We start from the raw sequence: 230,686 nt of genomic DNA, 5'->3' as shown, positions 1-230,686 counted from the left end.
ATAACATAAAAATGCAAATATCATCATCGGTTTATTAATTACACTCTTCATAAATCACCTCTTTACTTTTTCCTAATCCACATAATCCAAAAATCTATTTACCCAGTCTATATACATAGGATTTTCCTCATTTAAAGTTTCCATATATGTATCATAGTTAACTTCGTCATTATATACGTTGAAAATAATAGGTACTAATAATCTTGATACTTTCGATTTAAATACGTCCCTTGAAATCATATTATATATAGACGGTTTTTGACATTTTAAAAGCTGACTGTTAGTTTTTCCTATTTCATACAAAAGAGCAACTAAATTAACTTTTTTAAATTCATTTTCTTTATCATCCAATACAACTTTTATTTGTTCAAATAATAATTTTTTGTATTTCCATGACTGATATTCCTTATATTCAGAGTTTCCTAACAGAAATTTTACTTTTGGAGAATAAAGCATCAAATTTTCGGAATTCGTTTCAGTAATTTCAAAATCTTTATCCATACATTCAAAAAAGTTATTGAATTTATTTATAATATCTTTCTGTATTTTATATAATTCTTCTTTTTTATAAGCAGTATCTATCAGTTTTATTTTCATTTCATTAGAACAGTCATATAGATAAACTTCCGTCTCATATAATTTCTCGTTATTTTCATCAACAGACTTTACTACATTTCCCGAGAGTACATAACTCAGATTAGGGTTCTGACTTTTTATCAGTTTCATATAATCCGTACTGTATCTTTTATTGGCAATTTTTAAATCGTAACCTTCATAAGCGATTGCCAGTTGATAGTTTAAATTTGTTTTATAATGTAATATTTCATTCAGATATAAAGGTATGGAAACAGCCAGATTTCTTGAAATCCTGTCATATTCTCCTATGGATGTAAAAGATAAAATAAGCAGATTGGGAGAAACTCTTTTCTTCTTGTTCAGCAACCATGTCGGATTATTAAATCCATAATACCAAATAGGCACATTAGTTGTAAAAAATCTTTCCTCGGTTCTTTCAATATAAAAATCATCTTCCAATTTCTGCTTGTCATATTTTATTTTCATATTTAAAAATATTTTTTCATAATTTATGAAAGTATCACAAAATTCAAACCATGGAAATTTTGATGTAAATTTACATAATTCCAGACCTTTTTCAAAATCTTCGGCTCTTTTATAATATTCCAGTATATTTATTGCGGTATACGCTCCATGATTTTCAGGATTGAAATGAGGAAGAATTTCATTTTCAAATTCTTCGAACAGGTTATTCATACCATAAACTCCGGATGCAATGGACATCACTTCCGAATCATATTCTGACTCTCTCAATGCAGTATTCAAAAGTTTTTTTCCTTTTTCAAGCTCTCCATTTTTAAAACATTTTACTGCGAGAGTAAGTTTAGCCCTCCATGTATCCTCGAGATGTGCAAATTCTTCCAATTTTGCATTATACTCTGCAATATTTCTTTTTTTGATAATATCAAAATATTTTTTGAAAGCATTAGCTGAATTAGGATTTAAATTTAATGCTTTCAAATAAAGCTTTTCAGCTTCTTCAAGATTGTCCTTTTTTTCAAGAACTTTCGCATAATTGGAATAAATCGCTTCCGACGGTTTTTCATAAAATGTATATTTTTTGTACAAATCTATCGCCTGATCGTATTCCCTGTTTTTTATATAATATATTCCTAAAATATTTGTTTTTCTTTCTTTGTTATTATCCAATGAATATATTCTAAGACAGGCATCTTTAGCTTCATAATAAACATTTTTTGAAAAAGAATCCAGTACAATTGAGTACAACTCTTCAACATCATCCCAATTTTTTTCAATGGACGGTTTTAAAACCTGATTTACCCATTCGGCTTTTGATATTTTCTGTTCTTTTCCAAATTCATCAAGATATGAAATTTCCTGATTTTCATTTAATAAATGGTCAGAAACTTCAGGCTTTGGCTCTTTTTTTTCAGATGAACGTTTAAATAAATTGAAGATACTCATCTTTCCTCCTAAATAACTATATATGACTATTTTTTCTTTCTCATTATATTATATTTTATCAATTTTCTTTATCATTTTCAAATAAATTATTTTTAGTTTCAAGTTTTTGAATATCATTGTCATCATCAGTATTATTATACTCTTTTAAATCCATATATTCAACATTTAAATAAATCACAGTAAATAATATTCCACAGTAAATATTGAAAATCATATCTATAAATATTCTGATACCAAGCAATATCCACAAAAATACAGTTGAAAAAGTAAACATATTCATAAATCCAAAAGACAAACCTATAAGTAATTGGAACACAATGATCACAATCCAGGGGAGTATTATTTTCATCCTATTTCCTTTGCATAAGTGTCTGTTATAGACAAAAGCCTCTCTCAATTTCACATTTCTTGAATAATATAGAGGAAAAAAATACAGTGTGGATAAAGTAACCCAAATCATACAGGAAATAGCAATCAGGAATATAACAATAAGAAAGATTGTGGAAAATATCTTAGCTGCTTCTCCACCTGAACGTAAAAAAATAACGGAAAACCCTGCTAAAAGTGCGATTAATAAAATAAAAGCTAAATACAACAGTGTAAATGCAACCCATAATTTAAAAGATTTTATTATTATATCTTTAAAGTTCAAATCAGTTTTATTTTCCACTTTCATAACAGTTTTTTTTATAAATATAATCCCTATTATATATATAAAAGAAGCGATTACTATTATCAAAGGACTTAACCATAATACTTCTTCAGGAATATATGAGTATCTTGATTGATTCATTATAATAAAAATATTTCCCATTTCTATTATTAAATAATTATAAGACAAAGATAATAAAAAATAAATTATAATAATCAATTTATTTTCCGAAATTAGTTTTTTAAATACTTCAAATGAAATATTAAAATGATCTTCCATTTTTAAATACTTTTCTGATAATTTTTCTTTTATTTCTTCCATATTATTCTCCTTTGTTTTGTATAAATTTTTTTAAAATTATATGATAAGTATATTCGTTTTTTCCTTTTTTCTTCTTTTTATAAAATTATATCATATTTTGAGTTTACATTAAATACTCAAATGAAATTTTAATTTTTATTTTTTTTAAAAAATGATATAATAATTTTTGGAGGTAGAAAAATGAAAAAAATGCTAAAAAAATCAATGATAATATTACTTTCATGTATCGCACTTAATTATTCGGCATTTGCAGAAAATATAAATGTAAATCCGAAAAAATCTCAGGAATATTCTTCCCTTTACACGGAAGCTATGAATTCCGCTTATTCTACAGTAGATACCGTATCTGTTTCAAATAATTTTGCTACTACTATAGAAAATGCTTCTCCATTCACAGGAAAACTGATAGAATATAATAAAAATTCTGAAATAAAATCTGTCAAAAACTTCAAGAACGGGCTTTATGACGGAAAAGTATATTATTACTATGACAATGGAAATTTGTCAAAAATATCTGAATACAGTCAGGGAGTACAAACAGGTGAAGAAATAGAATTTTATTCCGACGGTATTTCAAAATCAATTAAAAATTATAAAAATGGATTGCTAAACGGGCTTTCCTACGAATTTGACCTTATCGGTGTTCTGACATCCGTTACAAATTATACAAATAATAAAAAAGACGGACAGGAGCTTATAGTTTTAAATGGTGTCGTTTCCCTGAAAAATAATTATACTAATGGAATATTGAACGGATTATCTACTTCTTATTATCCTGACGGAACTTTAAGGTCTACAGGTCAATATGTAAATAATTTAAGAAATGGAGAATGGATATGGAAATATCCTGACGGAACTGTGAAACTTGTAGAAAATTATTCAAATGGAAAAGTCAACGGAAATATTACAGGTTATTATCCTGACGGAAATAAAGAACGGGTATTTCAAGTAACCAATGGAAACGGAAATTTTACTCAATATTATGACAACGGAAAATTAAAAGCAAAAGGATCAATTATAAATTATTCCAATGCAGGAGACTGGGTATTTTATGATAAAAACGGAAACCCTGTTTCATCAGGAGAAGTTATTTATTAATAAAAAAATCAATTTCATTTTATGATATTACCAAAAAACTATATCTCATAATATAAAATAATATATGAAATAATTTTGTTTGCAAAAGAAATAAAGAACACTTCTATTATATTACTATTCATATGCAATAGAAATATTTATACAGAACGAAAATATTATATACAAAATTATATAAAATATAAAAAACTTTCAGAAATTATTATAAAATCTGAAAGTTTTATTTTTTTATTTAATAATTGAACTACATTTTAAAGTTACCCTGTTCTCCTGCATTAGCTTTATTGATCAGGAAATTTACTAATTGTTTGAATTCCGATAATGCTCCTGAATCTTTAACTCCGCCGACAGAATTTACATCCTGCGAGCTTACCAGACTTCTTGTCATTGAAAAACTTGTTTCTCTGAAACTTTCTCCAAATCTTGATTTATATTTTTCATTTTCCTTTTGATCTACTGTCATTAATTCCCCTGAGCTGTTTTTTCTGTCGTACTGTACACCAATAATTCTACTTCCTTTTACTGTCAATTTTGCAAATGCTTTCCAATTCCCGTCATGATTTTTTTCAACATAATATATTCCGTCTTTTAATGCCGAAAACGTCATAATGGACATTAAAAACATCAATAATAATATTATTTTTTTCATTATTATCCCTCCTTTAAAAACGAAATTAAAATAATTTCCTTTTTTCTTCATCTGTATTTTATAATATTTTTCGTTAAAATACAAGTCTTTTTTTAGTTTTATTTAGATAATTTTTCCAAAAGTAGAGATTTTGTCAGTTTATAAAGAAATATCAAAAGTAATAAAGGCATTATTATATATGATAATAATGTGATACCTATTATTACCGGAGTAAAATCAGCCAAGTCTTTTGAAACGTTGCTTATTTCCTGACCGAGATTGGAAAATTTATTTTTTGTACTTTCTATCTGACCGGGAATATTAAATATATTTTTTGATTGTTCCATTACAAATAAATCGTCTTTTACTTTATTCAACTTATCCAAGCTTTGATTTAATCTTACTACGGCAGGTTCTTTATATTCTTTTTCAAAATAATCTGACATTGCGGAACTAAGTAATATAGTTCCCGGCAATAAAATATAAATAAACGTTAGCCCTAATAAAGTATATTTCGATATTTTTTTCAATGCTTCCGTAACCATATTTTTTGAAAAGGTATACGGCAAATAAGTTACTAAAGATATAAATATCAATATTGAAGCAAGTTTCATTTTAAATATTTCGTAATATATCGTTTCCAATTTTAAAACTACAACACTCGCAAGAGATATTTTCCAGAGTATATCTATTATATCATATATAGGCTGAACCAAATCTCCTATCTGGATATTCATTCCTAATATTACATTGACATTTACCGTACTTCCTTCTATCACATCTGTCGTGCCTTTCAGAAGAGATAATGTTATAAATAATTTTTTAGACTCTTCATATGCTCTTTCCAAATAAGGCTTTGTCATATTTTTGAAAAAATTAAAAATTGTAAATTCAAATATTTTATTCATTATTCCCAATATACATAGCAAAATCCCTACAATTACTATTATTCTTATTATTTTATCTTTATTCATTTTGAACAAATTTATCACCTCATACAACTCAATTTTAATAATTTATTATTCTTTGTTATTTTCAAGCTATTCTATTTCAAGTAATTTCCTTATTACATAAGAAGCTATCACAAGTCCTGCCGTTCCAGGTACAAAAGCATTACTTCCGGGAGTAACTTTCCTTGGTAATTCATTATTTTCTCTAAATTCTGTAGGCTTTTCAAAAGAGTAATTATCAGACTTATCAGGTACAATCGCTTTTTCTTTTGAATAAACTACAGGTATATTTCTTATATTTTTTTTTCTTAATATACTTCTTATTGTTCTTGCCATTGGGCATACGGACGTATTTTCAATAGTAGAAATTTCAACCATTTCAGGATGCATTTTATTTCCAAATCCCATGGAAGAAACAATATTTATATCATTTTTATAACAATATTCCACTATTTCAATTTTTGAAGAAATTACATCTACTGCATCTACTACAAAATTATACTTCTGATTACCTCCCAAAAATCTTTCAATATTTTTATATGCCAATTCTTTTATAAGAGTAACATTACATTCAGGATTAATATCCAGAATTCTTTTTTTCATTATTTCCGCTTTGGACATTCCTACCGTACTATGTAGTGCATGGAGCTGCCTGTTTATATTTGACTCGGAAATCTCATCATAATCAACTATAGTTATATTTCCCACTCCTGATCTCACAAGAGCCTCTACAGTATAAGAACCTACACCTCCTATTCCAAAAATTATTATATTTGAATTTTTTAATTTTTCTATTGCATTATCACCAACCAGCATTGAAAAACGTGAAAACAGATGTTTCATTTTATGCTCCTCTTTTTTGATTTTTAAATTTGATCGGAAAAATATTTTTCCAGTATTTCAAAAATTCTTTTTTAATATACTCAATTTAATATAATCGGGGAAAATAATTGACCCAACGTATTATATCATAAAATTATTAAAAAAAGGAGATATTCTCAAAAACAGAAAATCTCCTTTCTTATTTATCTATTGACTGTTATTTCCCTTAATATAATTATATTATTCAAAAATCTGACTGTCAGGAAAACTTTTATATTATTTCTTTTTTTAATTTTTATAATTTATTAAAAGTAACATCTTATTCTTCCGTTGTTTCAATAGTCTGTGTCTGAACAGGAACTCCCTGTTCAAAATTATTTTTGTAATCATTCAGTTTTTGAATTACTGCTCCCAGTCTTTCGTTAAACATTCTTGTTGCTGAAGATTTTATACTTTCCTTGTCAATAGTATAAAGAACAACTGTTTCATTTTTGCTTGTAGACCATGAACCTTTTCTTCGAGCATTTACAGAAACTTCTTTTGCAATTTCATTTGCAAATTCTCTCATTTTTGAAGAATTGAAACCCGGTCCGCTTACTAACGAACTGTTTAAATATCCGTTTAAAATCTCGTAAGCATAATCCTTTGCACCTGTCTGTACACCCGCTTTTGCATCTTTATCAGCTTTTTCAATGGAGTCTGCTCCGGTTCCCTTAATTTTGGAAACTGCCGCTATTTCAGTATCAAGGTTGTACTGACCGAAAACGAGATTTTTAATTTCCTTATTTGTCAAAAAAGAAGCAATTTTGTTATTTAATACCTGTGCTGAAAAACTGTTTATTGAAAGTGCTATCATTATTAAGATTATCGTTTTTTTCATATTTCCTCCTATATATTAACCAATGTTTTTGATTATACTGATTTAATTATACTATTTTTATCTTTAAATATCATTTGATTTTTTATGTTATTTTATTTTATCCGCAGGATAGACAACTCCTATTTTTTTCCTTGCTTCATCCATTATTTTCATAACTTTTTTCATCAGAGTAAAATTATTTACAGGCGATTCTATTTTTCTTTCATTGTATAAATCAATAAAATGTTTTAATTCATAGTACATACTGTTTTCTTTTCTCGGTAATGTCAAATCGGTTTTTTCATTATTATTTTTTCTGTCTATAAAATAAAGCCTGTCCATTTCAGAGATATGTTCTATGAGAAAAGAACCGTCCTCTCCCATAATCTCACTGGGAACATAAGAATTTGAAATTTTTGAGAAAAACACAGTTATATCCATATCTTTATAATTCATATTGATAATTCCCTGACCGTCAATTCCTTTTCCATTTTCAAGAACTAATCCTGTAGCGTTAATACTTTCAGGTATATCAAATAATGAAAGTACGAAAAATAACGGATAAATTCCTATATCCATTAATGAACCATTGGAAAATTCACGTTTAAAAGCATTTTTTATATCCCCTTTTTTATAATCCTCATATCTGGATGAATGCTGACAATATTCCGCTACCACTCTTCTAATTTTTCCTATTTTATGCAGATTTTCCTTTAAAGCACTATAAGTAGGAATAAAAGGAATTTTCATAGCTTCCATATAAAGTGTATTATTTTCTTCGGCTGTCTTTATTACTTCCTCAAGTTCCCTTAAATTTGATGTGGCAGGCTTTTCACATAAAACTGCTTTTTTATTTTTCAAAAACAATATACTCTGCTCACTATGAAAGGAATTTGGTGAAGCAATATATACTGCATCAATCTTATCACTTTCCGCCATTTTCTGCAAATCTGTAAATGTATTTTCTACTCCATATTTATCCGCAAATGCTTTAGCTGTATCTTCATTTCTTGAATAAACTGCTGTAAGTTGAAAATCTTCCGTATCTTTCCCTGCGTCTATCAGTTTATCGGTTATCCAGTTTGTTCCTATTATTCCAAATCTCATAAAATTCACACCCTTTTTTTAATATCCTATTCTATTATATTACTTTCTTTTATATAATTGTAACATAAATTTATCAAAATGTCTTTTAATTATCATATTTCTTATGATATAATTAAATAAATTTTTATAGTAGCAAGGAGGGATATTTATTATTAAAGAAAATAGTAACTGGAAAAATAAAGTATTTCTGTTTTTATTCAGTCAGACAATATCTACTTTAGGTTCATCAGTAGTTAATTTTGCTATATTATGGTACATAACATTTAAATATTCCTCAGGAACTTTTATTACCGTTCTGGTTCTTTGTACTTTTATTCCCCAAATTTTGATTTCTCTTTTTGCAGGAGTCTGGGCAGACAAATATAATAAAAAACTCATAATAATATTCTCTGACAGCTTTATTGCCCTTGCAACTTTTTTAATTGTATTATTTTTTCTTGCAGGAAATAAATCACTGATTATAATTTACGCAGCAACAGTAGTCCGTTCTACAGGAAGTGGCATACAAACTCCTGCTATTTCAGCAGTAATCCCTGAAATTACACCGGAAGAAAAATTAATGAAAATAAACGGAATTAATAATACAATAAATTCTATAGTGTCGTTACTTTCTCCTGCCATTGGTGGAATAATTTTAGGAAGCTTCGGAATAATCTATGCCATGATGTTTGATATTATCACCGCTATAATCGGTATAGGAATAATGAGTTTTTTTAAACTTCCCAAAAATATTGTTAAAAAAGAAATAAAAGAAAGCGAATTTTCTCAACTTATAGTAGGAATAAAATACGTAAAAAATAATATTATTATAAATAAAATGTTGAAATTTTTTATAGCTATTTATATTGTATTTACTCCCGTTGCATTTTTATATCCTCTCCTTGTTAAACGTACTTTCGGAAATGATTTGTGGAAAATGACGATGACTGAAATCGTATGGTCTTTAGGTATGGTTACAGGAGGATTTATAGTTTCATTCACTAAAAATATAAAAAATAAAATCCGGTTGTTTCTTATTATCTATTTTATTTTAGGAATTGATTTTTTTCTGTTCGGTGCAATAACTGAATTTAAAACTCTGTTATTCACTTTGTTTATAGGCGGAATATTTATTATAATAGGTGATACTGCCGAAACAACATTTATTCAGGAAAATACTGATACTGAAATGATGGGACGTGTTTTTTCAATGATTAATATGATAAGAGTATCTATATATCCCGTTTCTATATTATTTTTCGGTCCTCTTTCAGATAAAATAGAAATAAAATATCTGATTTGCGGAACGTCTGTTTTACTTTCATTACTTGCAGTTTCAAAACTTTTTAATAAAGAATTTATGAAAATGGGGAAAAAAGAAAAGCTGTCCTGAAAAAAATCAAAACAGCTTTTTTATTTATTTATATTCTCTAAATAAAATATTCGAATTTTACATAATAAAATAGTATTTGCATACCCTTTATCCTTACATCTCCACAACAGTATATTCAAATTCCATAGATTTTAAAAATTTCAACATATCTGAAATTGAAAAAAATATTGTCTTTGTATTATCATTCGGATGAAAACTTATTCTATTTTCTTTTAATATTTTGGTATCCAGATATAGTTTTACATCTTTTTCGTGATTATTTATAAGTCCAAAAATTGAAACAACTCCCGGTTGTAACCCCATTTTTTCGGACAAATCTTTTTCAGAACCGAATTTTATCCTTTTAGCACCTACAATTTCTTTAAATTTATTCATATCCAGTTTATCTCTATCATCCATAATCAATAAGTAATATGCTGTTTTTTTGTCATTTGTAAGAAAAAGGGATTTACTCAATACTCCTTCGATACCTTCTACATATTTATCAGCTTCTTCGGTAGTTGTTGCAGCGGGATGTTCAATAATTTCAAAAGGAATATTTAATTTATTCAGCTCTGAATAAACTTTTTCACATTCTTTCATTTTTTACCTCCGCTTTCAGCTTTTAATTATATATTTTTTAAAAACTGCCAATAAAATCTTTTTATGAAAATTATCATTGACAGTTTTTAAATTTATTATCTTAAATCTAAATAATTTAACTGAAATAATACTTTATTAATAATATAAAATTTCAAACTATTTCAAAGCTTTTAACAGTTCAACTACATAATCATAAACTCTTCCTGTAGAAGCAATATCAAGATATTCTTCAGGAGTGTGGACATCTCTCATATCAGGGCCTAAACTCACAAAATCAATATTTGGATAATTGTGATATATAGCACCGCATTCCAGCCCTGCGTGGATTACTTCCACTTTCATATCTTTTCCAAACAGCTTTTTCCAGACTTCTACTGCTTTATCTCTCAAAGCTGATATCGGTCGATATTTCCATTCAGGATATTTGGCGGAAAATTCATAACCCGCATTATATTTTTCAGCAATTTTTACTATTTTTTCTTTAATTTCATCTAATACATGAGGCTCCGAACTTCTCATAGATGTAGCTATTCTTATAATATTTTCCTCTGTAGTAACTATTGCAAGATTATCTGAAGATTCCACTATTTCAGAATATTCTTTCATATAACTGTGCACTCCCGTAGGAATTTCATCAATTAGACCGATATATTTTGTAAGAACTTCTTTTTCCATAACTTCATTTACAGGTGAAAGTTCCTCAAAAAATAACTCCGTTTGCGGCTCTTTTTTTATATAGAACTCTTTTACTTCTTTTAAGACCTTTTCTATTGTTTCTTTTATATTTTCAGATGAAGCAATCACAGCTTCTGCAACTCTTGGAATTGCATTATCCTTACTTCCTCCTGAAACAGATACCATATATATATCGGCTTTTTCATTTAAAGTTTTTAAAATTTTATTCATCGCCTTATTGGAATTTTCTCTGCCTTTATGAATTTCAGCACCTGAATGTCCTCCTGCAAATCCTTGTAATTTTATCTTATATGCAAATTCTTTTTTCATTTTTGTTCTTTTTAGAGGTAATAAAACATCAATATTTTCTCCTCCTGCTGACCCTACAGTAAGTATTCCTTCATCTTCAGAATCAAGATTAATAAGCATTTCTCCTTTTAATACTCCAGGTTTTAGAGCCATAGCTCCTCCTAAATCTATTTCTTCCGAAGTGGTAATCAAAAATTCCAAAGGACCATGCTGAAGCTTGTCGTTTTCTGCAATAGCAAGCATCATCGCCACTGCAATACCATTATCTGCTCCCAGTGTGGTTTTATTGGCCTTTAAATAATTTCGGTCCACTATGAGGTCGATAGGGTCTTTTGTAAAGTCGTGATCGCTGTCTTCCGTTTTTTCGCATACCATATCCATATGCCCCTGTAAAATAATCCCGGGAGCATTTTCATAACCTACACTCGCTTTTTTGCGTAATACCACATTGTAAACTTCATCCTGATAACATTCAAGATTATGTTCTTTCCCAAATTTAACGAGATAATCACTAATTTCTTTTTCTTTGTATGAATCTCTCGGTATTTTTGATATTTCCTCAAAATAGTAAAATACTCTTTCAGGTTTTATATTTTCCAATTTTCTCATATTTTCGTACCTCCTGTATTCTTATATTTAAATCATTGTATTAATAACCATCATAACTGCCGAACAAGCTGCTATTATTCCAAACAGTGGCCAAACAAATTTCAGCCATTTATCAAAAGTAACTTCCGCCATTTCAAGAAATACTAAAACCATTCCTGTAGGAGTGATAAAGGACATTAATCCCTGACCCCAGTTATATGCATTGATTACAATCTCCCTTGATACTCCTGCCGTATCTGCGAGAGGTGCCATAATAGGCATAGACAGCACTGCCAGTCCTGATGACGACTGGATAAAGAAACCTAATACTGAAAAAATACCGAACTGGAATAATGCAAATGAAGTATGGCTCATATTGGAAACAAGATGACTTGAATAATAAAGCAAAGTATCGGATATAAATCCGTTATCCATTATAATATTTACCGCTCTTGCCAGTCCTACTATCAGGGCTACTCCTACAAGTTCAGCCGAACCGTTTATAAAGGCACCGATAGATTCTTTTTCAGGTAAATCCGATATAAACATAATTATTACAGCTACTACCAGAAACAATGCCGACATTTCGGAAAACCACCACTCGGCAACGGAAACTCCCCATATCATAATAGGAAATGCCAAACCGAATATAGTTAGAGAGAGTTTTTTTCTCAATGTAAATTCAGACTGAAGGCTTTTTTCAAAGTGTCCCAAAAATTTTTCACGAATTTCTGCATCCTGTTCATAAACAACTGATTTTGTTCTGTCTTTTCTCACTTTTTGAGTATATCTATAAATATAGAATATTGATATTGTAGAAGCTAAAACAAGGCATATTATACGGAATGTCAGTCCTTCTGTAAAGGATATTCCCGCAGCATTGGACGCAATAACCGTAGAAAACGGATTGACCGTAGAAAACATAGTTCCTATAGTTGAGCCTAAGGAAATCGCCGCAATACAAGTCATAGCGTCAAATCCGCTTGCCAGAAATATTGGCATTAAAATAGGATAAAATGCTATTGTTTCTTCTGACATTCCGAAAGTTGTTCCGCCTAATGCTATCAAAGTAAATATGAGAAATACGAGTACAAATTCTCTTCCTTTAGTTTTTTTTGAAAGAGCTGCAATTCCTGCATCAAAAGCACCCATTTTATTTATTACTCCTATAAGTCCTCCTAAAATTAGGACAAATATTACAATATCGACAGAATCGGCTACTCCTGTAACAGGAGATTTTATAATTTCAATTATTCCCTGAGGGCTTTGCTGTATTCTCTTGTAAGTTCCGGGAATAGCCATAGGTTTTTTTATTTTCTCTTCGGTAAATTTATCTAGGGAAACATTTATTTTCAATCTATCCAGAACTTCCTGCGTGGCAGGTTCTGTCGTAACTTTTTCCTCCTGATCCGTTATTATAAATTCATTTCCTGCTTTGTCATAAGACAGCTTGGAAAATCTCCCTGACGGTATTACATAAGTCAGCCCGGCAGCTAAAAGCAATATAATGACTAATACCGTATACGCCGAGGGAAACTCAAATTTTTTCTTTTTCACGTAAATCACTCCTTAAATATTTATTTCAATTTTTTATAAACTTTATCGTTTTTTCCAAAATATCCCTTTGTAATTTATATGTTATAAGTTTCATAGCTTCGTCATAATTGCACCATTTATAATCTTCAATTTCGTATTTATCTATTCTTACTTCTTCATTTTCTGCAATTCCTGCAAAGATAACTACTTTTTTTAAAGTTGTTTTATCAGGTACATATTTTATGACTTCCTTAAAACCGTCTAACAGTCTAATTTTGAGTCCCGTTTCTTCTTTCACTTCTCTAATTGCCGTTTCAATTTCAGTTTCGTTATTTTCCACATGCCCTTTAGCAAATCCCCAGTTTCCGTTATACATTTTTACAATCAGAAATTTTTCTCTACTGCTGTTCAATATAATTGCACCGCATGATTTCTCACATTTGGCGTCTTTAAAAACATTATATTTTTCACTTAAATATTTTAATATCTCTTCTTTTTCATTTTTTAGATTATTGTCTAAAATTTTATCATATATGTCATTTTTGATTTCTCCAATACTTTTTGGATCAAAAGTCATATTTATCAAATCCACACCCGTAATATCCATATCTTTTATATCAAGTATCCCGCCTTCATCTTTTATATCCTGAACCCTTTTTTTCAAGGTTTTTAAAAGGTTCTGACTTTCATATTTTGACTTGTTTTTTTTAGACAAAATATCTGCATTAAATAGATTAAATAACCTATCAATATTCTTATCTCCCAAACCTATAATGAGTTTTTTAATTTCTTTGTCAGTCGGTGTCTGATACACAAGCATATGATTTAATATTATTTTTTTTACTGAATTTACAATATCATTTGACGCCCTGAACTCTCTTAAGAAGTTTTCAGCTATAAATGCACTCGCTTTTTCATGCCCATAATAATAAAATTTACCTTTAGCATCAATAGTTTTTGTAGTTATTTTTCCTAAATCGTGAAATAAAGCTGAAAATCTCGTAATCAAATCATATTCACATAAACCTGTAACTTCAAGGATATGGTCAAACAGTATATCTTTCTGATACGAATTATTTTGGTCAAAATCATAAGCATAATCAAATTCAGGAATAATCATCTCCAGTACATTTAAATCTCTCATCATTTTAAAGGCTCTTTTCATATAAGGACCTAAAAGAATTTTACTCAGTTCCTCAAAAATCCTTTCCCTTGATATTTTATTTAAAAATTTTTTTCTTGAACGAATAGCTTCTGCTGTTTTTTTATCAAGCTTAAAACCAAGTTGTGAAATAAATCTGAATGCTCTCATTATTCTTAGTGCATCTTCTTCTATTCTTCTCTTTGGATTTCCTACAAATTTTATTACTCTGTTTTCAATATCTTTCTTTCCTTCAAATAAATCAATTAGTCCTGTATTTTCATTATATGCCATTGCATTCATCGTGAAATCTCTTCTTGATAAATCATCATCTATTGTTTGAACAAATTTGATACTCTTAGGATGTCTGCTGTTTAATATTCCGCTTTCTTTCCTAAATTTTGCAATCTCATAATTTTTATTATTTACTTTTATTATTAATATTCCAAAACTTGCTCCGACTTCTTTGGGCAAATAATCCGCAAATATATTTTTTAATTTCTCATAATCAATATCAGTCGCAAAATCATAATCATCGGGTTCCTTTCCGGACAATAAATCCCTTACTGCTCCTCCTACAAGAAAGCCCGTTCCGTTTTTATTCAATTTTTCCAATATAAATTTTACATCGCTGTTTAATTTAAATTGCATACTGATATTTTTCCTTTCTTACTCTTTTTTACTGCAAATTATTACTCATTTTTCTTAATTTTGCTATATAAAATCCGTCATTATACATATTTTTATGAGTTATATATATTCCTCCAAACTCATCTTTTCGTGTATCTATATTTTCAGGAATGATAATCTCCTCAACCGATAAATCACTATATTTTTCAAGAAAATATTTGAGATTATTAGTGTTTTCATTAATTGAAAAGGTACAAGTACTATATAATATAACCCCATTTTCTTTTAATGAGCCGTATGCACTGTCAAATATCTTTTTCTGTAATTTCTTCAGTTCTTTAATTTTTTCTGATGTCAGGTCATATATTTTTTCAGGTTTCTTTCTCAATACTCCCAATCCGCTGCAAGGTACATCAAGTAATATTTTATCAAATTTCATATTCAAATTTTCTATCTTTGTAGCATCATTTTTATAGACTTCAAAATTGGAAAATCCATAATTTACTTTTATATCTTCCAGCAGTTTTACTTTATGCTCATAAATATCTGTAGCTATTAAAAGCTTCGGATTAAAATCCTGTAATATTGCCAACGATTTTCCGCCGGGAGCCGCACAGGCATCAAGTACAGTATCATCTTCCTTTATATTTAGATTTTTTACTGCCAGATATGAGGATAAATCCTGTATCACGATATTTCCTTTTTTATATTCCTCTGTTTCAAATATATTGGAATTTGACAGGTAATACACATTATCCATATAAAACAGTATTTCGGATTTTATTTCCGATAATATTTTTTCAAATTTATCTTTTGACAATTTTTTCTTATTATATCTTACGGATAAATAACTTCTCGTTTTATAAGATTTCATTATATCAACATAATTTTCAGGATAATCCGTTTTCAGTTTATTTACAAGCCATTGAGGATAAGAATAAATAATTCCGTCCTTTTTGTCCAATGGAATTTTTTCAGTAATATCATCTTTATTTTTCAGAATTGTCTGTAATGTTGCATTTACAAAACCTGACTGATGTTTATTAATTATTTTTGCAATTTCTACTGCTTCATATATGACCCCTGCACTGTCAGTTCCCGTAAAAAATAACTGGACTACTGATATTCTAAGTAACTGTCTGATTTTTCTTTTTTGAATATTTTTTACGGTCTGACTTATCAGATAATCAATATATATGAGATTTTTCAATGTAACATTTATTATATTTGTTATAAAAGTTTTTTCCTTTTTTAGATAGCTCTTTGTCTTGAAATAATAATTTAGCTGAATATTGCTATATTTTCCGTTCATAATTTCATCCAATAAATTTATAATATCAATCTTTATATTATTTTTTATATTATTTTCTGATTTTTTCAAAATTATTTTATCTGAAAAATTATCAGACTTTCTTTTTTTATCCATATTATTCAATATTCTATTCCTTTATTCCATATTTATTTTATAATTATATTTCAGATATATTTCAAAATCTATATAGTCTATTTCTTTCAGATTATTGTAATATATAATTTTTTATTATTTTTTATTTCCATTCCCATTTTTCTATTTTTACATCTATATCGTTTTCCGAAAAAACTATAATTTTATCGGCATTTTTTTCAGGAAAAATTCTTGATGAAAACACTTCTTCACCATTATTTATAAATACTTCAACTGAAGAATTATCCACAAAAATTCTCATACTGAGAGTATTTATCTCTCCCAAATATACTTTTCTCAAACTTTTATTCGGCTGTTTTCCTTTTCCCCTGTCCAAAATAAATTTCTTACTCTCATAGTCAAATTTTAAAACTGTTTCCGAATTTTCTCCTGCTCTTAATTTTATTCCAAAATTAGAAGAAATATTTGAAAATTCTGCTTTCAGCTCATATACTGTACCGTTACTTATTTCCTTTTTACCTTTTATTACGCCTGAAAATTCTGATTTTTCTCCTCTAATTTTTTCCATTTCTTCAATAGGTACCTGATAAAGCTTGCCATTTTCCAGTTTCAGCTCTCTCGGTAAAGTTAGACAGTGGAGCCAACCGTTTTCAGTTGTCGGATAATCTTCTTCTTCAGGAATACCCATCCAGCCTATTAAAATTCTTCTTCCTTTATCATCTTCCATTGATTGAGGTGCGTAAAAATCATGTCCCCTGTCAAATTCTTTGAAATCTGTCTCAATAATAAATTCAGGTTTATTATAATTCAGTTTTCCTATAAAATATCCGCTTTGGTATTTATTATTATATAGATCTTCCTGAGGCTCAAGACCTTGAGGACAGGCAGCCAGCACATCCGCTGTTTCTCCTGTTTTTTCGTCTTTCAGCTGAAAATAATCAGGACATTCCCACATATATCCGAAATCTCCTAATTTTCCTTTGTCTGCTCCGGCAATTTCTCCTAAAAACTTCCAGTCATATATATTTTCTGAACTGTAAAAAGCTACTTTCCCTTTTAACTCTTTACTTTGTATTCCTAAAACCATATAGTAAATTCCGTCTTTTTCCCAAACTTTCGGATCTCTTATATGTCTTGTATACCCGTCAGGCTGATTTATTATAACCGGTTCTATCCTTTTAAAATTTTCTCCGTCAGTGGAAATCGCTATACACTGGTAAGAGTCTCTGTTTCCTTCCTCATCTTTTACATTTCCTGTGTAAAATAGATAAAGCTTATCATCTATAACCAATCCGCTTCCCGAATAAACACCATTTTTGGAATAAACTGTTTCAGGTCGCAATGCTGTCTTTTTTCTTTCCCAGTGAATTAAATCCTTACTCACGCTATGAGCCCAATATTTTGCAGTATGGTCAGTTTTTAGAGGATTCCATTGATAAAACATATGGTATTCTCCTCTAAACTGTGAAAATCCGTTAGGGTCATTTATAAGTCCTACTATTCCCTGAATATGATATTTCTGCCTCCAATAATCACTATCTACCGCTTTTCTTTTTTCGGCAACAGATTTTTCTTCATTTTCTTTAACATGTTTAAAATTCATATTTCACCCCATAATTATTTTTTTCTTACTATATAATATACCACATTTTGTAAGAAAAACCAGTAAATTTTGAAAAAATAATTTAAATATTTAAAATATATAAAGAATATTAATAGACTATAAAGAATAAATATGATAAAATAATTAAAATTAAACAATATGGGAGACAATATATTATGATAGTAACTGTATTTTCCTTTTTATCTATTTTAATGATTTTTGTGAGAGCTTATTCCATAAGTTCGTTATTTTATCCAAGTAAGGAAAAAAATAAATTTTCCGAAAGAATTATAATTTTTACTTTGATTTTTGAAATAATGACAACACTGTTTTTTGTGTTCTTTTCTTCATTTAAATATTTATTGCCGCCTGTGTTATTATTTTTTAAAAATCGTCAGTTCCAATATTTTATATTTGAAAATCTAAGTACAGTCCTTATTATATATGTGATAATTGATTTTTTTCTACTTTCCACATTTTATCCGTTAAATCCTGTTATAAAATTTTCAAACAGAGCTGTTCTGCTTTTTGTCTTTACTGTCAATATTCTTCTTGGTATTATGACATTTTTAATATAATCTGATAAATAAAAATCACATTAAATCATATTGGAAATAAAAAATAAAAATTTTAAAATAAAAATAGTGAGAAATAATCTATAAATATTATTTTTCACTATTTTCTCTTTTTATTTACCAAACTCATTTACTCTACTGTTTGTTATTTCTTCAATTTCGATATTATAATTATCTTTTTCTTTTGCTTTGCTCTGTTTTGCTTTTCTATTTACTACTGATGTAGAATCCAGATTACTTGCTACAGAATTTTTTACAGCTGAATTATTGTTGGCTTTTTTATTTTGAGCTAACGAATTTATCATATCCGATGTATTAGTATTGGATTTCCCTTGCTGTTTGTCAGTATTGAGGAATTGAGTAACTCCTCCGTTAGCCGTACTTGCTGTTTTATTTCCTTCAATTTCGGCTACAGTCTGTTTAGCTTCTTTATCTCCATTTTTAGCAGCTATTTTATACCATTTCAGAGCTTCGCTCATATTATTTTCTTTATGATATGAAATTGCTATAGGTGTAGCTAAAGCCTTATTTCCTGAATTATAAGATTTTATTAGGTAACTTCTTGCTTCTACTTGTCTACCCGTATCAAATAGAATAGCTCCAATTTCAAGATTTGCTGCACTTACTCCTCTATTAAGAGCCAACTTAAACCATTTTATAGCCTCATCATAATTTTTTGTCTGTTTATTTAAAAGTGCAACCTGAATATCCGCTTCTCTCAATCCTTGTCTATAAGCAGCTTCAAACTGTATTTTAGCATCCTTATAATTTCCTGCTTTTGCATAATTCACACCTCTATTATACGCTTCCGCTCCGGGAATTTGTTGTGGATTTCCTGCATTTTTAGGTAATTTCGCAATCATTTTATTGGCTTCTGCCATATTTCCTTCTTCTTTTAACAACATGGCCATATTATATATCGCTTCGGGATAATTTCTATTTACTCCCATTTGCAGATATTTTTTAGCTTTAGCAGTATCTTTTAATCCGTAATATAAATGAGCCAATGAAAGAATAGCTTCTTTATTACCATTTTCAGCATCTTTTATAGCTTGAGAAACTTTGGCAGGGTCAACTTTGTTATTAATTAGATTTTGCTGTTCTTCAGGTGTCAGATTTTCTATATTTCCTTTATTATTTGCTTGCTGCTGATTATTATTTTTTCCTAAATTAAAAATATCACTGTTTACCTGAGAAGTATTATTTTCGGTTATTGAAGTATAACTATCATTTTTAGTATCCTCAGAAGTTTTCTTGTCTTCTTTATTCTTAAAACATGATACTGTTAATATCCCCATTACTACCAGAAACAGAAAAAATACCTTTTTTTTCAATTCAATCACCCTATCTATAAATTTTATCTTAAAATGAACCTAATTGTGTTATATCCAATATTTTGTACATAAAATCTGAAAATTTACTCGTTGTTGGTTCGTCCTCAAAATTTATCGTAAATATTCCGTCTTTATTCTCCCATAATCTATCAAAATAAGTATATATATCTTTTGTTAATTTGGAATTCTGATTTGTCAGTATTCTAAAATCAGCATCCATTATATATCCTCTTATATTTTTTTTGATAAAGTTCGCTGAACCTGCCGCTATTATAACATTTCCGTCTGTCTTTTTCATTAGAACTATCTTAGTGTGGTATTGCTCATTATTAGTAAAATACCACTTTATTTCTATTTTTCCTTTTGTTTTCTTTTTCAATTTTTTGGACACAGGTTTATTGGGAAGTCCGTTTGTACTCATTCCAAACGCATCTCTGCTTCTGTCAAATATAATTCTTATTTTGACTCCTCTGTTTGCAGCGGCTATAAGCCTGTCAATTACTCCTTTATCAGCTAAAAAATACATCCCCATTATCAGTTCGTCTCCATATTTGAGACTGTCAATGTCCTTATCAAGATGTTTACCTATTGCAGCTTCGGTAATATACTGTATCTGATAAGTTTCTCCCTGATTATCGGTTACTGTATCAGTTTTTTCAGTTTTAACGGAATTATTATCTGTATCTTTTAGAGAATTTTCATCTATTTTCTGAAAATTATTATTTACAGATTTATTTTCAATATTTCTATCACTTGTATTATTTGTTTCATTTTCATTTTTAGTATTTATATCAGTTTCATTATTATTCTCAATATTTTTATTTCTAACATCAATTTCCGTATCGGAAAATTTTGCAACCAATTCAAGATTATGAAGTACATCTTTTGTGATATCCCCGTCAGCATAAATGGCGATATTTTCATGAAAATAGCTCGGGTCATGTATATTTGCACTGGAAACTACGACTTCTTTTTCGTTTAGAAACACTTTTCTATGATCCGCTTTGACATTTAATGCTCTGAATAAATTTCTTAAAGTCAGTTTAGGCCACATTTTTCCATAAAAATTTGTTATCCAGCCTTTATTTTGAGGATTTCCCATTGGCTCTATAATAGTTCTCCAGATAGGAGAATACCAAGGGAAAGTATCTTTAAGTTTAAAAATATCTACTATGATTACTTTTATTCCCGCTTCTTTCAATGAAGTTATAAATGGATGTTCAAAAGCACCATAAAAATTATTATTCTCATCAGCCAGTACATATACTTTCAAATTAGGATTTTCCTTCTGTTTTTTTACAAGTCTTTCTGTATATTCTTTAGCAAATTCAGGAAAATGCTCCTTATCCTTGTTATATAAATCATTAAATAAGAACATTTCCACTATAAGATAGTCTTTTGCATTATCAAGGACTTTATAAGTGGCTTCCCATAAATTTCTGTCATATTTTATATTTCCATCTTTATCCAAGTATGTAAGGTCATAATGAAAATCAACATTTCTGCTTTCCCTTAGAGGGCCTTCATAATTTACGCCCTCAGGTGGAGTTTTTATTGTCGAACATGATATGGACATTATAGAAAATCCGATTAATAAATATCTTTTTATATTCAAATTACTATTTTTTTTCATTAAATTCTCCTACATTAAATTCTGCAAATTCTGCTGTAAATAATCATAAATTATTATAAATCATAGCAGTTTACGAAGTTTTTACCAGATTTTTTATCCATTTTTTGCTTTTCATTCTCTTTAGGCAGAAAGGTGCTTTCAACACTTCATCACTTCCCGAACAAAGATAAACTAATGCTACGGGAAGAGCCATTTTCAAACCGGCAATATATGTCAGAGGTACTGCAAACAGCCATAAAGGAAGCAAATCTGCAAACATTGTCCATAATGTATCTCCTCCCGCTCTCAAAATACCTACTATAAAGAGAGTTCCTGCTGTTTTGATTATTATTATAAATCCCTCTGAAATTATTATTTGACGTGTCAGAGAATAAATTTCCCCTTTTACTCCCATTATTCTTAAAATCAGAGGACTTGTCAGGTAGACAAATAAGGCTATCATTACCCCTATCAGTAAAGATATCTTCAACAGTTCCACAGCATATTTATAGGCATTGTCTTCATTTCCCGCTCCTATCTCCTGACCTATTATCGTCGCAGTACCGCTTGATAGACCAAATATAAGTGTAAACACAAGATTACTTATGGATTTTACTATTTGTATAGCCGCAGCTGACTCTGTTCCCATTCTTCCATATATTATGACATATATACTTACTCCAAGAACCCACATTATTTCATGTCCGAATACAGGTAATGAGATTTTCAATGTTTTAATTATAAAATCCCATGTTATTTTAAATAACTCTGAAAAACTTCCTGCCATTGGAAGTTTATCCCTATATATTATAAACATCAGATAGAAAATACTTACTATTCTTGCAATAACTGTAGCCAGAGCAGCTCCTTCCACTCCCATTGCCGGAAATCCGAACTTTCCGAATATAAGAACATAATTTCCTATAAAATTTATAAATAAACCTATAATAGTCGAATAAAGGGAATATTTCGTATTTCCGATAGAACGAAGCTGCATATTAAATGCATAACCTATCCCTATTAAAGGATAAACCCATACGACTATTTTAAAATATTTCACTCCTAAATCTATAACATTTTTATCTTTAGTAAAAATACTTATAATTATTTCAGGTATAGATATTCCCATGATTAAAAATAACACGGAAAATAGAAAACCTACAATAATAGTTATACCCAGACATTTTTTCAGATTTTTATAATCTTTACTTCCATAATACTGGGCTGCCAGTATTCCCCCGCCACTATTTAGTCCAAACAATGAAACTATAAAAATCATAAATACTTGATTGGCAAACCCTAATCCTGCCACTGCCGATGTTCCTAAACCAAGTATGACATCTTCTTTTCCAACCATAAATATATCTATGAAATTCATCAGACTGTATATCATATTTTCAAATGATATAGGCAGCCCTATTGTAAATACTTTTTTATATACTTCTTTTACTGTTTTATCCATAATCTGTTTCCTTTTCTCAATAATATTTCAATTATATTTCTAATCAAAATCATTCTCAATAGAATATTCGGAAAATATTAGCAAATGATCCGAAATGTATTTTTTGATTAATCCGTTATTATTTTTTATAAAATTATATACTCCATATCTGCCGGTATATTCTCTTGTCTTTTCTTTATCAATAAAAAAATTATCGTAAGAATTTGCCAGTCCTGTATCGGAAATTGTAGTATAATTGTTTTTCGGGTCTAAAATATACGATACATTATTCTTTAAAAATAAATTTTGAAATGCAGGACTGTCCGCCGGTACGTTGAAATCACCTGCCATTATTATATCATTTTCCTGAGTCATATTCAAAAAATATTCATAAACTTTTGAATAATTTGCTGCTTCTATTAATCTCTGCTTTTCATTATCTCCAAATATTGAATGACAAATAATATATACAAAATCAAAATTCCCTGATTTAAAATATGCGCCGTAAGGCTCTCTCATAAACTCATTTTTATTCTCTTCTTTATAAAATCCTATTCCTCTTGCTTCCTGAAACTTATTCTTTTTATAAATATACCCATAATATTCCCTATAATTCTCACTTCCTACCGAGTTCTCGGATATTATATATTCCCATTCTTCTCCTGTCAGATTAGTCAAATGATATTTCAGTTTTTTCAATCCCTTTTCATTCATAACTTCTTCCAATCCGACTAAATCAAATTTTGATATTATTTTACTGATTGTTTTATAATCTTTAGGTTTTTCTCCCAATCTCATTATATTAAAGGAAGCTATTAATATTGTTTCATTTTTTCCTTTTCTTTCTTTTCTTTCCTTTTTTAAATTTTTATTTTTTCTATTTTCTGATATTTTCGTATTTTCCTGTTTTTCTTTATTTTCTAAAATTTGTTCATTATCACACCCGAAAATACAGCAAAAAAGAAATAAAAGAAATATTAGAAAAAATCCTCTTTTTATATTTTTCATAAAACCCCGCCTCTAATTTTCAAGATTTACATATTAAATTTATCTTTTCTGTTTTTTTATTTTTTCTTTACCGTCCATTCAGTACTATCTAATCTTATTTAGTTTTATCCAATCTCATTTGGTTCTATTCAATTCTATTTAGTTTTATTCAATTTCATTTAGCTTTATTCAGTTCCTTAAGAAATTTCCTGTAAACATATTTTTCAGTCAATGTCTTAAAATCACTTTTTTCTAATTCTGCTATGTCAAGTTGAACCATTTCTATTATAATATTTTTGAGTTCCTTTTCAGGAAGAAAACTAACGGAGAGCTTTTCAAATACAGGATTTGCATTTCTTACATAAATCATCGCCTTTTTTTTAAAATCAAAAAAATCGTTGGATTCTATCTCTCTTAAAATATATTTTTTATTTTTTAAAACAAGATTGAAATATTTTTTTATTTCCTTGAGATTATTTTTTATTCTTATATATTTCAGCTCATATTCTTTTTCTTTTCCTGCTTTTTCTAATTTAATTATGATTTTTTTATTTTCATTTTCAGTTACATCTATATAGCTTTCTATGGTTTTTCTCAATCCATAAACCGTAAAAGCGATTTTTTTTGCAAAGACGGTAATGGCAACTATAATTATAAATATTTTTGTATCAGTTAAAGTCATTAATATATCAATTAAAAACGTTATTAATTTCATTATTATTTTTTCCCTTTCTCTCTCATTAAAGAAAAATGAGAGTTAAAAATTTCAACTTCTCATTTCCTCCTTTATATTTAACCATTCGCTCTTTCTATATATTCGCCCGTTCTTGTATCAATTTTGATTTTATCTCCTATAACTACAAACAACGGCACCTGCAAAGTGTATCCTGTGGAAATTGTAGCAGGTTTTGTAGCTCTCCCTATTGTATCCCCTTTCAGTCCCGGTTCAGTATAAGTAATCTCTCTTATTACTGTATTAGGTAACTCAACTCCTACAGGCGTTCCTTCATACATAAGTACCTGTATTACCATTTCTTCTACTAAGAAATTTACCGCATCTCCCAAATCTTCTCCGGTCAGTCCAATCTGTTCAAAAGTTTCCTGATCCATAAAGAAATATTCCCCTTCAGATTCATACAAGAACTGCATCTGATTTCTGTCAAGAATAATATCATCCATAAGTTCCGTAGCTAAAACAGTAATTTCCTGTATTTTACCTGAAATCAGTTCTTTTGTCTTGAACTTTACTTCTGCCGCTCTCTGTCTTTTACCTGATGTCGACTGATGTCTTTCAGCTTTTAATATTAAATATGGTATATTATCCTTTCTGTATGTACTCCCTTGTCTTAATTCTGCTGCTGGTTTCATTTTATAATTTCCTCCTAAATTTTCTTGATTTTGTCTTAATTTTATTTATTTGTATCAATCGAATATGTTACTGTTACGACTGACCTCAATTTTTTAAACATCTGATTTTCTACAGGTTCATTTATACGTTTAGTATCTTCCTTATCTTCCAGAATTTCAAACTGCCCCTGTACCATATTTTTCAAATCTCCAACCCTGTTGTTATTTACTTTCAGCATTTCAAATGCTCTCATTTCAGCATTTTTTGAAGCCTCTATCAATAAATCCTTTTTATATTTTTCAATTCCTGTTATATAAAACTCGGGTTTTATTACTTCAAGGTTATTATAAGTTAAAGGCAATTCAGCTAATTTCTCATAAATTTCATCTATTTTGTCCACATCTTTAGTGTTTATTGAAATAATTTGGGTAATCTCATAATCTGATATTTTATTGGTTTCTCCAACATATGACGGTTTTATTTTTAAATTCCCGATATCATAATTTTCTTTTTGAATTTGCTGTGTTTCTAAAAGTTCCGTTACAGCCTTTTCTTTTTCATCTATACTTTTCTTAGCCTCTTCCACATCCTTATTTTTAGAAGTTAAAATAATATTTATCACAGCTCTGTCAGCTTTTATACGTTTTTCGGCTACTCCTTTTACCGTTATTTTATTTTCACTTTTATTTACTTTGTCCAGTGCGTTGGAAATCAAGGCTCCTGAAACTATAAGACCAAATGTAAGTATTGTAGATATTATTATAAATTGCACTTTTTTCATACTAATCACGTACTTTCCTGTTTCCTATTTTTAACAACTTTTTTAATGTTTCTTTTGAATTATAATTTATTTTGTTAAAAAAGTCAATTATATTTGTTATTTTAGATTTTCTCATCTACTTCTGTTAATGTATCTTTAGCGGCATTTTTTATATTTAGCGTAAGATTTATAAGTCCTGCTTCTTCCAGTATACTGTTCGCCCATTTTTTTGCATTTTTTTTATCTTTCATGTCATTGAGATACATTAACATAAGGTTATACATAGCTTCAGCATCTTTCTGTTCGGCAGAAAGCAAATAAAATTTTTCCGCTTTTTTAAATTCTTTTTTTTCATCATAGTCCAGAGCTATGTAAAATTGGGCTCTCGGATTTCCTTTTTCAGCAGATATGTTGTACCATTTATTTGCCTCATCTTTATGCTTTTCCGCATAGGCTATCACTCCGAGTCTGAAATCTGCTCCTTTAATTCCTTTTTTGTAAGCTTCATTCAAAATTTCTTTCCCTTTTTCCTTATCCCCTATCCCGTAGTAATAAAAAAGCCCTAAATCAACATAAGCTTCGTTATAAATATTTGCAGCTTCTATATATCTGTTTTCAGCATCTTTATATCTTGATTCATCCTGATATTTTTCTCCGTCCACAGCCAAACGGAAATATTGCTGTTCCTGTTCGTTCCCGAACATATGGTCAATATTCTCTTTCATATCCCAACTTATTTTTTCAATTCCTTTTGTTTCAAACAGTTCTTTTCTCCACTTTATCATCTGATCTCTGTTTCCCTTAAAAAAATTGATATAAATAAGTTTATACATAGCTGCACTATCTTCCTGTTCAGCTGCTTTCTTATACCATTTTTCGGCTTCATTTATATTTTTTTCTTCTTCCAGTATCAATGCCAGATAATATTGGGATTCCACATCTTCCCCTTCGGCACCTTTTATAAACCATTTTTTTGCATTCTTCATATCTTTTTTCGCATATTTTATATTTCCCAATGTTCTTGCAGCAAGGACAATTTTATATTTATTATAGGCCTCCTCAAGTTTTTTTAATCCTTTCTCACTGTCTATATTCTGATAATACATCATTGCCCATTCATAATATGCAAAATTATCATACCTTGCAGCTCTTTTATAAAATTTTTCAGCGTTTTTGAAATCTCCGTCTCTTTCATATTCAAAGGCTAAATTAATCATTTTGGTATAATTTTCCTGTTTTTTTTCTTCTGTCATAAAAAAACGGGCACATTGGACAGTCATTAGAAACATAGCCATAATAATAAGCACTCTTCTTATATTTCTTGCCCAATATTTATTTTTCGAGCTTTTTTTCATATTTTATCTCCCCCTGTATTTATATTTTTTTATTATTCTTATTGATATTTAATTAAATTTATTGTATACTAAACGTCAATAATATTATTTATCAATTTTACATATTGTTAATTTTAGCAGATTTAGAAATATTTTTCTATACTTTAAAACAATATTTTTTGAAAAAATATTTTCAAATAATAAATAATTAAAAATAATGAAAGGAAAAAAATGAAAAAAAAATATATTAATAGAATGATACTGCTGATGTTTTTTTGTATTACAGTATACAATTTGGCACACCCGGCTACTCCGGGACTAATTGAACTGAGAAACTGGAAAAAAAGTATTTCGGGAGAATTTCTTGCAGTTATGAGTGTCTCAATGTTTATATCATCACCTTATTTCGGTGCATTAGCTGACAATATCGGAATGAAGAAAATATTTATATTTATGCCTTTCCTATACGGATGTTCCCAAATATTTTTTGGTTTTGTAGACTTTCTGCCCGTTGTCTTTATTGCGAGAATTATCGCCGGAATTGCTTCCGGAGGAACATTTGCAGTAGCTTTCGGATATGTCAGCCAGCTATCTACTAAAGAAACAAAAAGCAAAAATATAGCAAAAGTCAGCTCAGCAGCAGTTATTGGAGGAGCAATAGGACAAAAAATCGGAGGAATGGTTGCAAAATTTGACACACGATACCCTTTTGGATTACAGTTTATATGTGGTTGTTTAGTATCCGTTTTAATATTTATTATTTTAAAGGAAATAGTATCGGAAAAGAAAAATGAGATAAAAGAAAAGAAAAATCTGAACCCTTTTGCTACATTCAGATATATAGGAGAACTGGACGGATATTCCAAATTTTTCTGTTTTATAATTTTTTTGTCAAATGTGGGAATATATTCATATGCCAGTGCTTTGAATTATTTTTTTAAATTCTATGTCAAAGTAAATTCAGACACTATCGGCACTTTTGTAATGTTTTCATCACTTGCTGCATTTATAGGTACAAGTCTGATTTTAGTAAAGCTGATAGCTAAATACAAGGAAAAATCAATCCATAAGATAATGATATTTATAGGAATTATACTTATGTCCATTATATTATACGAACTGAAAGCAGGAACGGTTTCCTATATTCTGATGACGATATACACAATGACCTATGAAGTAGTGAGGTCTCTCGGAAACAGTATCATAGCCCAAAGATATATGAAAGAGCAGGGAAAAATACTCGGTATAGCTTCTGCCGTAGGATTTTTAGGAAATGCTGCCGGTTCTTTATCGTCAGGCTATTTACTTGCAGCCAATTCTTATTTACCGTTTATTGTAAATATTATAATAATGACTATCGTATTTATATTATTATTACTCAATAAATCAGTTATTACAATAAAACAGTCTGAAGAATAGAAATTTTAATCAAAAAAATATTTATAACTTATTTATCATTAATATATATTGTCATTGGTTTTTTATCATTTTCAAGAACTACTTTTATTATATATGGAGTGTTTTTCCCTTTTAACTTAATTACATCTCCATTTAATGTTATTTTTTCTTTATCTTCTATATTCTTTTTCTTCTCAAAGCCTGAAAAAGTCATAGAAATTTCCTCATATTCTTCTTCATTTTTGAAATTTTTTAGAACATAAGATTTTTTAAAGTTTCTATTTTGGCTATCTATTTGAACAAGTTTCAAACTTTTATCTTTTAATGAGTTCAAGTATCTCTGCCATACAGCTTTTTCAATTTCTATTACAATAGGGTATTTCTTTTCGTACATTTCATCTAAAAGATTTCCATTCGTTTCACTATATGTATTATATTTTATATTTTTTTCATTTTTTGAGCTTTTCTGTTCTGTTTCATAACCATATAAATTAGCGTAAATAAAGTTATTATCGATTTCTTTAATTACAATAATTTCCCTTCCCGTTTTTTTATCTTTTTTCTTTCTAATAACTAATGGTCTGTGAAAAGATAGTGAAATTGTATGTGAATATATAGTATTATTTTTTTCGGTTTTATTTCCATAACTTATTAATGAAATTAATAATAAAAGTCCTAAAAATATATAGTTCTTTTTCTTTAAAAAATTTAAAATTCTCATAGTTTTTCTCCTTTTGATTTATTATCTTCAAATATTTTTCTGTTATAATTAATATCATAACTACATTAAAAGAAAATGAGAGTTTTTTATGAAAACTTTTATATCAATATTTTTTTCAAAAAATTTTTTTAAATTTAAATTTTTATTGTATCAATCATAATTTTATGATACTATTTATCATAACAAGTAATAATAAGACAATAATAATATAAACAGTAATAATATTGAAAGAGGTGCATATATGAATTATAAAAGTACAAGAGGCGGGGAGCTCAAATCATCTACTTTTGCTGCTTTACATGGACTTGCAGATAATGGAGGGTTGTATATACCTGAAAAATTTCCTGATGTAAAATTATCGTATGAAGATTTAAAAGATTTATCCTATCAGGAATTATCAGAAAAAATTATAAAACTGTTTTTTACGGAATTTTCCGATGAAGAAATAAAACAGGCTGTAAATAATGCTTATAACGAAAATACATTTAATGATAAAAATATTGTTCCTTTACATAAATTAAATGAAAAAGTAAGTTTTGGAGAGCTGTTTCATGGAAGAACTTTGGCTTTTAAAGATTTAGCTCTTTCATTATTTCCCTATTTGCTGCTTTTGAGCAAGGAAAAACAAAATGAAAAGAAAGACATACTTATTCTCACTGCGACTTCGGGTGATACGGGAAAAGCAGCCTTAGAAGGATTTAAAGACATCGACGGGATAAATATAGTTGTCTTTTACCCTAAAAATGGTGTCAGTCCTATGCAGGAAGAACAGATGAGAAAGCAGAAAGGAAAAAATGTTGAAATTATTGCTGTAAACGGTAATTTTGATGATGCACAAAGTGCCATAAAAAATATATTTTCTTCCAATGATTTTAAAAAATATGCAGAAAACCATAATATTATGTTTTCAAGTGCAAATTCCATAAACATAGGAAGATTGTTCCCACAAGTGATTTATTATATTTCGACATATGTTAATCTAATTAATAATGGTACTATAAAAACAGGAGAAAACTTTAATGTAGTTGTACCTACAGGAAATTTCGGTAATATTCTTGCAGGATATATTGCAAAAAAATTGGGAATTCCTATAAAAAAGTTTATTTCAGCTTCAAATAAAAATAACGTGTTGTCTGATTTTTTTCAAACAGGAACATATAATAAAAACAGAGATTTCTATACTACAAATTCTCCTTCTATGGATATTTTACTATCTTCCAATTTTGAAAGATATTTATATTACAGTACAGGCGAAAATTCTGAAAGAGTTAATGAACTTATAAATTCTCTACTTTCTACAGGAAAATTGTCCATTACGCCTGAAGAACTTTCAAATATCCAAAAAGAATTTTATGGCGAATTTGCCGATGATAACGCTACAGTAAAAGCTATAAAAAATGTATATAATGAATATAAATATTTAATGGATCCTCATACTGCCGTTGCTTATGCTGTATATGAAAAATTAAATAATAATATTGATAAGGATATACATACTGTAATAATGTCCACTGCTCATCCTTTCAAATTTCCATTGCCTGTTGCAGAAGCACTGGATTTGAACAAAAATAGAGATCCTTACGAAATTTTAGATGAAATTTCATCCGTTACAAATATTGAGTTTCCTAAAAAACTTGATGAAGTGAGAAAATCTGAAATAAGATTTTCCAAAATAATAGATAAAACAGAAATTGAAAATTTTGTAAAAGAATATATTAAAACCTTAAAATAAAAGAAACTATTTTAAAAATAGTTTCTTTTATTTTATTTATTATTTCAAAACATTTAATCCTGCAAGATTTATAAAATTCCAAGGTTTATTATAATGAGGCTGGAAGAAGAAATCTACAAAAGCCAACTCATCTACTGTCATTCCATTTTGAATACATACTGATAAAGTATTGATTGACTGTGTCAAATCAGCTTTAGAAGTTATCTGTGCTCCTAAAATTTTTCTGCTGCCTCTTTCAAATACCACTTTAAATTTTACTTTTTCATAAGTAGGCATAAATTCAGGTCTGTAATTTTCCGTAACTAAGATAGAGTCCACATCTATACCTTCAATTCTTGCTGTTTCTTCAGTTATTCCTGTTGCAGCCATATTATTTTCATATATTTTTATTCCTGATGTCCCTTGTGTTCCCGGATGTCTGTATTTATTTTCAAATAGATTTAACGCTGCTAAAGTTCCCATTCTTACGGCATTAGTGGCAAGAGGGATATATCTGTATGTTCTAAGAGGATTGGAGTATACCGAACAGCAATCTCCTGCCGCCATTACATCTCTGTCACTTGTTCTCATATATTCATCAACTTTTATTGCTCCATTGGGCAACATATCCAGCTGACCTTTAAATAATGATGTATTAGGCACAAATCCTACACACATAATTACCATATCGGCTTCATATTCATTTTTATCGGTAACTACTTTTGTTACACTTCCATTCTTCCCTTCAAATCTGACTACTTTCTCTCCTGTAGCAGTTACAATACCTCTATGTCTGAATGCTTCCTCGGCAACTTCGGTATATTCTTTATCAAAATATTTGTTGAGTATTCTTTCTTCCGCATCTACTAAAACAACTTCTTTTCCATTATCTCTAAATGCTTCTACAAGTTCTACTCCTATATATCCTGCACCGACTACAACCACTTTTTTGGAATATTTTGCCCTTTCAATTATTTCATTTGAATGATTAAAGTTTTTACAAAGCAGAATATTATCCAAATCTATCCCTTCAATTGGAGGAATGATAGGCCATGAACCCGATGTGATAATCAATTTATCAAAAGTTTCATTAAATTCAATTCCTGTTTCCAGATTTACAACACGAATTTTTTTACCTTGTATATCAACGTTTTTTACATCATGTTTCATTCTTGTATCAACGTTTAATTCTTTTAATTTTTCAGGTGAACAGTAAAATAATCCTTGAGGATCTTTTACTACTCCTCCCACATATAATGCAATTCCACATGATAAAAATGAGATGTTATCATTTCTTTCAAATACTGTTATTTCAGTATCGGGATTTGTTTTTTTCAAGTTTAGAATTGCTGCTGTTCCCGCATGTGTACAGCCAATTACAACTACTTTCATCTTGTATGTTTTCTCCTTTGCAAATTATTTATTTCTTTAACTTAAGTATATTTAGTATACTATAAAAATTAAAAAATGTAAAACATAAAAATTTAAAATCAGACAAAATTTATAATTATTTCAATATTATTTTTTTGTTTCTTTTGATTTTCTCTTATATAGATATTTTATAATTTTACAAAAAGAAATAATTATATAAAGATAAGACAATACATTTTATAATTTCTAATTTTTTATCAAATTTCTTCCAATAATCTTTTTAATGTTTCAGAATTTGCTTCAGGAGCATTGATTTCCCTTTTCCAGTATTTACTTCCTCTGACTCCATGAAAAAGTCCATGAGTATGCATAAGAAACAGATGAGGTCTTATACCTCTTTTTTCGAGTTTTTCTACATATAATATCATTTTTTCAACTATTTCTTTTCTTGTGATTTCTATTTCTCTTTCATAATATTTACCAAATTTTGTAAGTATCATAGGATTATCATAAATCTCTCTGCCCAACATTACTGAATCTACGTATTTTAAATGCTCATCAATCTGTTCTGTAGTTTTTATACCTCCATTTATCTCAATATGTAAATTGGGTTTTTCTTTTTTCAGTCTATAAACTTCATCATATCTTATCGGAGGGATTTCCCTGTTTTGCTTTGGGTCAAGTCCCTCCAAAACAGCTATCCTCGCATGAATAATATACTTTTTGACTCCAACTTTTTCAGTAATGCTGACAAAATTCAGCATATCTTCATATCTGTCAAGCAAAGTTCTTTTAAATGTATCAGGCAGAATATTTTTACCGTCAATTCCTATTCTATGCTTTATAGAAACAGGCTTATCAGTAGCTTTTTTTATTTCCTGAACTATTTCGGCTACTGTTTCGGGAAAAGCCATTAAATAAGCTCCCATCATATTTCCCGATACTCTGTCGGAAGGACAGCCTACATTGAGATTTATTTCATCATAATTATATTTTTCTGCAATTTTTACAGCTTCATAAGCCTCTTTTTTATTTGTCGCAGCTATCTGTAATACAATCGGATGTTCTATATCATCAAATCCAAGAATATAATCGGTATCACCATTTATAATAGCCTGCGCCGTTATCATTTCGGTATACAGCAGTACATCCTTATTTATCATCCTTACAAAATTTCTGAAATGTCTGTCAGTTTTATCGACCATAGGTGCCACACTGATAATATCTTTCTTCATTTACTCCCCATTCTTTTTATTATTTTTTATAATATTTCATAGCTTCAGGTAAAAATTTTTTCATAGCTTCTATTCTGTTCTGTGTAGACGGATGAGTTGACAGAAATTCCACATTTACTCCTTTTTCAACTGCCATAAGTCTTTCCTGAGCTTTTATTGCCTCTTCAGGATTATACCCTGCTATTGCCATAAATATCATTCCATATTTGTCTGCTTCATATTCCTGTGTTCTGTTAAATTTCAAAAGCCCTATTGAAAGTCCCTGACCGACTAAATCATTATTTATAACTGCTGTTGCCCCTCCTGTGAGAGTATCAGCCAATTCTTTTCCTATCATCACTAATCCTGCGGCAGTTTTCCCGCTCTGACTTTCAGCATGATGTCCGCCTACCACATGCCCTATTTCATGTCCCATAACAAATGCTACAGCACTGTCAGTCTTAAGTATGGACATTATACCTGTATAAAAGACTATCTTGCCTCCCGGAAGTGCAAAAGCATTCTTTTCTTCATTCTTTATAAGATTAAATTCCCAGTTAAGATTTTTAATTTTGTTTTCCATTCCATTTTCTCTCATAAATTTTTCCACAGCTACGGACAGTTTCCCACCGATTGCCGATAGTCTACGCCCGTCAGTTGTATTATTCACCAATAAATTTTTATCACGCATTTGTCCTATAAATTGTGAATATGCCTGTTTAGACTGGTCTACAAGACTTTCATCACTCACGATCTTCAACTGCTTTCTCCCTGTCAAAGGGGCTGTTTCACAACCGATAAATACCGTTAAACTTGCTATAATCATTAAAATTTTTATATTTTTTTTCATTTTTGACCTCCTGTAAGTATTGTTTGTATTTTACAATCTTTTCCTTATTTTTTCAATAGAAAGAGCTTTTCTTTATTTTTTTAATATATCAGCTATTTGTATATTTATCCAATATACTAAGATATTCAAGTATTTCTTTCTGTTTTTCTCTTTTTATAATAATATCCATTGAAAAATTAGAGTTTATATATTATAATTAAAAATAATCCTGAATTTATAACAGCATAAATCAGAATTAGAATTATTTAAAATAAAAAAGGAGAAAATTAATGTTTGAAAACAGTTTAAAAACAGGTCTGCTTATGACGGGTCTTATAGCCCTATTTGTCGCAATAGGAGGGTTATTTGGCAGAGAAGGTGCATTGATAGGACTGCTTATCGCAGGAGGAATGAGCTTTTTCAGCTACTGGAACAGCGATAAAATAGCCCTAAGCTCATACAGAGCCAAAGAGATTACTGAAATAAATAATCCAAGATTATTCAAAATGGTACAGAATCTGGCTAAAAATGCAGATTTACCTATGCCTAAAGTATATATAGTTCCTGAACAGCAGCCTAATGCGTTTGCCACAGGCAGAAATCCTGAACATGCTGCTGTTGCATGTACTCAAGGTCTCCTTGATATAATGGATGACAGAGAATTATCAGGAGTATTAGGACATGAATTGGGACATATTAAACATAGAGATATATTGATAAGTACTGTCGCCGCTACATTTGCGGGAGCTATTTCAAATATTGCAAGGTTTTTACCTTACAGTACAAGGGGACGTCGTCGTGATAATGATAGTGGGAATATAGCAGCATTGGCACTATTACTTTCTATTTTAGCTCCTATAGGTGCTATGATTATTCAGATGACTATTTCACGTAAAAGGGAATTTATGGCAGACAGGGCAGGAGCTGAATATTCCGGAAATCCTCTCTATTTGAGAAATGCTTTGGAGAAACTTGAAACATACAGCAGCAGAATACAAATGCAAAATAGAAATCCCGCCTACTCACATATGTTTATTGTAAATCCTTTGGCAGGACTTGGAGGACTGACCAATCTTTTTAGAACTCATCCGTCTACCGAAGAAAGGATAAGAGAACTGGAAAAAATGGCAAAAATTGATGACAAAAGTTAAAGAAAGGATTGACTTCTGAAAAAACGGGAGTCAATCCTTTTAATTTTATATTTTTTAAAATTGATTTTTATCAACATAATCAGCATGCTATTTTTTTAAATGACAAAATTTTTATCGGATATTTCTGATTTGCTTAATATATTCTACTTTTTATTCATCCTGCTCTTCTTCTAATTTTTCCTTTTCTTTATTTAATTTCATTATTTCTATACTATCAGGAAGTAAAAGAAGTGAAACCAAAAAATAAAATCCTATATGGAACCAATCTAACTCCTTTATAATAATACTATCTCCTGTAAACAATGTATATAACATAAATAAAATAACCGAAATTAATTCCACAAAAATCAGTTTTTTATAATTCATTTGAGAAAAAGAATATATAGAGGAAATTGTGAGAAAAAGGTCATTTATTGATGACTGAAAACTATTTTTACCTATTTGCTGACCTCTTAAAATAATCCCAAACGCTAATATTGCAAAAAAATTTCTTACAAATACTATCATCGTAACCTGCTTTCCTATTTTTAATCATCATCTTCCGAATATTCTTCGGACTTTATATACTTTTCTTCTTTAAAACTACCGGGCAGCGATATAATGAGTAATACAAAGCCAAATATTATTTTAGGCCATTCTAAATCTTTAATGACTATTCTTTGAGTTAATAATGCTGTAAAAGCAATAATGGCAAATGCAGTAATAATAAATGTCTTATAGTCAATATCATAAAAAGCGATAATAATAATTGAATATATTAAAAAATGGATAATAAGCGAATGAAACATAGGTCTTTCAATTAATTGTCCTCTCAAATAATATACAAGTATCATTGCAGTAGAAAAAGCCCTTAGAAATATCATCATATCTGATCCCTTTCAAATTCTCTCAAATATTCCGAAAGTTTTTCCAAGCCTTTTTCTAAAATATCCTTATGTGTACAATATCCCAATCTTGCATATCCCGGCATATCAAAACGATTTCCGGGAACTAAAAGAACGCCTTTATTTTTCAATAAACTTATACAAAATTCTTCTGTATCTATAGGAATATCCAATTTAATAAAAGAAGTAGACACATATTTAGGAAAAATTAGTGATACTCTCGGCTCATTTTGTACCCATTTTTTCACAATATTCAAATTTTCCGTTACTATTTTTTTATTTCTTTCCAAAACAGCTTCTTTATTTTCCAAAATATATGTCGCCAAATAATCGTCAAATACTCCCGCACAAATCATCGTATAATCACGATATTTTCTAAAAATATTTGTCAATTCATCATTTGCAGCAACCCAGCCTATCCGTATTCCAGGAACGGAATATGTTTTTGAAATACTGTTTACGGAAATTCCTTTATCATACAAATCAACGATTGAAGGTATTTCGATATCTGCTTCCAGTGATTTATAAACTTCGTCGGAAAGAATATATGCATCACAGCTTTGAGCAATTTCAACTAATTTTCTCAAATAATCTTCTTCCATTAATGTACCCGTAGGATTATTTGCATTGTTGATACATATCATTTTTGTATTCGGCTTTATAAGTCTTTTCAAATCTTCTAAATCAGGCAGCCAACCATTTTCTTCCTTAATATGCCACAAATCCACTTTTGCCCCAAAAGAACGGGGTATATCATATAATTGCTGATAAGTCGGATATAATGAAATCACATGGTCTTCAGGCTCAATCAGCGAATATAAAGCCAAAAAATTTCCTCCTGTAGCTCCATTTGTTTGTAAAATCTGTTCAGGAAGCACATTTTTATATAACAGGCTAACCTGCTTTTTAAATTCAGGAGAACCCTCTATCCAGCCATAATTCATCTTTTTTGTCATCAATTCCGAAAAAAACTCTTTTTCCGTTTTATTTCCAATTTTGATAATTTCCTCCAAGGTAAACGAAGCTATCGAACTTCCTGCAATATCATAAACAGCATCATTTTCCCAAACATTCAACCATTCTTCCACTCCAAAATTTGCAATTTTCATATTATATCACCTTTTTTATCCGTATTTTTTTTCATTTTGAATAAAAAATATATATTAATTTATAATTTCTTTTTACACTGTTTTTACATTCTTTCAACCACTTTTATTCCTAAAAGCGAAAGCCCCTCTTTTATTATATATGCCGTTTTTTCGGCAAGTAACAGTTTTGTATTAAATTTTTTCTTATCCTGTTCTCTGACTATTGATTCCGAAGCATAAAAATTATTAAATATTTTTGCCGTTTCAAACAGATAATCAGCAATCAAATTAGGTTTATAACCTTCGCAGGCTTTCATAACAGCATAAGGAAATTTCAGTAATATACCTGCAAGAGCTTTTTCTCCTTCATTAAGTTCTTCGGAAATCAGTCTGTAATTTTTATCATAATCAGCATTATTTTCCTTCAATTTTCTGAATACGGACATTATTCTTACATAAGTATACTGTAAATAAGGGGATGTATTTCCTTCAAAATTCAGCACTTTGTCCCATGAAAAAGATATCGAAGTCATACGGTTCTGACTCAAATCAAAATATTTAACTGCACCAATCCCGACTATTTCTGCTATTTCATCTTTTTCTTTTTCAGTTAATTCAGTATTTTTTATATCAATAATTTTTTTAGTTTCCTCTACAGCCTGTTCCAGTATATTTATAAGTCCGACAGTTTTTCCCTTTTCAGTTATTATGTCATCCTCAAACCTCATAGTTCCGAACCACACATGAACTTTTTGATAATCATAAGGTTTTCCTATCATTTCAGCAATTCTAAATACTTGTTTAAAATGTTCTATCTGTTTTTCTACCATAACATATACGGCACAGTCAATGTCCAGAATATCTTTTCTATATTTCAATGTCGCTAAATCTGTAGTTGAATATAAATGATGATTTCCGTCTTTTTTTCTGACTATGCAGGGAGAAATTTTTTCGTTTTCATCAAAATACACTGTCAATACTCCGTTATCGTCAGTAACTATTTTCTTTTCCTTAAGTATTTCAAGTATTTCAGGTATCATTTTATTATAGAACGCTTCACCATTATACATATCAAATTTTACATCTAATTTTTTGTATATCTTTTCGTGTTCTCTAAGAGAATACTCTATAAAATTTTTCCATAATTTTACATTTTCTTTATCTCCTAAAAGCAGTTTAACCCATTCTTCTTTTGCAACTACTTCCAATTCAGGATCAAACTGTGCTTCTTCAGAAAATTTTACATATATTCTTTCAAGCTCTCCTATGGGATTTTTCTCATATTCTTTCTTATCAATCCATTTATTATAGCCTACAATGAGTTTTCCAAAACGGCTTCCCCAATCTCCCAGATGATTATCTCCTGACACTTTAAAACCTACATATTCAAATATACGCTTTAAAGAATCTCCGATTACCGTACTTCTTAAATGACCGATATGCATTCTCTTACCAATGTTGGGAGAAGAATAATCAATCAGTATTTTCTTTGAGGTATCAATCGGAAAATTATATTTTTCCATTCCTATTTTTTTTACTTTATTAATTATTTCAGAATTTTTTATATATATATTTAAAAATCCGGGATTTGCAATTTCAAATTTATCAATAATATCATTATTTTCAAATTTATCTATTATTTCCATTGCGATTTCTCTCGGATTTTTTCCTATTATTTTTGCATTTATAAGGGCAAAATTTGTCTGAAAGTCAGCAGCTTCCTTTTTTGCTGAATACTGTATTTCAATATCATCAAAATCTTTTCTGAATATTCTCTTTATATTTTCTTCAAATATTTTCTTGACTTTAACAATCATAGGTTCCATACTGTCCTCCACTTCCGTTAAACTCAAATTTTATAAATTAGACACCCAGTTTTATATTTTTCCTCAAATCCGTAGGTGTTATATTTTTTAATTTAAAAAAATTATTATTAAATGTTTTAACGGTATTATATCCTAATTCAAAAGAAATATCAATTATGCTTTTATCGGTTGTTAGTAATAATTCACAAGCTTTATCAATTCTTAAAGAATTTAAAAAATCAATAAATCTTTTGCCGGAATATGACATTAAAATCTTATTCAGTTTTGTATCAGTAATACCGAATTTTTCTGTCAGCTTATTAATTGTCAATTCCTGAGTATAATTTTCAGAAATATAATCTATTATACTATAGACAAGTTTCTGCTCTTTTTCATTTAATATTTGATATATATTTTTATAGTATTCCCTATATGTATTGGGGTTCATATGCAGATGTTTATTACATAACTTCGTTATGTGAGCTCCGTCTACAAAACCGACTGAATGAGCTATTTCCTCAATGTTTAAATCAGTATACACAAGTAAATTCAAAGCTTTGGAAATCCTCATATGTCTTATCAGTTCATTAAATGTATATCCTGTTACTTCTTCCACATATTTTGTTATGGAAGACTCACTCATAAAAAATATTACAGACAGCTTATTCAATGTCAATTTTTCATTTAAATGAGCATAAATATATTTTATAATATTATTTTCAATTATTTCTTTTTTTTTTGGCAAATTATCTTTTTCAGAAATAATTTTTTTAGCAATAATTATTAATAATTCTGTAAGTTTGTTTATTATATATATTTTATTTAAATCGAAGTCATTTTCTTCATTCGACTTTTTCTTATCCGTAAGAATATCAAATTCCGAAAATGACTCCACTTCTATTTCATTTTTTATTTCAGAAAAAATATTTTCTATTTTTTTTGCTTCTTCCTGACTAAAATAAATAGCGGGAATTTCTTTCATAAGTGAAAAAATATGAACTTTGTTTTTTTTATACTTATTTAATATATTTAATATAAGACTGCTGAAAACTGAATTATATGATATTTCCATTACTTCCATAGGTTCCGCTACATCAGTTATTTCGGCTATTTCCCAAGGAAATATTGCCAGCAGGACATTCGGAATAATATCATATTCTTTATCATAAATTTTTATTTTTCCTGTACCTTTAGTGAAAAATAACAATCTTGATTCACTATTCATATTCGGTTTTATAGGAGTCTCAATATATTTAATATCAAACGAATACAGTTTATAATGTTTATAATCCGTCTGGAATTGTAAATTCAATTCTCTACCCATGAAATTCCTCACTAATTTTTTATATTCTATTATCTTATAGTCGTTATTATCTTATAATCATCATTGCAGCTGTAAGTATTATAATATCCATTACAAATATTATAGCAATCAGTTTTCCTACAAATTTTATCCATGTTGTATACTGCACTCTTGCTGTAGCAAGTCCACCCATTACAACTCCTGATGTAGGTGTTATAAGGTTTATAATTCCGGAAGCCGCACTGAATATCAATACCATAACTTCAGGACTATATTTTAAAGCCGCTGTCAGAGGTCCCAAAACAGGGAATGCAACTGAAGCCAGTCCTGATGTTGAAGGAATCAAGAATGACAATACAAGGAATAACAAATAAGAAGCCGGTGCAAATACAACCGGAGAAAGTCCGTTTAATGCTTTTGAGGCAGAATCAAGAATAAATGTATCAAATTTAGTAGCTGCCATTAGTACAGAAGCTCCTCTTGCAACTGCTATTATTAATACAACGCTTAATATATCCTTTACTCCGTCCATAAACGAATCTATAATTTCAGTTTCCTTAAATCCGTTAACTACTCCTATTAAAATACCTGATAACATAAACCACATAGCAAGTTCAGCAAAATACCATTCTCCTAAAGATGTCCCTGTCAGATAACTTGTCCAACCTTTAAAGAAAGTAATTCCGAAACTTTCCCATGGAATCAATGAAATAACCATTATAATAAATGTTATAGAAAATATAGTCAATGTAATTCTTGTTTTTCCGGTAAATTCTATATTATCAAAATTTGCATGTCCAAAGTGTTCCTGCATATCATTCTGTTCCTGTAATGATAATATTGTGGAACCTTTTTCCTCTTTTACTTTTTTAGCATATTTTAAAACATATAAAATTGCAACTATCAATGCCGAGATCCATAAAATTGTACCTAACATTATTACAGTCCCTGTATTATACTGTATCCCTTTTTCTTTCAATCCGTCAAGAGCAATACCTATTGCAAACGGATTTACTGTTGAACCAAGAACTCCTACTCCTGCACCAAGCATTATAGTAGCAACTCCGACAGTAGTATCAAATCCTGCTGCAACCATTGTAGAACATATCAATACATAAAATGCAACTGTTTCCTCAGCCATTCCGTATGTTGTTCCACCAATTGAAAATAATATCATCAGCACAACAATCAGAACTGTTTCTTTTCCTTTAAGTTTTTTTACAAGTGCACCTACACCGGCATCCAATGCCCCGGTTTTAGTAACAACTCCTAAAAATCCTCCAAGTAACAATATAAATATACATACATCTATCGCTTCTTTAAATCCGTTGAATGGAGCCATTACTACTGTAGAGAGTTTAGCGTCATCAACTTGTGGAAAAAACCATGTCAAGATTGCCAAAGCTATTATTATAAGAAATAATATTGAAAAAGCTGACAGCTGTATACCTTTTTTCTTTGCCATATCATTCTCCTACTTTCCTTTTAATATATTTTAATATAATTTTTATCCCATAAATGGGATTATGAGGGCATTAATATGCCCTCTCAAAATTTAATACTAATATTTAATAACTGTTCCTGTATTTCCTGCCAATGCTGATCCGGCATTCTGCAATGAAGTAATTATAGCCTGTCCTTTTGGATTATTTACTACATATTCCATACAAGCTTCTATTTTCGGTAGCATACTTCCTTTAGCAAAATGACCTTCGTTTATATATTTTTTCACTTCTTCGATATTTAAAACATCCAGTTCTTTCTGGTCAGGTTTATTGTAATTGATATAAACTTTATCAACAGCAGTTAATATAACAAGCATATCAGCTTTCAAATCGGCTGCGAGTTTGGAACTCGATTTGTCTTTATCTATAACAGCATCTACTCCTTTGTAACGTCCATTTTCTTCTACAACAGGAATTCCGCCTCCACCAACTGTAATTACAATAGTTCCTTTATCTACAAGTGTTTCTACTTCTTCTATTTCAACTATTTTTTTAGGTAACGGTGAAGGAACCACTCTTCTATATCCTCTACCTGCATCTTCTACAAACGTAAAGCCTTTTTCAGCAGCGATTTTATCTGCTTCTTCTTTACTGTAAAACATACCTATAGGTTTTGTAGGATTAGTAAAAGCAGGATCTTTTTCGTCAACGACTACTTGAGTTACTAATGTTACAACACCTTTTTTTATATTTTGTGCCTGTAATTCTTCTCTTATAGCCTGTTGAAGATGATACCCTATATATCCTTGACTCATTGCACCGCATTCAGCAAAAGGCATATAAGGAGTTTTAACTTCTCCGTTAGCAGCATAATCCATTGCTAAATTTATCATTCCCACTTGAGGACCGTTTCCATGACCAACTATAACTTCATATCCCTCTTTAGTCATTTCAACAATTGATTTTGCAGTATTTTTTACAAGTTTCAACTGCTCTTCAGGAGTATTTCCTAAAGCATTTCCTCCAAGTGCGACTACTATTCTCTTAGCCATTCTTTATTTTAATGTAGCATACATTACTGCTTTGATTGTATGCATTCTGTTTTCAGCTTGGTCGAATACTTTTGATTGAGGGCTTTCAAAAACTTCGTCTGTTACTTCCATTTCAGGCAATCCAAATTTATCGTTTATTTCTGCTCCTATAGTTGTTTTCAAATCATGGAATGAAGGTAAGCAATGTAAGAATATTGCTGTATCTTTCGCATAACTCATAGCCTGTTTATTTACTTGGAATTTTTTCAGTTCTTTAATTCTTTTTTCCCAAATTTCATCAGGTTCTCCCATTGATACCCATATGTCAGTATAAATAACGTCAGCATCTGTACATGCTTCTTTTACATCTTCAGTAAATCTTATTTTGCTTCCACTTTTTTTAGCGATAGCCTCTGCTTGAGCTACTAATTCAGGATCCGGTTTTAAGTCAGCAGGTCCGCAGGCAGTAAAGTTCAGTCCCATTTTAGCACATGCTACCAATAAAGAGTTTCCTAAATTGTTTCTTGTATCTCCCATGTACACAAAGTTAATTCCTTTTAAATATCCAAAATTTTCTTCGATTGTCAATAAATCCGCCAACATTTGAGTTGGGTGAAATTCATTTGTCAATCCGTTCCATACAGGTACTCCCGCATTATCAGCTAATTCCTGAACTATTTTTTGGTCAAATCCTCTGTATTCTATTCCGTCATACATTCTTCCCAAAACACGGGCAGTATCTTCGATACTTTCTTTTTTACCCATTTGTGAACTTCCAGGATCAAGGTAAGTAACTCCCATTCCTAAGTCCATTCCTGCAACTTCGAATGAACATCTTGTACGTGTAGAAGTTTTTTCAAATAAAAGAACTATGTTTTTCCCTTCTAAATATCTGTGAGGTGTTCCTGTTAATTTTAATTCTTTAAATTTCTTTGATAAATCTAACAGATATCTGATATCTGAACTACAAAAGTCTAATAATTTTAAAAAATGTCTTCCACTTAAATTTTTTGGCATTTAAAACCATCCTCTCTTATTATAAAATTTATATTTTCAACTAATCAACCGGCTATATTTATAGTCGGTCAATTAGTTTCGGTATATATTATAATATATACCATATTTCTTATTTTTTTTCTACGATTTTTTATTTCTTATTTTTTCTATTATATTTAATTATTTTAGTCTTCTCTTTCCAGAGGCATACTCATACATCTTGGTCCTCCACGACCTCTTGATAATTCGGCACTTGGCATTTCAAGAACTTTTAGTCCTGCTCTTTTCAGAAGTTCATTTGTAACATCATTTCTTTCATAAACTATAATAACTCCCGGAGCTATACACAATGTATTTGAACCGTCGTTCCATTGTTCTCTTTCAGCAGCAATTCTGTCTTCTCCACCGCATTTTATCAATTTGACATCAGGTACACCGAGATATTTTTCAAGTATCGCTTTTAATGTATCTGTCAATAATTTGATTTTTATTTTATCTCCGTCTTTAGTCAATTCATAAACTTCCAACGGTCCCATTATATTTGGGTGAATAGTAAATTTGTCATAATCAATTTGAGTAAATACTGTATCTAAGTGCATAAATGCTCTTGTTTCAGGTATTTTGAAAGCAAGTACAGTTTCTATACTGCTGTCAGCTGAAGCAAATACATTTTTAGCTATCTGGTCTATTGCAGCAGCTTGAGTACGTTGAGAAATACCTATTGCAAGAACTTTATCATTTAAGTTAAGTATGTCTCCACCTTCAATGTGAAACTGATTATCTCTTTCATAGAAATAAGGAACTTTTCCTTTATAGTCATTATGATGTTTGAAAATATAGTCAGAATATATTGTTTCTCTGTTTCTTGTAACAGAATACATTCTATTAAGACTTACTCCTTTTCCTATTGAAGCAAATGGATCTCTTGTAAAATACAGATTAGGCATAGGATCTAAGATTAATTCACTATCATCATTTAATTTAGAATTTAATGAATCCGAATTTAATTCCAATTCTCCATATTTAACCCCTTCCATTGTTTTCAATATTAATTCTTTGTTATCTTTGTAAGAATTAAAAAGTTTCAATAAAGCTTCTCTGTATTCAGGTACAAGTACACCCCCTTCAGTTATAAACTGTTCCAGAAACTTTTGTTTCAAGTCAGGACATTGACTTATTGTTTCAGCAGCTAAATCTTCAAGATATACAACCTCAACTCCGTTATCCCTCAAAATTTTGGCAAAAGCATCATGTTCCTGTTGTGCAACTTTTAGGAAAGGAATATCATCAAACAATAATCTTTCCAATGTGTCCGGAGTCAAATTGAGTAATTCTCTTCCGGGTCTGTGTAATAAAACTTTTTTTAACGGTTTTATTTCACTTTTAACATTAATTGCCATCTCTAACTTACCTCCTCGTAAGAAAAATTTAAATTTTTTGAAAAATAAATTTTTATCTTTCAATTACATTATTATTATATTCCAAAAAAAAAAAATTAAAGGAAATTTTTCCCCTATTTTTTTGTATATTTCATATTTTTAATTTTTATATATCTCATACTTCTATTTTTTCAGTAAAATCAATATATTTAACTAATTTATATAAAATTTAAAACATTAAAAAATCCACTTTAGCATAAAGAAAATTCCTTTTTTTGAAATTTTTCTCCATTTTAAAGTAGATTTTAAATTTGAAATATTAATTTTATGTTTGAATAATTATGTTATTTATTAATAATTTATATTATACAATTTTATATTTATACTTTTATGCTGATTAGATATGTTTATATTGTATATATTCTTTACCTTTATCGGAAATCTTAAATATTCCACTATCAATGTATATAAATTTTCTTTCTTTAGCCCTTTCCAATATTTTGTTGAAAAATCTTTTATCCCATCTTAAATGATACTCCATTGTATCAATTCCGCATTCTTCTTTTTCACTTTCAGTATTGCTATGATTAAATATGTGAATTAACAATATCTTTGTCGAAAATTCAACTTTCTGCTTTTTCTTACGTCTGAAGGTTGAAATAAGTCCCTTTTTCGGTGAGATAATCAGCACAAAGATAAATATTACTCCTATTACTACGGCAATCATACCCGCGATAGAAACATCCCAGACAGTTGCGAAGAAAAAACCAAGTATACTTGATACCGCTCCTAAAATAATACTTAGAAATATCATTATTTTCAGTTTATTTGTAAGCATATAAGCCGTTATTGGAGGTCCTATCATAAAGGCAACAACTAATATCGAACCTACCGCTTCAAAAGAAGCAACTGATGTCATAGACACCAATGACATCAATATATAATGTATCAGCACGGGTTTCATTCCCAAAGTTGCAGCAAGAGCTTTATCAAAAGTAGATATTTTAAGTTCCTTAAAAAAGATTACAATAAATAACAGATTTATAATAAATATTGAAAAAGTTGAAACAAGACCTTTTGCAACCGTAATGCCAAATATTTTAGTCGTATTGAATGGGGTAAAAGCAAGTTCTCCAAGTAACACCGCATCTACATCAAGATGAATGTTTGAAGCATATTTTGAAATCAATATTACTGCGATACTAAATAATAAAGGAAATACTACTCCTATAGCAGAATCCTCCTTCATAAGTCTTGTTGAATTTAAAAGTTCTATAAGGTAAACCGTCAGAACTCCGACTATTCCGGCTCCTACTATTAATAAAGGGGAACTTAAATCATGAACCATAAAGAAAGCAACTACAATTCCCAACAAAATAGTATGTGTTATTGCATCGGATATCATTGCCATACTTTTCAGGACAAGAAATGTCCCTAAAATAGAACATGAACTTGCAACACATATAGCAATAAGCTGTATTATCAATCCTGCACTCATGATTTCATTCCTCCTTTCATTTTACTAAGTTGTATTTTTTTATTCTCAAGTTGCTTTCTAAACATTTTTCTTTTCTTACTATTTATTAAAATTCTGGATAATACACCTCTTTTAGGAGAAAAAAGTATACTGAAAACTACTATCAGACTTATAACAAGAACAATAACCGGTCCTGTCGGTAAATTACTTTCCGTTATACTTATCAAAGTTCCTGTCAAACCTGCTATTCCGCCAAATATTCCTGATAAAATGACCATTATCGATAGTCTGTTCGTCCATTGTCTTGCAGCCACTGCCGGAGAGATAATCATTGCACTTATCAATATTACTCCTGCTGCCTGTATTCCTATTATTACCGTAATTACAATAAGAACTGAAATAAGAATTTCAATTTTTCTGCTTGGAAAACCCAAAGTTTTCGCAAATTCCGAATCGAATGTAACAATTTTAAATTCTTTCCAGAATAAAATTATAACTATCAGTAATATTATTCCCGTATATAGCATAAGCCTTACATCACGTTCTACAAAAGTGGACGCCTGACCGAAAATAAACTTATTAAGCCCTGATTTATTCGCACCGGGTAATTTATTCAAATATGAAAGCAAAACAAGTCCCAACCCAAAAAAGACCGATAATATAAATGCTAATGCACTATCAAACTTAATTTTAGTATAATTCTGAATAGTTTGTATTAACCCTATACATATTAATCCAATAGCTAAAGCACCTAAAAGAAGAATTTCCGTATTTTTTGAACGGATAATTAGAAAAGCCAGACATACTCCCGGTAACGAAGCATGAGAAACAGCATCTCCAAGTAAACTTTGTTTTCTTAAAACTGCAAAGCAGCCGAGCATACCCGAAACCGAGCCTAAGAGCATACAACCTAATGCTATAGTTCTGAAAGTGTAATCACTTACAAGAAGACTAATTATATTCATACTAAGCCTCCTTTTCAGATAAAAATTTACTTTTATATGTCTTTTCTATATTTTCCTGAGTAAATGTTTCATCTACATGACCTGATGCTATGACTGATACGTTGATAAATGTTACGTAATCAAAGTAATTTTTCACTGTCTGCAAGTCATGATGAACTACCACCACCGTTTTCCCGTCATCTCTTAACTTTTTCAGTATATTTACTATTGATTTTTCAGTTTTACTGTCCACTCCTTGAAAAGGCTCATCCATAAAATATATATCTGCATCCTGTACTAAAGCTCTCGCAAGAAACACTCTCTGCTGCTGTCCGCCTGACAGCTGACTTATCTGTCTTTCGGAAAAATCGTCCATTTCTACTTTATGGATTGCTTCTTTCGTTTTCTCTTTGTCAATCTTTCCTACTCTTTTCAGCCAACCTACTTTTCCATATCTTCCCATTTCCACGACATCAAAAACAGTAGTGGGAAAATCCCAGTCCACACTCCCTCTTTGGGGAACGTATGCTATTTTATTTCTTACTTTATTATACTTCTGACCATAGAAATATACTTCTCCTGTGGCAGGTTTTATTAAATTCAGCATTGCCTTTATCAATGTAGACTTACCGGCTCCATTAGGACCTACAATTGCCATTAGCACTCCTTTTTTTATTTCCAGTTCTATATCCCATAAAACAGGATTTTCGCCGTAAGCAACTGTTAAATCTTCCACTTTGATAATTATTTCTTTTTTATCGTTGTCTGATATATTATTGTTAGCCATCTTTTTTCCCCTTCTACTTCTAATTCTCATACAATTTTATAGAACTGTTTTTTTTCATATAAATATTTTAAATTCAATTATTTTCTATTATATTATGTTCTATTTTTGTACTTATAATTCTGTATTTATAATATTTTTTAGATTATATTTTCTATCATATTTCAATATTAATAATATTCTAATACTTATTATTATTTTAATATATTTTTTATATTTTTTGTTATTTTTATAATACTATTTTGAATAGCTAATATAAGAATACTTCTATTTTAAAGCATTAGCAATAGTATCGGCATTAGCTTTTACTGTTTTAATATAAGTTTCTGTATTATGAGCTTCATCTCCCAATGAGTCGGAATACAATTCTCCACCTATTTTTACTTCTTTCCCTTTAGCTTTTACAGCTTCCTGTAATGCTTCTATACTTTTTTTAGGAACTGAAGATTCTATAAATATAGATTTTATATTATTTTCCACTATAAAGTTTGCCAAATCACTTATGTTTTTACTTCCTGTTTCAGAATCAGTTGAAACACCTTGTATTGCTCTAACTTTTAATCCAAACTGTGCCGCAAAATATCCGAAAGCATCATGAGCGGTTACAAGGACTCTACTTTTTTCAGGAATTTCATTTATTCTTCCTTTAACATAAGCTGTCAATTCATTTAAATCAGCTTTATATTTTTCCAAATTCTGTTTATAATATGCACTGTTTGCAGGATCATATTTACTTAATTCAGCTTCCACAGCTTCAGCTTCTTTAGCCCATAACTCAGTGTCAAACCATACGTGGGGGTCAGGCGTATTTTGATCCACAAAATGAATTTTTGATTTATCCAATGCGTTTCCTACATTTAAAACCACTTTATTCTGAGAAGTCAGTTTGTCAAAAATCTCTACCATTTTACCTTCGAGATGAAGTCCACCATAAACTACAACATCTGCATTTGATAATTTTTCTATATCTCCTGCACTTGCTGTATATAAATGAGGGTCTACTCCTTCTCCCATAAGTCCGGTAACTTCTACTTTATCTCCACCTATAGTTTTTATTAAATCTACAAGCATTGTTGTAGTCGTAGTAACTTTTATTTTTTTACCCGTTGAGGTCTTTGCAGTCGAATTATCTTTGTTTTCCTTTCCGTCTTCTTTTTTACCGCAAGCTAACAATCCTAAAATCATTACTCCAAATACCATTAAAAATCTAATACTTTTTCCAAAACCGTTTTTTCTAATCATCTTCTATTTCCTCCGTATCTTTATTTTTTTTATAAACCTCCATCATCCCTGCTGCATTATAAGCTACTACTTTTATACTTTTTTCTTTGCTGCTTAAATATATAGGGCCTTTAAAAGGGTCTTTCCTCTGAACAGTATAAGTTTCTTTAATATTAATATTCAAATCTTTCAGATAATCATAGAGTTCAATATTATCTTCTACACTTAATATGATTATTTCATCATCTTCTTCCGCTTCAGAAAGTTTTATTATATTTTCTTCATCAAATTTCTTAATCCCGTAAAATATAGGGCTTCCATGAGGACATTCTTTAGGATAGAACAAAAATTTCTCAAGTCTCTTTAAAAGTCTGTCGCTGGTAACGTGTTCCAATATTTCAGCCTCTGTATGAACTTCATCTTTGTTATATCCAAGTTTCTCGAAAAGAAAAACTTCCCAAACTCTATGTTTTCTTATAATATTAAGTGCAAAATCATTTCCTTTTTCAGTAAGTTTTATATTTTTTCCTGATGTTGTCAAATATTCGTCATTAGCAAGTTTTTTTATCATTTCACTTACCGAAGCGGGAGAAATATTCAGATATTCAGCTAAATTTTTATTTGAATACTGTTTTTTCTTTTTTAATGTGTATATTCCCTTTAAATAATCCTCTATACTCTTGCTCATTTCATCTCCTTTCTTAGTTAAGCCTAATCATAAAATTAGGTCAGCCTAATTCTTTGATAATAGAATACCACTATATGATTTACTTGTCAAGAAATTTTTTAAATAAAAAGGATAAAAAATAAAAGTTACTGCAACTACAACTTTGAATAAAATAAAAATAGTAAAAATATATTTATAAAATTCTTTAAAATCAACAAATATTACTTTTACTATTTTTATTCTATTATTTTTAACTTAATTTCTTATTATCTCTCATTTTATTCAAATTATTTAATTTATTTAGATTATCCAAATTTTGTTTTACTCAAAAACTTCCGTAGCATTTGTTACTTCTTTTCCTAATGCAACATTTAGTGCGACTATCGCCACTTCCAGCTGACTCTCATCAGGTTCGCTCGTAGTAATTTTCTGAAGCCACATTCCCGGTTTTGCTATTATTTTTGCAAAACCGTTATTCAAATGGTAGCTTGTCCATCTCTGAAGTTCATAAGATATTCCCGCTACAACCGGTACAAACAATACCCTTGTTATAAGTTTATATATTAAAAACATAACCATTCCACTATTTTCCCTTGTTACTCCAAATAGCAAGTCAACTACTGAAAATACTAAGATACTTATAAACATTACGAGTAACAGAAAACTCGTTCCGCATCTCGGATGAAATCTTGTACATTTTTTTGCATTTTCAGGTGTAAGTTCCGTACCTTCTTCGTAGTTTATAATACTTTTATGTTCTGCCCCATGATATTCAAACACTCTTTTTATATCTTTAAAAAATGAAATTCCCCATATATATCCTAAAAAGAAAACAAGTTTTACAATCGCTTCAAGAATATTTGCCATTACAGTTTTTTCTTTAAATATAAATCCTCCGATATAGGAAGGTAAAACCATAAATATTGCTACTCCAAGTAATATGGAACCTGTAACAGTCCACGTAATCTGACTGTCATTTAGTTTTTCCTCTTCCAGTCCTGCCTGATTTGAAGCAAATATCAGTTCTTTTGTCCCTACCACCATAGCGTCAAATAGGGCAAATACACCTCTTATAAAAGGTATTTTGAACCATTTATTATTTTTCTCGGTTAATTCGATTTTCTTATAAACTATACTCCCGTCATGTTTTCTTACTGCTGTTGCAATAGCCTTAGGACCTCTCATCATAACTCCTTCGACTACAGCCTGTCCTCCGACAACTACTTTTTCTTCCATTATTCCTTTCCCTTTCTATGTTTATTTAATATCTGTCAAGCATTACTCTATTTCTTAGTCTTATTAATGCTTTATTTATATGCTCCGCTTTTAATTTGCTTATTCCTTTTACTTGCGTCATTTCTTCAGCGGTAGCCATTAAGATTGCCTGTATTTCAGTAAATTCGGCTACAAGCATTTCTATATCTTTTTTTGTTACTTTATTTATTGTTCCCAATATTCTGTATCCTCTTGAATTGATTATTTCATCAAGACTTATATTCTTAAGGTTATATCCCAAAATTTCTACTATATTTTCATCTTCAAGTAATTCTTCTTTATTCAGCATTCTTAAATTTTCCATTACTTTTTCGACTTTTTCATCATTTTTCTTATAATCTCTTATTAAATCTGTAAATTCTTCATCCTGATTGAGCATGATCTCCTGATACTGTATTTTTACAAGTCTTCCCTCTGCTCCCAGCTCGGATATATATTCTATCAGCTCATCGGACATTCTAAAAAGCAGTCCATACATTCTTATAATTTCTACAATATCGTATAATGTAACCATATTATCAAATTCAGAAACAGTCAGATTTATTAAATTTTTACTTATTGCTACTGCGTATTTTTCCAAAGCAGTCATCGCCTGAGAAGATTTCACAAGCAAATCTCCTATGTCATGTAAAGTATATCTAAATTCTCCTTTATATATAGTAATTTTGTTTCTTCTTTCCGAAACGGTAATGACAAGATTTCCTGTCTGTTTGGCTACTCTGTGAGCAGACTGGTGTCTTGTACCGCTCTCATCAGTTTTTATATTTGAGTTAGGCTGAAGTTGGATATTTGCTCCATATATAGTTTTTATATCCTCGGACAGTATAATTCCGCCGTCCATTTTAGAAAGTTCATACAGTTTCTGTGGAGTATAAGGGGTGTTCAGTTTAAATCCTCCTCTAATTATACCCGATAAATCGGAAGGGTCTCCCAAAACGACTATCGCTCCGAGCGAAGCCTCCTGTACTCTGTCTATAGCAGACCTCAATGGCGTTCCCGGTGCTAATATGGAAAATACATATTCAAGTATTTTCTTTTTAGGTTCTTTTTTTTTCATATTTTCATCCTTTCCACTAACTCACTAATATTACTTATATAATTTAATTTAATTTTTGTTTTTTCATTTTTTATATCTTCTTTATTACTCTTAGGCAGATAAACTCCTGTAAATCCTAATTTTTCGAGTTCATTTATCCTGTTTTTTATAAATGACACTTTTCTTACCTCTCCTCTCAATCCCAGTTCACCTATTGCGGCAATTTTCTGACTGATTGGAGTTTTATTTACCGAGGAAAGTAGAGAGAATATTACTGCCAAATCCGAGCTTCTGTCTTTTAATTCTATTCCTCCGGGAATATTAATGTAAATATCTTTAGAATTTACATCTATGTTCAATGACCTTGATAGTACCGCACTCAATATTTCCACTCTATTTTTATCATAACCTTCTACTGTTCTTCTCGGTATACCGAAACTGGGTGTACTCAAAAGCGATTGTATCTCAAACAGAAATACTCTGCTTCCTTCAAATATTGGAGCTATTATACTTCCTATATTTTTTTCTTCTCTATCGCTTATAAAAAATTCTGAAGGATTTTTTACTTCACTTATTCCATTTTCTTTCATATCAAAAATTGAAATTTCATTTGTAGAGCCGTATCTGTTTTTTATGGATCTTATTATTCTGTAATAATTATTTTCTTCTCCTTCAATCTGAAGCACTGCGTCCACCATATGTTCTAAAAGTTTAGGACCTGCAAGTTTTCCGTCTTTTGTTATATGTCCTACTATGTAAAAAGAAATCTCATTTTTCTTTGCAATCTCTATTAATTTTAAAGTTGTCTCCCTTATCTGGGTAACACTTCCGGGGACGGAATTTACATTTTCTGAATACAGAGTCTGTATAGAATCTATAACTACTACTTTCGGTTTATCTCTTAATATAATATTTTCTATTTTTTCGATATTTGTATCATTGAGAATATATAAATTCCGACTGTTTACATTTATTCTGTCGGCTCTCTGTTTTATCTGTCTTGGAGACTCTTCCCCCGAAACATAAAAGACATTACCTATTTTTGAATATTCTTCGGATAACTGGAGTAAAAATGTGGACTTCCCTATTCCGGGACTTCCTGTTATCAGGACTACTTCCCCTTTGACAAGTCCTCCTCCGAGAACCCTGTCAAATTCTTTGTATTGAGTTACCATTCTGAATTCTTTTTCAATTTCTATTTCAGAAATTTTACTTATAGATATTTCTTTTGATTCAATATTTTTAAAAGCCTTTTTTATATCTATTTCTTCTTCAAAAGTCCCCCACGAATCACAGTTTGGACACTTTCCAAGCCATTTTTGTGAAGTGTATCCACATTCAGAGCATATATATTTTACTTTTGAGTTTGATTTGGTCGCTGCCATAATCCAAATTATCCCCCTTAATCTTTCTATTATAATTCAATTTCTATCATTCAAATCATTTTTATAAATAGAATAAATTGTGCCGTTTTCTTTATTATAATATATTTTTTAAAATAGTCAATTAATATTTCATATTATATTTCATAATCTTTTATATTTTCATTTGAGAGAATTTATAACTCCATTTGATTTACTTTTTCAATCAATTTTTTTTCTACATTTTCAGGGACAAAACTTTTCAAATCCCCATGATTTTGTGCAATTTCCTTTACAAGACTGGAGCTCAAATACAAATATTTTCTTGATGCACTCAAAAATATAGTTTCAAATTCACTTTTAGCAAGTGCCTTATTAGTCAAAGTAAATTGCAGCTCATATTCATAATCTGACAATGCTCTCAATCCTCTTATAAGGATATCAACTTTTTCCTTATACATAAAATCTACAAGCAGTCCGTTGAATATCTTCACTTCAGCGTCGACATTCTCTCTCTTGAGTACCTCTTTTATCATCTCCACTTTCTCATCATCTGAAAACCATGCCTGTTTTTTTGAGGAATTTTTAAAAATGCCAATTATAAGTTTGTCAAACAGATTTGCCGAACGTTTTATTATATCTATATGCCCGTTTGTTATAGGGTCAAAACTCCCGGGATAAAGTGCCGTTTTAATCATTTTCCCCTCACTTCATTATTTTGTATTGTATTTTCTGCCTTTAATAAATTCAAGAGCTTTTTTTGCAGCTTTTTTTTCTGCTTCTTTCTTACTTCTTCCTCTGCCTGTACCTATTATTTCATCATTGAGTTTTACTGAAATTTCAAATCTTTTGTTATGATCCGGTCCTTTTGTATTCATTAATTGATATTCAGGCATTTTCTTATATTTACTCTGGAATATCTCCTGTAATACTGTTTTATAATCAGCTATACCTTCTATATCTTTTAAATTTTCCACCTTGTCAGGTAAAAATTCCAACGCAATCTGTTTTGCAGTATAATAATCAGAATCTTTAAAAATTGCTCCTATTAATGCTTCAAAAGCATCTCCTAAAATAGATCTTCTTTTTCTTCCGCCCGAAGCAGCTTCTCCGTTACTCAGATAAAGATACTCCCCTAATTTTATTTCTGCTGCAATAGCTGAAAACACAGGCTCACTTATTATCTGGCTCTTGAGTTTTGCCAAATCTCCTTCGCTTTTTCTTTTGTCCAGACCATATATATATTCCGTAACTATTAAATTTAAAACTGCATCTCCTAAAAATTCCAGTTTTTCATTATCAAACTTTTTGAATTTATCGTTTTCATTGGAAAAAGACCTATGAGTTAAAGCTTCTTTCAAATAATCTTCATTCTTGAACTGATAATTTATTTTTTTCATCAGTTCCTGAATATTTTTAGCTTTCATAATATAACTCCTATATCAGTCTCATATTTCAGAAAATCCGGAACAATAAAAACACTCCGGATTTTCCTTGTCATATTTTTTTATTTATCCTTATATTTTCTAAAAGCAAGAACGGCATTATGACCACCAAAACCTAATGAATTGGAAAGTCCTACTTCTATTTCTCTTTTTTCAGATTTATTAGGAACATAGTAAAGATCGCATTCAGGGTCAGGATTATCCTGATTTATAGTAGGCGGCAAAATTCCTTCGTCTATTGCCAGTGCAAGAAATCCGGCTTCAACTCCTCCTGCTCCTCCCAGCAAATGTCCTGTTGCCCCTTTTGTGGAACTTACTGCCAGCTTGTAAGCATAGTCTCCAAAAGCAGCTTTTATAGCTTTAGTTTCATTTTTATCATTAGCAGGAGTAGAAGTTCCATGGGCATTTATATACCCTACTTCCTCAAGTTTTACATTTCCCTGTTCCAAAGCCATTTTTATTGCTCTTGCAGCTCCTTCTCCTCCGTCCGAAGGTGCAGTCATATGATAAGCGTCTCCCGTTTCTCCATATCCTACAACTTCAGCATATATTTTTGCTCCTCTTTTTTTTGCATGTTCCAGTTCTTCCAGTACCAATATTCCTGCTCCCTCTCCCAGTACAAATCCGTCTCTATCAGCAGTAAAAGGTCTTGAAGCTTTTTTAGGGTCAGGATTTGTCGATAATGCTTTCAAGTTTCCAAATCCTGCTATTCCGCTTGGAGTAACAGTACCTTCAGTACCCCCTGCCAATATTACATCAGCTTTCCCCAATAATATAGTCTGAAAAGCATCACCTATAGAGTTTGTACCTGAAGCACAGGCTGTAACTATCGATTTATTCGGTCCTTTTGCCCCAAGATATATGGAAGCGTTTCCCGCTGCCATATTTGAAATCGCTGCCGGTATATAGAAAGGTGACACTTTTTTAGGACCTTTTTCCACAAGTTTTCCTATTTCCTGTTCTATTATTTCAAGTCCCCCAATTCCCGAACCTATAATTACTCCTACTCTATCAGCATTTTCAGGAGTAATCTCAAATTTTGCATCTTTTAATGCTTCTATTGAAGCGGCTATTGCAAATTGGGAAAATCTTCCTATTTTTTTCAATTCTTTTTTTTCAATATAATCCTCAGGGTTAAAGTCATTAACTTCTCCTGCAATATGGACAGGATATTCTGTACTGTCAAAAGCTGTAATTTTATCTATACCGCATTCCCCGTCAAGTAATCTTTTCCAAGTTTTATCTTTTCCGGTACCTAACGGAGTGATAAGCCCTACTCCTGTAATAACTACTCTTTTCATTTATACACCTCACTCATTTATTTTTATCCTTTATATATTATTATACTAATTTTTTCATATTTTTTCAAATAATTTTCAATAAAAAAAGGGGGAATTTCCCCCACTAATTGAAATTATTTATTGTTTTGATTCGATATAATCCATCACGTCTTTAACTGTTTTAATTTTTTGTGCATCTTCATCAGGTATTTCAATATCAAATTCTTCTTCAAATGCCATAATCAATTCAACTGTATCCAAAGAGTCAGCCCCCAAATCATCAATAAATGATGCATCTTCAGTAACTTGGTCCTCATCTACTCCTAACTGTTCCACTACTATTGATTTTATTTTATCTAGCATTATATGCCACCTCCATTTTTTTATTTCAAGTAATTATATCAAAAGAATTGGAAAAATGCAATACTTTTTAAATAACCTATGTTATATATTTTCGGTTATTAAATAACTTTTTTATATCGTATTAAAGAAATTATTTAAATATATCTTTTCTAATTAAAAACAATTTTACAATAAAACTGATATAAACTATCGTATATAAATTTTATACATAAATTTTTTGAAATTTTATAATTTTAATCCTACAGTTTTAAATTTACAAATTATTTATATTTTCCAAATTCTCAATATTAATTACTTCAATATCTTTATTTATTTTTTTAATAAGTCCTGCCAGAACTTTTCCCGGTCCTATTTCATAAATTTTCGTAACACCATTTTCATATAACTTATTTATCGTATCTACCCATTTTACGGGTCCAAATGTCTGCCTGTAAAGCTCTTCTTTTATTTCATCAGCACTATTGAGAATATTTGCGGTAGTATTCGCAATAACAGGAACTTTAACGTCTTTCCATGAATATTTCTCAAATTCTTTTTTCAGCTGCTCTGCAACAGGTTTCATCAAAGAAGAATGAAAAGGACCCGACACTGCTAAAGGTACTACTCTCTTAGCTCCTCTTTCCTTAAAAATTTCGGAATTATTTTCAAGAATTTCTTTTTCTCCTGCGATTACGGTCTGCTTAGGCTCATTATAATTTACCGCTTCTATCACACCATTTATTTCATTACAGATTTTTTCAACTTCATCAGCAGAAAGTCCTAATATTGCAGCCATAGCACCATTTATATGAGCATTACTCATTATTTCTCCTCTTGCTGCGATTAATTTTAATGTTTCTTTCTCATCTAACACTCCTGAAGCATATAATGAGCTATATTCTCCCAGACTGTGTCCCGCTACATAATCAGGATTTATTCCTTTTTCATTTAATAATTTTGTCAGTATTACTGAAAATAATGCTATTGCAGGTTGAGCATATTTAGTATCTTTTATTTCTTCATCTGTCCCTTCAAAAAGAACTCTCTTTACATTTTTATTTTCAATATTTTCAAATATTTCATCAATTAGTTTTTTTGTTTTACTATCCGCTTCCTCATATAATTTTTTCCCCATTTCGGCATATTGAGTCCCCTGCCCGGGAAATACAAAAGCTATTTTAGACATTTATTCCTCCTGATACAGTTTATTATTTAATATTTATTTTAGAAATACGCTATTTATATACTACTTAATTTCTTCAGCATCAACCACTTTGTCATCTTTTTTCTTTTCGCTCTCTTCGGAAAATTTGGAAGATTTTTTTTCTTTTTTAGGCTTTCCTGCATTCAGTTCTTTTACTCCCAAAGTTACAAGAACTATCCCGCCGATAAGAGTAATTATAGGAAGTCCTTTACTAAAATACTCTCCTAAAAACTGCTGTAAATATAAATATATCCCTATCGCAAATACAAACCATCCAAAATTATTTTTCTTAACAATGAAAAATAAACCTATCAATATTAATATCATTTGATAGTTAAAAATATATCTTAATATATTTTCATCCAGAAAATCCGGAAAAAACATCTGAATACCGTAAAATAAACTTAGAATAATTACAATTACTCCCCACAAAAGTTTTTTATTCATTTTTTTCACCCTTTCTTTAACTGTAAAAATTATATACTTTCTTATTGTATTTTTTTACTTTTTTCTTTTTTTATTTTACAAATATATTTTTATAAATATGTTTTACAAATATACTCTCTAAAATATATTTTCTAATCGTATATATATTTATAACAATATTTATAATATTAACTATTTGCTAAAATTATCCGCCAATCTATTAACAAGTACTCTATATTAGTATTATTCCTATTTGGACCACTCAAATAATATCGAGCCGTAAGTCAGTCCACCGCCAAATCCTACTATTATTATTTTGTCTCCTTTTTTCAGTTTTCCTTCTTTGTTTGCTTCATCTATGGCGATAGGTACCGAAGCTCCTGAAGTATTTCCATATTTCTGAAGATTTACAAAAAATTTATCCATAGGCTGTTTAAATCTTTTAGCTATTGATTCGATAATTCTCACATTTGCCTGATGAGGTATGAATAAATCCACATCATCAGGAGTTATGTTTCCCTGTTTCAATACGTTTTCAACAGTTTCAGGAAATACTTTTACAGCAAATTTAAAAATTTCTCTTCCATTCATCTGCATATATATTTCTTTATTTTGAATTGCCTCAATATTTGCAGGTTTCCTTGACCCGCCAGCAGGTACTATAAGCTCGCAGGCTCCCGAACCGTCAGCTACAAGATGTGAGCTTATAAATCCTCCACTTTCAACTTCACCAAGTACCACTGCACCCGCTCCGTCTCCAAATAAGATACATGTACCTCTGTCTTCCCAGTCAACAACTCTGGACATTGATTCTGCTCCTATTACAAGAACTTTTTTATATATCCCCGCTTTGATAAAACTATATCCTGTTGTATAAGCATATATAAATCCTGTACATGCAGCAGATAAATCAAATGCCGATGCTCTGATGCCTAATTTATCCTGAACTATGGCAGCTGTAGAAGGAGTAGCATGGTCAGCCGTCATAGTGGCTACTATTACAAGCTCTATTTCATTCCTGTCTATTCCTGCGTCTTCTATGGCTTTTTCAGCAGCCCTGTATGCCAAATCAGACGTCGCTTCATTTTCGGCTACAATTCTTCTTTCCTGTATTCCTGTCCGAGTTCTTATCCATTCATCATTAGTATCAACCATTTTTGACAAATCATCATTAGTCAACACTTTTTCAGGTAAATAAGAACCTGTTCCCAATATTCCTATTTTCATTTATTCACCTCGATTATTTATTTAATTAATAATATTTTTTCAAAATAATTTTTTAAATTTATTATGTATGAAGTTTATCATAAAATGTTAAAAATTACAATTTATAAAATTTCTTTTTAATTTTTAAATAAAAAAAGCAAGACTCTTTTTATCTTGCTTAATTTTATTCAGAATCAGTTGCAGAATTGTCAGCTTGTAATACTTGTCTGCCTCTATATACTCCAGTTTCAAGATTTAATCTATGAGGTCTTCTCACTGTTCCGTCAGCTTCAACTATTATATTAGGTGCTTTGATTGAATCGTGTGCTCTTCTCATGTTTCTTTTTGCTTTAGAAGTTCTTTTCTTAGGTACTGCCATTATTATCGACTCCTTTCCAATAATTTTGGTATATAATAAGCATTATTATGAATATGCTCTTAAAATAAATTACAATACAAGCTATTATAATAAATAACTCAGCATTTGTCAAGAAATTTTGTGAAGTTTTTTTATCTGCCCAATCAAGTAAACATGATTTCCAAATAGAAAAACCTCACAAATAATAAAACAAATATATTTCCTGAATGTTCATCTGTGTATTCAGATTTTTATCTTGTACTAATTTTTAATTTTTTTTACGAACAATCTATTTTTTATTCTTTCTCTCAAGCTCTCTTCTTTCTCTTCTTGACAACTGCTTTTCAGCCTCTTTTGCTTCCAGTCTGTCAGCTTCTGTAATTTCTCCGTCATTTTCATCTAAATTACTATGCTCATATTTGACATTGGAAACTTCTTCACGTTTGAAATTTTCAGTTTCTTCTTCTCCTTTTACTCTTAATTTCAATATAAAGGAGCTTGTTTCTCTTTTTATTGCGTCAATCATTTCATTATAGATGTCAAATGCGACTATTTTATAATCATGGATAGGATTTCTCTGCCCATAAGATCTCAATCTTATTCCTTCTCTCAATTCAGTAAGGTCTTTTAAATGCTGTCTCCATTTCTGGTCTAATACTTCGAGCATTATATATCTTTCTATTCTTCTGAATGTTTCCTCTCCAATTAACTGTTCTTTCATATTATATCTGTCCGTCAAATCTTTATTGACAGCTTCTATTATTTCTTCTCTGTTTTGATTTTTAAGGTTTTCAGGTAATTCATAATCAAATATTTCTCTAAATTTATCTTCGAGAACTTTTATATCATGCTCTTCTATAGTATCTGCCATTAATGAAGTATTTACAGTTTCTTCAACTGTTTCTCTCATCATACTCAGTATAAGTTCTTTCAGTTCTTCATTTTTTAGAACCTGATCCCTTTGAGTATAAATTACTTCTCTCTGTTTATTATTTACATCATCATATTCAATAAGACTTTTTCTTGATGAAAAGTTTCTGCTTTCTATTCTTTTTTGGGCATTTTCAACTACTTTTGTTATCTGTTTGTGTCTTATTTCCTCATCTTCATCTAATTTTAAGAACTTCATCATAGATTTCAGTCTATCGCCGCCGAACAGTCTCATCAAATCATCTTCGGCAGACAAATAAAACTCTGATGTTCCGGGATCTCCCTGTCTCCCTGCACGTCCTCTAAGCTGATTATCTATACGTCTACTTTCATGTCTTTCTGTTCCTAAAATAAATAATCCTCCCGCTTCAAGAACTTTTTTTCTGTCCTCTTCACAGTCTCTTGCATAAGTATTATAAGCTTCTTTGTATTCTTCAGTACCTTTTTCCGCTACTTTCAGTGCAAATGATTCGGGATCCCCTCCAAGCTTTATGTCAGTACCTCTACCTGCCATATTTGTAGCAATTGTAACTGTTTTATATCTTCCGGCCTGAGCAATTATTTCCGCTTCTCTTGCATGGTGTTTTGCATTCAGTATTTCATGAGGAATTTTTTCTTTTTTCAGCAATGCCGATACATCTTCCGAGTGTTCTATAGAAGCAGTACCTACAAGGACAGGCTGTCCTTTAGTATAAAGCTCTTTTATCTTTCTGGCAACTGCTCTGTATTTTGCAGCCTTTGTCATATATATTACATCTGCCAAGTCCTTTCTTATAACAGGTTTATTAGTAGGAACTTCTATAACTCTAAGTTTATAAATCTGCTTGAATTCGTCTTCTTCTGTTTTTGCAGTTCCTGTCATTCCTGATAGCTTATTATACATTCTAAAATAATTCTGTAAAGTAATCGTCGCAAGGGTCTGGTTTTCTCCTGCCACTTCAAGTTTTTCCTTAGCTTCTATAGCCTGATGAAGTCCATCGGAGTATCTTCTTCCTTCCATAAGTCTACCTGTAAATTCATCTACGATAATTACTTCTCCGTCATCATTTATAATATAGTCTCTATCAAGCTTAAACAATTCCTTCGCTTTCAATGCCTGTGTCAGAAAATGTGTTAATTCAACATTTTCAGGAGAGTACAGATTATCGATTTTTAATATCTTTTCTACATTTTTTATACCTTTATCAGTAATTGTTACTGTATGAGATTTTTCATCTACTTCATAATCTTCCCAGTCCTCATCGGGAATTACTGTATTTTTCTTATCTTTTATTTCTTCTGTCTTATAACTTCTTTTCAATCTTGCAGCAACATCTGCAAATGTATTATACCATTCCGTAGTTTCTTCTGCCGCTCCTGAAATAATCAACGGAGTTCTTGCCTCATCTATCAATATCGAATCTATCTCATCGACAATGGCATAGTTATGACCTCTTTGAACTTTATCTTCCAATTCACCTACCATATTATCTCTCAGATAGTCAAAACCGAATTCATTGTTTGTACCATAAGTTATATCGGCATTATATGCTCTTTTTCTCTGTTCGTTAGTTATATTTGCGATAATTACTCCCGAAGTAAGTCCAAGAAAATCATAGATTTCCCCCATAGTATCCCTATCCCTTTTTGCCAGATAGTCATTGACCGTTACAACATGGACTCCTTTACCTGTAAGAGCATTTAGATAAATAGGTAATGTTGACATCAGAGTTTTTCCTTCTCCTGTTTTCATTTCTGCTATTCTTCCGTTATGTAAAATCATTCCTCCGATTAACTGTACATCGTATGCCCTCATTCCTGTAATTCTTTTTGCCGCTTCTCTTACTGTTGCGAAAGCCTCTACAAGTATATCATTAAGAGTTTCACCTTTTTCAAGCCTCTCTCTGAATTCTACCGTTTTATGTTTCAATTCTTCATCAGTCAATTTTTCAAATTCAGGTTCTATATCATTAATATGGCCTACTAATTTTCTCATCTTTTTTATTTCACGCTCATCAGCCGTTCCAAATATTTTTTTTCCTAATTTCTTTAACATAATTTTTAATAACTATATTTCATAATTCTAATATTTTTTACTCCAATATTTTTTACTGAATTATGAAATAATCTCTCCTCTCTTTAAGCTTTATTTTTTATTTATTTTATTTTACTTATTTCAAAAATAAAACTTTTCTATTCAATCATCCTTAAATTATTTTCACTATTTTTCAGATACTTTATACTCAAAATATCTGATTTATTGCTTAAAATATTTGATTTACTGGTTTCATTTGTAATTTTATTATAATAAAACAATGATAATTCTGAAACTGTATTATTTCCAACAAAAAACTTATTATCTGTTGTCTGTTTTTCTTTTTCTTTTAATTTTCCTATTCTTCTGAGTTCTCTTTTAAGTTGTTTATTATATTTTATACTTTCTATACGGTTTACTTCCGATATTAACTGCTGTATATCTTCATAACTCAAGTTATTCTCATCTACAAGAACATTTAGTTGTTTATTAAAATTAGCTGTTCCTAAAAGGCTTGAATAACTCATCATAAAAATAAAACATGTTATTATAAAGATAACCCTTTTATTTTTTTTCATTTATTTATTCTCCAATAATTTTTATTTAATCTAAATCACACTGTTAAGTATTATATCATTATTTTTTTCTAATGTCTATGCAATTAGCTCAACTTTTTTTTATAAAAAAAACTTGTACCTATTGTAAATTTTAAATAATTATTGTATACTGTAGTGATAAAATATTTTTAGGAGGGAAAAATGGTTATAAAACCTAAATTAAAAGGAAGTTTAGCTCTCGTGAATCATCCTATTGGAGCTTATGAATTTGTAAAAAGGCAAATTGATTATGTAAAATCACAAGATAAATATTCAGGGCCAAAAAAAGTTTTAATTATAGGCTCTTCTTCGGGTTACGGTCTTGCTTCAAGAATTTCTCTGGCATTTGGGGCCGGAGCAGATACTATCGGAGTAGCATTTGAAAAAGGAATAGAGGGAAAAAGATTAGGCTCGGCAGGTTGGTGGAACACTATCGCATTTAATGAAGCCGCAAGAAAAGAAGGTCTTATTTCAAAAAATTTTATGGGAGATGCTTTCTCGAATGAAATGAAAAAAGACGTAATAAAATATATAAAAGAAGAATTTGGCGGAAAAATTGATTTACTTATTTACAGTTTGGCAAGTGCTATGAGAACCGACCCTAAAGACGGAACTACTTACAGGTCAGCTTTGAAATCCACTCAAAAAGAGATTGTCGGACCGTCAATTAATCTTGAAACTGAAAAAATGGAAGAAACTGTTATGGGAATTGCTACCCCTGAAGAAATTCACAGTACAGTAAAAGTAATGGGGGGAGAAGACTGGAAACTTTGGGTCGAAGCCCTTGATGAAGCAGGAGTTATTGAAAAAGGATTTAAAACAATCGCATATTCATATTTAGGACCTAAAGTTACCTACGGAATTTATAAAGACGGTACTATCGGAGCAGCAAAAAGGGATTTGGAGCATACTTCCGATATACTAAATGACTTTTTGAAAGAAAAATATAACGGAGAAGCGTATGTATCATTAAGTAAGGCTCTTATGACGAGAGCAAGTGCCGTTATTCCTATATTCCCTTTATATGCAGCATTACTTTATAAAGTAATGAAAGAAAAAGGAATACATGAAGGAACTATTGAACAGAAACACAGACTATTAAAAGATATGATTTATGGCGGAAAACCTGAAATCGACTCTGAAAGAAGATTAAGACCCGACAACTGGGAAATGAGAGAAGACGTTCAGGCAGAAGTTGAAGCATTATGGGAAAAAGTTACTCCTGAAAACTTCAAAGAACTTAGTGATTATGCCGGAGCAAGAGAAGAATTTATGAATTTAAGCGGTTTTGATTTCGATAATGTCGACTATGATGCTGACGTTGATTTGGATGAACTTGCAAAATTACAACCTTAATTATGGATAAATTCATATAAAAATTAACTTGGCAAAGTCATCTGTCCGATAATATAATAACTGATATATAAATAATTGATAAATTTAAAAAGAGGCTATGCCTCTTTTATTTTTTAAAAATTATTTTGTTTCGTACAATCCTATTGTTTTTTCATTAAGATTTATGAGAATATTTTTCATTTGTGTATAGTGTTCCAATATAACTTTATGTGTTTCACGTCCAATTCCTGACTGTTTATACCCTCCAAAAGGTGCACCGGCAGGAAATGCATTATAAGTATTAATCCACATACGACCTGTCTCTATAGCTCTCGCAACTCTTATTGCACGGTTCAGATCACGGGTAAACAGACCTCCTCCTAAACCGTAAATGCTGTCATTGGCTAATTTTATTACTTCCTCTTCACTATGGAATTTCTCAATTACTACCACAGGTCCAAAAATTTCTTCCTGAGCTATTTTCATATCATTTGTAACATCAGCAAAAATAGTAGGTTTTAAATAGAAACCATTTTTGTGTTCTTCATCTTCAAGACGCACTCCCCCTGTAACCAGTCTTGCACCTTCTTTTTTACCGATTTCAATATAATTAAGAACATCTTTCAAATGTCTTTCGTAAATCAGAGAACCCATTTGAGTATTAGGATTGAGCGGATCTCCCACTTTTACCTTATCAAATATTTTTGCTAATGAATCGATAAATTTATCATAAATAGTGTCCTGAACGAATATACGTGAGCCGGCAGAACACACTTGTCCCTGATTAAACAGAATACCTAACTGAGCTCCTTCCATTGCTATATCCCAATCACAGTCATCAAAGAATATATTTGCGGATTTTCCTCCTAATTCCAGCGTTGCAGGTATCATATGGGAACATGCTGCTGAATACACGTCCTGTCCTACAGCTGTAGAACCTGTAAATGCAAGTTTTTTAAATCCTGAATGTTTCAGCATAAAATTACCCGATTTTGAACCGCTTCCGGTAATTACATTAATTACTCCCGCAGGTACTGCATCCCCTATCAATCTTACAAGTTCCAGTACTGAAAGAGAAGTATGGCTTGACGGTTTTAATACTACAGTACAACCTGCTGCCAATGCAGGTGCCAATTTCCAAGCTGCCATAAGGAACGGAAAATTCCATGGAATAATCTGTCCTACAACACCTATAGGCTCCCTTAAGATTATATTCATTGTATTTTGATCAAGCATATTTGCAGTTCCTTCTTCAGCACGGATAGCTCCTGCAAAATAACGGAAATGGTCAGCTCCTAAAGGGATATCGGCTGCCAAAGTTTCACGAATAGGTTTTCCATTATCCATAGTTTCAACCGTTGCAAGATACTCTTTATTTTCTTCAATTATATCAGCTATTTTCAATAAAACATTCTGTCTTTCAACTAAAGATGTATTTTTCCAGCTTTCAAATGCTTTCTGAGCAGCTTTAACGGCTTTATCCACATCACTTTCAGTTGCTTCGGAAATATTTGAAATAATCTGCCCTGTCGCAGGATTGATTACTTTCAATGTAGCACCGTCAGAAGCAGGTACCCATTTTCCGTCAATATACAAACCGTAATTTTCCTGTAATTTTACTTCCATTAAATCATCTCCTTCAAAATTTATATTAATCTGTTATTTTATATCAGTTATTAATAGTATACCTCGATTTTTCATTTTTTCAAATTTTATTTTACTTATTTTGAATATACTAATTTTTTGAACATATAAATTATGAATTATTTAGTTAAAATAGAGATTAGATTGAACATAAAAATTTTGGAATTAATTTAGAACTAATAAAGATAATATCTTTTAACTAAAAAATATTTTACTATAAATTTATTAAATTTCTACTTAATAATATTCAGACTCCGTATACTGTTCCAATTCTTTTATTTTCCCTTGTTTTTTCCACAATGCAGCTATATACACAAAAGGAGTATCCATTACAGAAATAAAAAGCTCCAGAAAATAAGTTGAGAAAGCAATAACAAACAACTCGTTAATTTTATATACTCCTGCAAATGCAAGAACTGTAAATAGCGAATTATCTATTATCTGCCCCACGACTGTACTCAAATTATTTCTTATCCATATGTCTCCAAAACTTGGTCTCCATTTTCTAATTATTTGATAAGCCCATACATCAAACAGCTGGGATACTATAAATGCAGTCATACTCGCCGCTGTTATTCTTATAACGGACAGTTCATTGATAGCCAGTCCGAATATAGGTTTCAGATGTTCCTGAAACTGGTCTATAGGTGCCGGTTTTATCGCTAATGCCCAGTTCATAACTATTGTTGTAAATACCATAGTTATAAATCCTATAGTTACAAGCTTTTTTGCATATTTTTTACCCTCTATTTCAGACAAAATATCAGAAACAAGAAATACTCCACCAAAAGCTATATTACCCATAGTAGTGTCTACTCCAAATAAAGTCATCATTTTTAATACTTGTATATTCGCCAAAACTACCGACAAAGGTACAAATATAAGTAATCCTACTTTTCCCCAAAATCTGTAGGCTAATAAAACCGCAGTATAATTGAATAGCAAGTATCCTAACCAAAGTAATTCATTTGTTCCGAATTGAAAGTTTTTTATAAATTCCAATTTATTTCCTCCTATTTTTTTTATTTTATTTCGTTTTTTAAATTTATATACTTTGAAACATATATTTTTAAATATATATCTCAAATAATCTACATATTATAAGCAAAACCTTGTTAGATTTTACTCTCATAGAAATTTGCTTTCTCTCAAATAATCTACATATTATAAGCAAAACTTATATTTTTTAAACATTTGTAATTTTCAAATACTCAATATATTTTGAATAATTTTTTGAATAATTTATATGTCTTAAATATTTTTTAACATAAAAAATACGTATGTCGTCCTTTTGACACACGTATCCCAAAAGGTTTTTTTTATGGATGGATTCTCCCAAACATCCTGACAGAGTTGATTAAAACTCTACTCATCTTTGATATTCTTTTCTTCATTATTTTCTTTTTCAGTTTTATCATTCCAATTTTCAATAAATAAAGGACCAAGCAAAAAACTTAATCCGGTCAATAAAGAACCAAAACCTTCCAAAGTTTTTCCGTTATATAATAAGAATGTTGCACATAAAACGGTCAAAGAAATAAGGAGTACGGAAAATCTTCTCCCACTTGCCCTGCTTTCTCTGTCATTATCCATTTCTTTATTATTTATCTTATGTCTATAATCCTGTTCTTTTTCTGCCATTGTTATAATTCTGTCTGCTGCTCCCTGACAGATTTTCTCGTATCTTTCCAGCGTTTCAGGAGAAGGAAGCGGACCTAAGTGTATTTTTTGATATACTGATATCTCACCTGTTTTTTCCATTTCCTCAACCTGTAATATTTCATCTTTATGTTCATCAATATTTCTTTTTTCAATTTTGCGATTTTTCTTTTTTTTATTTTCGGTCAATTCCTTACTCATTTACATATTCCTTTTTGTATTTATTAATCGCATATCTTAAATCTTTTCCTATTTTTTCCCAATCCGAACTCAATGCTCTTAAATCGCTTTTAGCAGGATTGGATATAGATTTTCGTGAAGAATTAGCAACATCAGCCATACCCGATATAAAACTTCTCGTTCTTCTTTTCATAAGATTACCTCCTAATTCTACTCAATTAAAGTATACCAAATTTTTGCAAAAAATACAACTTTTTCAATTTTGTTAATATTTTCTATTTTTTCCGTAGTATAGCCATATTTTAGAAAATTAGTTGATTATGGTATCTTACTTCACACTTATTTTCATTAAACTATTTAACTAACATAACCGTCGGTACCGAAGGAACTCTATGTCCTAATTTATTACCGGGCGAAGAATTTCCCAACCAGTTATAAATAAATTTTATTTGGTCGTCATAATGTCTTATACATTTATGCGACTCGGCAAATGTTCCAATTTTTCTTGCAGTAGCGGCTTTTCTTGTTTTTCTTGTTTCTTTCGGTTCAAACAGTGAGGGTATACTGTGCATATATCCACCTCCACTGAATCTTACCGCATTGTTTGCATCTCCTACAATTGTCTTGTTATCAGAGCCTGTATATTGCATTACAGGTTTCGAATATGCTATCAAAAATGTTCCGTACGGTGTTGCATAAGAATTTCCCGAATCTTTTCCTGTAGTTACAAACGAAGTTGTTACTACATTCCAGTTATTTAAATCAGCATTTTTTTCAATAATCATCTCATTCTGACTGTGTCTATCAACATATATAAATCTTGTAATTTCAGTATCAATCTTGCTATCTTTCAAAAGTCCTTTTTTAGATTTTCTTAAATAATAAGTACCACTATCATAAGCATCCACTTTTACTTTTAAATATTTGTCAGTTTCTTCGACAATAGTCATCAAAGTTCTATCAGGTAAATTTATAAATTCTTTAAAATTGGAATTTAAATATCCTCTTTCACTCTGATTTTCTCTATTTCCAAATTTATCTTTGACGGAGCTGCTTCCACCTCCTAAAGGTACATAATCATCCAAAACATAGATTGTCTCTCCTTTGGAAATAGCCTCTGTAATAAATTTATTTGTCTTTTCCACTTTCTTCATCATATCATGCCAGTCAAATTCTCTTTTTATTCCTACACTAACAGGAACATATCCTAATTTACCGTCAAAATATACTTCGTACCATTCAGACGTACCACCTTTAGCTGTCGTTTTTACTTTCCCGACTACTTTATATTTATGACCATAATTCACTTTTTTTAAAATTCCTGAATTTTGATTTGGCTCTTTTCTTATATTTGAAGCAGTTTTTATGAAAATAAATTCATCCATATCCATTGGAGAATTTTTAGAATATTTATAATCAAAAGTAAGATTTTCAGGTCTTTCTTTTAAATAATAAGTTATGTAAGGATAAGCTCCTTTTATCAATTTTATTTTTTGTATTGGCTGATTATTATCAACTTTCTGAATTTCTTTGTCAGATTGTTCATCAGGTATTTTATCTTTTGAACTGTTTTCTGTATCTTTTAAATCCTGAGGAACTGCTATTCTATCTTCCGCTTCCTTATTTTGATTTTGAACAGGCGGAATAAAACTTGGTATGTCTTTTTTTTCAGTTTGTTTATTCTGATTATTTGGCTGTGTGCTATTTACGGGTTTATTTACTTTTTCATTGGATATTATATTATTTTTTGTTTTCTTAGGGTATTTTCTGACATATTCCTTTGAATATTTATTAAATTCTTTTTGAAAAACATTTCTCTCGAATATTTTTTCAGTTGTCTGACCTTTTACAGTTTTATTATTTTCGTCTTTAATATAAGGAGTAAATCTTGTATAAATCTTATCACTCTCCTCAATGTATTCAATTACCAGTATATCATTTTTTCCGTCTTTATCAAGATCTGGCGTCATCTGTACGCTTTTCCAGTTTTTCTGAACTGTCGGATTTACTGCCGTTGTTCCCGTAGGAGCTGCAACTGTTATAATTGATGATAAAGTAACTCCTACTAAAAATTGTAGCTTTCTCAAATTCATATTCCACCTCATTTTAAGTATATTTTAAAGTATATTTTTATAATACAACAGCTATTACAGGTTCATTAGGTATTGTATTATCTCTTTCTTTATTTGTGCTATTTCCATTTATCCAATTTACTATAAACTCAATCTGATCATCATAGTGCCTTACACATTTATGGGACTCCTTATAAGTACCTATCTTCTGGGCAACTACAGCTTTTACAGCTTCAGTATTTGCACCGTATGAATACGGAATCCCGTGCATATAAGCACCTCCACTAAATCTTACCGCATATTTTGCTTCCCCTCCTACAACCACATCACTTCGATTTCCTACTCTCTTATGTTTAGGAATATTTGACAAATCTTCTCCGTTTCTTACATTTCTTGTAAACATCATATATGGTCTTGTAAATGCCACCAAAAACGCTCCATGAGGCGTTTCATAGGAAGAATGTCCGTTATCTCTTCCTGTTGTTACAAAAGAATAAGAAATAATTGCAAAATTATCGGTATTTTTTATTCTTTCCAATATTGCTTCAGTCTGATTGTTAGGGTCAATAGCTATAAATTTATTTACTTGAGAATTCAAATCAAGCTTTTTCAGTAAATCAGGATTATTATCTATATAATAAGGACCTCCATATAAAGGAGTTTCTATTTTCAGCATATCGTTTTCTTCTCCCAGTACCTTTAAAATAGTCTGGTCAGGTATATTTATTATTTCTCCTTTTTTATCAGGACTTGTATATCCTACAACACTTTGATTTTTTCTGTTTCCAAATTTATCCTTTACACTGTAGAAATCATTGACAAGAGGCCTATATTGGGTAACTATATATAAATCAGTCTTATCCCTTATGGCAAGATTTATAAAATTATTTACTTTTTCAATTTTTGAGTGCATTTCTTCCCAATAAAATCCTCTTTTTTGAATAGTATTTTCACTGCCTGCTACATATCCTTTGATTTTATTTTTATTTTCTTCAATTTCGGTAAAATACCAAATTTTTTCTTCATTGCCTTTCAATGATAAAAACTCCAGCAATATTCTTGGTTTATCTTTGTATTTAGCTATAAAAGCAACCTCTGAATGATGACTCGGCATTTGATTAAATACTGTTGTTTTTTTCACAAACACAAAATTATCAAGATTTTTAGGTGAATGTTTATCAAATTTCATATCAAAAACAATCTGTTCATTGGTATTATCATCCAGCAGTCTTACATATCTCACTTCTCCCTGCTGTAAATCCTTTGAATAGTCATTATAATGTTCTTTCACTTTTTGTAATGCTTCCTGAGCCTTTTTTATAGAAAAAAGATTTATTTCATTTTTTAAAGGAATTTGATAGGCAAATCTGTATTTCCCATTTTCCATAACATAAATAGAGATTATTACTTTAGTTTTAATATCACTGTCCTTATAATTTACAAGTACCTTTTCCTTTATACCATCATTATTGAAATCGTATTCAAAAATATCAGAAATAAATCCTGATATCACAAAACTTTCCGAAAACTCTCCAGGGACATTAAATTTCTCATAAGAAAAAGCATTCGTCGTCCACAATAAAATAAATGATACCAATAGTGTTACTTTCTTCAACATATTTTTCTCTCCTTAATTCTTCTTCAAATACTTATTCATTTATTTACATTATAATATTATTCTATCATATGTTTTTAATATTTTCAATCCAAAATCATATTTTATTTTTTTTATTATACCTCTAAAAACTTAAAATACACTGAAAATTTTAAAAAATTTCCATATATTAAAAAAATTGAAAATATTTTCAATTTTTTTATTTTTTATAATATAATTTTAATTAAAACATCATATAATTTTTTATAAAGTTCGGTTTTATTTTCTATCGCACTGTGTTATAATTATCTGTAATTTAAAAACATTGTTTCAATACAGACTAATTAAACAATTTAAGTCAACTAAAAATACAAATTAACTAAAACTTTTAAAATCAAGAAAATAATAATCAAAAACTACAAAGAGGAAAAAAGTATGAAAATTCAAAAAAAATTACGCGGTATAATATTGGCAAGTTCAGCTGCCAGTCTCTGGTCTATTTCAGGAGTTTCAGGAGAATTTCTTTTTAAAAAATTTCATTTTTCGTCAAATTGGCTTGTTTCAGCTAGAACACTGATTTCAGGAATATTACTTTGTGCAGCAGTCATTTTTATTGAAAAAAAGTCTATATTAAAACCTTTAAAAAATTGGAAAGACTTTTTCGGAATAATTTTATTCGGTGTCGCAGGAATATATTTTGTTCAGTTCACATATTTTAAAACAATAGAACTAAGTAATGTTTCTTTCGCTACAATTATTCAATTTACCGCTCCATTTTTCATTTTTATTTATGAATCTGTAAAAAATAGAAAAATACCTCCCCTTTCCACAGTTGTTTTTTTATTTATGACCATTTTAGGAGTTGTATTTATTGCAACAAAAGGAAATCTTTCAAATTTTTCAGGCTCTTTGGAAGCTTTGCTAATCGGAATTGCGTCAGCTATTATGATAGCCTTTTATTCAATTCAGCCAAAAAAATTAATAAAAAAATACGGAAGTATCACTGTCGTAGGTTGGGGTATGATTTTAGGAAGTATAATTGCCAACATCATTCATCCTGTATGGAAAATTGAAGGAATTATAAATATAGAGTCGATTATTCAGGTAATAATCGTAATAATTTTGGGAACTGCTATAGCGTATCTGATTTATATTACAAGTCTGAATTATATTTCATCGTCCCTTGCAGGAATTCTGACCGCTTTTGAACCAATCCTTGCGGCAGTATTATCAGTAATACTTTTTAGACTTAAATTCTCTCCTATCGAATTAACTGGATTTATGTTAGTCTTTGTTTCCATATTCTTCTTAGAAAAAAAATTATAGTTCATTTTTAATTATTATTTTTAAACATATCTGATTTTAAAATAAAAATTATATATAAATAATAAAAATTCTATCAAAAATAGAAATTTAAGAACTTTAATAAATATATTTAAAAAAAGAGCTGTCTCAAAATATAAATAGAATATATGAAAACTATATTTATTTATTATATTTTCACTTATATAAAGCAACTATTTATAAATATAGTTTTCCATATTGATTTTTAAGTTTTTTGAAACAACTCTATTATTTTTCCATTTGTATGAATTCTTATATTTTAAAATGCCGGAATTATGCTTCCTGAATACTTCTCTTCTAAATATTTTTTAACTTTTTCACTTTGTAGAGCTTTTACTAATTTCTGTATTTTATCTTCATTTTCTCTTCCTTTTAATACTGTAACTATATTCGCATAAGGTGAGTCTTTATCTTCCACAAGTATTGTGTCATCTTTGAATGATAATTTTGCATCTAAAGCAAAGTTACTGTTTATAATAGCTGCCGTTACTTCTTCCAATCTTGGTGCCAACTGTTCAGGGGCTAACTGTTCTATTTTTATATTTTTTGGATTTTCAACTATATCAGCCACTGTAGCATCTAATTTTGTATTGTCTTTCAATTTTATGACACCCGCTTTATCCAGTAATATTAAAGCTCTTCCTCCATTTGTAGGGTCATTAGGTATTAAAATTGTATCTCCATTTTTCAAATCATTTATATTTTTAATTTTTTTAGAATAAACTGCCATAGGTTCTACGTGAATTTTTCCTACTGATACTAACTCCATATTATTTTTCTTTGCAAATTCATCCATGTAAGGGATATGTTGGAAAAAGTTTGCGTCCAGACTTTTATCTGCCAGTCCTTTATTTGGTTGAACATAATCATTAAACTGAACTATTTCCAGCTCAATTCCTTCATTTTTCAAATCGTCTTTGATTAATTCAAGTAGTTCCTGATGAGGCACAGGTGTTGCTCCTACTACTAATTTTTCAACTTTTTTTGAAGTATCGGAGCTTCCTCCGTTTTCTCCTTCTTTCGAGCCTCCGCATGATAACACAAACAGCAGGGTTACCAATCCAATTAATAATTTTTTCATTTTCAAATTCCTCCCATATTTTATTTTTATTTTATATAAATCCAATAATTTATATTTTAGTATATATTTTATTTATTTAAATTACACATTTATTAAAATCCATTTTCTATATTACTGTCAGTTTCTTAATTTTTATACTTATATTATTGATTATTTATTAAAATACAGGAATTATAACATCCTTATATTTTTCTTCAATAAACTTTTTGACTTTTTCAGATTGAAGAGCTTTCAGTAATTTCTGTATTTTTTCTTCTTTTTCTCTTCCTTTCAGTGTTGCCAATACATTTGCATAAGGAGAGTCTTTATCTTCCGCAAGTATTCCGTCCTGCTTATAGGATAATCCCGCATTTAAAGCAAAGCTGCTGTTTACTATGGAAGCTGCCACTTCATCCAGTCTTGGTGCCAGCTGGTCAGCTGATAGCTCTACAAATTTGATATTCTTAGGATTTTCGGCTATATCATCTAACATAGCATCCTGTTTTGTATTATCTTTTAATTTTATAACTCCTCCTTTATCAAGCAATATCAATGATCTTGCTGCATTTGTAGGATCATCGGGTATCAGAATTGTATCTCCGTCTTTTAGTTCACTGACATTTTTTATTTTTCTTGAATACAATGCCAGTGTAGGCAAATATATTTTTCCTACAGCGACCATTTCAAATCCGTTTTTCTTTCCAAAATTTTCCATATACGGTATATGTTGGAACAAATTCGCATCCACTTCTTTTGTCTGTAAAACTTTATTCGGTTGAACATAATCATTAAAAGTAACTATTTCAAGTTCTATCCCTTCATTTTTCAGGTCTTCTTTTATTACTTCAAGGATTTCTCCCGCAGGAATAGGTGTTGCAGCTACTTTCAATTTTTCAGTCTTTTTCTGTTCTCCCTCACTGTTTTCTTTCTGTCCGCACGAAAATGCAAATAATAAAATTGATAATATAATTAATAATATTTTTTTCATTTTTGTTCCTCCTTAATTAAATAAATTTTTTATTTCATAATTTTTTTAAATATAATTTTTATTATTGATTTTCTTTTATCAAATAAAATATAATTATCCTTTTCTTCTGCTGTTTATTCTTTTCACTATTCTATCTCCTATAAACTGGATAATCTGAACAAGAATGATGATGACTATCGTTGCCTGCCACATTATTTCAGGATTTGACCTCGTATATCCGTCAATTACTGCTGAATTTCCGAGTCCTCCACCTCCGATAGAACCCGCAATAGCGGAATATCCGATTAAGCTTATTATTGTAAGAGTAAGACCGTGAATCAACGAAGGCAATGCTTCGGGTATCATAACTTTAAAAATTATTTCGTTTACCGTTGCTCCCATTGCTTTTGATGCTTCAATAAGGCCCTCATCTACTTCTTTTAATGCTCCTTCAATTATTCTTGCAACAAAAGGCGCAGCCCCTAAAGACAATGGTATTATAAATGCGATACTTCCATATGATTTCTGTACAATCAGTCTTGACAACGGAATAAGCAGTACCATTAATATAACAAAAGGTATCGACCTTGTAATATTTACAAGCACCATATCAAGAACCTTATGAAGCACCTTATTAGGTTTTACCCCTTTAGTATCCGAAACAACGAGAAATATTCCTATAGGAAGCCCTATAATCAGTGATATAACAGTTGCTATTGATACCATATACACTGTTTCCCACAAAGGTTTTATCATATTACTGAATTGAAAAAATTTTATCCAGTCAAATTTCATTATAATACCTCCAGTTCTACACTATTCATTTCCAACCATTTTTTTATAACTCTTATTTCTTCATCATCTGCAATTATTTCTACTATCAGATGCCCTACTACAGTATCACTCAATTTATCAATAGATCCGCCTAATATATTTATTTCTGCATTATATTTTTTTATAATTTCTGCAATATAGGGCTTATCGACCTGTTCTTCATTAAATTTAAGTTTCAGTTTGATTTTTCCGTCAGTTTTTCCATTTTCTGTATTTCTATTCTCACTTTCAAAATCATCATTATGAGATATATTTGCCACAAATTCTTTTGCTAACGGACTTTTAGGATTTAAGAATATATCTTTTGTCCTTCCTTCTTCAATTATCTGTCCGTCAGACATTATAGCAGTTTTATTACATATTTTTCTTATCACTTCCATTTGATGAGTTATAAGTATAATCGTTATTCCAAATTTTTCATTTATATCTTTCAATAAACTCAATATGGAGTTTGTAGTTCTCGGGTCTAACGCACTCGTAGCCTCATCAGAAAGGAGAATTTCAGGATTATTTGCCAAAGCCCTTGCTATAGCTACTCTTTGTTTTTGCCCTCCTGACAATTGCTCGGGATAATTATTTTTCTTAGAAGACAGTCCTACGATTTCAAGTAATTCATCCACTCTTTTTTCTATTTCTCTTCTATTCCACTTTCTTGATATTTCCAATGGAAAAGCTATATTTCCTGCCACATTTCTCGAATTCAGAAGATTAAAATGCTGAAATATCATTCCTGTTTTCTTTCTGTATTCCCTAAGTTCTTCCTGTTCAAAATTAAGTATATTTTTTTCAACTGTTTTTCCTTTTATTCCATTTTCTTTTAAAGTATGTCTTACAATTATGCTTCCTGAAGTCGGTTCTTCGAGTCTGTTTATAAGTCTTATCAATGTAGATTTCCCTGCACCGCTAAGTCCCATTATGCCATATATGTCTCCTTTTTGAATTTCAAGATTTACATTATTTACCGCTTTTAACTCTTTCCTGTTTCCGATTTCATATGTTTTTACTAAATTTTTCAGTGTAATAAATTTCTCCATAATTACCTCTTAATCTCTTTCTTTTTTATCTCTTTCTTTAATATTAAATTATTTTTCTTATCAATTTTCAGAAAAAAAGACTCTCATTTTTTCCTGAGAGCCTTTTCATTTATTTATAAAAGATTTAGACATCACAGGTACAATTCTTACAAATACAAATAAGCCTGTACCTATTGATGATTACTAAAGCACAAACTTAATACCTATGACATACACATCGCTTCTCTAAACCTTTTCATTTTGATTTCCTCCAATTTGAATAATTCATTTTAAATAAATATCTAATTATTTTCTATGGACTTATTATATGTGATATTATTCCAAAAGTCAATATTTTGAAATATATATGTTTTTAAAAGTTACTATAGATTTTATATATATTTCTTTTTATTCCAAATAAATAAAATAGCAAACTTGTTTTTATTTTATAAATATCCTGTATATTCTATTCTCTATAAACATTAAACCCTGTTGCCTGTTTTGTCGCCATTATTGTTATATCCGATATTTGGACATGTTCAGGCTGATTCGCTGCGTATACTGTTATATCGGCTATATCTTCAGGTTTTAATGCTTTTATTCCTTTATAGACTTTTTCTGCTTTTGCTTTATCTCCATGAAATCTCACTTCACTAAAATCAGTTTCAACAATACCCGGCTGTATCGTAGTTACTTTTATATTTTTATCTATTGTATCTATCCTTATCCCGTCGCTCAAAAATTTCACCGCAGCTTTTGTAGCACAATATACAGCTCCGTCAGCATACGCATACATTCCCGCTGTGGATCCTATATTTATTATATGTCCTGAATTTTTAGAAACCATATACGGAATAATCTCCCTTGTTACGTACAAAAGACCTTTTATATTAGTATCAATCATTGTCTGCATATCATTTATACTATAATTTTGAAATTTATCCAGTCCAAGAGCAAGCCCTGCATTATTTACGAGAATATCAATATTACCGACTGTCTTTATTATTTCTTTTACAGTATCTGCGACATTTTCATATATAGTAACATCCAGCTTGTAAATATAGACTTTCACAGCGTATTTTTCTTCAATATCTTTTTTAATTTCTTCGAGTCTTTCGAGCCTTCTGGCACATAATACAAGATTATCACCGTTTTTTCCAAAAGAGTAAGCCATCGCCTTTCCTATACCGCTCGAAGCCCCTGTAATAAACACATTCCTTTTCATTGACATTACCTCCCGTAATTATATTTCCAATATAATTTTAAGTATAAATAATTTAAATGTAATTTGCCATATCCAACAGTTTATAAGTATATCCCATATTCTCAAACATATTTTTTCTGTAAATTATTGATTTATAGGAAGTTTCTCCCGAAAAATCATTTATACTGTTTATATCTATCAATATTTTTGCTCTTTCTTCATTTCTGTCTTTTATCGCATATTTCAAAGTGAAACCGCCAATTTTATAATTTTTGACAATTTCATCATTTTCTCCGACTTCTGTTTCTTTTTTTATAATTTCGATTATTTTCATATCCTGATTTTCAAGTTTTTCATAAAGGATATTGGTATTTTTCATTTTATTGCCCGATAAAACTTCCAAAATTCTGTTTTCAGTTTCCATATCATTTTCAGAAACTGCTTTTGCATATGCCAAATAAGAATAAAATATTCCTCTTCCATTATTTCCATTTTTTGTGATTTCAGTTTCCCAGCCGTTTATACTATCGTCAGGAACGGAAGTAAATACAATAAATTTATATTTTGCTCTCGTTACAAGCACATTCAGCAATTTATATCCTCTTTCCTGATTATTTAACGGTCCGAAATTCTGAATAAATTTTCCTTCCTCATTTTTTCCGAAAGTAGTGGAAAGTATCATAATATCCCTTTCATCTCCCTGAACATTTTCAAGATTTTTAATGAACATATTATTTTCAATAAGCTGATTATATCTGTTCTTAGTTTCTTCATTATCATTTTCCCTCAAATAAATATTCATCTTATTGACAATATTATTTTTCTGCTCAAGGTTCAGTGTTACAATTCCGACACTTGATAATTTACCGTCTACGAGTATCTTATCACTGAATATATATTCAATAATTTTATTTGCCTCATCATCATTTTTTCTTGTCTTGTATACACCGTTTATTTTAAAATATTCTATCGGGATATATTCTTTTTTTGCAGGCATTGGTATGAGCCGTGATTCATAAAATGCCGCATTGGAAAAATTAATCAGTTTAGGGTGTTTAGACCTGTAGTGAAAATCCAGATAAGACATAACTGTATCTTCTTTCAGATTATTTACATAATCGAGCAGAGATTCACTATCCGCCAAAAATAAATCTTCTTCGCTTATTTCTTCATTTCCGCTTATATCCTGCTGTTCCATTTCCGCACCGAAATAATTTGAAGGCGGCATCTGATGAATGTCTCCCGAAATAATCTTGTATTTTCCTCTCATCAGTGTAGGAAGAACTTCTTCCAGTTTAAGCTGACTCGCTTCATCAAAGACTACCAAATCAAAAATCCCTTCTTTAAGAGGAAATACAGCACTGCACGTATTGGGGTCTGTCATAATTATCGGAAATATATCTTTGAAAAAATTTATATCCGTTCCTATGATTTCCCTTAATGTATTTATTTTTCCATATTTTGTATTTTTTCTGAGATTATAGAGCATTTTTATATTTTCACTTTTACTCATAACACTCAAAGCTCTTTTTCTTATATCGTTCCAATATTTTTTTATTCTGTATCTCTGCGTATCAATTATATATTTATCATTTTCAACTAATTTAGGAATATTTGCCGAAAAATCTTTATATTTTTCATTTTTCAATGTACTTCCCTGTAATAACGAGTAATAATATGAAAGTATTAGAAATTCAGATTTTTCTTCAATTCCATTTTCTTCCAAAAAATTTATAAAATTATTTATGAATGCCTCTTCTTCTTTTGTAATCTTTCCATTTTTCTTTTCATCGACAAAATTTATAAATTCCATTTTATTATTAACAATATCATTAAGAATATCAGAAAACTCATTTAATTCCTTGCCGTAAATTTCATAGTCATATTTTGTAAACTTTCTGTCTGTATATTTATTATTATACTCATCTATTCTTCTTGTATCGGAATAAATATCATTCCATGCATTTTTTATTTCTCTTATTTTTGTGTTGAACATTGAAAATAACGATATTTTTAATTTGTTTGCTCCAAAAGAGTTTTTAAATTTATCTCCATATTTTTTCAAATTTTCTTCTATAAATATAATTATTCTCTTCAATTCTTCCAAAGTCTGTGATGTTTCATCAAAAAATATTTCATATGAAGATATTTTATCAAAATTTTTATTATATATTTTTCCAAATCTTTTCAAATTATTTATGGAACCAATTTTTGAAAGAAGATTATCAATTTTATCTAAAATTTTATAAATATTTTTTATATCATTTTTGGAAATATCAACATAATAATACTTCCCGTAGTTTTTTCCATTCAAATATTTCAATGCGGCATCATTTACGTTTAAAACATCATCAGATTTTAAAGATTTCTGAAATATAGACTGGTGTTCATTATATCTTTTCTTTAATTCCCTGTATTCATTGACGATATATTCGTATCTACTTTCATCATACTGTTCTATTTTAGGTATGTTTTCTTCCAAATCTCTTACTCTTTTTACTATTTCTTTTCTATTAGTCGCAGGGTCATTAATCATAGCCACTAAATCAGTCAATCCCAATTCCGACAATTTTTCATAGATTACATCAAGGGCAGTCTTTTTCTCACACACAATCAAAATATTTGCTCCATTTTCAAGAGCATTTGTTATAATCGCAGTAAGAGTCTGACTTTTTCCTGTACCGGGAGGTCCCTGAATTATTTTATATTGAGTATCAGTCAATGTTTCTATAACATTTTGCTGGCTCGGGTCTGTCGAAACAGAGCTATTTTTAGTAAGCTGAAAATCATCTCTATCAGAAACATTGAACTTGTATTCATCAAAATTTTCCACTAAATTATTGAAATCCTGTATAATTCCTTCATTCTGTCTTTTAAAAAGTCCAAGTATTCCTCCATAGAATATAAAAGGTTTGTCTATTCCTTTTTTATCTATTTCCTCTGTTTTTTCAGGAAAATCCTCTATCCTGAATTCATCTGAATAATCTATTTTCAATTTTTCGTTTATTTTTTTTATTATATTTTTTATATCTTCAAAACTAAATACAGCTTTCTCATTATCCTGAATTTCAATATTATAGACATCAGATAAATTTATCTTATCATCTGATAAAAGTTGCATTATCAAAACTTTATTAATTTCAACTTCAGAATTTTCATCTTTTGATATTATAAATTCATTCATATCTGTTTTAGACCTTGATATATTTAGTTTCCAGATAAATAAAGGTGCTTTCATAACAGATTTTGTTTTGTTATTCTGTTTTACAAGTAAAGGATAACCTAATGCAAGACTGCTTATTCCTTCTTCTCGGAAAATATTCATATTTTCATTAAACAGATACTGTATTTTTCTTTCAACAGCCTGATTTTTTTCACTATTCGTCAGTCTTATTTTGACATTAAATGCCTTTTTAGTAAATAGATTTTCAAAAAATATTTCAGTAAATTTATCGTCTATCCTGTTCAAATCAGAAATGTCAAGTCTCGCTTTATATCTTCCGGGTACGGCGCTGAGATAAATACTTCTCATTGAACCTACATTCAGCTTTTCAGCCAGCAAATTCAGAAAATCGATATTCATAAATCCTCCATATGATTATTTTTAATAATTTACTATCTTCTTTAATATTATTTTTTTAATTATAGCATTTATTTAAAATTTATTGTAGATAAATATAGTAAAAAATATAGTTTATAAAATCTTTGAATATTGAGAACTATTCCTGATATTTTTTAAATTTAAAAACAGTAGATATTTTAAAAAAAATCAAAAATATTGTTTTAAATGGAAAAATTTTCGAGATAAAATTTTTTTAAAAACTTGACAGTGAGATATAGCCGTTTCGGTAAAATTGTATTTTTCTGATAAAATCTTTTTATAGAAACAACAAAGAAAATAGCAACAGAAAAGAAAAAAATAATGAAAGGAAAAATATGAATAAACCTGTAGATGAAAAATTAAGAATATTAAGTGCTGCAGCTAAATATGATGTTTCCTGTTCATCAAGTGGAAGCAGAAGAAAAAATATAAATGACGGATTAGGAAATGCGGCTTTCAGCGGAATATGCCATTCATGGTCGGCAGACGGACGCTGTATTTCCCTGCTTAAAATACTTATGACCAATCATTGCATGTACGACTGCAAATATTGTGTCAATCGTAGAAGTAACGATATTGAAAGAGCTGTACTTACTCCTGAGGAAATTGTAAAACTGACTATAAATTTTTACAGAAGAAATTATATTGAGGGACTGTTTTTAAGTTCGGGGATAATAAAAAGCCCTGACTATACAATGGAACAGATGATAACTGTTGCAAAGAAACTTCGTCTTGAAGAAAAATTCAACGGGTATATTCATATGAAAGTTATTCCCGGGGCAAGCAAGGAGCTTATACATGAAATGGGACTGTATGTAGACAGAGTTTCAGTCAATATAGAGCTTGCTGAAAACAATGCTCTCAAACTTCTTGCTCCCGATAAGAAGCCTACCGATATTTCCACATCAATGGGTCTTATACAAAAAAATCAGATACAGAATATAGAAGAAAAGAAACTTTTTAAAAGTACACCGTCATTTATTCCTGCCGGACAGACAACACAGATAATAGTAGGAGCAAGCGGGGAAAGTGATTATACTATTCTCAATAAAAGTGAAAATCTTTATAAAAATTTTCAACTAAAAAGAGTATATTATTCTGCTTACGTCCCTGTAAATAAATCAGGCATTCTCGCTAATACAGACGCAGTGCCTATGATAAGAGAACATCGTCTTTATCAGGCTGACTGGCTGCTTAGATTTTATAATTTTAAAGCGGAAGAGATATTGAGTGAACAAAACCCGTTCTTTGACCCTCTTCTTGACCCGAAAGCAAATTGGGCAATACAAAACTGGCATCTTTTCCCTATGGAAATTAACAAGGCAAGTTATAAAGAGCTTTTAAGAATTCCCGGAATAGGTGTAAATTCAGCACAACGTATAATTATGTGCAGAAAATACGGTGTAATAAAATATGAACATTTACAAAAATTAGGAGTAGTAATAAAACGGGCAAAATATTTTATTACTGCAAATGGTGAATTTTTAGGATTTAAAAAAGAAAATCCTGAACAGATAAGAAATATTCTAATAGAAAGAGAAAAAATGCCAATGTACCAGATGAAGCTCTTTTAATATGAAAAATTACTATTAATTACAATTTTTGTCCAATGAAAGATTAATTATAAGTTCTATAATTGCTTTATTGTTTATCAAAATGTCAAGAAAAATAGATATTTGAGTCAAAGATGATTAAGTCAAATCAGTTTTTATTCAGTTATCAAAATATCAAAACATAAAAAATTTTATTAAGGAGAAAAAATGCCTAATTATTATTATGACGGAAGTTTTGACGGACTGCTCACAGTTATTTTCAAAGCTTATGAACATAAAAATGAAATAATAAGGGTACATCCCGAAACAGAACAGCTTACTTTGGGATTAGATGATATTCATATTACAACTGATTTTGATGAAGCCCGCCGTGTAGAAAAAACGATATGCAAAAAATTATCGAAAGATTTTTTACATTGTATACGTACTTGTTTTCTGTCATGTGAAAAAAATAAAGACACTGTAATTGTTTATAGTGTCTATAAAGCGATAAGTTCAAGTGAGAAAATTATAAATTCCATGGATATGTACGGATTTCTTATGAGAAAAATGGTCAGAAGAGTTTTAAATGAACGGCATAAATATTTGGGGGTACTGCGATTTAGAGAAATGAAAGACAAAACACTATTTTCAACCATTGAGCCAAAAAATAATATATTGCCGCTTTTGCTTTCCCATTTTAGAAACAGAATGAAAAAAGAAAAATTTGCTATTTTTGATAAGAATAGAAAAAAGATAGCTTATTATAATACAAAAAATTTTGAGCTAATCTTTGTAAAACATCCTGAAATAGAGTGGAGTAATGAAGAAGAGGAATATTCAGCTCTTTGGAAAACTTTTCATAAAAGTATTTCCATAAAAGAACGGAAAAATAAAAAGCTTCAGCAAAGTAATCTCCCAAAATATTTCTGGAAGCACCTTATAGAGGATATGTAGAAACTTATTGAATGACTATATAAAAAATACATTAGATATCTAATAATTCATATGCAGTTTGTTCATTACTTCTTAAACAATTTCTATTCTTCTTCCTGCTATTTCAAATTTATTTTTATACAGTTTGTTCATTACTTTTTAAACAACTCTATATAAATGATGTATATATAGACAATTTTCGATTGTTTAGAAGTTTTTTCGTTTCTTTTTAAATAACTATATGCACAAAGATACATCTTGTTACAATATGTTCTATTAATATTCTAAAATATTACCATAAGCAATGGCATTCTATTTAGTTACTTATTTTCTTTTTTTATTATTTTTCTTATTTCTTATTTATTTCTATTACTTTTTTATTTCTATTACTTTTTTATTTCTATTACTTATTATTATTTTATTTGTTTATTTATTATTTCTTTCATATTATTATCTATCTGCTCATTACTTAGTTATCTATTGTATATTATTTTATAAAACTCAATAAAACTTATTCAAATTACAAAAAAATATACTTATGAATCTTGTTAGACAAATAAATATATTTTTTTATTTTCAGTATTAATATTTTAAATAATTTTATTATTTCTATATCTTATTTTATATTATTTTCATATTTTTTATATTTTATTCTATATCTCACTATTTTTTATTTACTTTCTATTTTTCCAGAGCATTTTTAAAATCTTCAATCAAGTCATCAGGACTTTCAAGTCCCACAGCAACTCTAATCATTGCATTTGTTATCCCTCTCGCATTTCTTTCATCTTCAGGCATTTCAGAATGTGTTACCGTAGCCGGATGAGTTACAAGAGTTTCAGCACCTCCTAAACTTGGAGCGAGAATAACTAATTTCAGATTGTCAAAAAATGTTTTTACTTTATTTTCATCTTTCAATATAAATGAAAATACTGCCCCTGCCCCTGTTGCCTGACTTTCATGAATTGCTTTACCTTTGTTGTTTTCATCTGTAGGAAAATATACTTTTTCTACTGCCGGATGATTTTTGAAAAATTCCACTAATTTTAATGTATTTTTTTGAGCCTCGTCTACTCTTACCTTCAATGTTTTCAAACTTCTCATCAAAAGCCAACTGTCAAATGGAGGTAAAATAGCACCTATGGATTTTTGAGCAAAACTAATTTCTTCAGCAAGTTTATCACAATTAACTACTACAATTCCCGCAATAATATCATGATGTCCACTCAAAAATTTTGTAGCACTGTGAATAACCATGTCTACTCCTAATTCAAGCGGTCTTTGAAGATAAGGTGTCAAAAATGTATTGTCCACAATAGAAAGAATATTATGCTCTTTTGCTATTTTTACAATTTCTCTTATATCCGTTACATCAAGTAAAGGATTTGAAGGAGTTTCTATAAATATTGCCACTGTATTAGATTTTACAGCTTTTTTTACTGCCTCTAAATCCGTAGTATCTATAAATGTATATTCAAGGTTAAATTTTGCAAATATTTCAGTCATAATTCTGTATGTTCCGCCATAAATATCTATACCGAGAACAATATGGTCTCCTGCTTTAAATTTTGTAAAAACTGACACGATAGCCGCCATTCCTGAAGAAAAGGCAAAGCCGTATTTACCGTTTTCCAATCTTGCTATCGTTTTTTCAAGTTCTTTTCTTGTGGGATTGGAAACTCTTCCATACTGAAATTCTTCGTCTACTCCAAATTCTCTTGTGGGATAAGCTGACGCCATACTTATAGTATTGCTCCAGTCAATCTGTTTACTTTTGTCTTTTTTCTCTCCATGAATTGCTTTAGTTTCAAATTTCATAATTTCACCCTCTTTTCTATAAAAATTATTTTTTGTTAAAAACTTTTTCAAATGCAAGCCTTTTTTCTCCTGTTTCGAGATAAATTATTCCGCAACAGATAAATCCATTTTTTATCAGAAAAGATTTCATAGGCTCGTTTTCTTCATGGGTATCTATTTTTATGCAGTTTATATTTTTTTCAACACATATTTTTTCAGCATATTTAAAAATTTCGGTTGCTATATTCTTATTTTTCATATCTTTATCTACTGCTATCCTATGGATTACACAATATTTCTCATTTGTCAACCATTTTCCTTTTTCTATTTTTTCGTAATTCTTTTCTTTTTTAAAAGATATTACTGCTGTTCCTGCAATCCGTCCACTAATTTCAACCACATAAGATTCATTATTTTCAATATCTTTGAGAATATCCTTTTCATCGGGATAACCATTTTGCCATTGATTTATCCCTAATTTTTTTAGCTGATTTTTTCCGTCTTCGATTATTTTCATCACTGTTTTCAAATCATCTATAACTGTTTTTCTGAAAATCATACTTCTAATTCTCCAAAATTTTTTTAATATTCATTTTATCATTAAAACAAATATAACTAATAATATTTTTTCTCAAAATTTTCCAAATATTTCAAATATATGTTACACCATGCCAAAATGGAAACAAGTATTCTATTATTTAATAATTATTTTTATCCAATATTTATATTTTCATTATTAAAAATTATCAACAAACATTTTATAATCAATTATAACCATTTTATTCCCATATGTTTATTACACTATATTATTGGAATACCTTCTTAGGAAGTTTTGAAGTCTTTCACTTTCAGTATTATTAAAAATTCTTTCAGGAGTACCTTCTTCTACAATTACCCCTCCGTCCATAAATATTATGTAATCGGAAATCTCCCTCGCAAACTGCATTTCGTGTGTAACTATTATCATTGTCATATGCTCATTTACCATGTCTTTTATTACTTTCAGAACCTCTCCTATGAGCTCAGGGTCAAGAGCAGATGTAGGCTCATCAAGTAAAATAACTTCAGGATTCATAGCGATAGCTCTTGCAATTGCGACTCTTTGCTGCTGCCCTCCTGACAACTGATTAGGATATGAGCCGGCTTTATCTTGGAGTCCAACTTTTTGAAGCATTTTCATTCCGATTTCAACTGCTTTACTTTTATTCATTTTTTTAACAACTATGAGCCCTTCAATTACATTTTCCAATGCAGTTTTATTTTTAAAAAGATTATAATTCTGAAATACCATTGTTGTGTATTTTCTTAATTCATTTATATCCTTTTTGGACATATTTTTTATATTAAATACTTTTCCATCAAAAGTAATTTCTCCTTCATCAGGAGTTTCTAAAAAATTTAAACTTCTTAGAAAAGTAGATTTTCCTGAACCACTCGGTCCTATAATACTTATTACCTGACCTTTTTCTATTTTAAAATTTATCCCTTTCAGAACTTCATTATTTCCAAAGGACAGTTTTATATCTTTAACTTTAAGCATATTACTGTCCCCCTATTCTTACTATTTTTTCCAAACTCATTAATAACCCTTCCATAACTATGCACACAATCCAGTAAATCAAAGCTACAACTATATAAACCTCAAAGAAATTAAGCCCTGCTGCACCGACTATTTTTGCTTTTCCCATTAATTCTACTATTGATACGACAAATGCCAGCGATGTATCTTTTATTAGACTTATGAATGAATTTCCAAGATTTGGCAGTGCTGTTACAAAAGCCTGCGGTAATATTATTCTTCTCATAGCCTGCCATTTACTCATACCAATGGAAATAGCTGCTTCCATTTGTCCTTTTTCTACTGATAATATAGCGGCTCTAAACGTTTCTGACATATACGCCGACATATTCAAAATAAAAGCAACATAAACAAACATAATAACCGGTACATTATTTACATTTAATGACCATCCAAATTTGGCATTCATATGATTTAAAAATTTAGGTATACCGTAATATGACAGATAAATTTGAACTAAAAGAGGGGTTCCTCTTATGAAAGACACGTAGATTATTGCCAGTTTTGATAATATTTTTACTTTATTTATTCTGACCACTGCTATAAAAAAACTTAAAATTAATGAAAAAAACATTGTTACAATAGCAATATTTAAAGTAATCGGTAAAGCACTTAATATCTTCCAGAATGACTTTACCATAAACTGATAATTTAAAAGTTGTTGCTGCATTTTTTATTCGCTCCTTTGATAACTGTTCCTTTTTTATATATTTTTTCGGACTTTTATATTAACCCTAAAAATTCTTTATTAATTACTGAATTGTTGACATTATACCATACATAAATTATTTAGTAAAATCACTACCAAACCATTTTTCTGATATTTTTGTTAAAGTTCCGTCGGCTTTCATTTCTGATAAAGCTTTATTCACTCTATTTTTTAAATCTTCACTCTCTTTTCTAAATACAAAATATACCGGTGTCGTCGTTACAGGCTCACCCACAAGTTCGACAAGCTCTCCTCTCTGTTTTGTAAAATATCCTACTGTCAATCTGTCATGCAGTGTAGCATCAGCTTTACCTTGAGCTATTTCATCCAGTGCTATCGAAACATTTCCGTCATAATAGGCAAAATTTATTTCTTTATTTTTATCAAAATCAGTCAATGTCTTATTATAGTTACTTCCTACTGCTGCCATTACTTTTTTGCCTTTCAAATCATCAAGAGTTTTAATATCCGTTCTTCCTTTTTTTACTATTATTTGGGCAGCTGAAATTAAATAATCATCAGAGAAAATATATTTTTGTTCTCTTTCAGGATTTTTAGCTACTTCATTAGCTATAAAGTCAAATTTATTGGATTCTAATCCTAAAAACATACTATCCCAAGGTGTCGGTACAAATTCTATATCCAAATTTGCCCTTTTTCCTATTTCACGGACTACTTCAACATCATAGCCTGTCAGTTCATCTTTATCATCAGTAAATGTAAATGGTGCAAAAACACCTTCAGTCCCAACTTTTACTTTTATTTTTTCAGTTGAATTATTAGATGTATTTTCAACTTTTTTTGTTTCTTCTTTTGATCCGCAACTGATTAAAAATAATCCTAATAATACTACTCCGATTATTTTCAAAAATTTTTTCATTTATTATTCCTCCTAAAATTATAATTTTTTTACATATTTATATGTCTAATTAATATAATTAAATTATTTAGTATAATCTCCTCCAAACCATTTTTCCGATATTTTTGCCAATGTTCCGTCAGCCTTCATTTCCGATAATGCTTTATCCACTTCATTTTTCAGCTCTTCACTATCTTTTCTAAACACAAAGTGTGTGGGAGTTACACTCAGAGGTTCCCCTACAAGCTGAACTTTATCCCCTTTCTGTTTTTTATAATATCCTACTACAAGTCTGTCGCTCAATGCTCCGTCCGCTTTTCCGTCTGCTATCTCTACCAATGTCATTGTTATACCGTCATCAGAATAATCCAAATTTATTTTTTTAGTTGCAGTTTCATTATATTTTTCAATAGTTTTTGAATAATTACTTCCTACTGCTGAAATCATTCTCTTTCCTTCAAGATCTTTCAATGTCTTTATATTATTCACTCCTTCTTTGACAATAATTTGAGCAGCTGAAACTAAATATTTATCTGAAAAAATATATTTTTCTTCTCTTTCGCTTGTTTTTTCTATCTGATTTGCAATCATATCGTATTTTTTTGATTCCAGACCTAAAAATATACTGTCCCACGGTACTGTAGTAAATTCAATATCTACATTCAATCTTTTTCCTATTTCCTGAACTACTTCTACATCATAACCTGTCAATTTACCATTATCATCTTTAAATGAAAATGGTGCGTAAACTCCGTCAGTCCCAACTTTTATTACTCTTTTTTTATTTTCTTCTCCTTTACTTTTATCTTCATTTTTCTCACCGTTATTTCCGCAAGACAATGCTAATACAAGTAGTAATAGTGTTCCTAATAATAATCTGATTTTTTTCATTCTTATATCCTCCTAAATTTTTTATATATTAATTAAAAAATCCGAACATTTATGCCCGGATACTTTATATTTATTTTTCAGTGTATCAGGACTACTTTTCATTATTTTTTATTTAATAACTTAAAAGAAGTCCTTCTCATCTTTTTAAAATTCAAGATTTAGTAAAGACTTACCTGCTACACATGCACATCATCATATTTAATTGTAGTATTTCAATATTTACAGCATTGATATTCATTTCTTCTCTCCATTTACTTTTATATCCTTACAAAATAACTTTATCACATAAAATATAAAATGTAAAATTTAAATTTTCAATAAGAACTATATATTTCCTATATAATTCATAAAAATATATCTGAAAATTTAAAAAAGTCAGAACAAGTTTAGCTGTCGTTTTTTATATATTTAATTAAAATATATCTAAAAATTTAAAACCTATGAAATTTTTAACATTTAACCAATTTTACAAATAAATCATAATGAAATTAGTATTTATTATTTTCAGTTTTCAGAATATTTGATGAAACTCTTGTAAAGATGAATACTAACAAGTTTTTTAAACAGTTAAAAAAAAGCTTTTAATGATATTATTTTCTCAGGAAAATATCGCAAAGAAAAATTTTAATAAAATTTTTATATAATTTTATGTTTTTTGAGCTATGTCTACTCAACCGACTTAAGTTATTAACAAAAAATCAGTAGATTAAAGTCAAATTTAATCTACCGATTTTTCATGATCATATTTAAAAAATATATTTTCTAATTATTCACCTTCAGGTAATACAAATCCTGCTATTATATAAGCAACAAGTGCTGCCCCTCCTGTGATAAGTCCTATGACAACTGCTGCTATTCTTATCATATTGGGATCTTTATCCATATATTTAGCAAGACCTCCGCATACTCCCATTAGCTTTTTGTCAGATTTTGATCTAGTAAGTTTTTTTTCCATTTTTTCTCCTCCTAAAAATATTATCTATAAACAAAATTGTTTAATTAAATTAGTAAATGGCTCTTAATCCTATTCCACCTCTTACATTTTTTCCTTTTGTGTCATATCCTCCGTTTATCGTTAATCCAAATCTCTGGTTTTCTATTCCTAAGTTCAGGTCAGCCTTAAAGTTTCCTTTCCTGTCCTCTTTTTCTCCTCTTATTCCAAACCAGTCTGCTTTCGTATACGATACTCTCGCTTTATTATTCACTTCTCCCGTCTTTCCAAGCTCATTCTCATATCCTAATCCTAATGTCGCTACAAAATGCGTTCTTACTGCCATTGGTTGTTTATATTTGAACTCTATCCCTGCTTCCGGTCTGATTGAATAATAATCGTTCCCTTTTACTTCCAGTCTTATTTCTCCCGTCTTCTCTTTTATCGTTCCAAATCTTCCATATTCAAGCTTCAAACTTCCATACGGTCTTATACTTGTTCTCTCACTTGTCCTGAATTCCTTGCTTATTTCATTCTTGACCGCTACTCCGTATGAATTATATGTCGATTTTGCATTAAAGATTTCATCTACTACCAAGTATTTTCTGTGCATATCACTTCTCGCTATATAGCCTTCTCCCGATACTGTCCATTGCAGACTTCCGTTATTATCGAAAGCTGTAGATTTGAATATACCCATTTTCAGCATTGTTGTATCTTCTTTTGAGCCGCCTATATCTTTAAATTTAAATCTGTTATTTACTGCTCCCGCATACCAGCCTGAGCTGTTTCCAAGTTTTATTGTTTCATCTTCGTGAACATAAGCTACTCCATAGGCATTACTTGTATAGTCTATTACACCTGCTGTATCTGTTTTATATTCATCCTTTGCACCAAATATTTTTATTTTATTGGATTGTTTCGACATATTGTACCATTCTTTTTTCAAATAGTCAAACTCTTTATCCAAAGATTTTCCTGTAGATACCATTCTCTGTTGTATATTTGCATATTGATGACCCATCATTTCATCAAAAGCTTGTGTTAATAATACCTGCTCATTTTTACCTATGCTGTTTAATTTGTTGAATAGCTGCTTTTCTCTTGTTCCTACAGCCTCGACACCGTATCTTTGCTCAAGTCCGTCAGCAAAGTTCCATGCATTTTCAGTTTTAGCTACAAAATCCGTATACGGTATTTTCGCCATTACAGCTTCTTCAGGAAAACCGCTACTTCCTTCTATAGGTTGAACCGTCCATGTCAATGAACCTGATATTGCATTCAGTTTTCCGCCTGTTCCTCCTCCAAGAGATCTATACGACTGAATATAAGGAGAAATTATATTTTTACCTATTTTTATTGCTTTACTTGTAGATAATTCAGCTGCTTCAGCACCTATGATTAAATCATTGTCTGTTGTAGGGGTAAATCCGTCTACCCAGTTGATAGGATTTGTCCTTCCTAAAGTATCTACATATATACCTACATTTGAAAATGCAAAATTTCCTGTCAACGGATCAGGTCCGGGAGTCATATCATGGATAGGCACAACTTTACCGTTTATAGTTGCCACTCCCGAAGGTGAAATAACTGTACTTCCTGCTATAGCTGGCTGAGAACCTGCTCCAGTTTCATCTATATAAGCATTTGCTCCATTTCCTACATTTACTCCTGCTGCTGCCAGATTAGCTTCAGTTATAGGATTTCCATTTTCATCTTTTCCATTTTTGTTTCTTATTCCTATTGAGCCTGTTCCTGATATATTAATTGTCCCATAGTTTTTAATAATACCGTTTTTGATATACACTCCATAAGAATTATTTATATCTATATCTATAGTTCCTCTGTTTTCCAATGTAGCACCATTCATCACGGCTACTCCGTAAGAGGCGTCCTTCGTGCCATCACCGCCATATCTTCCCGATGTTATATTTCCTGTATTTAGTCCATAAGCACCATTATTTAGATACATCCCATAAGCACCTTTTAATTCTCCACCGGATACCAAATTTATGTTTCCATGATTTTCAGCAACAGTTCCTGCTCCTTCGGCAAACATTCCTATTCCATAGTTTCCTGTAACATTAATTGTAGCATTATTATAAATTCTTCCTCCATTTTGGGCTGCCATACCTATTGCATAATAATTATTTCTAATATCCGAAGCACCTACAGTAATTGTTCCACTGTTTTGAACAGCTCCGTTTCTTGAAGCATAAGCTCCTACACTTCCTACACTATTACCGAAATTTACTGCTCCCGTATTATTTATAACAGCTCCGTCCGTAGCATAAAATCCTGTACTGCCTATTCCTGTTGAGTTTACATTAGTTGCAGTATTTACTGTTCCCATACTGCCCGCTTTATATAAATATACACTTTTTGTTCCCATATTGAAGTTTGTTCCTGCTGCTGATGTATAATTATTTGTACCGTTATTCAATAATGCAAATCCAAAAGAGTTATCTCCTACAGAAATATTTGATGAATTATTGTTTATTGTTACATTATCATCGCCATATACTCCCACTGCTGAATTTCCTGTATTTAACGTTCCGTTTATATCCAAAGTACCCTGTTTTTTATATATTGCCAGTCCTTCATCTCCTACAGAAATAGAACCTAAAGAATTTACATTTCCTACAGTTTCAGAAAAAATACCTAAACTTTTTGCTCCTGTAGTTATCGATCCCTGATGTGTTATATTCCCGTATTTTGTATATATACCTATACTTGGATTATTTCTGTTTGAAGAATCTCCTAATGTTATATTTCCTCCATTAACTATATTTATCATTCCTCCCGCACCATATTGGGAATTTACTCCGTAATTATGTATTGCGATAGATTTATCTCCAAGCAATGTTATATTTTTATTATTTACAACATGGGAATCAGTGAATATTCCTTTAGCTGTTGAATTATTTACCGATTCTATAGTTCCTCCGGCAGCTGTCAATTCAACACCATTTAGATAAAATCCTATTCCTCCTGAATTTATTTTTATTGCTGAACCGTTATCAGTTACAGTCGCCATTCTGCCATTTCTGAATATACCTTTAGAATATACTCCGGTTCCACTTGCTGCCGATGATACATCTATTATTGAACCGTTTCCTAATGTTATTTTTGAAGCATTTGCATTTGTAATAGCTCCCGCACTTGTCGAAGCTAAATCCGAAGCCAGTATCCCTATAGATGCTTTTGTAGTTCCTGTTGATACTATAGTTCCGTTATGTACTAATTCTATGGACTGATTTCCATATGTCGGTATTCTCGCAGGAGTAGCATCAGTTACTCCCAAATAATTTATTCCTGCAAGTCCCGTTCCCGAATCACCTATAGTTATTGTTCCATTATTTGTTGCCAATGAGCCATTTGCAGAAATCATTCCTGTAGAATCTTCCCCTGTAGTATTCAATGTCGAATTATTAACTAATTCAGCATATTCTCCCACTATTCCTGCCATACCTCTTCCTGTCAGGTTGATTGTTCCGTTATTTGTCAGTATCACGTCGTTTCTATTCGTAGACTGACTATTTTTCTGAGCAATCGCAACTTTAGATTTTTCTCTCAAACCTGCCGGTGCAGTTATTGCACCTGAACCTGATACTGTTACTCCATTTTTAACAGTTATACTTGATGATGAAAATTCCGAATTTAGATAAGCATCAGCAGAGCTATCCAAGTTTGAATTTACATCTATTGTCAATGGAACCCTTGAAGCTTTATAAGGTGTGTATTGTCCCGCCGTTCCTACTATATTTATCCCGGGAACACTTGAAGATATTCCTGAGCCTAAACTTGAAACCAGTTCTCCACCGACAATTCCTCCATTACCTTCAGCAACCATTAATGTAGAGCCATTAGCCAAATTCACTGTCAGTGTACCTGTTGACGAAGCATGACGTATAGCAGATAAAGGGCTTCCACTACCTGCTTTCACATAAAATGCCGTTCCTCCTGAAGCTATATTTGCAGTAGCATTTCCTGTCAGTTTTAGTTGAGATTCATCTCCTGACACACCTTCTCCATAAAAGAAAAGTCCTCCATTAGCTACATTTACTGTTGTTCCATTCATTTCAATATCTGAACCGCCGTTAGCATAAAGAGCTACTGCTCCCGTTCCTTCCGAGCTTACTGTTCCTGCTCCTAATTTCGTTACGGCTTGTCTGTTATTTGCCTTTGAAGCATAAATTGCTACTGCCTTTTCTCCATTTACTTTTACGGAACCTCCCGTCATTTCATAATCCGCTCCGTTATTGTATATCCCAGCTGTACGTGCTCCCTTCACGGATATATTGCTTGAGCTTGTTCCTGAACTTATTTTATTACTGCCGTTAGTGCCATTGATTACCATTCCTATCGAGTCATCTGAATTACTTATTGTCAAATCTCCGACACTTTCAGCTTTTCCTCCGTTATAAGCCATAAGTCCTATAACATTACGCCCACCGCTACTTACAGTTATTTTACCTGTATTTTTTACTTTAGGGACTATACTGTCAGTGTGATTTATAGTTCCATTTGCCAGCATTACTATATTAAATCTTTTGTTTAAATTTTTCGTCGGGTCTAAAGGTGCAGCCGGATTAGGGTCTCCAATATAGGCATTTCCGGGTTTTACTGTCATATTTTTATGAACATCTATTCCATATCTATCCGTTCTGAATAATATTCCACCGTCAGCTGTAGAAGAAAAATCTATACTTCTTACGTGAGTATCTTTTATTATAAAATCTTTCTGTGCCAGAGTTTGAGCAGCTGAAGAATAAGTCCCTTTCATATAGTCGGATTTTCTTAAAAATCCAACATTTTCTCTACCACTTACAGTAATATTAAGGTTGTATATATTTCCTATAGGGTCATTAAGAGTTCTTCCGCTGTTATCCAAAGAAGCTCTGTCAGTAGTTTTTGTTCCTAAACCGTTTCCTGTCTGATAATCATAAACACTGATATGTCCGTCACCTACATTTACAGTATGCTGTACATTTGCATAGTCAGTATAAGTCTGTGATGTTTCGGTATAAGGATTATCTATTGGGAGTAATCCCGAACCTCTTATAATCTTTGATATGGATATACCTGTGTTATGACTTCCTTCAAGAGTAACAGTTCCGTTGTTTCCGTCTATTATTGTTTCATTATAATAAATAGCTTCTGTATCTGCTGTTTTTTGAGGGTTTGTTCCATTAAATATATTTGGTACCCGTATTCCGTAGCTTCCTCTCGGTGTAGAAGAAGTTCCGAAGTTAGGGTCTTCACTTGAAACGTTTATATTTCCGACTTTCATATATATATTCAATGAACCTTTATTATCCCATGCTTTTTTCTTGTCGGCATTTGCACCTAAGTTGGCAATAGGATTAAAATTAAATTCTGAAAAATCCATTCCTATACTGTCGACACTTTTTACATTTATAACACCGTCATTATTCATTGCCGCTTGCCATGGTTTATATGTTATATTTGCATATCTTCCTGCACTACCGATAGTTTTTCCTGAGGTAGGTGCATATTGAGCATAATCTTCAATCATTGCAGTCATACCTACCAAATATATCCCTAACTGTGTAGGGTCTTTAGCAGCGTTCCTTTCGAGATTGATTGTAGCGGTACTATTGAGTATTGACGGAGTGGCACCTGCTGCCTGATTTTCTATTCCTATAGTTAAATGGGGCTTTCCACTTGCTATCGGATCTTCCAGAGATCTTCCGTAAATTGTCAGACTACCCCTTAAATTTACAACCATAGGGTCGTATGCTGAATACACGGTATTCCCGTTTATACTCATAAATCTTACAGTATTCGTATAGGGTTTTATATTCGGATTTCCTATACCTCTGACTCTGGGTGTACTTGTTTCATTTCTAAATATCCAATCTCCCGATACTTCAGAAACTATTGAAGCTCCAGGCTTTATAAGAGTTCCTACGCTGTCATCCTGATACTGGGTAAAGCTAAATACTGTCTGTGGGGAAACAGGAAGTCCACTTCTATATCCCTGACCTACAGTAGTATTATAGGCATTATACGCAACATCAGAATTCGCATATACATTTCCTGCTTTTGGTGTAGCAGAACGGTTTGGATTGGATTCACTCCATAGCCAGTCTCCTGTTACTACTCCTGTTCCTACACTACTTGCATTCTGATTTCTCTTTTTTCCTTCCCACTCAAATGAACCGTTTACGCTGAAACCATTGTCTTTCATCGTTACAGTCGTTGGACCGTTCAGAGTCCTTGCATTCGCATTATTTACTATTACATCAGGTTCAGCATAAAAAGATACTCCCTGCATATCCTGTGCAAACCCTGTTGCTACCTCATTCAATGCAGGTGGGTCAAATACATTAGGTTTTATGTCAGGTAATGTAGTAGGTCTGAAAGATACAGTAGTTACTTCAGGTATATTAAATCTTACAGTAGGATTTATAACTACAGGATTTATATTCAGATTAGGTAACGGAGGAGTATTTATATTTATAATCGGTTCAATTATAAAAGGTACTCCGTTGTCTTTCACAGGTTGAGTTCCAACTAATCCGTAATTTAGACCGTTCCTTTTACTGCTTAATGATGAAAATATATCCGTACTTTGTTGTAATCTTTCATAAGTAAGACTGTCAGGAGATACATTTTTTTCCCACCAGTTTCCTCTTGCAAACAATCCCTCATGAGGATATTTTTCTTTTTTATCTCCTTTACCTTTATATACACCTCTCCAATTATTATAAAAATAATTTATTCCATATTGCCAGCTACTCCAAGGAGATTTTACTACATGGTCTCCCTGCTCCATTAATTGTACTAATTCCAAATTTGCATTTCTCAATAATTTGTTATTTTCTCTTTTTGCCTGTCTGAATACTGTGTGTAAATCATTTATCGATGTATTCAGCTCTTTTCTCGTCTTGTTTATTGTATTTTCCGTGCTTTTTACTTCAGGCGATGTCAGTGTATCTGTAAACGAAAGTATTCCCATTAATAAAAAGCTCAATAACAAGCCTTTTGTATACTTGACATCTTTACACCTTTTTGCCAAAGTTCTTAAATCTTTTTCCATTCTTTTCAAATTATTACTCATTTCTTATTCCTCTCTATAATTATTCATATTTATAAATTTTTTAACAATATCAAATTCTTTAAAAATACTTTTTATTACTTTAAATTATACTTATTTTTTTGTTATTTTTCTCCTATATTTTTTAAAAAATATCCCAAATTTAAAAAAAACTCTTTTTATGTTCATTATTTTCAATAAAAAATCTTCTCTATCGCTTTATTTAAAACATAAAAACAAAAGAAAATTATCAAGTTAATTCTCAATTAATTTTTCTATATTTATTGGGTAAAACACCAAAATAATTTTTAAATGCTTCAGAAAATTTGCTTGGATTTTCATACCCTGTTTCATTTGCAATATCGCCTATATTTTTGTTCGTTGTTATAATCATAGTTTTTGCATATTCCATTTTAATTTTTTTCAGATATTTTGTAGCTTCCATTCCTTCACTTTTTTTAAATGCTAACTGCATTTGATAACGACTGACATTCATCACTTCACATAGCTCTTTTACCGTGGGTAATTCCGAAATTTTACACTTTTCTAATATTTCTTTCGCTTTTTTTACAATTATTTCAATTTCTTCATAATTTTTATATTGTAATCTAAAAATTGCAATAACAAAACGAAATACTTTTGATTTGAAAAACAGATAATCATTTATATTTTTTATAGAAGCATTTTTTATTTCCTTTGCCAATATATCAATTTCTTTGTTAGTTATTCCAAAATGAAGTTTTTCCCTGTTAAAAATGCTTAAAAGATTATGTCTCCATTCCATTATGTTTTTATCATCAGTTAAATCAGGAACAATTTCATTTAGAAAAATATCAGTGGATATGTATTCAAGATTATTACTCTTAATTCTATACTGTTTTATTTTTTCATCAAATCTGTAAACTATCACATTACCTTTCCTAACGTGATAAACCTTTTTTTCATTATCCTGAATAAAAGAAAAAACTCCTTCTCCTTTTAGGCAGTATACTATCTTGATAGAGTCTGTTTCATTCATCATATTATCAATGGTTTCATCCATTTCATTTTTTAATTGTACAATAGAAGTTTCATATTTCCTGCTTAAGCAACATCTTGTATAAGTACCTTCGAATTTTCCGAATTTTTTTCCTCTAATATAATATTTTTTCCAAAAAGTTTTCTCAATTTTCTCAATCTTAAAAATTTTTTTTAAGATTTTTTCATAAAATAAATCTTTTTTCTTATTCATAATATTTTTACCTAAAAATTATACATATAAAATTTCCCTTTCCCTGATTTGAATTTTCAGTAATCTTAAAATATTTTTCTATATTTATTAGGCAATATTCCAAAATAATTTTTAAAGACTTCCGAAAATTTACTCGGATTTTCATATCCTACTTCACTGGCAATTTCAAGTATACTTTTATTTGTATTGACTAACATTTCTTTTGCATAATTCATTTTTTTCCTTTTTATATATTTTGCTATTCCTATACCTTCAAATTCCTGAAATGCAGCCTGTAACTGGTATCTACTTATATTCATAAGCTTTGACAGTTTTCCCACAGTCGGCAACTCAAAAATTTGATATTTTTCCAAAATTTCTTTTGCATTTTGAACAATGATTTCAACTGTTTCAATAGAATTAAACTGAATATTGAGAACTAAAAGAATAAATTGAAAAATTTTTGCCTTAAAAGTTAAATATTCTCCTACATTATTTACAGAAGTATTATTAATTTCTTCCGACAATATTTTAATTTCCTCATTGCATTTTCCATAATAAAATTCATCTACTTTAAACATATTTAAAATTTTTTTCTTCCATTCTTCAGCTTTTCTGTTATTACTTTCTTCTAAAATATCCTTAATCATTTCATCTAAATATACATCAATAGATATTAATACAAGATTTTCAGATTCAACTTCATATTCTTTTATTTCATTAGTTGCCCTGTGAATTATAATATCTCCTTTATTAAATTTGTATATCTTTTTGATTTTTTCAAAATTTGATGTAAATGAACATTCTCCATTCAAACAGTACATTATTTCAATAAAATTTTCTGAAACTTTAGGATTTTTAAGAACTTCTTTCATTTTTCCGTTCAATCTGAAAATAGAAACTTCGTATTCATTATCTAAATCATATCTTTCCAATACCCCTTTTAATTTTTCAGATTTTATACCTTGAATATGATATTTCTCACCAAAACTTTTTTCAACTTTTTCAATTTTGACAATTGAATTCAGCTGTTCTTCATAAAATTCATCCGTTTTTCTTTGTTTCATTTTCCACGTAATTATTAAGCTATTAATTACAATCCTCCTTTCTGTTTTATTATAATACTTATTTATCTTTCTGCTCTATTTGATTTCCGGCTTAATTTCTGAATAAAAAATATTTCTATAGTTCCATATTTTTTCTAAACTTATTAGGTAATATTCCGAAATATTTTTTAAATGCCTCAGAAAATTTACTTGGATTTTCATATCCTATTTCATTGGCAATTTCTATTATATTTTTATCGCTTGAACTCAAAAGAAATTTTCCATATTCCATTTTCTTTCTTTGTATAAACTCAGAAATTCCTATTCCTTCTATTTTCTTAAAAGAAGTATGTAATTGATACCTGCTTACTTTTATTATCTTACATATTTCTTTTACCAAAGGCATCTCCGATACCGGATATTTATCTAATAATTTTTTAGTGTTATTTACAATTTCCAAACTACTGAAAGGCATTATTTCGACCAAATTTGTTTGTGCTTCCAAAATCATCGGTAAAATTTGAAAGATTTTAGTTTTTAACTGTAAAAATTTATTTATATTTCTAATTGTAGCGATACTTTGAACTTCTTTTAATAAAATTTCCGTTTCCTGATTTAATTTTCCATAATAAAAATTGCCCGGTTCAAATATATCAAGATTTTTTTCTATCCATTGATTTATTCTTTCGTGAGTCATAATTTCAGAAAGATTTGAAATTAAACAGTCCAAATAAAATTCCACTGTTAAAAAACAAAAATTATTTCCCGAAACTTCATATCTGGAAATATCATTACTGGATTTTTGAATTAGCAATTCACCTTTTTTTAGATAAAAATTTCTCTTTTCTCCTGATTGCCTTACAGCAGAAAAAGAGGCTTCACCGCCGAAACAGTAAATTAATCTGATATTTGTCAAAGGACTTGGAGGATTGAAAAGATTTTGCAACAATTTCCCCATAGTGGTTAAAATTACGATTTCACATTCTTCATCTATACAGTATCTTTCTATCAAGCCATTTAATTTATGGCTACTTGTTCCAATTTTTTTTTGACCTGTAATTAAATATTTCTCTCCAAATTTTTTTTCTGTTTTCTGAACATCAAAAATCTTGCTAATTTGACTATAAAAAAATTCATCTATCATTTTTTCATATTTTTGAGCTTTTTTTCCCATTCATTATCCTTTACTCTATACATAAAATTTTCCAATTATATAGTATACTTTATTTTTAATTTTTTTTCTACCCTCGAAATAAAAAATATCCCTAATATTAAAATGATTCCAAAATAAAAGGGAGCATTTCAAGAATAAAAAAATAAAATAAGAGGCTATCTCATTATTTTTTTAGTTTTCCTTTTGAAACAGCCTCTTATTAAAATTAATGATGATGATGTCCGTGTCCTCCACAACAGCATTCACCTTTTTTCATATCCAGTACCATACGTCCCTGTATTTTTCCTTCTTCCATTTCTTTAAATATTTCGGGTGCTTCTTCTATTGCTCTTTTTTCAACTATAGGAACTACTTTTCCTTCAGCTCCGAACTGAAAAGCTTCTTCCAAGTCTTTTCTCGTTCCTACTAACGAACCTATTACTTCTATTCCGTCAAGAACAGTTTTTACAATAGGCAGATCCATTGTTTCGGAAGGCAGTCCTACTGCTACTACTTTACCTGCTGCACGTACCGAGTCTATGGCCTGATTGAATGCCACTTTCGATACTGCGGTTACTACTGTTGCATGAGCTCCACCATTTGTCAGTTTTTTGATTTCAGCTGCAGGGTCTGCCGTTTTTTTGCCGTTAATTATATAATCTGCTCCCACTTCTCTCGCTAAATTCAGTTTGTCTTCATTGATATCAACAGCAATTACATGAGCATTAAAAACATGTTTTGCGTACTGAATAGCTAAGTTTCCCAAGCCTCCGCATCCATAAATAGCAATCCACTGACCCGGTTTGACATCAGAAACTTTTATAGCCTTATAACATGTTACTCCTGCACATGTTATACTGCTCGCTTGAGCAGGATCAAGACCGTCAGGTACTTTTACCGCATAGTCTGCTGTTACAAGACAATATTCAGCCATTCCTCCGTCAACGGAATATCCTGCATTTTTTACATTTCTGCAAAGAGTTTCTCTACCTGTTGTACAATATTCACATACTCCGCAACCTTCAAAAAACCACGCTATACTTATCCTATCTCCTATTTTTAACGTTTTTACATCAGGAGCTACCTCTTTTACTATACCTATGCCTTCGTGTCCCAATATTCTCCCCGGTACTTTTCCAAAATCTCCATTGGCAACATGTAAATCCGTATGACATACTCCACAGTATTCGACTTCTACCAATGCTTCGCCGGCTCCTACTTTTGGAATTTCTTTTTCAACTACTTTAACTTCTCCGGTTCCATTTTCATTTACAACTACAGCTTTCATATTAATTCCTCCTATATAAAAAATAATATAATTAACTAATATATTGACAAATAATTTAAAAATTTCATTCTTACTACTGATTCTGTTATTTGACTCTATTATATATCGTCAAATTGACACATAAATTTTAAAATAGAAATCAATTATATGAATAATTATTCACCTATTTTGATTATACTCCTAATTTAAAAATATATCAAGTTATTTTTTTCATTTAATTATAAATTTAAAAAAATGACTATTTTAAAAATAATATTTCAAATTATGAATATATAAAAATACATTTACTTATTCAACAAAATATCACTGATTTAAAACAGTAATTCACTAAGAAAAAAACAAAAACTCGTCTGTGTAAATAAATAAACTGATAATTTTTTCTTTTCCGAAGTTTACTTTCTGTTCCAAATTGTGAAATTTTGAAAAATTCATAAATGTATTTTTATTATACTATTTTTTATATAAATTTTATTTTTCTTTTTTAAAATGATTTTTTTTATTTTATTTCTCTAAATTTTAGGATTAATATGATTATACTAATTATAAAAGATAATATATTTTATAATCTTCCTAAGTCTGAACAAAAAATTTCCCGTTTTTTATATACATATTTTTTATTTTCACTGTGTTTTTCTTACCTTTTTTTTCTCTTTCCTGCCTATCCTCACCGTATTTATACACAGGAGACATTTCCACATAATTGGTTATGAGAGATTTCAACATATTTTCTGCTTTGGAATTGGCTACCTCAATACCTTTATTATCAATAATCTTATCTATTGATAAATCTACCAGATATAATTCTTCTTTTTCCCTGTCATAATGTATTCCGCTACTTAGATACATTTTCCCTTTACTTCCGTCGTCTAATAAAGAAATATCATAATCAGTTTCTATGAATATTTTTTCATTTTTAAAATCTACTTTCGGATTTTTCAATGTTACTTTTGCTACCATAAAATTTTTAGTTACAGGAAATTTCTTTTCCGTTTTCTCCTGAATAACTGATTTTGGTACATGAATTGTCTTATTTTCAAGAAAATCACATGAAATTATTCCGAATAAGACAGTTATTACAACAAATATTTTTTTTATTATTAAATTTCGTTTCATTTTTCCTCCTGATTCTGTTTTGACTTATTTGTCTTATCTTATGTCTTAAATTATAAAATAACTCCCTTTAAATAATTCTGTTTATTTTTATAATTTTTACTTAGTTTATTTTTATAATATAATCTGAATTTTGCTGAATTTATATTTATTTCAGATATTTTTTCAAAAATTTACCTGTATGGGATTTTTTTGATTTTACTATTTGTTCAGGAGTTCCCGCAGCTATAATCTCTCCTCCTCTATGTCCACCTTCAGGACCCATATCTATTATATAGTCAGCAAACTTTATTACATCAAGATTATGCTCTATTACTAAGACAGTATTTCCTTTTTCTACGAGCCTATCCAATACAACTAATAATTTTCTTATATCTTCAAAATGTAATCCCGTTGTAGGTTCATCAAGTATGTAAATAGTATCTCCTCTGGATATTTTTGAAAGCTCTGTCGCCAATTTTATCCTTTGAGCTTCCCCGCCTGAAAGAGTTGTAGCAGGTTGTCCTAATTTAATATAATTCATTCCCACATCAATCAATGTCTGAAGTTTTCTTTCCAAACTCGGAATAGTCTTAAAAAACTCATAAGCCTCTTCTACAGACATATCCAATACTTCTGATATACTTTTCCCTTTATAATGGACTTCCAATGTTTCTCTATTATATCTTTTCCCTTTGCAAACTTCACATTCTACATAAACATCGGGCAAAAAATTCATTTCTATTTTGTTTATTCCTGCACCGCCGCATGCTTCACATCTTCCGCCTTTTACATTGAAAGAAAATCTTCCTTTGTTATAACCTCTTAACTGAGCATCTTTAGTCTGAGCAAATAAATCCCTTATATCATCGAACAGTTTGGTATAAGTAGCAGTATTTGATCTTGGAGTTCTTCCGATAGGAGACTGGTCTATATCAATAACTTTTTCCAAATGCTCCAGTCCTTCTATCCCTCCATTTTCAAGAGGATACAGCTTTCCTTTATTTAGTCTGTTATGAAGTTCAGGAAATAACGTCTGATTTATAAGAGTGGATTTACCGCTCCCTGATACTCCCGTTACTACTGTAAACACCTCAAGAGGAATACTCGCTGTTACATTTTTCAGATTATTTCCTCTGGCATTCTTAAGCTTTATCTCTTTTGTAAATTTTCTTCTTTTTTTAGGTACTTCTATACCTACTTCTCCATTTAAATATTTCGCAGTCAAAGACTTTTTATTCTTTAATACCTGCTTCGGAGTTCCTGCGGCAACTATTTCTCCGCCGTATATTCCCGCTCCCGGACCCATATCTATAAGATAGTCGGCTTCCCTCATCGTATCTTCATCGTGTTCGACTACAACTAAAGTATTCCCTATATTTTTTAAATCCCTTAGTGCATCAAGAAGTTTCTCGTTATCCCTCTGATGAAGTCCTATACTCGGCTCATCAAGAACATAAATAACTCCTGTAAGTCTGCTTCCTATCTGTGTTGCAAGCCTTATTCTCTGAGATTCTCCCCCCGACAGTGTTTTTGTCATTCTGGCAAGAGTCAGATAATCAAGGCCTACATTTATCATAAATGACAACCTTTCTTTTATCTCCTTTAATATTTCATTGGCAATCTGTTTCTGTTTTTCTGTAAGCTCGATATTCTCATAAAATTTCAGAGCTTCGGTTACACTCGTTTCTGTAAGGTCAATTATATTTTTATCATTTACAGTAATTGCAAGAACCACATCTTTCAATCTTTTTCCATGGCAAGTCTTACACGTCCTGTCAGTCATATATTTTGCTTCTATTTCTTCTTTTGTAGCTTCGGAAGCTGTTTCTCTATACCGTCTTTCAATGTTTCTGACTATACCGTCAAATTCTTTTTTACCGTTATAACTGAAACTTTCTCCTGACCATGAAAATTTAAACTGTTTACTGCTCCCGTAAAATATAATATTTTTTTCCTCTTCAGTCAGCTCTGACACTTTTTTATCCAAATCTATTTTATGAGCTTTTGCCATTGCTTCGAATAGTTCCCAGTTCCACCCTTTCTGATTTGTAGAGCCTGGAAACAATATTCCGCCCTCTCTTAATGACAAATTTTCATTTACTATAAGCTTATTTTCATCAACTTCAAGAGTAGACCCCAATCCGTTACATGCTTCACAGGCTCCATAAGGAGCGTTAAACGAAAACAGTCTTGGAACAACATCAGGAAATACAACTTCAGGATGATTTGGACATGAAAAATTCTCACTGTATTTGCTATCTTTTCCATTTATATTTGTAATAATTTTACCGTCTGAAAGACCTCCTGCAGCTTCGACAGCTTCGGTCAGTCTGCTTAAAAAATCTTTATCATCTTTTTTTATTACAAGCCTGTCGACAACTACTTCGATATTATGTCTTTTATTTTTATCCAAATCTATAACATCATTTAAATCAAGTATATCTCCGTTTACTCTGACCCTTTGAAATCCTTTTTTCTGCAAATTCAGAAATAAATTTTTATGTGTCCCTTTTTTATCAATTATAACAGGTGCCAGTACTATCAGTTTATCTTTTTCTTTAGTAGTTCCGATTACATTATCCACTATTTCCTGTAATGACTGTTTTTCTACTTTCTGTCCACAAATTGGACAGTGAGCCTCTCCGATATGTGCCCATAAAAGTCTCATATAATCATATATTTCAGTCGTTGTACCCACCGTCGACCTCGGGTTTTTAGATACGCTTTTCTGTTCAATGGAAATCGCAGGTGATAATCCTTCTATACTGTCCAGCTCAGGTTTCTGCATCTGTCCGATAAACATTCTGGCATATGCGGACAAACTTTCTACGTATCTTCTCTGTCCTTCAGAATATATTGTATCAAAAGCAAGAGATGATTTTCCGCTTCCCGAAACTCCCGTTATTACGACAAACTGATTTTTTGGTATTTCGACATCTACATTTTTCAGGTTGTGTTCCCTTGCCCCTGTAATTTTAATTTTATCACTCATTTTACTATATTCCTTTCACTTTATCAGTTTTTTAATTTTTCTTTCCCAACTTCTATATTTTTTTCTCAATTCCTATATTTCCTATATTTTTAGTAATCAGTCTTATTAGTTCTTTAAATAGTTATATATTTTATTTGATTTTATATATTTCTTTTATCTGTATTCAGCTGTACCAGTTCCTTCTTCTACGCATTCAGGTTATATGTTTTTTCAATTTTATAGATTTCTTTTATACTTTCTATTTTATACGCATTTTTATATTTTCTACAAACATATTTATTAATTTTTTTTAAATCTATCGTATCTTGGGTTTATCATATCTTGTGATTTTGTGATGAATGTCTTTCTACAAACATATTTATTAATTTCTTTTTTGTTTTCAATAATTTTCAGTGATTTCGATACTTTACGACAAATTATCTAAAATATTTTTCTAATATAAGATAAAAATTTTTACATATAATATTATACTAAAAAAGACTGAAAATATCCAGTCTGATTTATTGTATTTTTTATTTTAATTTTCATTTATTATTTCAAGCAATTTCTCTTTCAATTCTCTTCCAATTAAAATGATTACCTGATTTTCTACTTTCTTTTTAATATTTTCGCAGTAATTTCAAACATTCTTATTGGCAATTTCATATTTTCTCTGAAAAATTATTTAGCAACTTTCAATTTTCTATAATTATAAAATACGGCTTTCACCAAATCATATTCAAAAGGAGAATTTAAATCTCCGTATCTGAAATCAACTAAAGATCTGGCATTTAATCCTGTTACTACAGGTCTTGTAAATCCATATACATTTTTATCAAAAACACCTGTTTCAAAAAACAGCTCCCTTTCAGCTACTCTTCTTGCAGCACTTTCCATTACCGTATCGGGTATACTTCCCAATGTATCCCTTACAGTACTTGGTCCCAACATTGGCAATACAATATATGAACCTGCTCCTACACCGTATCGTCCCAATGTATCTCCGAATGTTTCCCAGTCCTGTTTAAGTCCTATTTTTGAAGCTACATCAGCCGTTCCCAGCAATCCGACCGTAGAATTTACTGTAAATCTTCCTAAAGCATTCAAAGCTTTCTTAGGATTTAGCTGTAATAATGAATTTACTATAGTCGGTATTTCCTTGAAATTATTATAAAAATTTGCTATTCCCTTTCTTATAGGTTGAGGAACAACTGCTTTATATACTCTCGAGACAGGATAAAGTACTTTTCTGTCAAGCTGGACGTTAAACGCATACATTCTTCTGTTGAAAGGCTCCCAAGAATCATCAACATTCATAAAGTCAAATACTTTATCGGAAATAATGTAATTTTCATCTAAAACATCAATATTACTTGCTATAATTCCATATTCGTCCTTATCAAACAACATATAATTTCCTGCATATTCTTTATTTTTATCTTTAGATTTCTTACTGCTGATACCAAAATTATTCTTTTTGACTTTATCTACACTTTTACCCGGTTCATCAATAACATCTCCGTCAACAAACTGAACAAAAGTATTATCATTTGTTTCATTTTCAACCATTTCCATTAAAGTATTATTTTCTTCGGTATACGGCTTCAAAACTTCAGGTTTTGCAGCTTCAAGACTCGCTGATAAAGCAAGTACAGCACCTATTATCAATAATCTATTCTTTTTATTTATCATATTAATTTTCCTCCATTTTATTTACCATTAGTTCAGCTACATCTCTATGCCACAATATTCCTGTATGTCCTCCGAAAGGTATAATCACTCTATTTGTAAAGTGTTCTTCTATATATTTTAATTCTTCGGCACTTGTCAGTATATCATTTGCAGAAGTTATAAATACTATCTTATCACTGTTATTTGCAATAAAATCACGACTGTTATCTAAACTGAAATCTTTTATAAACTGCTCCATTGTCAAATCAGGATATTTATATTTTTTTAAATACGGGTATAATATTTCCTTGGAATATTCATCAAATGACACTGATAATCCCTCGTGAAATTCTTTTGTTACCGAATCAAATCTTTTATACACTTTCTTATCCGATAATCTTCCAACGGCATTTCTACCACTGAAAACTTCCCCTGCAAAAGTCATATTAGCTGAATAAAATCTAAATAATAATCCCGTAAATGCTTCAAAATCACTGTCAGTCAACTGCAATCTTCCTAAAGCAGCATTAAGATTTGAAAAATCCAAGTCTTTTAATTCCATTGATTTGTCATTTATCATTCTACTAAATATTTTGTCAAAGAATTTTTCCAAACTTCTTGCATCATAAATACCGTTTTTTACTAAATATTTATCCAGTTGCTGTGTCGCAGTCAGAATGCTCACAGGAGTATTCAATAAAAGTGATTTCTCTATTCCTATTTTTTTCTTTTTACTGTCCAATTCGTGAATTAGTAAAGATTGAAACCCTCCTAAACTGTAGCCACCAATATATGCTTTATCTATTTTCATTCCTGAACTTTTTTCTATCGTTATTGCTCTGGACATTAATTCATATAAATGAGAGACCTCATCTTTTACATATCCTGCATAATTATTTTTACTCTGACTTACAATATACGGCATTGTGGTAGTAGAGCTGAATGCTATGACATTATATCCTCTTTCATAAAACAGATTTGCCAGATACATCGACAGACCGCTATTATACAATGAACCTGTTCCTGAAATAAGTATCATCAAAGGAGCTTCCTTACTTTGTTTCCAAACTCCATAATCATACTCACTCCATTGTCTTAATATCGCAGGGATACTTTTATTTGCCTTAAATTTTTTTACTTTTGGGCCTTTAGTCTTTTTAAATTTATACCATTGTTCACTCGGCGTCCCTAAAACCGTTGACATTATTGCATTATCTTTATAAGGGTAGTCCTCTGCTATTTTGGAAACATTGATTTCCTCAGCCTTTCCTATAATTGATAATATAATAACAGTCATAATTAATAATACTTTTTTTAACATTTTTCTCCTCCCGTTTATTTTATACATCTACAGAAATCAATCTTGATTCCCCTATTTCCTTGTTCATTGTTACCCCGTATAATCTATGAGAACCTTTCATGGTTTCCTTATTATGTGTTATTAATATAAATTGTGATTTCTCAATAAATCTGTTTAACAGTTTTACAATTTTTTTAGTATTTTCCTCATCCAGTGCCGCTTCTATCTCATCAAAAAACGTAAACGGACTTGGTTTAAACATAAATATCGCCATTATAAATGAAACTGCCAACATTGACTTTTCTCCTCCTGACAATAACAGTAAAGTTTGTTCAGGTTTATTTTTATATTTTACACTAAGTTCCAGTCCGGTTTCAAGTAAATTTTCAGAATCAAGAAGCCTTATAACTCCTTTTGCACCGTTTAATATAGTCTTACACATATATTCAAAATTTTTATTAATCTCTTCAAATGCGATAGAAAATTTTTCTACTATTTCACTCTCAATATCTCTTATCAAGGTTAAAAGAGACTCTCTGCTTTCAGTCAAATCCCTTTTCTGATCCGTCAGTTCATTGTATCTTGCATTTTCCCTTTCGTATTCGTCTATTGCCGCAAGATTTACACTTCCTATTTCCATTCGGCTTTTCTCATTCATTGACAGTTTTCTCTTCACAGTCTGTAATTCAAGATCATTCTCAATTTTTTTATATTCGGTATTATCTTTCACATTGGGATTTTCAATATTTTGAAGCTCAAGATTAAAATATTCCAAATCTTTTTCAGTTTTTACAAGAACTTCCGCAGACTTTTCATATTCATTTTTTTTCTCTACCATTTTTACTTCTATATCTTTTATTTCATTTATTAGCTCTCTTTCAGAATTTTCATAATTTTTTATATCTGTTTCATGTTTTTTTATTAGCTGGTTCAGATTTTCATTTTCATTATTCTTTCTCTGAATTTCTTCTTTTTTTTCTGAAATCTTTTTTTCAAATTCTTCTTTTAAATTATCTCTTTTCTTTTCAAATTCCGTTAATTCTTTCTGTTCACTCAGAAGCTTCTGATAATCCTTTTCTATTTCACTGTATCTGCTCTGATTATTTTCAGTTCTGACCTTGAGTATCTCATATTCTTTATCAATTTTATTCAGCTCATTTAAATGTTCTGTCAAATCTTCGGATTTTTCAAGTTCACTGTTTAATTCCTGAAGTTTGATATTATTTTTCACTATATCTTCTTCAGATTTTTTTATGATTTCCTTATTTTCCAATATTTTCTGTTTTCTCGTATTTATGGAAGCTTCATTTTCATTTATCTCATAATTTAGAGTTTCTATTTCCCTTTTTTTCTTATTAAAGCTTGATGTAAAACTTTCATATTCTTCCAAAAACTCCTTATATTTATCACTAATTTCCTTATATTCAGTATCTTTTTCCTGTTTCTTTATTTCTCCCTGTTTCACCCGCTCATTAGTTTTTTCTATATCTGAAGTTATTCTTTCCAGCTCTTTCTCTATTCCTGACATATTTTCAATAATCGTATTCAATTCCTTTTTTCTTTCAAGAAGTTCATCCTTTCCTCTTACGGAATGTCCTCCTGTCATTCTTCCTCTGGCAGTTATTATATCTCCTTCGAGAGTAGCTATCCTATCATTGTATCCCTCTTTCAGAAGCTGTGTTCCTACTTCAAGATTTTTAACAACTAATGAATTTCCATAAACAAACTGAATTATCTTTTCAATGCTCTTATCATATTTCACAATGTTTCTTGCAAAATCTACTACTCCGTCTTTTTTAGGAAACTCATTCATTATCTTAAAAACTTTCACTCCGTCGACAGGTAAAAACGAAGCTCTTCCAATTTTTTTCTCTTTCAAAATCTCTATGCACTTCTTCGCAATATCGGTATTTTTTACTACTATGTCCTGAAATGAGCCTCCTGACAATGTCTGAATAGCTTCTTCAAATCCTGTAGGAATATCTATGAGATTTACAAAGGCTCCTACTACTCCGTCAAAACTTTCATTCAATATATATTTTATACTTTTTGCAAATGTTTCATTTTTTTCTATAATATTAATATTCGCTCTTTTTTTTGCATTTAAGTTTTCGTATTTATAATTCAGTTCATTTTTCTCTTTATTCAATTGTGCATATCTTTTCTGTAAAGTTTCTATTCCAATATTTATATTTTCTATTTCATTTTCTTTCAAATTTTTTTCATTTTCTTTTTCAATTTTCTTTTTTTCAAATTCTTCTTTTTTATCATTAATCCCGTTAAACTCTTTTTCTGCCGTTTCTTTCTCATTTATGAGTCTTTTACTTATATTTTCAGCCGTATTTATTCTTTTTTCCAAATCCTCATTTTCATTTACAGCTCTGAATTTGTCGACTTCCAAATTATGATTTTCCTGATTTTTCTCTTTTATAGCTGAAATAATAGCATCTCTTTTATTTTTAAGTCTTTCTACTCTTTCATCGGCACTTTTTTTCTCTTTTTCTTTTTCTGATAAATCCTGAATTATTTTATCCAATTCTATTTTTGAATTATTTAATATTTCAGATTTTTCACTTATATCTTTTTCCAAAGCCGTTTTTCTCTTTTGTTTCTCATTAGCTTCCGTTTCAAGATTGGAATATCCGTTTTTTAAATCAGAGTATTCATTTTTCAGACTTTCTATTTCTTTGAATATTCCAAAATTTTTATTTTTTTCATTTTCCAGTTCTTCATAAGCTCTTTCCCTTTTCTTATTGGATTCCTGAAGTTCACCTTGTTTCAGATTGAAATCTTTCTGAATTCCGTCAATAATATTTTTCAGATTTTCTTTTTCAGCTGTATATTTTTCTTTTGTATTTTCTTTCTCATTTATATTATATTCCAAAATCATAAGTTTATGAACATCAATTTTTTCAGTATACGTTTTAAATAATCTTGCTTTCATTCCCTCATCTTTTAGATGTCTTACCCTTGTTTCCAAATCTTTTTCCACATAAGTAATTTTTTCTATTTCGTTTTTTACTTCTTTTAATTTTTTTTCGGATTCTTCTTTTTCAACTTTGGCTCTTTTTACGCCTGCTGCTTCTTCTATGATTTCTTTCAATTCCCTCGGATTAGAGCCTATTATTCTTTCAACTCTTCCTTGCCCTATTATCGAATAAGCCTGTTTTCCGATACCTGTATCCATAAAAAGATTATTTATGTCTTTCAGTCTTGCTTTTCTGTTATTTATAAAATATTCATTTTCTCCATTTTTGTATATTCTTCTTGTAATTTTTATTTCCGAAAAATCTATATCCAGATATCTGTCCTCATTTTCGATGATAAGACTGACTTCAGCCATTGATTTTGCCTTTTTATTTTTACCTCCCGAAAAAATAACATCGGAGCTTTCTTTAGCCCTTATATTTTTGTAGCTCTGTTCTCCCAGAACCCACAAAATTGCATCTAAAATATTACTTTTTCCACTTCCGTTTGGACCCACTATGGAAGTTATACCTCTGTTAAATTCTACTACGGTTTTATCAGCAAATGACTTAAATCCTGCAAGTTCTAATGCCTTTAAGTGCATTATTTTTCCTCCAATTTTTGTTGCTTTTGTTTCTTTATATTTTATTTTTTAAATCTAAATGGAATTCCCCTCATACTCTGCATATTCTTTCAATCCTTCTTTTAGAGAATATTTATAATCCCACGAAGTGCTCTCTTTCAATAATGTATTATCCAATCTTGAATCTTTTATATCTCCTTTTCTCGGCTCTCTATAATTTGCTTCTTTTTTATATCCCAAATATTTTTTCATATAATTAAACAGTTCATTTATAGATGTCTTGTCATTTGTTGACACGTTAAGAGTTGTATTCACTACATTTTCTACTGCACAAATATAATTTGCATTGGCAACATCTTTTACATATATGAAATCCCTTGTCTGTTCTCCGTCTCCGTCTATAAAAACATCCTTATCGGCTCTTATTCTGTCGTTAAATATGGAAACTACTCCCGCTTCTCCATGAGCACTCTGTCTTGGGCCATACACATTGGAATATCTGAATATCACATAATCCAGTCCAAATAAATCATGGTACATCCTTATATAATGTTCTCCAAAAACTTTTGTCAAACCGTAAGGTGAAAGAGGTGCTATTTTCGAGCTTTCTTTCGATACACTCATTTCAGGTATTCCATATGCGGCTGCCGTACTTGCAAACAGTAATTTTTTCACACCGTATTTCTTACACATATCAAGAACATTTATCAGCCCAAGTATATTTTCATCAGCATCATAATGAACATTTTCTACGGATACAGACACGCTTACTTGTGCTGCTTCATGAAATACATAGCTTATTCCTTTGTTTTCTTCAAAAATTCTTTCCAGATTTTCCCTGTTACGAATATCAACTTCATAAAACTTAATATTTTTTAAACAGGAAATATTTTCTTTCTTTCCTCCTATGAGATTATCCACTATGATTATCTCATAGTTTTCTTTATCAAATCTTTCAGCTATATGGGAACCTATAAATCCGGCTCCTCCTGTTATCAGTATTTTTTCCCCTTGCATTTTTTTACCTTCCTTTTCCAAATATTACTATAGTTACAGTTTTTAACAATACTTTTAGATCAAACAGTATATCGTGATGTTTTATATAATATAAATCATATTGCAGCTTTCTATAAGCGTCTTCCACACTCGCTCCATAAGGATACATGACCTGTGCCCAGCCTGTTAGTCCCGGTTTTACAGTATGTCTTAAATTATAATAAGGAATTTCCTTTTCCAACTGTTCTATAAAAAATTCTCTTTCAGGTCTTGGACCTACGAAGCTCATTTCTCCTCTTAATACATTCCATAATTGAGGAAGTTCATCTATTCTCGTAAGTCTCATTATCTTCCCAAACTTTGTAACTCTATTGTCATTTTTAGTTGCCCATTTCGGCCCGTCTTTTTCCGCATCAGTTGTCATTGAACGAAATTTTACTATATTAAACTTTTTATTTCCTTCTCCAATTCTTTCCTGAATAAAGAAAATCGGACCTCTCGATTCGAGTTTTACTATTATTGCCGCTACTACCATTATCGGTGCTACGCATACTCCTATAAGAAAGGCAAACAACAGGTCAAGTAATCTTTTAGCTTTTAGATTAAAGTTATTATGATATATTTCAAATCCTGTATTTTCAAGGAACCATTTAGGACTTAAATGAGAAATAGGCAATTTATTTTCATAAGCCTCATAAAATTCCAAATAATTGTAATATTGTAATCCTGCCAGCTTATATTGAAGAAGTTTATCTACAAATTTAGGATCCACTAATAGATTTTCCATAAAGTCAACAATTATATCGGGTTTTCTTACATCGCATATTTTCAGTATTTTCTTTTTTATATCTTTATTATCTTCTTTGATTGAACCTATGAATTTATATTGCTCATCATTTTTTATACTTTCCAGCAAATCTTCCGTGTAGTCGTTCTCTCCTATAAACAGTATTTTCTGTTTTTCCACTATCCCCATTATGACTACATATCTGAATACAATCTGAAATATCGAAATAGTTCCAAATAATATAATCCCTTCATTTAAACTGAACATTTTCGCAAAAGTCGTAATAAACATAAGTATGGAATTTATCCCTATTACCGTTGCCATATCTCTTAATCTGTATCTTCCAACAGCTATATTATAAACATTAGCTATATAATAAGCTATCAAAGCTATAACTATTATTAGAGCATTCCTAAAACCTAATCCTCTATTTATAAGAAATAATCCTAAGAAATACATTCCAACCGTTAAAAATCCAAATAAATAGGAAAAATTTCTCCTAACACCGCTTGCCGCCATTTTTCTTTCCCTTTCAATTAATTATATATTGTTTTATTTTCACATATTGTATTATGTATTTTTACATATCAGTTATATATTCATATGCTATTTTTACTAATTCATATATTAACTTTATATATCTTCATATATTATTTTATCATATATTGTTATATTTATTATTATTCTTTCTTTTTTACTAAATTATACCAAAATCCATTTATACTAAAACTTTCTCTCCGTTAAATTAAGTCTTAATTTCGATATTTTTAGTATTATAAATCCTACTGAATATGAAATTCCCATTGCCAAGATAAACATTAAAATTATATACACAGGATAATTCATTTTTGATTTTATTTCTATTTTATCCTGAAAATATGAAATAATCATCGGATGTATCAAATAAACATCCAGTGTTATCACTGATAAAGTTGACACAAATCTTCTTACCGGATAAATAATTTCAGGTTCTTTAGCTTTTTCATCACTATGAGTAAATTTCATTATCAATGTAAAAAATAAAACCGACTGCAAAAATACTGCTATTGAATGATAATTATAGAAAAAATCTATAAATTTTCCTTCCTTTACAGTATAGAAATATGTTACCCATACACTTATTCCGAAAAAAATCAAATATCCTGAAAACAATATTATTTTATTTATTTTAGGAGGTTTTTCAGCTATCAGGTAACCGATTAAAAAATATCCTATATATTGACCTAAAGGGCTGTATATCATAAATTTTGTTTTAAATATAAATTCAAAAAAAGGAATAATGACCATAAAACCTGTCCATATGTATATAAAATATATTATATAACTTTTATGAATATCTCTTACCACTCTTCTCAAAAATGGAGTTATTGTATATAGCCCCAAAATCATATAAATATACCAGAAATGATAAAATATATTTCCTTTAAGAAGTAATGTCAAAAAATTTTCATTGATAGGATACGGCTTATGTAAAAAAGAGACTTTGAAAACATAATAAATCATACTGTAAATCAGAAATTTGGGTATTATCCTTATAAATCTCTTCTTAAAAAATATTCCAACGGGTTCATCTTTTCTTAAAAGTAGATAACCGCTGACCATTACAAACAGGGGAACACACATTCTACTTAATGTATCAAGGATATTTGCTATCATCCAATTTTTCATTGAGATGCCTTTTCCAAATAAATCAAGCTCGCCGGAAACTACATGTATCATTATTACTAATGTAACCGCTATGCTTTTCAAAATATCCAGATTGTAGAATTTTTCATAATTTCCTGTTTTTTCTTCCATAGATACACTCCTTTTCCTTATTTAGTCTTTTTTAAAGCAATAATTGCATAATTTATAAAATAATATAATGCTTTAAAAAAGGAAAGTTTTTCAACTTTTCTGTATATTTCCCATCTCACTTTTGCAGCATCTATTTTATTACTTGACCTCGAATTATTCAAAACTCTGTAAAAAGCCAGATTTTCTTTTAGCCCATATATTTTGCCTGTTTCTTTTATTATTTCCAGCCACAGTACGTAATCCTCATTTTTATTTCTCTGTTTAAAAAATCTTTTTCCCAGTTTTTCGCTATCTAAAATAACCGTCAAACAACCCAAATAATTATTTTTCAACAAATCATTATATAAAATTTCCTCTTTTATCTTTATTTCATTTATAGGTTTTCCTTCTTCGCTAATTCTTGTATATTCGGTACAGCTTATCGCAGCATTTTTTTCTTTCATGAAAGCTATTTGTCTTTCAAGTTTATTTTCAGTCCAATAATCATCAGCATCTAAAAAGGCAATATACTGACCGTCCGCAATAGTGATGAGTTTGTTTCTTCCATTTACGACACCTATATTTTTTTCTGAATTTATAACTTTTATCCTGTCATCTTTTTCGGATAATTCTCTTACAATTTTATAGCTGTCATCTTTAGAATTATCATTTATTATAAGTAATTCCCAATTTTTATAAGTCTGTGCTATTACTGATTTTACAGTCTGACTGATATATTTTTCAGCATTATACATAGGTATTATTATTGATACTTTATCTTTTATCATTTTTTTCTCCGATTTTTTCTGTAATCAGTTCGTATACTCTCTTACAGTTATCTTTATCAGTATATTTTAAGAATTTCTCTTTCAAATTTTCTGACTTTTTCTCTGTCTGTTCATCATATTTAAAGTTATTATCTGAAATTTCAATTATGTCCTTGACACATTCATCCACCGTATATGCCCCTTTTCCAAACAATTCATTATCCAAATCCACATAAGAACCGACTTTACTCATATATTCCTCTTTATCAAACTGGAAAAATATAATCGGTTTGTTGAGATAATAAAAATCATACGCCACACTTGAATAATCGGTTATAAGTATTTTAGCTTTCATCAGTTCCTTTGTTATTTCAGCATCTTTGGGTAAAAGTTTTACATTTTCTCCCAATCCTATATTTCCAAAGTTTCCCAAATAGTCATGCATAAGCTGATGTATATATAAATTTAAAATTATTCCTTGTTTTTTAAGAAAATCATTTAATTTTTCATCTGTTAAAAGTCCTATTATATTTTTAAAATATTCTGTATCCTCTATTTTCAAGTTTTCAGATTTTATCCAATTTCTCCATGTAGGCATAAACAATATTTCTTTTTCTTTAATTTCGGCTTCGTAAAGTTTATCATATCTCGGATAACCCGTTATGAATATCTTTTTTTCATCAATATTCCACCATTTATCTCTTTTTATTATTTTTTCATATTCGGAGTCGCAAATATTTATATCATAAGAACGTACAAGTCTTTCAGCAATTTTTTCAGTCTTCCTGTTCATCGCCATTCTTACTTTAAAGCCTACTGTCCCATGATTTAAAAATACTTTTATCGGTTTATAATGAAAACAGTTTATAATAGGCACTGCAAATAAATAAGGTACTATATCCGCTGAAAGTGAATGGGAAAACAGTACAACTTCCGAATTCATAAAATAAAGATAACTTTCCATACTTCCCTTAATCAGCTTATTCCCGGGTATCTGATTAAAAACGGGAGCATTTTTATTTACTATCCAGAATGTTTCTATCTCTTTTTTTGTCCTTAAATATTCATACATTGCCCGTCCATTATCTACATACAGTTCTCCCGCATTTCCCCCTATCAACCATATTCTTCTATTTCTAAATTTATTTTTTGTAAAAGGATACAGCAGATATGCCAATATCATATTTACAAGACATTTTATTTTATCCATTGCTTTGAAAGTATCCCATAAGTCAAAAATAATTTCACTAACATAAATATAATATATTTTAAAAATTTAAAAATACTGTTTTTATTAGTTTTATAAAAATGATAAATATATGTAATTTATGATCAGAGTATTTTTTTACCTTTTTCATCTTATATGAGAAACTCTTTCCTTTCTATTTTTATTTGTTTGCTATTTATTATTTATAATTATTCCTGACATTTATATCTGAAATATCCCCTTAATCTTCCTTTTAAAACAATTCTATGGTATCTTCTATTTTTAGTAATTATTATTCCGCCTAAACTTCTGAACAGTCTTTTCCAAAATTTGAATATATAGAAAAAATTTTTTCTGCATTTTACTTCTTTTTTTACTAATGCACCATATCCCAAAGCATATTTATAGGCTTTTTCCAAATCATCATAGTTACCTTTTTTAGCAGGATGATAGATTATATCATTTGCAAAATAATTTCCTTTAAATCCTTTATGCAGAAGAGTCAGGACATAGTCCGTTTCCTCCCCACTTCCAAAATATGCCCCTACTCCCAAATTTTCATCAAATAAAGTTATGTCTTCAAGGGAATAATTCACAAAAAAAGTAATTGATTTGACAGTTGAGTCGATATTATCAATCGAAAGTTCCACATCATTTTCAAGCATTACTCCCGTTCCGTAGTCCTTATCTCTTTCGAGAGTTCTACATGAATATATTCTTTTATCTTTATTTTCTTTAAAAAATGTAACAACTTTTTCAAGAGTATCGGCTCTGTATTCACAATCATCATCGGGAAATCCTGCAATATCTCCGTCCATCATGATAAGGCCCTTGTTTCTGTTTAAACTCAATCCTGACTGCTCACTTTTTATATATTTTATTTCAAAATCATCTTCATATTTTTTTACGATTTCAAAAGCTTCGTTTCCTGCATTTTGATCAATAACTATTAATTCAAAATTTTTATATATTTGCTCAGTCAGGCTTTTCAGAAACAAATCAAGTTCCTCGGTAACATTTATTGTAGGCATTATTAATGAAACTTTCACTAAGACCACTCCTTTTAAGGTTAATTATTACTGTCTTTCAGTTTTTTATATCTGGTTTCACTGTAAATAATTCAAATTTATAAATAAATATTCTTTTTTATTATAACATAAAATAGCATAAAACACTATTATTTTCTATATAATCAGATTGTAAATTTAACTCCGAATTTAATAAAAATTACAAATAAAGATTATTTTTTCATTTTATTTTCATTTTTATCGTATATACTTCTATTAGATATAAAAAATTATGTAAAATTTTATAGGAGGTTTATTATGAAAAAGATTTTTTTGGGACTTTTTATTTTATTAAGTATATTCTGCTTTTCAGCGACACCCTCAAAAACAAATAAAGGAGAAAGTATGGAGCTTATATTCATAATGGACAGAAGCGGCTCCATGGGAGGGCTGGAAACAGATACTATTGGCGGTTATAATTCAATGTTGAACAAACAGAAGAAAGAAGAAAAAGGAGAAATCTACGTAACTACAGTCTTATTTGATGACCAATACGAATTACTCCATAACAGAATTCCTATTTCCAAAGTAAAACCAATAACTGAAGCAGAATATTATGTAAGAGGAAACACAGCTCTCTTAGATGCCATAGGAAAAACAATTTCCCAAGTTAAAGCCAATCAGAGCAGATTTGACAAGAAAGAAAAGGCAAAAAAGGTTTTATTTATTATAATTACCGACGGAATGGAAAATTCAAGCAGAGAATACTCAGCAGCAGCAGTAAAAAATATGATTGAAACTCAGAAAAGAAATGAAAAATGGGAATTTTTATTTTTAGGAGCAAATATCGATGCTATCGGAACAGCAAAAAGTTTTGGGATAGAACCTTCAAGAGCTGCAAATTATAAATCGGACAGCAAAGGAACTAAAAAGAATTATGAAGTTTTAAATGAAGCCATTATGGAAATACGTTCAGGTAATGAATTAAAAGATACATGGAAAAAAGAAATAGAAGAAGATTACAATAATAGAAAAAATATACAGGATAAAAAATAATACCAAAGTTTTTTAAAATATACTAAAAAGAGACTGCTTTATAATTTCCCCCTAAATTATAAGTCAGTCTCTTTTAAAGATTTTAGATATTATATCGGATTTTTTCCTTTGTTGTAAAAATTTTTACAGTATTTTCATTTTCTTTTACTGCTCTTTTCTTATCATTATCCATATAACTTATAACTATATCTATTAATCTTTCCAATTTTTGAGGACTATCGGAAACAAGAAAATCAGCTATCATTTCAAGTACCGTTAATATTATTCCTTTTTCCCGAAATTCCTTAGTTTCTTTCTCAATTATCTTACCCCCAAATATACTGCCAATAATTTTATTAAACATTTTACTATTTAAAATTAGATTACTGAGAGCATTTATAAGACCACTCAATATTGATTTTTCTAAACTTGAGAAAAAACCACTTTCCTTTTTTATCTGTTTCGCACCTAAATCAAGTAAAAAAATATCAAAAGTATCTTTACCAAATATATTCATTTTTCCCCCTTTGGTTACTCCCCTCATTTTGCTCTTTGTATAATCTTCTTGTTTCTTTTATCTCCGTATTATCTTTGTTTTTGTATATTGTTTCCCATTTTTTTCTGATTTGTTTCTGTTTTTGCTTGGGAAGAAAATTCATTTTTTACTTCTGAAAGATTTTTTCTTGTTGAAGGTGCCAATTCAGTTTTTATAAAGTTTTCTCTTTTAGCTAATCTATTATGCCAACCTTTCAGGAAAACTTTTTGGCTCGGATTTCTTTTCACTATACCGTCATAAAAATTACTTTGTGCCTGTTGATAAGCTTTCAATAATTTTTCAGGGTCAGCACCGTTTAATGCTGCTAAAGTATATTTCCCAATTATACCGTCCACTGCTAAATCATTATTACCGTTCATTTCATTCAATACTTTTTGTACTTCTTTAACTGCACGTGAAGACCCTCCATTAACTGCCCAGTCAAATACTGATAATGCCACTCTGTCATCTTTTACTTCATTTAGTCTGTTTTTCAAATAATAATCTTTTTTATAAATATCTTTTGCCATTTCTTTAGGGAAATCACGCATATCTCCTGTATATCCATGTTTTCTGGCTTCTTTTTCTATAATTCCATATTTTGTTGCTCCCCCATTATCATTTTTGTGATTTGAGTATCCACCTTCTACATCAAAAATATATTTATAGAATTTCTCCAATCTTTCTGCATCGGATTTTACTGACTGATTATCCGCTCCTGTAAGTGTGTTTTCAGAAGTTGAAGAGCTTTTGGATATAGTTGGTTTATTTTTTGTAGTATTTTTATCTTTCATTTTATTTTTAGTCATTAATTCTTCAAGAGAAATGCCTCCTCTAAAATCTTTTCTACTATTAATATTTCTAATTCTGATACCTTCTCCTGCTTTTTTAGGTTCATCATTTTTAGGACCTCCTCCACCTGATTCTATAACTTGGTTATTTCCTATATATATAGCCACATGTGTTACTTTTTTGCTATTTCCATAAAAAACTAAATCTCCCGGTTTCAATTCTTTCACATTTTTATTTAATTTTCCTACCATTTTAGATTGATCATCTGATACTCTTTTAATATTAATTCCTGATTTTTTAAAAACATTCTGTGTAAATCCTGAACAATCATAATAATTGGGTCCAACTGCACCCCATACATATTTTGGTCTAGGCTTTCTATTATATATTTCATAAGCATTTTTTAATATCTCTTTTCTTTTATTTTCTACTGACAAATCTTTCTTCTGATTATTTAAATTCATCAAATCTTCCATCTTTTCAGCCATAATATTTCTCCTTATTATTTTTATTATTTTAATTTTATTACTGTATTCTTTTTCATTTTTTTCTTAAATCAATTTTACTTATCCTATTAAATTATTATATTTTTCGATTTTTTCCTCCTCTCCCCCTCACTTCCTAATTTAAAAACTATAGTTTTAATTATCAATAATTTTTTATAAATCAGCGCTTTTTGAGTATTATAAATTTATAAAATTATTATTGATAAATATTTAATAAAAACTTGTGTTTTAAATATAAATTTAGAAAGTTATTATTTAAATTACCATTAGCTAATTTATCTTACACAGGTATTCTATAACACCAACCCCATAATTGTCAAATTTCCCGATTTTGATATTCAAAGCCTTTATTTATAAGGATTTAAGTATAATTTAGGCTATAAAAAAAATTGACAATTCGTCAATTTTTTTATTTTTAATTATTTTGTATCATAAAAACATGATTATAATTATACTTCTGTCTTATTTCAATATTTTATTTCAATATTTTAAATTAGATTCAAATCATTTTATATCTACTATCATCATATAAGGTAAATGGTCGCTAATTTTAGTCCAGTCCTGTGTATTGTCGTTTATAAAAAAGCTCTCTTTTATTTTCCAGTTATTTGAAGTATCTCCTAAAATATAATCTATTCTCGGATCATCATTTTTTCTCACTTTTGCCTTATCTCCATCTATATAGGAGTCTTTCCAGTTCTGAGTTATCTGTTTGTAATATTCGGTTGTAGGAAGCATATTCAAATCTCCACCTAAAAATTTTATGTCTCCGTCGACAATTTCCGACATTATAAGAAGAGCATTCAATTCCTCATTTTTTGCTTCCTGTTTATAATCAAGATGAGTATTTATAAATGTTATCGACTTTCCAAATGCAGATTTATCAATTTTTGCAGCTATTACCTGTCTTTTTTCTATCCCTATGGACGGCAATTCATAAGTTTGCACTTTTTCCACAGGATATTTGGATACATAAGCTATACCGAATTCTCCCGAATCATAATCCCTTGATTTCTGAAAATAATAATAATTATAACCCATTTCATCAGCTATATCTTTCGCTATATCTCTCAAGTTACTTCTGTTTGTATATCTATCTACTTCCTGCAATGCTATAAAATCCGGCTTATATCTTTTTATACTCTGACCTATTTTAGTACCGTTTGCAAGCCTCCCTCCATATATATTATAAGTCATCATTCTAAACTCTTTTGCACTTACTGTCAATGTTATAACTGTAAATAACAATATCCTTATTAAATTTTTTGTTCTTATCATTTTTACTACCTCTTAAAATTTGTTAAAATTTAATCCTTCTTTCTTTAATATAATATCTTGCAGTTATTCTTATTTTTTTTATCAACTTCGAAAGCCCTGACAGATGTTTTGTTTCTAAAAATAATCTTGCTTTTAAACTTGTCCAGCTATCATTCCACCAGTGTATTCCATATGTATTTTCCGTTATACATTTCTCGGAAAATTTTTCTTTAAAGCCATAAGGATAAAAATATTCTTTTGGATATATTGTTATTTCTCCTTCCTTTAATGAATTTTCTCTTTTATCAGTCAGTCCGTATTTTTTTTCAAATATATAAGTAAATATTTTAGGAATTGTCCATAGGGGTTTTTCCCATATTTCTTTTTCATAAAATTCTATTATATCTTTCAATACTTCATTATGTCTGTCTGTACCGAATATTCCTACACTTATATGTTTTTTATCCTCATATCCTATAAAAAACTTTATATTTTCATTTTCTATGAGAGGGGAAATATCTTTTATTATTTCCATATCAGTATCAAGGTATATTCCTGAATTCTCATACATATAATGAACTCTCATATAGTCAGACATATATGCCCACAGTTTTCTTTTATAACATTCCCTAAAAAATCTGTTTTTCTCCAAATGAACCTGTATGTCAAAGTTTTTTTCATTTATTTCAATTATTTCAAAATCAGGAAGATTTTTCTGCCATGATTTCAGACATTTATAAAATATATCAGGTTTTTTGGCATTACCTATCCAGACGTAATAAATTTTCTTTTCTATCATTGTATTTCTCCTCTATTTTCCTGTACATATAGTCAAATCCGAATATGAATATATATACTCCTATCAACATAGCCATATTTTTTATAAGGGCTTCTCCAAAAAATGATCCCCTCGGTATATAAAATAAATTCGGTATGAAATAGTAACTTGTAAGTAATAAAAATCTATTTTTCACTACATATTTTTCATATTTTATTATCATAAAACCTAATAATACAGAAATAATAATAATCCAAATATATCCCAAATCATACATTTCGGCTATATAATTTGACCCTATTCCTTCCCCTTTCAAATAAGCCACAGGATTTAATAAATAAGTCAATTTATCCGCAATGGAATTAGTCATAACGAGAGTGTCCAAAGATTGGGGTTTAAATCCAAATATCCCCTGAAATATATACGGATAAGGTCCCTGACCAACTATTTCCGACTTAAAATCTATAGTATATCCTAACACAAGGTAGCTCACTCCCTGAGAAAATAAAAAATTATATACAGTATTTATTAAATCAAGGGAAAATACTTTTTTACTTCTCACTGAAACGAGTATCTGAGAAAACAGTACAGTAAATCCTATCAGTTTAGCCATTGTTTTAGCTTTGATTTTTACGCCGTATACTTTTGCATAATACCACATTATAAATAAAAGCTGTGTCAGAAATATCGCTCTTGCCCCTTTAAAAGAGTCCAACAATTTTACCATTAGATATAATGAAGAAACTGTCAAAAACTTTTTTTTGGAAGGGATTGATATTAAAAATATAAGAAAGCCTATTGTCATTATCGTTCCTGAACCTTTTGTAAAAAAAGGATAATCCACACCTTTCAATATTCCTGTATAATAAGCCTCGTATCCTGCCTGCAATATGATTTTAAGCTGAATAAACATTTTATAAGCCAACGCAGGTAGTGCAATTATAAATAAAAACATTCCAAAATCAGTGTATATTTTTCTGCTTTCCAGAGTTACACGACTCTTTATTTCACTTTCAGTTTCATTCATTATTCCGATAAAAAAACCTAAATGTGTAAAAAGCAGAACCAATAAAAACACATTTATTATCTCTATTCTCACATCATAGAAAAAATAATAATTTGCGAATTTTGTAGCCCAGCCAAATTCCTTATAACCTGCTATATCTAAAAATATTCTTGTAAAATTAAATAAAAACAGTGTATAAAGGAAAATCATATAGGAATTCAGCCAGTCAGAATATATTTTTGCAGTAAAAAAAGTATAAACATATACTCCCATAAGCAAATATTCTATAAATTTCATTTCTTCCACATCATTCTGAAAAACAATCGCCGATTTCAGAAACAATACAGAAAACATAATAAAAATATGTAAAACTAAAAACAATATCCTATCTTTTTTCATAGTAAATTCCGTTTCTTCAAATTTATCTTTAAATTTTATTTCAACTTTTATCTTAATTTTTTCTATTTTCTTTTCAATGATATATTTATTTATTTCAGTTTTTTTATTTCCTTTTTTAAAAATATATTTAAATTTATCATCTTCTTTATTGTTATTTTGCTTCTATTATTTGATTTCTCTTACCTGATTTCTTTATTTTTTTGACTTTTTGCCACATATACATTCCTACAGGCAATGCTGCAAGCAAACTTAATTTATCATAGCATTCGCCATAAATTTTAGAAAAACTGTATCCCGCAACTTTACAGAATTTATAATAAACCGCATTATTTAAAATTCTATTTTTAAATGACATTTTATATTTATTTCTCTCATTATGATAAAGTGCCTGCCCTTTCGGATTTTTCAATAATAAATTATTATATTTTGAAGTCAGACCGTCTTTCTGATATTCTTTTATTTCGATTTTTTCATTTATAAAAAGCATTTTATATTTCTGACAAATTCTGTTATAAACAACAGCTTCCGTAATAAATTTTTCTCCGTCAAAAACAGGAAACGGATACTTTTTTAAAATTTCAGTCCGAAACATCAGCCCTTTATCACCTTTGACCCCATATTTATTATAAATATCAAATTGTGTGGAAATCATTTCATTTTCAGGAAAAACGGTACCTATAACTTTTCCGTCGGGATATGTTGATAAATATCCCATTCCTGCTATTCCATATTCAAAATTTTCTAATATTTCATCTCTTTTTTCCGATTTCACTATTTCTTCAAAAGTCTTTTCTTCTTTTACAGAAAAATTTTCTCCGTCATTATACTCTTCTTTTAAATTTCTAAGAATTTCTATATCATTATTTTCAGATATATCAATCATCTGTATATATCTAAACTGTTCCCAATATTTAAGAATTACTTCGAGTCCTTTATTTATATATTCGTCATCAGAATCAAGACATATAAACAACTCCCCCTCTGCTTTCTGAACAGCAAAATTATATGCTCTCTGTTTTCCGCCATTTTCTGTATAGAAATATCTTATGTTCAGCTTATTTTCATTTATAAACTCTTTTACTTTTTCATCAGTTCCGTCGGTAGACCCGTCATCAACTATAAGCCATTCAAAATCTTTAAAAGTTTGATTTTGAAGAGATTTATACAATTTTTCCAATAAATTTTTTCTGTTAAAAGTAGGAGTGAATACAGTGAATTTCATTTTGACCGTTCCTTTCACTTATTACTATTTCTTAATCTTCCCTTTTATTCCGTTTGCAACATTAACTATTTTAGCATAAACTTCTTTGTTTACTATTAATTTTGTAACTATTACCAGATATATTATTTTTAATCCGAATTTTGCCCACGAAATCTTATCATTGGACAGATAAAATATTACAGGATTTACTATAAGAATCAGATACATAATCAATTTTTTATAATTAAAAGATATTTTATATTTTTTCTTTATTATTGTCATTTCCATTATTGTCCTGAACAGATATGCAAGTAATGTCGTCCACGCCGCGATAATAGGACCTATTTCTGGAAATTTCGGTATAAAAATAAGATTTCCCGTTAAATTAAATATCATTGCAAATACCGAAAAATAAGTTATATAAATACTGTCCTCATGAAAATGAAAAAAATAATCAAGACAGAATAATGCCTGCAATACAATTCCCGCAAGGATAAGAGCCATATAATTTATCGCTTTGTAATAACTTGCAGGAAATATGAGCTTTATTCCCTCGGGAGCAAACAACTGTGCTAAGACACAGACAAAAGAAATAATTCCTATAAAATTTTCTACACTTCCTGTAATTTTAGGATTTGATTTATCTTCTTTCATTGCTTCATAAAATTCGGGTGTCCAGCTGTTTATAAAAGAGCCGGTAACAACGGATAAAACTCTTCCTCCGTTAAATGCCAGCGTATATCCGCCTACCGCAGCAAGAGATACAAATTTTGCAATGACAAGCCTGTCGCTTAAATTTACTACTTGGTCCGTCAGTTCTATAAATATTAACGGCAAACCGTTTTTCAAAGAATATTTCATATAATCAAAATTCAGTTTAAGTCTAAATTTCCCGAAATAATCTTTGAAATAATATAGGAACACTATCGACAGTGCTATTAAATTAGCAAACTGATTTCCAAATACTCCCCATTTAAAATATTTTATAAAATAAATTGTCAGAATATACGTAGTAAAAAGACTTACTACACTTCCTATGGCTACTTTCATATACATTCTTTTCATTCTGAAAAGAGTCGTAGAAAGAGTATTAAAAGCATTCATAGTGGCTATCATAACACTTATTATTATTAAAGGGCTATAACTTATTGTACTCAGATCAACAATATAAGAAAACAGTTTTTTTGCCAAAGGAGTAAATAAAAATATATACATCAATATATTAAAAATTATTATAATTAAAGTCGATGAAAACATATAACTTCCAAATTCATCTTCATTATCTTTTAAGTCTACATATTTTTTCATCTGAGCATTATATAATCCCAGACCTAAAATCACTACAAATAATGAGCTTATAGGATTTAATGTTCCTACAATTCCGAATTCCTCCTGTGTCAGTAATCTCGTTATTATCGGCAAAAATATAAATGACCCCATTTTCGTTATTACATTCATCATGGAGTAAACCATTGTCCCTTTTAATAAATTTTTATTATTCATTCAGATAATATTCCCTTTCTCTATTCTTTCCGTTATCTCAATCCTATCAAATCGTGCAGCCTTATTATTCCGACTACATCATCATTTTCTATAACAGGAAGCACACTTATCTGGCTTTTTCTATTTTCCATAAGGTTTAAGGCTTCCATTGCCATTGCATTTTTCCCAATAGAAATCGGAGAGGAAATCATAATATCTTTGGCTTTATATGAAAAAAACTTTTCCTTATTGACGAGAGCCCGTCTTATATCTCCTTCTGTTATAATGCCTATCAATTTCCCGTTCTCTTCTCCTGTATCCGAAATACATACTGCCCCCATTTTTTTCTTCGTAAGGACAAGAAGAACCTTTTCAATATCTTCATCAGGAGATAATACAGGTAGTTCTTCGCCCGTATGCATTAAATCCGATACTGTCAAAAGAAGTCTTTTTCCAAGGCTTCCTCCGGGATGATATTTTGCAAAATCATTTTCAGCAAAACCTTTCATTTTCATAAGAACTGATGCAAGAGCATCTCCCATTACGAGAGTAGCCGTCGTAGAACTCATAGGAGCCGTTCCCAAATCGTTTGCTTCTTTTTCCACTCCTATATTTATAATAATTTCCGAATGTTTTGCCAATGCTGAATATTCATTTCCCGTAAAAGCAACAATTTTAGCCCCTATTTTTTTTATCGGTGTCATAATACTCAGTACTTCGTCAGAACTTCCACTATTGGAAATAGCGATGACTACATCTCCTTTAGAAATCATTCCCAAATCTCCGTGTAGTGCTTCCGCTGCATTTATAAAAATAGATGATGTTCCTGTAGAAGCAAGGGTAGCTGCTATTTTTTTTCCTATAATTCCCGACTTTCCTATTCCGGTAACGATAACTTTATTACGAGTGTTTTCCAAATCTTTTATCATATTTGCAAGTTTTTCAAAATTTTCATTCAATTTATTCTTCACTTTTTCAAGTTCAGAGATTTCTATATCAAAAGTATTTTTTGCTTCCTTTAAAATATCAAATTCCAATTTTACATCCTCCTCAATACATTATGACCCGAATTATCTTCCATTTCTTAAAATTTATAAAAATAGCGATAAATCTTTACAAGTAACTTAAAACAAGTAACTCAAACTAAATATTATATTTTTTGTTACATTTAATTATTATACTTTTCAATTTTCCCCAATATTTTTTTTATTTCCTGACTTTTTTCTTTATGACATACGAGTAACGCATTTTCAGTGTTTACTATTACAATATCTTCAAGTCCTATTGTTGCTATAATTTTATTATGTTCCTTATTTATTATAATATTTCCTTCAGAGTCTATTTCTTCAAATTTTTCAGATTGAATAATATTATTATTTTTATCTTTTGGGAATACGTCCTCTAAGGATTTAAAACTTCCTACATCATTCCAGTCTATGTCTACAGGTATTACAAGGACTGATTTTGTATGTTCCATTACTCCAAAATCTATTGATATTTTTTCAAATTTTTCAAATTCTTCCCTTATATAATCGCTTAATTTTTTACCATAAAATTCATTTAAATCTATTTTGTTTATCATTTCTTCCATTTTTTCCAAAATCAGTTTATGAGAATCCATATATTTCTTTATCTCATTCAGGATAAATTCCGTTTTCCATATGAACATTCCGCTGTTCCAGAGATAATTTCCCTTTTCTATATATTTTTCAGCAATCTCTTTATTAGGTTTTTCTCTGAAACTTTTCACTTTATATATTTCAAACTTTTCATCAGATTCTTTGTCAGAATTTTTATTTTTGATATACTCAATATATCCGTATCCCGTTTCAGGATAAGACGGTTTTATTCCCAATGTTACAATAACGTCTTTTTCTGCTTTTTCAAAAGCAAATTCAAGACTTTCCAGAAACTCCTTCTCTTTTTTTATGAGGTGATCGGACGGCAATACTGCCATTACACTATCATTATATATTTTCTGTATTATCAGTGCCGCATAACCGATACAAGCTGCGGTATCCCTCGCCATAGGTTCAAAAATTATATTTTTTTCAGGTATTTCCGGCAACTCTTTTTTTATAATATCCAGATAGAAAATATTTGTCGAAATAAATATTTTTTCAGCAGGAATTAATTTTACAACTCTGTCCACTGTTTCCCTTATCATTGTTTTTTCAGACACTAAATCCAGAAACTGTTTCGGTCTTTCATTTGTTGATAATGGCCAAAATCTTGTTCCGCTCCCGCCTGCCATTATTAATACAACTTTGTTCATTATTTTCTCCTAATTTTTTATTTTTAAATTATTATACTTAAAATTATTATAATATTATACCACTTTATTCTAAAAATTTTAATTCTTCAATTCTTAAATTTTCTGAAATCAGATTAATACTCTCTTTATTTCTTTATCCCACTTTGTAAGTACATCATCCTGTATTGTTTCAGCCCATTCAGACATTTTCAGAAGTGTAATTTCTTCTTTTCCCTGTTTTCCTATAATTACGGCTTCATCATCAATCTGTACATTTTTAATATGAGTTATGTCAACTATGATCATATCCATACATATTTCCCCTAAAATTTTGGCTTTTTCACCGTGAACAAGTACATAAGACTCTTTGGTTTCAATCTGTTTTTGTAAACCATGGGCATATCCTACAGGAATTACTGCCACAGTTTTATTTTCTTTCAGCGTATTTTTATTTCCGTAAGAAATCTTTTCTCCTCTTTTTATTTTTCTTATATTTATAACTTTTGAAACCACTTTTACCGCATTGTATAATCCTGAGCTTTCAAATAACGGCTCCATTCCGTACATTGCCATACCTGTTCTTACAAAATCATAGTTGTATTTTTTCCCATATTTAAATAATAACGGACTTGCCTGAATATGTTTAAATCTATATTTTATCTTATTTTTATCAAATAATGATACAACCCTGTCATATTTAGTTATTTGATTTTCGGTTTCTTTTTCATTTTCCACATTAAAAATATGGGAATAAACCGAAATAATATCTAAATTTGGATTTTCTTCTAATATTTTTATCAATTTTTCTATTTCTTCTTCATCAAAGCCTAATCTATTCATTCCTGTATTAAGTTTTATATGTATTTTTAATTTATTATTTTTTTCAATATTATTTCCGACAACTTCGGTATCTTCGAAATTATCATTCTTTTTTATGATATTACTGTTTTTTTTATTATTTTTCAGAATATCAAATCTTTTTAAAGCCTCAATATACTTTTCAAGCTGTTTAAAATTAAAAATTGTTATTTCAATATCATTTTTTAAAACCTTTTTTATTTCACTTTCTTCAATATAATTCAATGTCATAATAGAAATTTCTCCCAATATATCAGGATAATCTTTTTCTATTAGTCTTCTGATTTTAAATGCTTCCGATATATATGCTGCCGCAAAATATCTGCAATTATTTTCTATAAGTACGGGTAGTATGTTTTCTATTCCTAATCCGTAAGCATCATCTTTCAAAACACAAATTATATTGTCATTTATTTTTCTTATTTTTATCAAATTTTTCTCTATATTTTTTTTATCTATTTCTATTTTTATAAGCATTTTATATCACTTTTATTTTCCTCTTATTCTATATTATTTTTCAAATATCCCTCTTAAAAAATTAATTTTTTTAATATTTTGTAACAATCCCATAAAATCAGTATCATTCTCCAAAATCTTGAAATTCCTGAAATTTTATATCAATCTCACAAAAGAATATTTCATTTAATTTCCTCATATTATATCATATTTTCTCTTTTTATAAAAAACTTATTCCTGAAAAATAAAAAGAACCTCAGTTGGTTCTTTTAAATACTCAAATTTAAATATCTTATATATTTGAAGATTTACAATTTTATAATTTAAAACTGTTTTTCTTTCGATTTTTTATCATATTTTTTATATCGAATAAAAAACTAATAAAAGACTCCTGTATCATAATCTAATTTTCTGAAACAGGAATTCTTTATATCTAAATTTATCATTTCTTATATCCGACATCCGGATTACCGTTTTGATATTGTTATTTTTTTACATTTATTATTTTTCAAGTTCTGCAAAATGTCTTACTTTTGATATATCCTCAGGGTCAATGACTGCTACTTTTCCATGTTTTGTATCATAAGCATAATAATAACTGTCCGGAGCTTTCAAATAAATATTTTTATATACTTCCATTTTTATTTTATTGATTTCAGGTTCTTCTTTTTCTCCTTCTTCACCATAATTATATGTTGTTATATAATAACCGTCTTTTTCCTTTGTTATTTCAAATTCATCATAGGAATCAGGATAAGAAAATTTATGCCCTACTATTTTATCAAAATGAGTTTTTCCATCAGTTGTAAATTTTATAATTTCGATTTCCTCTGATGTTTCTGAAACAGTCTTATCACTTTCTTTATTTTCAGACGATTGTTCATTCTGTACGTTTTGTTCTACTTTAATATCATTGGAAGCAGTCTCTATTTTTTCTTCTTTCTTTCCACAACTGATAATCACTATTAATAATAATAAAAACAATACTCTTTTCATATAATTATCTCCTGTTTTTTATTTTAATTATATCAAATTTTTAATTTAAAATCAAATTATTGTTTTTACATAATAATTATCTAATTATATTAATAACTGAAAAGATATTTCTCACTGTACTTTCAAGATTTTCTTTTCCGCATTTGATTGCATTTTCGAGACTTCTCACTCCGGGCATTATTGAAAACAGACAGTCAAAACCATTTTCATATAATATTTCATAACCGTCGCCCAAATTACCGGCTACTCCTATTACAGGAATATTATATTTTTTAGCTAACTGTGCCACACCGAAAGGAGTTTTCCCTAATATAGTCTGCTTATCCATTGAGCCTTCTCCCGTAATTACAAAATCAGCTTTTTTTAATATTTTTTCCAATCCTGTTGTTTCAATGACTATATCTATCCCTTTTTTCAGTACAGCATTTAATGTCAGCAGTCCCGCTCCCAATCCTCCTGCTGCTCCTGCCCCCGGAATATTATTTATATCTTTTCCCAAATCTCTTGATATGATTTTCGAATAATGAAGCAGATTTTTATCAAGAACTTCAATCATTTCAGATGTTGCCCCTTTCTGAGCACCGAAAATATATGAAGCTCCGTTTTTTCCTGTAAGAGGATTATTTACATCACATGCTGCAAGTATCTCGATATTTTCAAGTCTTTTATCCAATTCTGAAAAATCAATCTTTTCTATTTTACCCAGCTCATATCCGCCGAAGCCTATTTCTTTCCCGTCCTTATCAGTTAATTTTGCCCCTAATGCCTGAAGCATTCCTGCCCCTCCGTCATTAGTCGCACTTCCTCCTATCCCAAGTATTATTTTACTGACATTTTTTTCCAGTGCTTTAAGTATTAGCTGTCCCGTTCCAAATGTCGTAGTAATATAAGGATTTCTTTTCTCCACAGGGATAAGTTCCAGACCGCTTGTTGACGCCATTTCAATAATTGCTGTTTTCTTATCTCCCAATATTCCATATCTTGAAACAATCTCCTCTCCAAGAGGATTTAACGTCTTTTCTTTATATATTCTCCCTTCAGTAGCATCTATCAGCGATTCGAGAGTTCCTTCACCTCCGTCAGCCATAGGCACTTTCACTATTTCCCAATAAGGAAATACAGTAACTATCCCTTTTTCTATGGAATCACATGCTTCTTTTGCAGTCATGCTCTCCTTGAAAGAATCAGGAGCCACTACTATTTTCATATTTTTCTCCTTTTATTTAAAAATGAAATATTCCAAACAATATTGTCGAAACAGCGGTTAATACTAATCCTACAGTTGTTTCAAAAGGAATTAATAAAAGTCTGTCTTTCATTTCCATATTTACTGAACCTCCTGTCGCATGGAAAAAACTTCCGTGAGGTAAATGGTCCAAAACAGTCGCTCCTGAATGTATCATAGCCGCTGCACTTAACGGCTGTACTCCTAAAGACACTATGGATGGTCCGAATACTTTACTTGCTACCGCCGTACCTGATGTAGTTGAAGCTGTTGCAGCCGACATCAGTATACCTGACAACGGTGCCAATAAAAATGCAGGTGCACCTGTAGAATTCAGAAGTGATGTTATCAAATCTTTAATATTTGAATTAGCTATTATCCCTGATAATGTACCTGTACCTATCAATATGATCGCTACCATTATCATTTTATTAAGACCTGTTTTGCAGTATTCATTTATATTTCTAATTTTTCCCATAGCCAGACATCCGATAAATCCTCCTAAAGGTAAAGCAATCAAAGGATCTACAACTATTTTAGCTATTGGTCTCAAAGCCAGTAAAAATATCGCAAATAAAGGTCCTATAATTGAGGCAAAAAATGACGGATATTCCTTACGCTCTTCCTCCTGTATGTCCTCGTCCGCTATTTTTGCACCTTTTTTTGAAAGAATTTTTGCAATAACTACTGTTACAATTATTCCAAAAACTGCCGGAATAAGACCTGCAAACATAATAGACGTCAAAGGTATATTGAATGCTTCCGAAGCTGCGATAGCATTAGGATTAGGCGATATAATATTCCCGGCTTTTCCTCCACCTATCATCGCTATGAGAATGGAAGTTTTTGAAATATTGATTTTTTTTGCCAGTGCCAGTGCTATAGGGGCAACAGTAATGACTGCTATATCTATAAATACTCCTACAGCTGTAAGTATACATGCAGAAATTACCAAAGCAAATAGTGCTTTTGACTCTCCAAGGGTATTAACAATAGTTTCTGCTATTTTACTTGCCGCTCCCGTTTCAATAAGAACCCCTGCCAATATTCCCGCAGTAACTATCCTTAAAATTGCGGGCATCATTCCTTGAGCTCCTTTAACCATAAAACTTACAGTATCTACAAGTCCTGCACCTCCTAAAAGTCCCCCTACAAGAGAACCTATAATAAGTGAATATGCAGGATTAAATTTGCGTATTATTAAAATTATAGCCAGAACAAGACCAGCTATAGCTCCTGTCGCCGAAATCATAATACTACCTCCTAATTTTTCTATAATATTGTTCGATATTATTATAATTTTTAGCAGTATAAAAAAACAATGTTTTCCAATATAACTTTTTTTATATGGATATGTTATGTGTAACAAAAAAATAATTTGATTTTTAATTTTAATATAAGAAAAAAGCCAGTTTCAGAACTGCAAAATCTCTGTATTTTCTTATATCAAGACCTGTTTTTTCGCTGAATTTTATGATTTGATATTGTAACGTATTTTTGTGCAGAAACATAACTTTTGATATTTCTTTTATGCTTCCATTATATTTTTCATAATAATAAAAAATCTGCTTAAAATTTTTTATTTCTTCTTCCGTTACATTTTTAAACATATTTTTTAAAAATTCCCTTTTCTTCTCTTCGGAAACATCATATAGCAATAGACCAAATCTCATAGAATTATAAAAAATCTTATCTCTTTTTATGTTTTTCGCCCATTTTAAAGCTTTTACAGCTTCATTATAGGAATCAGGTAATTTTTTAAAATTCATTTTTGAATTTCCTATCCCTATTTGAAATTCTATTTCGAGAGTATCCTGTATATTTTTAAAAAATCTGTTTATACTCTTTTCATCTCTATGAAGTAAAATTCCGATAAAGAAAAAATCCTTATTTATAAACAACTCTCCTTTTCGGGAGTGTTCTCTCATTGTTTCCAAAATTTTTCTCTTATATTCCCAAAATTCCGTTTCCTTTCCTTTATATTGAGCCGAAAAAACCGTCAATTCATCTGCTTTTTTTACATTTTTAAATTCTTCCGAATTTAGTGTAATGGAATTTTTTTCGTCTGTTTTGTTATATATTAAGTCGTTCATAATAATTTTCATATACTCATCTTCATTTACCAGTTTTTCACTCATATATGCTTCTTTTATAAGTATTTCAGTCATTTTCTTTATTATATTTCCATATTGTTTTACCTCTTCATAATTACCTGAAATCCCTATAACGCTTATAATTTGCCCTTTAAATATAACAGGAAGATTGACCCCTTTTTTGGAGCCTGCATACTCATCATCTTCTTTTATTATAATTATTTTCTTTTTCTTAGCCGCAATATATCCACCCTCATGATAAGTTCCCACTCTTTTCGGATCTGTACTTGCTATGATTTTCCCGTCAATATCAATATAATTAAAATCTTTTCCGATAATGCCTTTCAGCTCTTTTACTATTTTTTCAGCTATTTCCTTATAATTTGCCATAAAAATACCTGCCTTATCAATATTCTAACTTATTATTTTATCTTTTTATATTATTTTTTGTTTATTTTGTATATATTTATATATATTATATATTACATTTTTATCAACATCAAATTTGTTGTAAGTCCGGCAGCAGTACCTATAAATAGAATTGTATCCCCCGATTTCACTTTTTCTGTTTCCAAAGCATAGCATAAAGCAAAAGGTACCGAAGCTGAAATCATATTTCCGTATTCGGCAACAACATCAATATATCTGTCTTTATCGACACCCAGTTTTTTCATAATTAGAGGCATTGCAGAACTTGCCTGATGAGGAACTACCATGTCAATGTCATTTATAGTTATATTATTCTTATCCAGAAAATTCTTCATCATTTCAGGAATTTTTTTCTTAGACAGCGATAAAACTATTTTTCCTTTCATATCGAACATAAATTCTTCTTTTGTTTCCTCGGAATAATTTTTTGGATGAAAGTTTGAAAGTCCTCCACGTATTTCCGTAGAATGAGCACCTTCAGACCATGTTTTCTGCTCTGCTGAAATTACACCTTTATTTTCTTCAGTTTTTTCTATAATAATTGCTGTTGCCGCATCGCTAAACAGCTCATAACTTTCCTTTTGATTGGGATTTAATCCCAGTGAAGCCGACTCACCGGAAACTATTAATATTCTTTCATACCTTCCCGCTTCAATCATATAGGACATTATATCCAAAGCAGTTATAAAACTCGTACATGTCGTATTTATATCCAGAGCGGGAATATCTGTTCCTTTGGCAATAACTTCATGTATCAGGGCAGCTGTACATGGTATCGGCTGAATACCTATAGAACTTGTGGAAATTATGCAATCTATATCATTTATCGATATATTAGCTTTTTTTAATGCTTTTTTAGAGGCATCTACCGCTAAAGCCAGCAGTGTTTCATTTCCCGTCATTCTGTATCGTGTTTGATTTCCAAATTTTACTGTATTTTTCGGTAAACTTACTCCATATCCTATTATTTTTAATTTTCTCATTTTCAAACCTCTTTTTTCATTTTTTGACAAATTCTTTTTAGCTTAATTTTATTATCTATAGTATATTCTATAAATTTTATCCTTACATTTTCTACATTTACGGAATTAAATAATTTTCCAAATTCTTTGTAAATTTCTTTTTTCTGTTTTTCATTAATATCGGGAACTGCTATTTCAAGACAGTCATATTCAGTTTGAAACACCTGATATTCCCTTATTTCCTCTACAAAAAGTATACATCTTCTTATAAAGTCAGGGAAAACCGTTACAGTTTTTTTATCCCTGTCAATAAATTTAAAAATATCGTCGGCTCTGCCCTCTATTCTTTCTATCCTTTGAAATACTGAACCACATTTACAGGGCTCATTATTCTCAATGAGAATATCATTCAGCCTGTATCTTATAAATGGCTGACTCGTCCTTTTAAAATCCGTTATAATCGGATAAAATCTCTTGTCATCTATATATTCTTTTTCAAATTTTATTATATCTTCATTCAAGTGAAGCGACCCGTAAGGACAAGTACACCCTAAAAAACCCTCTGTCGCTTGATATATCTGATGAATTATCTTATTCCCGAAACATTCGGATATATATTCTTCATCCTTTTTTTCAAGTATTTCCGCTACAGATATTATTTTTTCAGGAGAAATATTTAATACACCCTGTTTTTTCCTATCTCCGAGCAAAATCAGCATTGACGCAGGAGCTATAAGTATATTCGGATTAAATTTATTCAATCTGTCAATATGTTTATCAACATTCTCAAAAGTATCAAAATATTTTAGTCTAATGACAGATGAATTTACAGATTTATACAGTCCATTGTCAGCCCTTAGAAAAAATGCAATCCTATGTCCTGTCAGCTTTATTTCGGGCAGCATTTTTGCTAAAATTGTTCCTGCCCATATAGCCTGTTCTTCATCAGTTGTTACAAAAATTCCTCTGTGTCCCGAAGTTCCCGATGAAAGTCCTACAGAAAATTTTTTATATTTTTTATCAAAATTTCTTGTTCTTTCACTTTCCAAAGCTATTTTCATAGCCTCATCTTTCTTTATCCCCAAAGTATTCAGTTCATCAAAATTTTCCATTACAAATTTCTTATCACTTATAAAATCAGCTTTAAAATCATTTCTTCTAAAATATGGAGATTTTTCTTTTAAATATTTTAAATGTTTTTCCACTTCTTTTTTCTGATAAATCTCAAGTTCTTTTCTCGTTTTAAATCTACGTTTCCATCTCGCTTCAATAAACGAAGAAAGCATTTTAAAAATTTTTTTCATCCAAAATACCTTTTATCCTTTCAGGAACATCATGACTTACAATAATATCAATATTATTTTTCATAAGTTCTTTCAAAAATTCAATACCTTTTTTATATTCCGAAAAATTATTCTGAATTAATTTAGGAAGAAATTTGATTTTATCAGTTAATTTTAGCAAATCAACTCCCCAACACACATCAGCAGCTAAAAAAAGATTTTTTTCTTTTATATAAAGACATCCCTGCCCTTCAGCATGCCCTCCCATTGAGCTTAATAATAGGCTTCCGTCACCAAATAAATCATAACTTCTGATGTAAGGAAACTCGGGGGCATATGAATTTATCCTTATTATTTCCAATCTTTCTTCAAAATTTTCAGGTAAAAATTCTTTAAAAATCAATGATTTAAAAGAATGATTTTTATATTCCCTAAAACACTCCTCTGTTAATATAATTTTTGCATTGGAGAAAAATTCCATTTCTCCTATATGGTCAGGATGTAAGTGAGATAAAATAACATAATTTATATCTTCCGTTCTAATTCCAATTTTTTTCAGCTGATTGTTTATCAGATCTTCCTTTTTCAAAGTAACAGGATTCAATGCCGTATAAAACCAATATTTCAGCTTTTTCTTTTCAATGATTTTTATATTATAACCTGTATCATAAAGTATATATCCTTTTTCTTTATGCTTTAGGAGAAATACTCCCGCATAAAATTTTCTCTCTTTTTTGGGCACTCCTTTAAAAATCCTCTGCATATCATTAGTACAATAGCCACAAGGAAAATAATCAATTTTTTCTATTATATCTGACATATTTTTCTACTCCTTCAGCTAAAGTCATTTTCGGTTTATAATTTAGCTCCCTTTTTGCTTTGTCGATACACAATGTCTGGCTGTATCTCATAAGATAAAGAGTATACATAGTAATTGGCGGTTCTTTGTCTATCTTAAATAAGCGATAGATTTTTTCCATTATGTTTACAAAAAATTTCACTATAATATAGTTTTTTTGAATAAACTTAGGTTTTTCTCCCATTTCTCTGAAAAAACTTTCAAGGATATTTTTAAACATTACAGGTTCATCATTAGTAATATTATAAACCTGTCCTGAAGATTTATCACTTTCAAGAGCTAACCTTATTGCAAATGCAACATTTTCGACACAAGTAATATCTACAAGCTGTTTTCCGTCGTTAAACAGAGGAATACCTCGAGTTTTATTTAAATTCAGAAGTCTTGGAATAATACTCGTATCTCCTATACCGAAAAGCCCTCTTGGGCGAATTATGGTACAGGGAACATCAGTATATTCCCTTATTTTCTTCTCTGCCATTATTTTACTTTTTATATAAAAATTCAGGTTGTTTTCTTTGGGAGCTTCTTCTTCTCTCACATTCAGCTGTTCTTTAGCTCCCGCATAAATACTCGGCGAAGAAACAAAAATAAGTTTTTCTATCTTATAAATCCTGCATACATTTAGTATATTTTCTGTTCCTTTGACATTGGCACTATAAAAATCTTCCCATTTTCCCCATACGGTTGACAGTCCTCCTGCATGAATAATAGCTGATATTTTTTCAGTACCGCTCTTATTACAGTTTCCATTTTCTTTAGCTTCGTTTCTTATTTTTGTAATGTTATTTTTATCAGACTGCTCATTTTCCATTATTTTTATAATATCATTTTTATTCGTAAAATCTCCTTTAAAAAATTTCACGTTTTTTCTTCCTTTTTCCAAACTTTTTCCTATTTCTTCGTTTCTTCCCATTGCTATAATCTCATAACCATTTTCCATAAGCTCATCTATAATATACTTCCCCAAAAATCCTGTCGCTCCCGTTACTAAAACTTTCATATATTATTTCTCCTGATTTTTTGATAATTTCTCTGTCAACAGCCTGTCTATTTCATTTTTTAAAATTTCTGTAGGTAAATAATTTTCAAAATTTTTATGAATTTTTTCAAGATTTTTCCATTCTTTTCTTTCCAGCATTTTTTGAAATGCTGTTTTTATGGACTTTTCAGATTTCAAATTTGCAATAAAAGCAATATCTGCCATTTTTGCACGTACAGCATAATCAAACTGATCATAATCGTGAGGAATTATAACCGCAGGTTTATTATATTTGATAGCTTTATACATAATTCCCGCTCCTCCATGATGTATGACATAATCTATATGGGGAAATACTGCTTCATAGTCTATATATTTATATACAAATACATTTTCGGATATTTTTTTTATATCTTCATCTTTTTTTGTATAATCTCCCGAAGATACTGTAAAACAGATTTCGGGATATTCATTCCCCAGCTTTTCAGCTATTTTAACCATTTTTTCTTTTGCCCACAGAACATGAGTTCCATTACACAACAATACTGTTTTTTTAAATTTCGAAGTATCTATAAAAGAATAATTTTTTTTATCAAAAGACGGCGAACACGGACCTGCCCATAAAAATCTTTCAGGAAAATCATCTCTAAATTCCAGTTCTTTCATTCCTATTGCCAAAATTGAATAGGGTGAATAAATCGTTTCTTCTCCGTTTTTATTATAAAGTCTAAAATCAAAAGCTTTCAGTTCTTTAGATACAGTCAGGCAGACAAGTCTTTTAAAATTTCTTATTACAGCTCTTCCTATACTGTCTCTTATTTTATAAAACATATTACTTTTCGGATACCAGCCTCCTAAATATCCCGGTGTTGTGTTTTTATTTTCAATAGCAAAAGGAGTGGGCATAGTAGTTATCCACGGTATATCCAGCTTATTACAGGCTATTCCTGCGGGAACCGCTGTAAAATCAGCTATTACAATGTCAGTATTTCTTTTTTCAAATTCTTCTTTCAAATCATTTATAATCTGAGGAATTATTTTCATATTTTCCTTAAATTGTTTATATAAAGCGATTACATCAGTTTTTTCAGGAGTGTTTGCTATGTCTTCAAAAATAGTCGGACGGTCTTTCAATATAACCTTACACTTTATTCCAAGACTTTCCACGACTTCTTCTTTCTGTATTCCCGTATAGACACAAATATCATATCTCTCATCATTTATAAGAGGTCCTATCATTTCCAGCAGAGGATATAAATGTCCGCTAAAAGGAGGAGCGACAACATCAACTTTTATTTTTTTCCAGCCACTCATAAATAAACTCCTTAATTTTCTTATTTTCTAAATAATTTAGATGTTCACAGTCGACTTCCTCGTCAGATTTATGAAAATCAAGTATTTTAGTATAAATATCTTTTTTCCCTTTAAAGATTATACAGTTTTCTATTTTTCCATATCCCTGTGCAACAGGACCTAATGAAAATATCTGAAAACTTTTCTCTTTTATATTCTGATTTTCCAAAACTGTATTTTGTTCTTTTGAAATACAGTTCTGTTTTCTTAAAATATAATTTTGCTTTTCGGAAATACAACTCTGCTCTCTCAAAATATGATTTCGATTTTTTAAAACATAATTCTGTTCTTTTGAAATATGATTTTGTTCTCTCAAAACATTATCTCGTTTCTTTAGAACATATTTTAACAGATTCAGACCCGAACTTTGAGTTATTATAACTACATTATCAAGGTCAAACAAAGGTTTTAGATGTCTTTCTATTTCTCTCTGAAATTTTTTATTATACAAAGTATGCCAGTAATAGACTATATTTGAAACTGACGCTTTAAGTATGGAAACTTTTTCAAACTTTTTATGTTCAAAATTCTCATTATAAGGAAAATTTGAATTTATAATGTTATAACCGAATTCTTTAAAAATTTTCAAAAAATTTTTCTGAGTTTCTGATAATGAGGCACTTTTATAATTACTGCTTCCACTTAGTATAATCACTGTCTTTTCCTTTTTTATAAGTGTATCGTCTACATTCAGATGTTGCAACTCTTTCAGATAGCTGCTAAACTTTTTCATAAGAAATTCTCCCGTCGGAAACACGAATTTTTTTATTTCTCCATTTTATTACAGGAGGAGTAACTAATGTATATATAAATATCAATATAATAATTATATCACTTATTATCTCATAAAAAATGACGGCAAAACTTTCTTTCTTTTTTAAAAGATAATATCTGAAAAAAAACAAAATAAAAGCTTTTATTATAAAAATGATGAAAGTAGTAAATATATATTTTATTCCTTCAAATAGACTTATACCAAGCAGTAATCCTGGAAGTATAGCAGGCAAAAATATAAATATAAGGAATTTTGCTGAAAAGGCTCTTTTTATATAGATTTTAGTAAATAAAAACCACCTTTTCATAAGCAGTATATAATCCATAATTTTTTTTACAGTAGTTCTAACATTACAAAAAACTCCTGTCTGAATTATTTTCACTCCTTTTTTGGATAAATAAGAAGCTAAAGCCAAATCATCACATAATTCATATTTTATTTCTTCAAAAACATTATATTTTTTAAAAAGTTCCGTTTTTCCCATATAAAACATTCCATTTATCGTTTTGCTTTCTTCCATATATGCCATTGGGAAATATGTCAGGAAAGAATTTCCATTTACAAAAGCTGCCGTCAGTTTTGAAAATATCCCTGTCGTTCCATAATTATAAGGTATTCCTGTTGCAATCCATTCATCCTTTCTTTTTTCATAAATACTAAATTCATTTATCCTATCCATATTTATAACAGTGTCGTCATCTAAAACAATTATATATTCTGTCTGAACTTTTTTAATTATTTGAGCAATTTTAAAAATTTTAGGATTTATTTCTTGTGGCACTTCATCAATCTCAAAAACAGTTACTCTTTTTGAAAAATTTTTATTATTCATTATTTCCTTTTTTGACGAATTTTCTAAAAAATCCCCGTTATTAAACTCTTTCTCTAAAAAAATTTTTTCATCTACTTTTTTATTTCCCGAGATTTCGTTATTTTTCAATATTTCTTTTACTACTTCTTGAGCAGTTATATCATTTTTATCGATTAACCATATAAATTTTATTTTATCAGTATTTTTGAGATTAGCTGTCAAATCCTCCGCAAGTCTTGGATCTCCCGAAAGAATTGGCTGTATAACAGTATAATTTTCTTCATTAATACCATATTTGATATTATCTTCGATATTATTTTCAATACTGTTTTTTATCTTGTTTTCTATATCTCTAAAATATCTATATGCAAAAATCAGCTTCAAAGTAAATAAACTTATCGTCATAAAAATCAGCAAATAATAAAAAGAATAAATGGACATTTAAACTAAACTCCTTTTCTTAAAAATTTTTCGATTATTTTCAATTGCAATGAAATCGGCAATAATCTCATTAATCCTGAAAAAACTCTATTTTTAAATCCTATAACCGAAAATCTTTTTTTCCGTTCAAAAATTTTTATTATAGCTTTTGCAGTGTCATAAGCACTCATTTCGTATTTAGTATAGACGGCAAATTTTTTTCTTGTACTTTCACTAAAAAAATTAGTATTCACAGGACCGGGACATATACTTAACACTCTCACATTTTTATTTTTCACACTCACTTCCTTATCCAAAGACAAAGAATAATAAAGAAGTGATACTTTTGAAGCACTGTAAACATTAAGATACGGATTGGGATACAATGAAGCTGTAGAACATATATTTATTACCGTTCCGACTCCTTTTCCGATAAATTTTTCCACAAATAATCTGCTTAAAATCATTGGAGCAATAAAATTCACATTTATCATTTTTATTTCCTCATCTTTAGATAAACTTTCAAAATCACCTATTTTTCCAATTCCCGCACAATTTATAATTATATCTGTTTCCATGCCGTAATTTTCTGCCAGTTCACTCAATCTGTCCGTGTTATTTAAATCATATTGAATTATATTACATTTTATTTTATATTTACCCAAAATTTCTTTCTGTACGTTTTTCAGTTTTTCAACAGTCTTTCCTAATAAAAATAAATCAAAATTCTTTTCGGCAAATAAAATTGCCAGCTCTTTTCCTATTCCTGAACCTGCTCCCGTAATCAGTACAACAGACATATAATTCTCCTATTTTAATTCATTGTAAACTGTTTCAATCAAAACTTTTCCAAAAAAATTTTTAATTATATAACAATTTTAATTTTACTACAAACTATTTAAAAAGTTTTCCGTTACTTTCAATATCTTTTTTATCTTCTTCGATGACTTTCTTTTCAATCCCTGTCCAATTTATAATATTTTTTGTTTTTTCAAAAGATATTCCATTCATAAAATCTTTTTCATTCTCCAAACTTCCTGAAATTGCAGGATGATTATGTTTTATAATTTCTCCTGACAATATATTTTTTTCAAAAATTTCGGGATCCTTTCCCCATAAAAAATAAACAATATCAGGATTTTTAGCGGATATATATTCCAACAGCTTTTTTGTAAACAAATTCCAAAACTTATGATGTTCCCCTGACTTACCTACAACTGTAGTAAGGGCAGCACTGACAAGTAAAACTCCCTGTTCTTTCCATGATTTTATAAGTCTATCCGGAGGAAGTATCTGAAATTTCCCATTTTCTATTTCTTCCCGAATTTTATTTATGTCTTCAGATTTTCCTGTGTAAGTTTTATATATTAATTTCAAGATATTTTTCAATGACGTATTTATCTCAGAATCATTCCATGAAGGTTTATTTACCTCAAAAGACAGCCCTGTAGCTACTCCATCCTGAAAATAAGGATCTTTACTAATCATACAGACTTTTCTTGAAAAAATGGAATCGGAAAAAACCTTAAATATTTTTTCTTTTGAAGGAGTATAATGTATCTTTTTTATATCCATTTCTTTTATAAAATTATCAATTCTTATCACTCTGTCCAATGTAAAAAAATCATAATAATCATCGTGAATTCTATATTCCTGCAAAAAATTTTCTCTTATTTGAATATTTTTATTACTATTATCTTCATCGATTATTTTTAAAGTTACTATTATATTATCAGTGCCTGAAATAAAAATCTGGTTTTCGATACAACATATTTTTGTAATTTCATTTTTAAAAATGCTCTGAGTTTTCAAAATATTAAACTCCCAGTCAGTAATAATCAAATCTCCATTGCCTAAACCGATAAAATAATTTCCATTATAATTTTCAATATATGATATTTTAAAATCAGATATTTTTATAGAATTATACAGCTCTTTTTCCAAAATATTCCATATTTCTATCTCTCCGGTTGCAGTCCCTGCTATATATTCCAGCCCTGAAATTTTGGAAAATATATGATTATTTTCAGTTTCTATTTCAAATATTTTTTCCAATTTACTATCAAAAATATTAATTATATTTTTCTGACTATGCAGTTCCCTATATTTCAAAATTACATTTTCTCCACTTGTGAATATTTTGTAATTTCCTTTATTATGTTTATTTTTATCACCTAAAATATCGGAATGGATTAATTCTTTTGTATTCGGCTCATAGGAATAAATTGTGTCATTTTCAATATAAATAATTTTTCCGTCTGTAGTAAAATTCATAAATTCTATTACTTTTTCACTGTCAAAAACAGGCTCCACTATTTTTTTCTTCAGACTGTCGCATTTATATACTTTTCCCATTACAGTAGAAACAAAAAAGATACTTGAAACAAATAATTGATTTTTTTCTTTTATGTATCTTATTATTTCGCTGTTTTTTACTTTTCCTCCTATTTCTTTTTCGATTTTTCCTTCTTTAAGAAACGCCAGTTTTTCACCTGTAATAATAATTCTCTTATTTACAGGGTCTACTCCGAAATCTTTTATCCCCGTTCTGTAATTTATACTGTCCTCTAAAACTATATTCATACTTTCGGTCATTCCTTTCAAATATTTCCACACTTTACTAAATTTTACCATTAATAAACTATTTTTACAATTATTTTAATTATAAAAGGAATGTTTTTTCTTTTAACTTCAAACTTTATATTGCCTTTCTTATATAGAAATATTATCACAAAAATATTAAAAGAAAATGAGTTCTTCCTGTTTTTTTAAAATAGGGTGAGAACCAACAAATTGTATATATACTATTAAAAAAAGTATTTTTTGATTATTTTGAAATAAAATAAAAACCCTTGAAAATATTTGATTTCCAAGGGTTATATTTTGAATTTCTATACCATTTCTCTTTTTTATATATGCTGTAGAGTAACAAATATAATATTTCAAAAATATTATCTTTTTGAAAATTGAGGGCTTCTTCTTGCTTTCTTTTTCCCGTATTTTTTTCTTTCAACCATTCTTGAATCTCTTGTCAAGAACCCTGCTTCTTTCAAAGCACCTCTCAATTCTTCGTCGGCAACTACTAATGCTCTTGAAACACCATGTCTTATAGCTCCCGCCTGACCAGTATTTCCTCCACCATTTACATTAACTTTTACTCCGTATTTATTTAAAGTTTCAGTCAATTCTAAAGGTTGTTCGACTATTTTTGCCAACAGTTCTCTTCCACCGAAGTATTCTCTCATATCTTTTCCATTTATTTCAATCCCTGAAGCTCCCGGAATTAATCTTACTCTTGCTACTGAAGTTTTTCTTCTACCTGTTCCTAAATATTGAATTTTTTCTGCCACCTAAATTACCTCCTATAACTCTATCTTCTCAGGTTTTTGAGCAGTATGAGTATGCTCTGTTCCTGTGTAAATTTTTAATCTTCCGATCATTTGGCTACCCAATTTATTTTTAGGTAACATTCTTTCAACAGCTTTTCTTATTACTTCAGTAGGTTTTTTTTCTAACATTTCTTCCAGACTTCTTACTTTCAATCCTCCAGGATATCCACTATGTCTGTAATATTTTTTGTTTAACATTTTTGTACCTGTTACAGCAAATTTAGCTGCATTAGTTACAATTACATAATCTCCTCCGTCAACATGAGGTGTGTAGCTGGGCTTATGTTTACCCATTAATTTCACAGCAATTTCAGCTGCCAATTTTCCTAATATTTTTCCTTCGGCGTCGATTTCATACCAATTTCTTGTTACTTCTTCTTTTTTTTGCATTACAGTATATTTACTCACTTTTATCCTCCTGATTTTTATCTTTTTGGATAACGGTCCTTTGTGGGAAAGGATTAATTACATTAAAAGATTATATATTATTTATTTTTAATTGTCAAGTAAATTTTACTGAATTTACACCTTATTTTATTATTTTAAATACATCTATTTCGTTTTTAGTTTTATTTCTATTTTTTTCAGGTTTCTGTTTCAGGTGTTTACACTTTATCTTTTAAATTCACTCTTCTTATTTTTCCTCTAAATTTTCTTTTACTAAATCGTCTATTTTATATTCTTCGATTATTCTGTTTATAATATTTGTTCTTTCTTCATTTACTTTATTATTAAACAGTCCGTTTCCTATTTGATTGTAAGCATCGTTAGGAGTTACATTTCCTAATTTTCCTTTTTCAGCTTCATAGATATTTACTATTTCTTCATGAGTTACCTGAACTTTTTTTCTAACTTCCAAATCAATATAGAAATCTCTTAAAACAATATCTTTTATTATTTTCAAAGATTCCTTTTCTTTATTTTCAAAATCTACAGTTTTAGCTTTTTCAGCAACAATTTTATTAAGCACGATATTGCTGATCACATTAGGATTTCCCTGAGAAAAGATTATTTCTTTCTTTTCTAAAGTTACTGTATCTCCCATTTCCTGAACTATTTTATTAAATTCTTCATTTTCGAGAGCAGCTACTTGCTGATTTTGTAAATCTCTCTGTATAATTTCTCTTGCCTGAGTAAACTGAACGTTTTGTGCATCAAACTGTGCTTTATTTTCATTGTAGATTTTTACAACTTCATCCGCATCTATGGAAATTTTGTCTTCAATCTGTTTTGCTACAAAGAATTTTGTTTTTTCAGTATTGTAAAGATATTCAAATTCTTCTTTTTCCTGTTCGGAAAGTTCATATTTTTCAGCTTCTGCAAGAGCAGCTTTATTAAGGAAAGCCTGTCTCAATCCTTCTTGGTTACCTTTCAATAATTCTTTTTCTTCGTTTGTTAATTTCAATTTTTTCATTTTTTCTCCTTATTTAATTATTTATTTTCATTTTGTTCTATTTTACATTATTTTTTTGATAATATCAACTATTTCTTTAACATTCTTGATAAAAATTCTTTAGTTCTGGTATGTTCAGGATTGTCAAATATTATTTCAGGCCTGTCATCTTCTACGATAACCCCTCCATCCATAAATACAACTCTACTTGAAACATCACGGGCAAAATCCATTTCATGGGTTACTACAAGCATTGTAAGCCCGCTTTTTGCCAAATCTTTCATAACTTTCAGCACTTCTCCGACCATTTCAGGATCAAGAGCTGAAGTCGGCTCATCGAACAGTAGTACTTCGGGTTCCATTGCCAATGCTCTCGCTATTGCCACTCTTTGTTTCTGTCCTCCTGATATTTGAGCCGGTTTTGCATGAATAAACTTTTCCATTCCGACTTTAGCCAAAAGCTCTTTAGCATTTTTTTCAGCTTCCCCACGGGATTTTTTCAATACTTTTATTTGTCCTATAACACAATTATCAAGTACACTCAAGTTATTGAACAAATTAAACTGCTGAAAGACCATTCCTACTTTTTCTCTCAGTTTCACAAGAGGCAGATTTCCTGAAACTATATCTTTCCCATGAAACAGTATCTCTCCCTCTGTCGGTCTTTCAAGTAAATTAATACATCTTAAAAGTGTAGATTTCCCACTTCCTGATGAGCCTATTATACTTACAACTTCTTTTTCATGAACATCAAAATTTATATCTTTTAGAACTGTTCTTGTTCCAAAATCTTTTCTTATATTTTTTATCTCAATTACTTTATTTCCTCTTTCCATTACACTTCTCCTCCTGCATTCTTCGGATGAGTATCTTCTTCCTTGGAAATCTCCTCTAAAAATTCAAAATTTTGAGGACCGTCCATTTTTTTCTCAATATATTTTAAAATTGCAGACAATGTAAATGTCAGGAAGAAATATATTACACTTGTAATAATAAATACTTCATAATAACGGGAATATGATCCGGCTACTGACTTGGACACGAAAAACAGCTCGGTAACACTTATTACATTTAAAACCGATGTATCTTTTATATTTATAATAAATTCATTTCCAATGGCAGGTAATATTACTCTGAACATCTGCGGAAATATTATACTGCTCATCATTTGAAAATGCGACATTCCTAAAGCTTCGGCAGCTTCAAACTGTCCTTTATCTATGGAATCTATTCCTCCTCTTATTATTTCGCACATATACGCTCCCGTATTAATGGAAACTATAAATAATGCAGCACCTAACGGAGAAAAATTCCAGTTAAATACTTGGGAAGAACCGTAATATATTACCATTGACTGGACAATCATAGGTGTTCCCCTAAACACTGTTACGTACACTGAAAAAATAGTATTTAATATTTTCAGTCCTATTTTTTTCAGCACAGGAGTTCTCTCATCAATATTTACATTTTTTATTAATGTTACTCCCAAGCCTATTATAAATCCTACTATTGTCCCTGTAAGAGAAACTACAAGAGTCGTTACTGTTCCTTGCAAAAATGCTTGCCAGTTATTTACAACAAAGAAAGAAACCCAGTCGAAAAATGTTCTCTGTCCTGTTTCTCCTGTTTCAGGCTGATTTTTTATTGCTGTTTCCATAATCTGTTTTCTTTCTTCTGATGATATTCCTGCCAAAATTTTATTTATTTTGTTCACCAGTTCTTCGTTACCTTTTTTTACTCCTACCGCTACATCCAGTTCGGATTTCTCGTATTTAAAACCCTTTCCGTCTTCAAAACTTACGAAAGTAAGTCCTGGATTTGAGATCGCTGCCGCCATTGCTCCAGGTCTCTCTGAAACATACCCGTCTACTTTCCCCGAATTCAAAGCTACTATCATCGAAGGAAAATTTTCCATTGCAGGCTGTTTATTCACACCTTTCATCTGGTCTATTACATTATAGTGAAGCGTACTTAACTGTCCTGTTATTCTTGCTCCTTCAAAATCTTCAATGGATTTGACAACAGCATATTTACTGTCTTTTTTTACTACTACTACTAAATCAGATTCATAATAGGGATTTGTAAATAATAAACTCTGTTTTCTCTCGGGAGTAGGAGACATTCCTGCTATTACTATATCGACTTTCCCCGAAGTCAGTGCAGGCCCTAATAATGCATCCCATTCAGATTTGACTATGACTAATTTTTTGTCCAATCCTTTTGCTATCAGTTTTGCTATTTCTACATCATAACCGCCGCAATAGCCGTTTTCAATTTTTACTGCTCCGTTTTTACCATTGTTCTGAAACCAGTTAAAAGGGGCATAACCGCACTCCATACCTACTTTCAGCTCATTATTTTCAGCGTATCCGCAAATAAATACAGCTAAAAATATTAACAGCATAAATATTTTATTTTTTATTGTATTTATTTTATTTAATTTCAATTATATAACTCCTTTTTTTATTAGTGTTTCAGCTATCTGAATTGTATTTGTAGCTGCTCCTTTTCTTATATTATCAGCTACTACCCATAAATTCAGCCCATTTTCTACAGATTCATCCCGTCTTATTCTTCCTACATACACTTCATCAGTATCTGCCGCCTCGATAGGCATAGGGTAAACATTTTTTGAAACATCATCTTTTACAATAATTCCGTCTTTTTCTTCAAAAGCTTTAAATACATCTTTTAAATCAAAAGGTTTTTCCAATTCTACATTGACCGACACTGCATGTCCCATTCTTACGGGTACCCTTACACATGTTGCAGTCACTTTCAGGTTTGGCAGTCCTAATATTTTTCTTGTTTCTTCTACCATTTTTATTTCTTCTTTTGTATATCCGTTATCTAAAAATACGTCAATATGAGGTAACAGATTAAACGCTATTTGATAAGGATAATTTTTGGACGGCTCTCCTTTCAAATTTGCTTCCAAGTCATCAATCCCCTTTTGTCCCGAACCTGCCACAGCCTGATAAGTGGAATAAATTACTCTTTTAAGCCCATATTTATCTGACAATACTTTTAAAACAGGCATTACCTGTATTGTGGAACAGTTAGGATTGGCAATTATGCCGTTCTGTCCGTCAAGTGCTTCAGGATTTGCTTCAGGCACAACAAGAGGAATATCTTTATCCATTCTCCATGCACTGCTGTTGTCTACAACAATTGCACCTTTTTCCTTAAACTTTGGTGCATATTCTTTGGAAATACTCCCGCCTGCCGAAAATAACGCTATATCTATATCATCCTTTATATTTTCGTCCTTCAGCTCAATAACTGTATAATCTTTCCCCTCAAAATTCACTGTTTTCCCCGCTGACCTTGCTGACGCATAAAGGTACAGTTTTTCTATAGGAAATCCCCTCTCCTTTAAAACTTTGAGAAATGTCTGCCCTACAAGTCCTGTTGCTCCCACAACTGCTACATTATATTTTTTCATATTTCAAATTTTCCTCCTCTTCTGATTTATATTATTCTAATTTTACTATTAATAAATACTTTAAAAACTTATGAGCATTTTAGAAACATTCTTAAAAATACTCATTATACAAAATTACAATATCTAAAATTATAGAAAAATATATTTATTTTAATATACTTATTCTACTATATGTTCTACTATATGATACTTCTTTCTTTAAAAAATTTTGTCAATTTATCTTTTGTTTTCTGTTCTGCTGAAACTAAAGGAAGTCTTACCAGGTCATTATCAATTTGTCCCAAAATATTCATAGCGGATTTTACTGTTACAGGATTTCCCTCAATAAACATATTTCTACTGACTTCATATAGCTTTGTATGTAAATTGTATGCTTTTTCAAACTCCCTGTTTAAAAAGGAACTTATAAGTTCGCTCATTTCACGCGGCATAATATTTGCAACAACTGAAACTACTCCTTTAGCTCCTATCGACAGCATTGGCAGTATTAAATGGTCCTCTCCTGATAAAATCTCAATTTTATCTCCACACAAATCCTGAATTTTTATCATCTGTTCCAAACTTCCGGTTGCTTCTTTTATCGCTACTATTTCAGGAATTTCTGCAAGCCTTGCCACTGTTTCAGCTTCTATATTCGTTCCTGTCCTTCCCGGAACGTTATAAAGCATAATCGGAAATTTTGCCTCTTCGGCTATTTTCCTGTAATGCTCATAAAGACCTCTCTGGGTAGGTTTATTATAATATGGACATGTGCTGAGTGCAGCATCTGCACCTAATTTTTTTGCATATTTTGTAAGTTCTATTGCTCTGTCCGTATTATTTGAACCCGCTCCTGCTATTACTTTTATTCTCCCTTTTACTTCTTCGACTACTATTTTTATAACTTTTTCATGTTCGGAAAATGTCAGTGTCGGTGCTTCTCCTGTAGTTCCGCAAGGCACTATTCCCGATGTTCCGTTTTCAATATGATAATTTACAAGTTCCCTTATTTTGTCTTCATCAACTTCTCCATTTTCTTTAAAAGGAGTTATCAATGCTACATAAGATCCTTCAAATTTCATAATTATCATCCTTCCCTGTTACTTTCTCTGTATTATTATCTTTTAAAAACGTAATATCCTTCAGCTATTTTTTCGCTTGAACCTGTCATAAATGCTTCACTTCCATACCCTGCATAATCTATGACGAGTTTACCTCCGGGAACCTTCACATTTATGCGGTCTTCCACGAAACCGTATATTCTCGCAAGAACAGCGGAAGCAGTCGCTCCTGTACCGCATGCAAGAGTTCTTCCCGCTCCTCTTTCCCAAGTAATCACTTCAATATTTGACCTGTCTATTACTTTTACAAAATTGACATTTACTTTTTTAGGAAATATTTCCGTATAGTTTTCTATTTTTTTACCCAGATCATCAATATCATAATCAGAAAAATCATTTACAAATATTACTGAATGATCCGTTCCCATAAATACATATGAAATTTCAATTTCTTTTTCATCTATAGTTATTTTTTCACGCATAAATCTTTCTTTTTCTATATTTATCAGTTTTTTTACATCAAATATAGGTTCTCCCATATTTACTTTGACGAAGAATGTATCATTTTCATTTTTAGTTTCAATTGTCAAATCTCCCGACAAAGTTTTCACTGTAAATGTATCTTCCTGCTCCACATTGTTATTTTTGAGATAAAAGGCAAAACATCTTATTCCGTTTCCACACATTGGAGCCTGACTTCCGTCAGAATTATAATAAAACATAAAAGGCATATTCGCAACATATTTTAATATTAAAAGACCGTCAGCCCCTATACCGAAATGCCTGCAACAAACTTCACTCGCAAATTGATTATAATCAGGTATTCCTTTTTCTATAAGGTCTTTTTCATTGACAATAATAAAATCATTTCCCGCACCTTGATATTTTTCAAATTTTACCATTTTTTATTCCTCCTTCTGAAAACAAATTTTTATACATTAAATTCTTTTGCAAATAATTCTGCAACTTTTTTACCCATTACATCATCTACTATTATTCCTATACTTATTTCCGAAGTTGCAACCTGATGAAAACTTATGTTATTTTCTGAAAGAACTTTAAATATCCTTGCTGCAATTCCTATATTACTTATAAGTCCTATGCCTACAATAGAAACTTTCACTACATTAGGATTTATAATAACGGAAATTCTGTCAAATTTTTCTTCTAAAATTTTTCTTATTTTTTCAAGAGAAACTTCATCACTCATGGGACACGTAAATGCAAAACTTCCATGTTCACTGGACACGTCGTTTTGACTTATCATACCTATATTTACACCAAATTTTTCAGCCTGTTCAAATATTGTGTAAACATTTTTAGCATAAGTAGGAATTTCTTCAATATTCACCATTAATACATTTTCATTGACGGATATTCCTGTTATTACTTTATCTTCCATTATTTTCTCCTTTGCAGTTATTATTGTCCCGTTTTTTCCTTCCAAAGATTTTCCTACATATATTTCAACACCATATTTCTTACCTAATTCAACTGCTCTCGGCTCCATTACTCCCGCACCTAAAAAAGCTAATTCCATCATCTCGTCATAAGATATAACAGGTATCTTTTTTGCTTCAGGATAAATCCGAGGATCTATCGAGTATATCCCGTCAACATCGGTATATATCTCACATTTCCCTCCGAGAGCCGCAGCCAGAGCCACTGCCGAAGTGTCGGAACCTCCTCTTCCAAGTGTTGCTACATCTCCATTTTCATTTACTCCCTGAAATCCCGCCACAATAACTATTTTTCCGTCTTTCAGATGTTTTTTTATTTTATCGCCGTCTATCTCTTCTATCCTGTTTTTAGTATGATGACCTGATGTCTTTATTCCTGCCTGTCGACCCGTAAGTGAAATAGCGTCATATCCTAAAGACTGGAGAGCTATACTCAACAGAGCTATAGTCTGTTGTTCCCCTGTGGACATAAGTCTGTCCATTTCCCTTTCGTCAGGGTCTTCGGTAATTTCATGAGCCAGTTTTATAAGTTTGTCCGTAGTTTTTCCCATAGCCGAAACTACGACTACCACATCATTTTTTTCATCTTTCACTTTTCCTAAATATTTTGCTATATTTATTATCTTTTCGGTCGTAGCTACTGAGCTTCCCCCGTATTTATGTACGATTATCACTATAAATCCTACTTTCTGAAAAATCTGTTTTTATTTTTATTTTATCTTTATATTATAACATTTTTTGTTGTAACTGAAAATAAAAATTATAATTCAAAAATTTCATCATTTCTAACAAGATCTTCAAGAGTTTCCCTTTTCACTGCAATTTTGGCTTTCCCGTCTTTTACGAATACGACGGCAGGTTTCGTAAATCGGTTGTAATTACTCGACATCGAATAGCAGTAAGCTCCCGTTACAGTCATTGCTAAAATATCTCCCACCTGAGTTTTTTCCAATTTTGTCTTTTCTATAAGTATATCCCCCGATTCACAAAATTTTCCCGCAATAGTAACTTCTTCTGTAGCTTTCTCATTCAGTTTATTTACAATTCCCGCTTCATATTCGGCCTGATAAAGAGCAGGTCTTATATTATCAGCCATTCCTCCGTCTACAAAAACATAGGTTTTCCCTCCTACAGTTTTTTTAATGCCTCCCACTTTATAAAGAGTAGTCCCCGCATTTCCTACGATACTTCTTCCCGGCTCAATGCACAGTTCTTTAAATCCTATTTTATACTTGATTTCCATAGCTTCTGCATAAATTATTATTTCTTTTAATATTTCCTCAACGGGTACAGGAGCGTCTCCTTCTTTATAATATACTCCGAAGCCTCCGCCCATATTTACTGTATGTACTACAATTCCCAATTCTTTTTTCAATTTATCCAGATATTTAAATATTTCTTCTAAAGCAAATATAAAGAATACTGTCTGAAATATCTGCGAGCCTATATGTGTGTGAAATCCTTTAAATTCAAGATATTCACTGTCATTTATCCTTTTTATGATGTCCAGCAGATTTTCCTGAAATAATGAAATCCCGAATTTTGATGTAAGTCCTGAAGTTTTTATATAATGATGAGTATGTGCTTCTATTCCCGGATCTATTCTAAGTAATACAGCCTGTTTTTTATTTTTTTCTTTACATATTTTTTCTATTTTTTCTATTTCGTCTTCATTATCTATTACAATCTGTTTTATTTCAAGGTCTATCGCCATTTTTAGTTCTTCATATGTCTTGTTATTCCCGTGCATATGCACTTTATTCATAGGAAATCCGGCTTTATACGCAGTATACAGTTCTCCCCCCGACACCACGTCCAGTTCCAAATCCTTTGCTTCGATAAGTTTTGCCATTCCTGTAGTAAAAAAGGCTTTTCCTGCATAGGCAATATGTGTGTCAAACCTTGGCGATACAAATGCTTCTTTCATTTTATCTATTGTTGTTTCAATAAGTTCCTGGTCCATTACATAAAGAGGACTTCCAAATTCCTTTACTAAATCAAGTGTATCCACTCCTCCTATGGACAAGTTTCCTTTTTCATTGATTTTTGATGTTCCGAATAATTTCATATTGTTTCCTCCTATTCCGAATTTTTTCCAAATTTCTTTCAACAATATTTTTAATTTTAAATCATATATAATAAAAAATACTGATAGAGAAATCAGTATATAAAACAAATATTTTAATCCAAATAATTTAAAAAAACTTGTAATTTATATCTGACAGCCCAACATTATCCAAAGATAATGACAGTTCTACGAATATTCTCCGTAGCCCCAGCAACAAAGTCAGTCGCACTTTGCCCTTCGGCAGCGATTCCTTTCAATTTACTTCTTTGAATTGACTGTTCTCCATAAATTTACTCTTAATAACTGCACCTCTATCTTAAAATATTATACACACTTTTTCTGTATTTGTAAAGATTATTTTTTAAACTTTAACTTTTTTCAAACTATTCATACCCATATTCTCTATTACATTCCCCGATTATATTTTCTCTTATATTTTTTATTTTAAATTATTTAATTTCCTATTTATTTAATTTCCCGTTTTTATATGTTATTTTATTTTACGGTACTTTAATTATAACACTCCAATTTTAATTATAATATACTAAAATATACTAAATATTTTAAATTTCCCCTCTATAATTTTTCTGAATAGAGTGTTATAATAAAATAAAATTATATTTTAAAAGAAAAGAGGATATATAATGATATTTAAAAAACAGACAGCAGAAGAGCGGAGAGAAATGATTCTCAACGGAAGTATCTTAAACACTCTCCTTTTTCTATCCGCACCCACACTGCTCGTAGGAGCAATACAGGCTTTTATTCCGTTATCAGACGGACTGTTTTTAAATAATCTTGCAGGGGTAGTTGTGGCAAGTGCAGTTACATTCAGTCAGCCGGTTTTAAATATTATGATTGCCCTGTCTCAGGGCTTGGGAGCTGCCGCAATGGCAATGATAGGTCAGCTTTATGGGCGGGGAATTATAAAAGCCGTAAAAGAAGTTACTTTACAAGTTTTTGTTTTCGGATTTTTAATAGGTCTGCTTCTTGTACCCGTATGTATCGGAGCGGGATATTTTATCTCTTCTACCATTACTTCGGAAATCAGACACGAAGTATTTGTCTATATTTCCCTTTATTCTTTAGTTATGCCTCTTGTATTTATGACCGCCATATACAATTCTGCAAAAAATGCCATAGGTCGACCTGAAGTAACATTTATAAGAGTATTTATAATGCTTATTCTAAAACTTATATTCAATATCATATTTCTCTATTTCTTTGAAATGAAAATTATCGGAGCGGTAATGGGAAGTCTTTTCTCATATATTACTATAACTATATGGATGTATCACGATTTATTTATAAAAAATAGCGATATGAAACTTGATTTAAAAAAATACCGTATGAATTTGCCTATTGTTGCAAGACTCTTTAAAATCGGATTTCCTTCCATGTTGAGTTATATGCTCATTCAGACGGGATTTGTACTCATTAACAAAGAAGTTGACAAATACGGAGCCATTTCCCTCAATGGACAGGGAATTGCTTCCAATATAAACTCTATCTGTTTTATACTTCCGTCTGCAATAGGAACTACAGTAACTACAATGATTAGTATGAATATGGGAGTGGGAGAAATAAAAAAGTCAAAAAAGATATTTACTTACGGCTATATTCTAAGTATTGTTATGGCTATACTGACGATTGTTTCAGTTGTTCCCTTAGCTGAAAAGCTGACAATTCTTTTTACTCGAAACAAACAAGTCTTGGAAATTGCCAACAACGCTTTAAACATTTACACTTATTCAGTCATAGGATTTGGTGTCTTTTCCGTATGTCAGGGAGTTTTTATAGCTCTCGGAAGAACAAAAATACCTTTATTAATGGCTATTTTAAGAATATGGTTTTTTAGATACTTATTTATACTTTCCACTCAAAAATTTTTAGGAGTATATGCCGTGTTCTGGGGAAATCTTTTCTCAAATACCCTTGCAGCAACAATATTTTTTATTCTTGTGAAAAAGTTGAACTGGACTATTAATATGGCGAAAATCTCCAAAACTAAAAAAGCTCTCAAATAAACAAAAAGAATGAAATCAAAAAAGGCTGTCTTAAAAACAGAAAATTTTTTCTGATTTATTTAAGATAGCCTCTTTTTATGATAATTTTAAAAAAATTTTTTTAAAATTAACCCATTACAATTAGCTCGCTAATGAATTAACTTTTAATGCAAGTCTTGATTTTTTTCTTGATGCTGTATTCTTTTTGAGAACTCCTTTAGTTACAGCTTTATCCAATTCTTTATAGGCAACCTGTAATGCTGTTTTAGCTTCGTCGACATTTTTAGCTTCAACAGCTGAAAGAACTTTTTTTACAAATGTTTTTACTCTACTTTTTATAGCCTGATTTCTATTTGCATTTCTTTCACCAATGAAAATTCTTTTTTTAGATGATTTTGAATGTGCCATTCCTTCCTCCTTTCAAATCATTATTCATATTTATGAATATTGCTCTATAACTAAACGTATACGCAAAATTACCAAAGTATATTAACATTTTTTCAAATAAAAATCAAGTTTTTTCCTATTTTTTCCCATATAGATTTTCAATTTCCATTATTAATGTTTCTATTGCAGGTTCCTGTTCTATTTTTCCTGTTTTTATATCCTTTTCCATTTCCCAACATCTGTATACAAGGTTTTTCAAACTTTCATTTGAATAATTTTTCAGTCTTTCCATTTTTTTCAATATTGAATAAGGATTAGGAATTCTGTTATTAGATTTAAAAACATCTTTTATCTGCTCAAATTCCATTTTAAAAATGTTATAATTATTAGTCAGACTTACTCCTGATTTTATAAGGCTACTAAGTTTATACATAATCTCAATTTCATTATATAAGGCGTAAAGGACTGCCATATATTCTTTTGTCCTTTCAAGATATTCTATAACTTCCGAAGCTTTTTTTGTAAATATCTTTTCAGTACACTCATAAATCTGATATTCTTTCTCAACAGAGATTATTTTTTTTATTTCATTTATATTGATTTTTTCTCCATTTAAATATATTTTTATTTTTTCAACTTCATTTTTTACTTTAAAAGGGTTATTTCCTATCATTTCAAACAATATCGCCGTATCCTTTTCGGATATTCCAAGTTCATTTTTTATGTATTTTCTAATTTCTTTATCGTCTTCTTTAGGAAATAAATGGACTTCCACTTTCCCCTCTTTTTTCATTGTTTCGAGTTTTTTTGAGAGTTTGACTCCTATTTTTCCGTCTTCCTTGAAATAATCTATTATTATTTCCTTATTATTTATATCAAGAGTTCCCATATAATCAAGAGTTTTTTCCAAATCTTTCAGTTTTTCGGCTCTTTTTAACACAATCAGCTCATTTGTTGAAAATATTGAATTAAAACTTATTTTTTCAAGAAACTTATCCTCTTCTTTTATATCTACATCAAAAAAACTTTCAGTTATTTCCTGATTTGATTTCCTGATTTTCTCAATCAACTCAAAATATTTAAATTCCCTGTGTTTCATTCCACCTATAAAATATATCATCCGTTTCCTTCCATTATCACTTTCTTATTATTATAAGTATATCCTTTTTAATTGTCAATTTCAATTGATTTTTTATTTTTTTTATGCTAAAATTTTTTAGTAAATTGTAATATGTTATTTAAGGAGGTTTTTTATGGAATTAAACGTTAAAGAACAGGTTACTATAGGAGGCTTGAGAGCAAATGCCGCTGCTGCCCTTATAAATTTAAGTTTTTTCACAGGACTGGGAATTCTAATTCCTATAATTGCACTGATTTTAGAAACTAAAAATCAGTTTGTCAGAAAATATGCTAAACAGACATTGGCACTAAGTGTATTTATTATGGTAGCCGTTTTATTAAATATAGTTATCTTTATAGGGACTATTGTATTCGGAATCATTACATGTGTCGTTATAATCGCTCAAATTTTCGCTATTGTGAAAGCTATATTAGGAGATGAATTTGAAATTCCTTATATAGAAAAAGTTACAAATTTATTGTTTGTTGACTAAAAAATATTCAAAAAATAAAAAAATTTTATGACGGCTCTATATAAGACATTTTATAGCAATAATCATATAAAAAATAATGTAAAAAACATATTTATTTATCAAAATTTACTAATTTAGAATAATCATCATAATCATTTATTAAAACTGAAAATTTTCTCTAAAAATCTAAATAAATGATTTTTTCCAAATTTTATTTTAAACTGTAATATCTTGAAAAATTTTATAAATATTATTTTTACATTATTTTTTATTATTATTTTTTTATTATTTTCCTCTATGTTTATAAATTTTTATTTTATATTTTTTCACATCTTCCTTATTTTCCGAACATGACAGCAACATTATAAACAATATTACCGTCTGTATCCAAAATATAGGAAAATCCGTCAGATTATGAGCTACAACTCCTGAAACTATTGAAATTTTTAAAACGTTACTCTTATCATCTTTGAAAATATCATATATATATCTGAGCCATACTCCCATTAATGCAAGAGTACCCACTATCCCATAGCTCAAAAGCAGTTCTGTTATAGCATTATGGGAATGGGGATAAAATTTTGTAAATTTAAAATAGTAAAAGTTCCCGTGTCCAAATAATATATTTGTCTTAAAAGCATTGTACGCCATTTTCAATATATCTCTTCTCAACCAATAATATTTCACAATAGTATCTTCTCTCAAAAAAGGCAATACTCCGTAGTATACTCCGATAACGTACCCTATTAACAGAAACACACAGGCAACAAAATACCTTTTTTCAAGAAAATAGTACAGTAATACAAATATTCCTATTACGGCTGCTGCAAGGGAAGACCTTGAACCCGACAGTAAAATCGTCGAAAAATTAAGAATGAACAACAAAAAATTTCTCTTGGATTTTTTCTTTAATGCCAGATATAAATTCAAAATAGACGCCATCATCATTATGCTTCCCAGATAATTAGGGTTAAGATAAGCAAAATACCCTGCCCTGTCTTTAGTTATGAGAATTTCCACAAGGGATATAAAAAATGCTGCTCCTGAAAATTTTGCCATTAGTTCCAAATTATAATTTTTAAAATCATCGCTCACTATTCTTGTATAATATCGACCGACCATTATACATAAAAGTATAGGTATCGCGATCAATCCGCCGTAATTATGATACCATAGCGACATTATAATGGAAAAACCTAAAACAGCTTCTACTGCAACAAGAGATTTATCTTTTAATATTTTTTTATATTCTCCTGTAACAAAAATATCTTTCAGCAGTAATAGACATAATATTATAACAAGAACATAATGAGTGAAAATTGCTCCGCCCATTAACATATACATTTTCTGAATATAATTTCTGTTCTTTATAATTTCCAATTTCAGACCTCTCTTTTATTTATAATTTTTAGTATCGTTTCATAAATTATAAAAATATCAAATCATAAACTTTATATATTTCACTATTTATATTCTATCAATTTTATCATTTTTATAAAATAGATAAAAACTATTAAAAACAAAGTATTTTAAGTTTTCGAAATATATAATATTTATGATGAAGAATTATCATTGACATATGAAACAACCCCATTGAAATTAGAATACTCCTCGCTCAAATGAGTAAGGATTATAATTTCCTTTTTTAGTTTTTAGACTTTTTATTATTTTTCTTACTTCTTCAGCAGTTTCAAAAGTAAAATCCAGTCTCAGTTCATCAAAATTAAACTCTTTTATTTCATCGAGTTTTGGAATAAGGTTCATCGGTTTATCAAGGTACAATTCAATATTATCCAGATCATTTTTCAATAACTTGTACTTGTCGAAAAATTCCCCTTTCAGTTCCTTATATTCTTTATCAAATATTTTGTGTTCAATATACATTCCTTTCAGATAACCGTATATTACCATACCTATTTTCACTTTGTCGGATTTTATCATTTTGAGCTGTTTGTAGCTCATCTCGGGAGACAAAAATACCGTTTCAAGGTTAGAAAATCTGCTGAATAAATCAAGGGTATAATTATTGAATACATTGAGGTTCCAATCAAGAGACTGACCTTTTATACCGTTTTTTTCTCCCATTATTACCTGATAAAGATTTGAAGCCAAATTCGTACCTATCTTTATTTTATCTGTCTTATGAAGATTTTTTTCTTTGGCAACATCATATTGCTTGTGATATATTTTTTCTATTCCTGCTTCACGACATGCAGCTTCCTGTTCACTATTGGAAACGAGAGCGGAAAAAATAGGCTCTGTTTTTCCTTTATTATTGAAAATCTTTACTTTCTTTTCTTCAATATTTTTTCTGTAAGAATTTATAAGTTTTTCCTGTAATTCAGCTATACACTCCCTTTTTAATGATTTAAGCTCACTGAAAGGAATGAAGGAAACTCCGTCATAATCTATTTTCAGATTGTTCAGCTCAAAAGTAGTATCGCCCAATTCTCCCAATTTTTCGGCTATCTGTTCATGAGTAATAGGTTTTTTGGCATTTTCTTCAATTATTTTTCCTTTTTTTATGACTTCTATTTTTTCATTTTTCAAATTATAAATAGAAAATTTTAAAATAATCTCTCTACCTTTTATTGCAGTTATTTCTCCATCTACGGCTGCAAATCTTTTAGATATTTTTATATTGTGTATTATCCTGTCATTAATCTCTTTGGAATAGTTTTTATAAATATATTTAGTCTTTTCAGGGAGTTTTCCTACTGAAACAATATCGTCCTTATCAGCTTTCTGAACTTTTTTCCCGTTCACAGTTATCCTGTTTACATATTCTCCCGAAATTTTTTCAAAATCACTGTCTACAAACTGAATACCGTCTCCTAATATAAGCTCGTCATCTATTCTGAAATTATTGCTTTCTCCTATTCTCGCACCTAAAAAATATCCAAAATTTGACGAATATTTAAAATTCATAAGTTTATTATCAAGGTAAAAATATCCTTTTGAATAACCTCTGTTAAACAGTTTATAACTTTCGGTCGGTCTCGGTTTCCCTTTGAGAATATTATCATAGTAGCTCACTGTTTCATAGACATATTCGCTTGATTTCTTACGTCCTTCGACCTTTATGGCATTTATTCCTATATCTTTCAGTTTATTTATTTCTTCAGTTTGAAAAAGCTGGTCATTCGGACTTAGAAAATAAGCCTTATTTCCTTCTTCATCTTCAAATTTTTTTCTGCATGAATACGCACAAAGTCCTCTATTTCCACTTCTCCCCCCTATAAAGCTGCTGATATAGCAGTTTCCCGAATAAGAAATACACATAGAGCCTGAAACAAATATTTCCAGCTCTATATCCGTTTTTTCCCTTATACTTTTTATTTCTTCAAAGGACATTTCTCTTGCGAGAACTACACGGCTCAGGCCCAGTTCTTTCAATTTATTTGCTTCCACATGGTTGGCAACTGTCATTTGTGTACTTCCGTGTAATGCCAGTTTTGGAAAATTTTCCTTAAGGAAACTCATAAATCCTAAATCCTGTACTATTACAGCGTCCAATCCATGTTCATATATTTTGCTTATATTGCGATATGCAGCGTCGACTTCCACATCTTTCATCACTGTATTTAATGTAATTAATGTTTTTATTCCTCTCGAATGAGCATAATCTATCCCTTCAAGTATTTCCTTTATTCCTAAATTCTCATTATTTCTTCTGGCTCCAAATCCTTTGAGACCAAAGTAGACTTCATTTGCTCCTGCTTTTATTGCCGCCTCTAACTTTTCATAGTTTCCTGCCGGTGCGACTATATTCATTATATTTTCTCTCCGTTTCTCTATATTCTTTTATTTTTATATAATTATACAAACTTTAGTAATTTTTGGCAACTAAATTTTTTCACTGGACTATTTTGTTTCTTTTTTATATAATATACATAGAAAATTAAAAAAATATAATATACTGAAAGGAAACTAATCTGATGAACTCTGTTTTTTACAATTCCAAAATCTCAAATGTACTAAGAAAAGTCTTTTTAACTGTGATTCTGGCTCTGCTTCTTGTCGCCTGTAAATCTATCGACCCAAATTATAAATGGTATTCAGCCAAAGAAGTTATTGACAAATCTGAAAAATTACAGCCCGGAGATATTCTCGTTTTATCCAAAAAGTCTTCTCTCCGTTCGATGTGGGGGCATGTGGCTGTCCTGAATGAAGAAAAAAAAATAGTGGAATTCCCTTCCTATTCCAATGGATATAGTGAAAGTCCATTATTTGTGTGGCAGGGAATTGACAGAAAAATCTCTGTTTTCAGACTGAAAGGGATAGATGATAATTTTAAAAATGCCCTTTTTGAAGAAATAAACAAGACAATTTACAAACCTTACGGACTTACTTTCAATAAAAATTTTGACAAAAGACTGTATTGCTCCCAGTTTGTATATCTCGTATTTAAAAATGCAGGAAAAAAAGTGGGACGGACTGTCGATTTAGATTCCAATGGTGGAGGCTGGGTAATGCCTTTTGATATAATGAGGTCTTCTTTACTGGAAAACGTAATTTTAGATTAAACAGGAAAGATAAGAAAGAACTGTTTTAAAAAATAATAATTTCCATAATAAAAATAGTAAAAGATATATTTATGAATTTGTTCAAAATTTTATGATATTCATTATAAAACAGAAAACAAACCGATTTGACTAATAAAATTTTATATTTATATATCTTACCTTTCAAAATTTTTAAAAGATATATTTTATTTAACTGATAAAATTTTATAATTCAATAAATTATTATTCTTTATAAATAAACTTCGATAGATTACAGTCTTGATATCTATTTTATATCAATAAGTTTATCAAATAAATATATTTTTTTACTATTTTTTTATGATTTTTGTAATATTTGTTTTTTTGACTCAAAACAATGAATTTCAATTTTTATAAAAATTTTTTCAAAATTTCTTCGGAAGCTTTTTCCAATCTTTTATATCTTATTTATCTACTTAGATTCGAATTCTCTGTTTACTATCGCCATTTATCTCCTTTGTAATAATTTTTTATACGATAAATCGATAGCAAATGCACCAATTGGAGCTGTAAAAACTATCGCAAGTACTGCTACTGTAAGCACTGTATCACCACAAGAAAATCCAAGTGCAAGAGGTATCCCTCCAATAGCAGCCTGAACAGTTGCCTTTGGAGTATATGCCATCATAGCAAACAATTTTTCTTTTCCCTTAATTCTTGTCCCTAATAAGCACACAAATACACCTAGCATTCTAAATATCAATGCACCTACAATTACTATAATAGCCTTCACTCCAACTTTCCCGATATATCCGATATTTACAGTTGCACCAACCAACACAAATAAAAATATCTCTGCTGCTACCCATAATTTCCCATATTTTATAGAAAGTCTTTCTGCTACAGTTTTGTTTTTTCTCTGTAATCCTATTCCAATAAACATAACTGTAATTAATGCAGAAAAAGTAATTGCAGTAGTTAATTTATCTTCAATTACTACAAGTAGGAATGTGATACTCAAAATGATAAGCACTTTTGAAGTATCTCGAATATGAATTTTCTTGAAAAAATCTGCTAATAATAAGCCAAGTAATATACCTATCATGATTCCCAAAAATATTGAAACAGGAATATTAATAAAACTAATTATCGAAGCCCCTTTGCCTTGCATCATTCCAACAAATGTAGAAAACAAAACAATAACATATACATCGTCAACTGATGCTCCTGCCAAAATTAACTGAGGTATTCCTTCTTCTACTCCATAACCTTCATCCATAAGTTTTACCATTCTTGGAACAACCACAGCCGGTGATACGGCAGCAAGAACAGCTCCCATAATTGCAGCTTCTAACATTGTTAATCCCATAAGTTTTGGAGCAAGCAAAATCATTCCTATGAGTTCAAAACTCGCAGGTATAAAGCACATAAGAACTGCCGGTCTTCCTATTTTTTTTAGTCCTGATAAGTCCAGTCCAAGACCTGCTCTTGTGAGAATAACTATTAGTGCAATCTTGCGAAGTTCTATTGATATTCCAAGTATACTGTTATCTAATAAATTAGTTACATAAGGTCCAAGAATAATACCGGTAACTAACATACCAAGCAAACTCGGTAATCTAATTTTCCGACACAACCACGCCATAGTTGCACCTACAATAAGAATTAGCGAAATACTTAATAACATAATAACCTCCTTTAGACGAAAAAAGCCAAAGCCCTCTATGCTAATTTAATTGCAGAAGTCAACAATTTTAACTTCATATTCCCTCTTACTCATTTATACCATTATATTAGCAGTAATTCTATCATAACTATGATATTCTCTTTTCTTTCTTTTCAATTTTGTTATATGACTTTACTACAAGATTTTATAGTCTCTCCGCTCTTCGTATCAATGCTATGCACTCAATATGACTGGTCTGCGGAAACATATCCACGGCTGACACATTTTTCAGCTCATATCCATTTTCGGCAAGTATTTTTACATCCCTTGCAAAAGTTGCAGGATTACATGAAATATATACTATTTTCTGAATTTTATTTTTTATAACACTTTTCAAAGCTCTTTCTTCTATTCCTCTTCTCGGAGGGTCAAATATTATAGCTTCGACTTTCTCTTTTTTCAGCAAATCGGGCAGTATTTTTTCAACTTTTCCGTTTATAAATTCCGTATTTTCTATATTATTTTCAAGAGCCGTTTTATTGGCAGCTATTACCGAACTTTCAACACTTTCAATTCCTATTGATTTCTTGACTTTTGAAGAAAGTGCCATTGCTATCGTTCCCGTTCCTGAAAAGGCGTCAATTACTGTTTTATCCTTACTTTCTCCTAAAAATTCTATTGCTTTGTCATACAGCTTTATAGCCTGAAATTTATTAATCTGGAAAAATGAATCAGGATATATTTTAAATCTTATATTTTCTATTTCCTCTTCTAAATATTCATTTCCAAAAATATGTCTTATTTCTTCTCCTAATATAACGTTATTAGATTCTTTTTTTACTGAAATATATACAGATTTCAGACATTCATTCCCGTTATATAATTTCTCAAGAACTTTCACCAACTGTTTATATTGGGATTTTTTACTGACCACAACTATAATCATAACTTCATTTTTTTCATTATTTCTTACAATAATGTGCTTCAGAAAACCTGTATCCGTTATTTCATTATAGACTTTAAATTCATTTTTTGTATCCAAAAATTTATTTATTTCTTCTAAAAATTTATTTATTATTTCTTCGGCAATTTTTGATTTTAACAGACTCTCCTTTGCAGAAAATATATTATGAGATTTTTTTGAATAAAATCCTGTCATAATTTTGCCGTCTTTTTTAAAAAGAGGTTCCGCCGTTTTGTTTCTGTAATTTGTTTTTATATCACTCCCTATAATATTTTCAATTTTAATATTTTCAAGGTTTATATTTCCTATTTTTTTCAGAACTTCTTTCAACATTTCATTTTTATATTCAAGTTGTTTTTCATATTTCAGCATTCCAAAATCACAGCCATCGAAATCTTCAAAACTTATTTTGGAAGTATCTTTTATTCTATCATTTCCCGCCTTTATTATTTTCGTAATCAGACCTCTCGCATAAGATTTTTTTACCGAAATTATTTCAATTTCAAGAATATCTCCGGGAACACTCATAGGAACAAATATTGTAAATCCGTCTATATGCCCCAATCCTTCCCCTCCGAATACTATTTTTTCTATTTCGATTTTTAATTTCTGTCCTACTTTATAATTATTTTCTATTTTATCCATTCTTCCCTCTTTATCCATAACTTTAATATCTATAATTCTAACATTTATAATTTTAATTCCGTTTAACTTCTTAATTTCTAATAATGGTAATATAGGCAATAGCAGATTATAAAAAATAATAAATTTTCTAAATATCCAAACTTATTATTTTTAAATTTATTATTTCAAAAATTCGAGTATATTTTTTAGCTGCAATCCTATCCCGATTTTCAGACTTTCCTCATCGATATTAAATTTCGGATGATGTAAATCATAAATCAGTCCTTTTTCTTCGTTTCTCGTTCCAAGTCTGAAAAAACATCCTTTTATTTCATTCAGAAAATAACTTACATCTTCTACATCCATTCTTGCTTCTTTTATTAATTCCAGACTTTCCTTTCCGTATAAATCAACTATATTTTCTTCAACTTTTTGAGTTATTTCGTCATTATTTATAACAGGAGCATAACCCTCTCTTATATTAATATCGACATTTCCGCCCAAACTTTCCACAAACTTAGGTAAATCCCTTTTTATTGTTTCAATTATAAACGTCCTTGTTTCCTTGGACATTGTTCTTATCGTCCCGAGCATTTCCACTTTATCACAGATTACGTTTTCAGCTTCTCCTCCTTTAAAAGAACCGACTGTAATTACCGCTTCTTCTCTCGGGTCTATTCTTCTGCTTATAATCGACTGAAAAAATTCCATAACTTTGGCTCCTATCAGAATAGCGTCTACCCCTTTATGAGGAAGTGCTGCATGAGCCGACACGCCGTTTATGTTCAATGTAATCATTGCAGAAGTCGCATGGGCTTTACCATATTTTACCCCGATTTTTCCTAATTCAATCTCAGGTGCCATATGTAGTGCGAAAAAAGCGTCTATTTTTTTATTTTTATCATTCTTAAATTTTAATGCTCCCGCTTTTATCATTCTTTCCGCCCCTCCATTTGTTTCTTCTGCGGGCTGAAAGAAAAATCTGACTGTTCCTTTCCATTTGTCTTTATTGTTAGCCAAAATCTTTGCCACTCCCATCTGTATTGTCATATGGGCGTCATGTCCGCAGGCGTGCATTTTACCGTTTATCTTTGATTTATATTCCACTTCATTTTCCTCAAAAATGGGCAATGCGTCTATATCTGCTCTTGTAGCTACAGTTTTTTCCTCTCCGTTATATATTGTCGCCACTATTCCCGTATTTATTATTTCTTCGTATTCTATGCCGTTATTTTTCAGGAATTCTTTTATTGTGGCACTTGTTTCAAATTCTTCGTCCCCAAGTTCAGGGTTCATATGTATTTTTCTTCTTATTTTTACCATTTCATCGTATATCTCTTCAACATTTTTTTTTATAAAACTATTTATTTCATTGAATTTCATCTCTTTCACCTCTTTTTTTGAATTTTTCCGTAACTTCCATATTTGAAATTTGAATTAATTAATTCAAAATGTTATAATTTATTATAAAAAAAATTAGTAAATAAAGCAATAAAAATTATTTTGAAAGGACCATTTATGAAACTGGTTAAAACAAAAAATCCTAAACATCTTCTAAATATATACAGACTGTATTTAAAAGCCTTTCCAAAAAATGAAAGAAAACCTTTTCCATTTATTTTACTGAAACAATGGAGAGGAACAACGGAAGTCCTTTCAATAAAAAACAATAAAGGCGAATTTTTAGGACTGGCAATTACCGCTTTGCACAATGACCTTGTTTTAATAGCATATTTTGCCGTTTCCTACACTCAAAGAGGCGAAGGAATAGGCTCTAAGGCTCTCCAACTTTTAAAAGAACGGTATTCAAATAAAAAAATTTTCCTCGAAATCGAAAATACTGAAATATCCAATGTACCAAATTTGGAAGAAAGAATAAAAAGAAAAAATTTTTATCTAAAAAATGATATGAAAGAAATGCCTTTTATAGTAAGCTTTTTCGGAACTGAAATGGAAGTCCTGACATATAATTTTCCCATTACTTTTGAAGAATATCATTCCGTTTATAAAAAAGAATTTGGAAAAATCATAAGCCGAAGAATCAGATTTATAAGAAATAAATATTAAAAAATAAATATTAGATATAGAATACATCAAAAATTATATTTGTAAATTTTAAGATATAAATTGGAAATTAATTTTAAAAAATTTATCTGCTTAAATTTCAGATAAATTTTTATTTCAACTACTTATTCAAATACATATTTATAAATCGCTTTTGCCACACCGTCGTTTTCATTTGTGTCAGTTATATATTTTGCAGAGTTTTTTGCAGCTTCGGTTCCGTTTGCCATAGCCACGCCAATTCCGGCATACTCAAGCATTTCTACATCATTATTACCATCTCCTATAGCCATAACCTCACTTCTTTCAATACCCAACTGCTCTACAAGAAACTTTAGAGTTTGCCCTTTATCCGCTCCTACAGGCATTGCTTCCAGAATAATCTTCTGACTTCGGCAAACACTATAAAATTTATTTATATCCGCAGGAAGATTTTCCTGAAATTTTGTCAGCTCATCCATATCTCCCACATACATTGCCTTAAACATTCTATATTTACCGCTCATTGCCTCTTCCAATGTTATTTCCGTAATAGGGACATATACCAATTCTCCGTCCCGTATAGTATATTTATTCGGTTTTTTTCCTACACAGAAATAATGTTTATCATCAGACAAAGTAAAATCAATATCATAATCTTTTACAAGACTATGCAGATAAAATATTTCTTTTTCCGTCAATTCAAAAGAACGAACCAAAGCCCAATTTTCCGTTTTTCTTATTTCACAACCGTTATTCAATATGGCATATCCCTCATTACTTGATAAATCCAATTCTTTATAAAGAGGTAAAACTCCGAATAAAGGTCTTCCCGTACATAACACTACTTTTATACCTGCTGAAGCAGCTTTTTTTAATGCCTCTCTCTGTGCTTCGGCAATATGTTTTTCATTATTTAACAAAGTTCCGTCCATATCGACAGCAATTAATTTTATCATTTTTTCACCTCTATTTTTATGATTATTATTCATTTTTCGGTGCAAAACAGTTGACGAATACCACTCCTGCAACTATGGCAACAGCTCCAATCCAGTGCATTAAAGTAAAAGTTTCATTTAATACAAGAATTCCCGCCAGAATGCTTGGCAATGTAGAAAAATTGTTTGCCATACTTACTTTTACTGCTGTAATTTTCGATAAAGCATAGACTGTGAGAAAAGTCGTACCAATGGTTGACAGAACACTTAAATATAGTATCGCTATGAAATAATTCATATTCAAAAGAGGTACGAAAAATTCTTTTAAAGTTCCGTTTCCTATATGTTTTCCTACAGCAAGCAAAGTAAACAATATAAATCCTATAATAACTATTCCCAACGTCATATCAAAAACCGAAAACATATCTTTATACTTTCTTATATATATCTGTTGCATCGTGATTGACAATACGGATAATAAAATCAGTATAACGCCCTTTAATGAGAAACCTCCGCCTACAGTATTATTTATATATTGCAAGTATACTATCCCTGCTACTGAAAGTAATACTCCCAGTATCTGCATTAAACTTGCCTTTTCTTTTAAATAAAATGCCGCTATAACTAAAGTAAATACAGGAATTGTAGCCGTTATTACACCTGCTTGGGACGAGGAAATATAAATTAATCCATATGTCTGAAACAGAAAAAAGAATACAGGATACAAAAGTCCAATCAAAATTAAATATTTAATATTTTCTTTTTTTATTTCACTTTTCTTATTTCCTATCAGTTTTAATATTATCATACTGATAAATGTAAAAATAAATCTGTGTGCCAATAAATCCTCAGGTGAAACATATTCCAATCCTATCTTTGCAAATAAATAGGAAAATCCTATAATAATTGATAATAATAATAACGCCAAATACGGTTTTGTTTCTTCTAAATTCATCTGTTACTGTTTTTCTCCTTTCAATTTTTACATTTTAGTATATCATATCATTCATTATTTTCAAATATATATTGAAATAAAATTGTAGAAAAATATTTAAAACTAAAAAATACATCTATTCATTTAACAAAATTTATTCATAAAAAATATTTTTTGCTATTTTTTTTATATTTTTTATTTTAAATCTTGAAAAATTTCATAAATGTATTTTTTATTTATTTTTTAAATTACTTAAGCTTCTTTTTTAGCCATCATATCTTTGACTTTCATAAGTCTTGTAATACTTCCACGTTCATTTTCATCAAGTTTCATCTGTATAAATCTTATTGTTTCCTGAAGTTGCGGTATTGTCATATACTCCAGAGCATTTACACGCCTTCTTGTTTTTTCGACTTCATCAGCCATAAGCTGACAGGCTTTTTCCACTTCGGCAAGCTCGAGCAAATCATTCATTACTTTATTCAAACCGTCAATGGCATCGTCCAAATCCGCCGATGTCTGGGCATATCCATAAGGATAAATGGAAGTTTCTTTTCCCTCATTATTTCTTATAAAATTCATTTCAGGCACGTGAACACTCATAATATTTTTTCTTTTAATTTCCACACCTATTTCCTCATTGGAGTATATAATTGCATTTTCAAGCATTTCATCAGACATAACTCCCCTTGCCAGCAAGAAATCTTTAAACGAATTCTGCAATTTTCCTTCAACCTTTTCACGCAGCTTTTTATTCATCTTTACCATTTCTATGAACTGTCTCATTAATTCGTCCTGTTTATCCTTGAGCAATTTATGACCTCTTACCGCTGTTTTCAGACGTATTTTCAGTCTTGTCAGTTCCATACGGGTAGGATTTACATTTAACTTTGCCATAACTATTCATCTCCTGTAGACAAATATTTTTCCAAATATTCATCTCTAATTCTTTTCAACTCTGTTCTTGGCAATATTTTTAACAATTCCCACCCTAAACTTAATGTTTCTTCTATAGTTCTGTTTTTTTCAAAGCCTTGAGCTACGTACTGTTCTTCAAAAGCCGTAGTAAACTTCACAAAAGCCTTGTCCGTATCGGATAATGCAGATTCTCCCAATATTACTGCCAGCTCTTTAGCTTCTTTTCCCGTAGCGTAGGCGGCAAATAACTGGTTCATAGTATCCGCATGGTCTTCTCTTGTTTTATTTTTACCTATACCTTTATCTTTCAATCTCGAAAGAGACGGCAAAACATCTATAGGCGGCATAAGATTTTGTTTATATAAATCCCTTGATAATATTATCTGCCCTTCTGTTATATATCCTGTCAAATCAGGAATCGGATGAGTTTTATCATCTTCAGGCATTGTAAGTATAGGTATCTGAGTTATCGACCCTTCTTTACCTTTTATTCTTCCTGCTCTTTCATAAATTGTAGACAAATCCGTATACAGATAACCCGGATATCCACGTCTTCCCGGCACTTCTTTTCTCGCTGCCGACACTTCACGGAGAGCCTCACAATAGTTAGTCAGATCAGTAAGAATTACAAGAACGTGCATTCCTTTTTCAAAGGCAAGGTATTCAGCACATGTAAGTGCCATTCTCGGAGTTGCTATCCTTTCGATAGCAGGGTCATCGGCAAGGTTCATAAATAATACTGCCCTGTCTATAGCACCTGTTTTTGTAAAATCATCAATGAAAAATTGTGCTTCTTCAAAAGTAATTCCTATCGCACCGAATACAACTGCAAATTTTGACCCTGAACCTAAAACTTTTGCCTGTCTTGCTATCTGTGCGGCAAGTTCCGCATGAGGCAATCCTGACCCTGAAAATATGGGTAATTTCTGCCCCCTTACTAATGTATTCAGTCCGTCAATGGAAGAAACCCCCGTTTGAATAAATTCTGACGGATAATCTCTAGCAACGGGATTTATCGCTACTCCATTTATATCCAAACTCTTTTCAGGTATGATTTTCGGTCCGTTATCTTTCGGTCTTCCTAATCCGTCAAATATTCTTCCTATCATATCTTCGGAAACCCCTAATGATAAAGGCTTTCCTAAAAATCTAACTTTTGAATCTTTTAAATTTATTCCTGAAGAGCTTTCAAACAGCTGCACCATAGCTTTATCTCCATTTACTTCCAGTACTCTTCCACGTCTAAGCTCTCCCGTTTGAGTTTCTATTTCCACGAGTTCTTCGTATTTTACGCCTTCAACTCCTTCAACTATCATCAAAGGACCCACTATTTCAGTAATAGTTTTATATTCTTTAAGCATTAGATATACCTCCCTCACTTATAAGGTTGTCGATTTCTTTTGTTATCTCTTCAGAAATATTGTCTATTTTATCCAATTCTTCCTCAGGGAGATATTTTGCTCTGGCTATTTTTTCTCTGACAGGCATTTCCGAAATTTCTTTTAAATAAGCTCCCGAATCGAGTCCTCTCAATCCTTCATCGTAAAATTTCAGTACTAAATCCAACATCTTATCCTGTTTGGACAGCGAAGTATAAGTATCTGATTCCATAAAAGCGTTCTGTTGCAAATAATCCTCTCTTATGGATTTAGCTACTTCCAGTTTCAGCTGGTCTTTTTCAGATAAAGTATCCCTACCTACCAGTCTTACTATTTCCTGTAAGCTTGACTCTTCCTGTAACAGTGTCATCGCTCTCTGTCTGTTTCGGGAAAATTTAGGGCCTATATTTTTATCCATCCACCCGTCTACTTTCGTTTGATACAGTGAGTAGGAATTCAGCCAGTTTATAGCCGGAAAGTGTCTTCTGTAAGCAAGATTTGCATCAAGTCCCCAGAAAACTTTAACTATTCTAAGAGTAGCCTGCGATACGGGTTCAGAAATATCCCCACCCGGAGGCGAAACTGCTCCTATAACTGTCAATGCTCCTTCTCTGCTGTCAGAACCGAGGCATATTACTTTTCCCGATCTTTCATAAAAATCAGCAGCTCTTGAACCTAAATAAGCTGGATATCCCTCATCACCGGGCATTTCCTCAAGACGTCCCGACATCTCACGGAGTGCTTCCGCCCATCTCGATGTGGAATCTGCCATTATCGCTACTGAATAGCCCATATCTCTGAAATATTCGGCAATAGTTATTCCTGTATATATACTTGCTTCCCTTGCAGCAACAGGCATATTTGAAGTATTTGCTATAAGCACTGTCCTCTTCATCAATGATTGTCCTGTATTAGGGTCTATTATTTCAGGAAACTCCATAAGAACGTCCGTCATTTCATTTCCCCGTTCTCCGCAACCTACATATACTATGATTTGAGCATCAGCCCATTTTGCAAGCTGATGTTGTACTACCGTTTTTCCTGAACCGAAAGGACCGGGAACGCAAGCTGTCCCTCCTTTAGTTACAGGAAAAAACGTATCTATTACTCTCTGTCCTGTAATCAGAGGAGCTTCAGGGTTTAATTTCTGTTTGTATTTTCTTCCACGACGTACAGGCCATTTTTGCATCATCTGTACATTTACATCGCCTTTATCTGTTTCAACAACTGCCACAGTATCAGTAACTGTAAAATTTCCTTTTTGGATAGACTTTATTTTCCCGTTTATTCCGAGAGGTATCATTATTTTATGACTTATAACCGAAGTTTCTTGAACTGTACCTATTATATCTCCGGCTTCAACTTTATCTCCGACTTTCATAACAGGTTCAAAATCCCATTTCTTTTCCCTGTTTAATGACGGAACTTCTACCCCTTTATTCAAATAATCTCCTGCAACTTCCTGAAATTCTTTCAAAGGTCTTTGTATACCGTCAAACATTGCTTCCAAAAGCCCCGGACCTAATTCTACGCTCAAAGGCTCTCCAGTGGAATATACAGGCTCTCCGGGACCTATTCCTACAGTCTCCTCGTATACCTGTATCGAAGCTTTATCGCCTCTCATTTCGATTATTTCTCCTATCAGTTTATTATCAGAAACCCTCACGACATCATAAACATTTGCTTCGTCCATTCCTTCTGCAACTACGAGAGGACCTGATACTTTTATAATTTTTCCTACTTTCAATGAACATCTCCTTCTTTCTCCAAGTATTTGAAGTCTTGATTTCAAGTTTTAAAATATATTTGAACCTATCGCTTTTTCTACATAATCATTAATTTTCTTCATTCCTGTTCCTAAACTTCCCTGATTATTAGGTATAAGTATTATCGCAGGAAGTAGCTCTTTGTTATATCTTTCGACAGTTTCCTCAACCAGTTCGGCAATCTGTTCCGTTACAAATATAATGCCGTATTTATCGCTTGCCATTCTGTCTATAGTTCTTCTTGCTTCCTCTTTTTCAGCTACAGGATACACGTCCACACCTAATGCTCTGAATGCCAGTATCGAATCTTTGTCGCCTACAACACCGATTTTATGCATATGTATCACGCAACCTTTCTTTTACTTTCTCCGAATTTATATTATTAATCTTACTTACCATTATCATTCTTATGGCATTTATTTCCCTTTCCTTTGCTACTAAATAGGCAAATAGAGGTTCAGGACCGAATACAGTATATTTCGACTCCTTATTCAACGCCAACAGATAATTATCGGATATTTTCTCAAGCTCGGACAGTCTCCCGCTTTCACTGAAAGCTTCCATTCCTTTCATCAGATAAGTTCCTATTTTTTCTCTTCTGAAATTATTGGCTATAGTTTCAGGACTGTCATTCAAAGAAGAAATTACTTTCCCTTTCGAAATTTGTCCACCTTCATGGATTACATTTTCCAAAAATTTAAAATCTTTATTTTGTTTTTTTGCTCTTAATAAAGTTATTATATTCTGAAAATCAATAAGACCCTGAACATAATCTTTCAATATTTCAGCATCTATATTACCCGCTATTCTCAATAAATGGGAATAATAATATTTATCAGCTATCAAATCTATCCTTTGAGGGTCTTTATTTTCGGCAAAATCATTTTCAGCTTCATTGATTACTTTTACAAATTCTTCAGGCAAATCATTATAAATTTTTGTATCAAAATCAGATTTTAATCTGCTTATTTTTACAGTCCCTGCATCCATAAGCAAATTTGAAAAATCTTTTTCCGCCAGTTTTCCTCTAAGTAAAACTTTTAAATTATGATAATCATATTTTAGAGAAAGAATATCGACTATTTCACTATCTTTGGACATTTCCCTTATCAGTGAAAATACTCTTTCAGTTTCTCTTTTCAATATTTTCTCATAATTTCTGCTCTCTGTAATATCTGTCATATTTTGGGAATATTCTGTCTCTCCCAATAATTTGAATACTTCATCGGGAGTTTCAGCTTCTATCATTCTTTCCAGTTTATTTTTAGTTAAAAGTTTTTTTTCCAAGACTCTTACAGTTACGACACTATGTCCGTAATCCATTCTATTCATGCACTTTCTCCCTTATTTTGTTATTAAAAGAGAAGTTTTGAAATTTCAACTTCCAATTCATCTCTCATAAAATCCAGTTTAACCTCAAAAGTATAGTTTTCCTGAATTCCATTTTCTTCAATTACAAATCCCGAATTTACAAATTCATTTTCCTCTACTTTTATGTTTGGAAATTTTTCTTTTACTTTATTTAGATATTCTTTTTTGACTATCAGTTTTTTATTTCCGTTAAATGAAGAAACATCTATATTTTTGGAAATATAATCAAGATAATCATTTTCATTCATATTTACGAGTTTTTCTTTCAGTTTGAATATTACTTTATCTATAGCGGTTTGCTTTGCTTTGAGTTTATCATCTCTTGCTTTCAGATTAGCTCCCGATTTTATTCTTTCCGAAAGAAGTTCTCTTTCTCTTTTTCCTGTTTCGAGTATATTATCTTTTTTAGTATATGCTTTCTTCATACCCGATTTATATTTTTCGTCAGCCGTTTCTTTTGCTTTTCGTTCTATTTCAGCTGCCTTTTCTTTAGCATCATTTATAATCTTTGATGTTAAATTATCCAAATTAGACATTTTTTCACATCCTTAATTTTATATTTTATTGCTTTTATACCGTATTTCACATCATCTTCAGATAATTAATGAATATCTTTTAACTAAATGATACTGCCGATAAAAGCATAATTGATACGACGAATGCTAATAATGCATAAGTTTCAACCATTACGGCATAAACTATACCTTTTGTTGACTGCTCTTCATTTTTAGCCAATAAACTTATCCCTGAAGCCGCAACTCTTCCTTGTGCTATTGCTGAACCGTATCCTGCTAATGCCACAGGCAGACAAGCCATTAATATATACACACCTTCAGCTATACTCATTCCGGGTTTCAGTTTAGTCAGTACCATAAGTCCGATAACAAATCCGTATAATCCCTGTGTTCCCGGCAATAACTGTAATACTAATGATTTACCAAATTTTTCAGGCTCTTCAACCATAAGTCCTGCTGCCACTTCTCCAACTATTCCGACTCCTTTTGCTGACCCTATACCGGATAAAAATACTGCTGTTGCTGCTCCTAAAGAAGCAAAAATAACTCCACCATATTGTCCAAATAATGTTGATAAATTCATTTTTTTCCTCCTAAAATTTTTATTTTATTTTTAAATTTTATAATATCTCAATAATTTTAAAATAATTACAAACTAAGTAATTATGAAATTTCTAATTGATGTTATTTTATAGATCATTTCAAAAGTATTCTTTATATTTTTTCAGTTTTTATCTTTAAAGAACAGAAAAATAAAAACTGAAATTTAATTTTAATCTTCCAAATTTATATACTTGCTTTCTGTTCTGAAATTTTTAAACGGTTTTCCTCCACCTTCATAAAATTTCCCAAAAAATTCAACATATATAAGTCTTGAAGTATGAACATAAGCTCCAAGGAATGAAAGAAACAGATTAAACAAATGTCCTCCTATGAGTATCACAGGTACAAGCAATAAACCGAACCAGTTTCCTCCGAGCATCGCAGCCATCATATTCATCGCCTGTGCAATAAATCCGCCTGATAGCCCTAATGCCATAAGTCTAGAATAAGAAACCAGATCTCCTACATATCCCGATATTCCATATAGACTGTACAATCCTCCGCCAAGCTTTGCTCCAATACCTTTAGCATCTCTCCCTCCCGTAAAGATAATTCCGACCATTCCTATAATCATTATCCACATTGCCACATTTGTAACAACAGGAGAAAGTTTCATCATTGAAAAAATCAGATAAACTATGCCTCCACTGAGTGCCATATACCAGAAACCAACATCATATAAAGCGTCCAAAGGTTTCCCGTCTTTAAATAGGAGATACGCTTTGAGTGCCATTCCGAAAAATAGATGTATTAGCCCAAAAGCCATAGAGCCTACTAACAGTTTCTGAAATTCCGTTGCAGGATTTATCAGTCTCCATAGTCCCGGTATCTCATATCCGAAATACGAACCGTAAAGAACTCCCCATATTATCACTGAAAAACTTAAATAAAAGAAAAATTGCACAAACAGTCTTGTCTTTTTATTTAAATTTACAAATTTCAGTACAAATATCGTTCCCAGTAATAAGACTAATCCATACCCCGCGTCAGCTCCCATCATTCCGAAAAATACTATATAAAAAGGAGTTAAAAATGGAGTAGGATCGATTTCATTATATCTCGGACAGGCATACATTTCTGTCAGACTTTCAAATGCACTGACAACTTTACTATTTTTCAATTTTACAGGTACACTTTCATCATTTCTGTCAGCTTCTTCAAAATTGATATAATAATTTTCATGTGTTATATCTTTTATAATTTTTTCAAATTCATTTTTTTTAGCCGTAGGTATCCAACCACTTATGACACATGTATTTTGAGTCTTGGCCATTTTTTCAGTTTCCGTAATTCTGAGTTTTTTATTTCTCAGATACTCATAAACTGCTTCTAAATTGCTCAATTCTCCGTCATAACTTTTTATTTTATCTTTTATCCCATGTTTCTCATCTTTTAACTGCTGAATTTCCGTTTTTAGTATTGAAATATAATTTTCAGGTACTATATTCAGATTGAGTTCTGCTACGTTGAAACTCGTTTCCTTGAATACTTCTGAAAGTTTTTCTTTTTCATCGTTATTTTTATCGGAAATAACTAAATAATATACATCGTCTTTAGTAACTTTCAATTCTTCATAATAGGTTCTCTCAAGCTCTGATATTTTAGAGATAAAAGTTCCTTTCAGTTTATTGGGAACTGTCCCAAGATAAGTGTCGACCGTTTTCAAGCTCTTCAATTCTTCAGGATTTATATCCAAATTCTCCCATAAAGATATATTATCAAGCTCATTGTATTTTTTTGATATTTTTGAATGCACATCTTCCAAACTTGAACCCAATTCTTTCAGCTTTTGACAAATTTCCTTCCAATCATATGCAGCTACTTTTTTTGTCAGTTCCTCAAAAGTATAGTTATCATTTCCTTTCATTACCGATTTTATATTTTTTTTAATTACTCGGTATCTTTTGAGCAATTTTATTGAATAATCAACTGAATAAAGTCTTTCTTCTATTCTTGTCAATTCTTCGTTATTAATAATCCTGCTCAAAGATTTTTCCTCATTTTGATTTTCAATTTCATCTTCGGCATTAATATCAATGAAACTTACCTCGTTAAATTTTTGAAGACCTTTAAGAATTTTAGCTCTCTGTAAGTCAAAAGCAATCAAATTAAACTTACTCATTTTAACTATTGCCATTACTTATTTCACAATCCTCTCTGCTAATAAATTCACTATTTCATTCATCTTACCGTCATCAATATTCAAAATATCTTTCAGTTTTTCCTGTTCCTTGTTTAGAAGAAATTCGACATCTTTATTAATTTCTTCCACTGTCTTTTCTTCCATTGCTTTTACTTCCTGCTGAGCTTCGGAAATTATTTTTTCACTGTCTTCTTTTATTTTTCTGTCCACATCTTTTAAAATACTTTTAGCATTTTCATTAGCTTTCAGAATAATTTCATCAGCTTCTTTTTCAGTATCTTTTATTTTATCCAGTATTTCTTTTGCCAAATTTTTCTCCTCCTTTTCAGAATTATTTTATAATGAATTATCCAATACAATATAATTATACCACATTTTTAGGCTTTTTATTTCGTATTTTTTCATTTTTCGTAATGACCCGTTAGTCATTTTTATATGTTATCATTTTTATTTTACTCTGTCAACTGCTTTTTCCTTAATTTATTATATTTTTTATAAAAAAATTCAACAAAATTGGATATAAAAAAATCGTATGACAAAGTCAACACGATTTTTTTTAGGATAAAATATCATTAAGAATTTTAATTGCTTATTTTTACATACTTTATATCGTCATTAGGAACAAAACCTAAGTTTTTAGATTTTTCTTCCACCTGTTTCAGATCAAAATTTGATATATAAGTATTTTCAAGGGTATCTACTTCTTTTTTCAATTCATTCAATCTATTTTCGATATTTGTTTTTTCAATACCTAAATTTGATACATTATAAGTCATCCACATTTTCATCATCATTACTGACACAAGTAGCACAATATAAAATATTGCCATAGCTACTACACTTTTATTAAACCCTTTTACTTTATATATTCTTCTTACTTGAATTTTTTTGGGAGCCGGTATTATTATTTCGTTTTGAAAATTATCGTATTTTTTTATTGTATTCGAAATACTTGGAAATTCTATCATCTGTAATTTTTTCTTATTCATCAATTATCAGCTCCTTTCAAATATTCTAAGTTTTGCCGAATGAGCTCTGTTATTTGTTTCCAATTCTTCATCTTTTGCTACAATAGGCTTTTTCGTAATAACCTTTCCTAAACTTTTTTTATTACATACACATACAGGTATTTCAGGCGGACATACGCAAGGATTTTCATATTTTCTAAATTTCTCTTTTACCATTCTGTCCTCCAGAGAGTGAAAAGTAATGACAAGTAACTTTCCTCCTTTATTAAGGAGATTTACAGCTTTATCAAGAGCCTCTTCCAATACTTCAAGTTCCTTATTTACAAATATTCTTATTGCCTGAAATGTCCTTTTTGACGGATGTTTCTTCATACTTTTTCCGATAGATTTTATTATAATATCCGATAATTCTACAGTTGTCTCAATTTTCTTATTTTTTCTGTATTCTACAATATTTTTAGCTATTTTTCTTGATTTGGGTTCTTCCCCATATTTATATATAATGTCAGCTATTTCTTTTTCAGAAAATTTATTTACTACATCATAGGCACTTACGGATAAGTCTTTGTTCATTCTCATATCCAATTTTGCCTCATATCTGTAAGAAAATCCTCTTTCAATATTATCCAGCTGATTTGAAGAAACTCCAATATCCATAAGTATTCTGTCAACTTTATCATAACCTGCAAAATAGACAATAGTATCAATGTTTCTAAAATTATCCTGAAAAACTTGCAGTTTATCTCCATATTTTTCAAGTCTTTTTTTTACATAGCCGATTGCTTCCATATCTTGGTCTATCCCGATTACTACAGAATTATCGGAAGATTTTTCCAAAATTCCTTCGGTATGACCTCCGCCGCCTAAAGTGCAGTCTACATAAACAGCTTTTTTCTCTGTTATTATATTGTCAATGACTTCATCAAACAGTACAGGTTTATGATATTCCACTTTTAGACTCCTCTCATAATTATACATATGACTTGATATTATTCAGAAACAGTTTTCTATCTATTTCATTCTAAAAATCAATTTCATCAACTATATCTTCTATAATTCCGCTTTTTTCATTTATATAGTCATTCCAACTTTCTTCCGACCATATTTCTATGTGGTTATCGCTTCCCATTACAGCGGCATTTTTAGTTATCTTTGCGTGTTCCAGCAGGTGAGACGGCAAATTTAGCCGTCCCTGACTGTCTAAAGTTAAATTTGTGGCTCCTGAAAGTATAAAACGCTTGTAGGCTCTATGGCTACTTTTGGTAGTTTTCAACTCTTCCAATTTTCGGGATATTTTATCCCATTCCTCTATGGGAAACAAATCTATACAGTTGTCCAATCCTCTAGTAATAACAAACTCGGCTTCTCCCAACTGCTCCCTAAATTTTACAGGTAACATAAGCCTACCTTTGTTATCCACCTTACAGGAAAATTCTCCCATAAACATAGTAGCCACCTTTTCCTTAATAACTTTTCTTCTAATATTTTTTTCCTAATAACTTCCTTAATCCTGCTTTACCTAATTTTCAAATTAACTTCTTCCTAACCTTCTAATTTCATAACCTTTTCCTAATTAACTTCATATTTTCCTGTTAATTTATACCTCAGTATTCAATTTTGTATTGATTTTAAGCTCTTTGAATTCAAAACCACTTTTTACCACTTTTCTCCACTTTTTACCACATACATAATATACCCTTATTTTTAAAAATTTTCAATTATTTTTTTCTTTGATAACTCTTTCTAACATCTGTTATTTATTTTTTCGTATTATATGGTGCTGAAATAAAAAAAAAGCACAACATATTGTGCTTTTTCTATCATATAAAATATTTATACTTGTTATATGTTCAGATTATGTATAATTATATTCTATATATAATCTGTTTTGCAATTTTTTCGGATTTATCTTCTCCTGCTAATTCACTTATTATTTCAAGGGCAAAATCTATAGATGTGCCTGCTCCCTTACTTGTTATTATATTACCGTCTTTTACTACATTCCCTTCTCCCGGGACAGCACCGTCTTTTACTATAACATTTTCAAGGGAAGGAAAACATACAGCTTTCTTTCCTCTCAATATTCCCAGTGCTGATAATATTGTTGGAGCGGCACAGATTGCAGCCACTTTCTTATTAACAGCAAATTCTTTTAATTTTTCCATTAATTTTGGAGATTTTTTATAATTATCAGTTCCCGGTCCTCCCGGTAATACTATCATCCCATATTCGGAAAAATCTATTTCATCTATCGTTTTATCAGCTAAAATTGTTACTCCTCTTGAGCTTGTAATATTTTTGTTCCCATTTATCGAAACCGTATCCACATATATTTCTGCCCTTCTCAATAAATCTATCGGCGTCATAGCTTCAATTTCTTCAAATCCGTCAACTAAAAATATTAATACTTTTTCATTTATCTTTCTCATAAGTTCCCTACCTTTCCTAATAATTCAGATAAAGAATTATCTTCAGATTCAACTGTTATGGTAATAAATGTTCCAGAACTTCTTCAGGAGTATTTTGTTTTAAAACTAAATCCCTATATTTCTGTGCATCTGCATAGCTGCTGCTTCTTATAATTTTTTTAACCTGAAGTCCTGATGAAGCACTCATACTGAACGAATCAAGACCCATTCCCAGTAATAATTTTGTCGCTTTCTTATCTCCTGCAAATTCTCCGCACATACTTACATTTATATTTGCATCATGAGCAGCGTCAATTACTTTCTGGATAGCTTCCAGTACCGCAGGATTAAATGAATTGTAAAGCGTGGACACCATTTCGTTTCCTCTGTCTACAGCCAAGAAATACTGTGTCAAATCATTAGTTCCTATGGAAAAGAAATCCACTTCTTTTGCAAACTTATAAGCGATTATAGCCGTTGAAGGAGTTTCTACCATTATTCCGACTTTGATATTTCTGTCGTATACTTTTCCTATCTCATCCAACTCTTTTTTACATTCTTCTAAAATAGCATTGGCTTTTCTTATTTCATTAATGGAGCTTATCATCGGATACATTATTTTTATCTGTCCGTACTGGGAAGCTCTTAAAATTGCCCTTAGCTGAGTCTTAAACATATCCTTATTTTCCAATGAAATTCTTATTGCTCTGTATCCAAGAAAAGGATTCATTTCCTTAGGTAAATCAAGATATGGCAACTCCTTGTCCCCTCCTATATCCATTGTTCTTATAGTTACAGGTTTTCCTTTCATTTTTTCTGCGACTACCCTGTATGCACGATACTGCTCTTCTTCTGTAGGAAAATGGTCAGAATTCATAAACAGAAATTCCGTTCTATATAATCCTATTCCTGTAGCACCTGATTCTATAACAGCATCAACATCATTAGGACTTCCAATATTTCCCCATATATCGACTTTTCTTCCGTCAGGTGTTATTGCTTCTTCATTTATTAATTTTTTCAGCTCTTCTTTTTCTTTTCTTATTTTCTCTCTTTTTTCCTGATATTCAGTGATTATTTCAGCAGGCGGATTTAAAAACAGTTCTCCCGCTTCTCCGTCCATTATTACAGTTTCGTCGTCTTTAGCTTCTCCGAGAATTCCTTTTACTCCTACTACTGCCGGTAATTCAAGAGACCTTGCCATTATTGCCGAATGGGCAGTTTTTCCTCCAACTTCAGTTATAAATCCTACACAATGCTCCAAATCAAGCTGTGCAGTATCCGACGGTGTCAAATCATAAGTAACTACAATAGTATCAGGTTCAAGAGTACTTAAATCATGAATTTTTATTCCCAACAGATTTTTTAGCCATCTTTTCCCTATATCTCTCAAATCTGCTGCTCTTTCTCTTAAATACGGGTCATCCAACTGAGAAATCATTTCACAATATTCTTCTATTCCTTCATGCAATGCCTTTGCAGCAGGCATTCCTTCGCTTTTTATTTTTGTCTGAACTTCCATAATCAAGTCTTCATCTTCAAGAAGCATTATGTGTCCATCAAAAATTGAAGCTTTATCTTCCCCCATTTTTTCTTTTACTCTCTCCCTGATTGCAATCAACTGTGTTTTGGACTTTTTAAGCCCCTCATCCAATTTTGTCAGCTCAGATTCTATAGTAGAATCTGTAGTTTCCTGCGGTATAACAAGCTCCTCTTCGATAAATAGCAATACTTTCCCTACAGAAACTCCTTCAGAAGCCCCTATTCCTGTCAATCTTTTCATATTGTTCTCCTTATATATTTATTTTTTTATTACTAACAATATTAATAGTTCTCTTTTCTTATTTCCTTTATTTTATCTCTCAAAAGTTTTACTATTTCTCCCTTTCCAAATTCTGTAGCCATATCCATAGCTGTTCCTCCGTTGTTGTCTTTTATAAGAGGATTGGCACCATAAGACAGAAGCAATTTTATAATTTTTGTATTTGATTTTAAAGTGGCGTCTTCGAGAGGCGTCCAGCCGTCCGTCCCGCTCTTGACATTTACTAAGCTTGGATCAGCTTTCAACAATATTTCTACAGCTTCCTCATTCTGATAATAACATGCCGTATGTAATGTCAGTTTTCCAAACACGGGATGTTCGGTTTTCAAGTCGGCACCATTTTCTATCAACAGCTTCAATATTTCGTTATTTCCGGCTTCTATCGCTACTATTATGGGAGTGTATCCATATCTGTCCCTTGTATTTACATCTATCAGTACACTTAGATTATCTTCATAAGCAACTATCCCAAGCTCTAAATCCGCTCCATACACTTTCTTGCTATTTTTTTCTCTTATTAATTCAAGCTCTCTATTTTTCATGCTATCACGGTTTTCTTTAGTATTCAGCAGCATTTTTACATATTTATTATTATGATTTCTTATAGCTGCAAAAAAGAAGTTCAATTTTTCGTCTATCATCTCTTCCAATCTATATTTCTCTATGAAGTCAATAGTTTTTCCATTTTTCAAATTTAACTGTTCGGAAAACACATTTGCCGTCATAAATATAAATATTAAAAAAATGCTATAAACAGGTATATTTTTTTTCATATTACACTCCTTAGTCTATAGCATTATTATATCATAACATTTTAAAACTGTAAACAATGACTATGATATAAAACATTTTGTTTTATCTTCTGTATCATCTTTTTTCATTTCATCTTCTTTTATTTTATAAAAATCGACATTTTGAAAACGTTCTTCAGTAAACCAGTCCAGTCTGTCAAAATTCTTATTTAGCGAAAATTTATTCATAAGAGTAATCATAAATGTTTTTAATCTCTTTTCTGTTTCATCCTTATAATTTCTTTCTTTTGCATTTTCCATATTTAGCATATATTTACAGAATTCAACATATTTATTATAAGAATTTTCATCAAAAAGCAACAAATCGATAGAAAATTTGTCTGTTTGATTTATCAGATCTTTAAGACTATCTATCATTCTTTCTAACAATTCTCCTGCATCTTCTTCAGGAGTGCGGGAACTTTTTTCAACATATTGATTATATTTATCCATATTTGAAACTACATCATAAAACGCTATCATAATATCATCAATAGTATTTACCTTTTTAAAAATGTCAGGTAATAAATACATAAGATTATAATATCCGTCAATAATATTCCCATTCATATAGGAATAGTCGCTTGTATAAGAATTATCACTACTTTCTTCTTTATCAAAATCGTCTTTATCATTATTTTTATCAGATTTTTTTTCCATAAACAAATTTATTAATTTTATACCGATTACTACAAATATACTTGTAAATAAAGAAATAATAAAACTGCTTTTAAATAACTCTAACATTTATGCACCCCTTTTAAATTTTCTATTATTTCATAAAATCAGGAATTTCTATTTTCTTTTCTTCTTTTTTTTCTGAAATCTCACTGTCCATTTCAGGCAGATGCTCCGTTTCTGTAACGCCATTTTTATCATTTTCTTTGTCTGAATGGTTATTTTTACTTTCCAAAACTAATTCTTTTTCGTTATTAATTTCAGTATTGTAATTTTCAGAAGTTTCAACCGACTGCTCCGAAATATTTTCTATATTATTTTCAATATTTGAAGAAGAATACATTGAATTATTCTGTTTATCATTTCCCATATTTTGATCAGTTTCCTCAGAAACATTTTCAACTTTTTGATTTTCATTTTTCATATTTTCGGAATTTTCTAGGCTTTCGTCATTTTCTTCTTTTTCTTTTTTGAGAATATCTTCAATCGTTACTCCTGATATAATTTTTCTTACTTCATCTCCCGTAATAGTTTCTTTTTTCAATAACAGTCCTGCAACACCGTCAAGCTTGTCTCTGTTTTCTTTTAAAGTGTTCAACGTTTTTTCGTATTCTTCACTCAATATTTTTCTTATTTCCAAATCTATTTCTCTTACAGTTTCATTACTTTTATTGGACACAAAACTAAATTCATCTTCCGAATTTTCAAGATTGACAGGACCAAGCACCTTACTCATTCCTACGCTTTCTACATACATTCTTGCAAGTCTTGTAGCATGCTTTATATCCGCATAAGCTCCCGTGCTTATATCATCCAGCACTAATTCTTCAGCTGCTCTTCCCCCGAAAGCAACTTTTATTTTAGCCAATATTTCTTTACTTGCAATTACAAGTTTTTCTTCAGGCAGAGGCATCATAAATCCTCCCGCATCCCCTCTCGGTATTATAGTTACTTTATGAACAGGGTCGGCTCCCGGAGTAAGTTCACTCATAACTGCATGACCACCCTCATGATAAGCAAGAAGTCTTTTTTCTTCAGGTTTGATTATTTTACTTTTTTGTCCTAATCCCATTCCTATCTTATCGACCGCTTCATCCAAATCTTCCATTGTAATTGTATCCGACGCCCTTCTTGCAGCCAATATTGCTGCTTCATTCAACAGGTTCGCCAAATCCGCTCCCACAAATCCGGGTGTTATTTTCGCAATATCTTCAAGTTTTACATCATCAGATAATTTTTTATTTTTCGCATGTACTTTTAATATAGCAATTCTTCCCTCCAAATCAGGAGCGTCTACATTTATTCTACGGTCAAACCTTCCCGCTCTCAACAGTGCGGGGTCAAGTATATCTTCCCTATTTGTTGCGGCAATGACTATTACTTTTGTATCTGTTTCAAATCCGTCCATTTCTACAAGAAGCTGATTTAATGTCTGCTCTCTTTCATCATTGCTTCCGCTGTTTTTACCGGTACTTCTTCTTCTACCGATAGCGTCTATTTCATCTATGAATATTATGGACGGTGTAGTAGATTTTGCCTTTTCAAATAAATCCCTTACTCTTGAAGCTCCAACTCCTACAAACATCTCTACAAATTCCGACCCTGAAATAGTATAAAATGAAGCTCCCGACTCTCCTGCTACAGCTTTTGCAAGTAATGTTTTTCCTGTTCCCGGTCTACCAAGCAGCAATACTCCTTTAGGAACTCTTGCTCCTGCTTTCGTATATTTTTCAGGATTTTTAAGGAAGTCCACTACTTCTTTTAATTCCTCTTTTGCTCCGTCAACTCCTGCTACATCGTCAAATTTTACTTCGGGTTTTTTATCAAGTTTATCCGCTCTTGATTTTCCAAATCCGAATATATTTCCCGGTCCTCCACCTTGGGATCCGCTCATTAATTTTCTACTGAAATATATTATTATTCCTACCATTAAAATTATAGGTAATACATTAATTATAAACATAAGAAATAATCCCGATGATGACGGCTCGGAAACTTTCAGTCCAACTTTTTTATCTTCCAGAGCTTTAACGATAATAGGGTCATCTCCTACCCTATCAGTTATTTTTCTCGTAACATATATTATATCTTTTTTATTTTCTTTTACATTTGCTATCAGTTTATCATCTTTTTCAGTAATTTCTTTAATTGAACCATTTTTTATTTTTGTTATAAATTCACTATAAGTAATTTCTTTTTTTTGCTGAAAATAATCCTGAACATTTCCGCTCCAGAAAAATAAGAAAGCCAATACTATCAATATAATAAAGGCTAAGACTGAAGATGAGCCGAACGGGGACTTATCTCCATTTGTACCTCTTTTTCTGTTATTATCCCTTCTCAGTTCTTCCAATCGTTTTTTTATATCATTCTTATTTTTATCGTCCATTTTTCCTCCCAATTATTAACATCTTTTCGTTACCTGCAATTATATTTATTTTTTCTTCTTCTATCTTTCTTAATTTTATAGAAAAATTCAAGTCACCTACTGCTAATATTTCCTTATTATTCAAGTTTTCAAATTCAATTATAGGAATTGTATCTCTCTCCCATTTTGAAATTTTTTTATCTATTAATATTTTTTTTACTTTTTTATGTCCCAAATTATTTAATAATATTTTATCTCCTTCTCTTCTTTTTCTTATAATTATCTGATTTAGAGTATTAATGCTATTTTCAACAAATTTTAGAAAAATATAACTTGTATCTTTGTTATTATAGAAAATTTCATTACTCATTTTGGATTTATCATACAAATATATGGTGTAATTGTACCATTCTATACTTTGATTTATCTTTAAAACTTTTATATTATTATCTTCATTTTCAGAATTTTTTTCTTTTTCCGTTTTTTTAATAATTTCCGTTTTTTCAATAATTTTTAAATTCCCATACTCATTTCTTAAAAATCTGTTATTTCCCAGATTAAATTCTTTTGAACCTTTTATATCGATATTTCCGTTTTCTTTAAAAATACTATTGTAAATTTGATTTATTTTTCTTCTGCTTATTTCCACCTTGTTATCTTTTAGATATTCTACAAAATTTTCTTTAGTTTCTCTTTCATTTTCTTTATTACTTATTTCTAAATCGTTTATCTCTAAAATAAGGTCGTCTATTTTTTCCCTGAAATTCGGGTTTACTTTTGAAAACAATGGAAAAATCTTATTTCTTATATAATTTCTTGTATATTCATTTTCTTCATTGGTATAGTCTTTTATATATTCTTCTTCATTGAATTTCAAACAATCCAATATTTCTTTTTTTTCAAAAGAGAGAATAGGTCTTATTATATTTCCTCTCATTTCAGGAATACTTTTGAGTCCTTTTACAGATGTACCTCTCAAAAGCCTGAATACAAATGTTTCAGCATTGTCATCAAGATTATGTCCTGTAGCAATTTTATTATATCCTATATTATTCAAAGTTTTTTCCAACGTTAAATATCTCAATTCCCGTGCTGCAAGTTCTATGGATTTTCTATTTTTAGCAGCATAATCGTTCACATTTACACTTTTTATATATAAAGGGCTATCGTTTTTTTTAGAAAAATTTTTTACAAATTTCAAATCATTTTCCACGTCATACCTTAAGTTATGATTTACATATAACAACGACAGTTCGAGAGAGTAATCAACTTTTAGGAAAGACAAGACCCGATATAGAAATACCGAATCGGGTCCGCCTGAAAAAGCAATCAATATTTTATCATTTTTTCTAATAAAACTGCTTTTTTTTAAATTATTTACTTTCTCTTTCAACTTGCCAAAATTAAACATTTTTTTCCTCTATTCTTTTATTTTAACTGCCCTGTTTCTTTTCTTTTTTGTATATGCTCATCATGAGTTTTGGAGTAATAAGTCTTTCCTTTATAAGTGAAAAAGAAAAGATTATCCGTAACTTCAGCTTTTTCCACTGCCTGAAAAGTATCAAAAGGAGGGTTTCCTATAGGAGTGGGAGGTAATCCTTTGACTTTATAGGAATTATAAGGAGATTCTTTGGACTTCAGCTCTCCTTTTAATGCCTGTCTACCCAACTCATATTTCAATGTAGCATCCGACTCCAGTTTCATATCTATTTTAAGACGCTTTATAAATACCCCTGCTACTTTAGGTTTATCGGCAGCATCGGAAACTTCCGCTTCGACAATGGAAGCCAATTTTAGCTGGTCATAAAATTTGTTTTTATCAGGATATTTTTCAGGCGGGAATTTTTTCAAAAATTCATTTAAAACTGTTTTTATTACTTGTTTTGTTGTAACTCCCTCAGGGAAAATATATGTTTCAGGATAAAAATATCCTTCAAAATTATTGTTTTCATGGGGATAAGGAAAGTTTATCTCTTTTAGTGCTGCGTCAATTTCTGCTTCAGTTCCCAATCCAAGTGCATTTATTCTCTCATAAACCTGTTTTTTCGTAAATCCTTCAGGAATAGTAAGTCTTACTCCGTTAGATTCTTTATTTTGTATTTTTCTTACTATCTCATATCTCGAATATTTTCCATTAAATCTATATGTTCCTATTTTTAAATTTGAAGAATTTCCCGTTATTTTCAGATATATTTTGTCAATCATTTCGTAATTCAGCCCTAATTCTTTATATATCTGCTGAAAACTTTTGCCTTTTGTTATATTCACATTCTTGTTTTTATAATCTTTCTTTACCATAAAAAAGCTATATACAAATATTAAATTTACAACGATAAATACACTTATAAATACGTTAAATGCTATGAGTATTTTTTTCATATTCCTCCTATTTTATTTCTTTTGTTTTATGTTTTTTTATACTTTTATCTTAATTATTCTTTTATCTTATTATTTTATCATTTATTCAAATCTAATCTATCTGAAAATAAGATTCTAAATTTTGATTCAATCTTTCTTCTATTTTCTTTGCTCTTTTTTCCTGTTCCGCTTTCTCAATTTCCGCTCTTTCTTTATCAGGCGATTTCAATTTGCTGTTATAAGCAACATCTCTCAAATCCTGATTTTCATTTATTATTTTTTCGTATTTTTCTTTTTCTTCTCCCGTTAATCTTATCTTACCGTCGGAATATCTGGAAAATACTCTTAAAGTATTGTCATTTTGAAATTTTATAATCATATATTTATATTCAGGGTCAAAATAGACTACTTCATTTTTATATGCCTTGAAACGACTTTTTTGCGTTTCAAGATATACTTTTCCTTTTGTTTCCTTTATCCATGCCCTTTCCTTATCTTCATTCCAAATATTTTTCAAAGAGTCATAATACATTTTATTTATTTTGTATCCGCTTTCTTCCTGATTAAAAATATATTTAATATTTTTGTATTCAGCTTCCCTTCTACCTGTTGTTTTTATGAGATACCAGTCTCCGTAAGACATCGGTACATAAAATCTTAAAACAGGATTTATCTTTTTATCCAGCTTATTTATAGCTCTTTCAAGTTTACTCTGTTTTTTTGCTTTTACTTCTTTTTCATCAATTATTTTATCCAGATAGATAAGTTTTTCATTGTCTTTTTCAGACTGTTCATCTTCATCATAATCATTTTCAGATTCTGTTTCATTTTCCTGAATTATTTCAACTTCTACTGTTTCTTTCCGTTGATTTATATTTTTTATCCCGTTATTCTTATTTACTGCTTTTCCAAATATCAATATTGAAAACAAAATGAAAATCAACAATCTATATGAATTATTTATTTTCAAACTTTTCACCTTTTTCATTTCAAAATTTTCTATAATTATAGCATATATAGACTTTTTTATAAAGTATATTATTGTATTTCAATTAAAAATAGTTACAATTCCTTTCATTTAAAACAATATCTACATTTTTGATATTATAACTGTTGCATTTTTTATTAAAAACAAGTACAATACTTTATCAATATTCAGGAGGAGTTTAATGAAAGGAAAAAATATAAAATTACTGTTTAATTTTATTCTTTTAGTGTGTTTATTATATTCATGCGGTCAAAAATCAGATGATATTCAAAAAAAAGAAACGGATAGAAATGTTCAGGAAAAAGAAGATAAAAAGACTGAAAACAAAGACAAAAACGAAGATAATATTTCCAAAAGAGAAATTACAATTATCGGTGTAGGAGATATTATGCTCGGGAGTAACTATCCCGAATTATCCCTGCTCCCAAAAAATAATGCCAATATTTTGGAAAATACCGAAAACATTTTAAAAAAAGCTGACATTACAATCGGTAATCTGGAAGGAACACTTTTTGATGCAGGAGGAACCCCTAAAAAATGTTCCGATCCAAAAGTCTGCTATTTGTTCAGGACACCTTCAAAATATGGAGAATATCTAAAAAAAGCAGGATTTGATTATTTGAGTATTGCCAATAATCACAGTAATGACTTTGGTGCTGAGGGAATTAAAAAAACTATGACTAATCTTGATAATCTTGCAATCAAATATTCAGGAATAAAAGAGAAAGCTGAATTTGTTCTATTGGAAAAAGACGGAATAAAATATGGATTTGTATCTTTTGCACCTAACAGCAGGACTGTGAATATAAATGATCACGAATATGCTTCAAATCTTATAAAATCAGTAAAAGAAAAATCCGATATACTTATTGTTATGTTTCATGGCGGAGCCGAAGGGAATAATAGCCAGCACATTACGAGAGAAAAAGAAATTTTTCATGGAGAAAATAGAGGTAACGTGTTTAAATTTGCAAGAATGGCTATAGATTCAGGAGCAGATATAGTTTTCGGTCAAGGGCCGCATGTTACCCGTGCGATTGAACTGTATAAAGATAAATTTATTTCATACAGTGGAGGAAATTTTGCTACTTACGGAAAATTCAATTTAAGCGGACCGAGCGGCATAGCTCCCATATTTAAAATTACTATAGATAATAAAGGAAATTTTCTCAATGGCGAAATTATTTCTACAAAACAGTATAAAGGAAGTTTAGGGCCATTTATCGATAAGAATAATGAAGCAGTCAAAAAAATAATTTTCCTTAATAAAGCTGATTTTCCTGAAGGAAATGGACTTAATGTCTCTCCTGAAGGAAAAATATCAAAAATAAAATAAATTTGAAAAATCTATCTTAAAAAATCTATCTTAGTTAATAGAAGTATAAATAAAGTCATAGTAAAAAATAATATTTATGAAATTCTTCAAAATTTTACAATATAAAACAGGAAATGAACTTTAGAAAAAGTCATCTGTTTAAGCCTTTAGGCGAGTTTTTGACTTTTTCTTGGTGAATGACCGTTTTATATAAGTAAAATTTTGTTAAATGAATAAATATATTTTTTACTATAGTTTTTTTTAAATGATTTTATTTGTATTTCTATCAGTAAGATAGATTTTATTTTATTTTCGATATTCTTAGATAATTACTTATTTTCATTCAATTTATATTTCTTTTATATAAATATATTTTTTACCGTCCGACATTTTTTCATTATATTTATATTCTTCCAAAGAAATATTTTTCAACTGTTCAATATCAGTTATTCTATTTTTCACAATATGATTTACTGTAAACCCTCTCATCTTTTTGGAGTTTGTACTTATCTGCTTTAATTTACCGTCTTTTTTATCATAAAATTCCAAATTGTACATATTTTCTAAATTCAATATTTTGGAATATTCCTTTGAAGCCAGATTTATTATACATTTCTCATTTTTAAAATAATCATTTATATCTTTTTTCCATAATTCATAAAGCGATTTATTATTAAATATGGAATTTGTCATATCCAACCTGTATTCTTTTAAAGTGCTGAAAGGAGTCAAAGCTCCATATAATGCCGATAATATTACAAGATATTCCTGTGAAAAATTCAGATCATTTTCATTAAAATTATTTATGTTCATCGATTTATAGGCAATTCCTGTATAAGTTGCAAGAGCATGTCCATATCCCTCATTTTCAAAATTCCTGTAAAATTTCAACAGTTTTTCTGACTGTTCTTTTTTCAGCTTAAATTTCTTCTCAATTTCCGTTTCATTCATTTTAGAAATTTCATTTATAATTTTATCTGTAATATGAGGAAATAGAGGATTTTTATATTCTTCTATTCCCTTTAGCTTTGATATTTTCTTAGTTTTACTTGGCGATATTATTATTTTCATTATTTTTTCTTTCTAAATTTTATATTTGAATTTTAATCTGTTTTATTTTCTAATAAACTGTGAATTTGGAAAGTAGGCTCTGCACTTTTATTCTGATATAATATTATCAGTTCATTGATTTCTTTATTTTTATCCTCTTCTATTCTCTTTATTATTAGAGCTGATATATTTGAAGCTTCATTCATTTCTTTTATAATATCATCATATATTAATTCGTTAATCATTTCTTTTTTTATCTGGTCTTTACTTATCTTTTTTAAATTTTCCAATGTTATTCTTAAAGTTTTCTGAATACTTTTCAAATTATTAATATATTGATTTTTATCTTGAGTTTCTATTTTAAATATATCTGATTTTTCAATATTATTTTTATTCTGAAATAAATTATCTGTAAGCATCTCCGTAAGAAAACTAAGTTTTAAAAGTTCTCCTGTTATCTCTTTATTATTAAATCTTTTTAAAACACTTATAGCATTCCTTAATAAGAAATATTTTACTTTTTTATTTGATTTATTTAGTTCTTTATATTTTTCTTCTGTATTTTTCAAACTATTAAAATATTCATCATTCAAAATTTTTCCTTTTTGGAATTTATCTTTTTCATATTCTTTTGTTATATAATAATCTTTTATTTCCTTCATAACTTTTCTTTGACTTTCTATAGCATTTATAAATCCTTCAACAGCTACATCTAATTCTTTGTATTTCGGTTCTTCTGAAAGTAATCCTTTAGCTTGCAAAATTTTTCTATTTAATTTATCAAAATTATCGTATTTTGAATCTTCCCAAAGAGAGTCCAAATCTGTTTTATCAGAAAGAGCAAAATTTCCTTTCTCATTCAAAAAAGATTTTGTATATTTTTCTTTAAATTCATCTTCGGAAGCCAATGATTTATATTCTTCTATTAAATTTACATAAATATTATATTTTTCTTGACTACTCATTATTTTGTTAATTTCTACAGCAAAATCCTTGTCATCATTTACAAAAGAAACTTCTTTTATATTTTCATCATCTTCATATCTTATTTCCTTACCTTCTTTTATAATAGCCTCATAATTAATTTTATTGTCCTCATTTTTAATTTTTTCCTGTTTTTTTCCGTTACAACAAATTAATAATAAAAACAATATTAACAAAATACAATCTTTAAATTTTATCTTCATCAATATTCTCCTTTAATAAAATATTTAGAACTATTTCTTACCAATTATACCGTTATAATCATCTATAAATTTATCAAAAGAAACACTGAATTTTTGGCTTTGAGGATATAAGTCATCGGATTTTTCTTCTACATATTTCATAAGATTATCCATTGAATTTATAATATTTTCAGAGCTTGCCCTAAATTTGACATACTCATCCAAATTATATCCCTCTTTTCCTATTCTCTCCCCTTTGACTTTTATCCAGTTATTATATGTTTCCTTTGCAGTCTGATTTAATTTTTTCAGTTCAGCAATATCCTCTTCGGAAAATTCTCCCTCTTCAGATTGATATAACTTATTAGAAAAAGCTTTTATATCACTAATAAATTTTGACATATAATATCCTGCTTCCGAACCTTTGCTTTTCATTTCTTTCAATTCTTCTTCCGACAGCTTATTAGCATATTTCTCCATATTTTCCGAATAAACAATATATTTTTCGGCACTTTTTATATTAGCTTCCATATACTTCTGATGAAGCTGTTTCCCTTTTTCAAAGTTATCTTTCTTATACTCTCCATTTTTATAGTAGCTGACTATTTCATTCATCAATGATTTTTCATTATCCATAGCATTCAAAAATTCTTCAAGGCTTTTATCAAGCTCTTTGAATTCAGGATTTTTCTTAACTTCTTTTTTCATTTTGTCTATTATTTTATCCAAATATTCTATATCCGGATTCAAACCTGAAACCGCATTAATACCCGCTTCATCAGGTTCTTTAAAATTCAAATCATTATCCGAAAAATTTTGTATATATACACTGTGAAATTTATTTAACTTACCGTCTTTAATTTCATTATAAAATCTTACATACTCATTATACTTTTCTGACTTGTTATTTTTATTGCTCTTATTTCCACACGATATTATCAGCCCCATTAACAATAGACCTGCTAATAATAAATTTTTTAATCTCATATTTTATCCTCCGAAATTTTTTCTTACCCTTATTATATAAAAATAAAGCCAATATGTAAATATATATTGACTTTATATATAAATATTATATTTCCAATTCTATTTCATTATCTTTAAATTCAAAGTCATCATCATGTAAATGCACTACTTCCAATGCTTTTTCATAGTTTGTCGATTTTTTGGAAAAGAAGTCATGTTGTGTAGTTTCTACATTCAGTCCGTTTAACACAATAGGATTTACATCTTTTACTTCAAATTCCTCTTCAAATCCTAAATTCATCAATGCTTTATTGGCATTGTATCTTATATATTCCTTGACGTCGGCTGTAAGTCCTATATCCCCATAAACTTCATCTGTATATCTTGCTTCATTTTCATATAAATCGTACATCAGCTCTTTCAATTCTTTTCTGACACTTTCTTTTTCCTCGTTAGAAAATGTGGCATATATTTCCTGCGAAAGCAACCCTACAAATACGCCGTGAATAGACTCATCGGCGATTATTTTCTTAATTATATCACAGCTTGCTACCATTTGTCCTTGTCCTGCAAGCCACAAAGGTAAGAAAAATCCACTGTAAAATAAATATGTTTCCAAATAAACTGAAGCACAGAGAGCCATATAGATTTCCCTTTTTGTAGCTTTCGGATTATTCATTTTTTGATAATAATAATCAATTTTGTTCGCTTTATACTGCAAATGCTCATTTTCCTGCACCCAGTTGAATGTTTCGTTTATCTCTCTTGTGGATGCAACCGTTGTAAAGATTGTAGAATAAGACTTCGCATGGATAGTTTCCATCATACACATATATGACAACACCGAACGGCATTGAAGCGAATCAATATGGTCTATAATTTTAGGCATTCCCGTATGACTTTGTAAAGTATCTAGAAGTGTCAGACCTCCCAATACCTGCAAATAAGCCAGCTTCATTTGCGGCTCCAAAGAATGCCAGCTGTCTATATCCTTTGACGGAATATATTCAGTATCAATCCAGAATTGTTTTAAATTCTGCTCCCAGAACATCTCCACATAATCATTTTCAGGGGTGTTCCAGTTCACTGCTTCGTATATTTTTTTATTCATTTTGATTTTCTCCTTAATTATTAATCTCCAATATAGTTACCAAATTCATCCAATTCAATAGAATTAGGTTCAAATTCTCTTAAATAATCTTCATACGTCATTGTTTTCATGTCCCATTCGTACTCTCTTTCTTCTTGTTCATCATCGTATTCTAACGTACTTTTTCTCCATTTTCTAATATTCATTTGTATTATTTTAATCAAATTTATATATTTATCTTCTATGTCGACACGAACATTCAAGTACTTGTCCAAACTTTTCACAGAAAATAACTACACCGAGCAACTCAAACACTCCTCAATAGTAGCTTTTCTTGTTCTTGTATAGTAAAGCGATTTCAAACCTAATCTGTGGGCATAAATATACAGTCTTGCCAAATCCCTCGTAGTATCCGTACTTTTATTAAATAATATTGTGGATATTCCTTGGTCTACGTGTCTTTGTATTACAGACACAAGTTTCAGTATATTTTTCTGATCCATATCATATGCGGACTTGTAGAAGAAATAATTATCGTTTGTCAGGTAAGGCATAGGATAGAACGTTGTGCTGTCTCCATATTCTCTCACTTCTATCGTATCCACTATAGGCATTACCGAAGCTGTGGAGTTCATAATATATGACGTAGACTGATTTGGTGCTATTGCCATTCTGTAAGCATTGTAAATACCGTGTTTCATTACGTCATCTTTCAGTTTTTCCCAGTCCTCTTTTGTCGGAATATATATTCCCTCAAACAGTTCTTTTACTTTATCTGTTTGCGGAATGTATGATTTTTCAATATATTTATCAAAATATTTTCCGTTGGCGTATTCCGATTTATCAAAGTCTTTAAATGTTTCCCCTTTTTCAATCGCTATTTCCATTGATTTTTCAAGAGAATAATAATTTATCATCATAAAAAATACATTACAAAAATCAAGGGCTTCCTTACTCTCATACATTATAAAGTTTTTAGCTAAAAATCCGTGCAGGTTCATCGCTCCCAGTCCTACACTGTGTAACTCCTCATTAGCTTTCTTAATGGACGGAACAATGTCAATATTAGTCAAATCGGATACCGTAGTCAATGAATCAATAGCAGCTCTTGTAGCTTCCTTTATTCTTTTATTTTCCATTACGGTAACAATATTCAGTGAACCTAAATTACATGAAATCCCTCTTCTTATTGTATCTTCCTCAAAATACGGATTTATATCCGACACTTCTGACAGCTGCATTATTTCGGTACATAGATTTGAAAATTTTACATCACCTATTTCTTTCAATGCGTGTTCCTTATTTGCGTTATCTTTAAAGAATAAATAAGGATACCCGCTTTCTTTTTGAGTTTGTGAAATTTTCACAAGCAATTCCCTCGCATTGATCTTTTTCTTTTTGACATTAGGATTATCTACCAGTTTTTCGTACATTTCATTCATATCCATTTCATCCAGATACTGATTGTATTCCAAAAATACAGTATGCGGATTGAATGTATAGCATATTTCATCTTCCCTCGCAAGCTCCATAAATTTATCAGGAACAATTACCCCTATTGAAAGGGACTTTATTCTTATTTTTTCATCCACATTTATCTTTTTACAATCCAAAAATTCATTTATATCAGAATGAAATACATTTAAATAAACTGATCCCGCTCCTGCTCTTTGTCCAAGCTGATTTGCATAGGAAAATATATCTTCAAGAATTTTCATTATAGGCAGTACTCCCGAAGCTCTTCCTTCCACTCCTTTTATAGCTTCTCCTCTTGCTCTCACTTTGGATAGATTTATCGAAACGCCTCCGCCAATAGAAGAAAGTTTCATTGCAGAGTCAAATATATATCCTATTCCGCTCAAATTGTCTCCCATTTCATCAAGGAAACACGATACAAGTTCCCCTGACCTCTTTTTCCCCGAATTTAAAAATGTAGGAGTAGCAGGCTGATATTCCTGATTAATCAGCATTTCAGCATATTCAAGGGCTTTATCGACATTTCCCTGTGCTAAGTATAAGGAAACTATAGCTATTCTGTCCTCATATCTTTCAAGAAATTTTTCTCCTGTATCATCTCTTAATGCGTAACTCTGATAAAATTTGGACGCACTCATAAATGAAGCAAATCTGAATTTTTTATTATATACAAGCTCAAAAACTTTTTTAATATCTTCAAATTTATACATATCATAAAAATTTATATAATAATCATTTTCTATAAGGTAGTCCATTTTTTCCTTTAAATTATGAAAAAATACGGTATTCTTATTTACATAGTCCACAAAATATGAATAAACCGCCTCCCTGTCTTTCTCCAACTGAAATTCTCCGTCTTTTTTTACCATAATTTCATTATTCAAATATATCCATTTTTTTGCTTTTGTCATTTCTATTTCCTTTCTAACATAAATCACTCTATTTCTTAAAATCTAAATTATTTTGTTTTTATTATCCATATTTTTCCCGTATTTCTTTATCCCCTTTTTCTATCATAAATCCTGCATAAATTCTTTAATTATCTTTTTCTATATAATTTATCAAATATTCGACTTGGGGATGCGTTCCTGACAATTCAAATTTCATCAATATCGGAATATTATATTTTTCCGATATTTTATCGGCAGCAAGGGCAAAAAGTGTCCCCCAATTCATATTACCGCTCGAACTTACTGATTTTATATAATCTTTATTATTTCCTTTTGCCATAAATTTTTCAGTTTTTTCAGGTACTTCGCCAAATTTTGTGGTAAATGTTATTAGATGTCCTTCATTTATTGCTTCAGTTTCTTCAGAAATTTTTATATAAGTCCATTCAGGTCTTTCTTTTTTCAATTTATCTACAAATCTCTGAACATTTCCGGTTCTGGAATCATAGTATATATACATCAGAATAGCTCCTCTTTTCATAATTTAAATATATAATCAGTTATATATTGTAAAATTATATATTATAAAATTAAGATTATGTATCATAAAATACTGTATAATTTATTATCATTATTTATTTCTTATTATTTGTCATTCATTCTCAAAAGAAATTATCAATAGCTGTCATCAGTAAATAAAGATAGACAAAGATTTTTTCTATTGTTCATGAAATTATCAGCAGCTGTCATTGTTAAATAATGAGCTTTGGACATTATGCAATTCATTTTCTCTGCAAAAATAAATACTCTTTAATACATTGTTATTAGAAAGAGTATTTATTTTAATTATATTATATTATATTTGATTATATTATTTTATATATCATCTTATATTATATCATTGATACTATTATATCATTGTTATTATTTCTTTTAATTCTTCCGGGTTAAAACCTGTAGTTCTTTTAACTTCCTGTTCACTCTCTAAAAGAATAGTTGTAGGAACTGTTCTTATTTTATATTTCATTGCCATTTCGGGATTATCGAAAGGATTTATTTTCTCATACTCAACTCCGCTTTTATCCAATAAATCCGAAACCATTGCACATGGATTGCAGTCATCTTTTTCAAATTTAATTAATCTTTTCATTATTATTTTCCTCTCCTAATCTATATTTTGCAAATTACTGCATTTTTAAAAATTATTTTTATTTCAATTACAAAACACAATATATAGTATTTTTGTTTTTTAATTTTTATAATATATAGTATACTCATTATGTAAAAAAATTTCAATATATTTATCCTTTGAAAAAAATTAAACAAATTTAATTTCTATATTTTTATTCAGTATTTACAATATTTTTCAATCTAATTTTTATTATATATATAATATATAATAAAACAGATATTATCTATGATAAAATCTAATCTTTTGCATATACATATGATAAAATTTATGATAAAATAGAAAAATATTAATTTTAAAATTTATATTTAAAGAGTTTAGGAGGAAAAAATAAATGACGGAAAAAATTAAATATAAAAAATCATTTACTCAGCTTAAAAAAGACCTTGATAATAAAATAGTTCTGCTTGACGGAGCTATGGGAACAATGATACAACAACAAAAATTATCTGCTGACGACTTCGGCGGAGAAAAATACGAAGGATGTAACGACTATCTTGTGCTTACTAAACCTGAAGTAATTAAAAATATACATAAAGCTTATCTCGAAGCAGGAAGTGATATTATTGAAACAAATACTTTCGGAGCATTAGATATAGTTTTAAGAGATTATGGCCTTGAAAACAAAGTATTCGAAATAAATAAAGCTGCTGCCGAGATTGTAAATAAGTCCATTGCAGAATATAGAGAAGAAAATCCTGACGAAAAAAGAAATCTCTATGTAGCAGGAGCATTAGGTCCGTCCAACAAGTCAATAAGTGTTACAGGGGGAGTAACATTTGACGAACTTACTCATTCATACTACACTGCTACCTGCGGACTTCTTGCGGGAAATATAGATTTGATATTATTTGAAACCATACAGGATACGAGAAATCTGAAAGCTGCTTATCTCGGATTACAGAAAGCAATGGAAGAATATTATCATGTGCCTCTGATGATTTCATTTACTATAGAAAGTACAGGAACTACCCTTGCAGGACAGACTGCTGACGCTTTTTATTACGCGGTTAATCATATGAACCCTCTTTCTATCGGACTAAATTGTGCTACAGGTCCCGAATTTATGACTCAGTTTCTGAAAATATTAAACGATATTTCAAATATATATATTTCAGTGTATCCTAACGCAGGACTTCCCAACGAAGAAGGAGTGTATGAAGAAACTCCTGATACATTGGCTACTAAAATGGTGCCTTTTTTTCAGAACAACTATCTGAATATCGTCGGAGGCTGTTGCGGTACTACTCCTGAATGTATCAGAAAAATAAAAGAAAAAAGTGTAAACTATCAACCAAGAAAAATTGAAGAATATCAAAAAACGAAAAATGCAGTCAGCGGACTTATCACGCTGAAACCCTCTAAAAACAGACCTATATATGTGGGAGAAAGGACTAATGTAATAGGCTCACGTATATTTAAAAACCTGATTGTAAATGAAAAATTTGATGAAGCTACTGAAGTCGCCAGATTACAGATAAAAGGAGATGCCGATATAATCGACGTATGCCTTGCAAATCCTGACAGAGATGAAGTAAGTGATATGAAAGCATTTCTGGAAAAAGTTGCAAAATTCGCCAAAGTTCCTATAATGCTCGATTCTACGGATATTAACGTAATAAAGGAAGGACTTACTTATTTACAGGGAAAAGGTATTATAAATTCGATAAATCTCGAAGACGGAGAAAAAAAGTTTGCCGATATGTCGGATTTAATCAAAAAATTTGGTGCTTCTGTCGTAGTCGGTCTGATAGATGAAAGCGGAATGGCTGTTTCTCTCGAAAGAAAACTCGAAGTTGCAAGAAGAAGCTACAAGCTGCTGATAGAAAAATACGGTATCGATGAAAGAGATATTATTTTTGATACCCTTGTATTTCCGGTAGCCACGGGAGACCAAAAATACATAGGTTCAGCTACAGCAACTATTGAAGCGATAAAAGAAATCAAAAAAGAAATGCCTAACGTCAAGACTATACTTGGAGTGAGTAATATCTCTTTCGGACTGCCTGTGGCAGGTAGGGAAGTGCTGAACAGCTATTATATGGAAAAAGCCTACAGAGCCGGACTTGACTACGCCATTGTCAATACTGAAAAACTTATTCCTATGTCTGAAATATCCGACAAGGAAAAAGAGCTGTCGGAAGCACTCCTGTTCAATACAAATGACGATACTGTCGCTCAATTTGTAGCATTTTACCGTGAAAAAAAAGGTGTGGAAAAGAAAACTGCCGACATAAGCAATATGACTCCTGAAGAACAGGTTGCCAATCTTGTCGTCGAAGGGAGCAAAAAAGACCTTATACCTCTACTTGATACACTGTTGAAAAAATACGCCCCTCTGGACATTATAAACGGTCCTCTGATGACGGGAATGGACGAAGTGGGCAGATTATTCAATAACAATGACCTGATTGTCGCTGAAGTTCTTCAGAGTGCTGAAGTAATGAAAGCCTCCGTTTCACATTTGGAGCAGTTTATGGAAAAATCCGAATCTTCTACAAAAGGTAAAGTCATAATGGCTACCGTCAAGGGAGATGTACATGATATAGGAAAAAATCTTGTAGGAATTATAATAGGAAATAATGGATATGATGTAATTGATTTAGGTATCAATACTCCCGCTGAAAAAATCAGAGAAGCTGTTATAAATGAAAAAGCTGATTTTGTAGGTCTTTCAGGACTTTTAGTAAAATCTGCTGCTGAAATGGTAAATACTGTAGCAGTATTAAGAGAAGCAGGCATTAAAATCCCAATATTTGTAGGAGGTGCTGCCCTAACAGAAAAATTTACGGTAAATAAAATAGAGCCGTCCTATCAAAATAATATAGTTATTTACTCCAAAGACGCGATGACTGCTTTGGGAGATTTGAATAAAATGATTGTCCCTGAAAAGTTTGAAGAATTTAAACAATATTTACAGTCAAGACGGGATATGCTCCTTATCAAGGATGAAAAAATCCTTGAAAATCTTAATGTTCGCCAAACTGTAGGAGATGTTAAAAATGCCGACGGAAGTTTTGATATTACAAAAGTAAAATTGCCTGAATATACTTTTGAAAAAATATATAAACCCTCTACATTAAATAAACAGATTATCACTAATATACCTGCAAAAGAAGTATTTAAATATATGAATATTCAAATGTTAATAGGAAAACATCTCGGAATGAAATGGGTTGTTAGGGAGCTTCTGGAAAAAGGAGATCCGAAAGCCACTAAAATATATAATGAAATCCTTGATATTATCAATCATGGAGATGAATACTTTGATATCAAGGCTATTTACAAATATTTTCCGTGTAGAAAAAAAGACGGAAAAATAGAGATTTTGTCAGATGATTTAAATGAAGTTATCGAAACTTTTGACTTTCCAAGGCAGACATGGGGACAGCATTTATCATTGAATGATTATATTCATCCCACTGAAATCGACTATATCGGAATGTTTGTAGTCAGTGCAGGAGAAAAATCCAGAATTGTTTCCAATGAACTGAAAGAAAAAGGGGAATTTTACAAAGGACATCTTGTAAATTCCATAGGACTGGAGCTGGCAGAATCCACTGCCGAATATGCTCACTACTTGATGAGAAGAGACGTAGGAATAATAGACGGAAATATAAGTATAGACGATATTCATAGAGCAAAATATCAGGGAAACCGTTATTCATTCGGATACCCTGCTTGCCCTGATTTATCGGATCAGGATAAACTGTTTAATTTATTAAAACCTGAACGTTTCGGAGTAAAACTTACGGTCGGACATATGATGTATCCCGAAGCTTCTGTAAGTGCCGTTGTTTTCTCACAGCCTTTCTGTAAGTATTTTAATATGTAAGAATATTTTAAGAAAACTATTTTATAATATTTTTTCAGAAATAACAAATTAAAATAAAGATGTAAAAAATATATTTATCTAACAAAATTTTTTATATAAAATTTTGAAGAATTGCATAAATATCATTTTTACATCTTTTATATTTTATTACACTGTATCTATATTTCTCACAGGATCTTTTTCAGTAATCCTTGTTTTTCTTATTTTATCGGTATAAATACTATCTATCGCTTTTGGATGTCCTATGAACATTTCCATAACAGACTTTATTGCTTTTTTCTGATATTCTAAATTATCATTAAATTGAAAGATTATTTTATTGGACATCTTATTTTCTCCTTTTGTTCTGTAATAAAAAAGCCTCATCTATTCTTTTTCAAATAAAAGAGGCTTATAAAATCTTTATTTTTAAAAATTATCCAGTCTTAATTTTTTTTGTTCTATAACTTATAATGATCTTTTACAGGAAGCAATTATAATCGCATCATTTTCTATTTTGTAAACAACTCTGTTTTTCTCATCAATTCTTCTGCTCCACCAGCCGCTCAAATTATTTTTTAGTGCTTCAGGTTTTTCAATACCTGAATACCAATTTCTTTGTATATCTTTTATTATACTGTTTACTTTTTTTAGAATTTTCTTATCTTCCTGCTGCCATTGACAGTAATCACCCCAAGCTTTTTCCTCCCACAATATTTTCACGTTATCACTCTTCAATTAAATCATGTTCTACTAATTTTGCTTTTCCTGATTCAATATCTGCAATAACTTTTTCTAAATATTTCATATTACTTTCAGAATAAAACGGATCTGCAGTAATTTCAAAAGGTATTCTTTTTTCTTTAGTAACTTTAGTGGCAAATATCGTAAATGCAGTTGTCATTGACATTCCCATTTCACGACATATTTTTTCCATTTCTTTTTTAATTTTTTCATCAATACGAAAATTAATCATCGCCTGTGCCATATTAATCACTCTCCTTAATTGCAAGTATACTCCATAACTTTCATTTTGTCAAGCATTTTCTTTACAAATAATATACAATATACATACATTTTTTATAATAATTTAAAATTATCTTTTTTATTTAATGCACACATATACAATGATATTAATGATACAAAGTACTACTAATATTGAATAAAGCAAGTATTTATTTTTATCAAAAAAACTTGTATCTCCACCTGTTTTTTCTATATTTTCTGCCATTCCAATTTTAGAAAATTCAAAATAAATCCAACTACCTAGGATTGACCAGTAAAAAGAAGCAATATCTTCTGATTCCATCATTATGTAAAACCAAAACTGATATATCATATAAATTATTAAACCTAAAATAATGAACAATAACTCATTTTCTTTTCCTGTATTTTCTTTTGTTTTCTTTCTAAAGTATTCCATAATAAAAATTATGCCTAAACCCGAGCCACCTGTAAGAAATGCAGAAATCATTAAAATTAATCCAAGCATCAAATCTATAATCATTCTTAAACTCCTTTTTATATAATAGTTTTATGTCTCTTTTTATTTAGTTGTCATTGTCCATTTTATAAGAAAAAGTATTGTTTTTTCCTTTGCCTTGTATTTATTTCTAAATATTTTTCTACATAATCGAAAAATTGATAATCTTATATTCAAATAATTTTCTCTACAAATGAAAATATAAAGTTCTCTTCTTTTTTATCATTCTATATGGAATGTATTTGTTTTTCCTCTAAATCCCGATTTTTTTATTATTTCTATATATTTTTTTATTTCTGTTTTAGAATCAAAATCATTAAAATACCAAACAATATTTGAAGTATTTATTTCTTTACATATTTTTTCTATATAAATTAAATCAACTTTCCCATAAGAAAAACCATAAGAATAAATTTTACCAATATTTTTTAAATTAGAAAAGAAATTCTTATTTCTTTTTAAAACTTCATTTGTATCTTTTTTTAAACTTTCTATAATATTATTTTGTGTTTCATATTTATCGTATTCAAAATCATCTTTTTCTTTATAGTTTTCTGTTTCTTCTCCGTGTCCAAAATATAATTCATCTTTTTCTTTAGCATTTCCATGTAAATAACAAATATTTTCCTTGCTTATTCTATATATAATTTCCAAAGTTGAAGTGTAGTTAAAACTTAAAAACTTATCACTATCTATATTCAATAATTTCTGAAAATCATTCTTGTATTTTGTTTTTTCAATTTTTATGCTTTTTATCCAATCTCTAAAATATTTTTTTATTTCTAAAAATGTAAGAAAAGATTGTGATTTTTCATCATTTCTTAAATAAATTTCTCCAAAATTTTCTGGTTCATCAAATTCTTCTAAGTACATTGAAAAATCTATTAATGATAAATTTTTTTCTAAATCAGACCATTTTTTACCTTCTACTTTATTTATAATATCAATAACTAACATTACAATCTCTTCTTCATTATATTCTAAAGTCTTAGAATCAATACTTGGTAAATCTACACAATCAAAAATTCCTAAATCTGGATCTTTTATTTTAAATTTTTTTATTAAATATTTTTTAAAATCATTATATTTCGTTTTTAAACTATGTGATATATCAAACCCATTTCCAATTATAAATAATGAACTTGTTTTATTATTTCCCATATTTTTACTTCTCTCCTTTCCTATACCCTAAATAAACTCAACCCTATAACTAACCTTACTCTCCCCCGAATTTCTCTCAATCAGACTTCTTAACTTCCTAAAAGTCTCATCCTTCAATGAAATATTATCCTTAACCGCCGAATCTCTGAACACAAATTTTATTAGTAATGGTTCTAATGAAGTTAATTTTTCCACCATTTTCTCTGTTATTTCAGTTTCAAGACAAATCAAATATATATTTGCATACAGATAAATCCTACTGCCAATATCCGTTAACATTTCCAAACTTTCTGACATCTATTTTCTAAATACTCCGCAATCTCTCTCACTGTTTTTTCATCAGTTTCAATAATTTCAAATTCGCTAAACTCTTTTAATCCCATATTTACATTTTCCTTTTTATATTCCATTAGGCTTTTTTTAATCTTTTTGGCGGACAGATGAAATGCCTTTGCTCCTGTAAATTCTATTATTTCTCCTATATTTCCTATATTAAGTCCTGCTCCTACAAGAATTTCAGGTTGATTTTTGTTATCTGTCTCCGAAAGCTCGACTAATTCTTTCAACAGCTCCTTACCTTTCAGACAGTTTTCCTGCTGTCCTGATGTAAGTATTGTCTTTACCTCTAATTCTTTCAGCTCATTAAATGCTTTTATCGGGTCTTTACATACATCAAAAGCCCTATGGAATGTTATCGGTATATTTCCCGCCTTGGAAATAAATCTTTTCATACTTTCTATGTCTATTTCTCCATCTTTGGTCAAAGCTCCTGTAACTATTCCGTCAGCTCCTAATTCTCTGAACATTTTTATTTCATTTTCTATAATGTTCAGTTCATATTCCGAATAGAGAAAATCTCCAAATCTTGGTCTTATAAGAACATTTATCGGAATATTTACATTTTTTCTGATTTCTTTAAAAAGACTTTCCGTAGGTGTAGTTCCACCAATTATGAGATTACTGCATAACTCCAACCTTGTTCCTCCGCCTTTTTCAGCATTTATGGCTGATTCTACACTATCCACACATATTTCAAGGGTATATTTTTTCATTTTCATCTTTCCTTATCTTAATCTTCATTATTTTAAATTCAACAATAATTTTTAATTTTTAAAATCTAAATCTTTTCCATAACTCTTTTTCTTCTGTTAAAAGTAGCTATTTTATCTATTCCATATTTTTTTACATATTCTACAGCTTTTTCAATATTCATTCCCACATGTTCAGGATAATGAGCATCACTCGACAATATTACAGGAATATTGTATTTCCCTATATATTCCATAAAATCACTATAAGGGGTTATTTCTTTTATCGGATATCTGTAGCTTGTTCCCGTATTTACATCCACCGTCATATCATTCTTTTTAAGCATTTCAGCAGTCTTTTCAAGTAATATTTCCACATCTTTTTTGTCAGGAATATTATTAAACAGCCTTAAATTAAAAGGATGTCCAAGTATATCGTAAAATCCTGTATTAATCACATTTTCAATTTCTTCCGTATAATTTTTCCATATATCAGTTAAATTTCTTTCTGTAAATTTATGCTTTAGACTGCTGAAATCAAATCCCCAGCCATTAATAAAATGAACGGAAACTATTAAATAGTCCCATTCATATTTCGATAATATTTCTTTCACTTTTTCCTGATTCCTGAAATTACATACTTCCAGTCCTATTTTCACTGGGTATCCTTTCGATTTCAGTTTATTCATAAAACAGACATATTCATCCAAAGTATGTACAAATTTTGACTTGGAGTTATCAAGCCATTTTTTTTGAAATTCTCCCGTTTCAGAGTTATCAAGAATAAGTTCATTATAGTATAAATCTCTAAATTCTTTAAAAGCGTGAGTATGTTCACTTATCCCTATTTCAAACAGTCCTTTATTTTCAGCCTGTCTGAAAAAAAGACTTACCCATTCTTCGTCATAATCTCCATACTCAAAGTGCATATGATAATCAGTCAGCATAACTGTTCCACTCTTTTCGTTTTAACTTAGTTTTAGCTATATTTGAAAATCCCTACTCTACAACTCTCCATTCATTTCCTTCTTTTACAAATTTAACTGTAGAAGTTGCAATATTAACTTTCTTTGTATTTTTCAGATAATTATATTCCAAATTTATATATGCCTCTATATCTACTTCCACTTCCCCTTTAAGTCTTTTTATTTTCGCATATTTTTCGAGGTTTTCATTCAAATGTTTATTCAGAGCTTCTTCATCATATCCTTTTATAAGGAATACAACATCTCCTGTATTACCGTTTTCATTTACTTTATAAACGGAAACTTCAAACTGCTCCAGCAACATTGTATTTGTTTCTTCCCATTTTTTGGCAAGTTCTTTATCTCCTCTTGAGCCTACATATTTATCTACGTCAACATTTATTGTCTTAAGCATTTCTCTCGAACCGTAATTTGAAATTTCCTGCATTGCTTTAGCATAATTATCCGCCGCTTCATTTAATGTTTTAAATTTCTTAATTCCTGTAGCTTTTCCTGCCGTTTTTGCTGTCGTTTTCTGATTAACGGCTTTTACTCCTGTCTTTGCATTCGTTGGATTTGTCGTACCTGTTGCAGCTTTATTCGGAACAGCTTTCACAGGATGAGCCGCTTGTGCAGGTTTTGCCGTTGTTCCCGCTGCTGCTTTTGCAGGGGCTTTCTTTGCCGGAGTTGCTGCTACCGCTTTCTTTTGTGTTTGAGCAGCAGGTACCGCAATCATTACTCCTTGAGCCAAAATTAATAATGTAACTAAAGTTTTTTTCATTATATCCTCCTAATATTTATTTAAAAATTTATTTATACTTTCTTTTTTTACATATTCAAATTCCTTAATAGAATTTTCTTCAAAAATATTATAATTCTTTTTCAGCTCTTCCACTGCGAAATTTAATATTTCTCCTTTTCTTATTCTTCGGGAAAGACCGTAAAAAGCTCTTTTTAAAATATCAATATTTCCATATCCCGATAAAATCCTTTCAGAGTTTATCCATTTAAATGTATTCTTAAAATCTTCAGAAAAATACTGACTATTTTGATTTATATTATACAATATTTTTGTTTCAATATCATTAATATTTTCATTGAATAATCTATAAAAATTTCGGGATAGAAAATGATCTATAAACATATCCGAAACAATTCCTTTAAATATGCCAAACTTTCGGCTCAACAAATCATCCAGATAATTTTCCTGTTTATCGGAAATACTGTCTATCATTCTGTGAAGAACAAGTCCCTCTTTCAACTCATCAGGAAGATTTATTTCTTCTATTACTCCTTTATAAAAATCTCCCGCAAAATTTCCATATAAAGTTTTTTTACCGTATTTTTCATCAATTTCAAGAGAAATCATCGAATGCCCTAAAAAATTCATATCCGCCTCTTTTTTTATCTTTATTGCTAATCTACTCTATCTCTTCCAAAGCAAGTTTTGCTTTTTTCAATTTTGCAAGTCCTGCAAGGGACGTCTCTTTATAATTAGAATGTAAATCTTTCCCTGTCTGCAACATTGTTTCCACAACTTCATCAAGGGTAATCAGGTGATTTTCCCCTCCAGACATCAGGCTGTACTGGGCGCAATCCATAGCTTTTGCAGCATATATCGCATTTCTTTCGATACACGGGATTTGAACATATCCGAGCATAGGGTCGCAAGTCATTCCCAGACAATGTTCCATGCCGATTTCAGCGGCATATTCTATTTCCTTAATGTTTCCTCCCATTATATAAGTCGCCATTCCTGCTCCCATTGAACACGCCACCCCGACTTCTCCCTGACAGCCTACTTCGGCACCTGAGATCGAAGCATTCTGCTTATAGACATTTCCTATTATTCCGGCAACTGCCAATGCTTTTAAAATCTGTTCTTCGCTCAAATTATTTTCCTGCTGAAAAGTTTTCAGTACGGCGGGAATTAATCCTGAAGCCCCACAAGTAGGCGCCGTTACGACTTTTCCCGCACTCGCATTTTCTTCGGAAGCTGCCAGTGCGTAAGAATAAACTCTTCCTTTTATATCTTTGAAAGGAGATTTCAAATATTTTTCATAAAACATCTTTGCTTTTCTTTCCAGTTTTAATTTTCCATGTAACAGCCCTTCGGTATTCAATCCTCTGTAAATAGCCTCGTCCATAGTTTTCCAAATATTTTTCAGATAATCCCAGATTTCCACCCCTTCGTATCTTTCCACATATTCAGACAAATCTATATTTTCTTTTTCACAATATTTTATTATTTCATCAAAATTTTTTTGAGGATATATATGCTCCACATTGGCATTTTTATTTAAATCTTCTCCGTCCTTTGCCTCGACTATGCTTCCTCCACCTACTGAAAAAAATAATGCCTGTTCCATAGGATTTTCAAAATTTTTATCTTCACTTTTATAGACAAAAAATCTCACTCCGTTTGTATGAAATTCAGGTACTATTTCAGGCATAAATTTTACTTCTATATTATCCTTTTCAGCATTTTGCAAAGTTTCTTTTATAATATAATCTGTCAAATGCCCTTTTCCCGTAGCTGCCAAACTTCCATAAAGTTCGGCTTTATATCTCAAATTTTTTCCATATTTTTTTTCCACTCTTTTTTTAAATAATGAAGCAGCTCTTTCAGGACCCATTGTATGACTGCTCGAAGGTCCGTTCCCGATTTTATAAAACTCTCTTAAAGTTTCCAAGTATATTCCTCCTACTTCAAATTATCCTCTGTATGTTCATTATATAACATTTTTCATTATTTTCAAATACTATTTTTAAAAAAATACCCGATTTATCAATAAAAATTAATAATATTGACAATATCGGGTATTTTATTATTTTATAATCATTTTGATAATAAATAACATTGAATTTTATTTTGAATTTCTTCTGTAGATATTTTAATTGGTTTAGTCTAAAATTAGATAACATCAAAATTTCACTATGATAGTTTTCAATTATTTATCTTATTATAATCATACCAAAAATACAAAATAGAAAAAGTATACTTTATAAAACATCTTTCTATTTTTCGAGTTCAAAGCCCTGTGTTTTCAAAGTATCTTTTACTTTTTCAAGTCTTGACTCTCCGTAATAATTTACTATACTTTGTTTGTAGGAAGGCATTTGAGGTAGTCCGTTTTCATCCCACCATTTTCTATATTCTACTTCAAATTCTTCTACACCTTGTTCCACTTTTTTCTTATCGTATTTTTCTTCAAAAGAAAAACTTTCAAAAGGAACTCTCGGTTTTGGAGATTTCAATTTATTTTCAGCAGGTACTCCTATTGTTGTTCCTAAGATAGGAAATACATACTTAGGTAAATCAAATAACTCGCATACTTTTTCAGGATTTAATCTTATTCCTCCTATTGCAGTTGTTCCGTAACCTAACGATTCTGCTGCTGTCTGTATAGCACTTAGCATTATGCCGGCATCTACTGCCCCTACAATCAGTCCGTCTACAGTTTCAGGTGCGGTAATTTTATTTCCTGTACTTTCTGCCGCATATTCTGCCCTATGATAATCAACTAATATAAGCACAAATACATCTGCTGTTTCTACCTGTTTCTGTCCTCCTGACAATTCAGCCAGTTTTTTTATAGTTTCTTTATCCCTTACAGCTATTAATGATATTTGCTGTCCATGAACCGAATTCGGACATCTTTGAGCAGTTTCCAATATTAATTTCAAATCGTCGTCTTTTACTTTTTCCCCTGTAAATTCTCTAACAGATCTTCTATTTTGTAATTGTTTTATAACTTCATTCATTTAAAATCATCTCCCATCTTTTTATATATAACATAGTATGATATCACAATATATAATTTATTTCAATTATTTTGAAATTCAAAATAATTCCGTCTATTTCTGAATAAACCCTTGTTTTCTAAGTGTTTCTTCTGTTTTCTGATAATTTTCCTTTACATAATTTGAATAATATTTTTTCATAGTCTCTTTATAAGACGGTACTTCCGGCAGTCCGTTTTCATCCCACCATTTTCTGTAGTCTTTTTCAAATTTTTCAACGCCTTCTTTTACTTTTTTCTTATCATATTTTTCTTCAAATGCAAAACTTTCAAAAGAAACTCTCGGTTTAAGAGATTTGAGCTTATTTTCTGCCGGAACTCCTATCGTAGTTCCGAAAACAGGAAATACATACTCAGGTAAATCAAACATTTCAGCTATCGCATCGGGATTCACTCTTACACCCCCTATAGTTGTCGTTCCGTATCCTAATGATTCTGCAGCCGTCTGTATTGCATTTACCATTATTCCTGCATCTCCGGTACCTATCATTAATCCTTCTACTGATTTCGGAATAGAAATTTCTCCTCCTATACTTTCAACGGCATATACTACTCTATAAAAATCTATCAATATTAAAATAAACACATCAGCAGCTTCTATATGTTTTTGTCCCCCTGATAATTCTGCTATTTTTTTAATTTTTTCTTTATCTCTGACTACTATCAATGATGTCTGCTGTCCATGAGCCCAATTTGAATATCGCTGAGCAGTCTCCAATATCAATTTCAAATCTTCATCTTTTACTTTTTCCCCTGTAAATTCTCTCACTGATCTTCTATTTTGCAGTTGTTTTATAACTTCATTCATTTAAAATCATCTCCCATATTTTTATATACAAAATAATAACATATTTTAGAAATTGTTTCAATCTTTTTTAGTTTCGTATTTCAGCTTCAAATAAAACTATAAATTATGAAAATTAGACTACTTATTATATGTTTTTTTTACTTTATATTATATTTTCAGATAAAATTTACAGAAAAATTGCTATTTTAAATTATATACTTGATATTTCAGATAAAACTGTTATAATTAACGTATAAATAAATTATGCGGAAGGACAATTTATGCAGAAATTTAGACTGATTATTTTAAATATTAGTATCTCTCTTTTGATTTTATCCTGTGTTTCCTTACCTGAAGGACTTTCTACAAAATCAGAAATCTATAATACCGACAATGTAGACTTTTATTATGACCTCACTTATCAGAAAGACGGAAAAACTGAATATGAAAGACAGATATGGGAACAGGCATATGATATACTTGACAATGCAAAAGAATTTTTTTTAATGGATATTTTTGTCTTTAACGATTTTCTTGGCAAAGGTGTCAGGGAAAAGCTTCATCCCTTAAACATTGCGGAAGAATTTTCTGAAAAAATTTTGGAAAAAAGAAAAAAAGACCCTGACGTGGAGATTTATCTTATTCTTGACGAAAGCAATACTTTTTACGGAGCTTTTGACAATAAAACCCATAAAAAATTGGAAGAAGCAGGAGTTCATATAGGTTATGTAGATTTGGCAAAATTAAGGGATCCTATGCTTACTTATTCCACGATATGGAGACTGTTTATAAGACCTTTCGGCAATCCTAAAAATAAAGGGAAAACAAAAAATCCCGTTTATGAAGGTACTGACAAAGTAACTATAAGAAGCATATTAAGGGCTTTAAATGCCAAAGCCGACCATAGAAAGCTTATTATGAATGAAAACACTGCAATGCTGACTTCGGCAAATCCCCATGCGGAAGGTTCAAGACATTCCAATGTCGCTTTTAAATTTTCATCACCGATTTTGAAAGATATTTATTCTGCCGAACAGTCTGTCGCTAAAATTACCAAACCTGACGGAAGTCTTAAACAACAGCTTCCTGACAGAGATTTCAGCAATATCCCTTTTTCAAATAACGGTAAAATTAAACTGCAATATTTTACTGAAGGACAGACAGCCCTTGATATTTCTAAAGAACTGGCTGAAACAGGTATCGGAGATAAAATAATAGTTTCCCAGTTTTTTCTCGCAGACAGAGAAATGATAAAAGGACTAAAAAAAGCTGCTAAAAGAGGAGCGGAAATCCAAATAGTTCTCAGTAACTCAAAAGCAGGAATTCCTAACAAAGCTTCTGCGGGTGAGCTTATGAAATACGCACGAAAACATAATTACAAAATAAATGTAAAATTTTTTAACAACGGAGAAGAAAAATATCATGTAAAAATGCTGTCCATACTCAAAAAAGATTATATGATTACTTATGGAGGCTCAACAAATTTCACAAGAAGAAATATGAGAAACTATAATCTCGAAAATGAGCTGAAAATTATATCGGCATATGACCAAAATATTTCTAAAAATATTCTTGACTATTATGACAGATTATGGACTAACAGAGACGGAGAATTTACTTTACCTTATGATAAGCATAAAAATGAAAAAATCATCAATGATTTATTGTTCAGATTTATGGAAATGAACGGATTTAGTGCTTTCTAATATTTCTGACAATTAAAAATAAATAAGGCTGTCTTATTAGACAGCCTATTTTTATTATGTGATGAGTATTCTTTATTTGATCTTTAAACTAAAATTTTATATTTCAAATAGATTTATATTGTAAATCTGTTCTTTTATAAATTTCTTACTAATATCTTATCTACTTAACAAATATCTTTCCCAAATAAATCTTTTTTTTACAAATATACAAATAAAACAAAATATTTTTGAATCTATATTTTTCATTAAAACACATCTTTATCTGAGAGTTTTGCATCTTTTTCTTTAAACATTTCAAGCAATTTCTCAACTGTAAGATTTTTTTTCTCTTTTTCTTTTATATCAAATATAATTTCTCCTGAATGAAGCATTATAAGTCTATTTCCGTAATTTATCGCGTCCTGCATATTATGAGTTATCATCAGACTTGTTATATTATTTTTTTCTACAAGTTCTTTTGTTTTTTCCAGTATTATTTCGGAAGTTTGCGGGTCAAGGGCTGCTGTATGTTCATCCAGCAGCAGTATATCGGGATGATTTAACGTCGCCATTATGAGTGACAGACATTGTCTTTGCCCTCCTGAAAGCAGTCCTACCTGAGTAAAAATCTGATTTTCCAGTCCCAAACCTATACTTTTAAGCTGTTCTTTATAGAAATCCAAATTTTTTACATCCAGACCGAATGTAAAATTAAACTTTTTCCCTTTATTTTTAGCCATTGACAGGTTTTCCAAAACCGTCATGGAGGGAGCAGTTCCTTGTGTAGGATTTTGATATACTTGGGAAATCCATTGAGACCTTTTATATTTCTCAACATTTGTTATATTTTCCCCATTCATAAATATTTCTCCGCTGTCAGGAATAACCTGACCGTTCAGCACATTCAGCAGTGTCGATTTTCCTGCACCGTTACTACCTATAATTGTTATAAAATCTCCGTCTTCTATTTTTAGATTGAGGTTATTAAACACCTGTTTTTCTGTTCCCAATTCGGAAAAGAAGGTTTTATATAAATTTTTTATTTCTATCATTTTATATCCCTCTTTCCTTTTCGATTAATTTTGCTTTTTTCTTACTTTTTCTTAATTTTGACGCGATTTCATTCCATAATATTACAGTCAGAATTATAGCTGTAAATATTTTTACATCTGTAGGTTTTATTTCAAGTATGCTCTTCATATTATCACTCAATTTTAATGTATCATATATGCTCTTAGTCCAGTTATTTGACATCAATGCCACATTTATTATGGAATAATAGAGTAAAGAACCTAATACAACTATTGATATTTCGTTCACTGCCTGTGATTTTTTGATAATTCCAAGACCCAATATTATAGCCGCAAGCCCGATTACGATAGTTCCTACCCCTAACTGCAAATCAGCTACTTTTATCGACTGGGCATATAATGCTCCCGACAATGCTACAAATCCATTTGAAATCATCAGCCCGAATATTTTCAGTCTTTTTTCATTTACTCCCAAACTGACAACAAGTTGCTCATTATTCCCTAAAGCTCTAAGGGCAAAACCAAATTTTGATGTAAGTATATAGTCCAGTATCATTTTCAGTATAAATACTATTAATACTGTCAACATCAGTTTGATATCTTTGGAAAAGAAAACATATATTATTAAGGATATGACAAGAACGGCATATACACTTATCGTCCTCACAACATATTTATTTTCTTTTATATTATAGTCATACAAACCTTTTAATACAAGCAATATTATAAAAATTACCGAAAATAATATAAAACTTTTATCATAAGAAATTATTTCATATATACTTCTCTCAGGCGAAATAAAAGTGTTTGAAACTCCTATGATTCTGTAATTTATACTGTAAAGACCTGTCATAACTATTATACCCGACAGCAGCCCTTCAATATTCAGATATACGTGCAATGCACCTGTTACATATCCTGCAAGCATTCCTCCTGCTGTTGCCATTACAAGTCCCATTACAGGATTGGTAATACCGAAAAATCCGTCTTTTGAAAGGGCAAAAGCTGCAAATATAAACGCTCCCATTGGAAATGTCCCGTCTACAGACAAATCAGGAAAATCAAGTATTTTATATGTTATGTACACTCCCATTACCATAATTGAATATATGAAACCTGTTTTTATAGCATCAGGCATACTCTGTATAAACACTAACAATAAATCATTCATTTTCTCTAAACTTCCTTTTTCTTTTTTTATCAGTTTCTATTTTATCAGTTCGGCATTTGCCAATGCAGGGTTTTTAAGGTCTATCCCTATAGCTTTGGCTGCATTTTCATTCAAATACAAAGTAACTTTTTTGGATGTTTCAAAAGGTATTTCGGAAACAGGTTTTCCTTTTAATATCTCTATTGCCATTTCTCCTGTTCTTTTTCCCAATTCAAAATAATCCAATCCTATTGTGAATAATGCCCCTTGCTCAACGGATGATTTTTCACTTGATATTACGAGTTTTTTAGCATTATTGGCTTCGGATGTTATCAGTTTTATCGCAGAAACGACAGTATTATCTGTCGGAAGATACAGTGCATCAGTTTTTTCAAGCAAAATCTTTGTAGCCTGAGATATTTCGCTAAGAGAAGTAACTCCCTGTACTTCCACTTCCAAATTTTTTTCTTTTGCTCTATCCCGAATTTCTTTTACCTGAACGACAGAATTCTGTTCTGACGGGTTATATAGAACTCCAATTTTTTTCACTTCAGGTTTCAGTTTTAGAAGCAATTCCAGCTGTTCTCCTACATTATCCAGTTTATCACTTGTTCCTGTAACATTTTTATTTAATATTTTTGCACTTGCAGGGTCCGTTACAGCTGAAAACATTACAGGTATATCCGATATATTATTTGCCAGAGCCTGTGCCGACGGTGTTGATATACCGAAAACCAAGTCCATTTTTCCGCTCTTAAAGTTGTTTGCTATCAAATTAGCATTGGAAATATTACCTTCGGCATTTTTTTCATCAAAATCAACTTTTATTCCTGCTTCTTCAAATGCTTTTTTAAATCCGTCCTTTACCAAATCCAGCGACGGATGTGTTACTATCTGAGTAATACCGATTTTATAACTTTTTCCTTCCGATTTGGTATCCGTTTTTGTTTCTTTTTTTTCTTCCTTGCTTCCGCATGCTAAAATCATTAGACAGCCTAATATTAATAATAATATCTTTTTCATATATTCCTCCACACTTTCTTTTAATTTATCATTTTTGCTTTATTTTTTATCTCTTCAGGTAAAACAACACCTAATTCACTCAATGTTTCCGAATTTATCGTAATTTCTCCTAATTCCATTGTTTTATATTTGATTTCTGAAGGTTTTTTGTTATTTTTCAAGATTTCTACTGCTATTCTTCCTGCCTCTTTCCCCATTTCATAGTAATCAATCCCTTGGGTAATTAAAGCTCCTCCTTTGACGTGAGCCGCTTCCGCCCCAAAAGTTATTTTTTTTGAAGCCTTTGCTTTATCAGTTATAAGATTTATAACCGAAGCTACCAAGTTATCAGTCGGGAGATATATCGCATCACTTTCCCTTATAAGCATATCAGTTACTTGAGGAATTTCACTTATTTGAGAAACACTTTTTTCAACTACAGTCAATCTAAGCTCTTCAGCTGCTTTTTTCAAATCTTCCACCTGAACTTTTGAATTAGGTTCCGAAGAATTGTATATTACTCCAACTTTTTTTATTTGACTGTTTATTTTTAATAGTAATTCCAACTGTTGCTTAATGTCCACTCTGTCGCTTATTCCGGTAATATTTTCTTTTATAATCCCTGCCGACTGCGGATCAGTAATCGCCGAAAATACTATCGGTATATCTCCTGTGGCCTGAGAAACTGACTGAGTTGTAGTCGTCGCAATGGAATATATCAAATCCTCTTTTGAATTTACAAAATTACTTGCTATCAGATTTGCAGTTGTTATCTCTCCATTGGCATTTTTTTCATCATACAGGACTTCCAATCCTGCTTCTTTAATCGCGTCCTTAAAGCCCTGTCTTGCACTGTCCAGAGCAGGATGAGTTACAATCTGTGTAATCCCGATTTTAAATTTTTTCTTACTTTCTTTTTTTCCGTTTTCCTGCTGCTTTCCTTCATTTCCACAATTTAAAATAAATACTGCGATTACTCCCAGTAATAATAAAATTTTTTTCATTTTTACCCTCCTACTATCCTACTTATAATTTATCTACATATATACTTTACTGTATATTAAAGAATAATATCATTTTTTTTACGAGAATGCAATAGGTTGAGAGTTATCTACCTGCTGAAAATCAGATTTTACAAAGATATTACTGATTTATATTTTTTTTTACTTTTTACTATTAATATTTTTTATCTTTAAAGTCCAATGGCATATATAATAAAAAAGATAAACTGTAAATAAAAATGTTAGACATACTCAAGAACTAAAATATTCAAGAGCAGTAGTCTAACATTTTTATTTTTCAGACTGCTATTTAGCTTTATTGACATTTCTTAAATATAAAATCCCGCCATAAGGAACTAATTTCAGTCCTTTTATTCCCGGTCTTTCGAGGATAACACGAGTAATTTCACCATAGCCCATTTTTGCTGCCGGATTTTCTTTCTCATATATATTTTCGGCTTTGACTAAAACATCTGTTTTGACGTTAATATCTTTTGTTTCAGAGGCAATTTTTATAAGTTTGTCATATTCAGAATTAGAATAAGAACCGTAATTATAAGGACTGTCTGATACAAATCTTTCAAGATAAAGTATCGGATCACTAAATCCTAACAAAATTTCGTTTTCAATAATATCAAAATCTTTTTTTCTTGATTTTAAAATTAAATCCTTATAAGACACTCTTGTAACTTTGACATCTATTCCAAGATATTTTTTTAAATTTTCTGAGAACCTGTCAATGGAATTTTCTTTAATGACAATATTTAAAACAGGCATTTTATTTATTCCTAATTCTTTTAATCCCTCATCTAATAATTCTTTTATATTTTTGTAATGATAACTCTCACTTTCAATTTTTCCATTTTTTGCAGCTAAAGCAGAGAAATTTTTTCCATTAATACTGATGTATTCCGGAACAAATCCGTATTCTTTCCTTGTTTCTCCTGCCATTACAGCATCTATAGCCTTTCTGACCTTAGGATTACTCAATACATTTACTTTAGTATTGAAAACATAATAATGAGAAGAACTTGTAGATAATCTCTGTGTTTCTTTCATGTCATTTTTCAGTTTGGCTCTTGAAAAGAACTGAGAATATACAACAGTTGCATCTATTCCTTTACTTTCAGCAATTCTTTTATGGTCGTCTCCGTCCCATAAACCGCCATAAACATTGACTTTATTCATTTTTATATTATTGCTGTTCCAGTAATTTTTATTTTTTTCCAACAATAATTTTCTTTTTCCTATACTTTTTATTATATAAGGTCCTGAGTATAACGTATTTTCAGGTGCTTTCCCGTATTTTTGTCCCAACTTCCCAAAAAATTCCTGCTTTAAAGGCGAAAATTCGACTTTTGCCATTAACATATCAAAATATCCTGTCGGCTTGATTAGTTCCAGTTCAATAGTCTCATTGTTATCCAATATTTTTATTCCTACATCTTCAGCTTTTACTTTTCCCTCATAAAATTTTCTGCCGTTTTTTACAAGAAAAAGAACATCCGTACTTGGAGATATTATTTCAGGATTCAGCATTCTCAACAATGCAGTTTTGAAATCTTCAGCTTTTATAGGGGTTCCGTCAGAATATTTCAAGCCTTTTCTCAAATGAAAAGTCCACTTGGTTTTATCCTTGTTTGTTTCCCACTTTTCTGCCAGTCCGGGTACTATTTTACCATTTTCATCAATTCTGACAAGTCCTTCAAATAAAAGGTCAAAAATATCAGCAGCTTCATAATTTCTGATATTTTCAGGGTGTTTATCATTAAGCAGCTGAGCATCGTAAGATTCAGGAAGAAACAGATGTACTAAATTAAAAGTATCAGGAGTACTTTCAGCAACATTATATTCAAATTTAGATCCACTAATTGTGTCCGCCATTGTATCAAATATATTTTCTCCTGTCTTATTCTCAGAATGTGTTCCTGTCTTACTTTCGGAACATGATAAATTGAATACTCCTAATAACAGTATAAAAATTGTATACATTTTTTTCATATATATCACCTTTCTTTGCTATTTTTCTTTTACAATTGTCTCTTATTATTTAGTTATATTATTTAATCATAATTTTCTTTTATCCTTTATTTGGATTCTTTCTTATTCTCTATCATAATTTTTTTATTATAATTCTTTCTCACTTTTTGTTATTCTTATTTTTTGTTATTTTCGTTACAATTCTTTTTGCTTTTTATAGACATTATAAGGACATATCCATAATAAATTATTAGTAAAATTCCCGCTATTATTCCCGACATTCTGAAAGTCTGACTAAATGCTTCCATTTTCGGCACGGCATCCAGAAGTCCTCCCGAACCGCCGGTATAGTCCTTAGTATATTTTAATATATAGAAAAGTAACGCTCCTGTATATCCTATTTCAAATAACGACAGACATATTTTGACAGTTTTATTTTTCATCAAAATTACGAAAGAACCTGTAAAATTTAAAATCAGGATTATCAGTGCAGCTAAAGTATAGTACGGAAATCCCAATATTATCAAAAGTCCTAAAGAAGCTCCGTATATTTTCCAGAATACACTTAAAATCATAATTATCAGGATTATTAATAAAGAAATAATCCCTGTTTTCTTTAACAAATCTTTATTATCTTTCATTTTAAATCCCTCCTCGTTCAATAAAATTCAATAAAATATTTTTATATCTTTATTTTCTTATCTTCATTTATTTCAAGCTATCAGATTGATATTAATTATTTTTACTATTTAGACTAATTTATAATATATTCTCCATAAGGAGCTTTGATTTTTATTTCTTTTACTTTGGAGCTAATCAGGTAATATCTATATACTTTATCATTTATAAGCAAAAACGGAAGTTCTTTTGCATATAATTGGCTTAACTCGGTCATTAATTTTATTTTTTCATTATTTTTTTCAGACTTATATAATTTTCCATCTAATTTTCTCACCAATTCTCCTTCTCCTCTAATCCAATGATAGTCAAACAAAGGGTTTCCAAAGATGTCATCTTCCATTTTAAAAGCATAACTCTTTTCATATTTTTTATTATAAGAAAAAATCAATTTTATTTTTAATCCTAAATTTTTTTCCAGATTTTTTTTGATTTCCAGTGCTTTTTCCCTATTTTCAGGATTATAGCTTATAAATTCCAAAACGGGTAATTCTTTTACATTTCCTATTTCTTTTTCCAGAAGTTTTTTAGCTTCTTCAGGATTATATTCAGGTATCACAGGAGGAACTGCCTTTATAACATCTTCAGAAACATAGGACTTTTGTGCATAAATCCCGGTAAAATCCTTTTTATTTTTAATAGCCATTATTACAGCTCTTTTGACATTAGGATTTTGAAACATATCAAGTCTGTCATTAAATGTCAGATAAGTTTTCCACTTTGTTTCTATTTTGTTTAATTCCGAACTGTTTTTAAATTTTTCCATATTTTTTTGTGATATTTGTACAATATCCGCTTTTCCTTTTTCAAATTCTTTTAAAGAAACTGATGAATCTTTGATATATTTAAAAACTATTGTCTGAGCCTTTACGTTTTTACTGTTCCAGTAATTAAGATTTTTTTCCAGAATTATTTTATCTATACTCATTTTTTTTAAAGTATAAGCTCCTGTTTCAAGATTTTCATCGTACTCATATCCGTTTTTTAGAACTCTCTTGTCAGGAGACATTGTGATTGTCCTATAGATTGTTGACAAATAATTATCTTTATCCCGTTCATTAATATCTTTTAATTCTATTGTGAATATTTTTCCGTTTATTTCGGTAAATTTTATATGTCTGTTCAATTCATTATTTTCCGCAGATTTTTCTTTAACCCACCATGGAATAAAATGAGCTGTTTTTATAGGACTCCCGTCAGAATATTTCAGATTATCCCTTAAATGGAAAGTCCATTTCTTCTTATCCTGACTAACTTCCCATTTTTCAGCCAATGCGGGAATAAGTTCTCCTTTTTCATCTTCTTTTACAAGACCTTCATACAGCAGATCATTTATCTTGTAGTCATTTTCCGTATAATCATAAGATGTATGGATTACAATTTCATTTTCCGCTTTTTTTTCACAAGCCAGAACTGTTATAATCAAAATAAGTAAAAATAATATTTTTTTCATTTAAATCACTCCTTACATAATATCATACGACTGCTTTATAAAGTCCTTTTTTATAAAACTCCCTGTTAAGAATTTTCAAAGTCCATATAAATAATATCAATGGCGGTATAAATGCTATCATTAAAGTTATCATCTGTAAATTTTCCAAATGTAGAATTTTTTCCATTATTACTATAAACGGTTTATAAACTATCATAGTAATTAAATTAAAGATAGAATGTAACAGTATTGATACCCAGAAAGGATTGGGTTTCATTCTCACATTTCCATATACTATTCCTGAAATTATGGTGTAAGGCAATTTAAGAAGCTCCAAATGTATAATCCCGAATAATATTGCCTGTATCAGATTTCCGTATTTTGTTTTATTTATAAGAATTTTCAGAAGAAAAACTCTGAATATAAGTTCTTCTGCCACAGGATAAAATACTACATATTCCAATATTTTCTGAAAATCATAATTAATTACAAATTGGCTTATTTCAAATCTTTTATTATAAAGTAAGCCCAATCCTATAAGCAACATAAGTATAAAAGTTATAACAGCTGCTCCGAAACTTGCATTATGTACACATAAAAGTAATATTTCCCTTATTTTATTTTTATTCATTGTTTTTTCCATATAGTCATTTCCTCCTGTTATTTTCCCGCTATTTTTTTATTCCTTTATATTTATCTTTTTTAAACTTTATAAATATCCTATATAAATACTGGAGTTCTTTACTGAAAAAATTTTTACTAAAATTTCAAATTTTCTTTTCTATATTTACTTGGTAAAATTCCATAATATTTTTTAAATGCTTCGGAAAATTTACTTGAATTTTCATATCCTGTTTCTATTGCAACTTCGGATATATTTTTATCAGTTTTTATTAATAATAATTTGGAATATTCCATTTTTTTCTTTTTCAAATATTTAGCAATATTGATTTTCTCAACTGTTTTAAAAGAGTTTTCCAAATCATACCTTGAAACTTTCATAATTTTACATAACTCCGTTACTGTGGGCAGCTCCGCAATAGAATATTGCCTCAATATCTTTTTTATGCCCATTACCATTTTTGAACTCTCAAAATATATATTTTCTGAAAGTTTTTCCTGTTTCTGTATAATGACAAACATCAGTTTCTCAATTTCGGATTTAATTTTCAAATACTGATTTATATTTATAATTGATGTAATTTTTTTTATTTCCCTAATCAAAATTTCTACTTCCAGATCATTTTCCCAATAATAAAATTTTTGATTATTAAATATTTTCAAAATCTTTTCTTTCCATTTCTGTATCTCATTTTTATCTGCAATTTCAGAAAGATTTTTTATTATTTTATCTATGCGAATATCTATAATTATTATTTCAGGGCTTTTTCCTTTTATTTTATATTTTCTTTCTCCGTCTTCATTAAAAATTAGAATATTATTTTTTTCAATATGAATTATTTCTTCTTTCCTTGTATTAGAATTTATATCGGAGTATAGGAAAAATATCTTTTTCCCACTCAAAGAACCTATTATTTTTATAGTTTCTGAAGAATTTGTAGTGTCTTCGATTTCCTGATCAAAACTGCCGTTTATTTTCAGAATTTTTACTTTACATTCTTTATTTATCTGATATACACTCAACTTTCCTTTGAAACAATTTTTTGATGTTTTTTTATTTTCATAATTAGCAATTAAATACTGTTCTCCAAAAATTTCCGAGACTTTCTGATATTTAAAGTATTTCCCTATTTCATTTTTTTCAGTTTTTTTCTCTTTATTTGCATTGATATCCATACCTAATCTCCTTGAACTTATAATTATATATCGAACCTGATATGCCAAAGTTTCCCATAAACACTCATCAAATTATTTTCAAATTTTAAAATTTTTATTCCTATCACTTATTTCTCCATACGGGAGTTGTTGTCAATGGTATTCTATCTCCACTTTTAGCGCCTTTTACAATCATTACATCACTGTTGCCCTTATCCATATCATATAATTTCCCGTTTGCAGGAATAATTGTCAGATATCCGAATTTTCCACCTACTGCGGATACAAAAGAACCGTCAAAAAATTCATTTACCAAAAGAGTTCCTGTTGTTCCTTGACTCGAAAAAGCTATATATTTACCGTCGGGAGAAAATATCGGTAATCCCTCTCCTCCTGAACTTAAACCTTCCACAGTCTTACTCGTAGTAATCTGTTTCAGATTATTTCCGTCTATATCCGACATCCATATATGCCTGTTCACTGTAAATACAATTTTTGTTCCTTGAGGATTAACTGAAACATTTGACGCTCCCTCTTTTAATTGAAGTATCTTGGTCGCTGTTTTATATCCGCTTTGAGGACTGCATTTATAGAGATAACTTCCTATTCTGAAATAAAGCGTATTATCGGCTGTCCATACAGGTTTGCCATATTCTAAAAAGTTTACTTTTTCATCTTCCCATTGACTTACAATTTTTCCTGTTCGTGTGTCTATAATTGTTATGGGCAAGTCTGAAAAATGCTGTGATGAAATTGCAATATAATTTTCATCAGGAGAAATATAAGCATCAAGATTAGATATACTTTCCCATTCAATAATACCGTCAAATATATTCCCTCCCGAATTGACTTTGTCATAATCTTTAAAGCCTTTTTTTATTTCCCTCAGTAAATAACGTCTTTCATCAAAATTCAAACCTCCGTCAACATCCATTGTGAGCAGAATTTTTTTATTGTCCCACGAAATATCAAAAGCGTCGTATCTTGAAGAAGCACTTCCCATTCGTGAGATTTTTTCTGCAAATTTTTTTGTATCAAAGTCAAAATATCCCATTTCTCCTGCAAATTCTGTATAAATAATCCCTGACGGTCCCCCTCCTGCACCTGAACCAAATGAAAATATTATTATTAGTCCCAATATAAAAGCTTCTATAATTAATATCTTTTTTTTCATTTATCTTTTCTCCCGTTTATGTTTTTTTCATTATAACTTTTTATATCATATAAACATTAAAGAAAAATGAGTCGCTAAAAATTAACTCTAAATCCTGTTGTAAATACATTGTTACCTGCTTTATGTTTCTCCATTTTTGCGTCATAGTTTATAT

General features: G+C 30.0%; 199 protein-coding genes and 1 riboswitch (1 of these 200 cut by a window edge). Of the genes, 18 read left to right on the top strand and 181 right to left on the bottom strand.

Annotation, left to right across the window (positions count from 1 at the left end; translation table 11 throughout):
* The 3 genes in view from ACO5J6_RS02785 to ACO5J6_RS02775 are tightly spaced (at most 58 nt apart) and all read right to left on the bottom strand, a layout consistent with a single transcriptional unit that may run on beyond the window.
* Positions 1–51, bottom strand: partial view of a hypothetical protein gene (locus tag ACO5J6_RS02785; protein ID WP_485641920.1) — the beginning only. The gene continues 504 nt to the left of window position 1, outside the view; 51 of the gene's 555 nt are visible here — the first part of the coding sequence; the start codon lies at positions 49–51; its stop codon lies beyond the left edge, outside the window.
* A gap of 21 nt (positions 52–72) precedes the next feature.
* Positions 73–2,001, bottom strand: coding sequence for a tetratricopeptide repeat protein (locus ACO5J6_RS02780; RefSeq protein WP_485641918.1), 1,929 nt, complete (start codon positions 1,999–2,001; stop codon positions 73–75).
* A 58-nt stretch (positions 2,002–2,059) separates the two neighbouring features.
* Positions 2,060–2,974: a hypothetical protein gene (locus ACO5J6_RS02775; RefSeq protein WP_485641917.1), complete on the bottom strand. Its 915-nt coding sequence runs from the start codon at positions 2,972–2,974 to the stop codon at positions 2,060–2,062.
* 180 nt (positions 2,975–3,154) lie between these two features.
* On the opposite strand from ACO5J6_RS02775, the gene ACO5J6_RS02770 reads away from it, so the two are divergent.
* Positions 3,155–4,072 (top strand): toxin-antitoxin system YwqK family antitoxin, encoded by a 918-nt coding sequence (locus ACO5J6_RS02770; protein ID WP_485641915.1) that lies wholly within the window; start codon positions 3,155–3,157, stop codon positions 4,070–4,072.
* Positions 4,073–4,313: 241 nt separating this feature from the next.
* On the opposite strand, the gene ACO5J6_RS02765 is transcribed toward ACO5J6_RS02770, so the two are convergent.
* The 5 genes from ACO5J6_RS02765 to ACO5J6_RS02745 all read right to left on the bottom strand — a co-directional run bounded on the left by ACO5J6_RS02765 (position 4,314) and on the right by ACO5J6_RS02745 (position 8,435).
* A complete protein-coding gene (locus ACO5J6_RS02765; RefSeq protein ID WP_485641913.1) occupies positions 4,314–4,718 on the bottom strand; it encodes a pheromone cAD1 o protein in 405 nt (134 codons plus the stop codon).
* A 98-nt stretch (positions 4,719–4,816) separates the two neighbouring features.
* A complete protein-coding gene (locus ACO5J6_RS02760) occupies positions 4,817–5,671 on the bottom strand; it encodes a hypothetical protein (RefSeq protein ID WP_485641912.1) in 855 nt (284 codons plus the stop codon).
* A gap of 66 nt (positions 5,672–5,737) precedes the next feature.
* A complete protein-coding gene (locus ACO5J6_RS02755; protein ID WP_485641911.1) occupies positions 5,738–6,490 on the bottom strand; it encodes a tRNA threonylcarbamoyladenosine dehydratase in 753 nt (250 codons plus the stop codon).
* Between the two features lie 298 nt (positions 6,491–6,788).
* The gene (locus ACO5J6_RS02750) at positions 6,789–7,349 is read right to left on the bottom strand and encodes a hypothetical protein (RefSeq protein WP_485641909.1); all 561 of its coding nucleotides are present in this window, start codon (positions 7,347–7,349) and stop codon (positions 6,789–6,791) included.
* A gap of 87 nt (positions 7,350–7,436) precedes the next feature.
* A complete protein-coding gene (locus ACO5J6_RS02745) occupies positions 7,437–8,435 on the bottom strand; it encodes a Gfo/Idh/MocA family protein (RefSeq protein WP_485641908.1) in 999 nt (332 codons plus the stop codon).
* A gap of 142 nt (positions 8,436–8,577) precedes the next feature.
* Here ACO5J6_RS02745 and ACO5J6_RS02740 point away from each other — a divergent pair, with 142 nt between their 5' ends.
* Positions 8,578–9,807: an MFS transporter gene (locus tag ACO5J6_RS02740; protein WP_485642008.1), complete on the top strand. Its 1,230-nt coding sequence runs from the start codon at positions 8,578–8,580 to the stop codon at positions 9,805–9,807.
* Positions 9,808–9,900: 93 nt separating this feature from the next.
* Here the strand turns inward: ACO5J6_RS02740 and ACO5J6_RS02735 are convergent, their stop codons facing one another.
* From ACO5J6_RS02735 to ACO5J6_RS02710, 6 genes are all read right to left on the bottom strand, one after another.
* Positions 9,901–10,389 (bottom strand): prolyl-tRNA synthetase associated domain-containing protein, encoded by a 489-nt coding sequence (locus ACO5J6_RS02735; RefSeq protein WP_485641907.1) that lies wholly within the window; start codon positions 10,387–10,389, stop codon positions 9,901–9,903.
* Between the two features lie 156 nt (positions 10,390–10,545).
* Positions 10,546–11,982 (bottom strand): aminoacyl-histidine dipeptidase, encoded by a 1,437-nt coding sequence (locus ACO5J6_RS02730; RefSeq protein WP_485641905.1) that lies wholly within the window; start codon positions 11,980–11,982, stop codon positions 10,546–10,548.
* A gap of 27 nt (positions 11,983–12,009) precedes the next feature.
* Positions 12,010–13,518: a YfcC family protein gene (locus tag ACO5J6_RS02725; RefSeq protein WP_485641903.1), complete on the bottom strand. Its 1,509-nt coding sequence runs from the start codon at positions 13,516–13,518 to the stop codon at positions 12,010–12,012.
* 25 nt (positions 13,519–13,543) lie between these two features.
* Positions 13,544–15,289: a tRNA nucleotidyltransferase/poly(A) polymerase-related protein gene (locus ACO5J6_RS02720; RefSeq protein ID WP_485641902.1), complete on the bottom strand. Its 1,746-nt coding sequence runs from the start codon at positions 15,287–15,289 to the stop codon at positions 13,544–13,546.
* Positions 15,290–15,317: 28 nt separating this feature from the next.
* Complete coding sequence (gene rsmB / locus ACO5J6_RS02715; RefSeq protein WP_485642007.1) at positions 15,318–16,694, bottom strand: 16S rRNA (cytosine(967)-C(5))-methyltransferase RsmB; 1,377 nt, start codon at positions 16,692–16,694, stop codon at positions 15,318–15,320.
* Positions 16,695–16,815: 121 nt separating this feature from the next.
* A complete protein-coding gene (locus tag ACO5J6_RS02710) occupies positions 16,816–18,276 on the bottom strand; it encodes a glycoside hydrolase family 32 protein (protein WP_485641900.1) in 1,461 nt (486 codons plus the stop codon).
* A 176-nt stretch (positions 18,277–18,452) separates the two neighbouring features.
* Between ACO5J6_RS02710 and ACO5J6_RS02705 the strand changes: the two genes are divergently transcribed.
* The gene (locus ACO5J6_RS02705; protein ID WP_485641898.1) at positions 18,453–18,854 is read left to right on the top strand and encodes a hypothetical protein; all 402 of its coding nucleotides are present in this window, start codon (positions 18,453–18,455) and stop codon (positions 18,852–18,854) included.
* A 110-nt stretch (positions 18,855–18,964) separates the two neighbouring features.
* Here the strand turns inward: ACO5J6_RS02705 and ACO5J6_RS02700 are convergent, their stop codons facing one another.
* From ACO5J6_RS02700 to ACO5J6_RS02665, 8 genes are all read right to left on the bottom strand, one after another.
* On the bottom strand, positions 18,965–20,194 hold the full coding sequence (locus ACO5J6_RS02700; protein ID WP_485641897.1) for a tetratricopeptide repeat protein: 1,230 nt from the start codon (positions 20,192–20,194) through the stop codon (positions 18,965–18,967).
* 19 nt (positions 20,195–20,213) lie between these two features.
* Entirely contained in the window at positions 20,214–21,818 is a 1,605-nt protein-coding gene (locus ACO5J6_RS02695; protein WP_485641895.1) for a phospholipase D family protein, read from the bottom strand.
* A 70-nt stretch (positions 21,819–21,888) separates the two neighbouring features.
* On the bottom strand, positions 21,889–23,259 hold the full coding sequence (locus ACO5J6_RS02690) for an MATE family efflux transporter (protein ID WP_485641894.1): 1,371 nt from the start codon (positions 23,257–23,259) through the stop codon (positions 21,889–21,891).
* 39 nt (positions 23,260–23,298) lie between these two features.
* Positions 23,299–24,246, bottom strand: a complete 948-nt coding sequence (locus tag ACO5J6_RS02685; RefSeq protein WP_485641892.1) for an endonuclease/exonuclease/phosphatase family protein — start codon at positions 24,244–24,246, stop codon at positions 23,299–23,301.
* Positions 24,247–24,400: 154 nt separating this feature from the next.
* Complete coding sequence (locus tag ACO5J6_RS02680; RefSeq protein ID WP_485641890.1) at positions 24,401–24,940, bottom strand: hypothetical protein; 540 nt, start codon at positions 24,938–24,940, stop codon at positions 24,401–24,403.
* Positions 24,941–25,017: 77 nt separating this feature from the next.
* Positions 25,018–25,593 carry an elongation factor P gene (gene efp, locus ACO5J6_RS02675; protein ID WP_485641888.1) on the bottom strand — a complete coding sequence of 192 codons (576 nt, stop codon included), beginning with the start codon at positions 25,591–25,593 and terminating at the stop codon, positions 25,018–25,020.
* A 41-nt stretch (positions 25,594–25,634) separates the two neighbouring features.
* On the bottom strand, positions 25,635–26,354 hold the full coding sequence (locus tag ACO5J6_RS02670; protein ID WP_485641886.1) for an SIMPL domain-containing protein: 720 nt from the start codon (positions 26,352–26,354) through the stop codon (positions 25,635–25,637).
* Between the two features lie 101 nt (positions 26,355–26,455).
* Complete coding sequence (locus ACO5J6_RS02665) at positions 26,456–27,688, bottom strand: tetratricopeptide repeat protein (RefSeq protein WP_485641884.1); 1,233 nt, start codon at positions 27,686–27,688, stop codon at positions 26,456–26,458.
* Between the two features lie 210 nt (positions 27,689–27,898).
* On the opposite strand from ACO5J6_RS02665, the gene ACO5J6_RS02660 reads away from it, so the two are divergent.
* Entirely contained in the window at positions 27,899–29,086 is a 1,188-nt protein-coding gene (locus ACO5J6_RS02660; protein WP_485641883.1) for an MFS transporter, read from the top strand.
* A 28-nt stretch (positions 29,087–29,114) separates the two neighbouring features.
* On the opposite strand, the gene ACO5J6_RS02655 is transcribed toward ACO5J6_RS02660, so the two are convergent.
* Positions 29,115–29,786, bottom strand: coding sequence for a hypothetical protein (locus ACO5J6_RS02655; RefSeq protein WP_485641882.1), 672 nt, complete (start codon positions 29,784–29,786; stop codon positions 29,115–29,117).
* A gap of 241 nt (positions 29,787–30,027) precedes the next feature.
* Between ACO5J6_RS02655 and thrC the strand changes: the two genes are divergently transcribed.
* Positions 30,028–31,518, top strand: a complete 1,491-nt coding sequence (thrC, locus tag ACO5J6_RS02650; protein WP_485641881.1) for a threonine synthase — start codon at positions 30,028–30,030, stop codon at positions 31,516–31,518.
* A gap of 39 nt (positions 31,519–31,557) precedes the next feature.
* On the opposite strand, the gene ACO5J6_RS02645 is transcribed toward thrC, so the two are convergent.
* From ACO5J6_RS02645 to ACO5J6_RS02635, 3 genes are all read right to left on the bottom strand, one after another.
* The gene (locus ACO5J6_RS02645; protein ID WP_485641880.1) at positions 31,558–32,889 is read right to left on the bottom strand and encodes an FAD-dependent oxidoreductase; all 1,332 of its coding nucleotides are present in this window, start codon (positions 32,887–32,889) and stop codon (positions 31,558–31,560) included.
* Positions 32,890–33,125: 236 nt separating this feature from the next.
* The gene (gene dusA, locus ACO5J6_RS02640) at positions 33,126–34,103 is read right to left on the bottom strand and encodes a tRNA dihydrouridine(20/20a) synthase DusA (RefSeq protein ID WP_485641879.1); all 978 of its coding nucleotides are present in this window, start codon (positions 34,101–34,103) and stop codon (positions 33,126–33,128) included.
* 19 nt (positions 34,104–34,122) lie between these two features.
* Positions 34,123–34,932 (bottom strand): M48 family metallopeptidase, encoded by an 810-nt coding sequence (locus ACO5J6_RS02635; RefSeq protein WP_485641878.1) that lies wholly within the window; start codon positions 34,930–34,932, stop codon positions 34,123–34,125.
* Between the two features lie 269 nt (positions 34,933–35,201).
* Between ACO5J6_RS02635 and htpX the strand changes: the two genes are divergently transcribed.
* Positions 35,202–36,062 (top strand): zinc metalloprotease HtpX, encoded by an 861-nt coding sequence (htpX, locus tag ACO5J6_RS02630; RefSeq protein WP_485641877.1) that lies wholly within the window; start codon positions 35,202–35,204, stop codon positions 36,060–36,062.
* 150 nt (positions 36,063–36,212) lie between these two features.
* Here the strand turns inward: htpX and ACO5J6_RS02625 are convergent, their stop codons facing one another.
* The 27 genes from ACO5J6_RS02625 to ACO5J6_RS02495 all read right to left on the bottom strand — a co-directional run bounded on the left by ACO5J6_RS02625 (position 36,213) and on the right by ACO5J6_RS02495 (position 64,541).
* Positions 36,213–36,569, bottom strand: a complete 357-nt coding sequence (locus ACO5J6_RS02625; protein WP_485641876.1) for a hypothetical protein — start codon at positions 36,567–36,569, stop codon at positions 36,213–36,215.
* A gap of 20 nt (positions 36,570–36,589) precedes the next feature.
* Positions 36,590–36,928: a hypothetical protein gene (locus tag ACO5J6_RS02620; RefSeq protein WP_485641875.1), complete on the bottom strand. Its 339-nt coding sequence runs from the start codon at positions 36,926–36,928 to the stop codon at positions 36,590–36,592.
* Complete coding sequence (locus ACO5J6_RS02615; protein ID WP_485641874.1) at positions 36,925–38,055, bottom strand: aminotransferase; 1,131 nt, start codon at positions 38,053–38,055, stop codon at positions 36,925–36,927. Before ACO5J6_RS02615 ends, ACO5J6_RS02620 begins: the two co-directional genes overlap by 4 nt.
* Positions 38,056–38,138: 83 nt before the next feature.
* Positions 38,139–39,860: an arginine--tRNA ligase gene (argS, locus tag ACO5J6_RS02610; RefSeq protein WP_485641873.1), complete on the bottom strand. Its 1,722-nt coding sequence runs from the start codon at positions 39,858–39,860 to the stop codon at positions 38,139–38,141.
* Between the two features lie 37 nt (positions 39,861–39,897).
* Complete coding sequence (locus tag ACO5J6_RS02605; RefSeq protein ID WP_485641872.1) at positions 39,898–41,163, bottom strand: helix-turn-helix domain-containing protein; 1,266 nt, start codon at positions 41,161–41,163, stop codon at positions 39,898–39,900.
* A 46-nt stretch (positions 41,164–41,209) separates the two neighbouring features.
* Positions 41,210–42,607 (bottom strand): YfcC family protein, encoded by a 1,398-nt coding sequence (locus tag ACO5J6_RS02600; protein ID WP_485641871.1) that lies wholly within the window; start codon positions 42,605–42,607, stop codon positions 41,210–41,212.
* Positions 42,608–42,703: 96 nt separating this feature from the next.
* Positions 42,704–43,639 (bottom strand): carbamate kinase, encoded by a 936-nt coding sequence (arcC, locus tag ACO5J6_RS02595; protein ID WP_485641870.1) that lies wholly within the window; start codon positions 43,637–43,639, stop codon positions 42,704–42,706.
* A gap of 3 nt (positions 43,640–43,642) precedes the next feature.
* Positions 43,643–44,635 (bottom strand): ornithine carbamoyltransferase, encoded by a 993-nt coding sequence (argF, locus tag ACO5J6_RS02590; RefSeq protein WP_485641869.1) that lies wholly within the window; start codon positions 44,633–44,635, stop codon positions 43,643–43,645.
* 164 nt (positions 44,636–44,799) lie between these two features.
* On the bottom strand, positions 44,800–46,014 hold the full coding sequence (arcA, locus tag ACO5J6_RS02585) for an arginine deiminase (protein ID WP_485641868.1): 1,215 nt from the start codon (positions 46,012–46,014) through the stop codon (positions 44,800–44,802).
* A gap of 376 nt (positions 46,015–46,390) precedes the next feature.
* The gene (locus ACO5J6_RS02580) at positions 46,391–47,491 is read right to left on the bottom strand and encodes a metal ABC transporter permease (RefSeq protein ID WP_485641867.1); all 1,101 of its coding nucleotides are present in this window, start codon (positions 47,489–47,491) and stop codon (positions 46,391–46,393) included.
* Positions 47,488–48,435 (bottom strand): metal ABC transporter permease, encoded by a 948-nt coding sequence (locus ACO5J6_RS02575; RefSeq protein WP_485641866.1) that lies wholly within the window; start codon positions 48,433–48,435, stop codon positions 47,488–47,490. Before ACO5J6_RS02575 ends, ACO5J6_RS02580 begins: the two co-directional genes overlap by 4 nt.
* Before the next feature lies 1 nt (position 48,436).
* A complete protein-coding gene (locus ACO5J6_RS02570) occupies positions 48,437–49,201 on the bottom strand; it encodes a metal ABC transporter ATP-binding protein (RefSeq protein WP_485641865.1) in 765 nt (254 codons plus the stop codon).
* A gap of 264 nt (positions 49,202–49,465) precedes the next feature.
* Positions 49,466–50,440 carry a metal ABC transporter solute-binding protein, Zn/Mn family gene (locus tag ACO5J6_RS02565; protein WP_485641864.1) on the bottom strand — a complete coding sequence of 325 codons (975 nt, stop codon included), beginning with the start codon at positions 50,438–50,440 and terminating at the stop codon, positions 49,466–49,468.
* Positions 50,433–51,107, bottom strand: a complete 675-nt coding sequence (locus tag ACO5J6_RS02560; RefSeq protein WP_485641863.1) for a metal-dependent transcriptional regulator — start codon at positions 51,105–51,107, stop codon at positions 50,433–50,435. The genes ACO5J6_RS02565 and ACO5J6_RS02560 overlap by 8 nt, the downstream gene beginning before the upstream one ends.
* A 300-nt stretch (positions 51,108–51,407) precedes the next feature.
* Positions 51,408–52,322, bottom strand: a complete 915-nt coding sequence (locus ACO5J6_RS02555) for a DUF1385 domain-containing protein (RefSeq protein ID WP_485641862.1) — start codon at positions 52,320–52,322, stop codon at positions 51,408–51,410.
* Positions 52,323–52,347: 25 nt separating this feature from the next.
* Complete coding sequence (gene disA / locus ACO5J6_RS02550; RefSeq protein ID WP_485641861.1) at positions 52,348–53,418, bottom strand: DNA integrity scanning diadenylate cyclase DisA; 1,071 nt, start codon at positions 53,416–53,418, stop codon at positions 52,348–52,350.
* Positions 53,415–54,782: a DNA repair protein RadA gene (gene radA / locus ACO5J6_RS02545; RefSeq protein ID WP_485641860.1), complete on the bottom strand. Its 1,368-nt coding sequence runs from the start codon at positions 54,780–54,782 to the stop codon at positions 53,415–53,417. The genes disA and radA overlap by 4 nt, the downstream gene beginning before the upstream one ends.
* Positions 54,783–54,955: 173 nt before the next feature.
* Entirely contained in the window at positions 54,956–55,456 is a 501-nt protein-coding gene (gene coaD, locus ACO5J6_RS02540; RefSeq protein WP_485641859.1) for a pantetheine-phosphate adenylyltransferase, read from the bottom strand.
* A 15-nt stretch (positions 55,457–55,471) separates the two neighbouring features.
* Complete coding sequence (rnc, locus tag ACO5J6_RS02535) at positions 55,472–56,185, bottom strand: ribonuclease III (protein ID WP_485641858.1); 714 nt, start codon at positions 56,183–56,185, stop codon at positions 55,472–55,474.
* A gap of 80 nt (positions 56,186–56,265) precedes the next feature.
* A complete protein-coding gene (gene fabF, locus ACO5J6_RS02530) occupies positions 56,266–57,504 on the bottom strand; it encodes a beta-ketoacyl-ACP synthase II (protein WP_485641857.1) in 1,239 nt (412 codons plus the stop codon).
* A 117-nt stretch (positions 57,505–57,621) separates the two neighbouring features.
* Positions 57,622–57,846, bottom strand: a complete 225-nt coding sequence (locus tag ACO5J6_RS02525; RefSeq protein WP_485641856.1) for an acyl carrier protein — start codon at positions 57,844–57,846, stop codon at positions 57,622–57,624.
* A gap of 253 nt (positions 57,847–58,099) precedes the next feature.
* Positions 58,100–59,011: an ACP S-malonyltransferase gene (gene fabD / locus ACO5J6_RS02520; protein ID WP_485641855.1), complete on the bottom strand. Its 912-nt coding sequence runs from the start codon at positions 59,009–59,011 to the stop codon at positions 58,100–58,102.
* Between the two features lie 60 nt (positions 59,012–59,071).
* Positions 59,072–59,476, bottom strand: a complete 405-nt coding sequence (locus ACO5J6_RS02515) for a hypothetical protein (protein ID WP_485641854.1) — start codon at positions 59,474–59,476, stop codon at positions 59,072–59,074.
* 228 nt (positions 59,477–59,704) lie between these two features.
* Entirely contained in the window at positions 59,705–60,682 is a 978-nt protein-coding gene (locus ACO5J6_RS02510) for a beta-ketoacyl-ACP synthase III (RefSeq protein WP_485641853.1), read from the bottom strand.
* Between the two features lie 163 nt (positions 60,683–60,845).
* Complete coding sequence (gene rpmF / locus ACO5J6_RS02505) at positions 60,846–61,040, bottom strand: 50S ribosomal protein L32 (RefSeq protein WP_485641852.1); 195 nt, start codon at positions 61,038–61,040, stop codon at positions 60,846–60,848.
* A 268-nt stretch (positions 61,041–61,308) separates the two neighbouring features.
* Positions 61,309–63,984 carry a preprotein translocase subunit SecA gene (gene secA, locus ACO5J6_RS02500; protein ID WP_485641851.1) on the bottom strand — a complete coding sequence of 892 codons (2,676 nt, stop codon included), beginning with the start codon at positions 63,982–63,984 and terminating at the stop codon, positions 61,309–61,311.
* Between the two features lie 137 nt (positions 63,985–64,121).
* The gene (locus ACO5J6_RS02495; protein WP_485641850.1) at positions 64,122–64,541 is read right to left on the bottom strand and encodes a hypothetical protein; all 420 of its coding nucleotides are present in this window, start codon (positions 64,539–64,541) and stop codon (positions 64,122–64,124) included.
* Between the two features lie 180 nt (positions 64,542–64,721).
* Here ACO5J6_RS02495 and fabV point away from each other — a divergent pair, with 180 nt between their 5' ends.
* Positions 64,722–65,915 carry an enoyl-ACP reductase FabV gene (fabV, locus tag ACO5J6_RS02490; protein ID WP_485641849.1) on the top strand — a complete coding sequence of 398 codons (1,194 nt, stop codon included), beginning with the start codon at positions 64,722–64,724 and terminating at the stop codon, positions 65,913–65,915.
* 120 nt (positions 65,916–66,035) lie between these two features.
* Here the strand turns inward: fabV and ACO5J6_RS02485 are convergent, their stop codons facing one another.
* From ACO5J6_RS02485 to ACO5J6_RS02460, 6 genes are all read right to left on the bottom strand, one after another.
* Entirely contained in the window at positions 66,036–67,520 is a 1,485-nt protein-coding gene (locus ACO5J6_RS02485; protein WP_485641848.1) for an aldehyde dehydrogenase family protein, read from the bottom strand.
* Positions 67,521–67,775: 255 nt separating this feature from the next.
* The gene (locus tag ACO5J6_RS02480) at positions 67,776–68,540 is read right to left on the bottom strand and encodes a queuosine precursor transporter (RefSeq protein WP_485641847.1); all 765 of its coding nucleotides are present in this window, start codon (positions 68,538–68,540) and stop codon (positions 67,776–67,778) included.
* A gap of 363 nt (positions 68,541–68,903) precedes the next feature.
* Positions 68,904–69,398: a DUF2335 domain-containing protein gene (locus ACO5J6_RS02475; protein WP_485641846.1), complete on the bottom strand. Its 495-nt coding sequence runs from the start codon at positions 69,396–69,398 to the stop codon at positions 68,904–68,906.
* Positions 69,391–69,570, bottom strand: a complete 180-nt coding sequence (locus ACO5J6_RS02470; RefSeq protein WP_485641845.1) for a hypothetical protein — start codon at positions 69,568–69,570, stop codon at positions 69,391–69,393. The genes ACO5J6_RS02475 and ACO5J6_RS02470 overlap by 8 nt, the downstream gene beginning before the upstream one ends.
* A gap of 160 nt (positions 69,571–69,730) precedes the next feature.
* Positions 69,731–71,470 carry a L,D-transpeptidase family protein gene (locus ACO5J6_RS02465; RefSeq protein ID WP_485641844.1) on the bottom strand — a complete coding sequence of 580 codons (1,740 nt, stop codon included), beginning with the start codon at positions 71,468–71,470 and terminating at the stop codon, positions 69,731–69,733.
* Positions 71,471–71,507: 37 nt separating this feature from the next.
* The gene (locus tag ACO5J6_RS02460; RefSeq protein ID WP_485641843.1) at positions 71,508–73,067 is read right to left on the bottom strand and encodes a L,D-transpeptidase family protein; all 1,560 of its coding nucleotides are present in this window, start codon (positions 73,065–73,067) and stop codon (positions 71,508–71,510) included.
* A gap of 411 nt (positions 73,068–73,478) precedes the next feature.
* Here ACO5J6_RS02460 and ACO5J6_RS02455 point away from each other — a divergent pair, with 411 nt between their 5' ends.
* Positions 73,479–74,369: a DMT family transporter gene (locus ACO5J6_RS02455; RefSeq protein ID WP_485641842.1), complete on the top strand. Its 891-nt coding sequence runs from the start codon at positions 73,479–73,481 to the stop codon at positions 74,367–74,369.
* 277 nt (positions 74,370–74,646) lie between these two features.
* Here ACO5J6_RS02455 and ACO5J6_RS02450 read toward each other — a convergent pair whose 3' ends face one another.
* The 6 genes from ACO5J6_RS02450 to ACO5J6_RS02425 all read right to left on the bottom strand — a co-directional run bounded on the left by ACO5J6_RS02450 (position 74,647) and on the right by ACO5J6_RS02425 (position 83,048).
* Entirely contained in the window at positions 74,647–75,468 is an 822-nt protein-coding gene (locus ACO5J6_RS02450; RefSeq protein ID WP_485641841.1) for a MetQ/NlpA family ABC transporter substrate-binding protein, read from the bottom strand.
* Positions 75,469–75,625: 157 nt separating this feature from the next.
* On the bottom strand, positions 75,626–76,435 hold the full coding sequence (locus ACO5J6_RS02445; protein WP_485641840.1) for a MetQ/NlpA family ABC transporter substrate-binding protein: 810 nt from the start codon (positions 76,433–76,435) through the stop codon (positions 75,626–75,628).
* A gap of 93 nt (positions 76,436–76,528) precedes the next feature.
* A complete protein-coding gene (locus ACO5J6_RS02440; RefSeq protein ID WP_485641839.1) occupies positions 76,529–77,209 on the bottom strand; it encodes a methionine ABC transporter permease in 681 nt (226 codons plus the stop codon).
* Entirely contained in the window at positions 77,209–78,282 is a 1,074-nt protein-coding gene (locus ACO5J6_RS02435; protein WP_485641838.1) for a methionine ABC transporter ATP-binding protein, read from the bottom strand. Before ACO5J6_RS02435 ends, ACO5J6_RS02440 begins: the two co-directional genes overlap by 1 nt.
* A gap of 445 nt (positions 78,283–78,727) precedes the next feature.
* Entirely contained in the window at positions 78,728–79,486 is a 759-nt protein-coding gene (locus ACO5J6_RS02430; protein ID WP_485641837.1) for an SDR family NAD(P)-dependent oxidoreductase, read from the bottom strand.
* Between the two features lie 52 nt (positions 79,487–79,538).
* Positions 79,539–83,048 carry a DEAD/DEAH box helicase gene (locus ACO5J6_RS02425; RefSeq protein WP_485641836.1) on the bottom strand — a complete coding sequence of 1,170 codons (3,510 nt, stop codon included), beginning with the start codon at positions 83,046–83,048 and terminating at the stop codon, positions 79,539–79,541.
* Positions 83,049–83,401: 353 nt separating this feature from the next.
* Between ACO5J6_RS02425 and ACO5J6_RS02420 the strand changes: the two genes are divergently transcribed.
* Positions 83,402–84,640 (top strand): putative DNA modification/repair radical SAM protein, encoded by a 1,239-nt coding sequence (locus ACO5J6_RS02420; RefSeq protein ID WP_485641835.1) that lies wholly within the window; start codon positions 83,402–83,404, stop codon positions 84,638–84,640.
* Positions 84,641–84,826: 186 nt separating this feature from the next.
* The gene (locus ACO5J6_RS02415) at positions 84,827–85,555 is read left to right on the top strand and encodes a TIGR03915 family putative DNA repair protein (protein ID WP_485641834.1); all 729 of its coding nucleotides are present in this window, start codon (positions 84,827–84,829) and stop codon (positions 85,553–85,555) included.
* 660 nt (positions 85,556–86,215) lie between these two features.
* Here ACO5J6_RS02415 and ACO5J6_RS02410 read toward each other — a convergent pair.
* The 23 genes from ACO5J6_RS02410 to ACO5J6_RS02300 all read right to left on the bottom strand — a co-directional run bounded on the left by ACO5J6_RS02410 (position 86,216) and on the right by ACO5J6_RS02300 (position 121,226).
* Positions 86,216–87,352, bottom strand: coding sequence for a trans-sulfuration enzyme family protein (locus tag ACO5J6_RS02410; RefSeq protein ID WP_485641832.1), 1,137 nt, complete (start codon positions 87,350–87,352; stop codon positions 86,216–86,218).
* 25 nt (positions 87,353–87,377) lie between these two features.
* Positions 87,378–87,890 (bottom strand): GNAT family N-acetyltransferase, encoded by a 513-nt coding sequence (locus tag ACO5J6_RS02405; RefSeq protein ID WP_485641830.1) that lies wholly within the window; start codon positions 87,888–87,890, stop codon positions 87,378–87,380.
* Between the two features lie 237 nt (positions 87,891–88,127).
* The gene (locus tag ACO5J6_RS02400; protein ID WP_485641829.1) at positions 88,128–88,871 is read right to left on the bottom strand and encodes an amino acid ABC transporter ATP-binding protein; all 744 of its coding nucleotides are present in this window, start codon (positions 88,869–88,871) and stop codon (positions 88,128–88,130) included.
* A 1-nt stretch (position 88,872) separates the two neighbouring features.
* Positions 88,873–89,580: an amino acid ABC transporter permease gene (locus ACO5J6_RS02395; RefSeq protein ID WP_485641827.1), complete on the bottom strand. Its 708-nt coding sequence runs from the start codon at positions 89,578–89,580 to the stop codon at positions 88,873–88,875.
* Positions 89,581–89,695: 115 nt separating this feature from the next.
* Positions 89,696–90,499, bottom strand: a complete 804-nt coding sequence (locus tag ACO5J6_RS02390) for a transporter substrate-binding domain-containing protein (RefSeq protein ID WP_485641825.1) — start codon at positions 90,497–90,499, stop codon at positions 89,696–89,698.
* A 63-nt stretch (positions 90,500–90,562) separates the two neighbouring features.
* Positions 90,563–91,369 carry a transporter substrate-binding domain-containing protein gene (locus tag ACO5J6_RS02385; RefSeq protein ID WP_485641823.1) on the bottom strand — a complete coding sequence of 269 codons (807 nt, stop codon included), beginning with the start codon at positions 91,367–91,369 and terminating at the stop codon, positions 90,563–90,565.
* A gap of 766 nt (positions 91,370–92,135) precedes the next feature.
* On the bottom strand, positions 92,136–92,324 hold the full coding sequence (locus tag ACO5J6_RS02380) for a PspC domain-containing protein (protein WP_485641821.1): 189 nt from the start codon (positions 92,322–92,324) through the stop codon (positions 92,136–92,138).
* Between the two features lie 49 nt (positions 92,325–92,373).
* The gene (locus ACO5J6_RS02375) at positions 92,374–99,387 is read right to left on the bottom strand and encodes an autotransporter-associated N-terminal domain-containing protein (RefSeq protein WP_485641820.1); all 7,014 of its coding nucleotides are present in this window, start codon (positions 99,385–99,387) and stop codon (positions 92,374–92,376) included.
* Between the two features lie 238 nt (positions 99,388–99,625).
* Positions 99,626–100,594, bottom strand: a complete 969-nt coding sequence (locus ACO5J6_RS02370; protein ID WP_485641818.1) for a helix-turn-helix domain-containing protein — start codon at positions 100,592–100,594, stop codon at positions 99,626–99,628.
* A gap of 65 nt (positions 100,595–100,659) precedes the next feature.
* Positions 100,660–101,640, bottom strand: a complete 981-nt coding sequence (locus ACO5J6_RS02365) for a helix-turn-helix domain-containing protein (RefSeq protein ID WP_485641816.1) — start codon at positions 101,638–101,640, stop codon at positions 100,660–100,662.
* Positions 101,641–101,755: 115 nt separating this feature from the next.
* Positions 101,756–102,793 (bottom strand): helix-turn-helix transcriptional regulator, encoded by a 1,038-nt coding sequence (locus tag ACO5J6_RS02360; protein WP_485641814.1) that lies wholly within the window; start codon positions 102,791–102,793, stop codon positions 101,756–101,758.
* 205 nt (positions 102,794–102,998) lie between these two features.
* Complete coding sequence (adhP, locus tag ACO5J6_RS02355; RefSeq protein WP_485641812.1) at positions 102,999–104,060, bottom strand: alcohol dehydrogenase AdhP; 1,062 nt, start codon at positions 104,058–104,060, stop codon at positions 102,999–103,001.
* Positions 104,061–104,630: 570 nt separating this feature from the next.
* The gene (locus ACO5J6_RS02350) at positions 104,631–105,173 is read right to left on the bottom strand and encodes a DUF1439 domain-containing protein (RefSeq protein ID WP_485641810.1); all 543 of its coding nucleotides are present in this window, start codon (positions 105,171–105,173) and stop codon (positions 104,631–104,633) included.
* Positions 105,174–105,318: 145 nt separating this feature from the next.
* Positions 105,319–108,144: an excinuclease ABC subunit UvrA gene (uvrA, locus tag ACO5J6_RS02345; RefSeq protein ID WP_485641808.1), complete on the bottom strand. Its 2,826-nt coding sequence runs from the start codon at positions 108,142–108,144 to the stop codon at positions 105,319–105,321.
* A 660-nt stretch (positions 108,145–108,804) separates the two neighbouring features.
* Positions 108,805–109,815, bottom strand: a complete 1,011-nt coding sequence (locus tag ACO5J6_RS02340; protein ID WP_485641806.1) for an MlaA family lipoprotein — start codon at positions 109,813–109,815, stop codon at positions 108,805–108,807.
* 1 nt (position 109,816) lies between these two features.
* The gene (locus ACO5J6_RS02335) at positions 109,817–111,115 is read right to left on the bottom strand and encodes an alpha/beta hydrolase (RefSeq protein ID WP_485641804.1); all 1,299 of its coding nucleotides are present in this window, start codon (positions 111,113–111,115) and stop codon (positions 109,817–109,819) included.
* Between the two features lie 19 nt (positions 111,116–111,134).
* Positions 111,135–114,665, bottom strand: a complete 3,531-nt coding sequence (gene smc / locus ACO5J6_RS02330) for a chromosome segregation protein SMC (protein WP_485641803.1) — start codon at positions 114,663–114,665, stop codon at positions 111,135–111,137.
* A gap of 54 nt (positions 114,666–114,719) precedes the next feature.
* On the bottom strand, positions 114,720–115,661 hold the full coding sequence (locus tag ACO5J6_RS02325) for an NAD-dependent epimerase/dehydratase family protein (RefSeq protein ID WP_485641801.1): 942 nt from the start codon (positions 115,659–115,661) through the stop codon (positions 114,720–114,722).
* Positions 115,662–115,665: 4 nt separating this feature from the next.
* Positions 115,666–116,946 carry an exopolysaccharide biosynthesis polyprenyl glycosylphosphotransferase gene (locus ACO5J6_RS02320; RefSeq protein ID WP_485641800.1) on the bottom strand — a complete coding sequence of 427 codons (1,281 nt, stop codon included), beginning with the start codon at positions 116,944–116,946 and terminating at the stop codon, positions 115,666–115,668.
* A 204-nt stretch (positions 116,947–117,150) separates the two neighbouring features.
* The gene (locus ACO5J6_RS02315; protein WP_485641798.1) at positions 117,151–118,224 is read right to left on the bottom strand and encodes an acyltransferase; all 1,074 of its coding nucleotides are present in this window, start codon (positions 118,222–118,224) and stop codon (positions 117,151–117,153) included.
* 17 nt (positions 118,225–118,241) lie between these two features.
* Positions 118,242–118,991 carry a glycosyltransferase family 2 protein gene (locus ACO5J6_RS02310; RefSeq protein WP_485641796.1) on the bottom strand — a complete coding sequence of 250 codons (750 nt, stop codon included), beginning with the start codon at positions 118,989–118,991 and terminating at the stop codon, positions 118,242–118,244.
* On the bottom strand, positions 118,978–120,180 hold the full coding sequence (locus ACO5J6_RS02305) for a CDP-glycerol glycerophosphotransferase family protein (protein WP_485641795.1): 1,203 nt from the start codon (positions 120,178–120,180) through the stop codon (positions 118,978–118,980). The genes ACO5J6_RS02310 and ACO5J6_RS02305 overlap by 14 nt, the downstream gene beginning before the upstream one ends.
* 206 nt (positions 120,181–120,386) lie before the next feature.
* Positions 120,387–121,226, bottom strand: a complete 840-nt coding sequence (locus ACO5J6_RS02300) for a glycosyltransferase family 2 protein (protein ID WP_485641793.1) — start codon at positions 121,224–121,226, stop codon at positions 120,387–120,389.
* A 276-nt stretch (positions 121,227–121,502) separates the two neighbouring features.
* On the opposite strand from ACO5J6_RS02300, the gene ACO5J6_RS02295 reads away from it, so the two are divergent.
* Positions 121,503–122,240: a vWA domain-containing protein gene (locus tag ACO5J6_RS02295; RefSeq protein ID WP_485641791.1), complete on the top strand. Its 738-nt coding sequence runs from the start codon at positions 121,503–121,505 to the stop codon at positions 122,238–122,240.
* A gap of 82 nt (positions 122,241–122,322) precedes the next feature.
* Here the strand turns inward: ACO5J6_RS02295 and ACO5J6_RS02290 are convergent, their stop codons facing one another.
* The 33 genes from ACO5J6_RS02290 to lysA form a co-directional block, all read right to left on the bottom strand.
* Positions 122,323–122,736, bottom strand: coding sequence for a hypothetical protein (locus ACO5J6_RS02290; RefSeq protein ID WP_485641790.1), 414 nt, complete (start codon positions 122,734–122,736; stop codon positions 122,323–122,325).
* A gap of 68 nt (positions 122,737–122,804) precedes the next feature.
* Positions 122,805–124,034 (bottom strand): glycosyl hydrolase 108 family protein, encoded by a 1,230-nt coding sequence (locus ACO5J6_RS02285; RefSeq protein WP_485641789.1) that lies wholly within the window; start codon positions 124,032–124,034, stop codon positions 122,805–122,807.
* A 522-nt stretch (positions 124,035–124,556) separates the two neighbouring features.
* Entirely contained in the window at positions 124,557–125,330 is a 774-nt protein-coding gene (locus ACO5J6_RS02280; protein ID WP_485641788.1) for an endonuclease/exonuclease/phosphatase family protein, read from the bottom strand.
* A 22-nt stretch (positions 125,331–125,352) separates the two neighbouring features.
* Positions 125,353–126,108, bottom strand: coding sequence for a glycosyltransferase (locus ACO5J6_RS02275; protein ID WP_485641787.1), 756 nt, complete (start codon positions 126,106–126,108; stop codon positions 125,353–125,355).
* A complete protein-coding gene (wzy, locus tag ACO5J6_RS02270) occupies positions 126,071–127,492 on the bottom strand; it encodes an O-antigen polysaccharide polymerase Wzy (RefSeq protein ID WP_485641785.1) in 1,422 nt (473 codons plus the stop codon). Before wzy ends, ACO5J6_RS02275 begins: the two co-directional genes overlap by 38 nt.
* Before the next feature lie 151 nt (positions 127,493–127,643).
* The gene (locus ACO5J6_RS02265; protein ID WP_485641783.1) at positions 127,644–128,714 is read right to left on the bottom strand and encodes a glycosyltransferase family 2 protein; all 1,071 of its coding nucleotides are present in this window, start codon (positions 128,712–128,714) and stop codon (positions 127,644–127,646) included.
* A gap of 24 nt (positions 128,715–128,738) precedes the next feature.
* Positions 128,739–130,196 carry a lipopolysaccharide biosynthesis protein gene (locus tag ACO5J6_RS02260; RefSeq protein ID WP_485641781.1) on the bottom strand — a complete coding sequence of 486 codons (1,458 nt, stop codon included), beginning with the start codon at positions 130,194–130,196 and terminating at the stop codon, positions 128,739–128,741.
* 32 nt (positions 130,197–130,228) lie between these two features.
* Positions 130,229–131,212 carry a KpsF/GutQ family sugar-phosphate isomerase gene (locus ACO5J6_RS02255; protein ID WP_485641779.1) on the bottom strand — a complete coding sequence of 328 codons (984 nt, stop codon included), beginning with the start codon at positions 131,210–131,212 and terminating at the stop codon, positions 130,229–130,231.
* Positions 131,213–131,343: 131 nt separating this feature from the next.
* Entirely contained in the window at positions 131,344–132,450 is a 1,107-nt protein-coding gene (locus tag ACO5J6_RS02250) for a mannose-1-phosphate guanylyltransferase (RefSeq protein WP_485641777.1), read from the bottom strand.
* A 108-nt stretch (positions 132,451–132,558) separates the two neighbouring features.
* On the bottom strand, positions 132,559–133,764 hold the full coding sequence (alr, locus tag ACO5J6_RS02245) for an alanine racemase (protein WP_485641775.1): 1,206 nt from the start codon (positions 133,762–133,764) through the stop codon (positions 132,559–132,561).
* Positions 133,765–134,244: 480 nt separating this feature from the next.
* Positions 134,245–134,739, bottom strand: coding sequence for a hypothetical protein (locus tag ACO5J6_RS02240; RefSeq protein ID WP_485641773.1), 495 nt, complete (start codon positions 134,737–134,739; stop codon positions 134,245–134,247).
* A gap of 76 nt (positions 134,740–134,815) precedes the next feature.
* The gene (locus ACO5J6_RS02235) at positions 134,816–135,946 is read right to left on the bottom strand and encodes a glycerate kinase (RefSeq protein WP_485641771.1); all 1,131 of its coding nucleotides are present in this window, start codon (positions 135,944–135,946) and stop codon (positions 134,816–134,818) included.
* 16 nt (positions 135,947–135,962) lie between these two features.
* Positions 135,963–137,216, bottom strand: a complete 1,254-nt coding sequence (locus tag ACO5J6_RS02230) for a GntP family permease (protein ID WP_485641769.1) — start codon at positions 137,214–137,216, stop codon at positions 135,963–135,965.
* A gap of 139 nt (positions 137,217–137,355) precedes the next feature.
* Positions 137,356–138,447: a CdaR family transcriptional regulator gene (locus ACO5J6_RS02225; protein ID WP_485641767.1), complete on the bottom strand. Its 1,092-nt coding sequence runs from the start codon at positions 138,445–138,447 to the stop codon at positions 137,356–137,358.
* A 92-nt stretch (positions 138,448–138,539) separates the two neighbouring features.
* Positions 138,540–139,469, bottom strand: a complete 930-nt coding sequence (locus ACO5J6_RS02220; protein WP_485641766.1) for a 3-oxoacyl-[acyl-carrier-protein] synthase III C-terminal domain-containing protein — start codon at positions 139,467–139,469, stop codon at positions 138,540–138,542.
* 2 nt (positions 139,470–139,471) lie between these two features.
* Positions 139,472–140,752: a F390 synthetase-related protein gene (locus ACO5J6_RS02215; protein ID WP_485641765.1), complete on the bottom strand. Its 1,281-nt coding sequence runs from the start codon at positions 140,750–140,752 to the stop codon at positions 139,472–139,474.
* Positions 140,736–141,551, bottom strand: coding sequence for an MBL fold metallo-hydrolase (locus ACO5J6_RS02210; protein WP_485641764.1), 816 nt, complete (start codon positions 141,549–141,551; stop codon positions 140,736–140,738). The genes ACO5J6_RS02215 and ACO5J6_RS02210 overlap by 17 nt, the downstream gene beginning before the upstream one ends.
* Positions 141,526–142,593 (bottom strand): NAD-dependent epimerase/dehydratase family protein, encoded by a 1,068-nt coding sequence (locus ACO5J6_RS02205; RefSeq protein WP_485641763.1) that lies wholly within the window; start codon positions 142,591–142,593, stop codon positions 141,526–141,528. Before ACO5J6_RS02205 ends, ACO5J6_RS02210 begins: the two co-directional genes overlap by 26 nt.
* A gap of 3 nt (positions 142,594–142,596) precedes the next feature.
* Entirely contained in the window at positions 142,597–143,886 is a 1,290-nt protein-coding gene (locus ACO5J6_RS02200; RefSeq protein WP_485641762.1) for a glycosyltransferase, read from the bottom strand.
* Entirely contained in the window at positions 143,858–144,658 is an 801-nt protein-coding gene (locus ACO5J6_RS02195) for a hypothetical protein (RefSeq protein ID WP_485641761.1), read from the bottom strand. Before ACO5J6_RS02195 ends, ACO5J6_RS02200 begins: the two co-directional genes overlap by 29 nt.
* Positions 144,645–145,952 carry a glycosyltransferase gene (locus ACO5J6_RS02190; RefSeq protein WP_485641760.1) on the bottom strand — a complete coding sequence of 436 codons (1,308 nt, stop codon included), beginning with the start codon at positions 145,950–145,952 and terminating at the stop codon, positions 144,645–144,647. The genes ACO5J6_RS02195 and ACO5J6_RS02190 overlap by 14 nt, the downstream gene beginning before the upstream one ends.
* Before the next feature lie 5 nt (positions 145,953–145,957).
* Positions 145,958–146,731 (bottom strand): SDR family NAD(P)-dependent oxidoreductase, encoded by a 774-nt coding sequence (locus ACO5J6_RS02185; protein WP_485641759.1) that lies wholly within the window; start codon positions 146,729–146,731, stop codon positions 145,958–145,960.
* A gap of 94 nt (positions 146,732–146,825) precedes the next feature.
* The gene (locus ACO5J6_RS02180) at positions 146,826–148,514 is read right to left on the bottom strand and encodes a uracil-DNA glycosylase (RefSeq protein WP_485641758.1); all 1,689 of its coding nucleotides are present in this window, start codon (positions 148,512–148,514) and stop codon (positions 146,826–146,828) included.
* Positions 148,515–148,882: 368 nt separating this feature from the next.
* The gene (rpsI, locus tag ACO5J6_RS02175; RefSeq protein ID WP_485641757.1) at positions 148,883–149,281 is read right to left on the bottom strand and encodes a 30S ribosomal protein S9; all 399 of its coding nucleotides are present in this window, start codon (positions 149,279–149,281) and stop codon (positions 148,883–148,885) included.
* Between the two features lie 12 nt (positions 149,282–149,293).
* Positions 149,294–149,728 (bottom strand): 50S ribosomal protein L13, encoded by a 435-nt coding sequence (gene rplM / locus ACO5J6_RS02170; protein WP_485641756.1) that lies wholly within the window; start codon positions 149,726–149,728, stop codon positions 149,294–149,296.
* Between the two features lie 226 nt (positions 149,729–149,954).
* Positions 149,955–150,734, bottom strand: a complete 780-nt coding sequence (locus ACO5J6_RS02165; protein ID WP_485641755.1) for a viral A-type inclusion protein — start codon at positions 150,732–150,734, stop codon at positions 149,955–149,957.
* 68 nt (positions 150,735–150,802) lie between these two features.
* The gene (locus ACO5J6_RS02160) at positions 150,803–151,549 is read right to left on the bottom strand and encodes an amino acid ABC transporter ATP-binding protein (RefSeq protein ID WP_485641754.1); all 747 of its coding nucleotides are present in this window, start codon (positions 151,547–151,549) and stop codon (positions 150,803–150,805) included.
* The gene (locus ACO5J6_RS02155) at positions 151,549–153,159 is read right to left on the bottom strand and encodes an ABC transporter permease subunit (RefSeq protein WP_485641753.1); all 1,611 of its coding nucleotides are present in this window, start codon (positions 153,157–153,159) and stop codon (positions 151,549–151,551) included. The genes ACO5J6_RS02160 and ACO5J6_RS02155 overlap by 1 nt, the downstream gene beginning before the upstream one ends.
* Positions 153,160–154,158: an aspartate-semialdehyde dehydrogenase gene (locus tag ACO5J6_RS02150; protein ID WP_485641752.1), complete on the bottom strand. Its 999-nt coding sequence runs from the start codon at positions 154,156–154,158 to the stop codon at positions 153,160–153,162.
* 179 nt (positions 154,159–154,337) lie between these two features.
* On the bottom strand, positions 154,338–155,219 hold the full coding sequence (gene dapA, locus ACO5J6_RS02145; RefSeq protein ID WP_485641751.1) for a 4-hydroxy-tetrahydrodipicolinate synthase: 882 nt from the start codon (positions 155,217–155,219) through the stop codon (positions 154,338–154,340).
* Positions 155,220–155,254: 35 nt separating this feature from the next.
* Positions 155,255–156,100, bottom strand: coding sequence for a diaminopimelate epimerase (dapF, locus tag ACO5J6_RS02140; RefSeq protein ID WP_485641750.1), 846 nt, complete (start codon positions 156,098–156,100; stop codon positions 155,255–155,257).
* A 29-nt stretch (positions 156,101–156,129) separates the two neighbouring features.
* Positions 156,130–157,332, bottom strand: coding sequence for an aspartate kinase (locus ACO5J6_RS02135; RefSeq protein ID WP_485641749.1), 1,203 nt, complete (start codon positions 157,330–157,332; stop codon positions 156,130–156,132).
* Between the two features lie 86 nt (positions 157,333–157,418).
* Positions 157,419–158,726 carry a diaminopimelate decarboxylase gene (gene lysA, locus ACO5J6_RS02130; RefSeq protein ID WP_485641748.1) on the bottom strand — a complete coding sequence of 436 codons (1,308 nt, stop codon included), beginning with the start codon at positions 158,724–158,726 and terminating at the stop codon, positions 157,419–157,421.
* Between the two features lie 146 nt (positions 158,727–158,872).
* A riboswitch (Lysine riboswitch) is annotated at positions 158,873–159,048 on the bottom strand.
* 322 nt (positions 159,049–159,370) lie between these two features.
* On the opposite strand from lysA, the gene ACO5J6_RS02125 reads away from it, so the two are divergent.
* Positions 159,371–160,753 (top strand): MATE family efflux transporter, encoded by a 1,383-nt coding sequence (locus ACO5J6_RS02125; RefSeq protein ID WP_485641747.1) that lies wholly within the window; start codon positions 159,371–159,373, stop codon positions 160,751–160,753.
* Between the two features lie 120 nt (positions 160,754–160,873).
* Here the strand turns inward: ACO5J6_RS02125 and rpsT are convergent, their stop codons facing one another.
* Entirely contained in the window at positions 160,874–161,140 is a 267-nt protein-coding gene (rpsT, locus tag ACO5J6_RS02120; protein WP_485641746.1) for a 30S ribosomal protein S20, read from the bottom strand.
* 115 nt (positions 161,141–161,255) lie between these two features.
* On the bottom strand, positions 161,256–162,239 hold the full coding sequence (gene holA, locus ACO5J6_RS02115) for a DNA polymerase III subunit delta (protein ID WP_485641745.1): 984 nt from the start codon (positions 162,237–162,239) through the stop codon (positions 161,256–161,258).
* A 133-nt stretch (positions 162,240–162,372) separates the two neighbouring features.
* On the opposite strand from holA, the gene ACO5J6_RS02110 reads away from it, so the two are divergent.
* Positions 162,373–162,732, top strand: a complete 360-nt coding sequence (locus ACO5J6_RS02110; RefSeq protein ID WP_485641744.1) for a magnetosome magnetite crystal formation protein family — start codon at positions 162,373–162,375, stop codon at positions 162,730–162,732.
* A 264-nt stretch (positions 162,733–162,996) separates the two neighbouring features.
* Here the strand turns inward: ACO5J6_RS02110 and ACO5J6_RS02105 are convergent, their stop codons facing one another.
* Both ACO5J6_RS02105 and ACO5J6_RS02100 read right to left on the bottom strand, forming a co-directional pair.
* On the bottom strand, positions 162,997–164,091 hold the full coding sequence (locus tag ACO5J6_RS02105) for an O-antigen ligase family protein (RefSeq protein ID WP_485641743.1): 1,095 nt from the start codon (positions 164,089–164,091) through the stop codon (positions 162,997–162,999).
* Positions 164,092–164,310: 219 nt separating this feature from the next.
* On the bottom strand, positions 164,311–166,485 hold the full coding sequence (locus ACO5J6_RS02100; protein WP_485641742.1) for a peptidase U32 family protein: 2,175 nt from the start codon (positions 166,483–166,485) through the stop codon (positions 164,311–164,313).
* A gap of 164 nt (positions 166,486–166,649) precedes the next feature.
* Between ACO5J6_RS02100 and ACO5J6_RS02095 the strand changes: the two genes are divergently transcribed.
* Positions 166,650–167,237 (top strand): YiiX/YebB-like N1pC/P60 family cysteine hydrolase, encoded by a 588-nt coding sequence (locus tag ACO5J6_RS02095; RefSeq protein ID WP_485641741.1) that lies wholly within the window; start codon positions 166,650–166,652, stop codon positions 167,235–167,237.
* A 466-nt stretch (positions 167,238–167,703) separates the two neighbouring features.
* Here ACO5J6_RS02095 and ACO5J6_RS02090 read toward each other — a convergent pair whose 3' ends face one another.
* From ACO5J6_RS02090 to ACO5J6_RS02080, 3 genes are all read right to left on the bottom strand, one after another.
* A complete protein-coding gene (locus ACO5J6_RS02090; protein ID WP_485641740.1) occupies positions 167,704–168,882 on the bottom strand; it encodes a cation:proton antiporter in 1,179 nt (392 codons plus the stop codon).
* Positions 168,883–169,066: 184 nt separating this feature from the next.
* Positions 169,067–170,470, bottom strand: a complete 1,404-nt coding sequence (gene rlmD, locus ACO5J6_RS02085) for a 23S rRNA (uracil(1939)-C(5))-methyltransferase RlmD (protein ID WP_485641739.1) — start codon at positions 170,468–170,470, stop codon at positions 169,067–169,069.
* A gap of 159 nt (positions 170,471–170,629) precedes the next feature.
* Positions 170,630–171,832 carry a M20 metallopeptidase family protein gene (locus tag ACO5J6_RS02080; protein ID WP_485641738.1) on the bottom strand — a complete coding sequence of 401 codons (1,203 nt, stop codon included), beginning with the start codon at positions 171,830–171,832 and terminating at the stop codon, positions 170,630–170,632.
* Between the two features lie 135 nt (positions 171,833–171,967).
* On the opposite strand from ACO5J6_RS02080, the gene ACO5J6_RS02075 reads away from it, so the two are divergent.
* Positions 171,968–172,516, top strand: coding sequence for a GNAT family N-acetyltransferase (locus ACO5J6_RS02075; RefSeq protein WP_485641737.1), 549 nt, complete (start codon positions 171,968–171,970; stop codon positions 172,514–172,516).
* Between the two features lie 122 nt (positions 172,517–172,638).
* On the opposite strand, the gene ACO5J6_RS02070 is transcribed toward ACO5J6_RS02075, so the two are convergent.
* From ACO5J6_RS02070 to ACO5J6_RS01965, 22 genes are all read right to left on the bottom strand, one after another.
* The gene (locus tag ACO5J6_RS02070; protein ID WP_485641736.1) at positions 172,639–173,451 is read right to left on the bottom strand and encodes a Cof-type HAD-IIB family hydrolase; all 813 of its coding nucleotides are present in this window, start codon (positions 173,449–173,451) and stop codon (positions 172,639–172,641) included.
* 25 nt (positions 173,452–173,476) lie between these two features.
* Positions 173,477–174,385, bottom strand: a complete 909-nt coding sequence (locus ACO5J6_RS02065) for a DMT family transporter (protein ID WP_485641734.1) — start codon at positions 174,383–174,385, stop codon at positions 173,477–173,479.
* 231 nt (positions 174,386–174,616) lie between these two features.
* Complete coding sequence (locus ACO5J6_RS02060; RefSeq protein WP_485641733.1) at positions 174,617–175,261, bottom strand: V-type ATP synthase subunit D; 645 nt, start codon at positions 175,259–175,261, stop codon at positions 174,617–174,619.
* A 2-nt stretch (positions 175,262–175,263) separates the two neighbouring features.
* Entirely contained in the window at positions 175,264–176,643 is a 1,380-nt protein-coding gene (locus ACO5J6_RS02055) for a V-type ATP synthase subunit B (RefSeq protein WP_485641732.1), read from the bottom strand.
* Positions 176,636–178,408, bottom strand: a complete 1,773-nt coding sequence (locus tag ACO5J6_RS02050) for a V-type ATP synthase subunit A (protein ID WP_485641731.1) — start codon at positions 178,406–178,408, stop codon at positions 176,636–176,638. The genes ACO5J6_RS02055 and ACO5J6_RS02050 overlap by 8 nt, the downstream gene beginning before the upstream one ends.
* Before the next feature lie 48 nt (positions 178,409–178,456).
* Positions 178,457–178,765, bottom strand: coding sequence for a V-type ATP synthase subunit F (locus ACO5J6_RS02045; protein WP_485641730.1), 309 nt, complete (start codon positions 178,763–178,765; stop codon positions 178,457–178,459).
* A complete protein-coding gene (locus ACO5J6_RS02040) occupies positions 178,758–179,759 on the bottom strand; it encodes a V-type ATP synthase subunit C (RefSeq protein ID WP_485641729.1) in 1,002 nt (333 codons plus the stop codon). The genes ACO5J6_RS02045 and ACO5J6_RS02040 overlap by 8 nt, the downstream gene beginning before the upstream one ends.
* 23 nt (positions 179,760–179,782) lie before the next feature.
* Positions 179,783–180,334, bottom strand: a complete 552-nt coding sequence (locus ACO5J6_RS02035) for a V-type ATP synthase subunit E (protein WP_485641728.1) — start codon at positions 180,332–180,334, stop codon at positions 179,783–179,785.
* Between the two features lie 79 nt (positions 180,335–180,413).
* Positions 180,414–180,896 (bottom strand): V-type ATP synthase subunit K, encoded by a 483-nt coding sequence (locus ACO5J6_RS02030; protein WP_485641727.1) that lies wholly within the window; start codon positions 180,894–180,896, stop codon positions 180,414–180,416.
* 189 nt (positions 180,897–181,085) lie between these two features.
* Entirely contained in the window at positions 181,086–183,053 is a 1,968-nt protein-coding gene (locus tag ACO5J6_RS02025) for a V-type ATP synthase subunit I (protein WP_485641726.1), read from the bottom strand.
* A gap of 3 nt (positions 183,054–183,056) precedes the next feature.
* Positions 183,057–183,368, bottom strand: coding sequence for a hypothetical protein (locus tag ACO5J6_RS02020; RefSeq protein WP_485641725.1), 312 nt, complete (start codon positions 183,366–183,368; stop codon positions 183,057–183,059).
* A 272-nt stretch (positions 183,369–183,640) separates the two neighbouring features.
* Complete coding sequence (locus ACO5J6_RS02015) at positions 183,641–184,048, bottom strand: hypothetical protein (RefSeq protein WP_485641724.1); 408 nt, start codon at positions 184,046–184,048, stop codon at positions 183,641–183,643.
* A 6-nt stretch (positions 184,049–184,054) separates the two neighbouring features.
* The gene (gene rsmH / locus ACO5J6_RS02010) at positions 184,055–185,005 is read right to left on the bottom strand and encodes a 16S rRNA (cytosine(1402)-N(4))-methyltransferase RsmH (RefSeq protein ID WP_485641723.1); all 951 of its coding nucleotides are present in this window, start codon (positions 185,003–185,005) and stop codon (positions 184,055–184,057) included.
* Positions 185,006–185,048: 43 nt separating this feature from the next.
* Complete coding sequence (gene mraZ / locus ACO5J6_RS02005; RefSeq protein WP_485641722.1) at positions 185,049–185,474, bottom strand: division/cell wall cluster transcriptional repressor MraZ; 426 nt, start codon at positions 185,472–185,474, stop codon at positions 185,049–185,051.
* A gap of 418 nt (positions 185,475–185,892) precedes the next feature.
* Positions 185,893–186,456 (bottom strand): DJ-1 family glyoxalase III, encoded by a 564-nt coding sequence (locus ACO5J6_RS02000; protein ID WP_485641721.1) that lies wholly within the window; start codon positions 186,454–186,456, stop codon positions 185,893–185,895.
* Positions 186,457–186,511: 55 nt separating this feature from the next.
* Complete coding sequence (gene ptsP, locus ACO5J6_RS01995) at positions 186,512–188,218, bottom strand: phosphoenolpyruvate--protein phosphotransferase (protein ID WP_485641720.1); 1,707 nt, start codon at positions 188,216–188,218, stop codon at positions 186,512–186,514.
* Between the two features lie 41 nt (positions 188,219–188,259).
* A complete protein-coding gene (locus tag ACO5J6_RS01990; protein ID WP_485641719.1) occupies positions 188,260–189,030 on the bottom strand; it encodes an ankyrin repeat domain-containing protein in 771 nt (256 codons plus the stop codon).
* Positions 189,031–189,090: 60 nt separating this feature from the next.
* Positions 189,091–189,795 carry a hypothetical protein gene (locus tag ACO5J6_RS01985; protein WP_485641718.1) on the bottom strand — a complete coding sequence of 235 codons (705 nt, stop codon included), beginning with the start codon at positions 189,793–189,795 and terminating at the stop codon, positions 189,091–189,093.
* Positions 189,796–189,820: 25 nt separating this feature from the next.
* A complete protein-coding gene (gene ftsH / locus ACO5J6_RS01980) occupies positions 189,821–192,115 on the bottom strand; it encodes an ATP-dependent zinc metalloprotease FtsH (protein WP_485641717.1) in 2,295 nt (764 codons plus the stop codon).
* Positions 192,105–193,505: a tRNA lysidine(34) synthetase TilS gene (gene tilS / locus ACO5J6_RS01975; RefSeq protein ID WP_485641716.1), complete on the bottom strand. Its 1,401-nt coding sequence runs from the start codon at positions 193,503–193,505 to the stop codon at positions 192,105–192,107. The genes ftsH and tilS overlap by 11 nt, the downstream gene beginning before the upstream one ends.
* A gap of 17 nt (positions 193,506–193,522) precedes the next feature.
* Positions 193,523–194,473, bottom strand: coding sequence for an endolytic transglycosylase MltG (mltG, locus tag ACO5J6_RS01970; protein ID WP_485641715.1), 951 nt, complete (start codon positions 194,471–194,473; stop codon positions 193,523–193,525).
* 91 nt (positions 194,474–194,564) lie between these two features.
* On the bottom strand, positions 194,565–195,422 hold the full coding sequence (locus ACO5J6_RS01965; protein WP_485641714.1) for a hypothetical protein: 858 nt from the start codon (positions 195,420–195,422) through the stop codon (positions 194,565–194,567).
* A gap of 199 nt (positions 195,423–195,621) precedes the next feature.
* Between ACO5J6_RS01965 and ACO5J6_RS01960 the strand changes: the two genes are divergently transcribed.
* Positions 195,622–196,776 carry a CapA family protein gene (locus ACO5J6_RS01960; protein WP_485641713.1) on the top strand — a complete coding sequence of 385 codons (1,155 nt, stop codon included), beginning with the start codon at positions 195,622–195,624 and terminating at the stop codon, positions 196,774–196,776.
* Positions 196,777–197,103: 327 nt separating this feature from the next.
* Here the strand turns inward: ACO5J6_RS01960 and ACO5J6_RS01955 are convergent, their stop codons facing one another.
* The 8 genes from ACO5J6_RS01955 to ACO5J6_RS01920 form a co-directional block, all read right to left on the bottom strand.
* A complete protein-coding gene (locus ACO5J6_RS01955) occupies positions 197,104–197,826 on the bottom strand; it encodes a YaaA family protein (RefSeq protein ID WP_485641711.1) in 723 nt (240 codons plus the stop codon).
* Between the two features lie 32 nt (positions 197,827–197,858).
* Positions 197,859–198,992, bottom strand: coding sequence for a YiiG family protein (locus ACO5J6_RS01950; RefSeq protein WP_485641710.1), 1,134 nt, complete (start codon positions 198,990–198,992; stop codon positions 197,859–197,861).
* 30 nt (positions 198,993–199,022) lie between these two features.
* Positions 199,023–199,958: a DUF3829 domain-containing protein gene (locus ACO5J6_RS01945; protein ID WP_485641708.1), complete on the bottom strand. Its 936-nt coding sequence runs from the start codon at positions 199,956–199,958 to the stop codon at positions 199,023–199,025.
* A gap of 85 nt (positions 199,959–200,043) precedes the next feature.
* Positions 200,044–201,048: a class 1b ribonucleoside-diphosphate reductase subunit beta gene (nrdF, locus tag ACO5J6_RS01940; RefSeq protein ID WP_485641706.1), complete on the bottom strand. Its 1,005-nt coding sequence runs from the start codon at positions 201,046–201,048 to the stop codon at positions 200,044–200,046.
* A 20-nt stretch (positions 201,049–201,068) separates the two neighbouring features.
* Positions 201,069–201,290, bottom strand: coding sequence for a hypothetical protein (locus ACO5J6_RS01935; protein ID WP_485641705.1), 222 nt, complete (start codon positions 201,288–201,290; stop codon positions 201,069–201,071).
* 30 nt (positions 201,291–201,320) lie between these two features.
* The gene (gene nrdE, locus ACO5J6_RS01930) at positions 201,321–203,414 is read right to left on the bottom strand and encodes a class 1b ribonucleoside-diphosphate reductase subunit alpha (RefSeq protein ID WP_485641704.1); all 2,094 of its coding nucleotides are present in this window, start codon (positions 203,412–203,414) and stop codon (positions 201,321–201,323) included.
* A gap of 124 nt (positions 203,415–203,538) precedes the next feature.
* Positions 203,539–203,913, bottom strand: coding sequence for a class Ib ribonucleoside-diphosphate reductase assembly flavoprotein NrdI (gene nrdI / locus ACO5J6_RS01925; protein ID WP_485641702.1), 375 nt, complete (start codon positions 203,911–203,913; stop codon positions 203,539–203,541).
* 390 nt (positions 203,914–204,303) lie between these two features.
* The gene (locus ACO5J6_RS01920) at positions 204,304–204,543 is read right to left on the bottom strand and encodes a thioredoxin domain-containing protein (RefSeq protein WP_485641701.1); all 240 of its coding nucleotides are present in this window, start codon (positions 204,541–204,543) and stop codon (positions 204,304–204,306) included.
* Positions 204,544–204,916: 373 nt separating this feature from the next.
* On the opposite strand from ACO5J6_RS01920, the gene metH reads away from it, so the two are divergent.
* Complete coding sequence (gene metH / locus ACO5J6_RS01915; protein ID WP_485641699.1) at positions 204,917–208,417, top strand: methionine synthase; 3,501 nt, start codon at positions 204,917–204,919, stop codon at positions 208,415–208,417.
* A gap of 147 nt (positions 208,418–208,564) precedes the next feature.
* Here metH and ACO5J6_RS01910 read toward each other — a convergent pair whose 3' ends face one another.
* The 13 genes from ACO5J6_RS01910 to ACO5J6_RS01850 form a co-directional block, all read right to left on the bottom strand.
* On the bottom strand, positions 208,565–208,744 hold the full coding sequence (locus tag ACO5J6_RS01910; protein ID WP_485641697.1) for a hypothetical protein: 180 nt from the start codon (positions 208,742–208,744) through the stop codon (positions 208,565–208,567).
* 120 nt (positions 208,745–208,864) lie between these two features.
* Positions 208,865–209,119 carry a Txe/YoeB family addiction module toxin gene (locus tag ACO5J6_RS01905; protein ID WP_485641695.1) on the bottom strand — a complete coding sequence of 85 codons (255 nt, stop codon included), beginning with the start codon at positions 209,117–209,119 and terminating at the stop codon, positions 208,865–208,867.
* Between the two features lie 4 nt (positions 209,120–209,123).
* Positions 209,124–209,384 (bottom strand): type II toxin-antitoxin system RelB/DinJ family antitoxin, encoded by a 261-nt coding sequence (locus tag ACO5J6_RS01900; RefSeq protein ID WP_018498538.1) that lies wholly within the window; start codon positions 209,382–209,384, stop codon positions 209,124–209,126.
* A 117-nt stretch (positions 209,385–209,501) separates the two neighbouring features.
* Entirely contained in the window at positions 209,502–209,903 is a 402-nt protein-coding gene (locus ACO5J6_RS01895) for a hypothetical protein (RefSeq protein ID WP_485641693.1), read from the bottom strand.
* Positions 209,904–210,101: 198 nt separating this feature from the next.
* On the bottom strand, positions 210,102–211,040 hold the full coding sequence (locus tag ACO5J6_RS01890) for a bacteriophage abortive infection AbiH family protein (RefSeq protein WP_485641692.1): 939 nt from the start codon (positions 211,038–211,040) through the stop codon (positions 210,102–210,104).
* A gap of 27 nt (positions 211,041–211,067) precedes the next feature.
* Positions 211,068–211,337 carry a hypothetical protein gene (locus ACO5J6_RS01885; RefSeq protein WP_485641690.1) on the bottom strand — a complete coding sequence of 90 codons (270 nt, stop codon included), beginning with the start codon at positions 211,335–211,337 and terminating at the stop codon, positions 211,068–211,070.
* Positions 211,313–212,092, bottom strand: a complete 780-nt coding sequence (locus ACO5J6_RS01880; RefSeq protein ID WP_485641689.1) for a copper homeostasis protein CutC — start codon at positions 212,090–212,092, stop codon at positions 211,313–211,315. Before ACO5J6_RS01880 ends, ACO5J6_RS01885 begins: the two co-directional genes overlap by 25 nt.
* 65 nt (positions 212,093–212,157) lie before the next feature.
* Positions 212,158–213,015, bottom strand: a complete 858-nt coding sequence (locus tag ACO5J6_RS01875) for a histidinol-phosphatase HisJ family protein (RefSeq protein ID WP_485641687.1) — start codon at positions 213,013–213,015, stop codon at positions 212,158–212,160.
* Between the two features lie 52 nt (positions 213,016–213,067).
* On the bottom strand, positions 213,068–213,814 hold the full coding sequence (locus tag ACO5J6_RS01870; RefSeq protein ID WP_485641686.1) for a hypothetical protein: 747 nt from the start codon (positions 213,812–213,814) through the stop codon (positions 213,068–213,070).
* A 9-nt stretch (positions 213,815–213,823) separates the two neighbouring features.
* Positions 213,824–214,423, bottom strand: a complete 600-nt coding sequence (locus tag ACO5J6_RS01865; RefSeq protein ID WP_485641684.1) for an ACP phosphodiesterase — start codon at positions 214,421–214,423, stop codon at positions 213,824–213,826.
* A gap of 31 nt (positions 214,424–214,454) precedes the next feature.
* Positions 214,455–215,726 (bottom strand): L-serine ammonia-lyase, encoded by a 1,272-nt coding sequence (locus ACO5J6_RS01860; RefSeq protein ID WP_485641682.1) that lies wholly within the window; start codon positions 215,724–215,726, stop codon positions 214,455–214,457.
* Positions 215,727–216,051: 325 nt separating this feature from the next.
* The gene (locus ACO5J6_RS01855) at positions 216,052–216,798 is read right to left on the bottom strand and encodes a nitroreductase family protein (protein ID WP_485641680.1); all 747 of its coding nucleotides are present in this window, start codon (positions 216,796–216,798) and stop codon (positions 216,052–216,054) included.
* Between the two features lie 93 nt (positions 216,799–216,891).
* Positions 216,892–217,644, bottom strand: coding sequence for a nitroreductase family protein (locus ACO5J6_RS01850; protein ID WP_485641678.1), 753 nt, complete (start codon positions 217,642–217,644; stop codon positions 216,892–216,894).
* 260 nt (positions 217,645–217,904) lie between these two features.
* Here ACO5J6_RS01850 and ACO5J6_RS01845 point away from each other — a divergent pair, with 260 nt between their 5' ends.
* Positions 217,905–219,329, top strand: coding sequence for a phospholipase D-like domain-containing protein (locus tag ACO5J6_RS01845; protein WP_485641676.1), 1,425 nt, complete (start codon positions 217,905–217,907; stop codon positions 219,327–219,329).
* Between the two features lie 245 nt (positions 219,330–219,574).
* Here the strand turns inward: ACO5J6_RS01845 and ACO5J6_RS01840 are convergent, their stop codons facing one another.
* The 10 genes from ACO5J6_RS01840 to ACO5J6_RS01795 form a co-directional block, all read right to left on the bottom strand.
* On the bottom strand, positions 219,575–220,360 hold the full coding sequence (locus ACO5J6_RS01840; RefSeq protein ID WP_485641674.1) for an ABC transporter ATP-binding protein: 786 nt from the start codon (positions 220,358–220,360) through the stop codon (positions 219,575–219,577).
* Between the two features lies 1 nt (position 220,361).
* Positions 220,362–221,510 carry an ABC transporter permease gene (locus ACO5J6_RS01835; protein WP_485641672.1) on the bottom strand — a complete coding sequence of 383 codons (1,149 nt, stop codon included), beginning with the start codon at positions 221,508–221,510 and terminating at the stop codon, positions 220,362–220,364.
* Positions 221,511–221,546: 36 nt separating this feature from the next.
* Positions 221,547–222,512 (bottom strand): ABC transporter substrate-binding protein, encoded by a 966-nt coding sequence (locus ACO5J6_RS01830; RefSeq protein WP_485641671.1) that lies wholly within the window; start codon positions 222,510–222,512, stop codon positions 221,547–221,549.
* A gap of 20 nt (positions 222,513–222,532) precedes the next feature.
* On the bottom strand, positions 222,533–223,495 hold the full coding sequence (locus ACO5J6_RS01825; protein ID WP_485641670.1) for an ABC transporter substrate-binding protein: 963 nt from the start codon (positions 223,493–223,495) through the stop codon (positions 222,533–222,535).
* 303 nt (positions 223,496–223,798) lie between these two features.
* Positions 223,799–225,493 carry a peptide ABC transporter substrate-binding protein gene (locus ACO5J6_RS01820; protein ID WP_485641669.1) on the bottom strand — a complete coding sequence of 565 codons (1,695 nt, stop codon included), beginning with the start codon at positions 225,491–225,493 and terminating at the stop codon, positions 223,799–223,801.
* A 155-nt stretch (positions 225,494–225,648) separates the two neighbouring features.
* Positions 225,649–226,113 (bottom strand): hypothetical protein, encoded by a 465-nt coding sequence (locus tag ACO5J6_RS01815; RefSeq protein ID WP_485641668.1) that lies wholly within the window; start codon positions 226,111–226,113, stop codon positions 225,649–225,651.
* A gap of 113 nt (positions 226,114–226,226) precedes the next feature.
* Complete coding sequence (locus ACO5J6_RS01810) at positions 226,227–227,603, bottom strand: peptide ABC transporter substrate-binding protein (protein ID WP_485641667.1); 1,377 nt, start codon at positions 227,601–227,603, stop codon at positions 226,227–226,229.
* A 22-nt stretch (positions 227,604–227,625) separates the two neighbouring features.
* Positions 227,626–228,225 carry a CPBP family intramembrane glutamic endopeptidase gene (locus ACO5J6_RS01805; RefSeq protein ID WP_485641665.1) on the bottom strand — a complete coding sequence of 200 codons (600 nt, stop codon included), beginning with the start codon at positions 228,223–228,225 and terminating at the stop codon, positions 227,626–227,628.
* Positions 228,226–228,341: 116 nt separating this feature from the next.
* Positions 228,342–229,379 (bottom strand): helix-turn-helix domain-containing protein, encoded by a 1,038-nt coding sequence (locus ACO5J6_RS01800; RefSeq protein ID WP_485641663.1) that lies wholly within the window; start codon positions 229,377–229,379, stop codon positions 228,342–228,344.
* A 103-nt stretch (positions 229,380–229,482) separates the two neighbouring features.
* Positions 229,483–230,532 carry a hypothetical protein gene (locus ACO5J6_RS01795; RefSeq protein ID WP_485641661.1) on the bottom strand — a complete coding sequence of 350 codons (1,050 nt, stop codon included), beginning with the start codon at positions 230,530–230,532 and terminating at the stop codon, positions 229,483–229,485.
* Positions 230,533–230,686: the final 154 nt, after the last annotated feature.

Source organism: Pseudoleptotrichia sp. (genome assembly GCF_057270515.1).
Note: the sequence above shows the minus strand (reverse complement) of the source record. Positions and strands in the feature narration are given on the sequence as shown.

What these genes read in the sequence shown, in the direction of transcription:
- ACO5J6_RS02780 (WP_485641918.1), bottom strand. Translation starts at nt 2,001, where the DNA reads ATGAGTATCTTCAATTTATTTAAACGTTCATCTGAAAAAAAAGAGCCA.
- ACO5J6_RS02775 (WP_485641917.1), bottom strand. Translation starts at nt 2,974, where the DNA reads ATGGAAGAAATAAAAGAAAAATTATCAGAAAAGTATTTAAAAATGGAA.
- ACO5J6_RS02770 (WP_485641915.1), top strand. Translation starts at nt 3,155, where the DNA reads ATGAAAAAAATGCTAAAAAAATCAATGATAATATTACTTTCATGTATC.
- ACO5J6_RS02765 (WP_485641913.1), bottom strand. Translation starts at nt 4,718, where the DNA reads ATGAAAAAAATAATATTATTATTGATGTTTTTAATGTCCATTATGACG.
- ACO5J6_RS02760 (WP_485641912.1), bottom strand. Translation starts at nt 5,671, where the DNA reads ATGAATAAAGATAAAATAATAAGAATAATAGTAATTGTAGGGATTTTG.
- ACO5J6_RS02755 (WP_485641911.1), bottom strand. Translation starts at nt 6,490, where the DNA reads ATGAAACATCTGTTTTCACGTTTTTCAATGCTGGTTGGTGATAATGCA.
- ACO5J6_RS02750 (WP_485641909.1), bottom strand. Translation starts at nt 7,349, where the DNA reads ATGAAAAAAACGATAATCTTAATAATGATAGCACTTTCAATAAACAGT.
- ACO5J6_RS02745 (WP_485641908.1), bottom strand. Translation starts at nt 8,435, where the DNA reads ATGAGATTTGGAATAATAGGAACAAACTGGATAACCGATAAACTGATA.
- ACO5J6_RS02735 (WP_485641907.1), bottom strand. Translation starts at nt 10,389, where the DNA reads ATGAAAGAATGTGAAAAAGTTTATTCAGAGCTGAATAAATTAAATATT.
- ACO5J6_RS02730 (WP_485641905.1), bottom strand. Translation starts at nt 11,982, where the DNA reads ATGAGAAAATTGGAAAATATAAAACCTGAAAGAGTATTTTACTATTTT.
- ACO5J6_RS02720 (WP_485641902.1), bottom strand. Translation starts at nt 15,289, where the DNA reads ATGCAATTTAAATTAAACAGCGATGTAAAATTTATATTGGAAAAATTG.
- rsmB (WP_485642007.1), bottom strand. Translation starts at nt 16,694, where the DNA reads ATGGATAAAAAAAGAAAGTCTGATAATTTTTCAGATAAAATAATTTTG.
- ACO5J6_RS02710 (WP_485641900.1), bottom strand. Translation starts at nt 18,276, where the DNA reads ATGAATTTTAAACATGTTAAAGAAAATGAAGAAAAATCTGTTGCCGAA.
- ACO5J6_RS02705 (WP_485641898.1), top strand. Translation starts at nt 18,453, where the DNA reads ATGATAGTAACTGTATTTTCCTTTTTATCTATTTTAATGATTTTTGTG.
- ACO5J6_RS02695 (WP_485641895.1), bottom strand. Translation starts at nt 21,818, where the DNA reads ATGAAAAAAAATAGTAATTTGAATATAAAAAGATATTTATTAATCGGA.
- ACO5J6_RS02690 (WP_485641894.1), bottom strand. Translation starts at nt 23,259, where the DNA reads ATGGATAAAACAGTAAAAGAAGTATATAAAAAAGTATTTACAATAGGG.
- ACO5J6_RS02685 (WP_485641892.1), bottom strand. Translation starts at nt 24,246, where the DNA reads ATGAAAAATATAAAAAGAGGATTTTTTCTAATATTTCTTTTATTTCTT.
- ACO5J6_RS02680 (WP_485641890.1), bottom strand. Translation starts at nt 24,940, where the DNA reads ATGAAATTAATAACGTTTTTAATTGATATATTAATGACTTTAACTGAT.
- efp (WP_485641888.1), bottom strand. Translation starts at nt 25,593, where the DNA reads ATGAAACCAGCAGCAGAATTAAGACAAGGGAGTACATACAGAAAGGAT.
- ACO5J6_RS02670 (WP_485641886.1), bottom strand. Translation starts at nt 26,354, where the DNA reads ATGAAAAAAGTGCAATTTATAATAATATCTACAATACTTACATTTGGT.
- ACO5J6_RS02665 (WP_485641884.1), bottom strand. Translation starts at nt 27,688, where the DNA reads ATGAAAAAAAGCTCGAAAAATAAATATTGGGCAAGAAATATAAGAAGA.
- ACO5J6_RS02660 (WP_485641883.1), top strand. Translation starts at nt 27,899, where the DNA reads ATGAAAAAAAAATATATTAATAGAATGATACTGCTGATGTTTTTTTGT.
- ACO5J6_RS02655 (WP_485641882.1), bottom strand. Translation starts at nt 29,786, where the DNA reads ATGAGAATTTTAAATTTTTTAAAGAAAAAGAACTATATATTTTTAGGA.
- thrC (WP_485641881.1), top strand. Translation starts at nt 30,028, where the DNA reads ATGAATTATAAAAGTACAAGAGGCGGGGAGCTCAAATCATCTACTTTT.
- ACO5J6_RS02645 (WP_485641880.1), bottom strand. Translation starts at nt 32,889, where the DNA reads ATGAAAGTAGTTGTAATTGGCTGTACACATGCGGGAACAGCAGCAATT.
- dusA (WP_485641879.1), bottom strand. Translation starts at nt 34,103, where the DNA reads ATGAAGAAAGATATTATCAGTGTGGCACCTATGGTCGATAAAACTGAC.
- ACO5J6_RS02635 (WP_485641878.1), bottom strand. Translation starts at nt 34,932, where the DNA reads ATGAAAAAAAATATAAAAATTTTAATGATTATAGCAAGTTTAACGGTA.
- htpX (WP_485641877.1), top strand. Translation starts at nt 35,202, where the DNA reads ATGTTTGAAAACAGTTTAAAAACAGGTCTGCTTATGACGGGTCTTATA.
- ACO5J6_RS02625 (WP_485641876.1), bottom strand. Translation starts at nt 36,569, where the DNA reads ATGATAGTATTTGTAAGAAATTTTTTTGCAATATTAGCGTTTGGGATT.
- ACO5J6_RS02620 (WP_485641875.1), bottom strand. Translation starts at nt 36,928, where the DNA reads ATGATGATATTTCTAAGGGCTTTTTCTACTGCAATGATACTTGTATAT.
- ACO5J6_RS02615 (WP_485641874.1), bottom strand. Translation starts at nt 38,055, where the DNA reads ATGAAAATTGCAAATTTTGGAGTGGAAGAATGGTTGAATGTTTGGGAA.
- argS (WP_485641873.1), bottom strand. Translation starts at nt 39,860, where the DNA reads ATGGAACCTATGATTGTTAAAGTCAAGAAAATATTTGAAGAAAATATA.
- ACO5J6_RS02605 (WP_485641872.1), bottom strand. Translation starts at nt 41,163, where the DNA reads ATGGGTAGAGAATTGAATTTACAATTCCAGACGGATTATAAACATTAT.
- ACO5J6_RS02600 (WP_485641871.1), bottom strand. Translation starts at nt 42,607, where the DNA reads ATGGCAAAGAAAAAAGGTATACAGCTGTCAGCTTTTTCAATATTATTT.
- arcC (WP_485641870.1), bottom strand. Translation starts at nt 43,639, where the DNA reads ATGGCTAAGAGAATAGTAGTCGCACTTGGAGGAAATGCTTTAGGAAAT.
- argF (WP_485641869.1), bottom strand. Translation starts at nt 44,635, where the DNA reads ATGCCAAAAAATTTAAGTGGAAGACATTTTTTAAAATTATTAGACTTT.
- arcA (WP_485641868.1), bottom strand. Translation starts at nt 46,014, where the DNA reads ATGGCAATTAATGTTAAAAGTGAAATAAAACCGTTAAAAAAAGTTTTA.
- ACO5J6_RS02580 (WP_485641867.1), bottom strand. Translation starts at nt 47,491, where the DNA reads ATGAGTGCAGGATTGATAATACAGCTTATTGCTATATGTGTTGCAAGT.
- ACO5J6_RS02575 (WP_485641866.1), bottom strand. Translation starts at nt 48,435, where the DNA reads ATGAATATAATTAGTCTTCTTGTAAGTGATTACACTTTCAGAACTATA.
- ACO5J6_RS02570 (WP_485641865.1), bottom strand. Translation starts at nt 49,201, where the DNA reads ATGGCTAACAATAATATATCAGACAACGATAAAAAAGAAATAATTATC.
- ACO5J6_RS02565 (WP_485641864.1), bottom strand. Translation starts at nt 50,440, where the DNA reads ATGATTAGAAAAAACGGTTTTGGAAAAAGTATTAGATTTTTAATGGTA.
- ACO5J6_RS02560 (WP_485641863.1), bottom strand. Translation starts at nt 51,107, where the DNA reads ATGAGCAAGAGTATAGAGGATTATTTAAAGGGAATATACACATTAAAA.
- ACO5J6_RS02555 (WP_485641862.1), bottom strand. Translation starts at nt 52,322, where the DNA reads ATGGAAGAAAAAGTAGTTGTCGGAGGACAGGCTGTAGTCGAAGGAGTT.
- disA (WP_485641861.1), bottom strand. Translation starts at nt 53,418, where the DNA reads ATGAAAAAAAAAGAACCTAAAAAGAAAATACTTGAATATGTATTTTCC.
- radA (WP_485641860.1), bottom strand. Translation starts at nt 54,782, where the DNA reads ATGGCAGCGACCAAATCAAACTCAAAAGTAAAATATATATGCTCTGAA.
- coaD (WP_485641859.1), bottom strand. Translation starts at nt 55,456, where the DNA reads ATGATTAAAACGGCACTTTATCCCGGGAGTTTTGACCCTATAACAAAC.
- rnc (WP_485641858.1), bottom strand. Translation starts at nt 56,185, where the DNA reads ATGAAAGCTAAAAATATTCAGGAACTGATGAAAAAAATAAATTATCAG.
- fabF (WP_485641857.1), bottom strand. Translation starts at nt 57,504, where the DNA reads ATGAAAAGAGTAGTTATTACAGGAGTAGGGCTTATCACTCCGTTAGGT.
- ACO5J6_RS02525 (WP_485641856.1), bottom strand. Translation starts at nt 57,846, where the DNA reads ATGCTAGATAAAATAAAATCAATAGTAGTGGAACAGTTAGGAGTAGAT.
- fabD (WP_485641855.1), bottom strand. Translation starts at nt 59,011, where the DNA reads ATGTCTAAAATAGCTTTTGTATTTCCCGGGCAGGGGACTCAATATGCC.
- ACO5J6_RS02515 (WP_485641854.1), bottom strand. Translation starts at nt 59,476, where the DNA reads ATGAATAAAAAACTTTTGTGGGGAGTAATTGTAATTATTCTAAGTTTA.
- ACO5J6_RS02510 (WP_485641853.1), bottom strand. Translation starts at nt 60,682, where the DNA reads ATGAAAATAGGAATATTGGGAACAGGTTCTTATTTACCTGAAAAAGTG.
- rpmF (WP_485641852.1), bottom strand. Translation starts at nt 61,040, where the DNA reads ATGGCAGTACCTAAGAAAAGAACTTCTAAAGCAAAAAGAAACATGAGA.
- secA (WP_485641851.1), bottom strand. Translation starts at nt 63,984, where the DNA reads ATGTTAAAGAAATTAGGAAAAAAAATATTTGGAACGGCTGATGAGCGT.
- ACO5J6_RS02495 (WP_485641850.1), bottom strand. Translation starts at nt 64,541, where the DNA reads ATGAAAAAAAATAAAAGGGTTATCTTTATAATAACATGTTTTATTTTT.
- fabV (WP_485641849.1), top strand. Translation starts at nt 64,722, where the DNA reads ATGGTTATAAAACCTAAATTAAAAGGAAGTTTAGCTCTCGTGAATCAT.
- ACO5J6_RS02485 (WP_485641848.1), bottom strand. Translation starts at nt 67,520, where the DNA reads ATGGAAGTAAAATTACAGGAAAATTACGGTTTGTATATTGACGGAAAA.
- ACO5J6_RS02475 (WP_485641846.1), bottom strand. Translation starts at nt 69,398, where the DNA reads ATGAGTAAGGAATTGACCGAAAATAAAAAAAAGAAAAATCGCAAAATT.
- ACO5J6_RS02470 (WP_485641845.1), bottom strand. Translation starts at nt 69,570, where the DNA reads ATGAAAAGAAGAACGAGAAGTTTTATATCGGGTATGGCTGATGTTGCT.
- ACO5J6_RS02465 (WP_485641844.1), bottom strand. Translation starts at nt 71,470, where the DNA reads ATGAATTTGAGAAAGCTACAATTTTTAGTAGGAGTTACTTTATCATCA.
- ACO5J6_RS02460 (WP_485641843.1), bottom strand. Translation starts at nt 73,067, where the DNA reads ATGTTGAAGAAAGTAACACTATTGGTATCATTTATTTTATTGTGGACG.
- ACO5J6_RS02455 (WP_485641842.1), top strand. Translation starts at nt 73,479, where the DNA reads ATGAAAATTCAAAAAAAATTACGCGGTATAATATTGGCAAGTTCAGCT.
- ACO5J6_RS02450 (WP_485641841.1), bottom strand. Translation starts at nt 75,468, where the DNA reads ATGAAAAAATTATTAATTGGATTGGTAACCCTGCTGTTTGTGTTATCA.
- ACO5J6_RS02445 (WP_485641840.1), bottom strand. Translation starts at nt 76,435, where the DNA reads ATGAAAAAAATATTATTAATTATATTATCAATTTTATTATTTGCATTT.
- ACO5J6_RS02440 (WP_485641839.1), bottom strand. Translation starts at nt 77,209, where the DNA reads ATGAAATTTGACTGGATAAAATTTTTTCAATTCAGTAATATGATAAAA.
- ACO5J6_RS02435 (WP_485641838.1), bottom strand. Translation starts at nt 78,282, where the DNA reads ATGGAGAAATTTATTACACTGAAAAATTTAGTAAAAACATATGAAATC.
- ACO5J6_RS02430 (WP_485641837.1), bottom strand. Translation starts at nt 79,486, where the DNA reads ATGAAAAGGAATGTGTTTATTACAGGGGCTTCGAGCGGTATAGGAAAG.
- ACO5J6_RS02425 (WP_485641836.1), bottom strand. Translation starts at nt 83,048, where the DNA reads ATGAATATCGATTTTCTGAATTTGCTGGCTGAAAAGCTGAATGTAGGT.
- ACO5J6_RS02420 (WP_485641835.1), top strand. Translation starts at nt 83,402, where the DNA reads ATGAATAAACCTGTAGATGAAAAATTAAGAATATTAAGTGCTGCAGCT.
- ACO5J6_RS02415 (WP_485641834.1), top strand. Translation starts at nt 84,827, where the DNA reads ATGCCTAATTATTATTATGACGGAAGTTTTGACGGACTGCTCACAGTT.
- ACO5J6_RS02410 (WP_485641832.1), bottom strand. Translation starts at nt 87,352, where the DNA reads ATGAAATTTGAAACTAAAGCAATTCATGGAGAGAAAAAAGACAAAAGT.
- ACO5J6_RS02405 (WP_485641830.1), bottom strand. Translation starts at nt 87,890, where the DNA reads ATGATTTTCAGAAAAACAGTTATAGATGATTTGAAAACAGTGATGAAA.
- ACO5J6_RS02400 (WP_485641829.1), bottom strand. Translation starts at nt 88,871, where the DNA reads ATGCTTAAAGTTAAAGATATAAAACTGTCCTTTGGAAATAATGAAGTT.
- ACO5J6_RS02395 (WP_485641827.1), bottom strand. Translation starts at nt 89,580, where the DNA reads ATGCAGCAACAACTTTTAAATTATCAGTTTATGGTAAAGTCATTCTGG.
- ACO5J6_RS02390 (WP_485641825.1), bottom strand. Translation starts at nt 90,499, where the DNA reads ATGAAAAAATTTTTGAAAATAATCGGAGTAGTATTATTAGGATTATTT.
- ACO5J6_RS02385 (WP_485641823.1), bottom strand. Translation starts at nt 91,369, where the DNA reads ATGAAAAAAATCAGATTATTATTAGGAACACTATTACTACTTGTATTA.
- ACO5J6_RS02380 (WP_485641821.1), bottom strand. Translation starts at nt 92,324, where the DNA reads ATGGAAAAAAAACTTACTAGATCAAAATCTGACAAAAAGCTAATGGGA.
- ACO5J6_RS02375 (WP_485641820.1), bottom strand. Translation starts at nt 99,387, where the DNA reads ATGAGTAATAATTTGAAAAGAATGGAAAAAGATTTAAGAACTTTGGCA.
- ACO5J6_RS02370 (WP_485641818.1), bottom strand. Translation starts at nt 100,594, where the DNA reads ATGAATAAGAAAAAAGATTTATTTTATGAAAAAATCTTAAAAAAAATT.
- ACO5J6_RS02365 (WP_485641816.1), bottom strand. Translation starts at nt 101,640, where the DNA reads ATGAAACAAAGAAAAACGGATGAATTTTATGAAGAACAGCTGAATTCA.
- ACO5J6_RS02360 (WP_485641814.1), bottom strand. Translation starts at nt 102,793, where the DNA reads ATGGGAAAAAAAGCTCAAAAATATGAAAAAATGATAGATGAATTTTTT.
- adhP (WP_485641812.1), bottom strand. Translation starts at nt 104,060, where the DNA reads ATGAAAGCTGTAGTTGTAAATGAAAATGGAACCGGAGAAGTTAAAGTA.
- ACO5J6_RS02350 (WP_485641810.1), bottom strand. Translation starts at nt 105,173, where the DNA reads ATGAAACGAAATTTAATAATAAAAAAAATATTTGTTGTAATAACTGTC.
- uvrA (WP_485641808.1), bottom strand. Translation starts at nt 108,144, where the DNA reads ATGAGTGATAAAATTAAAATTACAGGGGCAAGGGAACACAACCTGAAA.
- ACO5J6_RS02340 (WP_485641806.1), bottom strand. Translation starts at nt 109,815, where the DNA reads ATGATAAATAAAAAGAATAGATTATTGATAATAGGTGCTGTACTTGCT.
- ACO5J6_RS02335 (WP_485641804.1), bottom strand. Translation starts at nt 111,115, where the DNA reads ATGTTAAAAAAAGTATTATTAATTATGACTGTTATTATATTATCAATT.
- smc (WP_485641803.1), bottom strand. Translation starts at nt 114,665, where the DNA reads ATGCACTTAAAGGCATTAGAACTTGCAGGATTTAAGTCATTTGCTGAT.
- ACO5J6_RS02325 (WP_485641801.1), bottom strand. Translation starts at nt 115,661, where the DNA reads ATGCAAGGGGAAAAAATACTGATAACAGGAGGAGCCGGATTTATAGGT.
- ACO5J6_RS02320 (WP_485641800.1), bottom strand. Translation starts at nt 116,946, where the DNA reads ATGGCGGCAAGCGGTGTTAGGAGAAATTTTTCCTATTTATTTGGATTT.
- ACO5J6_RS02315 (WP_485641798.1), bottom strand. Translation starts at nt 118,224, where the DNA reads ATGGAAGAAAAAACAGGAAATTATGAAAAATTCTACAATCTGGATATT.
- ACO5J6_RS02310 (WP_485641796.1), bottom strand. Translation starts at nt 118,991, where the DNA reads ATGATAAAAGATAAAGTATCAATAATAATACCTATGTATAATGCTGAA.
- ACO5J6_RS02305 (WP_485641795.1), bottom strand. Translation starts at nt 120,180, where the DNA reads ATGGATAAAATAAAATGTCTTGTAAATATGATATTGGCATATCTGCTG.
- ACO5J6_RS02295 (WP_485641791.1), top strand. Translation starts at nt 121,503, where the DNA reads ATGAAAAAGATTTTTTTGGGACTTTTTATTTTATTAAGTATATTCTGC.
- ACO5J6_RS02290 (WP_485641790.1), bottom strand. Translation starts at nt 122,736, where the DNA reads ATGAATATATTTGGTAAAGATACTTTTGATATTTTTTTACTTGATTTA.
- ACO5J6_RS02285 (WP_485641789.1), bottom strand. Translation starts at nt 124,034, where the DNA reads ATGGCTGAAAAGATGGAAGATTTGATGAATTTAAATAATCAGAAGAAA.
- ACO5J6_RS02280 (WP_485641788.1), bottom strand. Translation starts at nt 125,330, where the DNA reads ATGATAAGAACAAAAAATTTAATAAGGATATTGTTATTTACAGTTATA.
- ACO5J6_RS02275 (WP_485641787.1), bottom strand. Translation starts at nt 126,108, where the DNA reads ATGATAGAAAAGAAAATTTATTACGTCTGGATAGGTAATGCCAAAAAA.
- wzy (WP_485641785.1), bottom strand. Translation starts at nt 127,492, where the DNA reads ATGAAAAAAGATAGGATATTGTTTTTAGTTTTACATATTTTTATTATG.
- ACO5J6_RS02265 (WP_485641783.1), bottom strand. Translation starts at nt 128,714, where the DNA reads ATGAAATTCACTGTATTCACTCCTACTTTTAACAGAAAAAATTTATTG.
- ACO5J6_RS02260 (WP_485641781.1), bottom strand. Translation starts at nt 130,196, where the DNA reads ATGAATAATAAAAATTTATTAAAAGGGACAATGGTTTACTCCATGATG.
- ACO5J6_RS02250 (WP_485641777.1), bottom strand. Translation starts at nt 132,450, where the DNA reads ATGAACAAAGTTGTATTAATAATGGCAGGCGGGAGCGGAACAAGATTT.
- alr (WP_485641775.1), bottom strand. Translation starts at nt 133,764, where the DNA reads ATGCTTATAAAAATAGAAATAGATAAAAAAAATATAGAGAAAAATTTG.
- ACO5J6_RS02240 (WP_485641773.1), bottom strand. Translation starts at nt 134,739, where the DNA reads ATGAAAAGAGTATTGTTTTTATTATTATTAATAGTGATTATCAGTTGT.
- ACO5J6_RS02235 (WP_485641771.1), bottom strand. Translation starts at nt 135,946, where the DNA reads ATGAAAATAGTAGTGGCTCCTGATTCTTTCAAGGAGAGCATGACTGCA.
- ACO5J6_RS02230 (WP_485641769.1), bottom strand. Translation starts at nt 137,216, where the DNA reads ATGATTTCGGCGACAGGAGCTATAGCTGGTCTTGTTCTGGCTATAATT.
- ACO5J6_RS02225 (WP_485641767.1), bottom strand. Translation starts at nt 138,447, where the DNA reads ATGGCAAATTATAAGGAAATAGCTGAAAAAATAGTAAAAGAGCTGAAA.
- ACO5J6_RS02220 (WP_485641766.1), bottom strand. Translation starts at nt 139,469, where the DNA reads ATGAGAAAATTAAAAATAATAGGATATGGAGTAAGTTTACCGAAAAAT.
- ACO5J6_RS02215 (WP_485641765.1), bottom strand. Translation starts at nt 140,752, where the DNA reads ATGAAAAAAATTTTTAAAATGCTTTCTTCGTTTATTGAAGCGAGATGG.
- ACO5J6_RS02210 (WP_485641764.1), bottom strand. Translation starts at nt 141,551, where the DNA reads ATGTCAGATATAATAGAAAAAATTGATTATTTTCCTTGTGGCTATTGT.
- ACO5J6_RS02205 (WP_485641763.1), bottom strand. Translation starts at nt 142,593, where the DNA reads ATGAAAGTTTTAGTAACGGGAGCGACAGGATTTTTGGGGAAGTATATT.
- ACO5J6_RS02200 (WP_485641762.1), bottom strand. Translation starts at nt 143,886, where the DNA reads ATGAGTGGCTGGAAAAAAATAAAAGTTGATGTTGTCGCTCCTCCTTTT.
- ACO5J6_RS02195 (WP_485641761.1), bottom strand. Translation starts at nt 144,658, where the DNA reads ATGAAAAAGTTTAGCAGCTATCTGAAAGAGTTGCAACATCTGAATGTA.
- ACO5J6_RS02190 (WP_485641760.1), bottom strand. Translation starts at nt 145,952, where the DNA reads ATGTCCATTTATTCTTTTTATTATTTGCTGATTTTTATGACGATAAGT.
- ACO5J6_RS02185 (WP_485641759.1), bottom strand. Translation starts at nt 146,731, where the DNA reads ATGTCTGTTGTACTGATTACGGGAGCAGGTTCAGGAATAGGAAAAGAG.
- ACO5J6_RS02180 (WP_485641758.1), bottom strand. Translation starts at nt 148,514, where the DNA reads ATGAATATAGTTTTAGAGGACAGTATAAATTACAGAACGGGGATAAAA.
- ACO5J6_RS02165 (WP_485641755.1), bottom strand. Translation starts at nt 150,734, where the DNA reads ATGAAAAAATTGAAATTAACAAACGAAGAAAAAGAATTATTGAAAGGT.
- ACO5J6_RS02160 (WP_485641754.1), bottom strand. Translation starts at nt 151,549, where the DNA reads ATGGAAAGAGGAAATAAAGTAATTGAGATAAAAAATATAAGAAAAGAT.
- ACO5J6_RS02150 (WP_485641752.1), bottom strand. Translation starts at nt 154,158, where the DNA reads ATGAAAAAATATAATGTAGCAGTTGTGGGAGCAACAGGACTTGTAGGG.
- dapA (WP_485641751.1), bottom strand. Translation starts at nt 155,219, where the DNA reads ATGAAATTTGAAGGATCTTATGTAGCATTGATAACTCCTTTTAAAGAA.
- dapF (WP_485641750.1), bottom strand. Translation starts at nt 156,100, where the DNA reads ATGGTAAAATTTGAAAAATATCAAGGTGCGGGAAATGATTTTATTATT.
- lysA (WP_485641748.1), bottom strand. Translation starts at nt 158,726, where the DNA reads ATGAAATTATTCGGAACATCAAAAATCAATGAAAAAGGAAACTTGTCC.
- ACO5J6_RS02125 (WP_485641747.1), top strand. Translation starts at nt 159,371, where the DNA reads ATGATATTTAAAAAACAGACAGCAGAAGAGCGGAGAGAAATGATTCTC.
- rpsT (WP_485641746.1), bottom strand. Translation starts at nt 161,140, where the DNA reads ATGGCACATTCAAAATCATCTAAAAAAAGAATTTTCATTGGTGAAAGA.
- holA (WP_485641745.1), bottom strand. Translation starts at nt 162,239, where the DNA reads ATGATATATTTTATAGGTGGAATGAAACACAGGGAATTTAAATATTTT.
- ACO5J6_RS02110 (WP_485641744.1), top strand. Translation starts at nt 162,373, where the DNA reads ATGGAATTAAACGTTAAAGAACAGGTTACTATAGGAGGCTTGAGAGCA.
- ACO5J6_RS02100 (WP_485641742.1), bottom strand. Translation starts at nt 166,485, where the DNA reads ATGAATATAGTCGCACCGGCAGGAAACTATGAAAAGTTAGAGGCGGCA.
- ACO5J6_RS02095 (WP_485641741.1), top strand. Translation starts at nt 166,650, where the DNA reads ATGAACTCTGTTTTTTACAATTCCAAAATCTCAAATGTACTAAGAAAA.
- ACO5J6_RS02090 (WP_485641740.1), bottom strand. Translation starts at nt 168,882, where the DNA reads ATGTTATTAAGTATTTCGCTAATTCTTATTGTAGGTGCAACTATGGCG.
- rlmD (WP_485641739.1), bottom strand. Translation starts at nt 170,470, where the DNA reads ATGGATAAAATAGAAAATAATTATAAAGTAGGACAGAAATTAAAAATC.
- ACO5J6_RS02080 (WP_485641738.1), bottom strand. Translation starts at nt 171,832, where the DNA reads ATGAAATTCAATGAAATAAATAGTTTTATAAAAAAAAATGTTGAAGAG.
- ACO5J6_RS02075 (WP_485641737.1), top strand. Translation starts at nt 171,968, where the DNA reads ATGAAACTGGTTAAAACAAAAAATCCTAAACATCTTCTAAATATATAC.
- ACO5J6_RS02070 (WP_485641736.1), bottom strand. Translation starts at nt 173,451, where the DNA reads ATGATAAAATTAATTGCTGTCGATATGGACGGAACTTTGTTAAATAAT.
- ACO5J6_RS02065 (WP_485641734.1), bottom strand. Translation starts at nt 174,385, where the DNA reads ATGAATTTAGAAGAAACAAAACCGTATTTGGCGTTATTATTATTATCA.
- ACO5J6_RS02060 (WP_485641733.1), bottom strand. Translation starts at nt 175,261, where the DNA reads ATGGCAAAGTTAAATGTAAATCCTACCCGTATGGAACTGACAAGACTG.
- ACO5J6_RS02055 (WP_485641732.1), bottom strand. Translation starts at nt 176,643, where the DNA reads ATGCTTAAAGAATATAAAACTATTACTGAAATAGTGGGTCCTTTGATG.
- ACO5J6_RS02045 (WP_485641730.1), bottom strand. Translation starts at nt 178,765, where the DNA reads ATGCATAAAATCGGTGTTGTAGGCGACAAAGATTCGATACTGGCATTC.
- ACO5J6_RS02040 (WP_485641729.1), bottom strand. Translation starts at nt 179,759, where the DNA reads ATGAATAGAATGGATTACGGACATAGTGTCGTAACTGTAAGAGTCTTG.
- ACO5J6_RS02035 (WP_485641728.1), bottom strand. Translation starts at nt 180,334, where the DNA reads ATGTCTAATTTGGATAATTTAACATCAAAGATTATAAATGATGCTAAA.
- ACO5J6_RS02030 (WP_485641727.1), bottom strand. Translation starts at nt 180,896, where the DNA reads ATGAATTTATCAACATTATTTGGACAATATGGTGGAGTTATTTTTGCT.
- ACO5J6_RS02025 (WP_485641726.1), bottom strand. Translation starts at nt 183,053, where the DNA reads ATGGCAATAGTTAAAATGAGTAAGTTTAATTTGATTGCTTTTGACTTA.
- ACO5J6_RS02015 (WP_485641724.1), bottom strand. Translation starts at nt 184,048, where the DNA reads ATGAATAAGAAAAAATTACAGATGATAGAATTTCCAAGTATTTCGAAT.
- rsmH (WP_485641723.1), bottom strand. Translation starts at nt 185,005, where the DNA reads ATGTATAATTATGAGAGGAGTCTAAAAGTGGAATATCATAAACCTGTA.
- mraZ (WP_485641722.1), bottom strand. Translation starts at nt 185,474, where the DNA reads ATGTTTATGGGAGAATTTTCCTGTAAGGTGGATAACAAAGGTAGGCTT.
- ACO5J6_RS02000 (WP_485641721.1), bottom strand. Translation starts at nt 186,456, where the DNA reads ATGAGAAAGATAAATGAAAAAGTATTAATATTTTTAGTTGACGGATTT.
- ptsP (WP_485641720.1), bottom strand. Translation starts at nt 188,218, where the DNA reads ATGAAAAGATTGACAGGAATAGGGGCTTCTGAAGGAGTTTCTGTAGGG.
- ACO5J6_RS01990 (WP_485641719.1), bottom strand. Translation starts at nt 189,030, where the DNA reads ATGAAAAAAAATATACCTGTTTATAGCATTTTTTTAATATTTATATTT.
- ACO5J6_RS01985 (WP_485641718.1), bottom strand. Translation starts at nt 189,795, where the DNA reads ATGTTAGAGTTATTTAAAAGCAGTTTTATTATTTCTTTATTTACAAGT.
- ftsH (WP_485641717.1), bottom strand. Translation starts at nt 192,115, where the DNA reads ATGGACGATAAAAATAAGAATGATATAAAAAAACGATTGGAAGAACTG.
- tilS (WP_485641716.1), bottom strand. Translation starts at nt 193,505, where the DNA reads ATGTTTAATTTTGGCAAGTTGAAAGAGAAAGTAAATAATTTAAAAAAA.
- mltG (WP_485641715.1), bottom strand. Translation starts at nt 194,473, where the DNA reads ATGAAAAAAATACTCATAGCATTTAACGTATTTATAAGTGTATTTATC.
- ACO5J6_RS01960 (WP_485641713.1), top strand. Translation starts at nt 195,622, where the DNA reads ATGAAAGGAAAAAATATAAAATTACTGTTTAATTTTATTCTTTTAGTG.
- ACO5J6_RS01955 (WP_485641711.1), bottom strand. Translation starts at nt 197,826, where the DNA reads ATGAAAATAATAATATCGCCAAGTAAAACTAAGAAAATATCAAAGCTA.
- ACO5J6_RS01950 (WP_485641710.1), bottom strand. Translation starts at nt 198,992, where the DNA reads ATGAAGATAAAATTTAAAGATTGTATTTTGTTAATATTGTTTTTATTA.
- ACO5J6_RS01945 (WP_485641708.1), bottom strand. Translation starts at nt 199,958, where the DNA reads ATGAGATTAAAAAATTTATTATTAGCAGGTCTATTGTTAATGGGGCTG.
- nrdF (WP_485641706.1), bottom strand. Translation starts at nt 201,048, where the DNA reads ATGAATAAAAAAATATACGAAGCAGTGAACTGGAACACCCCTGAAAAT.
- nrdE (WP_485641704.1), bottom strand. Translation starts at nt 203,414, where the DNA reads ATGACAAAAGCAAAAAAATGGATATATTTGAATAATGAAATTATGGTA.
- nrdI (WP_485641702.1), bottom strand. Translation starts at nt 203,913, where the DNA reads ATGTATATATACTATGATTCCAGAACCGGAAATGTTCAGAGATTTGTA.
- ACO5J6_RS01920 (WP_485641701.1), bottom strand. Translation starts at nt 204,543, where the DNA reads ATGAAAAGATTAATTAAATTTGAAAAAGATGACTGCAATCCATGTGCA.
- metH (WP_485641699.1), top strand. Translation starts at nt 204,917, where the DNA reads ATGACGGAAAAAATTAAATATAAAAAATCATTTACTCAGCTTAAAAAA.
- ACO5J6_RS01910 (WP_485641697.1), bottom strand. Translation starts at nt 208,744, where the DNA reads ATGTCCAATAAAATAATCTTTCAATTTAATGATAATTTAGAATATCAG.
- ACO5J6_RS01900 (WP_018498538.1), bottom strand. Translation starts at nt 209,384, where the DNA reads ATGGCACAGGCGATGATTAATTTTCGTATTGATGAAAAAATTAAAAAA.
- ACO5J6_RS01895 (WP_485641693.1), bottom strand. Translation starts at nt 209,903, where the DNA reads ATGATTATAGATTTGATGCTTGGATTAATTTTAATGATTTCTGCATTT.
- ACO5J6_RS01890 (WP_485641692.1), bottom strand. Translation starts at nt 211,040, where the DNA reads ATGGGAAATAATAAAACAAGTTCATTATTTATAATTGGAAATGGGTTT.
- ACO5J6_RS01885 (WP_485641690.1), bottom strand. Translation starts at nt 211,337, where the DNA reads ATGTCAGAAAGTTTGGAAATGTTAACGGATATTGGCAGTAGGATTTAT.
- ACO5J6_RS01880 (WP_485641689.1), bottom strand. Translation starts at nt 212,092, where the DNA reads ATGAAAAAATATACCCTTGAAATATGTGTGGATAGTGTAGAATCAGCC.
- ACO5J6_RS01875 (WP_485641687.1), bottom strand. Translation starts at nt 213,015, where the DNA reads ATGCTGACTGATTATCATATGCACTTTGAGTATGGAGATTATGACGAA.
- ACO5J6_RS01870 (WP_485641686.1), bottom strand. Translation starts at nt 213,814, where the DNA reads ATGAAAAAAACTTTAGTTACATTATTAATTTTGGCTCAAGGAGTAATG.
- ACO5J6_RS01865 (WP_485641684.1), bottom strand. Translation starts at nt 214,423, where the DNA reads ATGAATTTTTTAGGGCATTCGATGATTTCTCTTGAAATTGATGAAAAA.
- ACO5J6_RS01855 (WP_485641680.1), bottom strand. Translation starts at nt 216,798, where the DNA reads ATGAATGAAGTTATAAAACAATTACAAAATAGAAGATCTGTTAGAGAA.
- ACO5J6_RS01850 (WP_485641678.1), bottom strand. Translation starts at nt 217,644, where the DNA reads ATGAATGAAGTTATAAAACAACTGCAAAATAGAAGATCAGTGAGAGAA.
- ACO5J6_RS01845 (WP_485641676.1), top strand. Translation starts at nt 217,905, where the DNA reads ATGCAGAAATTTAGACTGATTATTTTAAATATTAGTATCTCTCTTTTG.
- ACO5J6_RS01840 (WP_485641674.1), bottom strand. Translation starts at nt 220,360, where the DNA reads ATGATAGAAATAAAAAATTTATATAAAACCTTCTTTTCCGAATTGGGA.
- ACO5J6_RS01835 (WP_485641672.1), bottom strand. Translation starts at nt 221,510, where the DNA reads ATGAATGATTTATTGTTAGTGTTTATACAGAGTATGCCTGATGCTATA.
- ACO5J6_RS01830 (WP_485641671.1), bottom strand. Translation starts at nt 222,512, where the DNA reads ATGAAAAAGATATTATTATTAATATTAGGCTGTCTAATGATTTTAGCA.
- ACO5J6_RS01825 (WP_485641670.1), bottom strand. Translation starts at nt 223,495, where the DNA reads ATGAAAAAAATTTTATTATTACTGGGAGTAATCGCAGTATTTATTTTA.
- ACO5J6_RS01820 (WP_485641669.1), bottom strand. Translation starts at nt 225,493, where the DNA reads ATGAAAAAAATGTATACAATTTTTATACTGTTATTAGGAGTATTCAAT.
- ACO5J6_RS01815 (WP_485641668.1), bottom strand. Translation starts at nt 226,113, where the DNA reads ATGAAAGATAATAAAGATTTGTTAAAGAAAACAGGGATTATTTCTTTA.
- ACO5J6_RS01810 (WP_485641667.1), bottom strand. Translation starts at nt 227,603, where the DNA reads ATGAAAAAAATATTATTTTTACTTATTTTGATTATAACAGTTCTGGCT.
- ACO5J6_RS01805 (WP_485641665.1), bottom strand. Translation starts at nt 228,225, where the DNA reads ATGGAAAAAACAATGAATAAAAATAAAATAAGGGAAATATTACTTTTA.
- ACO5J6_RS01800 (WP_485641663.1), bottom strand. Translation starts at nt 229,379, where the DNA reads ATGGATATCAATGCAAATAAAGAGAAAAAAACTGAAAAAAATGAAATA.
- ACO5J6_RS01795 (WP_485641661.1), bottom strand. Translation starts at nt 230,532, where the DNA reads ATGAAAAAAAAGATATTAATTATAGAAGCTTTTATATTGGGACTAATA.